The organism is Flavobacterium sp. LM5 (genome assembly GCF_002017945.1).
In the GTDB taxonomy this organism is placed as follows: Bacteria; Bacteroidota; Bacteroidia; order Flavobacteriales; family Flavobacteriaceae; genus Flavobacterium; species Flavobacterium succinicans.
Genome location: NZ_MUFX01000004.1, coordinates 173,015 through 379,903, shown reverse-complemented (window position 1 = coordinate 379,903; position 206,889 = coordinate 173,015). Strand labels below are relative to the sequence as shown.

Annotated in this window: 167 protein-coding genes, 3 tRNA genes, 2 other RNA genes and 2 pseudogenes (1 of these 174 running past the window's edge); 95 read left to right on the top strand and 79 right to left on the bottom strand. The window is 34.3% G+C overall.

Annotated features, from left to right (window positions below; all coding sequences use genetic code 11):
* The 4 genes from BXU11_RS13845 to BXU11_RS13830 form a co-directional block, all read left to right on the top strand.
* The coding region (locus tag BXU11_RS13845) for an ATP-dependent RecD-like DNA helicase (protein ID WP_078212943.1) at nt 1–932 on the top strand (932 nt) is incomplete at its 5' end.
* A gap of 371 nt (nt 933–1,303) precedes the next feature.
* On the top strand, nt 1,304–2,032 hold the full coding sequence (kdsB, locus tag BXU11_RS13840; RefSeq protein WP_078212942.1) for a 3-deoxy-manno-octulosonate cytidylyltransferase: 729 nt from the start codon (nt 1,304–1,306) through the stop codon (nt 2,030–2,032).
* A gap of 180 nt (nt 2,033–2,212) precedes the next feature.
* Entirely contained in the window at nt 2,213–5,404 is a 3,192-nt protein-coding gene (gene ccsA, locus BXU11_RS13835) for a cytochrome c biogenesis protein (RefSeq protein WP_078212941.1), read from the top strand.
* A 132-nt stretch (nt 5,405–5,536) separates the two neighbouring features.
* A complete protein-coding gene (locus tag BXU11_RS13830) occupies nt 5,537–6,124 on the top strand; it encodes a glutathione peroxidase (RefSeq protein WP_078212960.1) in 588 nt (195 codons plus the stop codon).
* Nucleotides 6,125–6,408: 284 nt separating this feature from the next.
* On the opposite strand, the gene BXU11_RS13825 is transcribed toward BXU11_RS13830, so the two are convergent.
* On the bottom strand, nt 6,409–7,356 hold the full coding sequence (locus BXU11_RS13825) for a tRNA-dihydrouridine synthase (protein WP_078212940.1): 948 nt from the start codon (nt 7,354–7,356) through the stop codon (nt 6,409–6,411).
* A gap of 833 nt (nt 7,357–8,189) precedes the next feature.
* On the bottom strand, nt 8,190–8,687 hold the full coding sequence (locus BXU11_RS13820; RefSeq protein ID WP_078212939.1) for a GNAT family N-acetyltransferase: 498 nt from the start codon (nt 8,685–8,687) through the stop codon (nt 8,190–8,192).
* A 138-nt stretch (nt 8,688–8,825) separates the two neighbouring features.
* On the opposite strand from BXU11_RS13820, the gene menD reads away from it, so the two are divergent.
* Nucleotides 8,826–10,484 (top strand): 2-succinyl-5-enolpyruvyl-6-hydroxy-3-cyclohexene-1-carboxylic-acid synthase, encoded by a 1,659-nt coding sequence (menD, locus tag BXU11_RS13815; RefSeq protein WP_078212938.1) that lies wholly within the window; start codon nt 8,826–8,828, stop codon nt 10,482–10,484.
* A gap of 92 nt (nt 10,485–10,576) precedes the next feature.
* Complete coding sequence (locus BXU11_RS13810; RefSeq protein WP_024982524.1) at nt 10,577–10,918, top strand: DUF2853 family protein; 342 nt, start codon at nt 10,577–10,579, stop codon at nt 10,916–10,918.
* Nucleotides 10,919–11,135: 217 nt separating this feature from the next.
* Here the strand turns inward: BXU11_RS13810 and BXU11_RS13805 are convergent, their stop codons facing one another.
* Nucleotides 11,136–12,488, bottom strand: coding sequence for a M28 family metallopeptidase (locus BXU11_RS13805; RefSeq protein WP_078212937.1), 1,353 nt, complete (start codon nt 12,486–12,488; stop codon nt 11,136–11,138).
* Nucleotides 12,489–12,663: 175 nt separating this feature from the next.
* On the opposite strand from BXU11_RS13805, the gene BXU11_RS13800 reads away from it, so the two are divergent.
* From BXU11_RS13800 to BXU11_RS13755, 10 genes are all read left to right on the top strand, one after another.
* Nucleotides 12,664–13,518: a S1 RNA-binding domain-containing protein gene (locus BXU11_RS13800; RefSeq protein ID WP_078212936.1), complete on the top strand. Its 855-nt coding sequence runs from the start codon at nt 12,664–12,666 to the stop codon at nt 13,516–13,518.
* 722 nt (nt 13,519–14,240) lie between these two features.
* Nucleotides 14,241–15,071, top strand: a complete 831-nt coding sequence (locus BXU11_RS13795) for a 1,4-dihydroxy-2-naphthoyl-CoA synthase (RefSeq protein WP_078212935.1) — start codon at nt 14,241–14,243, stop codon at nt 15,069–15,071.
* An 83-nt stretch (nt 15,072–15,154) separates the two neighbouring features.
* Nucleotides 15,155–15,670 carry a PH domain-containing protein gene (locus BXU11_RS13790; protein WP_078212934.1) on the top strand — a complete coding sequence of 172 codons (516 nt, stop codon included), beginning with the start codon at nt 15,155–15,157 and terminating at the stop codon, nt 15,668–15,670.
* Nucleotides 15,671–17,194 carry a PH domain-containing protein gene (locus tag BXU11_RS13785; RefSeq protein WP_078212933.1) on the top strand — a complete coding sequence of 508 codons (1,524 nt, stop codon included), beginning with the start codon at nt 15,671–15,673 and terminating at the stop codon, nt 17,192–17,194.
* 103 nt (nt 17,195–17,297) lie between these two features.
* Entirely contained in the window at nt 17,298–18,260 is a 963-nt protein-coding gene (gene menA / locus BXU11_RS13780) for a 1,4-dihydroxy-2-naphthoate octaprenyltransferase (RefSeq protein WP_078212932.1), read from the top strand.
* A 39-nt stretch (nt 18,261–18,299) separates the two neighbouring features.
* A complete protein-coding gene (locus BXU11_RS13775; RefSeq protein ID WP_024982519.1) occupies nt 18,300–18,977 on the top strand; it encodes a metal-dependent hydrolase in 678 nt (225 codons plus the stop codon).
* Nucleotides 18,978–19,344: 367 nt separating this feature from the next.
* Nucleotides 19,345–20,544, top strand: a complete 1,200-nt coding sequence (locus BXU11_RS13770) for a tetratricopeptide repeat protein (RefSeq protein WP_078212931.1) — start codon at nt 19,345–19,347, stop codon at nt 20,542–20,544.
* 98 nt (nt 20,545–20,642) lie between these two features.
* Nucleotides 20,643–21,281 carry a hypothetical protein gene (locus BXU11_RS13765; RefSeq protein WP_078212930.1) on the top strand — a complete coding sequence of 213 codons (639 nt, stop codon included), beginning with the start codon at nt 20,643–20,645 and terminating at the stop codon, nt 21,279–21,281.
* 186 nt (nt 21,282–21,467) lie between these two features.
* The gene (locus BXU11_RS13760) at nt 21,468–22,514 is read left to right on the top strand and encodes an o-succinylbenzoate synthase (protein ID WP_078212929.1); all 1,047 of its coding nucleotides are present in this window, start codon (nt 21,468–21,470) and stop codon (nt 22,512–22,514) included.
* 14 nt (nt 22,515–22,528) lie between these two features.
* Nucleotides 22,529–22,996: a CYTH domain-containing protein gene (locus BXU11_RS13755; RefSeq protein ID WP_078212928.1), complete on the top strand. Its 468-nt coding sequence runs from the start codon at nt 22,529–22,531 to the stop codon at nt 22,994–22,996.
* A gap of 118 nt (nt 22,997–23,114) precedes the next feature.
* On the opposite strand, the gene BXU11_RS13750 is transcribed toward BXU11_RS13755, so the two are convergent.
* The 5 genes from BXU11_RS13750 to BXU11_RS13730 form a co-directional block, all read right to left on the bottom strand.
* Nucleotides 23,115–24,272, bottom strand: a complete 1,158-nt coding sequence (locus BXU11_RS13750; RefSeq protein ID WP_078212927.1) for an OFA family MFS transporter — start codon at nt 24,270–24,272, stop codon at nt 23,115–23,117.
* A gap of 36 nt (nt 24,273–24,308) precedes the next feature.
* Nucleotides 24,309–25,091 carry a pyruvate formate-lyase-activating protein gene (gene pflA / locus BXU11_RS13745; RefSeq protein ID WP_078212926.1) on the bottom strand — a complete coding sequence of 261 codons (783 nt, stop codon included), beginning with the start codon at nt 25,089–25,091 and terminating at the stop codon, nt 24,309–24,311.
* Nucleotides 25,092–25,183: 92 nt separating this feature from the next.
* On the bottom strand, nt 25,184–27,418 hold the full coding sequence (gene pflB / locus BXU11_RS13740; RefSeq protein WP_078212925.1) for a formate C-acetyltransferase: 2,235 nt from the start codon (nt 27,416–27,418) through the stop codon (nt 25,184–25,186).
* 351 nt (nt 27,419–27,769) lie between these two features.
* Nucleotides 27,770–29,149 (bottom strand): 30S ribosomal protein S6--L-glutamate ligase, encoded by a 1,380-nt coding sequence (gene rimK / locus BXU11_RS13735; RefSeq protein WP_024982682.1) that lies wholly within the window; start codon nt 29,147–29,149, stop codon nt 27,770–27,772.
* Nucleotides 29,150–29,277: 128 nt separating this feature from the next.
* Nucleotides 29,278–31,827, bottom strand: coding sequence for an ATP-dependent Clp protease ATP-binding subunit (locus BXU11_RS13730; protein ID WP_024982683.1), 2,550 nt, complete (start codon nt 31,825–31,827; stop codon nt 29,278–29,280).
* Between the two features lie 259 nt (nt 31,828–32,086).
* On the opposite strand from BXU11_RS13730, the gene gyrA reads away from it, so the two are divergent.
* The 3 genes from gyrA to BXU11_RS13715 all read left to right on the top strand — a co-directional run bounded on the left by gyrA (nt 32,087) and on the right by BXU11_RS13715 (nt 37,362).
* Nucleotides 32,087–34,708, top strand: a complete 2,622-nt coding sequence (gene gyrA, locus BXU11_RS13725) for a DNA gyrase subunit A (protein WP_078212924.1) — start codon at nt 32,087–32,089, stop codon at nt 34,706–34,708.
* A 34-nt stretch (nt 34,709–34,742) separates the two neighbouring features.
* Nucleotides 34,743–36,011, top strand: a complete 1,269-nt coding sequence (locus BXU11_RS13720) for a tetratricopeptide repeat protein (RefSeq protein WP_024982685.1) — start codon at nt 34,743–34,745, stop codon at nt 36,009–36,011.
* 286 nt (nt 36,012–36,297) lie between these two features.
* Entirely contained in the window at nt 36,298–37,362 is a 1,065-nt protein-coding gene (locus tag BXU11_RS13715) for a hypothetical protein (RefSeq protein WP_074917750.1), read from the top strand.
* Nucleotides 37,363–37,638: 276 nt separating this feature from the next.
* Here BXU11_RS13715 and BXU11_RS13710 read toward each other — a convergent pair whose 3' ends face one another.
* Entirely contained in the window at nt 37,639–39,087 is a 1,449-nt protein-coding gene (locus BXU11_RS13710) for an IS1182 family transposase (protein ID WP_078212923.1), read from the bottom strand.
* 525 nt (nt 39,088–39,612) lie between these two features.
* Between BXU11_RS13710 and BXU11_RS13705 the strand changes: the two genes are divergently transcribed.
* Nucleotides 39,613–40,677 carry a lipopolysaccharide assembly protein LapB gene (locus tag BXU11_RS13705; protein WP_078212922.1) on the top strand — a complete coding sequence of 355 codons (1,065 nt, stop codon included), beginning with the start codon at nt 39,613–39,615 and terminating at the stop codon, nt 40,675–40,677.
* A 48-nt stretch (nt 40,678–40,725) separates the two neighbouring features.
* Here BXU11_RS13705 and BXU11_RS13700 read toward each other — a convergent pair whose 3' ends face one another.
* On the bottom strand, nt 40,726–41,487 hold the full coding sequence (locus BXU11_RS13700) for a C40 family peptidase (RefSeq protein ID WP_078212921.1): 762 nt from the start codon (nt 41,485–41,487) through the stop codon (nt 40,726–40,728).
* A gap of 35 nt (nt 41,488–41,522) precedes the next feature.
* Complete coding sequence (locus tag BXU11_RS13695; RefSeq protein WP_078212920.1) at nt 41,523–42,701, bottom strand: acetyl-CoA C-acyltransferase; 1,179 nt, start codon at nt 42,699–42,701, stop codon at nt 41,523–41,525.
* A 242-nt stretch (nt 42,702–42,943) separates the two neighbouring features.
* Between BXU11_RS13695 and BXU11_RS13690 the strand changes: the two genes are divergently transcribed.
* The 4 genes from BXU11_RS13690 (at nt 42,944) to BXU11_RS13675 (ending at nt 43,945) form a co-directional block, all read left to right on the top strand.
* Nucleotides 42,944–43,027: transfer RNA gene (locus BXU11_RS13690), tRNA-Ser, on the top strand.
* Nucleotides 43,028–43,041: 14 nt separating this feature from the next.
* A tRNA-Pro gene (locus BXU11_RS13685) sits at nt 43,042–43,116 on the top strand.
* Between the two features lie 6 nt (nt 43,117–43,122).
* A tRNA-Arg gene (locus BXU11_RS13680) sits at nt 43,123–43,196 on the top strand.
* A gap of 89 nt (nt 43,197–43,285) precedes the next feature.
* Nucleotides 43,286–43,945 (top strand): M15 family metallopeptidase, encoded by a 660-nt coding sequence (locus tag BXU11_RS13675; RefSeq protein ID WP_078212919.1) that lies wholly within the window; start codon nt 43,286–43,288, stop codon nt 43,943–43,945.
* On the opposite strand, the gene BXU11_RS13670 is transcribed toward BXU11_RS13675, so the two are convergent.
* From BXU11_RS13670 to tsaD, 8 genes are all read right to left on the bottom strand, one after another.
* Entirely contained in the window at nt 43,942–44,511 is a 570-nt protein-coding gene (locus BXU11_RS13670; protein WP_078212918.1) for a hypothetical protein, read from the bottom strand. The genes BXU11_RS13675 and BXU11_RS13670 overlap by 4 nt on opposite strands.
* Before the next feature lie 6 nt (nt 44,512–44,517).
* Nucleotides 44,518–45,690, bottom strand: coding sequence for an SAM-dependent methyltransferase (locus tag BXU11_RS13665; RefSeq protein WP_078212917.1), 1,173 nt, complete (start codon nt 45,688–45,690; stop codon nt 44,518–44,520).
* Nucleotides 45,691–45,692: 2 nt separating this feature from the next.
* Entirely contained in the window at nt 45,693–46,784 is a 1,092-nt protein-coding gene (locus BXU11_RS13660) for an AI-2E family transporter (protein WP_078212916.1), read from the bottom strand.
* Nucleotides 46,785–46,864: 80 nt separating this feature from the next.
* The gene (locus BXU11_RS13655; RefSeq protein ID WP_078212915.1) at nt 46,865–47,821 is read right to left on the bottom strand and encodes a zinc metalloprotease; all 957 of its coding nucleotides are present in this window, start codon (nt 47,819–47,821) and stop codon (nt 46,865–46,867) included.
* A gap of 121 nt (nt 47,822–47,942) precedes the next feature.
* Nucleotides 47,943–48,461, bottom strand: coding sequence for a TrmH family RNA methyltransferase (locus BXU11_RS13650; RefSeq protein WP_078212914.1), 519 nt, complete (start codon nt 48,459–48,461; stop codon nt 47,943–47,945).
* Nucleotides 48,462–48,472: 11 nt separating this feature from the next.
* The gene (locus BXU11_RS13645) at nt 48,473–49,114 is read right to left on the bottom strand and encodes a DUF4159 domain-containing protein (protein WP_078212913.1); all 642 of its coding nucleotides are present in this window, start codon (nt 49,112–49,114) and stop codon (nt 48,473–48,475) included.
* A 30-nt stretch (nt 49,115–49,144) separates the two neighbouring features.
* Nucleotides 49,145–49,849 (bottom strand): 16S rRNA (uracil(1498)-N(3))-methyltransferase, encoded by a 705-nt coding sequence (locus BXU11_RS13640; RefSeq protein ID WP_078212912.1) that lies wholly within the window; start codon nt 49,847–49,849, stop codon nt 49,145–49,147.
* A 1-nt stretch (nt 49,850) separates the two neighbouring features.
* On the bottom strand, nt 49,851–50,873 hold the full coding sequence (gene tsaD, locus BXU11_RS13635) for a tRNA (adenosine(37)-N6)-threonylcarbamoyltransferase complex transferase subunit TsaD (protein ID WP_078212911.1): 1,023 nt from the start codon (nt 50,871–50,873) through the stop codon (nt 49,851–49,853).
* Nucleotides 50,874–51,104: 231 nt separating this feature from the next.
* Between tsaD and BXU11_RS13630 the strand changes: the two genes are divergently transcribed.
* From BXU11_RS13630 to BXU11_RS13610, 5 genes are all read left to right on the top strand, one after another.
* Nucleotides 51,105–55,559: a translocation/assembly module TamB domain-containing protein gene (locus BXU11_RS13630; RefSeq protein ID WP_078212910.1), complete on the top strand. Its 4,455-nt coding sequence runs from the start codon at nt 51,105–51,107 to the stop codon at nt 55,557–55,559.
* Nucleotides 55,560–56,161: 602 nt separating this feature from the next.
* The gene (pfkA, locus tag BXU11_RS13625) at nt 56,162–57,148 is read left to right on the top strand and encodes a 6-phosphofructokinase (RefSeq protein ID WP_024981855.1); all 987 of its coding nucleotides are present in this window, start codon (nt 56,162–56,164) and stop codon (nt 57,146–57,148) included.
* Between the two features lie 47 nt (nt 57,149–57,195).
* Nucleotides 57,196–58,200, top strand: coding sequence for a type I glyceraldehyde-3-phosphate dehydrogenase (gene gap, locus BXU11_RS13620; protein ID WP_024981854.1), 1,005 nt, complete (start codon nt 57,196–57,198; stop codon nt 58,198–58,200).
* A gap of 123 nt (nt 58,201–58,323) precedes the next feature.
* Complete coding sequence (locus BXU11_RS13615; RefSeq protein ID WP_024981853.1) at nt 58,324–59,175, top strand: N-acetylglucosamine kinase; 852 nt, start codon at nt 58,324–58,326, stop codon at nt 59,173–59,175.
* Between the two features lie 2 nt (nt 59,176–59,177).
* On the top strand, nt 59,178–59,552 hold the full coding sequence (locus BXU11_RS13610) for a methylglyoxal synthase (RefSeq protein WP_024981852.1): 375 nt from the start codon (nt 59,178–59,180) through the stop codon (nt 59,550–59,552).
* Here the strand turns inward: BXU11_RS13610 and BXU11_RS13605 are convergent.
* Nucleotides 59,533–59,913: a Rid family detoxifying hydrolase gene (locus BXU11_RS13605; protein ID WP_078212909.1), complete on the bottom strand. Its 381-nt coding sequence runs from the start codon at nt 59,911–59,913 to the stop codon at nt 59,533–59,535. The two genes, BXU11_RS13610 and BXU11_RS13605, sit on opposite strands and share 20 nt — an antisense overlap.
* Before the next feature lie 21 nt (nt 59,914–59,934).
* A complete protein-coding gene (locus tag BXU11_RS13600; RefSeq protein ID WP_078212908.1) occupies nt 59,935–62,622 on the bottom strand; it encodes a putative LPS assembly protein LptD in 2,688 nt (895 codons plus the stop codon).
* Nucleotides 62,623–62,754: 132 nt separating this feature from the next.
* Between BXU11_RS13600 and BXU11_RS13595 the strand changes: the two genes are divergently transcribed.
* The 7 genes from BXU11_RS13595 (at nt 62,755) to bshA (ending at nt 69,490) form a co-directional block, all read left to right on the top strand.
* Nucleotides 62,755–63,897, top strand: coding sequence for an N-acetylmuramoyl-L-alanine amidase (locus BXU11_RS13595; protein WP_078212907.1), 1,143 nt, complete (start codon nt 62,755–62,757; stop codon nt 63,895–63,897).
* Nucleotides 63,898–63,945: 48 nt separating this feature from the next.
* Nucleotides 63,946–64,911 (top strand): MlaD family protein, encoded by a 966-nt coding sequence (locus BXU11_RS13590; RefSeq protein WP_078212906.1) that lies wholly within the window; start codon nt 63,946–63,948, stop codon nt 64,909–64,911.
* Between the two features lie 6 nt (nt 64,912–64,917).
* Nucleotides 64,918–66,249 (top strand): (Fe-S)-binding protein, encoded by a 1,332-nt coding sequence (locus tag BXU11_RS13585; RefSeq protein ID WP_078212905.1) that lies wholly within the window; start codon nt 64,918–64,920, stop codon nt 66,247–66,249.
* An 89-nt stretch (nt 66,250–66,338) separates the two neighbouring features.
* Nucleotides 66,339–67,130 (top strand): (Fe-S)-binding protein, encoded by a 792-nt coding sequence (locus tag BXU11_RS13580; RefSeq protein WP_024981847.1) that lies wholly within the window; start codon nt 66,339–66,341, stop codon nt 67,128–67,130.
* Nucleotides 67,131–67,142: 12 nt separating this feature from the next.
* Nucleotides 67,143–67,625 (top strand): ABC transporter ATPase, encoded by a 483-nt coding sequence (locus BXU11_RS13575; RefSeq protein ID WP_078212904.1) that lies wholly within the window; start codon nt 67,143–67,145, stop codon nt 67,623–67,625.
* Nucleotides 67,626–67,684: 59 nt separating this feature from the next.
* Nucleotides 67,685–68,287 (top strand): phosphatase PAP2 family protein, encoded by a 603-nt coding sequence (locus BXU11_RS13570; RefSeq protein WP_078212903.1) that lies wholly within the window; start codon nt 67,685–67,687, stop codon nt 68,285–68,287.
* A gap of 69 nt (nt 68,288–68,356) precedes the next feature.
* A complete protein-coding gene (gene bshA / locus BXU11_RS13565; RefSeq protein WP_024981844.1) occupies nt 68,357–69,490 on the top strand; it encodes an N-acetyl-alpha-D-glucosaminyl L-malate synthase BshA in 1,134 nt (377 codons plus the stop codon).
* Between the two features lie 58 nt (nt 69,491–69,548).
* On the opposite strand, the gene BXU11_RS13560 is transcribed toward bshA, so the two are convergent.
* Complete coding sequence (locus BXU11_RS13560; protein WP_024981843.1) at nt 69,549–69,980, bottom strand: hypothetical protein; 432 nt, start codon at nt 69,978–69,980, stop codon at nt 69,549–69,551.
* 365 nt (nt 69,981–70,345) lie between these two features.
* Between BXU11_RS13560 and aroC the strand changes: the two genes are divergently transcribed.
* From aroC to BXU11_RS13545, 3 genes are all read left to right on the top strand, one after another.
* Nucleotides 70,346–71,410, top strand: a complete 1,065-nt coding sequence (gene aroC, locus BXU11_RS13555) for a chorismate synthase (RefSeq protein WP_078212902.1) — start codon at nt 70,346–70,348, stop codon at nt 71,408–71,410.
* A 46-nt stretch (nt 71,411–71,456) separates the two neighbouring features.
* Nucleotides 71,457–72,710 carry a dicarboxylate/amino acid:cation symporter gene (locus BXU11_RS13550; protein WP_024981841.1) on the top strand — a complete coding sequence of 418 codons (1,254 nt, stop codon included), beginning with the start codon at nt 71,457–71,459 and terminating at the stop codon, nt 72,708–72,710.
* Nucleotides 72,711–72,872: 162 nt separating this feature from the next.
* On the top strand, nt 72,873–75,077 hold the full coding sequence (locus BXU11_RS13545) for a response regulator (protein WP_078212901.1): 2,205 nt from the start codon (nt 72,873–72,875) through the stop codon (nt 75,075–75,077).
* On the opposite strand, the gene BXU11_RS13540 is transcribed toward BXU11_RS13545, so the two are convergent.
* Together BXU11_RS13540 and BXU11_RS13535 are read right to left on the bottom strand one after the other, a co-directional pair.
* Complete coding sequence (locus BXU11_RS13540; protein WP_078212900.1) at nt 75,074–76,324, bottom strand: DEAD/DEAH box helicase; 1,251 nt, start codon at nt 76,322–76,324, stop codon at nt 75,074–75,076. The genes BXU11_RS13545 and BXU11_RS13540 overlap by 4 nt on opposite strands.
* 120 nt (nt 76,325–76,444) lie before the next feature.
* Nucleotides 76,445–77,485, bottom strand: a complete 1,041-nt coding sequence (locus BXU11_RS13535; RefSeq protein WP_078212899.1) for a formimidoylglutamase — start codon at nt 77,483–77,485, stop codon at nt 76,445–76,447.
* Between the two features lie 87 nt (nt 77,486–77,572).
* Here BXU11_RS13535 and BXU11_RS13530 point away from each other — a divergent pair, with 87 nt between their 5' ends.
* A complete protein-coding gene (locus BXU11_RS13530) occupies nt 77,573–78,448 on the top strand; it encodes a hypothetical protein (protein WP_024981837.1) in 876 nt (291 codons plus the stop codon).
* A gap of 54 nt (nt 78,449–78,502) precedes the next feature.
* Here the strand turns inward: BXU11_RS13530 and hutI are convergent, their stop codons facing one another.
* Both hutI and BXU11_RS13520 read right to left on the bottom strand, forming a co-directional pair.
* A complete protein-coding gene (gene hutI / locus BXU11_RS13525) occupies nt 78,503–79,741 on the bottom strand; it encodes an imidazolonepropionase (RefSeq protein ID WP_078212898.1) in 1,239 nt (412 codons plus the stop codon).
* A gap of 86 nt (nt 79,742–79,827) precedes the next feature.
* Nucleotides 79,828–80,901 (bottom strand): glutaminyl-peptide cyclotransferase, encoded by a 1,074-nt coding sequence (locus tag BXU11_RS13520; RefSeq protein WP_078212897.1) that lies wholly within the window; start codon nt 80,899–80,901, stop codon nt 79,828–79,830.
* Between the two features lie 88 nt (nt 80,902–80,989).
* Between BXU11_RS13520 and ffs the strand changes: the two genes are divergently transcribed.
* The 6 genes from ffs to BXU11_RS13490 all read left to right on the top strand — a co-directional run bounded on the left by ffs (nt 80,990) and on the right by BXU11_RS13490 (nt 85,452).
* Nucleotides 80,990–81,087, top strand: an RNA gene (gene ffs / locus BXU11_RS13515) — signal recognition particle sRNA small type.
* Nucleotides 81,088–81,230: 143 nt separating this feature from the next.
* The gene (locus tag BXU11_RS13510; RefSeq protein WP_078212896.1) at nt 81,231–82,034 is read left to right on the top strand and encodes an SDR family oxidoreductase; all 804 of its coding nucleotides are present in this window, start codon (nt 81,231–81,233) and stop codon (nt 82,032–82,034) included.
* A gap of 4 nt (nt 82,035–82,038) precedes the next feature.
* The gene (locus BXU11_RS13505; RefSeq protein WP_078212895.1) at nt 82,039–82,239 is read left to right on the top strand and encodes a hypothetical protein; all 201 of its coding nucleotides are present in this window, start codon (nt 82,039–82,041) and stop codon (nt 82,237–82,239) included.
* A gap of 174 nt (nt 82,240–82,413) precedes the next feature.
* Complete coding sequence (fsa, locus tag BXU11_RS13500; protein ID WP_078212894.1) at nt 82,414–83,070, top strand: fructose-6-phosphate aldolase; 657 nt, start codon at nt 82,414–82,416, stop codon at nt 83,068–83,070.
* A 267-nt stretch (nt 83,071–83,337) separates the two neighbouring features.
* Nucleotides 83,338–85,113 (top strand): 30S ribosomal protein S1, encoded by a 1,776-nt coding sequence (rpsA, locus tag BXU11_RS13495; RefSeq protein WP_078212893.1) that lies wholly within the window; start codon nt 83,338–83,340, stop codon nt 85,111–85,113.
* 111 nt (nt 85,114–85,224) lie between these two features.
* On the top strand, nt 85,225–85,452 hold the full coding sequence (locus BXU11_RS13490; protein ID WP_024981830.1) for a hypothetical protein: 228 nt from the start codon (nt 85,225–85,227) through the stop codon (nt 85,450–85,452).
* Nucleotides 85,453–85,487: 35 nt separating this feature from the next.
* On the opposite strand, the gene BXU11_RS13485 is transcribed toward BXU11_RS13490, so the two are convergent.
* Nucleotides 85,488–87,032, bottom strand: coding sequence for a hypothetical protein (locus tag BXU11_RS13485; RefSeq protein ID WP_024981829.1), 1,545 nt, complete (start codon nt 87,030–87,032; stop codon nt 85,488–85,490).
* Nucleotides 87,033–87,185: 153 nt separating this feature from the next.
* Between BXU11_RS13485 and BXU11_RS13480 the strand changes: the two genes are divergently transcribed.
* The 13 genes from BXU11_RS13480 (at nt 87,186) to BXU11_RS13420 (ending at nt 102,505) form a co-directional block, all read left to right on the top strand.
* Nucleotides 87,186–88,355, top strand: a complete 1,170-nt coding sequence (locus tag BXU11_RS13480) for a 2-isopropylmalate synthase (protein ID WP_024981828.1) — start codon at nt 87,186–87,188, stop codon at nt 88,353–88,355.
* Nucleotides 88,356–88,382: 27 nt separating this feature from the next.
* Nucleotides 88,383–89,498: a 3-isopropylmalate dehydrogenase gene (gene leuB / locus BXU11_RS13475; protein ID WP_078212892.1), complete on the top strand. Its 1,116-nt coding sequence runs from the start codon at nt 88,383–88,385 to the stop codon at nt 89,496–89,498.
* 257 nt (nt 89,499–89,755) lie between these two features.
* On the top strand, nt 89,756–91,429 hold the full coding sequence (gene ilvD, locus BXU11_RS13470) for a dihydroxy-acid dehydratase (protein ID WP_078212891.1): 1,674 nt from the start codon (nt 89,756–89,758) through the stop codon (nt 91,427–91,429).
* A gap of 48 nt (nt 91,430–91,477) precedes the next feature.
* On the top strand, nt 91,478–93,172 hold the full coding sequence (gene ilvB, locus BXU11_RS13465) for a biosynthetic-type acetolactate synthase large subunit (RefSeq protein ID WP_078212890.1): 1,695 nt from the start codon (nt 91,478–91,480) through the stop codon (nt 93,170–93,172).
* Between the two features lie 5 nt (nt 93,173–93,177).
* Nucleotides 93,178–93,696 (top strand): acetolactate synthase small subunit, encoded by a 519-nt coding sequence (gene ilvN, locus BXU11_RS13460; protein WP_024981824.1) that lies wholly within the window; start codon nt 93,178–93,180, stop codon nt 93,694–93,696.
* A 56-nt stretch (nt 93,697–93,752) separates the two neighbouring features.
* The gene (gene ilvC / locus BXU11_RS13455) at nt 93,753–95,222 is read left to right on the top strand and encodes a ketol-acid reductoisomerase (RefSeq protein ID WP_078212889.1); all 1,470 of its coding nucleotides are present in this window, start codon (nt 93,753–93,755) and stop codon (nt 95,220–95,222) included.
* 325 nt (nt 95,223–95,547) lie between these two features.
* A complete protein-coding gene (gene acs / locus BXU11_RS13450) occupies nt 95,548–97,455 on the top strand; it encodes an acetate--CoA ligase (protein WP_078212888.1) in 1,908 nt (635 codons plus the stop codon).
* A gap of 158 nt (nt 97,456–97,613) precedes the next feature.
* On the top strand, nt 97,614–98,732 hold the full coding sequence (locus tag BXU11_RS13445) for an NAD(P)/FAD-dependent oxidoreductase (RefSeq protein ID WP_139363508.1): 1,119 nt from the start codon (nt 97,614–97,616) through the stop codon (nt 98,730–98,732).
* On the top strand, nt 98,733–99,452 hold the full coding sequence (locus BXU11_RS13440; RefSeq protein ID WP_078212887.1) for a methyltransferase domain-containing protein: 720 nt from the start codon (nt 98,733–98,735) through the stop codon (nt 99,450–99,452). It begins immediately after the preceding gene.
* On the top strand, nt 99,449–100,501 hold the full coding sequence (locus tag BXU11_RS13435) for a type III polyketide synthase (RefSeq protein ID WP_078212959.1): 1,053 nt from the start codon (nt 99,449–99,451) through the stop codon (nt 100,499–100,501). The genes BXU11_RS13440 and BXU11_RS13435 overlap by 4 nt, the downstream gene beginning before the upstream one ends.
* Nucleotides 100,502–100,512: 11 nt before the next feature.
* Nucleotides 100,513–100,935 carry a 3-hydroxyacyl-ACP dehydratase FabZ family protein gene (locus tag BXU11_RS13430; protein WP_078212886.1) on the top strand — a complete coding sequence of 141 codons (423 nt, stop codon included), beginning with the start codon at nt 100,513–100,515 and terminating at the stop codon, nt 100,933–100,935.
* Between the two features lie 13 nt (nt 100,936–100,948).
* Nucleotides 100,949–102,226, top strand: a complete 1,278-nt coding sequence (locus tag BXU11_RS13425) for a beta-ketoacyl synthase (protein ID WP_078212885.1) — start codon at nt 100,949–100,951, stop codon at nt 102,224–102,226.
* Nucleotides 102,227–102,241: 15 nt separating this feature from the next.
* Nucleotides 102,242–102,505, top strand: coding sequence for an acyl carrier protein (locus BXU11_RS13420; protein ID WP_024981816.1), 264 nt, complete (start codon nt 102,242–102,244; stop codon nt 102,503–102,505).
* Nucleotides 102,506–102,784: 279 nt separating this feature from the next.
* Here the strand turns inward: BXU11_RS13420 and BXU11_RS13415 are convergent, their stop codons facing one another.
* Both BXU11_RS13415 and BXU11_RS13410 read right to left on the bottom strand, forming a co-directional pair.
* Nucleotides 102,785–103,384, bottom strand: a complete 600-nt coding sequence (locus BXU11_RS13415; RefSeq protein WP_078212884.1) for a 3'-5' exonuclease — start codon at nt 103,382–103,384, stop codon at nt 102,785–102,787.
* A gap of 1 nt (nt 103,385) precedes the next feature.
* On the bottom strand, nt 103,386–105,302 hold the full coding sequence (locus BXU11_RS13410) for a DUF294 nucleotidyltransferase-like domain-containing protein (protein ID WP_024981814.1): 1,917 nt from the start codon (nt 105,300–105,302) through the stop codon (nt 103,386–103,388).
* Between the two features lie 176 nt (nt 105,303–105,478).
* Here BXU11_RS13410 and BXU11_RS13405 point away from each other — a divergent pair, with 176 nt between their 5' ends.
* Nucleotides 105,479–105,727 carry a DUF2911 domain-containing protein gene (locus tag BXU11_RS13405; RefSeq protein WP_139363507.1) on the top strand — a complete coding sequence of 83 codons (249 nt, stop codon included), beginning with the start codon at nt 105,479–105,481 and terminating at the stop codon, nt 105,725–105,727.
* Between the two features lie 405 nt (nt 105,728–106,132).
* Here the strand turns inward: BXU11_RS13405 and BXU11_RS13400 are convergent, their stop codons facing one another.
* The 3 genes from BXU11_RS13400 to BXU11_RS13390 all read right to left on the bottom strand — a co-directional run bounded on the left by BXU11_RS13400 (nt 106,133) and on the right by BXU11_RS13390 (nt 109,721).
* A complete protein-coding gene (locus tag BXU11_RS13400; protein WP_078212883.1) occupies nt 106,133–107,467 on the bottom strand; it encodes a DEAD/DEAH box helicase in 1,335 nt (444 codons plus the stop codon).
* A 75-nt stretch (nt 107,468–107,542) separates the two neighbouring features.
* Entirely contained in the window at nt 107,543–109,081 is a 1,539-nt protein-coding gene (locus BXU11_RS13395) for a DEAD/DEAH box helicase (protein ID WP_078212882.1), read from the bottom strand.
* Nucleotides 109,082–109,184: 103 nt separating this feature from the next.
* Nucleotides 109,185–109,721 (bottom strand): DUF6155 family protein, encoded by a 537-nt coding sequence (locus BXU11_RS13390; protein WP_078212881.1) that lies wholly within the window; start codon nt 109,719–109,721, stop codon nt 109,185–109,187.
* 104 nt (nt 109,722–109,825) lie between these two features.
* Here BXU11_RS13390 and BXU11_RS13385 point away from each other — a divergent pair, with 104 nt between their 5' ends.
* Together BXU11_RS13385 and BXU11_RS13380 are read left to right on the top strand one after the other, a co-directional pair.
* A complete protein-coding gene (locus BXU11_RS13385) occupies nt 109,826–110,110 on the top strand; it encodes a DUF3817 domain-containing protein (protein ID WP_024981809.1) in 285 nt (94 codons plus the stop codon).
* A 354-nt stretch (nt 110,111–110,464) separates the two neighbouring features.
* The gene (locus BXU11_RS13380) at nt 110,465–111,370 is read left to right on the top strand and encodes a mechanosensitive ion channel family protein (protein WP_369803213.1); all 906 of its coding nucleotides are present in this window, start codon (nt 110,465–110,467) and stop codon (nt 111,368–111,370) included.
* Nucleotides 111,371–111,478: 108 nt separating this feature from the next.
* Here the strand turns inward: BXU11_RS13380 and BXU11_RS13375 are convergent, their stop codons facing one another.
* Nucleotides 111,479–111,862 carry an acyl-CoA thioesterase gene (locus tag BXU11_RS13375; protein WP_024981807.1) on the bottom strand — a complete coding sequence of 128 codons (384 nt, stop codon included), beginning with the start codon at nt 111,860–111,862 and terminating at the stop codon, nt 111,479–111,481.
* A 69-nt stretch (nt 111,863–111,931) separates the two neighbouring features.
* On the opposite strand from BXU11_RS13375, the gene BXU11_RS13370 reads away from it, so the two are divergent.
* A complete protein-coding gene (locus BXU11_RS13370) occupies nt 111,932–112,330 on the top strand; it encodes a hypothetical protein (RefSeq protein ID WP_024981806.1) in 399 nt (132 codons plus the stop codon).
* 122 nt (nt 112,331–112,452) lie between these two features.
* Here the strand turns inward: BXU11_RS13370 and BXU11_RS13365 are convergent, their stop codons facing one another.
* Nucleotides 112,453–114,108 (bottom strand): M1 family metallopeptidase, encoded by a 1,656-nt coding sequence (locus BXU11_RS13365; RefSeq protein ID WP_078212880.1) that lies wholly within the window; start codon nt 114,106–114,108, stop codon nt 112,453–112,455.
* Nucleotides 114,109–114,371: 263 nt separating this feature from the next.
* Here BXU11_RS13365 and BXU11_RS13360 point away from each other — a divergent pair, with 263 nt between their 5' ends.
* Nucleotides 114,372–115,310 (top strand): DUF2167 domain-containing protein, encoded by a 939-nt coding sequence (locus BXU11_RS13360; protein WP_078212879.1) that lies wholly within the window; start codon nt 114,372–114,374, stop codon nt 115,308–115,310.
* Nucleotides 115,311–115,384: 74 nt separating this feature from the next.
* On the opposite strand, the gene hisIE is transcribed toward BXU11_RS13360, so the two are convergent.
* From hisIE to pckA, 9 genes are all read right to left on the bottom strand, one after another.
* Complete coding sequence (gene hisIE / locus BXU11_RS13355; protein ID WP_078212878.1) at nt 115,385–115,981, bottom strand: bifunctional phosphoribosyl-AMP cyclohydrolase/phosphoribosyl-ATP diphosphatase HisIE; 597 nt, start codon at nt 115,979–115,981, stop codon at nt 115,385–115,387.
* A gap of 39 nt (nt 115,982–116,020) precedes the next feature.
* Nucleotides 116,021–116,776: an imidazole glycerol phosphate synthase subunit HisF gene (gene hisF / locus BXU11_RS13350; RefSeq protein WP_024981802.1), complete on the bottom strand. Its 756-nt coding sequence runs from the start codon at nt 116,774–116,776 to the stop codon at nt 116,021–116,023.
* 69 nt (nt 116,777–116,845) lie between these two features.
* Nucleotides 116,846–117,610, bottom strand: coding sequence for a 1-(5-phosphoribosyl)-5-[(5-phosphoribosylamino)methylideneamino]imidazole-4-carboxamide isomerase (gene hisA, locus BXU11_RS13345; RefSeq protein ID WP_078212877.1), 765 nt, complete (start codon nt 117,608–117,610; stop codon nt 116,846–116,848).
* Nucleotides 117,611–117,617: 7 nt separating this feature from the next.
* Entirely contained in the window at nt 117,618–118,253 is a 636-nt protein-coding gene (gene hisH / locus BXU11_RS13340) for an imidazole glycerol phosphate synthase subunit HisH (protein WP_078212876.1), read from the bottom strand.
* A 46-nt stretch (nt 118,254–118,299) separates the two neighbouring features.
* Complete coding sequence (gene hisB, locus BXU11_RS13335; protein ID WP_078212875.1) at nt 118,300–119,436, bottom strand: bifunctional histidinol-phosphatase/imidazoleglycerol-phosphate dehydratase HisB; 1,137 nt, start codon at nt 119,434–119,436, stop codon at nt 118,300–118,302.
* Between the two features lie 140 nt (nt 119,437–119,576).
* Nucleotides 119,577–120,620 (bottom strand): histidinol-phosphate transaminase, encoded by a 1,044-nt coding sequence (gene hisC, locus BXU11_RS13330; RefSeq protein ID WP_078212874.1) that lies wholly within the window; start codon nt 120,618–120,620, stop codon nt 119,577–119,579.
* Nucleotides 120,621–120,632: 12 nt separating this feature from the next.
* Nucleotides 120,633–121,919: a histidinol dehydrogenase gene (gene hisD / locus BXU11_RS13325; RefSeq protein ID WP_078212873.1), complete on the bottom strand. Its 1,287-nt coding sequence runs from the start codon at nt 121,917–121,919 to the stop codon at nt 120,633–120,635.
* Between the two features lie 156 nt (nt 121,920–122,075).
* A complete protein-coding gene (gene hisG / locus BXU11_RS13320) occupies nt 122,076–122,933 on the bottom strand; it encodes an ATP phosphoribosyltransferase (RefSeq protein WP_078212872.1) in 858 nt (285 codons plus the stop codon).
* Nucleotides 122,934–123,309: 376 nt separating this feature from the next.
* Nucleotides 123,310–124,944, bottom strand: coding sequence for a phosphoenolpyruvate carboxykinase (ATP) (pckA, locus tag BXU11_RS13315; RefSeq protein WP_024981795.1), 1,635 nt, complete (start codon nt 124,942–124,944; stop codon nt 123,310–123,312).
* Between the two features lie 299 nt (nt 124,945–125,243).
* Here pckA and BXU11_RS13310 point away from each other — a divergent pair, with 299 nt between their 5' ends.
* Nucleotides 125,244–126,944 carry a putative transporter gene (locus BXU11_RS13310; protein WP_024981794.1) on the top strand — a complete coding sequence of 567 codons (1,701 nt, stop codon included), beginning with the start codon at nt 125,244–125,246 and terminating at the stop codon, nt 126,942–126,944.
* 346 nt (nt 126,945–127,290) lie between these two features.
* On the opposite strand, the gene BXU11_RS13305 is transcribed toward BXU11_RS13310, so the two are convergent.
* The 10 genes and pseudogenes from BXU11_RS13305 to BXU11_RS13260 form a co-directional block, all read right to left on the bottom strand.
* Nucleotides 127,291–127,770, bottom strand: coding sequence for a hypothetical protein (locus tag BXU11_RS13305; RefSeq protein ID WP_078212871.1), 480 nt, complete (start codon nt 127,768–127,770; stop codon nt 127,291–127,293).
* A 25-nt stretch (nt 127,771–127,795) separates the two neighbouring features.
* A complete protein-coding gene (locus BXU11_RS13300) occupies nt 127,796–128,911 on the bottom strand; it encodes an efflux RND transporter periplasmic adaptor subunit (RefSeq protein ID WP_078212870.1) in 1,116 nt (371 codons plus the stop codon).
* Between the two features lie 8 nt (nt 128,912–128,919).
* Nucleotides 128,920–133,253, bottom strand: a pseudogene (locus BXU11_RS13295) (CusA/CzcA family heavy metal efflux RND transporter).
* Nucleotides 133,254–133,348: 95 nt separating this feature from the next.
* Complete coding sequence (locus BXU11_RS13290) at nt 133,349–133,753, bottom strand: hypothetical protein (RefSeq protein WP_078212869.1); 405 nt, start codon at nt 133,751–133,753, stop codon at nt 133,349–133,351.
* Between the two features lie 93 nt (nt 133,754–133,846).
* Nucleotides 133,847–135,226, bottom strand: coding sequence for a HAMP domain-containing sensor histidine kinase (locus BXU11_RS13285; RefSeq protein WP_078212868.1), 1,380 nt, complete (start codon nt 135,224–135,226; stop codon nt 133,847–133,849).
* A 12-nt stretch (nt 135,227–135,238) separates the two neighbouring features.
* Nucleotides 135,239–135,901, bottom strand: coding sequence for a response regulator transcription factor (locus BXU11_RS13280; protein ID WP_078212867.1), 663 nt, complete (start codon nt 135,899–135,901; stop codon nt 135,239–135,241).
* 2 nt (nt 135,902–135,903) lie between these two features.
* Nucleotides 135,904–137,220, bottom strand: a complete 1,317-nt coding sequence (locus BXU11_RS13275; RefSeq protein WP_078212866.1) for a DUF3570 domain-containing protein — start codon at nt 137,218–137,220, stop codon at nt 135,904–135,906.
* A gap of 36 nt (nt 137,221–137,256) precedes the next feature.
* Nucleotides 137,257–137,466 (bottom strand): DUF4266 domain-containing protein, encoded by a 210-nt coding sequence (locus BXU11_RS13270; RefSeq protein ID WP_078212865.1) that lies wholly within the window; start codon nt 137,464–137,466, stop codon nt 137,257–137,259.
* A complete protein-coding gene (locus BXU11_RS13265; protein WP_078212864.1) occupies nt 137,466–138,446 on the bottom strand; it encodes an FAD:protein FMN transferase in 981 nt (326 codons plus the stop codon). The genes BXU11_RS13270 and BXU11_RS13265 overlap by 1 nt, the downstream gene beginning before the upstream one ends.
* Entirely contained in the window at nt 138,443–138,901 is a 459-nt protein-coding gene (locus BXU11_RS13260; protein WP_223253735.1) for a thioredoxin family protein, read from the bottom strand. Before BXU11_RS13260 ends, BXU11_RS13265 begins: the two co-directional genes overlap by 4 nt.
* A gap of 161 nt (nt 138,902–139,062) precedes the next feature.
* On the opposite strand from BXU11_RS13260, the gene BXU11_RS13255 reads away from it, so the two are divergent.
* Nucleotides 139,063–141,162, top strand: coding sequence for an LTA synthase family protein (locus BXU11_RS13255; protein ID WP_078212863.1), 2,100 nt, complete (start codon nt 139,063–139,065; stop codon nt 141,160–141,162).
* Here the strand turns inward: BXU11_RS13255 and BXU11_RS13250 are convergent.
* From BXU11_RS13250 to BXU11_RS13230, 5 genes are all read right to left on the bottom strand, one after another.
* Complete coding sequence (locus BXU11_RS13250; protein ID WP_078212862.1) at nt 141,159–142,139, bottom strand: YeiH family protein; 981 nt, start codon at nt 142,137–142,139, stop codon at nt 141,159–141,161. The two genes, BXU11_RS13255 and BXU11_RS13250, sit on opposite strands and share 4 nt — an antisense overlap.
* A 74-nt stretch (nt 142,140–142,213) precedes the next feature.
* Complete coding sequence (locus BXU11_RS13245; RefSeq protein ID WP_078212861.1) at nt 142,214–143,110, bottom strand: LysR family transcriptional regulator; 897 nt, start codon at nt 143,108–143,110, stop codon at nt 142,214–142,216.
* 28 nt (nt 143,111–143,138) lie between these two features.
* Nucleotides 143,139–145,166, bottom strand: a complete 2,028-nt coding sequence (locus BXU11_RS13240) for a hypothetical protein (RefSeq protein WP_078212860.1) — start codon at nt 145,164–145,166, stop codon at nt 143,139–143,141.
* Nucleotides 145,167–145,257: 91 nt separating this feature from the next.
* The gene (gene fabG, locus BXU11_RS13235) at nt 145,258–146,004 is read right to left on the bottom strand and encodes a 3-oxoacyl-[acyl-carrier-protein] reductase (protein ID WP_024981780.1); all 747 of its coding nucleotides are present in this window, start codon (nt 146,002–146,004) and stop codon (nt 145,258–145,260) included.
* Nucleotides 146,005–146,177: 173 nt separating this feature from the next.
* Nucleotides 146,178–147,353 carry a proline dehydrogenase family protein gene (locus BXU11_RS13230; protein ID WP_078212859.1) on the bottom strand — a complete coding sequence of 392 codons (1,176 nt, stop codon included), beginning with the start codon at nt 147,351–147,353 and terminating at the stop codon, nt 146,178–146,180.
* 93 nt (nt 147,354–147,446) lie between these two features.
* Between BXU11_RS13230 and aroB the strand changes: the two genes are divergently transcribed.
* The 5 genes and pseudogenes from aroB to recQ all read left to right on the top strand — a co-directional run bounded on the left by aroB (nt 147,447) and on the right by recQ (nt 153,860).
* The gene (aroB, locus tag BXU11_RS13225) at nt 147,447–148,514 is read left to right on the top strand and encodes a 3-dehydroquinate synthase (RefSeq protein WP_078212858.1); all 1,068 of its coding nucleotides are present in this window, start codon (nt 147,447–147,449) and stop codon (nt 148,512–148,514) included.
* A gap of 290 nt (nt 148,515–148,804) precedes the next feature.
* Entirely contained in the window at nt 148,805–150,211 is a 1,407-nt protein-coding gene (locus tag BXU11_RS13215; protein WP_024981776.1) for a decarboxylase, read from the top strand.
* 76 nt (nt 150,212–150,287) lie between these two features.
* Nucleotides 150,288–151,258: pseudogene (locus BXU11_RS13210) on the top strand (deoxyhypusine synthase family protein).
* Nucleotides 151,259–151,266: 8 nt separating this feature from the next.
* The gene (locus BXU11_RS17875; RefSeq protein ID WP_024981774.1) at nt 151,267–151,662 is read left to right on the top strand and encodes a hypothetical protein; all 396 of its coding nucleotides are present in this window, start codon (nt 151,267–151,269) and stop codon (nt 151,660–151,662) included.
* A gap of 89 nt (nt 151,663–151,751) precedes the next feature.
* Nucleotides 151,752–153,860 (top strand): DNA helicase RecQ, encoded by a 2,109-nt coding sequence (gene recQ, locus BXU11_RS13200; RefSeq protein WP_078212857.1) that lies wholly within the window; start codon nt 151,752–151,754, stop codon nt 153,858–153,860.
* Between the two features lie 230 nt (nt 153,861–154,090).
* Here the strand turns inward: recQ and BXU11_RS13195 are convergent, their stop codons facing one another.
* From BXU11_RS13195 to BXU11_RS13180, 4 genes are all read right to left on the bottom strand, one after another.
* Complete coding sequence (locus tag BXU11_RS13195) at nt 154,091–154,606, bottom strand: DinB family protein (protein ID WP_078212856.1); 516 nt, start codon at nt 154,604–154,606, stop codon at nt 154,091–154,093.
* Between the two features lie 10 nt (nt 154,607–154,616).
* Nucleotides 154,617–157,202, bottom strand: a complete 2,586-nt coding sequence (locus BXU11_RS13190) for a phosphoenolpyruvate carboxylase (RefSeq protein WP_078212855.1) — start codon at nt 157,200–157,202, stop codon at nt 154,617–154,619.
* 98 nt (nt 157,203–157,300) lie between these two features.
* Entirely contained in the window at nt 157,301–157,780 is a 480-nt protein-coding gene (locus BXU11_RS13185) for an Lrp/AsnC family transcriptional regulator (RefSeq protein WP_024981770.1), read from the bottom strand.
* Between the two features lie 76 nt (nt 157,781–157,856).
* The gene (locus BXU11_RS13180; RefSeq protein WP_078212854.1) at nt 157,857–159,011 is read right to left on the bottom strand and encodes a M14 metallopeptidase family protein; all 1,155 of its coding nucleotides are present in this window, start codon (nt 159,009–159,011) and stop codon (nt 157,857–157,859) included.
* Nucleotides 159,012–159,320: 309 nt separating this feature from the next.
* Between BXU11_RS13180 and BXU11_RS13175 the strand changes: the two genes are divergently transcribed.
* A complete protein-coding gene (locus tag BXU11_RS13175; RefSeq protein WP_024981768.1) occupies nt 159,321–159,776 on the top strand; it encodes a helix-turn-helix transcriptional regulator in 456 nt (151 codons plus the stop codon).
* A 3-nt stretch (nt 159,777–159,779) separates the two neighbouring features.
* Here the strand turns inward: BXU11_RS13175 and BXU11_RS13170 are convergent, their stop codons facing one another.
* Nucleotides 159,780–160,331, bottom strand: coding sequence for a 1-acyl-sn-glycerol-3-phosphate acyltransferase (locus tag BXU11_RS13170; protein WP_024981767.1), 552 nt, complete (start codon nt 160,329–160,331; stop codon nt 159,780–159,782).
* Nucleotides 160,332–160,397: 66 nt separating this feature from the next.
* Between BXU11_RS13170 and BXU11_RS13165 the strand changes: the two genes are divergently transcribed.
* From BXU11_RS13165 to BXU11_RS13135, 7 genes are all read left to right on the top strand, one after another.
* Entirely contained in the window at nt 160,398–161,063 is a 666-nt protein-coding gene (locus BXU11_RS13165) for a spermidine synthase (protein WP_078212853.1), read from the top strand.
* Nucleotides 161,064–161,222: 159 nt separating this feature from the next.
* Nucleotides 161,223–161,984 carry a Rossmann-like and DUF2520 domain-containing protein gene (locus BXU11_RS13160; protein WP_078212852.1) on the top strand — a complete coding sequence of 254 codons (762 nt, stop codon included), beginning with the start codon at nt 161,223–161,225 and terminating at the stop codon, nt 161,982–161,984.
* Nucleotides 161,968–162,495 carry an HAD family hydrolase gene (locus BXU11_RS13155; protein ID WP_078212851.1) on the top strand — a complete coding sequence of 176 codons (528 nt, stop codon included), beginning with the start codon at nt 161,968–161,970 and terminating at the stop codon, nt 162,493–162,495. Before BXU11_RS13160 ends, BXU11_RS13155 begins: the two co-directional genes overlap by 17 nt.
* Nucleotides 162,496–162,592: 97 nt before the next feature.
* Complete coding sequence (locus BXU11_RS13150; RefSeq protein ID WP_078212850.1) at nt 162,593–163,519, top strand: geranylgeranylglycerol-phosphate geranylgeranyltransferase; 927 nt, start codon at nt 162,593–162,595, stop codon at nt 163,517–163,519.
* Complete coding sequence (locus BXU11_RS13145; protein ID WP_078212849.1) at nt 163,512–164,093, top strand: Maf-like protein; 582 nt, start codon at nt 163,512–163,514, stop codon at nt 164,091–164,093. The genes BXU11_RS13150 and BXU11_RS13145 overlap by 8 nt, the downstream gene beginning before the upstream one ends.
* A gap of 9 nt (nt 164,094–164,102) precedes the next feature.
* On the top strand, nt 164,103–164,636 hold the full coding sequence (locus BXU11_RS13140; RefSeq protein WP_078212848.1) for a mechanosensitive ion channel domain-containing protein: 534 nt from the start codon (nt 164,103–164,105) through the stop codon (nt 164,634–164,636).
* Between the two features lie 38 nt (nt 164,637–164,674).
* Nucleotides 164,675–166,504 carry a hypothetical protein gene (locus tag BXU11_RS13135; RefSeq protein ID WP_139363506.1) on the top strand — a complete coding sequence of 610 codons (1,830 nt, stop codon included), beginning with the start codon at nt 164,675–164,677 and terminating at the stop codon, nt 166,502–166,504.
* Between the two features lie 5 nt (nt 166,505–166,509).
* Here the strand turns inward: BXU11_RS13135 and BXU11_RS13130 are convergent, their stop codons facing one another.
* Entirely contained in the window at nt 166,510–167,460 is a 951-nt protein-coding gene (locus tag BXU11_RS13130; RefSeq protein ID WP_078212847.1) for an alpha/beta hydrolase, read from the bottom strand.
* Between the two features lie 157 nt (nt 167,461–167,617).
* Here BXU11_RS13130 and BXU11_RS13125 point away from each other — a divergent pair, with 157 nt between their 5' ends.
* From BXU11_RS13125 to BXU11_RS13115, 3 genes are all read left to right on the top strand, one after another.
* Nucleotides 167,618–170,149 (top strand): PIG-L family deacetylase, encoded by a 2,532-nt coding sequence (locus BXU11_RS13125; RefSeq protein WP_078212846.1) that lies wholly within the window; start codon nt 167,618–167,620, stop codon nt 170,147–170,149.
* 120 nt (nt 170,150–170,269) lie between these two features.
* Nucleotides 170,270–171,994 carry a sodium:solute symporter gene (locus BXU11_RS13120; protein WP_078212845.1) on the top strand — a complete coding sequence of 575 codons (1,725 nt, stop codon included), beginning with the start codon at nt 170,270–170,272 and terminating at the stop codon, nt 171,992–171,994.
* A 144-nt stretch (nt 171,995–172,138) separates the two neighbouring features.
* On the top strand, nt 172,139–172,663 hold the full coding sequence (locus BXU11_RS13115) for a hypothetical protein (protein WP_078212844.1): 525 nt from the start codon (nt 172,139–172,141) through the stop codon (nt 172,661–172,663).
* A 265-nt stretch (nt 172,664–172,928) separates the two neighbouring features.
* Here the strand turns inward: BXU11_RS13115 and BXU11_RS13110 are convergent, their stop codons facing one another.
* Nucleotides 172,929–175,001, bottom strand: a complete 2,073-nt coding sequence (locus BXU11_RS13110; RefSeq protein ID WP_078212843.1) for a hypothetical protein — start codon at nt 174,999–175,001, stop codon at nt 172,929–172,931.
* 381 nt (nt 175,002–175,382) lie between these two features.
* Here BXU11_RS13110 and BXU11_RS13105 point away from each other — a divergent pair, with 381 nt between their 5' ends.
* On the top strand, nt 175,383–176,834 hold the full coding sequence (locus tag BXU11_RS13105; protein WP_078212842.1) for an NAD(P)/FAD-dependent oxidoreductase: 1,452 nt from the start codon (nt 175,383–175,385) through the stop codon (nt 176,832–176,834).
* A gap of 143 nt (nt 176,835–176,977) precedes the next feature.
* On the opposite strand, the gene BXU11_RS13100 is transcribed toward BXU11_RS13105, so the two are convergent.
* Nucleotides 176,978–177,523, bottom strand: a complete 546-nt coding sequence (locus BXU11_RS13100) for a DUF1697 domain-containing protein (RefSeq protein ID WP_078212841.1) — start codon at nt 177,521–177,523, stop codon at nt 176,978–176,980.
* A gap of 11 nt (nt 177,524–177,534) precedes the next feature.
* Nucleotides 177,535–177,981: a YhcH/YjgK/YiaL family protein gene (locus BXU11_RS13095; protein WP_078212840.1), complete on the bottom strand. Its 447-nt coding sequence runs from the start codon at nt 177,979–177,981 to the stop codon at nt 177,535–177,537.
* Nucleotides 177,982–178,149: 168 nt separating this feature from the next.
* On the opposite strand from BXU11_RS13095, the gene recG reads away from it, so the two are divergent.
* The 8 genes from recG to BXU11_RS13055 all read left to right on the top strand — a co-directional run bounded on the left by recG (nt 178,150) and on the right by BXU11_RS13055 (nt 191,367).
* Complete coding sequence (gene recG, locus BXU11_RS13090) at nt 178,150–180,258, top strand: ATP-dependent DNA helicase RecG (RefSeq protein WP_078212839.1); 2,109 nt, start codon at nt 178,150–178,152, stop codon at nt 180,256–180,258.
* 305 nt (nt 180,259–180,563) lie between these two features.
* Entirely contained in the window at nt 180,564–181,622 is a 1,059-nt protein-coding gene (locus BXU11_RS13085) for an efflux RND transporter periplasmic adaptor subunit (RefSeq protein ID WP_078212838.1), read from the top strand.
* 137 nt (nt 181,623–181,759) lie between these two features.
* Nucleotides 181,760–184,855 carry an efflux RND transporter permease subunit gene (locus BXU11_RS13080; RefSeq protein ID WP_078212837.1) on the top strand — a complete coding sequence of 1,032 codons (3,096 nt, stop codon included), beginning with the start codon at nt 181,760–181,762 and terminating at the stop codon, nt 184,853–184,855.
* Between the two features lie 187 nt (nt 184,856–185,042).
* Entirely contained in the window at nt 185,043–186,347 is a 1,305-nt protein-coding gene (locus BXU11_RS13075) for a TolC family protein (RefSeq protein ID WP_078212836.1), read from the top strand.
* Between the two features lie 16 nt (nt 186,348–186,363).
* Nucleotides 186,364–187,227 (top strand): bestrophin family protein, encoded by an 864-nt coding sequence (locus tag BXU11_RS13070; protein ID WP_024979752.1) that lies wholly within the window; start codon nt 186,364–186,366, stop codon nt 187,225–187,227.
* A 96-nt stretch (nt 187,228–187,323) separates the two neighbouring features.
* On the top strand, nt 187,324–189,744 hold the full coding sequence (pheT, locus tag BXU11_RS13065) for a phenylalanine--tRNA ligase subunit beta (protein WP_078212835.1): 2,421 nt from the start codon (nt 187,324–187,326) through the stop codon (nt 189,742–189,744).
* 223 nt (nt 189,745–189,967) lie between these two features.
* Entirely contained in the window at nt 189,968–190,774 is an 807-nt protein-coding gene (locus BXU11_RS13060) for a DUF3822 family protein (RefSeq protein WP_078212834.1), read from the top strand.
* Nucleotides 190,771–191,367, top strand: coding sequence for an RsmD family RNA methyltransferase (locus BXU11_RS13055; RefSeq protein ID WP_078212833.1), 597 nt, complete (start codon nt 190,771–190,773; stop codon nt 191,365–191,367). The genes BXU11_RS13060 and BXU11_RS13055 overlap by 4 nt, the downstream gene beginning before the upstream one ends.
* Before the next feature lie 43 nt (nt 191,368–191,410).
* On the opposite strand, the gene rnpB is transcribed toward BXU11_RS13055, so the two are convergent.
* The 5 genes from rnpB to lon all read right to left on the bottom strand — a co-directional run bounded on the left by rnpB (nt 191,411) and on the right by lon (nt 197,934).
* Nucleotides 191,411–191,730, bottom strand: an RNA gene (gene rnpB / locus BXU11_RS13050) — RNase P RNA component class A.
* A gap of 171 nt (nt 191,731–191,901) precedes the next feature.
* Nucleotides 191,902–193,281 (bottom strand): nucleoside permease, encoded by a 1,380-nt coding sequence (locus tag BXU11_RS13045; protein WP_078212832.1) that lies wholly within the window; start codon nt 193,279–193,281, stop codon nt 191,902–191,904.
* A gap of 69 nt (nt 193,282–193,350) precedes the next feature.
* On the bottom strand, nt 193,351–194,046 hold the full coding sequence (cmk, locus tag BXU11_RS13040; protein ID WP_078212831.1) for a (d)CMP kinase: 696 nt from the start codon (nt 194,044–194,046) through the stop codon (nt 193,351–193,353).
* A 264-nt stretch (nt 194,047–194,310) separates the two neighbouring features.
* Nucleotides 194,311–195,330 carry a type IX secretion system protein PorQ gene (gene porQ, locus BXU11_RS13035; RefSeq protein WP_078212956.1) on the bottom strand — a complete coding sequence of 340 codons (1,020 nt, stop codon included), beginning with the start codon at nt 195,328–195,330 and terminating at the stop codon, nt 194,311–194,313.
* Between the two features lie 150 nt (nt 195,331–195,480).
* Nucleotides 195,481–197,934 carry an endopeptidase La gene (gene lon, locus BXU11_RS13030; RefSeq protein ID WP_024979759.1) on the bottom strand — a complete coding sequence of 818 codons (2,454 nt, stop codon included), beginning with the start codon at nt 197,932–197,934 and terminating at the stop codon, nt 195,481–195,483.
* Between the two features lie 464 nt (nt 197,935–198,398).
* Here lon and BXU11_RS13025 point away from each other — a divergent pair, with 464 nt between their 5' ends.
* From BXU11_RS13025 to BXU11_RS13010, 4 genes are read left to right on the top strand one after another with little or no spacing between them, the layout of a single operon-like run.
* Nucleotides 198,399–198,968, top strand: a complete 570-nt coding sequence (locus BXU11_RS13025) for an RNA polymerase sigma factor (RefSeq protein WP_078212830.1) — start codon at nt 198,399–198,401, stop codon at nt 198,966–198,968.
* Nucleotides 198,949–199,494 (top strand): hypothetical protein, encoded by a 546-nt coding sequence (locus BXU11_RS13020; RefSeq protein ID WP_078212829.1) that lies wholly within the window; start codon nt 198,949–198,951, stop codon nt 199,492–199,494. The genes BXU11_RS13025 and BXU11_RS13020 overlap by 20 nt, the downstream gene beginning before the upstream one ends.
* Nucleotides 199,478–200,539 carry a hypothetical protein gene (locus BXU11_RS13015; protein ID WP_024979762.1) on the top strand — a complete coding sequence of 354 codons (1,062 nt, stop codon included), beginning with the start codon at nt 199,478–199,480 and terminating at the stop codon, nt 200,537–200,539. Before BXU11_RS13020 ends, BXU11_RS13015 begins: the two co-directional genes overlap by 17 nt.
* 16 nt (nt 200,540–200,555) lie before the next feature.
* The gene (locus tag BXU11_RS13010; RefSeq protein ID WP_078212828.1) at nt 200,556–201,293 is read left to right on the top strand and encodes a head GIN domain-containing protein; all 738 of its coding nucleotides are present in this window, start codon (nt 200,556–200,558) and stop codon (nt 201,291–201,293) included.
* Between the two features lie 120 nt (nt 201,294–201,413).
* Here the strand turns inward: BXU11_RS13010 and BXU11_RS13005 are convergent, their stop codons facing one another.
* The 7 genes from BXU11_RS13005 to efp form a co-directional block, all read right to left on the bottom strand.
* Complete coding sequence (locus BXU11_RS13005) at nt 201,414–202,736, bottom strand: MFS transporter (RefSeq protein WP_078212955.1); 1,323 nt, start codon at nt 202,734–202,736, stop codon at nt 201,414–201,416.
* Nucleotides 202,737–202,865: 129 nt separating this feature from the next.
* A complete protein-coding gene (locus BXU11_RS13000) occupies nt 202,866–203,681 on the bottom strand; it encodes a M48 family metallopeptidase (protein WP_078212827.1) in 816 nt (271 codons plus the stop codon).
* Between the two features lie 192 nt (nt 203,682–203,873).
* Nucleotides 203,874–204,296, bottom strand: a complete 423-nt coding sequence (locus BXU11_RS12995; protein ID WP_024979766.1) for a hypothetical protein — start codon at nt 204,294–204,296, stop codon at nt 203,874–203,876.
* 72 nt (nt 204,297–204,368) lie between these two features.
* The gene (gene sucD / locus BXU11_RS12990) at nt 204,369–205,241 is read right to left on the bottom strand and encodes a succinate--CoA ligase subunit alpha (RefSeq protein ID WP_024979767.1); all 873 of its coding nucleotides are present in this window, start codon (nt 205,239–205,241) and stop codon (nt 204,369–204,371) included.
* A gap of 85 nt (nt 205,242–205,326) precedes the next feature.
* The gene (locus BXU11_RS12985; RefSeq protein WP_078212826.1) at nt 205,327–205,692 is read right to left on the bottom strand and encodes a hypothetical protein; all 366 of its coding nucleotides are present in this window, start codon (nt 205,690–205,692) and stop codon (nt 205,327–205,329) included.
* Between the two features lies 1 nt (nt 205,693).
* The gene (locus BXU11_RS12980; protein WP_024979769.1) at nt 205,694–206,623 is read right to left on the bottom strand and encodes a UDP-3-O-(3-hydroxymyristoyl)glucosamine N-acyltransferase; all 930 of its coding nucleotides are present in this window, start codon (nt 206,621–206,623) and stop codon (nt 205,694–205,696) included.
* Nucleotides 206,624–206,707: 84 nt separating this feature from the next.
* A protein-coding gene (gene efp, locus BXU11_RS12975; RefSeq protein ID WP_024979770.1) for an elongation factor P crosses the window boundary here: on the bottom strand, nt 206,708–206,889 show its end. Its footprint extends 385 nt past the window's final position; only the last 182 of its 567 coding nucleotides appear in the window; its start codon lies beyond the right edge, outside the window — the gene reads right to left on this strand; it ends in the stop codon at nt 206,708–206,710.

Here is a 206,889-nt window from a genome sequence, read left to right as displayed (position 1 = left end):
TTTTAGGAGATACGGCTCAGTTGCCACCTGTCAATTTAGATATTAGTCCGGCCTTAGATATTCAAACTTTATCGTTGCATTACAACAAAGAAGTCGATCATATTGAGTTGGATGAGGTAATGCGACAAGCTGAAGATTCGGGTATTTTGTTCAATGCAACGGCTTTGCGTGAATTACTCCAAGATTCTTTTGTTACCGAGTATCAATTTGATTTGAAAAAATTTAAAGATATCGTTCGACTCGTGGACGGCTACGATATTCAAGATGCGATTCATTCGGCCTATAGTAACTACAGCATTGAGGACACCGCTTTTATTGTACGTTCCAACAAAAGAGCCAATCAGTACAACGAACAAATTCGGGCCAAAATTTTGGATAAAGAAAGTGAATTGGCTACGGGTGATTTTTTGATGGTGGTCAAGAACAATTATTTTTGGCTAAAAGATTCCGACGAAGCCGGATTTGTGGCCAATGGTGATATTATCGAAGTACTTGAAATGTTTGGTATCAAAGAGCTCTATGGTTTCAAATTTGCCAAAGTCAAAATCCGAATGGTCGATTATCCCAACCAAAAACCTTTGGAAACCGTTTTGTTATTGGATACGATAAAAAGCGAATCTCCTTCTTTGACTTATGAAGAATCGAACAGATTGTATCAAGAAGTGATGAAAGATTACGAAGGAGAAACGAAATACAAACAGTTTCAAAAGGTCAAAAACAATGAGTATTTTAATGCGTTACAGGTTAAATTTTCCTACGCTATCACTTGTCATAAATCTCAAGGTGGACAGTGGAATACGGTTTTTATAGAACAGCCGTATTTGCCTAACGGAATCGACACCGATTACATTCGCTGGTTGTACACCGCAATGACTCGTGCCAAAAATAAGTTATATTTGATAGGATTTAAAGACGATAGTTTTGTGGAGTAATTGTTTGAAATGACCGCTAATTCGCAAATTTTTAATTTAAATAGTAATGGGTGTAATTTGTGAATTTGCGGTAAAAAACAACAATTACGAATGAGTTAAAGTCTTTCGTGTTGTCACAAAATATGGATTTTATATCTTTGTTAAAAATAATTTTAAATAGGATAATATTCATCTTTGAATGCTGTTGATGTAATAAATAGGTCTATTTCACACATAGTAACTTTGTGAACAGTAAAACGTCTATTGCTTTCTTATAAGAACTAAAAATTTTATACTTTTCCTATGTGGTTAAAAATGATTTCCCCTAAATAAGTCCTTTAAATTTTAAAACTTTACTCTTTAAGAGCCTTAACGGCAATAAAAATAAAACAATGAAAATAATAGCAGTCATTCCCGCTCGATACGCCTCAACGCGATTTCCGGCAAAATTAATGCAAGATTTAGGTGGAAAAACAATCATCAGAAGAACTTATGAGGCCGCCATTAACACCCAACTTTTTGATGATGTGTTTGTGGTAACCGATTCTGATATCATCTATAATGAAATTGTATCAAACGGAGGAAAAGCCATCATGAGTATCAAAGAGCATGAGTCGGGGAGTGATCGTATTGCAGAGGCAGTGGAACATCTTGATGTAGATGTTGTGGTCAATGTGCAAGGCGATGAACCATTCATCAATGCAGAGCCTTTAGCTAAAGTAATTGAAGTATTTAAAAAGGATACGAATCATCAGGTGGATTTGGCTTCGCTGATGCGAGAAATTACAGATGAAGACGAAATTAATAATCCTAATAATGTAAAAGTAGTTGTGGATCAAAATGGATTTGCGTTGTATTTTTCACGTTCAGTAATTCCTTATCCAAGAGAGAGAAATGTAGGGGTGTGCTATATGCAACATATTGGAATTTATGCTTTTAGAAAACAAGCCTTATTGGATTTTTACAGTTTACCCATGAAATCCCTAGAAGCTTCCGAAAAACTAGAACAATTACGCTATTTGGAATTCGGGAAACGTATCAAAATGGTCGAAACTGCACACGTGGGTATTGGTATTGATACGGTTGAAGATTTAGAGAAGGCTAGACTATTTTTGAGCTAAGTACGAGTGGTACTACTATAAAAACTGCTTTATTTCGGACTAAATTTAGAAGAGCGATAAAATGACTTTAAAAAGTTAATTTTCATGGCCTTTTTAGATATAATTAACAAGTGTCGTCATTCCTTGTGATAATATTTAAGTACTTTTGCGACACTTTTACCAAACCAATTTGTAATTTAAATGGATAAAAAATATTACTCTTTTTTGTTTTCCACTCGCTTGATGGCGGTGTTGTTTATTGTTTATGCAGTTGCTATGGCTGCTGGAACTTTTATAGAAAGTAAATACAATACGGATACGGCCAAAATATGGATTTATAATGCTTGGTGGTTCGAAGCCATTCATGTTTTTTTCTTGATTAATTTCTTCGGAAATATCAAAAGATATCAGTTATTGAAAAAAGAAAAATGGGCTACTTTATTGCTGCATTTGGCTTTTATTTTTATCATCATTGGCGCATTCATTACGCGTTATATTAGTTACGAAGGCATGATGCCCATTCGTGAAGGAGCAACAGAAAGCCGAATCTATTCTGACAAAACTTTTGTTACTGTTTTTGTGGATGGCGAATACAAAGGTGAACCAAAGCGTCGTACTTTCGAAAAACCAGTGTTATTATCTCCAGTAACCAACAATGATTTTTCGATTGCGGATAATTTTGCCGACATTCCATTCGAAGTCAATTACGAAAACTTTATCATGGGTGCCAAAGAATACATCAAACCTGATCCCAAAGGAGTTTTATATTTAAAGATTGTAGAAGCCGGAGATGGTGGAAGAGAAGAACATTTCTTGAAAGAAGGTGAAGTACAAAACATTCACAACGTATTGTATGCTTTGAATAAATACACCGAAGGCGCTATCAATATCACAACTACAGGAAAAGAATACACTATACAAACTCCATTTGAAGGAAATTTTATGCGTATGGCGGATAAGTTGGAAGGAAAAGTAGCCAAAGATGTGGTGCAACCTTTGATGATGCGTTCTTTATATTCTATTGGTGAAAAGCGTATTGTATTTCCAGAACCTGCTATTAAAGGTGTTGTGGCATATGAATCTAATAATGATTTTAAAGCCAAAAATCATGAAGATGCTTTAGAATTGAGCATCACTTCACAAGGAAAGACTGAAAAAGTAACGGTTTTGGGTTCTAAAGGAAAAACGGGTGATGTAAAAACTGTAAAAATCGGAAAATTAGATTTTGCTATTTTCTACGGAAGTAAAGAATACCAATTGCCATTCAAAGTGAAGTTGAACGATTTTATTGCCACCAAATATCCTGGAACAGAAAAGAGTTATTCGGCTTTTGAGAGTCAAGTTACCGTTTTGGATTCCACTGGAAATTTCGATGCGCGTATTTATATGAATCATGTGTTGGATCATAAACAATATCGTTTCTTTCAATCGGGTTTTGATCCAGATGAAAAAGGAACTATTCTTTCGGTAAACCATGATTTCTGGGGAACCAACATCACATATTTGGGTTACTTTTTATTGTATTTTGCAATGATGGCCATTTTATTTACCAAACATTCTCGTTTTGGTGATTTGAAAAGAAAGTTAGAAATAGTTAAGAATAAGAAGGCTAAATTATTGGCTGTCTTTTTGTTGTTCTTTGGATTACAAGGATTTGCACAAAGTCATGAAGGACATAATCATGCAGAAGGTGATGGCCATGATCACGAGCAATCCGTGATGCATACCCGAAAAGCGCCAACTGAAGCCGAATTGGACGAGCTATTGAAATCCAATACGGTCAAAGCAGAACATGCCGCTAAATTTGGCAGATTGATTATTCAAGATGCCGGCGGAAGGATGAAACCAATCAATACTTTTTCGTCTGAATTGTTGCGAAAAGTGAGTCATGAAAATACTTTTAAAGGGATGAACTCGGATCAAGTGTTTCTGTCAATGACCCAATTTGCGAATATTTGGTTGGAAGTACCTTTGATATATATTACACCCAAAAACGACAGTATTCGTAAAATTATAGGTGTTGATAGCAAAGCTAAATTAGTTCCATTTATCAAATTTTTTGATGAAAAAGGAAATTACAAATTGTCTCCTTATTTGGATGCAGCCTACAAAGCAGCCAATCCTAATAGTTTTGAAAAAGATTTTATCGAAACGGATAAAAAAGTCAACTTGATGGAATCGGCGTTGAGCGGACGAATCTTGAAAATTTTCCCGATACCCAATCATGAAAATTCAAAGTGGGTTTCCTTCTTAGAATTGAATGAAGCTGGTTTAAAAGGGATGGATTCTACCTATACCAAAAGTATTTTGCCTTTGTATTTTGGAACACTGAATAATGCCATTAAAACCCAATCGTATGACACTTCTGATGAATTGTTAGAAAGTATCAATGGATATCAAAGGAAATTTGGTACAAAAGTTAGACCTTCAGAAGAAAAGATTGATCTTGAAATAGCTTACAATAAGTATGATGTTTTTCAAAAATTACCAAATATCTATCTGCTAGCGGCAATGATGATGTTGATTTTTACAATCATTCAAATTTTTAAAGATAGAAAAGTGTTGCGTATCATAATTAATGGATTCCATGTTTTTATTGGACTTTTATTTGCATTACACACGGTTGGATTAATAGCTAGATGGTATATTTCTGGTCACGCACCTTGGAGTAACGCTTACGAATCGATTATTTATATTGCATGGGCCACGATGTTTTTCGGATTGGCTTTTGACCGAAAATCAAAATTAACTGTAGCTTCTTCAGCCTTTGTTACGGCTATGATTTTATGGGCGGCATCTCTGAACTGGATTGATCCAGAAATTGCAAACCTGCAACCGGTTTTGAATTCGTATTGGTTAATGATACACGTGGCAGTAATTGTAGCGAGTTATGGACCGTTTGCGCTAGGGATGATTCTAGGATTTGTTTCTTTGTTGTTGATTTTCTTTACTAATGAAAAGAACAAAGCCAAAATGGATTTGAACATCCAAGAGTTAACTTATATTAATGAAATGGCATTAACTATTGGATTGGTGATGCTAACGATAGGAAACTTTTTGGGTGGTCAATGGGCTAACGAAAGTTGGGGCCGTTACTGGGGTTGGGATCCAAAAGAAACTTGGGCTTTGATCAGTATTATGGTGTATGCCTTTGTGATTCACATGCGATTCGTTCCTTCGTTAAGAGGAAAATGGATATTTAATTTGATGAGTATGTTTGCTTTTCTTTCGATTTTATTCACCTATTATGGAGTAAATTTCCATTTGGTAGGTTTACATTCTTATGCGAGTGGCGAAGCGAAATCATTGAGTTGGATTTGGTATTCCATAGGAATCATTACGTTCATCGGAGCCTTAACCTATCCAAAATATAAGAAGTTTTATAAAAAATAACGTTACTACCATTTAAATTCAAAATCAGCTGTTTTACCATCAGCTGATTTTTTTTTTTAAGATTAACTTTTGTTGATCTAATCAAGATTTTTTTGAAACGAATAAATGGTTACTTTTATGAAAAATTATAAGATGAAAAAATTAGTTTCCATAGTAAGCCTAGCATTACTATTTTTTAGTTGTCAAAATCAAGCACAAACCTCAAAAGTTAATTCTACAGTTATGACTACCAATCTTGCCAAAGAAACCATCTATCAATTTAAAGTAACCGATTTATCAGGAGACACTTTTGATTTCGCTACGTTGAAAGGGAAAAAAATAATGATTGTCAACACCGCTTCCAAATGTGGTTTGACGCCTCAATACAAAGACTTAGAAGCGTTGTATAAAGAATACAGCAGTAAGGGATTTGTAATTGTAGGTTTTCCAGCGAATAATTTTGCTTCTCAAGAACCGGGAACCAAAGAAGAAATTGCTACGTTCTGCCAACAAAATTACGGTGTAACTTTCCCGATGATGGATAAAGTTTCGGTAAAAGGAAGTGACATGTGTGCGGTGTACCAGTTTTTGACTCAAAAAGCTAAAAACGGACTAAAAGATTCTGAAGTTGAATGGAATTTCCAAAAATACTTGTTGAATGAAAATGGCGAATTAGTTGATGTTATTTCACCTAGAACCTTACCAACCGACCCAAAAATTGTGAATTGGATAAAAAGTTAGTTTGTTTTATATATTTAGTTTTAGAAATTTAATTTGAAAAAGAGTTTGCTTAGCAGGCTCTTTTTTTTGGAGTATATTCAATTTTTTACATTGAATGGATACCGCAAATTCGCAAATTTTTTTTACGAAAAACTGATGTCTTTGATGGAAAATTATGAAAGTAAAGTAGTTGCTAATCTTGTTGAATTGAAGTTAGAATTTTACTGGTATTTAAAGATATTCATTTCAATCTGAGTCATCCGCGTTCCGTTTTAAAACGATTTACATACAATTTCAGGTAAAATTTATGACTCTTTCGCTATAATTTCTTTTACAGCAGCCTCGTAATTTCGGATACTTTTGGCCTTTTTAATTTGCTTATGTACTTTGTGTGGATTTGAAAAAAGCACCGAAAAGTACTCCCACAAATGGTGCATTTTCAATAGAATATGAGTAGCACCAGATAAAGATTCGCTATAGCCTTCGTAAAGCGTATCATGAAACTGGCTAAACACTTCCATTTTATTTTTGGGGTATTCGAAAGTATTGTTTTTAATCATACTAGGAAGAAAGGGGTCTGCAATCAATCCGCGCCCAATCATCCAGTGGTCGATACTCGGGAAACGTTGCTGCATCTTTTGAAATTGCGCCACCGAAGTGATGTCCCCGTTGTAATACAACTTGTGTTTGGTAGTGTCAATGCAGTTTTGAAACCCTTCCAAATCGACACCTCCTTTGTACAATTGTTTTCCTAAACGAGCGTGAATGGCAATGTTTTTTATGGGATATTGGTCCAAAATAGGAAGGACGTCTAGTATTTCTTGTGGCGATTCGTAGCCCAAACGCATTTTCATGGATACAATAATATCTGTTTCGGTATGCGCTCTGTCGAGTATGTGATTGATTTTTTCTGTATTGCTGATGAGCCCTGAACCCATTCCTGATTTGGTAACCATCGGGTAGGGGCAACCTAGATTCCAATTAAGTTCTTTGTACCCCAATTCTTTTACATAGCGAGCAACAAATAAAAATTCTTCGGCATCGTTCGTAATTACTTGCGGAATTACTTCAAGCGTAGCATTGTTTTCTGGGAGTAAATCTCTGTGATAGGAATTTTTGATGAGTAATTTTCCGTTCAGCCGAATATAAGGCGAATAAAAAGTGTCGATGCCGCCAAAATATTTTTGTTGTGCATTTCGAAATCGGTAATCGGTGAATCCTTGTAAAGGTGAAGAAAGCAATGTGAAACTCATAGTCGTAATAAAGCTGCAAAGATAAGTCATTCAAGCGGAAGGCGACTCATTAATTATTTTCTGTTTTTTAGCCACGAATTTATTGAGATTTATTTTTTTAGCCACGAATTCACGAATTAATAAAATAAAACGAAGCCGACAGATTACTCAAATTCAAGAAAACTTAAAAATTTGTGTTGTTTTTCTGCTATGAATTTAAAATTTAATTCGTGGCTATTATTTAGTACGAATTCAAGAATCTGTAAAATAAAACGAAGCCGACAGATTACTCTAATTGTAATTATTTTAGGTATTTTTTTGGACATTAATTGCCTCCAACTTTAGTTGGAGGGGTAAAATTTGAATGTTTTAATGGCTTTAGCCAAAATTAGCTGCTTTTATTTGGCTAAAGCCAATGCAATCATTCCTTTTATCTCCAGCTAAAGCTGGAGTCAATTCAAACTATATAATAAAACAATCTTAATAACTCTAGCTAAAGCTGGAGCCAATTCAAACTATATAATAAAACAATCTTAATAACCCCAGCTAAAGCTGGAGTCAATTCAAACTATATAATAAAACAATCTTAATAACTCTAGCTAAAGCTGGAGTCAATTCAAACTATATAATAAAACAATCTTCATAACTCCAGCTAAAGCTGGAGTCAATTGAAACTAGATAATAAAACAATCTTCATAACTCCAGCTAAACCTGGAGCCAATTGAAAGAAAAATAACGGGGTAATTACCTCTAATTCAATAAAAAAATAATTCGTGCATTCGTGGCTATTATTTAGTACGAACGCACGAATAGATAAATAATAATTCGTGAATTCGTGGCTAAACAAAACTACTTTATTCCAAAATCAATTGCATGAATACCGAATGCAACCAACGATCAAATTTAAAGCCCGATTCTTTGATGATACCCACAGTTTTGAATCCGAATTTTTCATGAAACAACACACTACCTTGATTTTCGGCATCGATAACTGCAATCATCGTGTGGAGTTTTTGTGCTTTGGCCAAAGCAATTAGTTCTGCTAATAATACGTTTCCAATTCTTTTTCCGTGGTAATCATTCGCTACATAGACAGAATGTTCGACAGTAAATTTGTAAGCTTCTCTAAAACGAAACTCGCTGTACATTCCAAAACCAACCACTTGACCCTCTGCTTCGGCTACTATTACAGGGAATTTTTTAGCCAATTTATCATACAAAATCGCTTTTTGTTGTTCATACGTTCTGATGTTGTAATCATACAAAGCGGTTGAATGCAAAATGTTATAGTTGATGATGTCCAATATGGCTTGTGTATCTTCGGTTTGGTAGGGTCTGATTTCGATTTTCATTTTTAAAGTATTTCTATCCAAAAATAGGAAAAATTGATACGATTTGAAGGTTTTCGGTACTCAAGTTTGTAACTTTGCCGCTCAAGTTGAAGTACTATAACTTCTAACTTTTTTAACATCTAATTTCCAAATTCAAAAATGGTTTATCCCAAAATACCTTTAGCACAAAGCATACTTCAGATTTTTTTAGCCAAAGGAATTCAAACAATAGTTATCTCTCCAGGTTCTCGAAATGCCCCTTTAACGATTGGTTTTGCGAGTCATCCTGATTTTACTTGTTATAGCATTGCCGACGAGCGTTGCGCTGCATTTTTTGCGATGGGAATTGCCCAACAAACGCAAAAGCCAGTGGCCGTGGTGTGTACTTCTGGTTCGGCATTACTGAATTATTATCCTGCATTTGCAGAGGCTTTTTATAGTCAGATTCCGTTGATTGTACTTTCTGCAGACCGTCCACAAAGCAAGATAGACATTGGCGACGGACAAACGATTCGTCAAGAGAATGTTTTCCTGAATCATTCGTTATACAATGCCAATTTAACCGAAGACGCTTCTTTCGAGAATGATGTAAAAATCAACGAAGCGATTACTACTTCGATTACCCAAAAAGGTCCCGTTCATATCAATGCGCCTTTCGAAGAACCATTGTATGAAACTGTTGAAGCTTTTACGGTAAATGCTCATATTGATGCAACGATTCCCGCTACCGTTGATAAACCATTAGGTGATTTAACGCCTTTTGCGGTGATTTGGAATGCTTCCAAAAAGAAAATGATTTTGGTAGGCGTTAGTGGTTTGGATGCCAATGCGAAGTCGATTAACGTGATTGCGAATGACGATTCGATTATAGTGATGACCGAAACAACTTCGAATATTCATCATCCGAGTTTTGTCAACAATATAGATACCATCATTACGCCGTTTACAAAAGAAGATTTCGAGGAGTTTCAACCCGATATTTTGGTGACTTTTGGAGGAATGGTGGTGTCCAAACGCATCAAAGCTTTTTTAAGAAAGTATAAGCCCAAACACCATTGGCACATTGACCCTTTGAGAGCTTACGATACTTTTGGTGCTTTAACGTATCATTTTGAAGTGCATCCGAATACCTTTTTTAGCGCATTTTATCCTTTGGCACAAAAGGTAAAGAGTTCTTATTCTTCCCAATTAGCGCATGTGAAATATTTGCGCAAGCAAAAACACGATTGGTATGTTTCTAAAATGCCGTTTTGTGATTTTATGGTTTTTGATAAAGTAATTTCGAATTTGCCTAAAAATTCGCAATTGCAAATCAGTAACAGTTCGGCCATTCGATACGCTCAGTTGATTGATATTGACCCGTCGATTGAAGTGTTTTGCAACCGAGGAACCAGCGGTATCGATGGAAGTACGTCGACTGCCATTGGAGCGGCTGTAGCCAACGGAAAACCAACGGTTTTTATGGGCGGCGATATTGGTTTTTTCTACGATAGTAACTCCCTTTGGAACAATTATATTCCGAAAGATTTCAAAATCATCCTTATCAATAATGGAGGCGGAGGAATCTTTAGAATCTTACCAGGACATAATGAAACTCCAGTTTTTAATACTTTTTTCGAAACCTCACATCACTTAACCGCGGAACATTTGGCTAAAATGTATGGTTTAGCATACAGCAAAGCGACAGATGCTGCAAGTTTAGATGAAGCCATTGCTACTTTGTTCCAACAAAATGAACAACCTCAACTATTAGAAATTTTCACCCCAACGGTTGAAAACGATAAGATTTTGTTGCAATATTTTAAAGAGTTGATATAAATTATTGATTTGGTAATAATAGAAAAGATTAAATGTTTAAATTTGAGAGAGTTATAAAAAAAAAACAAATAATAAATTTTAAACTTTATTCTATGAGTTCCAGAGAAGAATTAATCGTTAAGTATGCCTCAGATTTAAAAGAAAAGTGTGGTGTAACTCCAGACATGGATTTACTTACGAAAGTAACCATTGGTTGTGGACCATCTATTTACAATGCCGATTCCGCTACTGTAGCAGGAAGTCAGCCTTCGGAATTAGAAACGGTAAAAAAGAATTTCTTGATTGGGAAATTAGGACTTGCAGATGGGCCAGAATTAGATAGTTCCATTGATGCTGTGATGGAACAGTATGGAAAATCAAATGCCAATAAATATAGAGCAGTGGTATATTATTTGTTGACCGTGCATTTCAAAAAAGAAAGTGTGTACAACTAGTAAAGTGAATTACCTTTTAAATAAAAAGCGCCTTAATTGGCGCTTTTTGTTTGTTTTATGGAAAGCCGTTTGCTTAACCGATTACACTTGCAACCAGAAAAAGAACGATTAAAACAATGACTACTACTTTTAAGTATTTTGAATTTCTCATGATTGTTTTTTTTGTTGTTTTCAAAAATATCAAAACTTTTTGATTTTGAGCTATGCGAGGCGTATTTTAACGAATCGGAATTGGATATACGGGCAAGCTAGCATGTCCTAAAGCATCTACAGACTGTACGGCAAAGAAGTAATTGTCTTTTGAGTAAGGGATTTCTATTTTGTTTTCTTTTGTGAAAACTGCTTTTTGCCAATGAGAAGCGCTTGTTTCTCTTATTAAAATGGTGTATCCAAAAACGGGTTTTCCTTGTGGAGCTTGCCAAACTAGTACGGATGAATTGGTTAGTTCTTTAACTTCAATTCCGACGTTTTCTGGTGCTTTGGGCGACCAAGCTAAATTGCTGAAAGTAGACAAATTAGAGCAGGTTACTTTACGCATGTATTCAAAGTCCATGAACTCGGGTAAATCGCCATATTGAATGTTGTTTTCTTTGCGAACGTTTTGATGTTGATGGTCATAGTTCTCATTCATTTCACAAAAACGAATCGCTGTAAAACCATTTTGGCTAAAGGGAGTATGGTCACCACCTCTTAAAAAACGATCATTACGGTACACCAATTGAATGTCTAGTTGTGGTACATATTGATTGGTTACCGTTTTGATATAGCGGGCCAATTGTCGGGACGGACTATCATTGTCGCGATTGGTAGCTTTTCTCATTTTGGCTTCGGCCTCTGTTTCGGTATAAGGAATTGTTTCGCTAAATACGCGAACTTGAGTGTTATCGCGCAGTTGGGTACCGCTTGATAAACTATTGCCAATCATGTCATTATTGAGCATGGCAATCAGGTTCCATTTTTGTTCTTTGGCTATATCGGCCAAATGTTTCGCTCCATACAATCCTTGTTCTTCACCCACTACGGCTACAAATATGAGGGTAAACGGAAATTCTCTTTGACTCATGATTCTGGCTAGTTCCATTACACAAGCCACTCCCGAACCATCATCATTAGCACCTGGCGCATCCGATTTGGCATCCATTACATCAGAAGCACGGGAATCCAAGTGCCCACTAATTATTAATACACGATTATCGGTTGGGTCAGTTCCTTTTAGGGTTGCCATTACATTGCCTAATTCGCTATCCACAGCGATTCGTTTGCCATCGGCCTTGATGGTGAAATAGTCAATTTTAGAGGTCAGTCTTCCATTGGAAGCTAATGCGTATTTGTTAAATTCTGATTTTACCCAGCGCTGAGCAGCACCTATTCCGCGTGTGTTACTTTTAGTATCACTTAAAGTATGTCGCGTACCAAAAGAAACTAATTTCTTTACAATGGCTTCTAGGTTTTCGGTTTTGACTTCATTCACCATTTTGAAGATTTCTGGGTCGGAAGCTGTGTTTTGGGAGTGTAAATTTGGAACTACAAAGAGTAGTAAAAAGAGTTGAAAAAGTACAGTTGGTTTCATTGGAGTTAGTTTGATTTTTTCAAATTTAAACAATTAAAATAGTTTTAGGTATTTTGATTTGGAGATTAACACTAGTACAATGACGAGCTTCACAAGATACATCGAAGAATCTCAACGCTTAACTCTAGAATAAAGCAAAGTCTTTGTACCTTTGCGCCATAGAAAATAGAAGAAAATGATTCAAATAGGAAAATACAATACCCTAACCATTTTAAGAGATACCAAAGTAGGTTTGTTTTTAGGCAACCCTGAGCAAGACCCAGAAGGAATACACGATATTCTTTTACCTAACAAATATGTTCCAAACGAATTTGAAATTGGAGAGGAATTGATAGTTTTTGTGTATTTAGACCACGAACAACGACCTGTAGCAACAACTTTAGAGCCTTATATTTTATTGAATGAATTTGCTTTACTAAGAGTAAATTACATCAACCAAGTAGGTGCTTTTATGGATTGGGGAATGGAGAAAGATATTTTGGTTCCCTTCAAAGAGCAAGCGCGTCCTATGGAAAAAGGAAAGCGTTATTTGGTGTATTTGTATATGGATGAAAAAACGAATCGATTGGTTGCGTCTAGTAAAACCAATCAGTTTTTGAGTAATGATGTCCTTACTGTTGAAAAAGGAGAAGAAGTAGATTTAATTGTTTCGCATATTACCGAGATTGGGATTAACGTAATCATCAACGAAAAACATAAAGGCTTGCTTTACAAAGACGAAGTATATGATGATGCCATTCGAACTGGGGACAGAATGCGAGGCTACATCAAAAATATTCGCCCTGATAATAAGATTGATGTTTCGTTGCAAATTCAAGGTTATCAAAGTATTGAGCCTAATGCTGAAAAGATTTTGAATGAATTAAGAGCAAGTCGCGGTTTCTTGCGATTAAATGATAATTCGCATCCAGAAGACATTAAAACTGTTTTGAAGATGAGCAAAAAAACATTCAAAAAAGCAATTGGTGCTTTGTACAGAGATAAAGTAATTGAGATTAAAGAAGACGGGATTTATTTGATTCAAGAATAATTCTAACAGTATAAAATAAAAAAAGGCTAATCGATATACGGTTAGCCTTTTCTCTTTTGACGACAAATTGTCTTCAAAAAGGATGCATTCGTAAGGTCTTTGTATCACCTGAAAAACAACAGTTTTTAACGAAAAGTAACTGCTTATAATAGATTAACTTAAGTGTAAAATACCTATTGAATGTTTTGCCTTTAAATGGAATTTTCGATTGGTTCAAAATAATTGAATTAACCTTGCAATAAAACCATTAGTTCTTATATAAATTGTAAGGATTCGATTGTGGTTTTACTCCCTTATTTCTTTTAGGTAACCAAATTGAAACACTTATTGTTAACTGTAGGTGCTACTATTATGTTCTAGTATTTTTTGCAAACGAATCATCCATTTGCCCAATTGTTTTTGAAGTAGATTTTATCATTCTTTCCGAAAAAAATTGAGCGACATTTTTTTTAACTAATTTCAAAAGCTTTCATTTTTTAAGGTTAATAATTCAGTGAAAAAATCCACGCTAATCTAAGCTCAAAAAAAGAAGTACAACGCTGATTAGCAATAATTAAAAGTACTCATTTTTTTAGTTCGTGTTTGTTAAAAAACTGAATTTCTGACCAATTTTAACATTTCAAAAAGATTCGTCAGATTAGGATTATCAAAGCTTATTCAATTAGAATAGTTTAAAATAGAAAAATGCTTTATTTTTACACTAAAATTTAAAATTGTAACTAATGGAATGGATTACCGCTAGAGAATTTGAAGATATCACGTATAAAAAATGCAATGGTGTGGCCAGAATTGCATTCAACAGACCCAATGTTCGCAACGCTTTCAGACCCAAAACAACTGCTGAATTATATCAAGCTTTTTATGATGCACAAGAAGATACTTCTATTGGAGTAGTCTTGTTATCTGCCGAAGGTCCTTCTACCAAAGATGGAGTGTATTCTTTCTGCAGTGGTGGTGACCAAAATGCAAGAGGTCATCAAGGCTATGTGGGAGATGATGGTCAACATCGTTTGAACATTCTAGAAGTACAACGTCTTATCCGTTTTATGCCAAAAGTTGTTATTGCGGTAGTGCCAGGATGGGCTGTTGGTGGTGGACACAGTTTACATGTAGTTTGTGATATGACTTTAGCTAGTAAAGAACACGCTATTTTCAAACAAACGGATGCCGATGTAACTAGTTTTGATGGCGGTTATGGTTCAGCGTACTTGGCCAAAATGGTAGGGCAGAAAAAAGCGCGTGAAATATTCTTTTTAGGACGTAATTATTCTGCTCAAGAAGCTTTTGAAATGGGCATGGTCAATGCTGTTATTCCTCATGATGAATTAGAAGAAACCGCTTACCAATGGGCACAAGAAGTATTAGCAAAATCACCAATGGCGATCAAAATGCTAAAATTCGCCATGAATCTAACCGATGACGGTATGGTAGGACAACAAGTCTTTGCAGGCGAAGCCACTCGTTTGGCATACATGACCGAAGAAGCCAAAGAAGGTAGAAATGCATTCCTAGAAAAACGCAAACCAAATTTCGAAAAGAAATGGTTGCCTTAGAAGGGAGGTACTTTTGTAATTTATAGGTTTGAGGTTTCAATTTTTTATATTTTGAAACCTTCAATTTTTAATTTTGAAAATAAATGAAAGATTTCACAAACGATGTTATTGATACCTCTCAGCTTCCAAAATTTGAAGAAGTAGATTTTTCTGTATTGCATCCCAACTATTGGAAGGTAACCTTGATAAATTTGATGGTTTTATTTTTGATAATTGGTGTAATAATTGGGGTTGTCCTATTCTATAATGAAGACCTTGCGGATTTTGTCACTGAAATTTATTTACTATATACGGTATTGGTATTTTTAGTACTTTTTATTTCTAGACTTAGTTTCATGAAAAAAAGATTCGCATTTAGGAATCATGACCTGTTGTTTAGATATGGCATTATAGCGACAAATACACATGTAATTCCGTATAATAGAATACAACATGTCTCAATAAATGAAGGGATGATTTCTAGATTTTTTGGTTTAGCAAATCTAGAGATTTTTACAGCTGGAGGTGGTTCAAGTGATATAGAAATACCTGGAATAGCAAAAATGCAGGCCGAAAATATTAAACAATTATTGATGGGGAAAATTCAAAAACAGTTGTAAATGATTACCGACTTTAATCAGCCTCAACGACAATCTTTAGCCGGTGTTCTAATAATGTTTGTTTTTACTCTTCAAGGATTTGTAAAAGCATTTTGGCCCATTTTATTGCTTTGGATTTATAAATTTAATGACGCAAATAAAATCTATCTATTAATTGGTGGAATAGTTTTTTTTATAGCAATGGTTGGTTTGGTCTCTTATTTGAAATATTGGAACTTTACATTCTATATTGATCAAGAAAATAATGAGTTCATAATTAATGAGGGCGTTTTTAATAAAACCAAAACAACTATTCAACTTCATAAGATTCAACAAGTTAATATTAATCAGTCCTTAATACAAAAAATCGTTGATGTTTATGAATTGGATGTTGATACTGCAGGATCTACTAAGAAAGAAGCTAATATCAAAGCAATAACATATGAATTGGCACTGCATTTAAAGAGTCGATTGCTAGAAAATGAAGGTTCAAGGGAGCTTGGTAAAGAGGATTCGATTCATGTAGAAAATACGTTATCAACTGAAAAAACGGCTAAAAATGAATCTGAGTTTATAAAGATTAGTTTATTGAGTTTGTTGAAGATGGGAGTTACCTCCAATTACATAAAAAGTTTTTTTGTTTTATTGGCTTTTTTTATCACTGTTTTCGACCATATTAAACAATTTACAGGACGAAATGTTTTGAATGATGAAAATCTTGAAGATTATGTTGAAGAAAGTACAGTATTAACTGCCTTCCTTTCTTTATTCAGCTTTGTTATCCTTGCAGTCGTTTCAATCAATTTAACAAGAATAGTTTTTACTTTCTTTAATTATAAAATCTCAAGAGAAAAAGGTTCATTGTTGCTCACTTATGGCTTGTTGAATACTAAAGCTACTATTGTAAAACCCGCAAAGGTCCAAATGACTAGTATAACACAGAACTTCTTTCAAAAAAAAATGAATGTTTTGCATCTTAGAATAAATCAAGCTACAAGTGGTGAAAAAGAAAATCATAAACTAGCCATTGAAATTCCAGGTTGTAATCAACTAGAAAAAGAGGCTATTTTGAAATTATTGTTCCATAAAATTCCTGAAAAGGAAATCATGCTAAAGCCGAATTTTAGAAAACTAGGTTTTGCAGCCTTCTTAACCATTGGGCTTCCGCTTTTGGTATTCTCTTTTACAAGAGATTTTTTAATTGCAGAGTTGTCTCAAGTTGATTTTTTAGTTTTTTTTAGTATTGTTTTCGTTGGTACGATTCAGTTCTTCTCTTATAAAAACAACCGACTTTTTATAAATAAAGATTTTATTATTCTTCAAAGTGGGGCATGGGATATAACGAATAGAATTATTATACCAAGTAAAATACAAGCAATTACAACTTCACAACTTTTATGGCATAAAAATAGTAATATTGGTTCCTTAACTTTACATACTGCTGGAGGTAAAATTAATTTTCAATTAGGTAATTTTACAGCAATACAACAATATGTTAATCTTTGGTTGTATGAAATAGAAACATCCGATAGCAATTGGATGTAAAGTAATAAAAGAAATATCTTAGAGGTTAGAATATGCAAGACAAGTAATTTTGCTTAAATCATATCTTTAATTTTTTTTAAAAATAAATAAATAAGAATAAAAAATGAAACACTGGATTCAAGCCGCACGATTAAGAACTTTACCATTATCCGTATCGGGAATAATTGTGGGGAGTATGTATGCCTTAGCGCATCCAACAGAAGCTATTTTAACACCAACCGAAGTGTTCAATTGGTCTATTTTAGGCTTTGCTTTGCTTACCACTTTGGGGCTGCAAGTATTGTCAAACTTTGCCAACGATTATGGAGATGGCGTAAAAGGCACCGATAACGAAGATAGAGTAGGGCCTAAACGTGCCATTCAAAGTGGAGTGATTTCTGCGCCAGCGATGAAGCGTGCCATAATCATCACTTCTATACTTACACTTTTATCAGCCATTACATTAATTTATATTGCTTTTGGAGACACCAATTTTGTGTATTCGTTGTTCTATTTAGTACTTGGGGTTTTGGCTATCGCCTCAGCCATCAAATATACAGTGGGAACATCTGCCTATGGATATCGCGGATACGGAGACGTTTTTGTATTTATATTCTTCGGATTGGTAAGCACGCTAGGAGTTAACTTTTTGTATTCTAAACAATTGGATTTCGATTTATTTTTGCCTGCCATTGGCATCGGATTATTGAGTGTCGCGGTGCTTAACTTAAACAATATGCGAGACGAAGCTTCGGATAGAAAATCTGGAAAGAATACAATCGTGGTACAAATGGGCGGCGAAAAGGCCAAAAAATACCATTACTTTCTAATTATCACTGCAATGGTAGTGTTTGTTGTCTTTGCCTTACTCAATAATTTTAATATTGACCAATACTTGTTTTTATTAGCCTATTACCCTTTGGTAAAACATTTGGATACGGTGAAAAAAAATACCAACCCTAAAGAATTAGATCCTGAACTGAAAAAAATAGCCTTAAGTACTTTCTTTTTGTCAGTGCTTTTTTCATTATGTATGATTTATTTCTTCTCAGACGTTATTGTGAATACTTTTATGGGTGGTCGATAAAAGGCTTCTTTCAATCTTTCAATCTTTAATTATTAAATTATGAAAATTACATTCTACGGACACGCTTGTATTGGAATTGAAGTGGCAGGAAAGCATATTTTGGTAGATCCATTTATCACCGGAAACCCAAAAGCTAGCCATATCAATGTGAATGAACTAAAAGCAGATTACATTTTGATTACCCATGCTCATTTTGACCATGTGCAAGATGTCGAGGCTATTGCTAAACGCACCGATGCTGTGATTGTTTCCAATTGGGAAATAGCCAATTATTTCGGTGCCAAAGAACTAAAATTCCATCCTATGAATCATGGCGGAAGCTGGACTTTCGATTTCGGAAAAGTAAAGTACGTGGCTGCGGTTCACTCAAGCGCCTTCCCAGACGGAACTTACGGTGGGAATCCTGGTGGATTTGTAATCGAAGGGGAACACAAAAACATCTACATCTCTGGCGATACGGCACTAACAATGGATATGAAATTAATCCCAATGCGAACCAAACTAGATTTAGCGATTTTCCCAATTGGAGATTGCTTTACGATGGATATAGAAGACGCCATTATTGCTTCGGATTTTGTAGAATGCGACAAAGTGTTAGGCTGTCATTTTGATACTTTTGGTTTCATAGAAATCAATCACGAACAAGCCATCAAGAAGTTTTTCGACAAAGGAAAAGACCTAATGCTTTTATCCATTGGCGAGTCGATAGAATTATAGTTATTTGATATAGTAAGAGTTAGGAGCTGTTTACTTCGTCAATTCGCTTCGCTCGTGTCCTGCTGTCCACTATATCTTTACTGCCGAACCCCGGCAGTAAAGGATGCCGTTCCCATCAGGGCTAGGGTCGAGTGCATTCATCACGCTTTGTTTTTATATTTTAATACTGTTTGCTCGTTGAGTGAAATTCTAACAAAAAAAAACCACATAGGATCATAGAAAAATGCTAATCCGCTAAAGAATCAATAGAAATAGGATAATTTTTCGCATAGAATAACTATGTGAAGAGTAAAACGTCTATTGGTTACTTTTAAAAAGAATAATAAATTCTATGTTTCTATGTGGTTAAAAAATATGCCATTGGATTATGATTAAAAAAACATTCCTTTTACTTTTTACAGTATTTTGTTGTTCTCCATCACTTCTAGCTCAAAAAACGGGCTATTGGGACAAAGAAAGAGCTACTTCCAAAGAAATTATAGTTTCCGCAAGAGACCGAATCATCATCAAAACAGAAGATTTACCCATCGGAACCACAGAAGTCGTGTATCGCATTACGTTACTAGACGAAAACCAACAAATGGCGGGAAGCTTGGTTTCAGTACTAAAATCCATTCCAGACCCTACAGGAATTAGTCAAGGTTCTGCGGGTGCAGTGTTTATTTTGTCTAAAATCTCTGGCGATGATAAATGTCAATACGCTATTTTTTCTTCAAATGCTGCTTCTACAAACTATCAAAAGACGGGTAGTACCACAGAGGCTTGTTTTTTGCAAGAAACCCCTTTGAGCAAAGACGCCAAGCGCTTATCGACAGATAAATCAACTTGTTTGCAATCCAATGCCATTTGGTTTGGTTTCGAAAGCAAGAATTGGATAATGAAGCAAAAAATTGTGTTAGAAGTTGTGCCTTGGGTTGACTACAAATTAAGCCGTGGCTGGAGCGCAAGCAATCGTAAAAACATTATTGAGCAGTGTAAAACCTCAACAATGGCGCAAAAAATGACCAATTCGGATGATTTTTGTGTTTGTGTTTTAGACAAAATCCAAAACAAATACACCCACTCGGAATTTCAAAAGTTGCTAAAAGAAGAGCGTAACAAAGCTTTTAAAGATTTTGGTAACAGCTGTTTTGGTGAATCTAGTGTGTCCAATACAACCTATGCAGACGCAAGAAAGCAGGCGAGCCAATTAGCTAAACAAGGGAAACACGGCGAAGCCATTACCAAACTAAAGATGATTATCAATGATGGCAAAGGCAAAGTGCAAGATTATAATGCTATTGGAACCAGTTATTTGTTGACCAAACAATACGGCAAAGCCATTAAATTTTTGCAAGACGGCGAACGCTTAGACGACACAGAGTTGTTAATTAAGTTGAATTTAGCCCACGCTTATTTATTAAATGACAACTACAAATCTGCCAAAGCGATTTACAAAAAGTACCAAAATCAAAATGTCACCGATAGTTTGAGTTGGGTTGAAAATACAAAAGTGGATTTCGAAACCTTTCAAAAACTAGGAATTAAATCTGATGATTTTGAAAGGGTATTGAGTCTTTTTAATTAGACTTAGCAATGGAAATTGTTTTTTAATTTTAGTGAGAAGAAACAATTTAGTGTTATTAGGCATATTTAGATGAAATATAAAAGTTTAAAATTACTCAAATGAATAAAGAAGTTTTCAATAATGATTTTAAAGAAAAAATAGATAAAAATTTTCCCGAACTATCAAAATACTTTGATTTCAATCTTGAAGTTTTTTTTGAGTTTGATACGCTAATCTTTGAAATAAATAAATGCCTACTTCTTGAATTGAATAGAGCTTCAATAACACTAACAAATAATTTATTGGAAAGACTTTTAAAGCTTGCATTAATCAATAATGAAACTGGAATCGAGCCTTTGATTGAAAATTTAAATGTTGCTTTTCAAGAGCCTAATAGCAAACACGGCTCAATTGATTTAGCAAATTCAATTGAAAGATGTAAGAAGTTTGGACTCATTACTGATAAAGAAAAGAACTTTTTGTTCGATACCATTAGGGTGTTAATGCGGAATGGCTTTTCTCACGCAGATTCAAGTATAATTTTATCCGATTTACCAAATGATTCAAAAATGTTTCAAGGAAATTTTTCTAATCCAAATGAAAAATTAATAGAAATTAGTATAAATCAGAAGATAATCCCGACATTTCAGGCAATTCAGATGGAAAGATTTGCTAATGATAATGCAAAAGCCTATTTCGATTATGTCTTTCATTTAATCTTTAGAATTGAAAAAAGGTTAATTGAAAAACTAAAATAAAACCTGAATATAACCGCTAGAAAGAAATAGTTTGGAATTAGCCTTATTAGAAAGTTTCTTTAGTCTTTGTATTATTGTGATAATTTGTAATACAAAGGATGATTCAGTCTTGTTAGTACCAAAAGGGGAAGCAAGAAAAAGTAGAGTATAAATAAAATACACAGAACAGTTTAGAAAGACACAATTTTGAAAGCAACCTATCACAAATACTTACTTGATTTTAAACGACCATCAGGAACGTCTCGCGGTGTAATGACCACGAAGGAAACTTGGTTTCTGTTGTTGGAAGAAGATGGAAAATGGGGAATAGGAGAGTGCGGGATTCTTAGAGGTTTAAGTGCCGATGACCGTCCTGATTACGAAACCAAATTGCAGTGGGTTTGTGAAAATGTTCACTTAGGAGAGCGCGCTTTGTGGGAAGCTTTAATGGAATTTCCTTCCATTCAATTTGGTGTCGAAATGGCTTTTTTGTCGCTCAAAAGCGAAAATCCATTTTTGCTTTTTCCTTCTGATTTTGCCTCAGGCACACAATCTATAGTGATTAATGGACTTGTGTGGATGGGCGAACCTTCTTTTATGAAGGCCCAAATAGAAGAAAAAATTGCACAAGGTTTTAGTTGTATAAAACTTAAAATCGGAGCCATTGATTTTGATAAAGAGCTGGCTTTATTGGGGTATATTCGTACTCATTTTTCCGAAAATCAAATAGAAATTAGAGTGGATGCAAATGGCGCTTTTGATTCAAATGAAGCTTTATATAAATTAAATCAGTTAGCTGATTTTAAACTACATAGTATTGAGCAGCCGATAGCTAAAAACAATGCTGTCACTATGGCAGAACTATGTAAAACCACTCCATTTCCTATTGCTTTAGACGAAGAATTAATTGGTGTGTTTTCTCTTGCTGACAAAGAGCAATTACTAAAAGATATTCAACCACAATACATCATTTTGAAACCTAGTTTTGTGGGTGGTTTCAGAGGAACTCAAGAATGGATTAGTCTAGCTGATAAATATAATATTGGTTGGTGGATTACATCAGCTTTAGAAAGCAATATTGGTTTGAATGCGATTGCGCAATGGACGTATCTTCAAAATTCAAAAATGCCTCAGGGTTTAGGAACTGGAGCTCTGTATACCAATAATTTTGATTGTCCTTTGGAAGTCGAAAAGGGGCAGCTTTGGTATAGAAAAGATGCAAATTGGCATTTTGATAAAGCCATTTTTTCATAATTAAAATAGTCTAGATGATAGAAATAGAAAGAAAATTTTTGGTTACTTCAAACGATTTTATTTCGCAAGCTTTTGCTCATAATCGAATAGCTCAGGGATATATTAGCAAAAACCCAGAGCGAACAGTTCGAGTGAGAATAAAAGGAGATAAAGGTTTTTTGACCATCAAAGGAAAAGGTAATGAAAGTGGTTTGTCGCGTTTTGAATGGGAGAAAGAAATTCCTGTTGAAGAAGCACAGCAATTGATGCGTTTGTGCGAGAAAGGAACCATTGATAAAACGCGCTATGAGGTACAATCCGGAAATCACGTCATTGAAGTAGATGTTTTTTATGGTGAAAATGAAGGCTTGGTAATGGCAGAAATTGAACTATCATCTGAAACAGAAACCTTTCTCAAACCTGAATGGTTTGGAGAGGAAGTTACCAATAATCATCGCTATTACAACGGCTTTTTGAGTGAGCATCCGTTTAAAAATTGGTAATCACAAAAGTGATTCATAAATTCTAAATGGATGCGTTTTGTGAAAAATCATAAAAAAAAGCGCTCAAAAATATATTTTATTTATTTGAGCGCTTTTTTTTATGAGTATATTTTCAAGATCAAATCAACTTTTTTAGCCAAAAGCCAACCAATAAAGCCATTCCGATTAAAAGCGAGAATAGATAGAAAATCGTGATTTCATGAGTCAATCCCAAGAGTATTGGTCCAACAAAAGCAGCGGCCGACCAAGCGGTTAAAATATAGCCTAGTACTTGTCCATAATTATCAGCACCATAAATGGACTTTACAAACGAAGGCATGGTTGAAAAACCAGCGCCATAACCAGCAATAATAATATATGTGACTATTTGAAATGAAGTATTATTTGTAGCTACAATAGGAATCAAAGCAAAACAAATCATATTTACAGTCAAAAAAATCATGAAGGTTGACCAACAACCAATCTTATCTGAGATACTGGACCAAAACAATCGCCCTAGACCATTAAATAAGCCAATGATAGCCACAAACAGGGTGGATTGACTAGCTGACATGCCAACTATTTCTTCACCTAAAATGGATGCTTTCGAAATGATTGCAATTCCACCACAGACATTTAAGAATAGTAACAGCCAAAGTGCAATAAATTTAGGGTCGGTTACAATGTCTTTTGCAGTTAAAACAACAGACGAATGACTTGATTTATTGTCACATTTAGGATTAGCAAGGTACAAAGCACTCAAAAGCATGCAAATGCCATATATAGCCCCTAATACCAAAAAAGTTTTGGATAATCCCATGGATAGATATAACGGACTTATGATAAAGGAAGCTAGTAAAGATCCCAGTGCAAAAGACATGATGATGATACCTGATGCTAATCCTGGTTTTTCAGGAAACCATTTTACAACCGTATACACTGGTACTACATAGCCAAAACCTAGTCCTACGCCTTGTAGTACACCAAAAGTAAGATAAAATAAGGCGATGGAGTTAACTGAAACGGCAAAGCTGCTTCCTATTAGACCTATGAACATAAAAAAGGCACCTATCATTCCTGCTTTTGTAGGGCCAATTTTTTGAGCAAATTTGCCCATAAATGCAGCAGTTAATCCCAAAAAGCATATCGCTAAGCTGAAGGCGGTTTTGGTATCGTGCGCATTCCAATTTAATTCTGTGGCTAGTGGTTCAATCCATTTGCTATAGGCATAAATAGAACCGATGGACAATTGCATTACCATTCCTGCAATTACCATTAAATATTTATTTTTGGACATTATGAAAAAAGTGAGGTTAAATTATGTAATTTTTGTTTATCTGACGATAACGTTTTTAAAATATTGATTAAAAATAGTCGCGGTTTTATGAAGCATTTCCTCTGATGGCGAAGGTACGTCTGCCAAAGCATAATCAAAGTTTAGTAACTCCCATTTATGTTTACCCATTTGATGGAAAGGAATAATTTCTACTTTTTCAACAGTTTTGAAATTTGCAAAATATTGCCCCCATTCATGTAAGTATTCTTCTTGATCGGTCCATCCAGGGACCAATACGTATCGTAACCACATTGGTTTTCCTGTTTCCTCTCTGTATTTGGCTACTTTTAACGTTATTTTGTTTTTTAAACCGGTAAGTTTTTTATGCCAATCGTTGTTGATGTGTTTTACATCCAATAGCAAAACGTCTGTTTTATCTAACAATTCCTTAGTTTGATCATCCAGAACACGACCGTTAGAATCTAAACACGTATGAATTCCTTTTTCGTGTAATTTGTCAAAAAACGGAATTAATTTAGCTCTTTGAAGCAAAGGTTCACCACCAGACACAGTTACACCACCAGTGGTTCCGAAAAAAAGTTTTTGATTTTCGGCTTTGGCTACAAGTTCATCAACGGTGACAAATTTACCACCATGTATGTCTAATGTGTCAGGGTTTTGACAATACAAACAGCGAAATTGACATCCTTGTGTAAATACGACCATCCGAATGCCAGGACCATCATGAGTTCCGAAAGTTTCTAAGGAATGAATGCGTAGTGAATCTATATTATCAATATTTAAAGCCTCATCATGATTGGGTTGTTCTGGGAAGTACATAGGTTTACATTTTAGTATTAAAAAACCTGTTTAGAGTATTAGTCTAAACAGGTCTAAAATTAATTATTTAAAAATAATTATTACATCGAAAATTACATTCTTTCGTGGAAAGTTCTGCTAATAACCTCTAATTGGTGCGCTTTTGATAAACGTACAAAGTTTACAGCATATCCAGATACACGAATAGTTAATTGAGGATAATTTTCTGGATTTTCGTAGGCGTCCATTAATGTTTCTCTATTCAAAACATTTACATTTAAATGGTGTGCATCTCTACCAAAATAAGCATCCAATGTAGTTGTTAAATTGGTTATTTGATCTTCTTTTGTTGTTCCTAAAGATTTTGGAACCATTGAGAAGGTGTATGAAATACCATCTTGTGCATCATTGTAATCTAATTTACTTACAGAGTTTAATGATGCAATCGCACCGTTAACATCTCTTCCGTGCATTGGATTGGCTCCTGGAGCAAATGCTTCTCCACCTTTTCTACCATCTGGTGTTGCTCCAGTATTGGTTCCATACATTACATTCGAAGTAATAGTAAGTAAAGAAAGAGTTGGGGTAGCGTTTTTATATGTTTTGTGTTTTCTTAATTCTTCTACGAAAATATTGGTAATTTCAATTGCAATATCATCTACACGGTTATCATCGTTACCGAATTTTGGGAAATCCCCTTCGATATCAAAATCTACAGTTAAACCTTGTTCGTTTCGGATAGGTTTTACTTTGGCATATTTAATGGCAGATAATGAATCGGCAATGATAGAAATACCTGCTGCACCATAAGCAATATCAATAGCTGGATCACTATCGATCAAAGCCATTTGTGCTCTTTCGTAGTAATATTTATCATGCATGTAGTGAATAATGTACATAGACTTAGCGTACACTCTTGCTACTTCTGCCATTGTTTTTTTGAATGATGCAAATACTGTATCGTAATCCAATACTTCATCTTTCATTTCTGGAATGTTATTAATCACCAAAGCGCCATGAGCTTCTTCGCGACCTCCATTTAATGATAACAAAAGGGCTTTTGGTAAGTTGGCACGAGCTCCAAAATGTTGTATTGATTTTCCGATTTTTTGGTAGGAAACACAACAAGCAATTCCGTAATCATCAGAACCTCTGTTGGATTTCATCAAATCGTCATTCTCATATTGTAAAGATGAAGTGTCAATAGATACTTGAGCACAGAAATCTTTAAATCCTTTTGGAAGGTTTTGTGACCAAAGGATAGTTAAATTTGGTTCAGGTGAAGCTCCTAAGTTGTAAAGTGTTTGAAGGAAACGGAAAGAAGTTTTAGTTACTTTAGTTCTTCCATCATGAAATTGTCCACCAATAGCTTCTGTAACCCATGTTGGATCTCCTCCGAAGATTTCATCATATGCACCTGGGCGTAAATGACGCACAATACGAAGTTTCATTACGAATTGGTCAATGAATTCTTGTGCTTCTTCTTCTGTAATTAAACCAGATTCAAGGTCTCTTTCGATATAAATGTCGATAAATGAAGAAACGTTACCTAATGACATCGCAGCTCCATCTTGTTCTTTTACAGCACTTAGATAAGCTAAGTAAGTAAATTGTACTGCTTCATAAGCAGTTACAGCTGGTTTTGAAATATCGACCCCGTAAGATTGGGCCATTGTTTTCATGTCTTGTAATGCTTTGATCTGGCTTGTGATCTCTTCTCTTAAACGTACTTTGTGCTCACTCATTTCACCTGAAACAGCAGTAAAATCAGCTTTTTTTGCTTGAATTAAAGCATCAGCACCATAAAGAGGTAAACGTCTAAAATCGCCAATGATTCTTCCTCTAGCATAGTTATCAGGTAAACCTGTTAAAACGTGTTTAGAACGGAAGGTTTTGATTTCAGCATCATAGGCATCAAAAACAGCTTGATTGTGATCTTTAGCATAATTGAAAATATCTGAAACTCTTGGAGAAACTTCTAATCCTTTTTCTCTTACGGCTGATTCTACTAATTTGATTCCGCCAAAAGGTTTCATTGCTCTTTTAAGTAAAACGTCAGTTTGTAAACCTACAATAGTTTCGTTTTCTTTGTCTATATATCCAGGACCAAAAGCTGTAATGTTTGAAATAGTCTCAGTATCAATTGCTAAACAACCATTGTTTTGTCTTTCTTTTAATAATTGTAATTTGCAAGCTTCCCATAATTTTTTGGTTCTGGTAGATGGACCAGATAAAAATTCAGCGTTTCCTTGATAAGGAGTAATGTTTTTTACAACAAAATCGTATACATCTATTGTTGTGTTCCAATTTCCTTCTATAAAAGACTTGTTGTTTGTTAAAATTTCCATGGTTATTAAGTTTATTTTTGTAAGATTCTTGTATTCTACTATTTAAGTATCAATATTCTCAAATTTACATTTTTTTTATCACTTAATCTTGAGGTTTTAAACTTCTATGGAATGTTGACTATATTTTTCAAATTAGTTAAAAATGAGCATTAGAATGGCTTGTTTTTTTTATAAAATGAATTTTTTATTGGTAATAGCTACTTAATTTTCGATGCTTTTTTCGTGTAATAAAGTTGGATCCAATACTTTTTTTATTGTTTTGCGTTTGGTAGGTATCTAAAAAAAAACTTCATAAACTTTTTATAAAAATAATCAGTTCATGAAGTAATTAGAATACTTGTTATGGTTTTGTTAAAAAAGCGGCTTGTTTTTAAAGTTCTTTTCTATGGCTTTGATCATTTCTCCTGCAATATCTTTATTAGTAGCGCCCTCAATACCTTCAAGTCCGGGAGAGGAATTGACTTCTAACAATAAAGGACCTTTTGAAGATCGAATGATATCTACTCCGGCCACCTTCAAGTCCATTGCTTTTGCTGCTTTAATAGCAATTTTCTTTTCTTCGCTCGTAATTTTAACGATAGAAGCGGTGCCTCCCAAGTGGATATTGGCTCTAAATTCGCCAGGCATTGCTTCTCTTTGGATGGCGGCAACAACTTTTCCGTCAATGACAAAACAACGAATGTCTTTTCCATTGGCTTCTTTGATGAATTCTTGTACTAAGATGTTAGCATTTAAACTTTTAAAAGCATTGATTACACTTTCTGCTGCTTTTTTTGTTTCAGCTAGCACGACACCTTTTCCTTGTGTGCCTTCTAAAAGTTTGACAATTAAAGGTGATCCACCTACCATTTTAATCAAATCATCCGTGTCTAGCGGAGAGTTAGCAAAACCTGTGGTTGGAATATCTACACCATTATTTAGTAAAAGTTGTAATGAAAAAAGCTTGTCTCTAGATTGTGTTATGGCTGTAGATGAATTCAAGCAAAAAACTTTCAATGCTTCAAATTGACGGGTTAAGGCACAGCCATAAAACGTGATGCTAGGTCTAATTCTAGGAATAATCGCATCAAATTGATTCAATATTTTGCCCCCACGATAATGAATTTCAGGTGTTTTGGCATCTAATTTCATGTAGCATTCTTTGATGTTTAAGAAGTGCATTTCGTGCCCTCTCATTTCGCCGGCTTCCATGATTCTTTTGTTGCTATACAATTCAGGATTACTAGCTAAAACTCCAATTCGCAAGCCTGAACTTGCTTTTTCAGCGTTTTTATACAATTCCTTTAAATTGTCACTTGAGGGTTGGCCTAATAAATACTTTTGTTCTGGATCTACTAAGACACGACCACTCATGGCTTCTCTGCCCAATAACATTCGAAATCCCATAGAATCTCTATTTGTTAAGGTCATTTCAATTTGCCAGGTATCGTCCCCAATTTTTAATAAAGTTTGAATCACATATCGTTGTTCTCTGTAACCGCTCGAACTTTTTACAATCCGTTTGTCAATTAGTGGCGCTTCACAGTGAATGACAGTTTTATTGTTGTTTTGAATAGGGTTGATGTCAAATTTTACCCAATTACTATCGTTTTTTATAAAAGGAGCAATGTTGATCGCGTGAAGTGCAGATGTTTTTGCGCCAGAATCTACTCTGGCTTTTATGGTAGGAATATCTAAATCAGGAAAAGTACACCACTCTTCGCTACCAAGAATTAATTTGTTTTCTAACATAGAGGAATTGTATTTAATAAAAATCAAAAATACCTTTTTGTTTTTTATTAATGTTAAATAAAAATAAATAATTAGCCCGCTGAGTTAAAAAATAACGCAACGGGCTAGTGAATATTTGTAAATGTAAATTATTGATTGTTAGCTTCTTCTGTTTTTTTGACTTGAACAGTTAATTCGGAAGCTCCTTCTTCAATGTCCATGAATATCTCATCACCAACATTGATTTTAGAAGTGATAATTTCTTCAGCCAATGTATCTTCTACATATTTTTGAATAGCTCTCTTTAAGGGTCTTGCTCCAAATTGTTTGTCAAAACCTTTTTCAGCGATAAATGATTTGGCAGTATCCGAGAGATTTAAAGTGTAGCCTAATTCTTTAACCCTTTCGTATAGTTTTTTCAACTCAATTTCGATAATCAAGTCAATATCTGATTTTTCTAATGAGTTGAAAACAATAACATCATCAATTCGGTTTAAAAATTCAGGAGCAAATGTTTTTTTCAAGGCATTTTCAATAACACTTTTTGAATGATCTTCAGCTTGTGCAACTTTTGCGGCAGTGCCAAAACCAACGCCTTGACCAAAATCTTTAAGTTGTCGGGCTCCTACATTAGAAGTCATTATGATAATAGTGTTTTTAAAATCTATCTTACGACCTAAGCTGTCTGTTAAGTAGCCGTCATCCAATACTTGAAGCATCATGTTGAATACGTCTGGATGCGCTTTTTCGATTTCATCTAACAAAACAACGCAGTAAGGTTTTCTTCTTACTTTCTCGGTTAATTGTCCACCTTCCTCATAACCAACATAGCCTGGAGGTGCGCCAACTAATCGTGAAATGGCAAATTTCTCCATGTATTCGCTCATATCAATTCGAATTAAAGCGTCTTCGGAATCAAATAATTCTTTGGCCAATACTTTGGCTAATTGAGTTTTTCCAACACCAGTTTGTCCTAAGAAAATAAAGGAACCAATGGGTTTATTTGGATCTTTTAATCCAGCTCTATTTCTTTGTATCGAACGGGCGATTTTTAATACAGCATCATTTTGACCAATAACTTTGTTTTGAATCAATTCTGGTAATTTAGCTAACTTATTGCTTTCTGTTTGTGCAATTCGGTTTACAGGAATTCCAGTCATCATCGATACCACATCGGCAACATTGTCCTCGGTTACGTTGATTCTGTTGTTTTTAGAATCTTCTTCCCATTGTTCTTGTGCAATGGCTAGGTCTTTTTCGATGCGTTTTTCGTCATCACGAAGTTTTGCAGCCTCTTCGTACTTCTGTTTTTTAACCACTAGATTTTTTAGCTCTCTTACGTCTTCTAATTGACGTTCCAAATCCAAAATTTGTTTTGGTACCTCAATATTGGTAATGTGCACTCTTGAGCCAGCTTCGTCTAATGCATCAATCGCTTTGTCTGGTAAAAAACGTTCCGACATATAACGATCGGTTAATTTTACACACGCTTCAATCGCCTCGTCTGAATAGGTTACGTTGTGGTGTGATTCATATTTATCTTTGATATTATTCAAAATGGTAATGGTTTCCTCTACGGAAGTAGGTTCAACAATAACTTTTTGAAAACGTCTTTCTAATGCACCATCTTTTTCAATATACTGACGGTATTCATCTAAAGTAGTCGCTCCAATGCATTGGATTTCTCCACGTGCTAAAGCTGGTTTGAACATGTTTGAGGCATCAAGAGACCCTGTAGCGCCACCAGCGCCAACAATAGTGTGAATTTCGTCTATGAATAAAATGATATCGTCATTTTTTTCCAATTCATTCATTACGGCCTTCATGCGTTCCTCAAATTGACCTCTGTATTTAGTACCGGCTACTAAACTGGCTAAATCAAGGGTGACCACGCGCTTATTGAATAAAATACGAGACACCTTTTTTTGAATGATTCTTAAAGCCAGTCCTTCTGCTATAGCAGATTTTCCAACTCCAGGTTCACCGATTAATAAAGGGTTGTTTTTTTTGCGACGACTTAAGATTTGAGATACTCTCTCAATTTCTTTTTCGCGTCCAACAACAGGGTCTAGTTTTCCTTCTTCGGCCATTTCGGTTAAATCTCTACCAAAATTGTCCAATACTGGAGTTTTAGATTTTTTATTGGTTTTGTTGGCAGGTGTATTGAAGCTACCTTCTTTAAAACTGTCATCTTGTCCTGAATCGTCATTGTAAGATTCGTTTTTGGGCAAGTTATCTATGAATTCATTTTCGTTTGGAGTCATATTTAAGTATTGTTCTTTGGCTACATCATAATCAATTTTTAGCTTATTTAGTAGCTTGGTTGTAGGATCGTTTTCATTCCGTAAAATGCATAATAATAAATGTGCTGTACTAATTGAGGTACTTTGAAATACTTTAGCTTCTAAAAATGTTGTTTTTAGTGCTCTTTCTGCTTGACGAGTCAAATGAAGGTTCTTCTTTTCGAGATTGATTTCAAGACTTACTGGGCTAGAAGGGCTAAGAATTTCAACCTTTCGACGTAAATGATCTAAATCTACATCCAAATTGTTTAGAATATGGATTGCTTTTCCGTTACCATCTCTCAAAATACCTAACATTAAATGCTCTGTACCAATAAAGTCATGTCCTAATCTCAAGGCTTCTTCTTTACTGTACGTAATAACATCTTTAACTCTAGGGGAAAAATTGTCATCCATATGATATAATTTTATTAATTGTAAATTTACTGATTTACTATCTAAAACAAAAATCATTCCGAGTAAAATCAAGTGACAGCTAATTGACAAAAAATAATGATAAAATCATAGCGATAAAGTGTCAAATTTATGCTGGAACTAATGTTTTTTTATTGTTAATAAATTAGAGAAATTTGACTGTTAAAACGGCTGTAAAAAGTTCAGAAAGCCGTATATTGGCACGTTTTGAAATTAATATAATTATTTAATATAACAACTTATGTCTGAAGGAGAAAAGTTAATTCCTATTAACATAGAAGATGAAATGAAATCAGCTTACATCGATTATTCGATGTCGGTTATTGTATCCAGAGCACTTCCTGATGTTAGAGATGGTCTAAAACCTGTACATCGAAGAGTACTTTATGGTATGTATGATTTAGGAGTATTTTCAAATAAAGCCCATAAAAAGTCCGCGAGAATTGTCGGGGAAGTATTAGGAAAGTATCATCCACACGGAGATACCTCTGTGTATGATGCTATGGTACGTATGGCTCAAGAATGGAGTATGCGTTATCTTTTGGTAGATGGACAAGGTAATTTTGGTTCTGTTGATGGCGATAGCCCTGCTGCTATGCGTTATACTGAAGCTAGAATGCGTAAGATTTCAGAAGAAATCATGGCTGATATTGAGAAGGAAACTGTTGATTTTCAATTGAATTTTGACGATACTTTGTATGAGCCCAAAGTGATGCCTACAAGAGTGCCAACGTTATTGATTAATGGTGCTACTGGAATTGCTGTAGGTATGGCTACAAATATGCCTCCACACAATCTTACGGAAGTTATCAATGGAACTTTGGCATATATTGATAATAATGAAATTGAAATCGACGAATTAATTACTCATATTAAAGCCCCCGATTTTCCAACAGGTGGAATTATTTATGGTTATGAAGGAGTGCGTGAAGCTTTCAAAACAGGTCGTGGTCGTGTAGTAATGCGTGCCAAAGTTGGTTTTGAAGAAGTGGATGGAAGAGAATCAATTATTGTGACCGAAATTCCATATCAAGTCAACAAAGCAGATATGATCAAACGTACTGCTGATTTGGTAAACGAAAAGAAAATAGAGGGTATTGCCAATATTCGTGATGAGTCGGATAGAAATGGTATGCGTATCGTATATATATTAAAACGAGATGCAACGCCAAACGTTGTATTGAATACTTTGTATAAATATACTCAGTTACAATCTTCATTCAGTGTAAACAATATTGCTCTAGTAAATGGTAGACCGCAAATGTTGAATCTAAAAGATTTGATTCACTATTTTGTAGAGCACCGTCACGATGTAGTAATCCGAAGAACTAAATACGAGCTTAGAAAAGCGGAGGAACGTGCTCATATTTTAGAAGGATTGATTATAGCTTCTGATAATATTGATGAAGTAATTGCCTTAATTAAAGCTTCAAAAAACACCGAAGAAGCAAGAGAGAAATTAATTGAGCGATTCAAACTTTCTGACATTCAGGCTCGAGCAATTGTTGAAATGCGTCTACGTCAGTTAACAGGACTAGAGCAAGATAAATTGAGAGCTGAGTACGAAGAAATCATGAAATTGATTGATCATTTACGTGCTTTATTAGCTGATGTTAACCTAAGAACAGCTTTGATAAAAGAAGAACTAAACGAAATTAAAGACAAATATGGTGATGCCCGTCGCTCTTTAATTGAGTACTCTGGTGGCGATGTTAGTATTGAAGATTTAATTGCAGATGAAAGTGTGGTAGTTACTATATCACATGCTGGATATATTAAAAGAACTAATTTGAGTGAATACAAAACTCAAAATAGAGGAGGAGTAGGACAAAAAAGTGCCGGAACTAGAGATCAAGATTTCTTGGAACATATGTTTGTTGCTACCAATCATCAGTACATGATGTTCTTTACTCAAAAAGGTAAATGTTTCTGGATGAGAGTTTATGAAATTCCTGAAGGAACAAAAACCGCTAAAGGAAGAGCTATTCAAAATTTAGTAAACATTGAAAGTGATGACAAGGTAAAAGCGTATATTTGTACTCAAGATTTAAAAGATAAAGACTACATAAATAGTCATAATTTAATCATGGTCACTAAACAAGGTCAGGTTAAAAAGACCTCATTAGAGAAATATTCTAAACCGCGTGTTAATGGAGTTGCAGCAATCACTATAAAAGAGGGTGATGAATTATTAGAAGCGAAGTTAACCAATGGAGAAAGTCAAATTATATTAGCGGTTAAATCTGGAAAATTAGTGCGTTTTGAAGAAACGAAAACTAGACCAATGGGAAGAACGGCCTCTGGGGTTCGTGGTATTACCCTTAAAGATGAAACCGATGAAGTGATCGGAATGGTTACTGTTGATAAAGATAATATAAATGAGTCACAAATTTTAGTTGTTACCGAGAATGGATATGGTAAGCGTACTAAACTTGTGGATGAAGATGGCGAAGAAGTGTATCGTATCACGAATCGCGGTGGTAAGGGTGTAAAAACGCTGAATATTACTGAGAAAACAGGGAACCTAATCTCAATTAATGCTGTTACTGATGCTGATGATTTAATGATCATTAATAAATCAGGATTGACTATTAGAATGGCTATTGAGGATTTACGAGTTATGGGACGTGCTACTCAAGGAGTCAAGTTGATTAACTTAAAAGGAAACGATTCCATTGCGGCCGTTACTAAAGTTATGAAAGATGATGCTGATGAAAATGCAGAAAACTCAGCCGTTGAACGCGTAAAACCTGTAATGGAAGTTCTTGAAGATGCTCCAATGGACGATGAGGAAGACGAAGAAGAAGAGGAGGTTCTGAATGACGAATCAGAAACAGAAGAGGATGAAGATAATGAAGAATAATAATTAAATCAATAAATTTTAAACATTAAATACCATGAAAAGTAAATATGTAATGCTTGCATCAGCTATGCTGATATCAGTAGCTACTTTTGCACAAAAAGATCAAATTAAAGCAGCTGAGAAAGCATTAAAAGCAGGGAAATCAGACGAGGCAAAAAGTATCTTGTTAGATGCTGAATCGGTTATAGTAAATGCTACTGATGCTGAAAAAGCACAATATTATTTTGTTAAAGGAAATGTAACACTAGATTTAGCAAACAAAAGTGTAGATAAAGATGCTAATTTATCACTTGCCGCAGCAGCATTTCAAGAATTAATTGAAGTTGAAAAAAACTCTGGTAAGTCTAAGTATACCTCTCAGGCAGCTAAATCTGTAATCGATATTAAATACAAATTGATTAATGAAGCCATTGCTGATTCTAAAGTGGATAAATACGAAGTGGCTGCAAAAAAATTATATGATGCTTATCAATTAGATAAAAAAGACACTATCAATTTGTATTATGCTGCGTCAACTTATGTTAATTCAAAAAATTATGATGCGGCTTTGAGTAATTATGATGAATTAAAAAAGCTAAATTATTCTGGTAAAGGCACTAATTATTTTGCTGTAAACAAATTGACTTCTCAAGAAGATATGTATTTGACTGCTGCAGAGAGAGACCGTATGATTAAATTAGGTACGCATGAAAAACCAAGAACAGAAGTTATTCCTTCTAAAAGAGGTGAAATCTACAAAAATGTTGCCTTAATATTGGTACAACAAGGAAAGTCTGACGAAGCTAAAAAAGCTGTAGCTGATGCTAGAAAAGCTAATCCAGATGATACTTCGTTAGCTTTAACAGAAGCTAATTTGTATTTAGAAGGAAAAGATTTTGAAACCTACAAAAAATTAGTTGCAGACATCTTGTTGAAAAATCCAAATGATGCAGATTTAGTTTTTAATTTAGGAGTTTTGAGTGCTAATGCTAAAAATAGCGCTGATGCTGAAAAATATTACAACAGAGTGATTGAGATTAATCCTGCCTACACTAATGCTTATATCAATATCGCTGCATTAAAATTAGAAAATGAAAAGCCAATCATTGATGAAATGAATAAATTGGGTACTTCTAATAATGATATGAAACGTTATGATGTGCTTAAGAAAAAAAGAGAAGAATTGTTCAAGAGTACGATTCCATTTCTAAAAAAGGCAGTTGAGTTAGATCCAAAAAATACAGATGTAGCCAAAACATTAATGAATGTATATAGCGCATTAGAAATGACAGCTGAATACAAAGAATTAAAAGCAAAGTTGTAAATAAAAAAAATAATTTTTTTATTGTTAAAAAAAAAGTCGTTTATGATAATAAACGACTTTTTTTATGTAAAAAATGTTTATAGTGCAAAAATAGCTATCGTATCTGTGGTTTTTGTGTTGATCTTTGAAAAAGGTAGTCAGTTTATAAAATATTTTTTATTGTTTTTGCAAAATCGAAATTTAATTCTATTTTGCATTGTTAAATAAATGATAATTTTTTATAATTATTAACTCTTTTAAACAGATTGTAAAGTATTCAAGTCTAACCATTTTCAAACCACCTACTATGAAAAAAAAATATTTTTATGCACTTTTAGTGTTTAGTTTAAGTTTATCCAGTTTTGCTCAAAAAGATAAAATTACAGAAGCGCAAGCCGAATTAACCAATGGGAAAGCAGAGGCATCTTTGAAAATTTTAAATGACATTGAGTATCTTATTACTAATGCAAAGGAGGAAGACAAGTCAGATTACTATTATTTAAAAGCAAAATCTCACATAGCTTTAGCGAATAAAAAAATTGATGCTCCAAAAAACATGGCTTTGGCTGTAGCTTGTTACAATGAGATTTTAGTATTTGAAGTGGACTCTGGTAAATTAAAATACGCTGTACAAGCAAGACAAGGAATTAAAGATTTGAAAAATGAATTAGAAAGGAGTGCCGCTTCTGATAATAATGCACAAAATTTTGGTGAAGCAGCTAATAAAATGGTCTATCTCTATGAGATGGATAAAAAAGATACTCTTAATTTATTTAATGCCGCTTCTAATTACATCAATGCTAAACAGTATGATTTAGCTTTGAAAAATTATGAACTCTTGAAGTCGTTAAAATACACTGGTAACGCTCTTGAGTATTATGCGGTTAATAAAACAACAAATCAAGAAGAAATTTTTGGTTCTGCTAGTAATAGGGATTTAGGAGTAAAACAAGGGTCGCATATAAGTCCTCGTAATGCTAAGGCGAGTTCTAAAAAAGTAGAAATTTTAAAGAAAATAGCTTTCTTATATGCTGAAAAAGGAGATCTTTCTACAGCTGAAAATAACTACAAAGCTATTATTAGTTTGAATCCAAATGATATCGAGACATACGTTGATTTGGCCTATGCAAAATTAGATCGTAAAAAAGAATATTCTGACAAAATGTCATTGCTTGGTACTTCTGCTGAGGATATGAAAAAATATGATATTTTGAAAAATCAGAAAGATGATTTACTTAAATCTGCTGTTGAATATTTAGAGCAAGCTTTAAAATTAGATCCTAGTAATAAAGATGTTTCTAAACTGTTGTTAAATTTGTATCGTTCTTTAGATATGTCCGACAAATATGAGGCATTAAAAGCAAAGGGGTAACTTGTTTTTTAAGATACTTTTGAGAAGTATTAAATCAATTTTTTAATTGAGTAAAATCCATAAAAAAAAGAGTAGTTTTTAACGAGGCCACTGAAAAACCTCGTCGAATTTGATAGGCATTGTTTTTAGACAATAAAAAAACGCTTATAATTGGAATTTTACTTTCCTTTTATAAGCGTTTTCTCTTTTTGATTAATTTTATTTGAGATTTTATTGTGGCTACATTTCGATTTATCTAAGTTCATTTTAGAAGAATCTGGAAGTAGACCTGATTTGCTACATTAATTTCAGTATTCTTTTTAAATTGACTGTAAAAATAGCCATTGCACCCTGCATTTGCATATTGTCTATACCGTACGATAGTGCTCTTTCATAACCGTGTACATTTTTTAACTCACTATTTTTAGCCTCTATCTTGTATCGATGTTTTGCTTTTTCCTTGTAATATTCTGTTTCTTGAAAATCTATTTGGTCTTGATGTAATTTTGATTTTATAGATACCGAATACGTTTTTGTTTTGGCTCCATCTTTATAGCAACCTTCTTTTAAAGGACAAGACTTGCATTTTTTGATATCAAAATAATAAGTATCTACTTGATTTGCCCCGACATCTTTGGTTCCCCCTCGTGCCTTTCGTATTGCCATATGTCCTGCTGGGCAAACAAACCTATCAGCATCTTTATTGTAGTCAAATTTATCTTCATCTTTTCTAAATCCTTGTGCTATCGATAGATTTAGTTTTGCTACTATTTTAATGTTTTGTTCACTTGTTATTTTTAGGTTTTCTTTTCCAGAATAAGCCGCATCGCCAATAATGGTGTCAACATCAATTCCGTTTTCTTGACTAATTTCTAAAAGTTTAGGCAATTCCGGTCCATCGCCTTTTTCTCCTGATGTAACTACGGCCGCTGTAATGATGCGTTCTTGGGTCATTGCCAAATGGGTCTTGTATCCAAAAAAGGAGCTCTCGGCAGATTTATGGCCTATTTTTGCATCGGTATCTTTTGATAGCGTTAAATTTTCTTGAGTATCTTCTAGGGTTTCTTTTAGCAGATTTAATTTTTCTTTCACAGCGGGTATTGAACTTATCGATGGCTCATTTTCGATACGTTTTCCTAAGTCTTTGCAATAAGCTAGTTCCTTTTCTAAATCATTATCGGTATTTTTTTCAGGCATACGTTCTTTGAATTGGTCGTCAAAGATGTATACTGTTTTTCGAAGAAGTTTTGAACGTTCTCTCAATACATCGATAGCTGAAAATGGATTGGATCTTGATAAAGTATGTGTGGCATCAACGATAATAGACCTCGAACGGATGATACCTTTTTCAATAGCGATGGCTACCGTTTTGTTTATCAATAGATTTAATAAATCGGTGTCTTTTAAACGCAGTCTTCTGAATTTTGTCAACGAACTAGAATTGATAACATCGTCTTCTGGATTCATGTCCAAAAAATATTTAAAGGACATATCGTAACGCGAACGCTCTACTACATCAACATCAGAAACGGTATAAATTGTTTTAAGAAGCAGATACTTGAACATACGAACAGGACTTTCTGCCATACGCCCATTATCGGCGCGGTATTTATTCAATAACTCGTCGTAAATAAAGGAAAAATCAATCAAATCATTGATCTTTCTTAAAATATTTTCCTTTGGAACGATTAAATCATACAATGTAGAATGCTCGCTGAATCGTATTGTTTGTTGCTGTACTAACACTTAAAAAATATTAAAATTACAGCTAAATATAATAAAAAAGGAGCAGGAAAGCTAAGCTTTCTACTCCTTTAATTATCGCTTTTATTCCTTAAAGTACTTTTTCAGTGGCCTCGTTTTTAACTGCTCTTTTTTTTATGGATTTTTTTAAATAATGTTTTTTGGGATATTTTGTTAAACAAAATATCCCAAAAAACATTTTAGTAAGTTATTCTTTTTTGGATATGTTTTGTTTGGGTATATGTTTTTTTTTTGTACGCTTTAATTACTGAGAAAAGTATTTATTTTAATAAATTATTTTTAATCTATTTTTTGTGGTTATTATGTAATTATGGCTGTAATAAAAAGGTGGTTTGTGTTAAAATAGTAGTAAAAACATAATTACTCTTAATATTGGGTTTTCTAGTGTTAATTTTATCAAAAAAATATTCTATTTTGCAATAAATATTAGTTTAAATTTCTTGGCCAATATTAAATTTTAAAACGCTGTGTAACAAACTAATCCAATTATTGTTAACCTACTCTATTATGAAAAAAATATATTTTTGTACACTTTTGGTGTTCGGTTTAAGCCTGTCGGGTTTTGCTCAAAAAGAGAAAATCGCTGATGCGCAAATTGAATTGACTAAAGGTAATGCAGAAGCCTCATTGCAAATCTTAAACAGTATTGAGTATCTTATAATCAATGCTAAAGAAGAGGATAAGTCAGATTTTTATTTTTTAAAAGCAAAGTCTTATATTGCTTTAGCTAACAAAAAGATTGATGCACCGAAAAATATGGCTTTAGCGGTAGCTTGCTACAAAGAGATTTTAGTATTTGAAATTGATTCAAATAAATTTAAGTATGCAGTACAAGCACGTCAAGGAATTATTGATTTAAAGAATGAATTAGAGATAAGTGCTGCTACGGATAATAATGCTCGAAATTTTAGTGAATCGGCAAATAAAATGGTTTATCTCTACGAGATGGATAATAAAGATACTGTTCAATTGTATAATGCCGCTTCTAACTATTTCAATGCTAAACAATATGATTTAGCTCTAAAAAATTATGAATTACTGAAATCGTTAAAGTACACCGGAAATGCACTTGAATATTATGCTGTCAATAAAAACACAAATCAAGAGGAGCTTTTTAGTTCTTTAAGAAAGAGAGATCTGTCAGTAAAGGAGGGATCACATATAGAGCCTCGTAATACGAAGGCAAGTTCTAAAAAAGTCGAAATTTTAAAGAAAATAGCCTTTTTATATGCTGAAAAAGGAGATTTAACCAATGCTGAAATTAATTATAAGACACTTGTTGATTTAAACCCAAACGATGTTGATAACTATATCGATCTAGCTTCTATTGTGTTAGATCGTAAAAAAGATATTTCAAGTAAAATGTCGATGCTTGGTACTTCAGTTGAAGATGCAAAACAATATGATGTTTTGAAAAATCAAAAAGATGATTTGGTTAAATCGGCGGTCGTTTATTTAGAAAAAGCTTTAAAGTTGGATCCAAGTAATTCGGATGTTTCTAAATTATTAATGAATTTGTATCGCGCTTTGGATATGATGGATAAGTATGAGGCTTTAAAAACTAAAAGCTAATGGGTAAAGAGTAAAAAAAAGTCGTTCATTTTGAACGACTTTTTTTTGTTATATAATTTTTTTAATAACTCTAAGTTGGTGGGTGTGTTTTTGGGTTTCTATGTTGTAGATGCCTAAGTGGTCTAAGCGATCAATTCTGATTTTACCCGAGGCATGGATGATATAATTATCAGCCATAATAATACCAACATGAATGATGTTACCTTCTTCGTTATCAAAAAAAGCCAAATCACCAGGTTCGCTTTCTTCAATAAAACTTAATGATTCTCCTTGGTTGGCTTGTTGAGAGGCGTCTCTTAGTAGCTTATAGCCATTAATTTTATAAACCATTTGTGTAAAACCGGAACAATCAATTCCGAATGGTGTTTTTCCTCCCCATAAATAGGGAGCATTTAAATACATAAAGGCAGTTTTGAGTAAACATTCTTTCGGTTTTATACCGCTGATTTTAGTTCCTTCGAAACTTAATTTCTTGATATTTATTTCGTTGTAATTTAAAAACGATAAACTTGCTCCTAAGGGAATTGGTATCATTAAATTATTGGAACCTGTAACATATTCAATTAAGTCTGCATTCAAAATACAATTTGCTGTTGAGAGTTGGTTGTATTCCGTAGCACTTATTGATTGATACTGTTTACTATCTACCCAGCCCACGTATTGATCAAATTCTGTTCTGATTTTTGACCATTGATTATGTTGATCTATGATTTCAAAATGTTCTCCAAAAAGAACTTGAGATACGATTTCACTTTTGTCGCTTGGCTCTAATCTTTGTGGGATTATCGCTAAATTACAGATTCCAAACATTTGATGTTATTTTAGTATTCAAAAGAAATAGTGGTTTAAGCCTTTTCAATAACAATAGCTGAAGCTCCACCGCCGCCATTACAAATTGCAGCAGCGCCATAGGTACCATTATTTTGCTCTAACACATTAATTAAGGTCACTATGATACGTGCGCCTGAGCAACCTAGAGGATGTCCCAAAGATACAGCGCCTCCATTTATATTAAGTTTGTCATCGTTTAGACCTAAAATTTTAGCATTAGCTAGTCCAACGACAGAGAAAGCTTCGTTAAATTCAAAGAAATCAACTTCCTCTAATTTCACTTCTGCTTTTGCTAATGCTTTGGGTAATGCTTTAGCAGGACTTGTTGTAAACCACTTTGGTTCTTGAGCGGCATCAGCATAACCGCGTATGTAAGCCAAAGGTTTTAGGCCTAGAGCTGTTGCTTTTTCTTCGCTCATCAATACAAGTGCTGCGGCACCATCGTTAATAGTCGATGCGTTAGCTGCGGTAACTGAGCCTTCATTAGTGAATACTGGATTAAGGGCTGGAATTTTATCAAGGCTTACGTTAGTGTACTCTTCGTCTTTAGTGACTAAAATAGGCTCTCCTTTACGCTGTGGGACAGGAACAGGAACCACTTCGTTGTCGAATTTTCCTCCATCCCATGCTGCTTTTGATTTTTGATAAGAAGCGATAGCGAAAGCGTCTTGTTCTTCTCTTGTGATTTGATATTCTTTGGCGCAAAGATCTGCACTTACTCCCATGGCGGTATTGTCATAAGCGTCTGTTAGGCCATCTTTTTGCATGCCGTCGACCATAGTGTTAGGTCCAAATTTAGTACCGGAGCGAAGATTCATATAGTGTGGAATTAAACTCATGTTTTCCATACCTCCAGCAATTACAATTTCAGCATCTCCGCACTGAATAGCTTGTGCAGCCAGCATCACTGCTTTCATTCCTGAAGCACATACTTTGTTAATTGTGGTACAAGCTACTTCTTGTGAAAGTCCTGCATATAACGCTGCTTGACGAGCAGGGGCTTGGCCAACTCCAGCTTGAATTACATTTCCCATGTATACTTCATCGACTAGGTTTGCGTTTAAATTGATTTTATTCAACGCTCCTTGTATAGCTATCGCACCTAATTTTGGGGCTGAAATGCTTGATAGTGCTCCCATGAAACTTCCTATTGGTGTTCTAGCAGCTGAGACAATGACTACTTTCTTATTCATAATATAATAATAGATTGGTTTTAATAGCAAATTTAATCTTTTTTAGTGTTTTTTTTATTTTCTTTTAAATAATTACTATTAGACTTCATGTTTTGATTTTATTTTCTTTTCTATATGTTTGATTGTTAACTCCTTTAGAAAAACATTCAAAAATAATTTAAAAAAAGTAAGGAAATAGTTGTGAGAAACGTAAAGATGTCTTAAATTTGCAACCGCAAAACGAAACAAGTTTATTTGTTTTAGGAGAGGTGCCAGAGCGGTAATGGAGCAGATTGCTAATCTGTCGACGGGTAACCGTCGCCAGGGTTCGAGTCCCTGTCTCTCCGCAAATATTTGCACTCGGGGTGTAGCGTAGCCCGGTTATCGCGCCTGCTTTGGGAGCAGGAGGTCGCAGGTTCGAATCCTGCCACCCCGACAACATGGACGCATAGCTCAGCTGGATAGAGCACCTGCCTTCTAAGCAGGCGGTCGAAGGTTCGAATCCTTCTGCGTTCACTGAAAACGATACTAGAAATAGTATCGTTTTTTTGTTTATACTAGTTCTGGATGATTGAAATTTATATATTTATAAAATATTTCCAGCTATGCTTTTTAGACATTTACTTCCTTCTCTTTTTTTTGTATACTTAGTTTCTAGGTCACCACTTTTGTATGGACAGTCAGCTTCAGATCGACTTGTTACTGACGCAACCATTACTGATACTACATTTGTGGATTTGAGTGATTACAGCGATGCATTTATTTATGATATGAAATATGCGACAGAGGATAATTTTATAAAATCTAAAGTGTATGATTGTGCAGCTTGTTTGTTACGCTTAAAAACTGTAAAAGCCTTGGTAAATGCTAATGAAAATTTTATAAAAAAAGGCTATAGAATTAAAATTTTTGATTGCTATCGTCCTTTGGATATTCAAAAAAAAATGTGGACTATTGTTCCTAATCCTAAATACGTAGCCAATCCAGCTAAAGGTTCCATACATAATAGAGGAGGAGCAGTTGATATAACATTGGTGACTTTTGATGGTCAAGAGGTTGAGATGGGGACTTCTTTTGATTTTTTTGGACAAGAAGCAGCGCACGGCTATCCTTTTTTAGACAAAAAAATTATGGACAACCGTAAGCTCTTAAAAAAAATTATGAAAAAAAATGGATTTGTGCCTTTTGATTCAGAATGGTGGCATTATAGTTTATCTAATGCTAGCAAAGACGCAGTTGCTAATACAAAATGGAAGTGCAACTAATTTTCTATACACGAAAGATTTTTAATGAAATAAGTTTCCGGAAAATAGACTTTGTTGTCTAACTCAGAAGTGAATTCTTTCTTAACTGCATAATCCTCTAAATCTGTTAAGTATTTTATTCTCATGAGTGAAATCGGTGAATTTTTTAGCTTGTCAAAACTGTCTTTTACAAAGTAAAATTCGCCAGATGTAACTCTATTATCAAAACCTTTGTCATCTCTTAATAAAGTCCCGCAGTTCTCTTGATCTTTATGGATCAGAGAAATAATACTTCCATCATTTAATTGAAGAAATAATTTTGAGTTTTTATCGAAGCAGTTGGCTTTTATAAAACCTTTGCTTTTTTGAATCAATTGTATATTTAAAGTTGGAATTCCATCCGTTAGAGCTAGTGAAAAGAAAATGTAACTAGAAGTGCCGGCAAAGTTTTTTTCGCTAATCATGTATTCTTTTGTGACTTTATAGCTTCCTATTGAATCTACGACATTGGTGCTATATTCACATTGTTTTTGTGCAAATAAAGAAAAACTAAAAAGGATAAGGATGGTAAGAAATAAGTGCTTCATGTGGTTTTAAATTTTGTCGCAAATTAAGACTATTTTATTATTATTCATATCGGTTGTAAAAAAACAATAGGTTGCTCCACCTTCCTTTATTTTCCATTTTTTTCTAATGTTTTCTACACTTTCTGGGAAATTTCGTGTGGTGACGTTGGCTTTATGATTGGTGAGCTCTTTTTTTAATGCTAACTTATTGTAAGGTAGGGTTTTGATAATTTTAAAACTGCGTCCTGGAAAATCAATTAGTGTAGAGTTAGTGTATAAATGAGAATTAGGATGTAATTTGTTAATTTTAAATATAGCACTTATGGCATCAAAACCACCAGATTTCATGATTGCACTATTGGGTTCATACAAATAGCTTTCGGGTGCGCCATAACTCGCAAAGCTTGTTGTTGTGGGTACATCAAAAACTTCTGTTTTGTTTTTAGTTATATTTACTGTTTTTAGTACTGTTGGTCTAACATAATCTTTATGCAATTCCCATAACAACTCTTTTACTTCATTGTTTAGGGCGACAATATGGATGGTTTTAACATGTTTTAATTCAGCTAAACCGGCTGTTATGTCAAGTAATGGAGCGGTTTTAATTAAAATCGATTTTGATTTTGTAAAGTAAAAATCTAAATTACTTGGAACATTAGGAAGGCAATCTTTTAGCATAAAGACTTTGCCTTTCTGATCGTTTCTTCGAGAGGGATCAATGTAAATCCAGTCCCAAATGGTAGTGGATTGAAGTAGAAATTCCTGACTATCTCCCGAGATACATTCAATGTTTGTAGCATGTAATTGTTTGAAATTGTGTGCGGTGAGTTGAGAAAGAGAAGTGTTTATTTCACAATGGACTACTTTTTGAAATCTCTTTGAAAAATAATAATCGTCAACACCTAAACCGCCTGTTAAATCAATTAAGTTGGTGCCAGAGATTAACTTTGATTTGTACAAAGCAGTGCTTTCTGAAGAGGTTTGTTCTATAGAAATCTTAGGTGGATATAGAATGTTTTCGGTGCTAAACCAGCTTGGTAATTTGTCTTTTGCTTTCGATTTACTCTCTATTTGACTCAAAATTTCAATCCAATCTACTGTTGTAAAAGGATTTCTTTGTAACGCTAACTGCGTAATGTTGAGATGTAAATTTTCGTTTATGAAGTGTTGAATTTCGCTATTTAATACATTTAAATTCAAGGCTAAATATCTTTGGTTAACAATTGAATGACTTTGTTTTCTGGAAAAAATACTTTTCCGATTACTTTTAGGATGGTGTACAAAGGTACGGCAATTACCATTCCTAAAATTCCAAATAAAAACCCTGCAATTAAGATGACTAAGAAAATTTCCAGCGGATGGGAACTTACACTTTTAGAGAAAATTATGGGTTGTGAGAGATTATTGTCGATGATTTGAACAATCCAAAATCCAATTAAAACATAGATAGTAGCTGGAATAATTTCGGTTTGAAAATTACCTCCTAAGTGACTAATCATAGTTAAAAGGGCAGCCAAAACGGAGGCTATTAGTGGGCCGATGTAGGGGATTATATTTAGCACAGCACACAAGAAAGCAATAATTATGGCATTAGGAATTCCAAAAATCAATAATACTATCAAGTACAAGACAAAAACGATTGATAATTGAACAAGGAGTCCAATAAAATATCGGGAGAGTAAATGGTTGATTTTATGTAACGAATCTAAAATTTGCTCCTCATGACTATCCGGTATAAGTTTTTTAGCGCCTATGATAAAATAAACACGATCTTTAAGAAAGAAAAAAGTGATAAACAGTACAGAGGCCAATCCCATACCAAAACTGCTAATTGTACCTAAAAAAGTATTTAGAAAATTAGGAATAACACTAAAGTTTACTTTGGAAGAGAAATTTTTGAAGTCAAATATTTTTTTCAAATTGATATGATGACTTTCTAAAAATTGATTGATTTGTTGAAATAGTGCTATGGCATTTTTTTCGATTTCTGCAGTATTTAGTAAGGAAAGATTTTGACCTTGCGCTGCAATTAGCGGAACGAAAAGAATTATAAGTCCAAAAATAATAGCCACAAAAATACCTATTGTGAACAAAGTAGCTAAAGTATGTGAAAATTTCAATCGTTTCTTGAAAAAATCTAAAAACGGATTACCGATTAAGGTTAGTATCAAGGATACTATCAGATATATTAACACAGATTGAATTTGATATAATAAGTAAATTCCAACCACTGTGGCTAAAATAATTACAATTGCTCTTAAAATACCGTTTGCAATCAATTTGGAGGTCATCATATTTTAATTGTTTGGGGTAAAAATATAAAAAAAACTCGCTTTAAGTAGCGAGTTTTAAGATAAATAAGTTGAAGTTGTTTTTAGATTCCAAACCCAGCTCTTGCACCACCGCTAATAAATAGTGCGGACATTCTAGATTTTTGACCATTGGTAAACATATACATTCCTCTATCATCAGTATAATCCATATAGTTCATTGTCATTTCAACCGGTGTGCCAGTACATGTGCTTAAATGTGGATAAGTAGGTACGCCATAATTAGGAGCATTATGTGTAGGGGTGTCAGCAACTAAATCACTTCCGCAAGTTGCATCACCCCAAATATGTCTTAAATTCATCCAATGTCCTACTTCATGACTAGCCGTTCTTCCTAGGTTATAGGGATAACTTGCCCCTGAGTTACTTGTAACTCCAATATATTTTGAATCGATTACCACTCCATCTGTAGCAGCTGCTCCACCAGGAAATTGAGCATAACCTAAAATACCTCCGCCAATGGTACAAGCCCATAAGTTTAAAGTATTAGATGGAGAAGTTGGTGCTATACCACCTTGATTTGTTTTTTTCATGGCATCTCTGGTTCCCCAAGATGTTTTTGTGGTTGATTTACGATTGATTTTGACAAGTTCAAATCTAATGTCAACATTGGCAGCTACACCAGCAAATAGAGCTGGAGTACTTGAGAAATCAGTGTTTGTGGCGGTGAAATCTTTATTTAAAACATCAATTTGAGATTGAATTAATGCGTCTGATATATTTTCAGCTGCTGTACGATACAATACATTTACAACAACAGGAATTACGACCTTTCCGTTAACTAATTTTCCGGTAAGTCTTGCTTTTTGAGTAAATTCTTCAATTTGGTTTACGCGGAGCGCTAAACTGGGATCTGCAGCTAATTGTGCTTGAAAGACTTCATTGGTTGCACATCCTCTTTTAGTGACAGCTTGACTTTCTGCGCTTGTGTTAATTGTTTCTTCGTTCTGACATGAAAACAGCATGATCATGATACCAGCACTTGCTAAAATTTTTTTCATAAATTGGGATTTAAATTGTTATAAATAGTGTTAATTTGGTTAATAGTTTAACAATTTTATAACATAATTTTTAAATAGCCAATTTTTTATTCTTAAAATTGTTTTTTCAAGATGTTAAAAATCAAATATTTATATTGTTTTTTAAATACTTTGTAACCTCGTAAAGCGCAATTCCAGTGGCTTGAACTACATTCATACTGCTATTTTTCCCAAACATTTCAATATGAGCAATTTGATGGGAATAATTCAAAAAATATTCAGAAATTCCTTCAATTTCATTTCCTATTAGCAAGGCGATTTTTTTATTTTGAGGTATGGTAATGGTTTCCAAAGGAATACTTGTAGTGGTGATTTCCAAGGCTATAATTTCAAAGTCATTTTCAATTAAATAGGCAAGTACATCCTCTTTAGTATCATATAATTCATAAGAAACATGTAAATGTGTGCTTCTAGATGTTTTATTTATTTTTCTTGGATTCATTTGATTTCCAATTCCTAAAAAAATAATTTTTTCCACTCCAAATGCTTCGCTTATTCGAAAAATGGAACCAATATTAGGTTGAAAAACAAGAGAATCACAAACAAGTACGATTGGAAATTGTTGGTCTTGAAAAGGAACCGATTCATGTGCTAATTGCATGAAAAACAGTATTAATTATTAAAAATATAATGAATGATGTTCGCACCCATTTGTAAAGCTTTTTGTCGAATTTCGATTGGGTCGTTGTTTACCTCTGCATCTTCCCAACCATCACCTAAATCAGTTTCATAGGTGTAGAGTAGTGCTAAACGATTGTGTATAAAAACCCCAAAGGCTTGTGGTCTTTTTGCATCATGTTCATGTATTTTGGGTAAACCGTTGGGGAAAGCATAGGGTTTTTGAAAAATAAGATGATTTGATGGTATCTCAATTAGTTCATGATTTGGAGCTATTTTTTTTATTTCTTTTCGAACAAATTGATCCATTCCGTAATTATCATCAATATGTAAGAAGCCACCACCTTCAAGGTATTGTTTTAAGTTTGCAGCATCGGAAGCATTAAAAAGGACATTGCCATGTCCAGTCATATGAATGTAAGGATAGGAAAAAAGGTCTGGATTACTAGGTTCAACAGTTGCTGGCTTAGCTTTGATTCGGGTGTTGATGTTGGCATTGCAGAAACGGATCAAATTGGGTAACGAAGTTGGGTTTGCGTACCAATCGCCACCACCATTGTATTTTAAAAGTGCAATTTCTTGTGCCTTACTACTAAAGAAGGTAAATAAAAGTAGGAGTATCAGACTTCTTTTCATTTGATGGATGTTAAGGGCTAAAAAATTGAGCTATTCGTTAAAGAAAACAACACTATGACAAGCCACAACTGCTGCGGTTTCAGTTCTTAGGCGAGTGTTGCCAAGTGTTACCGGAATATAATTATTGGCGATTGCTAAATCAATTTCTTTTTCGGAGAAATCACCTTCAGGGCCGATTAAAATTGTCGTTTTTTGGTTGGGCTGTAAAATGGACTTTAAGGATTTTTTTTCGGTTTCTTCACAATGAGCGATTAATAAAACACCTTCATATTGTTGTTTGAAAAAGTCTTTGTATGAAATGGCATCATTTATTTTAGGTAAATACAATTGATTGCATTGTTTCATGGCAGTCAAAATAATTTTTTCAAATCGTTCTTTGTTGATGATTTTTCGCTCGGATCGGTCACAAATAATAGGAGTTATTTCTTGAATACCAATTTCAGTTGCTTTTTCTAAAAACCATTCAAAGCGATCGTTCATTTTAGTGGGCGCTACCGCTATATGTACCGGGTGGGCAGAAGGAGATATTTTTTCGTAAGACAGAATAGTTACAGCACACTTACTGTCTGATGCCAAGGTTACGGCCGTTTTGAATAAATAACCTAAGCCATTGGTAACAAATAGTATGTCGCCGTCTTTTTTTCGTAATACCTTGACAATATGCTTGCTTTCTTCTTTGTCAAAAATAAAAGAAGTCGAAGTTTCGTTAATTGAAGGGTTGTAAAATAATTGCATATTAAAATAAGATTCTTGCTTTTGAAACCACTGAGGATGATTCAAATTGTTGCGTTAAAAATTTTTGATATCCCACAATTCCAATCATAGCAGCATTGTCTGTAGTGTATTCGAATTTTGGAATAAATGTTTTCCATCCGTATTTTTTTTCTGCTTCTTTCAAAGTAGTTCTAATTCCGGAATTGGCTGAAACGCCTCCACCTATTGCAATTTGTTTGATTCCTGTTTCTTTTACTGCCATTTTTAGTTTATCCATCAAAATTGCAATGATGGTATGTTGAATCGAAGCACAGATGTCATTTTTATTTAGTTCAATAAAATCAGAATTTTCTTTTACATTTTTTTGAATAAAATATAAAATAGCAGTTTTTAACCCAGAGAAACTAAAATCTAAACCAGGTACCTTCGGTTTAGTAAATACATAAGCTTTTGGATTTCCTGTTTGAGCCAATTTATCTACTAAGGGGCCGCCAGGATAAGGCAATCCAAGTATTTTGGCACTTTTGTCAAAAGCTTCACCAACAGCATCATCAGTGGTTTCGCCAATTATAGTCATATCAAAAAAGCCATCTACCCTTACAATTTGGGTATGACCTCCACTTATGGTTAGTGCCAAAAAAGGAAATTCAGGCTTGTCATATCCTTCTTCGTCAATAAAGTGAGCAAGAATGTGCGCGTGCATGTGATTTACAGCAATTAAAGGAATTTGTAGTGCGGCAGCCAAAGACTTTGCAAACGAGCTACCCACCAACAACGAACCCATCAATCCTGGACCTTGAGTGAAGGCAATTGTTGAAAGTTGTTCTTTTGTTATTCCTGCTTTTTTAAGGGCTGCATCAATAACAGGAACGATGTTCTGCTGGTGTGCTCTAGAAGCAAGCTCAGGCACTACACCGCCGTATTGGTTGTGAATTAGTTGGTTAGCAACTACGTTAGATAGCACTTTATCGTTGAGTAAAACCGCAGCTGCCGTGTCATCGCAAGAGCTTTCTATCGCAAGGATATAGCTATTTTTATTTTCCATAAAAATGGTGACGAATTTTAAATTTAATTTGAAAAATGGTTGTAAAAATCTTTATTTTTACGGCTTGGTCAAAATTAGCTATTTTTTATGAAATGGCAGCCTAAGTCATTAGAATTATAGCCGTAATGAGTAATACGTTGCTCCTCTTTTGTGTGTTTTATATGTGTTACAACCGATTATTTAATTAGAACTACTATCAAAACAATTAAAAAAATACTATTTCGTGTCGTCATGGCATTCCTACTGCTACTTTTGTTGGTTGGGATTTCTTTGGCAATACCAGCTGTTCAAACAAGGTTAGCCAAAGCCCTAATGGAGGAAATTAATACTTCTTACGGGACTTCAATCGTGGTGGATCAAGTAGCAATTTCAATTTTTGGAGGGGTAAAACTTAAGAAGGTGTTGATTACTGATCACCATAAAGACACCTTAATATATGCCAATCGGATCAAGACGGATATTATTGGGATAAAAAAAATTGTAGAGGGCGATTTGATTTTTAATGGAATTAAATTAGACGGCTTATTGTTTAATTTAAAGACCTATAAAAAAGAAAAGTTGACCAATCTTGATGTTTTTATTGAAGCGTTTGAAACTGGAAAACCTTCCACCAAACCTTTTTTAATGACCGCTAGAGAGGCATTTATTTCCAATGGACATTTTATTTTAACAGATGAAAATCGGGTTGTGCCCAAAGATGTCTATTTTACAAAATTGTATGCTCAGATCAGCGATTTTAAAATTCTAGGTCCTGAAGTACAAACCAACATCAATCATCTTTCTTTTAAAGATCATCGTGGTATTTTTGTGAAAAAATTAAGTGGAAAATTTAATTACAACAAAAAACAAATCCGGATTCGAAACTTAGATCTTACTACCAAAGCATCTAAGTTGAAAGGAGAGGTAACATTGAACTATAAAATTGAAGACTTTGCCGATTTTAACAATAAAGTTAAGTTTGATATTAAACTAAAATCAGCTAAAATCGGATCCAATGATATTCGTTGTTTTTATAATGAATTAGGACGCAATCTCTATTTTACCGCTCGTTCTAGAGTACAAGGCACTTTAAATAATTTATGGCTTTCAGATCTTTTGTTGTTCGATAATCAGGGTTCTAAGATTGTTGGTACTTTGAATTTTCAAAATCTTTTTCCTTCAAAATCTCAAGCTTTTTTTATGAAGGGAAATTTTAAATCTCTGTCTTCAAGCTATGAAAACTTGGTGCGTATTTTACCCAATGTTTTAGGTAAAAGCCTGCCAGAAGTTTTAAAGAAAATGGGAGAGGTAAATTTGGTAGGAACTACAGAATTAACTACAGAAAACATTATAGCCAATTTCAAAATGAATTCGGCACTTGGAGCTGTGGCCTCAGACTTAGTGATTTTGAATATGAATCAATCTGATAAAGCTAAGTATAAAGGAACGATTGATTTAGTAGATTTTGATTTAGGTGGTCTTTTGGATCAAAAACAGCTAGGGAAAACCAGCGCGAATTTGGGTGTTGATGGACTAGGTTTTACGGAGAAAAGTTTAAATACTAGCGTTAAAGGGGGTGTTTCATCCATTACTTTTAATAATTATACTTATACCAATTTAGTTCTTGATGGTAGATTTACCATGCCTTTATATAAGGGTAAAGTTACTATCAATGATCCTAATTTAGATATGAATTTTGAGGGATTGGTTGATTTGAGTGGAAAACAAAATAAGTATGATTTTGAAATCGCCATCGGTAAAGCTCATTTATATCAACTTCATTTTGATTCTGAAAAGATTTCTAATTTCAAAGGAGATATAAAAGTAGCATGTGTTGGTAATTCAATTGATAACATGTATGGCGATGTTTATGTGAAAAATGTACAGTATCAAAATACGAAAAACAGCTATTCTTTTGGTGATATTCATGTTTCTTCTTTCTTTGATGATAAAAATAGTAGAACCGTTACCTTAGAATCCAATGACGTGGGTGAAGGACAAGTGGTTGGGAAATACAAATTTGCTCAATTAGGAGCTTTGGTTCAAAACTCGTTGGGAAGTCTTTATGGTAATTATAAACCAATTAAAGTAGCCAAAGGTCAATATTTAAAGTTTGATTTTTCTATTTATGATAAAATTGTTGAAGCACTTTATCCAGAAATCACAGTAGGTACAGATTCAAAAATTAAAGGGATTATTGATTCTGATCACAACTTATTTAAAATGAATTTTGCGTCCAATAGTATCACCGCATCAGGTACAACTTTAGACAATGTGAGGCTTGTGGTGGACAACAAAAACCCTTTGTTTAATACTTTTGTTGAATTGGATAGCATAAAAACAAGTGTATATAAAATCAGTGATTTTAGCTTGATTAATGTAACAAGTAAGGATTCTTTAAAAATCAGAAGCGAATTCAAAGGAGGTAATAAAGGAGAGGATGTTTACAATTTAAATCTTTTTCACACTATAGATAAAAATAAAAATAACGTAATTGGTTTTTCAAAATCTGATATAAAATTTAAAAACTTCTTTTGGAATATTAATGCCAATGAAACTCAAAGTAATCAGATCGTTTTTGATAAAACTTTACAAAATTTCGCCATCAATGATATTGTTTTAACACATGAGGATCAAGAAATTGATTTGAGTGGTTTGATTAAGGGTAAGAATTACAAAGATTTACATTTGAACTTTAAAAATGTTGATTTGAGAAAAATTACTCCTTACGATGAGAAATTCGAGTTCAATGGAAATATAAGCGGTCAAGTCAATTTTGAGCAAGAAGGCTTGGTGTATAAACCTACGGCAGCCGTGTTTGTGGATCGTTTAAAAGTGAACAATGTATTTTTTGGTAATCTTTCTCTAGATATTACTGGTGATCAATCTTTTAAAAAGTTTGAAATGCAATCGCATCTTGAAAATGATAATTTTGAATCCTTTAGTGCTGCCGGTTACTTTGAAGTTGTGAACAATGAAACGGTGTTGGACTTTGATGTTAAGTTGGATAAATTTAATCTCTCATTTTTAACGCCAGTAGCAGGTGGAATTTTGAAGAACATCAGAGGTTTAGTTTCAGGTAATACCAAAATACAAGGAACGACCTCCAAGCCTGATATCAATGGCAGATTGTACCTTGAAGGGGCAGGGATAAATATTCCCTATCTAAATGTGGATTATGAATTAAATGATAAGACTGTTGTTGATCTTTCAAATGAGAAATTTTTATTTCGAAACAATGGAATTTTTGATACTAAGTTTAAAACGCAAGGAATTTTAAATGGAGTGGTAGAGCACAATCAATTTTCAGATTGGAAATTAGATTTAAAAATAGATTCGAAACGATTTTTGGCGCTTGACACCAAAGACAGTGATGATGCCGCTTATTTTGGAACTGCATTTATTGATGGCACTGCACTTGTAAAAGGGCCTGCTGATGGGCTTTTTATTAAAGTTGTGGCTAAATCAGAGAAAGGAACTTCTGTTAAAATACCTATAAACAATGCCGAGAGTATTAGTGAAAATGGTTTTATACATTTTATCACAGCAAAAGAAAAAAACAACTCGAAGTTTGGTGTAATTGAAAAAATAAGAGATTATAACGGATTGGAACTTGAATTTGATTTTGATGTTAATCCAAATGCTGAAGTAGAAGTTATTTTAGATAGAAATACAGGTCATGGAATGAAAGGAAAAGGTTTTGGATCTTTGCTTTTCAAAATTAATACCTTAGGAAAGTTTAATATGTGGGGGGATTTTCAGGCTTACGAAGGAACGTATAATTTTAAATATGGAGGTTTAATAGATAAGAAGTTTGCCGTAAAAAAAGGAGGATCTATAATTTGGGAAGGTAACCCATTAAAAGCTCAATTGAACTTAGAAGCCGTTTATAAGACTTCTGCTAATCCATCAGTATTACTTGAAAATTCATCTTTAAATACCAAAGTACCCGTAGAAGTTGTCGTTGGAATTCGAGGTGATTTAGCTCGTCCAGAGCCTGATTTTAATATTTTATTTCCAACGGTAAGTTCTGTTTTGGGCTCTGAAATTCAATATAAATTAAATGATAAGGATACTAGATACACTCAAGCTCTTTATTTGCTGTCATCAGGTAGTTTCCTAAGTCCTGAAGGGATTAGTCAGTCTGATTTTTCTTCGAGTTTATTCGAAACGGCTTCGGGACTTTTGGGTGATATTATTCAATCAGACGATGATAAGTTAAAAATTGGTGTAAATGTAATTACAGCAGATCGAAGAGTGGGTCGAGAAACTGATGGTCGATTTGTAGCAACGGTATCTTCACAATTAAACGAAAGAATTACAATTAATGGAAAAGTAGGAGTTCCTTTTGGTGGTGTTAACGAATCAGCAATTGTGGGAGATGTGGAAATATTATATAGAGTAAATGATGCCGGAAATTTTAATCTTAGATTGTTTAATAAAGAAAATGACATCAATTATATTGGTCAAGGAATTGGATATACACAAGGAGTGGGTATTTCTTATGATGTTGATTTTGATAGTTTCAAAGAATTTGTGACGCTAATTTTTAAAAAACATAAATTGACTATCACTACAAAATCTTCTGAGATCATTAATGATTCAAGTTTGCCTCCAGATTATATCAATTTTAATAAATCAAAAAAGCAAGCACAAGAAAAGCCCAAAAACAATAATGAGGGCACTCTTCCCGAAGAAGAATATTAGGTGTTAGAATAGTATAGTTACAAAACCCGTTGCTACTGAGCCAACGGGTTTTTTTTTGCTATTTTTTTTGTAAAGATTTTCGTTTTCTAAGTAGTGAAGAATTATTGTTGCTTGTGTGTTTATGTTTTTCCTTTAGTAAACACTGAATAATCGAAATACAGGTGTGTTTTATTTTAACTTCACCTATTTTATTATTTTATCATCAATAAATTCCATTTTAATGCTTTATCACAAGTTATTAAAAAGTTAATTTGATGACAGTAGAAGTAGTATTGTTTGTTTTTCTTTATAAATTTATAGAGAAAGAATGCTATTTAAACCAAAATATACCCCTTTTAGCGACATATTATTTGTCTACATAATTTTTGAAATGTGCTTGATTTTTCTTTTATTTTTTTTTAATTGAACCACAATTGAAAATTATTGATTTGTCAAAAAATGAATAGTAAAATAAATTAAGTGCAAAATTAACTTGCATTTATTGTAAAAAAGGAGAACTTATCAACGAAAACGTTTGAATTTATATCAAAATATTAAAAATATAATAAGAAATTATTAAAAGTAACCAATGTTCATTAAATTTACATATAAATATATAGAAAATGTCAAAAACAATAAAAAAAATAGGAGTACTAACATCGGGAGGTGATTCCCCAGGGATGAATGCAGCGATTCGTTCAGTAGTTCGAACTTGTGCGTTTCATAACATTGGTTGTGTAGGTATTTATAGAGGGTACCAAGGTATGATTGAAGGAGACTTCAAAGAATTGGGACCAAGAAGTGTGAATAACATTATAAATAAAGGTGGGACCTTTTTAAAATCAGCAAGATCACAGGAATTTAGAACGCCTGAAGGACGTAAAAAAGCTTATGATAACTTGGTTAAAGAAGGAGTAGAAGCCTTAATAGTAATTGGAGGAGATGGATCATTTACAGGTGGATTGCTCTTCAATACAGAATTTGGGTTTCCAGTAATTGGTATTCCAGGAACGATTGATAACGATATTTATGGTACTAGTCATACGCTAGGATATGATACCGCTTTAAATACTGTGGTGGATGTTATTGATAAAATTAGAGATACAGCGAGTTCTCATAACCGTTTGTTTTTAATTGAAGTTATGGGACGAGATGCTGGTCATATAGCTTTAAATGCAGGAATTGGTGCTGGTGCAGAAGAAATATTAATTCCAGAAGAAGATCTTGGCTTGGAACGTTTGTTAGAGTCATTAAAAAAGAGTAAAACCACCGGGAAAACATCTAGTATTGTGGTAATCGCTGAAGGAGATAAAACAGGTAAAAATGTTTTTGAACTTAAAGATTATGTAGAATCGAATTTTCCAGAATATGACGTTCGCGTTTCAGTACTAGGACACATGCAACGTGGTGGAGCACCTTCTTGTTTTGATCGTGTATTAGCAAGTAGGCTTGGGGTTAAAGCTGTTGAATCCATTCTTGAAGGTAAATCCAATTTGATGGTAGGTTTGCTAAACAACAAAGTAGAATTGACTCCATTAGAGCAAGCTATAAAAGGACACACTGAAATTGATAGAGAATTGCTTCGCGTTTCAGATATCATGTCGATTTAATAAAAATATAAACTGTAGAAAAAAAAATTAATTTAAATTTAGTAAACATGTCAAAAGTAAAATTAGGAATAAACGGGTTTGGGCGAATTGGAAGAATTGTTTTTAGAGAGTCTTTCAATAGAGATAATGTTGAAGTTGTTGCAATCAATGACTTGTTAGATGTAGATCATTTGGCTTATTTGTTAAAATATGATTCAGTTCACGGTCGTTTTGACGGAACTGTTGAAGTAAAAGAAGGAAAATTATTTGTTAACGGTAGAAACATCCGTATTACTGCTGAAAGAAATCCTGCAGACTTAAAATGGAATGAAGTAGATGTTGATGTAGTTGCTGAATGTACTGGTATTTTTACAACTATCGAAACTGCAAACGAGCACATTAAAGGTGGAGCTAAAAAAGTAATCATTTCTGCACCATCTGCTGATGCACCAATGTTTGTAATGGGCGTAAACCATACAGAAGCAAAAGCTTCAGATGTAATTGTTTCTAATGCTTCTTGTACTACAAACTGTTTAGCTCCATTAGCTAAAGTAATCAATGATAATTTTGGAATTGTAGAAGCGTTAATGACTACAGTTCACGCTACAACGTCAACACAAATGACTGCTGATGGTCCTTCTAGAAAAGACTGGAGAGGTGGACGTGCAGCTGCTATCAATATCATCCCTTCTTCAACTGGAGCAGCTAAAGCTGTAGGGAAAGTAATTCCTGCTTTGAATGGAAAATTAACTGGTATGGCTTTCCGTGTACCAACTGCTGACGTTTCTGTTGTAGATTTAACTGTAAAAGTAGCTAAAGAAACTTCTTATGAAGAAATTATGGCAGCGTTGAAAACAGCTTCAGAAACAACTATGAAAGGTGTTCTTGGATTTACTGAAGATGCAGTAGTTTCTCAAGATTTTATTTCTGATAAAAGAACTTCTATCATTGATGCAGGTGCTGGAATTGGATTAAATTCAACTTTCTTCAAATTAGTTTCTTGGTATGATAATGAATATGGCTATTCAAGCAAATTGATTGATTTATCTGTTCATATTTCAGGTTTAAAATAAAAATTAAGAAAAAAAGCTTTCGGAAATCATCGATTCTCGAAAGTTTTTCTATTTTTACAAAACACACAAGTCCAAAAAAGCTTGTGTGTTTTGCTTCTAAACAAAACTTAAATACAAAATTATATGAAATTAATAGTTGACAGTGGTTCTACGAAAGCCGATTGGATCGCAATTGATGACAAAGGTAAAGTTCTTTTTACCACACAAACCTTGGGATTAAATCCTGAAATTTTAAACGAGAAAGAAATAGTAGATCGTTTGAACGATCGCTTTGATATATTGCAAAATAAAAATGCAGCAACACATTTATTCTTTTACGGTGCCGGTTGTGGTACAATAAGAATGATTCAATTATTGACTCAAGTTTTTCAAGAATATTTTCCAAATGCTATTGTTAGTGTTCAAGAAGATACTTATGCAGCTGTATATGCAACAACTCCTAAAGGGGAGGAAGCAATTGTAAGTATTTTGGGTACAGGTTCAAATTGCAGTTATTTTGATGGTAAAAAATTACATCAAAAAGTACAATCTCTTGGATATATTGTCATGGACGATTGTAGTGGAAATGTTTTTGGTAAAGAGTTAATTAGAAAATACTATTTTAACAAAATGCCTAAAGAACTTGCTGTAGAATTTGAAAAAGACTACAATGTAGATCCTGATTTTATTAAAAATAAATTATACAAAGAGCCTAATCCAAATGCTTATTTAGCTACGTTTGCAAAGTTTTTAATCAAACATAAAGAAAACGAATTTTGTAAAAAAATCATTTACAAAGGGATGAAATCATTTGTGAAAAATTATATTAAACAATATGATAATCACCAAGAAATTCCTGTCCATTTTGTAGGTTCTATCGCTTTTTACTTGAGAGAAGAATTGCAAGTGACTTTTGATAAATATGAATTAAAATTAGGGAACGTTTTACGTAGACCAATCGATGGATTAATCGCGTATCACGTGGCTAATAGTTAATTATGGAAATAGCTATAATTGCGCATGACGGCAAAAAAAAGGATTTAATTGATTTTTTAGTTAAAAACAAAGCTATTCTTGATTCCCAAAACATTAATTTGATTGCAACTGGAACAACAGGAGGGAAAGCAGAAGAAGTAGGATTTAAAGTTCGAAGAATGCTTTCTGGTCCCTTAGGTGGTGATGCACAAATTGCCGGTAGAGTGGGTGAAGGAAAAACCAATATGGTACTCTTTTTTAAAGATCCTTTGTCTAGTCACCCACACGAGGCAGATATTAATATGCTGATACGGGTTTGTGATGTTCATAATGTGCCACTTGCAACTAATGCAGCTACAGCACAATTATTACTCAATGCTATAGCACAGCAATCATAGATATTTCTACATTTACATTTTTTGGCAAACATGCCACTTGAACCGTTTCACGAGCTGGAGCGGTTTTTTCATTTAAGAATGATCCGTACACTTGGTTTATTGCTGCAAAATCATTCATATCCATGATAAAAATACTGGTTTTAACTACGTTTTCAAAGGTCATATTGGCTGCTGCGAGTACAGCTTTTAAATTTAGCATTACTTGTTCTGTCTCTTTTTCGATAGAATCTGTAACGAGTTCGCCACTTGTAGGATCTAGTGCAATTTGTCCAGAAGTATAAAGGGTATTTTCTTTTAAAATGGCTTGACTGTATGGTCCAATCGGAGATGGAGCCTCTGTAGTAAAAATTACTTTTTTCATTCTATTTTATTTATTGTAAGTTTATTGAAGTGCTCTGTCGTTTACTCTTCGTTTATTCCATTTAATATCGCTTAATACGCCAGATTTAATACCAATGAAGAAGTTCCAATTGGAATTGTCACCAAAAGGTGTCCAGTTGAAATCCATTCTCCAGCTCAATAAATCTCTTTCAAAACGAATTTGAGTAAAAGTGATTCCTTTTTGTACAAAATCATAACCTGTTGAGATACCTGCTTTCCATTTTGGGGTTAAATCTGCATTAGCAGAAATCATTATTGAGTTATTGATTATTTTTCGTTCTCTATTATTGTTTCCATAGGTTAAAGAGTAGGCAAAGGTCATATCCCATGGCAAAGCTGATTTAAAAAAGGTGGTGATTACATCTTCTCCATTGGATTCGTCGTCGGAGTCCTCAAATTGGCTTTTACGGTTCAATACATCATTGCTTTTACCAAATAAATCATCTTCTCGTCCACCATTACGTTTTACCTGACTATCATCTTTTTGTTTTTTGTCGAAATCGGTACTTGCTATGGAATAATTTAAAGTCATATTTGCACTAGTCATTCTAAACAAACTTCCTCCATTATTTATGTTATAGATGTTGACACGATTCCCAGAATTGTCAATTGCATAAGGATCTAAAGTGGCTCCAAAGTTAACTTGCATTTTGTCTTTAAAAAGCTGTGTTCCACCACTAACTCTAACTGCTGACCACGCTAAAGTGTTTTTCCCATCTGCATTAAGGTCATAACTAGTTGATAAATTCAAGTTGTTAAGCAACATGATTTTTTTGGGTTCTACTTTTGTACTATCACTATCTGTTACTTTGGCTTCAAAAGTGTTGCTTAAATCAAAACCAATGTTGTTAGAATTGCTCAAACGTGGTACGCCGTAAATACCACCATCAAATCGAGTGTATTGTTTAATCATTTTTCCACTAGCATCTGAGGCGTAAGTGTCATAATATTTCTCAAAACTAGGGGTGTAACCGTAAGAAATAGAAGGGCGCATGACGTGTCTTATGGACTTGATTTTTTTGTCCTCCCCAAAATTAAAAGTTCCGTAAATTGTTGTACCAATACTACTTGATAAAGAATAGGTTCTAAAAGCATCAAAACCATTTACAGTTTCATCTACTACTTTGCTCAAATCTTTGTTATAATATCTTTTTATGGTTTTCAAATACCAAACTTCTTCATAATTTGCAGATGCAGATGCGCTAAAGTGTTTAAAAATTTTAAAGTTGGTGCTAATAGGTATACTATGTTGCATACCAATTTGCGCATCTTTAAACATTTCTGATTTAAAGAATAAAGAATCGTTCGTGACAAAGCTATTTCTACCATTCAAATTGTATTGCAAGTTGATGTTTTTGATGATGCCTTTTTTAAGTCCATCACCTTTTGCAAAAGGAAAAATTCTGTCCACACTTAACTGAAGTGTAGGTAACGTCATATTGATTTCGCTTGTTTGTGTATTTTGTGAATGCGTAGCAGATAATGACATTCGTACTTGTGGTACGGAATTGAAGGTCTTGGAATAAGAAACTGATGAACTTAAGGTATTGTTTAAGTTTGATCCTATGTTTTCAACATTAATCGATTGTTGAAAATATTTACTACTTCCTAAATTCACGGATGCTGAAAAACTCGAATTTGGATTTGATTTAGAATCTTTGGAGTGAGACCATTGAATATTGTAGATGGATTGCTTAGAATAATCTGGATAACCTCGCTCACTATTAATTAAATTTTCAAATCTAAAATTAAAGTTACCTCTATAATTATAGCGTTTGGCATAGCTTGATTCTGCACGCATTCCATAACTACCATTGGTGTAATAATCGCCAAGAACAGTTAAATCATAATGATCACTTAAAGCAAAATAATATCCAAAATTCTGTAATGAAAAACCTCTTGCATTCGAATCATTGTAGCTAGGCAAAATAATCCCCGATACACTAGTTTCTTTACTCATTGGAAAATAAGCAAAAGGCAAGGCTAAAGGGGTAGGTACATCTGCAATTACCATATTGGTTAAACCAGTAATCACTTTTTTACCTGGAATAAATTTGACTTTGTTCGTTTGGAAATAATATTCTGGATTGTCTACATTTTTTGAGGTTGTAAATCGGGCGCCTTTTAAAAAATAAACGGAGTCATTTTCTTTTTTGGTAATCGAAGCTTTGATTTTAAATTCTCCTTGGTCGGACCTTGAATTCCAAATCAAGGCTTTTTTGGTTTTGAAATTAAAACGGATCGAATCAGGTTCTACTACGTTTGCCCCTTGTTTAAATACAGGATATTGAGTGTATTTACCGGTAGAATCTTTAATTCTGCCTGCATAAACTTCTTGTTTCTCGTTGTCCATAACTATGATACCTGACTGTAATTCTATGTCTTGATAATACAATTCACCCTTATCATAAAGCGTGATTAGGTTTTTCTTTTGGTCTCTTTTGACATAGTTTTGAGCCTTGTATCTTACTTTATCTTCTAAAAAAGGTTTTTTAGTTTTTAAAGTATCTTTTTTGATGGTATCAACTTCTGCAATAGACAATGCCTTAACATCTTTTTGCTGTTGTTTTGCAGTTTTTTTTGAAGGAATTGGAGTTGATTTTTTCTTTATATCCTGACAAAAGGCACTATTTGTTCCTGACAAAAGGATAAATGAAATTAAAACGATATTAAATATGTTTGTACGCAAAGGTTTTAATGCTATTTTTGTAAAAATGATGTATCAAATTTTGAAACATCAAACTTACATATATTTTTTTGCAAAAATAATCAATTAACAATATTATAGCTGTAGTCCCTTAATAAAATTAATTTTAAAATTATGAATACCAAGATTTTTATAAAAGTAATGTTTAGTGCAACCTTTCTTTTTCTTTCATTATTTTCTTATAGTCAGGTAGATGTGTTTAAAGTTGCTTTGGATGCTGGTCATGGTGGACATGATACAGGAGCTAAATACAATGGGAGAGTTGAAAAAGATGTGGCTCTGGCAGTTGTTCTTAAAGTAGGAAAAATACTTGAAGAAACTAAGCAAATAGAAGTTATTTATACTCGAAAAACGGATGTTTTTATCGAATTAAACGAACGTGCAAATATCGCAAATAAAGCTAAAGCCTCAATATTTGTTTCAATACACTGCAATGCAAACAAAAATACAGCTGCCGATGGTACCGAAACCTATGTGATGGGGGTTACAAAATCAGCTTCTAACTTAGATGTTGCACGAAAAGAAAATGCTGTAATTACGCTTGAAAAAGATTATAAGCAAAAGTATGAAGGATACGATCCCAATTCGCCAGAGTCTTTAATTGGTATGACTTTGATGCAAGAAGAATATTTGGAAAACAGCATTTCTTTAGCCTCAAATGTTGAAAATGAATTTGATAAATTAGGAAAAAAAATAAGAGGTGGTGGGGTAAAACAAGCTGGTTTTTTGGTGTTGCATCGAGCGTATATGCCTAGAGTATTGATTGAAATGGGGTTCATCTCTAATCCTGCAGAAGGTGCGATCTTAGTTTCTGAAAGCGGTCAAAATGATTTGGCTCAGGCTATTGCAAAAGCCATTATTGCATATAAAAACGATTTTTATGGAACTGCAATTTTTGATAACAACAGTAATCCAACAAATGTATCGGTAGCCAAAGAAGCAACCCCAGTTGTGGATGTACCTGTCATTAAAGAGGAAGCTAAACCGATAAGTAATCCTGTAAAGGGTACTGTTTTTAAAGTGCAATTATCAGCTAGTTATATGAATTTAGAATTGCATCCTAAAAATTTTAAAGGACTCACCGGTGTTACCATGGAAAAAGAAGATAATTTATTCAAATATTATTTCGGTGAAACTGCTGATTATTCAATAGCCAAAGAGCATTTGAAATCAGCTAAATCTAGCGGTTTTGAAACAGCTTTTCTTACCGCTTTCAAAGATGGAAAGAAAATAAGTATACAAGAAGCTATTAAATAAGCAGACTAGTTAATTTTTTTATTTTATTTTTGCGCAAAATCTTATATTTTGAAACTAACAAAAGAAATCAAAACGGCAATTATAGTAATTACCGCAATTTTATTATTTATTTGGGGATATAGTTTTTTAAAAGGACGCGATCTTTTTACTAACTACTCCACTTATTATGTTGAATATGATAATGTAGAAGGTGTTTTACCTTCATCGGCAGTAACTTTAAATGGTTTGTTGATTGGAAAAGTAGCATCAATCACAATTGACCAAAGTACGGGTAAACTTTTAGTAGAATTACAAATTAATACTGATTTTCCAATATCAAAATCCAGTACTGCTCTAATTTATGAACCTACTTTAATAGGTTCAAAGCAAATTGCAATACGTCCAAATCTTTTGGATAAAGAGCTATTAGAAAATGGGGCCAGATTAAAAGGCGGTGTAGAACTGGGTATGGCTGCTAGTATGAGCGAAAAATTGGTTCCGTTACAAGAAAAAATAGAGAAGCTATTAGTAAATGCTGATGCTATGCTTACGGGTATCAACAATGTTTTGGATCAAAAAGGCCAAGCAGATTTAAAAAATAGTTTAGCTGAATTGAATAAAACAATGGTTCAATTTCACAAGGCATCATCAAGTATTAATGGAATTTTAGATGATAACAAACACCAGATAAAAGGAGTGGTCTCAAATTTCAATAAGGTTTCTAGTAATTTTTCAAAGATTTCGGATTCACTACAAAAAGCTGATCTTGGCAAAACTGTAACCGAATTAAATAAAACTCTTGCAAATGTAGACAAGATGATGGCTAATTTACAGTCAGGGAAGGGGACCATGGGTAAATTACTTACTGATGAAGCGCTGTATGCTAATTTGTCCAAAACTTCAAAAGAATTAGAGTTGTTGTTGCAAGATGTTCGTTTACATCCAACGCGTTATGTAAACGTTTCTGTTTTTGGAAAAAAAAATAAACCTTATATTGCCCCTGAAAACGACTCACTATTAAAAGCAAAAAACTAACTATTTATGAATTTTTTAGACAATGTTCTATTTGCCATAATCCTTGTAGTAGGATTTGGTTATTTTTTTACTAATGTAAAAAAGATCATTCGCAACATCAAATTAGGTACTGATATTGATCGATCTGACAATCCTAAAGAGCGATGGAAAAACATGGCCATGATTGCATTAGGACAATCCAAAATGGTTAAAAGGCCTGTTGCTGGGGTTTTACATATTATAGTTTATGTTGGTTTTATAATTATCAATATTGAATTATTAGAAATTATTATTGATGGCCTTTTTGGAACACACCGTGTTTTTGCTTTTTTAGGCGGAGCTTATGATTTTTTAATTGGTTCTTTTGAAGTTTTAGCAGCTTTAGTGCTTCTTGCTGTATTTGTATTTTGGTCTAGAAGAAATGTTATCAAACTCAAACGATTTCTTAGTGCCGATTTAAATGGGTATCCAAAAAATGATGCAAATTACATTTTATATTTTGAAGTCGTTTTAATGTCTTTATTTTTATTAATGAATGCATCAGATCTGCATCTACAGCAGGTTCCTGGCGGTTTTTCACATTTCATCAAAGCAGGTTCTTTTCCTGTTAGTCAATTTATAGCACCTGTTTTTGACGGGATGTCTAACGAAATCGTGATGTTATTATCAGAATTATTTTGGTGGTTGCATATTGTTGGTATTTTGATTTTCATGAACTATTTATATTATTCAAAACATTTGCATATTATTTTAGCCTTTCCAAATACCTATTTTGCTAATTTAAAACCCCAAGGTCAATTTGATAATTTGGCTTCGGTTACTACTGAGGTTAAATTGATGATGGATCCTAATGCTGATCCTTTTGCAGCTCCCGCAACTACTGATAGTGTTCCAAATAAGTTTGGTGCCAGCGATGTAATGGATTTAAATTGGGTGCAGTTGATGAATGCTTATACTTGTACCGAATGCGGTCGTTGTACTTCATCATGTCCAGCCAATCAAACTGGTAAAAAATTGTCTCCACGTAAGATCATGATGGATACAAGAGATCGCTTGGAAGAAGTAGGAAGAAATATTAACAAAAACAAAGGAGTGTTTGTACCAGATTCGATTTCGTTGTTAAACAATTATATTACTGCCGAAGAATTGTGGGCTTGTACCTCATGTAATGCATGTGTGGAAGAATGTCCAGTAAATATAAGTCCATTGTCAATTATTATGGATATGCGACGCTATTTGGTAATGGAACAAAGTGCCGCTCCAATGCCTTTGAATGCGATGATGACAAATATTGAGAATAACGGTGCGCCTTGGCAATACAGTCAACAAGATCGTTTGAATTGGAAAAACGAGCAATAATTATACTCTTTCAAAAATCACAAATAGTTAAAGTAAATTGATGATGATAGTTTAAACTTCAATTTATTTCATTTTATAAAACACAAATTATGTCAGAAAATTTGATTGTACCTACAATGGCCGAAATGTTAGCGCAAGGAAAACAACCAGAAGTGTTATTTTGGGTGGGCTGTGCAGGAAGTTTTGATGATAGAGCAAAAAAAATCACCAAAGCTTTTGTTCGAATTTTGAATCGTTCTAATGTTTCATTTGCGGTTTTAGGTGCGGAAGAAAGTTGCACCGGTGATCCAGCCAAAAGAGCGGGAAATGAATTTTTATTTCAAATGCAGGCCATGATGAATATTGAGGTTTTGAATGCATATGAAGCAAAAAAAATTGTGACAGCTTGTCCACATTGCTTTAATACCTTAAAAAATGAATATCCGGAATTAGGTGGACATTATGAAGTGGTGCATCATACTGAATTTTTAAAATCATTATTAGATGATGGTCGTTTAACAATTGAAGGAGGTCAGTTTAAAGGAAAAAAGATCACATTCCATGATCCTTGTTATTTAGGTAGAGCTAATAAAATATATGAAGCTCCAAGAGCATTAATTCAGAAATTAGATGCTGAATTAGTTGAGATGAAACGTGCCAAAGCCAATGGTTTATGTTGCGGTGCAGGTGGGGCTCAAATGTTTAAAGATGCTGAAGCTGGTACTAAAGAAGTGAATATTGAAAGAACGGAAGATGCATTGGAGGTACAACCTGCTATTATCGCTGCGGGCTGTCCTTTTTGTAATACCATGCTCACTGATGGAATAAAAAATAAAGAAAAAGAATCTGAAGTAAAAGTGTTAGATATTGCTGAATTAATTGCAAATGCACAAGATTTATAAAACAAAATAATTATGTATCAAGCCTTTGATAGTTTACCAGAAGAATCCAAAATTTGGATTTACCAATCTAATAGAAAGTTTTCTGACACTGAAATGATCGAAATTGAAACTGCATTGCAAGCTTTTTTAAAAGAATGGGCTGCGCATGGTACCAGTTTGGAGTCTTCGTATCTGTTAAAATACAATCGTTTTATTATCATTGCGGTCAATCAAGAGGTACAAGCTGCCACTGGTTGTTCCATAGATAGTTCTGTCGAGTTTATTCAGAGCCTAGAAAAAAAGTATAGTGTTGATTTATTAGACAAAATGAACGTTACTTTTAAATTAGGAGAACATATTGCTTATAAGCCTCTACTTGATTTTAAAAAAATGGTAAAAGATAAAGCAGTTACAGAAAATACTATTGTTTTTAATAATTTAGTGAATAATATTCAAGAATTTAATGAGTCTTGGGAAGTACCAGCAGCCGATAGTTGGCATAGCAGATTTTTCTAAAACATTATAAACTAGATATTTTATCTAGTTTTTTTTTAAAAATTACTATTTTTTCTTTCATGTCAAATCGTTTTTTGTTTTGTGCTTTTTGGTTTTTCGGCTTAGGTTTGTACGCTCAAAATTTTGATAGTACTATCTTACGTTCTATACATGTAAATAGAAATACAAATTTCGACGCTACATTTGAGCATATTACCAACAGTTATGCTGTGGTGAGTGTTGGAGCGCCTTTAGTGTTATATACGGCCGGATTATTAAATAAAGATAAGCAACTACAAAAAGAGGCTATTGGTATGGTGGAGTCCGTAGCAGGAGCAGTTTTTATGACTGTTGCTTTAAAAGAAACCATAAAAAGAGATCGACCTTTTGAGCGTTATCCTGAAATTCAAAAGTTGACATCTGCGGGTGGCTATTCCTTTCCTTCGGGGCATACCTCAATTGCTTTTGCTACCGCTACATCTTTGAGTTTGTCTCATCCAAAATGGTATGTAATTGTTCCATCTTTTATTTGGGCTTCCTCTGTGGGCTATTCAAGAATGCATTTAGGAGTGCATTATCCAACCGATGTTATTGCGGGAGCTCTAATAGGTAGTGGTTCAGCTTATTTGACATACAAAATAAATAAGTGGATCGACAAGAAGAAAAAAAAGGAAGTTTTGTAATTCTTTTTTAATTTTCCTTAACTTCTAACTGCTCTTTTTTAAGTACATTCGTTACTTTAATTTAAATACATGAAAATAGCCATTGTTTGTTATCCCACATTTGGCGGGAGTGGAGTAGTTGCAACTGAATTAGGATTGGAATTGGCAAGACGTGGGCATGAAATTCATTTTATAACCTACAGTCAACCTGTTCGATTGGCGCTTTTGAATCCTAATGTGCATTATCATCAGGTTAATGTGCCTGAGTATCCTTTGTTTCACTACCAACCCTATGAGTTGGCTCTTTCGAGTAAGCTGGTAGATATGGTCAAGTTGTATAAAATAGAAGTATTGCATGTGCATTACGCTATTCCGCATGCCTACGCTGGCTACATGGCCAAACAAATGTTGAAGGATGAAGGAATCAATATTCCGATGGTAACTACGCTCCATGGAACGGATATAACCTTGGTTGGAAATCATCCATTTTACAAGCCTGCGGTAACTTTTAGTATTAATAAATCTGATTTTGTAACCTCGGTTTCAGAAAGTTTAAAAGCAGATACATTAAAATTATTTGCTATTAAAAATGAAATTCAGGTAATCCCAAATTTTATTGATTTAGATAAGGAAAAAAAAGACCCAACTACGCCATGTCATCGTTCAGTAATGGCTAATCCCAACGAACGAATTATTACGCATATTAGTAATTTTAGAGGAGTAAAACGAATTCCAGATGTAATTAAAATTTTTGATAAAATTCAAAAAACAGTTCCTTCAAAATTAATGATGGTGGGTGATGGTCCTGAGAAAGAAAAGGCAGAACAATTGTGCTATGAATTAGGAATACAAGATAAAGTCATATTTTTTGGAAACAGTAACGAGATCGATAAAATTCTTTGTTTGACAGATCTTTTTTTATTACCATCTCAAACAGAAAGTTTTGGTTTAGTAGCGCTCGAAGCTATGGCGTGTTCTGTTCCAGTGATATCGAGTAATTCAGGTGGATTGCCGGAAGTGAATTTCGATGGTTTTTCTGGTTTTTTGAGTAATGTTGGTGATATTGATGCGATGGCCGAAAATGCAATAAAAATTTTAAAAGATGATGCCACTCTAATAAATTTTAAAGCAAATGCACTTGAGGTGGCTAAAAAATTTGATATAAAAAACATCTTACCAATTTATGAAGATCTTTACCAAAGAGCCATTCAAAAATACCAATAAAAAAAGGGAAGTTTTGTGTAAAACTTCCCTTTTTTATTATTCATTGGATATTCTCTGATTAGAATACAAATCTAACGTTTAATCCAAAACCTCCTGCATGGAAATCAGTGTCTTCAAGTACCCAAAGCGTAGGTCTCCAGTCAACACCAATTGCAATAGGAGCTCCTTTAAAACGATATTCAAGGCCTACTTCTCCACTAAGACCTAATAGAAAATCATCACCAATAAATGCAGATGGTCCAGCACCCATGTACCAGTTGAAAGATTCACTTCCTAGTGGTCTGTAGATAAAGTCATATAATGCTTCAACTCCAACACCTCCGTTACCGAAAGATACATCGGCGTGGATTCTACTAAATTTACCAGCAGAAAAAACAGCATCTACTGCTACATCATTACCTGTAACATCACCAAATCTAACCCCGATTTCTTGTGCATTTACAAAATGCATTGATCCCATAAATAATAATCCTAACAGAAATTTTTTCATAATTTTTTTATTAAATAATTAATAATATTTATAAATTCTGAGGCAAAATTAGTAAAAAAAAGGGATCTCCGAATTCATTATAAATATTTTAACCAAAAAAAGACATTAAAAAGTGTCTTTTTTGTAGATTTTCATTTGTTTTTTATTTGTTTTACTGTTAAAATAGTTAGATATTTTAAATGAATGAAGGTTTTTAAAATAACTTTAATTAATTATGTTTGTAATAAATATTGCTTTAATAATTGTTTTAAAAGTTAATTATTTAACAAAACTCCTTGTTTTTAATAAATTTAATATAACAAACTTGTTAAATTAATTTTTTTGTTTACTGCTTAAAACTTACATTTGTCCAAAATAATTTAGTTATGGCAGGAAATAGTTACGGAACAATCTATAGAATCACAACATTCGGCGAGTCTCATGGTGAAGCATTAGGAGGGATTATTGATGGATGCCCGTCTGGAATATCCTTGGATTTAGAAGCTATAGAGCTTGAAATGATTCGAAGAAAACCAGGGCAATCCGCTATAGTCACTCAGCGTAAAGAACCAGATGCTGTTCAGTTTTTATCAGGAATTTTTGAAGGAAAAACTACAGGCACTCCCATTGGATTTATCATCCCGAATACGAATCAAAAATCAGATGATTACTCACATATAAAAGATAATTATCGCCCAAGTCATGCCGATTATGTCTATGATAAAAAATATGGTTTTAGAGATTACAGAGGCGGTGGACGAAGTTCAGCCAGAGAAACGGCAAGTAGAGTGGTTGCGGGTGCCATTGCCAAACAAATGATGCCAGACATACGTTTTAATGCATATGTGTCATCTGTCGGACCACTTTTTCTTGAAAAGCCTTATCAAGAGATTGATTTTTCGAAAATAGAAAGTAATCCAGTACGTTGTCCAGATAAAGCCATGGCGGCCAAAATGGAGGAGTATATAAGAGAAATACGCAAACAAGGAGATACTGTTGGTGGCACTGTTACGTGTGTTATTCAAAATGTTCCTATTGGTTTAGGAGAGCCTGTTTTTGACAAACTTCATGCTGAACTCGGAAAAGCGATGTTGTCTATAAACGCTGTAAAAGGTTTTGAATTTGGCAGTGGTTTTTGTGGTGCAAAAATGAAAGGGAGTGAGCATAATGATCAATACAATGAAGATGGTACTACCAAAACTAATCTTTCTGGTGGAATTCAAGGGGGAATAAGTAATGGAATGGATATTTATTTCCGAGTTGCTTTTAAGCCAGTAGCGACCATCATGCAAACTCAAGAAACTATAAATAAAGATGGAGAAATTGTTGAAATGACGGGTAAAGGCAGACATGATCCGTGTGTAGTTCCTCGTGCTGTACCAATCGTTGAAGCAATGGCAGCTATTGTTTTGGCAGACTTTTATTTAATGAATAAAACCTATTCTAAATAGTTGCACTTTAAATCCCCAGAACTAACTTAATCACCAAAAACTACTAATGGAAATAAAACAAACTTCAAAAAAATCATTTTTTAAAGGGCTAACAGGTCAAATTCTAATTGCAATGATTCTTGGAGCAATTCTAGGAATTTTTATTCATACGTCATGGGAACCAGAACACGCTCAAGAATTTAGTAACAAAATAAAAATATTGGCTACTATTTTTATTCGATTGGTTCAAATGATTATTTCTCCATTGGTTTTTACAACATTAGTTGTAGGGATTGCAAAATTGGGTGATGTAAAAGCTGTGGGAAGAATAGGTGGTAAAGCTTTGGCTTGGTTTTTTACAGCTTCCTTTATTTCATTGTTAATAGGGATGTTTTATGTAAATATATTGACCCCAGGGATTGGTCTTAATTTATCCAACATTGATGCAAGTACAGCAACAGAAGTAACGGGTAAAGCTCAGAGTCTTTCGTTTAATAATTTTATTGAACACATAGTTCCAAAAAGTATTATTGAAGCCATGGCAACCAATGAAATACTGCAAATTGTCGTTTTTTCAATTTTCTTTGGACTCGCTGCAGCATCAATTGGAAACCATGCTAAGCCAATTGTTGATTTTATGGATCGGCTATCTCATATTATCCTGAAAATGGTCAATTTCGTTATGAAGTTTGCTCCTGTCGGAGTTTTTGGTGCGATAGCTGGAGTATTTGCTGTTCGTGATTTTTCAGAACTTGCGTTTACTTACTTCAAATTCTTTGGATCTTTTTTAGTCGGAATTGCTACTTTGTGGTTGATTTTAATTGCTATCGGATATCTTTTTTTAGGAAAAAGGATGAAAACCCTTTTAAATCATATTATAAGCCCTTTGATTATTGCTTTTGGTACAACTAGTTCCGAAGCAGTTTTTCCAAAATTAACCGAAGAGTTGGAACGTTTTGGAGTAAAAGATAAGATCGTATCTTTTATGCTTCCGTTAGGATATTCTTTCAATCTCGATGGAAGTATGATGTATATGACTTTTGCAGGTATTTTTATTGCGCAAGCGTATGGAATTGATTTGGATCTACCTACTCAGTTTACCATGCTTTTGGTATTAATGTTGACAAGTAAAGGAATTGCAGGGGTTCCCAGAGCAAGTCTAGTGGTAGTTGCAGCAACTTGTGGAATGTTTGATATACCCGTTGAGGGTATTGCACTTATTTTACCTATCGACCATTTTTGCGATATGTTTAGAAGTGCTACTAATGTTTTAGGGAATGCATTGGCAACATCGGTAGTGGGTAAATGGGAAGAAGATTAAAATAAATAGTATTTATCTGTAAAGCCTGCTTGATTTTATTAAGCAGGCTTTTTTATGATTACAAATTAAGAGTTGAGGCGTATTAATTTATAATAATATAATCATTTGTATCTCGGAAATATGTATTTTAGATATATATTTTTTAACTATTAAAAAACAATTATGTTACAAAGTCGCATTGTTTTAACTTTTTTTTTATTATTTATATATGTTTTTAATCTATCAGCTAAAAATGGAGTTTATGATAGAAAAGAGTTGTTACAAAAGTCAAAACAGGCCAATGAATACTTTAAGGCTAATGATTTTGAACAATCATTACTCTTGGCACGAGAAGTTTTAAAAAAAGGATTACAAACAAATGATGACTATTTAATTGCTGTAGCCTATAATATCATTGGATGTAATTATAGTGAATTTTTCGAAAGTGATAAATCAATTAAGTATTTCAATAAATCTTTACTTTATGCCAATAAAACATCAAATGATACTTTGAAATTTAAAGCCTATAATAATTTAGGAAATGTCTATTGCTTCAATAAGAAAAATTTCAATCAAGGTATAGAGTATTTTAAAAAAGCTATTTTTTATTGTAAGAAAATAAAAAATGAAAATTTTCAATTGTTTGTTAGCATTAACATGGCTTGGGCGTATTTTGAAAATTCAAATTTTGAAGAAGGTCTCGAATTTCTTAACTATTCAAATGCTAATTTCATAGAAAAAGGGAATGAGTCAATTTGCACTGTTTTTAAAATGATTAACGGGATGTATTATAGTCATATTGGGGATTATAAGAAAGCCAAAGAATATTTTAGTAAATCTGTTTCACATGGTTACATTCATAATGACTTAAATGATGTTTCTTTTGCCCATTATCAGTATTCCAAAATGCTTTTTAAAATAGGTGATTATAAAGAGGCTTATGTACATCTTAATAAGTATGATGAATTAATAAAGACAATTTATGATGAAAATAAACTGATAAAAGCTTCTATTGCTGGCTTAAACGTAGAGGTTGACGAATACAAAAGAGAATTAACCAAATTTGAGATAGTCAAAGAGGTTCAGAAACAAAATTTAATTAAATCTAAGATAATTGTAGTCTTATTTATAATTGTTTTTTGTATTCTTTTACTTCTCGTTTTTACATTAGTTAGAAACAATAATTTCAAGCGAAAGATAAATTCAGAACTCATAATCGCGAATAATGATTTATTGCTTGCAAAGGAAAAAGCTGAAGAAGCATCTCAAATGAAGTCTCAGTTTGTATCTACCATCAGCCATGAGTTAAGGACCCCACTTTATGGGGTTATAGGAATAACAAATATGCTTATTGATGAGTATAAATATTTAGCCAAAAGCCCTCATCTTAGTTCTTTGAAATTTTCTGCAAGGTATTTACTTTCTTTAATTAATGATATTTTACAAATCAATAAAATTGAAGAAAATCGAGTGGTTCTGGAAAATATGACTTTTAATATTTCGGATGAAATAGAAATGATTGTACAGTCGCTCTCTTTCTTAGCTCAAAGTAATCGGAATGAAATTGAGGTATTTATCGATTCAAATCTACCTGAATATGTTATTGGAGATAAGTTGCGTTTTGCTCAAATAGTTATGAATTTAATGAGCAATGCCTTGAAATTTACTAAAAAAGGAACGGTTTCTGTTTCTGCCATTTTGGAAAAAGAAGTAGATAATCAATGTTTTGTGAAATTTAATATCAAAGATACAGGCGTTGGGATTGCCAAAATAGATCAACAAAAGATATTTGATAAATTTGTTCAAGTTGGTAGAAATGACACTGATTATCAAGGTACTGGTCTTGGATTATCTATCGTAAAAAGATTATTAGAGTTATTTAATAGTGAAATCATCCTTGAAAGTGTTATAGGGGAAGGAACATCATTTACATTTACAATTCCATTCGAAAATGATAGAAACAAAACAAATGCGATAATAAATAACATGAATGTGGATTTGACTTCTAGTCAAATTTTTAGTGTTTTGATCGTTGAAGACAACCGAATAAACCAAATGGTTACTAGGAAGTTAATGGAGAAAAATCATTTCAAATGTAATGTTGTAGAAGATGGTTTTAAAGCACTCGAAATTTTAGAAAAAGAGAAGTTTGATATAATATTGATGGATATCAATATGCCATTGATGAATGGGTTTGAAACCACTCGATTGATAAGAAGTAAGAATATTACAACTCCTATTATTGCTTTAACGGCTTTTGATAAGGAAGAAATTACAGAAGAAGCACTTGCCTCAGGTCTTAATGATATTATTATTAAGCCATTCGATCAGTCAAAACTTTTTAAAGTAATACATTCGTTAATTTCAAAATCGCAAAGCGTTGGTTAGTACCAACGCTTTTTGTTTTGTTTTGCATTTGCAGATTTACGTGATTTATGTGCGCCTCCACTTCTATTGGAATTTTTAGGTTTTTCGGATGGGGATTCTGGATTGCCAGATTGCCAAGGAAAAGGATGATCAGTAATGGTTTTTACATCAACTTTTATCAATTTTTGAATATCTTTCCAATAAGGATGTTCATCTTTTCCGCAAAATGAAATTGCTAGACCTCCATTACCAGCTCTTCCCGTTCTGCCAATTCGATGCACATAGGTTTCTGGGATATTTGGAAGGTCAAAGTTTATGACAAAAGGTAATTGATCAATATCAATGCCTCTTGCAGCAATATCAGTAGCTACCAGTACGCCAACTTCTTTGTTTTTGAAGGCTTCTAATACACGTTGTCTTGCATTTTGAGATTTGTCTCCGTGAATTGCCTCGGCTGCTATATCTTTTTTCCGTAAAGCTTTCACAACATTATCAGCACCATGTTTTGTTCTTGAAAAAACCAAAACATCCGTTAAATTCTGATTTTTTATCAAATGATATAAAAGATTTCTTTTTTCTCCTTTCTCGACAAAATATAAATGTTGTTCTACTTTTTCAGCAGTAGAGGAAACGGGTGAAACCGTTACAGTAGCTGGGTCATTCAAGAACATTTCTGCTAATTCTCTAATAGCAATCGGCATGGTGGCCGAAAACAATAAGGTTTGTCTATTTTTTGGTGTTAATTTTACGATTTTCTTTACATCGTTTACAAATCCCATGTCTAACATTTGATCTGCTTCGTCTAAAACCAATGTATGCAAATGATCAAAATCAATAAAGCCCTGTTTGTGAAGGTCTAATAATCTTCCCGGTGTAGCAATCAAAACATCCACTCCCTGACGTAAGCTGTCTACTTGAGGATTTTGCGAAACACCACCAAAAATTGTCAATTGCGTTAAATTGGTGTATTTGGCATAGGTATCAAAATTTTGGCCAATTTGCACGGCTAATTCTCTAGTTGGGGTAACCACCAAGGCTCTTATTTCCTTTTTTTTCTTAGAGGATCCAACTATTCGATGCAGTTGATGAATAATTGGAATGGCAAAGGCAGCAGTTTTTCCGGTACCGGTTTGTGCGCATCCTACCAAATCTTTTCCCGATAAAATTAGAGGTATTGACTGTTCTTGAATTGGAGTAGGGGCGGTATAGCCTTGTTCAAATACGGCTTTTTGTATACTTTTAGAAAGGGATAAATCTTCGAATAACATAGTTTTTGTTTTAATATTCTTTGATAAAACTCAAAGAACAGGTTTGCAAAGATAGTGTTATTATTTATAAGCTTAATTTTATCCCTAAATTCTACTTGTAATTTCCTTTTAAAAGATGAGCTAAATAAAATTCTGATTGTGTCCTTTGATAAAATCTGTTACTAAATAACCGATTAATTTTCCTATCAAATGATTGTTTTGTTGGAAGTCTAAATCTGGTGCCCCTTCACAAATATGTATATAAGATGCATTTTTTTGTTTTGCGAAAAAAGAAATAAAAGTTCGTAATTCTTCAATTGAAAACCCACTTAAAGTCATGGCACTACTAGCAATGTTCGGAATTGCATCTAAGTCAATTTCTATTCCAAAAGAGTCGTTTTTTATGAAATCAAGCGCTGTTCTCATTTCTTGACCAAACTCTTTTTCTTTTCTAATATTGATAGCGTCATAGGTGGTATATCGTACTCGATCTTCCAATTTTTTTATCACATCCAAAACGCTTTTTGAGGTGTAGTTTTCATGCAAACCAAAGATGAAGTATTTTTTTAAGAAGCCTTCCTCAAAGGCATATGAAAATCCATTTCCGCTATGTCTACCTTCAAGAATTCGAAAATCAGAATGAGCATCAAAATTGACAGCGTTAATGGCTTTGCCTTTGGCCAAAGCTGTTCCTTTAATATTTCCGTAAGCATTGTTATGACCGCCTCCTATAATTATAGGTACTTTTCCGGATTGAATAATTTTGCAAACGATATACGAAACTTCTTTGTCAATTCTTTTAACTAACTGGCTTAACTTTGATCGATCATCAATATTATTAAAGTCTAAATCGGTAACGAGATTCATTTCTTCTCTAACGTCAATTTGTCCTAAAACTAAAATTTGACTGCCTTTACAAAAACGATTGTGTTGAATGTTCGCTATACCTTTGATGGCGCAATCCCAAGCAGAGGCGGCTCCTGGTCGACCGTAATTGGCTCTTACACCTATATCCTCAGGAATCCCGAATAATACATATTTCGCTTCCGAGGATTTGATAAATGACACTAATTCTGCTTCTTTGGGAACAGTAATCATTTTTTCACCAAACTTGATCTCTCCGCTTCTGTGGTTGGTAATTTTAGCCAGATCACTTGAAGTGAATCGGATTAATTTTTCCATTTTTTTCTTTCAAAAATACTATAAATATGTTAACAGTCGTTATATGATTAAAAGATTTGCTTAATTTTGCTTAAAAATTTAATTTACATGGAAAAAGAACAAAACAATTCAAGTTTAAAGGCTATTATAGCAGTATTAGCTGTTTTATTAGTAGGAAGTTTGGTGTACATATTTAAATTATCTTCTGATAAAGATGTAGTGAAAACCGAATTAACTACAACACTTAGCGAGAAAGAAACCTTAATGAAGGATCTACAAACGTTAAAAACTACGTATGATGCAGCTATCGCTGAAAATACAACAATGTCTGAAGAGTTAATCCAAGAAAGAGACAAAATCGTTGCTCTCATGGATGAATTAAATCAGTCAAAAGGCGATGTTTCTAAATACAAAACTCAATTGTCAGCTTTACAGAATAAAATGAAAGCGTTGATGACTGAAAATGAAGGGTTGAAACTAGCAAACGAAAGAGTTACTGCTCAAAGAGACAGTACGGTAGTTGTTTTAGGAGAATCTAAAAAATTCAATGAAGTTTTAGTAGGTCAAAATGAGGACTTGTCTAAAACTGTTGAAAAAGGATCTAAACTTACTGTTTTAAATACAAAAACTGCAGCTTACAAATTAAGAAGTTCAGGGAAACAAATTGAAACAGAAAGAGCAAGTAGAGCGGATATTTTAAAAATTAGTTTTACTATTGCTGAAAATCAAATTGCAAAATCAGGTGATAAAACCTATTATGTGCAAGTTATTGACAGCAAAAACAACGTATTAGGTGAAAAACAAACTGAGTCATTTGGTGATAAAACCTTAACTTATAGTTTTGCAAGTACTGTGACTTACCAAAACAAAACAGTAGATGTTGTTGAAGATCTTCCTGGGAAAAATTTTGAAAAAGGAACTTATTTTATCAATATTTTTGATAAAGGTGAATTGGTTTCTAAAACAAGCTTTTCTTTGAAATAGTCAAACATAATAGTTTAAGAAAAAGAGGCTGTCCGAAAAGGACAGCCTCTTTTTTTATGCATAAACTTTTCCATCAAGAATGACAGTGTCTATTAGATTGCTACCGAAGGCATACGGTAATTGGTAAAATGAATGAAGTGTTTTGGTAATAATTAAGTTTGCTTTCTTGCCAATAGTTATGCTGCCATGGGTGGTTGAAATTCCCATCGCGTAAGCACCGTTCAGTGTTGCGGCATTTATAGCTTCCTCGGGAGTCATTTTCATTTTGATACATGCCGTTGCAACTACAAAATTCATGTTGCCGGACGGGGTAGAGCCCGGGTTATAATCGGTAGCTAGAGCAAGAGGTAATCCTGCCGCAATCATTTTCCTAGCAGGAGTGTATGGAATACTTAAAAAGTAAGAACAACTTGGTAAAGCTACTGGCATTGTTTCCGTGTGTAGTAATGCTTCAACATCTTCTGGATTCATGATTTCTAGGTGATCCACAGATAGTGCTTTGTGTTTTACTCCCATTTGAATCCCGCCAATAGAGTTGAATTGATTCACATGGATTTTTGGTATTAAACCATATCGTAAACCAGCTTCTATGATTTTTTTAGTTTGTGCTACACTAAAATAACCAGTTTCGCAAAAGACATCTATAAAATCAGCTAGTTTTTCTTTAGCAATTTCAGGAAGCATTTTGTTAATGATAAGATCAAGATAGCCTTCCTTGTTGTCTTTGTATAAAGAAGGGTAGGCGTGTGCTCCCAAAAAGGTGGCTTTTATTGTGATAGGGTAGTTTTGAGCTAATTTTTTTATGACGCGTAGCATTTTTAACTCTCCTTCAACGGTTAATCCATAGCCTGATTTGATTTCTACTGCACCAGTTCCTAATTTTATGACTTCTTTAAGGCGTTGTTCTGATTGGGAATAGAGTTCATCTTCGGAGGTTTCGTTTAGTTTTTGAGCAGAGTTCAAGATTCCGCCCCCTCGATTGGCAATTTCTTCATAAGTTAGTCCATTGATTCGGTCAACAAATTCTTGTTCACGATTTCCTGCATAGACAATATGGGTGTGGCTATCACACCAAGAAGGAAGTACTATTTTGCCAGTTGCATCAATAATTTGGTCTACTTCACGAATTGGCATTTTTTCCATTGACCCAAAATCAGCAATTAGGTCGTTTTCTATAAGTAAGAAGGCATTTTTGATGCTGGGTAAAATAGCCATTTCTGCACCAGAAACTTTAGTACTATTTTCATTCCGAATCTGTAGTAACTCTTTTATGTTGGTAATTAGTGTAGTCATGATGATGAAGTGTATAAACAGAAATTTCACAAATAAGCATGATTTTCATGAAATTTGTGAAATTTGTGTGTTGTTTTTTTTAATTTTTATTCAGATACTTTGATCTCAAACATTTTATCCCAGTTTTTTCCGGTTACAAAAAATGTTTTTGTTTTTGGGTTGTAAGCAATACCGTTTAGTACGTCGGTATCTGTTCTTTGTGTGATTTTTTTCTTTAGTTCAACCAGATTTAAAATGGCTTCTACAGCTCCTGTCTTTGGGTTAATGACTGCAATGGCATCTTTTAGATAGACATTGCCATAAATTTTACCATTTACCCATTCCAATTCATTTACACCTTTTATTTTAGTATCTAAAGAGTACACATAAATACTGCTAATAGGTTGGAAAGTGTTAGGATCTATTATATGTATGTTTTCAGTACTATCGGTCATGTATAGATTTGTGCCATCAGAAGTTAGTCCCCAGCCTTCCATTTTTTTAAAATAGGGAAATGTTTTTTCTTTTTTGAAGGTATCGGCATTATAAACGTAGCCTTCATTACTTTGATAAGTAAGCTGGTATACTTTGTTGTTAAGAATCGTAATGCCTTCGCCAAAATATTGTTTAGCTAGTTCTACTTTTTTATAGACTTTTCCGGTTTTATAATCGGTTTTTCGTAAACTTGAAATGCCTCTTTTTCCACTTACACCTTGGCCGTTTCCGGTTCCTTCAAACAAGGTGTCTCTATAAAACTCTAGTCCTTGAGTGTAGGCTGCTGTATCATGTGGAAAAGTATTGACGATGGTATACTTTAGTAATTTTGGTTGCACGTCGGATACCAATTCGATTCTAGCTGTGGCAGCAGAAAAATTGCCGTCAAAATAAACTAGGGCTTTGATGTTTTGATATCCTAATTTTTGATCTTTAAAGGAATGATTCAAATACTCGGCTCCTTTTTTAGTTTCGATTTTTTTATCGTTGATAAAATAAACAATACTATCAATTGTTTTTGAATTGGGATTCAGAACACCAATTTTTGCAATGTCTTTTGCAGTGTAGTAAGGCTTAAAGGTTGCTTGATCGATAGTGAAAATAGAATTTTCGGCATTTTTTGTATCGCCACAACGAACAAGTATAATTCCTAATAAAATGACTGATAGGAAGTTGAGTTTTTTCATGATTAAAATTTTAGCTAAAGCTAATATACAACGATAATTTTAAGTGCCAAAGTGCTTGCGAAAATATAAAAAGATTGTATATTTGCACCGGCAAGTCCTACACGACCAGCTCCTGCAGACTCCCCCAGGGTGGGAACGCAGCAAGGGTACGCGGTTGAGCGGTGCGATGTAGGTCGCTTGCCATTTTTTACTTCTTCAATCTTCCAATTAGGGAGATTTTTTTATTTAAAACCGTTTCTGTTTTTATTTATTTTTTAAAAACGGTTGATTTCAACATCATTTTTCTACATTTACTTCACTAATTTAAAACAAAATTCAATATTTAATCTATGGCAAAAGTAGTGTTGATAACCGGAGGTTCGTCTGGTATTGGGAAGTCGATTGGTGATTTTTTACTTCAAAAGGGTTTTGTTGTTTATGGTACCAGTAGAAATCCAGATAAAGTGTTGCAAAGTAATTTTCCGCTGCTATCTTTGGATGTGAGAAATACGGATTCGATCCAAAAAGCAATACAGCACATCATTGCAACATCTGGACGAATTGATGTGGTGATTAATAATGCGGGAGTTGGAATTACTGGTCCTCTTGAGGAAATTCCAACAGTAGAAATCAGGAATAATTTTGAAACTAATTTTTTTGGTCCTATCGAGGTGATGAAGGCGGTACTGACACAAATGCGCTCTCAGGGATCAGGTTTGATTATTAATGTTACCTCCATTGCAGGTTATATGGGATTGCCGTATCGTAGTGTTTATTCGGCATCTAAAGGTGCTTTAGAACTGATAACCGAAGCTTTGCGAATGGAAGTCAAGTCTTTTGGGATTACTATTACCAATGTCGCTCCTGGAGATTTTGCTACTAATATTGCTGCCGGAAGGTATCATGCTCCTGTTTTACAAGGATCAGATTATGAGGTGGTTTACAAGCGAACACTTCAAGCAATGAATGAACATGTGGATAGTGGGAGTAATCCTAATGAAATGGCTAAAGCAGTGTATGAAATTATTCAGAATCCAAGACCGAAAATTCACTATAAAGTTGGGGTTTTTATGCAGAAGTTTTCAATTGTTTTGAAACGTTTGTTGCCTGATTTGGTTTATGAAAAAATGTTAATGAATCACTATAAATTATAATATTTTGGAAAAAATTTTAGATTTTCTGCCTGTTGTGCTTTGGGGACTTGTTGTATTAGCTATTTGGTACTTTATTCGCAATGTATTACTAGGTTTGAGCGATCGAATCAATAATTCAGAGCTCTATAAGGAAGATATGCTTAATGTTCTTGAGGAAATTAGAGACGAATTAAAAGAATTAAATAAAAAGAATTCTGTGGAATAACTATATTGTTGTAGTTTTGCGAAAATTTGCGTGAGGGATAGAAGCAAACTACCGAAGTAGTGCGTATAGCCCGACCCCATTTACCAAAGGCGCCTATAGCAGGTAGGATTGTAGCGCCTTTGGTAAATGGGGTCACGCCCAAGATAGAGAACACAATTAAACATAAATAATAGTATGAAATTTTTTATTGACACTGCTAACTTAGCACAAATTAAAGAAGCACAAGCGTTAGGCGTTTTGGATGGAGTAACTACAAATCCGTCTTTGATGGCCAAGGAAGGAATTACTGGTAAAAACAATATTCTTAAGCATTATGTTGATATTTGCAACCTTGTTGAAGGCGATGTGAGTGCCGAAGTAAATGCTTTGGATTATGAAGGTATGATTAAAGAAGGTGAAGAATTGGCAGATTTACACGAGCAGATTGTGGTAAAATTGCCAATGACAAAAGAAGGTGTAATGGCAGCGAAATATTTTTCGGATAAAGGCATTAAAACTAATGTAACGCTTGTTTTTTCGGTAGGACAAGCAATTTTGGCAGCAAAAGCAGGAGCTACCTATGTATCTCCATTTGTGGGACGTTTGGATGATGTTTCTACTGATGGATTGAATTTGATCGAAGAAATCAGATTGGTATATGATAACTACGGGTACGAAACTCAAATTTTGGCTGCTTCAGTTCGTCACACAATGCATATTGTGAATTGCGCTAAGATTGGTGCTGATGTAATGACTGGGCCTCTTTCGGCTATCTACGGTTTGTTGAAACACCCATTAACGGATATTGGATTGGCTCAATTTGTAGCTGATTTTGAAAAAGGAAATAAATAATCTTTATAGTTAAAAAAGGTTTTTACGTTCTAAAAACACATGAATCCCCTAATGATTTCGATTATTGGGGATTTTTTTTTAAAAGTGAATAGAAATCTAAATTTACTGTTTTTAAAAATTTGTCATCTTGAATAAATAGTGTACTTTTGCACACCTTTTGGTGAATAAGAGTTTCCTTTAGGTATCAACTATTTATGTAAAACAACTTCTGTTTTTTCTCTCACTTTAAGAAACTCAAGATAAACAGAATACAAATTTTTTATCAGCATGTCTGAACAATTAAAATCACAAGAAGAGTTTTTAGCAAATTTTAACTGGCATAACTTCGAAGAAGGTATCGATGCAGTAGATGAGAAAAACTTATTAGAATTCGAAGAACTAGTATCAAAAACTTTCATCGCTACAGATCAAGAAGAAGTAGTTGAAGGAGTAGTTGTTAGAATTACAGATAGAGACGTTATCGTTGATATCAACGCTAAATCGGAAGGTGTTATTTCATTAAATGAATTCCGTTACAACCCAGCTTTAAAAGTAGGTGACAAAGTAGAAGTATTAATTGACATCCGTGAGGATAAAACAGGTCAATTGGTATTATCTCACAGAAAAGCCCGTACTATTAAATCTTGGGATAGAGTTATTGCTGCAAACGAAACAGGTGAAATCGTTACTGGTTTTGTAAAATGCAGAACTAAAGGTGGTATGATCGTTGATGTTTTCGGAATTGAAGCATTCTTACCAGGATCTCAAATTGATGTTAAACCAATTAGAGATTACGATGTATACGTAAACAAAAACATGGAATTCAAAGTGGTAAAAATCAACCACGAATTCAAAAATGTTGTAGTATCTCACAAAGCGCTTATTGAAGCGGATATTGAAGTACAGAAAAAAGAAATAATCGGTCAATTACAAAAAGGACAAGTATTAGAAGGTGTTGTTAAAAACATTACTTCTTATGGTGTGTTTATTGACTTAGGTGGTGTTGATGGATTAATTCACATTACTGACCTTTCTTGGAGTAGAATCAACCACCCAAGTGAAGTGCTGGAATTAGACCAAAAATTAAACGTTGTAATCCTTGATTTCGATGATGAGAAAACAAGAATTCAATTAGGATTGAAACAATTAAACGCTCACCCATGGGATGCTTTAGATGCTAACTTAGCAGTTGGTGACAAAGTGAAAGGTAAAGTAGTAGTTATCGCTGACTACGGTGCTTTCATTGAAGTAGCTGAAGGCGTTGAAGGTTTAATCCACGTTTCTGAAATGTCATGGTCTACTCACTTACGTTCTGCTCAAGATTTCGTAAAAGTAGGAGATATCGTTGAAGGAGTTATTTTAACTTTGGATAGAGATGACCGTAAAATGTCATTAGGTATCAAACAATTGTCTCAAGATCCTTGGACTGACATTACTTCTAAATACCCAGTAGGTTCTAAACATACAGGTATTGTTAGAAACTTTACAAACTTTGGTATTTTCGTAGAATTAGAAGAAGGAATTGATGGATTAATCTACATTTCTGATCTTTCTTGGACTAAGAAAATTAAACACCCATCTGAATTTGTAAATGTTGGTGAAAAATTAGACGTAGTTGTATTAGAATTAGATGTTGATGGACGTAAATTATCTTTAGGTCACAAACAAACTACTGCTAATCCTTGGGATCAATACGAAGATTCATTCGCTGTAGGAACTATCCACAATGGTGAGATTTCTGAAATCGTTGACAAAGGAGCTACTGTAGAATTTGGAGATGATATCGTTGCTTTCATTCCTACTCGTCACCTTGAAAAAGAAGACGGTAAGAAATTGAAAAAAGGTGAATCTGCAGATTTCAAAGTAATTGAATTCAACAAAGAATTCAAAAGAGTAGTTGCTTCTCACACTGCTATCTTCCGTGAAGAAGAAGAGAAAAATGTGAAAGCTGCAACCGAAAATACTTCATCTGCTTCTACTAATGCGCCAGCTGCAACTTTAGGAGATAACAATGATGTATTAGCTGCATTGAAAGCTAAAATGGAAAAATCAGAGAAAAAATAATTTCTTGATTTTTTGAATATAGAAAGCCTCACAGCAATGTGAGGCTTTTTTTTGTGCAATTTTGTTTGTTCCTTTGTGCTAAACGATAGTGTATTTTTGAATCTATAACCAATGATGAAACCTTTAAAAGAAAAACTTTTGATACAAGACGCCACGATTCATAAAGTGCAATATGATAAAGAATGGTTTTTTAAATTGGATGATATGGCCTTTTATTTAAATGAAGATTTATCCGACGTGGAAAGTATTAAGCTTTTGATGTTAGTGGAGGGTGAAACAGAACTTGTACAATGCGCAACTTTTGAGGATATTCTGAGAGGGAGAAAAGAACGACAATAAAAAAAGGAGATCATAATAATTTGATCTCCTTTTGATTAACGGTTATTTAGTTTTGCTTTTTCTTTGATGATATCACTAATTTTTCGATTCTCAATCTTGCTTTCCAGCCACGAAATAATGTCAAGATATAAGAAAGCTCTCTTTTCATAAGTGTTTTTTTCGAGTGCAACAAAACGTTCTTTCATTTTAATAAACTCTTTTTTGATGTCACTGGGGTAAATTGCATTCAAGTTTTTCATAAAGCGAATGATTTCCTTTTGCACTTCGTGCAGGTCGTTCATTTTTATCAAAAACTTATACGTATTCTTGATTTGAGTTTCAATGTGGAAATCTTTTCCAGCCTCGTAATGCGCAATGATGCACAATAATCTTGAAAAGCACATCAAATCTTCTCTCATGGACAAGTTTTTATTGTTGATGATTTTTTCCAAATACCAAATACATTTATCATATTTTTCGTTACCGAAATAGATGGAGGCAAATTTGTAATAGAACAGCATTTCGTGATGCTCATCAAGATGATCATTGTGGATTTTTAACTTGTTTAGCACTTCTGGAATCAAATATTCACTTTCGATAAAACTTCCCTCAAGAATATGATAGTTTAACTTATTGTTGTATAAGTATAAAAAAGACAAACTTGCAATATTGTCATTCACCGGAAAGCGAGGATCTTTAATCGTTTCTTCAAGCAATCCTAAATATTTTTTGAATTTGGATTGGTATTTTAGCATATACAACGACTCCAATAAATAATTGTTTCCTTTTAAGAAAAAAACAGGATTCAAATAAATCATGTTCGGGTTGTCATAGAATAAAGTCACCCATTTAAAGGAATACTTAAAACTCGAAAGGAAGTCTTGTACCAAAAAACTACGCCATAAATTGGCATTGTAAAACCAATATTTTTCGCGAAAACCAAATTTAGATTCGTCTAATTTTGAAATGTGTTTTAAGAAATAATCGTCAATATATTGGTGCTCATGATCATTTTTTACGTAACCGGTCTTTAGCATTGTTCCATACAACTGCAAAGATAGATTGGACAATTTACTTGAAATAGTATTTCGGTAATTTAATTCTTTGGCTTGTATCACTAATTCGTCGGCACGACCTTGAATACTGCGCGTGATGTATTGTGATTCGATTAATTTTTCGAACTCAACAATTTCAAAAGCCATATATTTTTCGTCATTTTCTAAGGCAATCGCTTTGGTTTTGTCGAGGATCTTCAAACTTTGTTTGTACAATCCCTTATTGTACAAAATGGCAGCAAAATCAATTTGCTCTCTTAATTGATAACGCACATTTTGACTGGGAATATTTAATCGAATGCTAACTAATATTTGTTTGTATAAATAAGACTTAAGATTGGATAGTTGTACTTTTTTGATAAGTCCATTCTTTAAAATCATTTTCTCATCATAAGTATCCGATTTGTCTAGAATATTAAAAAGCTCTATGAATTTGGTGTTCGAACTGGTCTCTAAACGACTAGCGAAAATCTTAAACTGACGTTTTTCGGACTTTGAAAGGGACTTAATTAATACAAATAAAAAATCTTTTTGATGGTTAGCCATTGTAAAATAATATGTCTTAAAGTATTGTAAATCAATAAGTTGTTGGTTATTAGTTGATTTTATGAAGAGTATATTTGAATATATTGGTTTTTATTCTTGTATACCTAAATCTATTTTTGTTATGAGATGTGAAATTACATTAAATATATCAAAATGAATAGAGAGAAAGTTCAAATTTTTGACACCACCTTACGAGACGGAGAGCAAGTTCCTGGATGCAAGCTAGATACTAAACAAAAATTGATTATAGCTAACCGTTTGGATGAAATGGGTGTAGATATCATTGAGGCAGGTTTCCCTGTTTCAAGTCCAGGTGATTTTTTATCTGTTTCAGAAATAAGTAAAATTGTTAAGAATGCAACGGTTTGTGGACTAACTCGCGCCGTAAAAAACGATATTGATGTTGCCGCTCAGGCTTTACAATATGCCAAAAAACCTAGAATTCACACTGGTATTGGTACTTCAGATTCGCATGTGATTCATAAATTGAATACGACTCGTGAGGATATAATCGAAAGAGCAAAAGCAGCTGTTGCTCATGCAAAATCTTATGTTGAAGATGTAGAGTTTTATGCAGAAGATGCCGGTCGTACCGACAATGAATTTTTAGCTCGAGTCTGCGAAGAAGTCATCAAATCAGGTGCTACTGTTCTAAATATTCCTGACACCACGGGTTATTGTTTGCCAGAAGAATATGGAGCAAAGATTAAATATTTAAAAGAGAATGTCAAAGGCATTGAAAATGTTATTCTTTCTTGTCATTGTCACAACGATTTAGGAATGGCTACTGCCAATTCTATTTCGGGAGCCATCAACGGAGCCAGACAAATTGAATGTACCATTAATGGAATTGGAGAAAGAGCTGGGAATACTGCATTAGAAGAAGTGGTGATGGTGTTCAAGCAACATCCTTATTTGAATTTGGATACCAATATCAATACCCGTCAATTGAATGAAATGAGCCGTTTGGTTTCTGAAAGTATGGGGATGATTGTTCAGCCTAATAAGGCAATTGTTGGTGCAAATGCTTTTGCTCACAGTTCAGGAATTCATCAAGATGGCGTGATTAAAAACAGAGCAACGTATGAAATTATGGATCCTTTAGATGTTGGTGTCAATGAATCATCCATTATTTTGACTGCAAGAAGTGGTCGTGCCGCTTTAGCATATCGAGCCAAAAAAGTTGGATATGAATTAACCAAAGTACAATTGGATATAGTGTATCAAGAATTTTTAAAGTTTGCCGATATTAAAAAAGAGGTACTAGATATGGATATTCATCAAATTATTGAAGTTTGTAAAATTAACATTCAATCCGCATAGGTTCTTTTAACATTAAAAACAAAAATTATGAATTTAAAAATAGCTGTACTTTCGGGAGATGGAATTGGTCCAGAAGTTACCTTGCAGGCCAAAAAAGCGTTAAATGCAATTGGTGTGGTTTTTAACCATGAATTTGTTTTTGAAGATGCCTATATTGGTGCCATCGCTATCGAAAAAACAGGGAAACCACTTCCAGATCAAACCTTAAATTTGTGTAGAAATACCGATTGTATCCTTTTTGGTGCTATTGGTGATCCTATGTATGATAATGATCCATCAGCTAAAATTCGCCCTGAACAAGGTTTATTGAAGCTTAGAAAAGAATTAGGATTGTATGCCAACATCCGCCCCATAAAAGCCTATCCTCATTTAATGCATTCTTCACCTATAAAAAAAGAAGTTTTGGATGGAACTGATTTTGTAGTGTATAGAGAATTGAATGGAGGTTTGTATTTTGGGAAAAAGTCAACCAATGAAACCGAAACCTATGCTTCTGATTTATGTGAATATGAAGAAGTAGAAATTGCCAAAATTACACATTTGGCCTTTAAAGCAGCTCAAGCCAGACGCAAGAAAGTGACATTAGTCGACAAAGCCAATGTATTAGAAACCTCTCGTCTTTGGAGAAGAGTAGTTACTGAAATTTCCAAGGATTACCCTGAAGTTGAATTGAATTTCTTGTATGTCGACAATGCCGCCATGCAAATCATTTTGAATCCAAGACAGTTTGATGTTTTATTGACCGATAATTTGTTTGGTGATATTCTTTCAGATGAAGCAAGCGTTATCTCGGGTTCAATCGGCTTAATGGCATCTGCTTCTATAGGAGATTATCATTCGTTATTTGAACCTATTCACGGTTGCTATACCGAGGCTAAAGATAAAAATATTGCTAATCCAATAGCATCCATTTTGTCGGTAGCCATGCTGTTGGAACATTTTGGATTATTTGAAGAAGCCAAAAAAGTAATTGCGGCGGTAGAAACAGCCATAAGCAATCAAGTCGTCACAGTTGATTTAAAGGTAGATTCACGATTTGGCACAAATGAAGTCGGAGATTTTATCGCAAATTATATTATGGATGCAGAAGATTTGTACTTTAAGAAGGATTTTGTACAAATTGGTCGTTCAACAATAGTATAGTTTTTCAAGAGAAACATTATAAATAGAGAAATACATTGTTTATTTGTTCCAATTTTTTAGTATTTTTGGATTTCAATAGATAAACAATGCAAAAACAAACCTTTATTATTACCTCTATTATTAATGTCATCGTAAGTATTACGCAGGCAAGAGGAATGGTATAGGCATATGTAAAACATATTTCTTTGAAACCTTCCAATGATCTTGGAAGGTTTTTTTTTAGACAAATAATAAATAGTAAAATATAAAAAAATAGAATGGAATTAAATAAATACAGTAAAACAATTACTCAAGACATTACACAACCTGCCGCCCAAGCCATGTTGTACGGAATTGGATTAACTGAGGAAGATTTAAATAAAGCACAAGTAGGAATTGTAAGCATGGGTTACGAAGGGAATACTTGTAACATGCACTTAAACGATTTAGCAAAAAAAGTCAAAAAAGGCGTTTGGGATGCCGATTTAGTAGGACTGATTTTTAATACGATTGGGGTTAGCGACGGAATTTCTAACGGTACTGATGGTATGCGTTATTCATTAGTTTCCAGAGATGTAATTGCTGATTCTATCGAGACTGTTATGGGAGCACAATGGTATGATGCTATGATTGCCATTCCAGGTTGTGATAAAAACATGCCAGGAGCTTTAATTGCCATGGGAAGAGTCAACCGCCCAGCCATAATGGTATATGGTGGTTCCATTCATTCAGGAGAATGGAAAGGTGAGAAGTTGAATATTGTGTCAGCTTTTGAAGCTTTAGGTAAAAAACTGCAAAACACTATTTCTGAAGAAGATTTTAAAGGGGTAATTCAAAATTCTTGCCCTGGTCCAGGAGCTTGTGGAGGAATGTATACCGCCAATACTATGGCTTCGGCTATTGAAGCATTAGGAATGAGTTTGCCTTATAGTTCTTCTAACCCAGCTTTGAGTGAACAAAAAAGAAATGAATGTTTGGATGCTGGAAAATACATCCGCTTGTTACTTGAAAAAGACATCAAGCCAAGAGATATCATGACTCGAAAAGCTTTTGAAAATGCAATTACAATTGTAGCTGTTTTGGGAGGATCAACCAATGCGGTAATGCATTTAATTGCAATGGCACATTCGGTTGATATTGAAATCACCTTGAAAGATTTTCAAGATATTAGTGATAAAACGCCAATGTTAGCCGATTTAAAACCTAGTGGAAAATATATGATGGAAAATCTTCATCATGTGGGTGGTGTTCCAGCAGTATTGAAATATTTATTAAAAAACAGTTTAATTCATGGAGATTGTATGACTGTTACTGGAAAAACAATTGCTGAAAATTTAGCCAACCTTCCAGATCTGAATGATGGTCAAGAAGTGATACACGATATTCAACGTGCCTTAAAACCTACCGGGAATATTCAAATTTTGTACGGAAATCTTGCTGAAGAAGGTTGTGTAGCCAAAATTAGCGGAAAAGAAGGAGAGTATTTTGAAGGTACAGCCGTAGTTTTTGAAAGTGAATTTGAAGTAATTCCGGGTATCGAAGCTGGAAAAGTAAAACCAGGAAATGTTGTCGTTATTCGCTATTGTGGGCCTAAAGGAGGTCCAGGTATGCCTGAGATGTTGAAACCAACATCTGCCATAATGGGAGCAGGATTAGGAAATTCTGTAGCTTTAATTACAGACGGTAGATTCTCGGGTGGTTCTCATGGTTTTGTGGTAGGTCATATCACTCCAGAAGCTTATGATGGTGGTGGAATTGCTTTAATTGAAGAGGGAGACGTAATTAGCATTGACGCCGTCAAGAACACGATTAACCTTAAAATTTCTGATGAAGAATTCGCAAGACGTAAAGCCAATTGGGTACAACCTCCATTAAAAGTTACGAAAGGAGTTTTACTTAAATACGCAAGAGCCGTTTCGAGTGCTTCAACAGGTTGTGTAACGGATAAATAATAAGAATGATACGAAAATGAAAGAGATTTCATTTAAAAATAAATACTCATGGAAACAAATAGAATAACAGGAGCTGAAGCCATCATCAAATGCCTTCTTGAAGAAGGAGTTGATATCGTTTATGGATACCCAGGAGGCGCCATAATGCCTGTTTATGATGAATTATATAAATTCCAAGACCAATTGCATCATGTTTTGGTACGACATGAACAAGGTGCTACTCACGCCGCACAAGGTTATGCCAGAGCCACTGGAAAAGTAGGAGTAGCTATTGCTACTTCAGGTCCAGGAGCTACAAATTTAATCACTGGAATTGCAGACGCTCAAATTGATTCCACGCCGATGGTTTGTATTACAGGACAGGTTGGGAAACATTTACTAGGTTCTGATGCTTTTCAAGAAACAGATATTATTGGTATTTCAACTCCAGTAACCAAATGGAATTACCAAGTAACTGAGGCCACAGAAATTCCGGAAATAATAGCAAGAGCTTTTTATATCGCTCGTTCGGGTCGACCTGGACCTGTTTTGGTAGATATTACCAAAAACGCTCAGTTTGATGAATTAGATTTTAGTTATACCAAATGTAAAGGAGTTCGCAGTTACTTTCCAAAACCTGTTTTGGATCACAAAAAAGTAGCTGAAGCCGCCGCCTTAATTAATACAGCAAAAAAGCCGTATATCGTTTTTGGTCAAGGGGTTATTTTAGGTGAGGCAGAGCAATTGCTAAAAGATTTGATTGAAAAAACTGGAATACCAGCGGCTTGGACCATTTTAGGGCTTTCTGCGTTACCTACAGATCATCCTTTAAATGTTGGGATGCTTGGCATGCATGGTAATTATGGTCCCAATGTTTTAACGAATGAATGCGATGTTTTAATTGCCATCGGTATGCGTTTTGATGATCGCGTAACTGGTAATTTAGCTACCTATGCCAAACAAGCCAAAATTATTCACTTTGAAATTGATCCTGCCGAGGTCGATAAAAATGTAAAAACCGATGTGGCAGTTTTGGCAGATGTCAAAGAATCTTTAGCTGCCTTGATACCATTGGTAAACAAAAATACACATGAAGCTTGGCATAATGAATTCAAAGAAAAATATAGAATTGAGTTAGAAAGTGTGATCGATGAGGAGTTAGCTCCAAAAGGAGAAGGGATTTCAATGGGAGAAACGATCGAGATGATTAACAAGCATTCTAAAGGAGATGCTATTATGGTTTCGGATGTGGGTCAACACCAGATGTTTACTTGTAGATATTCTAAATTTAATCAGTCCAAAAGCAATATTACTTCGGGAGGATTAGGTACCATGGGATTTGCTTTACCCGCCGCTATTGGCGCCAAAATGGGGCGTCCAGATCGCGAAGTGGTAGCTATAATTGGTGATGGAGGGTTTCAGATGACCATTCAAGAATTAGGAACGATTTTCCAGACCCAAGTACCAGTAAAAATAGTGGTATTGAACAATGAATTTTTGGGAATGGTACGTCAATGGCAACAACTGTTTTTTGACAAACGTTATGCCTCAACGGAAATGATCAATCCTAACTTTGTTGCCATCGCTGAAGGATATTACATCAAAGCCAAAAAGGTAACCAAACGAGAAGATTTGGATGCTGCCGTGGCTGAAATGTTGGCTTCAAAAGAAGCTTATTTCTTGGAAGTAATGGTAGAAAAAGAAAATAACGTGTTTCCGATGATTCCTACTGGAGCATCAGTATCAGATATCAGACTAAGTTAATTGTTATGGAAAATAAAACATTCACGATTTCTGTATATTCAGAAAACAACGTAGGCTTATTGAACCGAATTTCAGGAATATTCCTAAAACGACATATTAATATTTTGAGTTTAAACGTTTCCGAATCCGAAATAGAAAATGTTTCGCGTTTCATTATCGTAGTAAACACCACCGAAAAATGGGTACAAAATATTGTAGGTCAAATTGAGAAACAGATTGAGGTCATCAAGGCTTTTTATCATATTGACGAAGAAACAATTTTCTTAGAAAGTGCAATTTTCAAAATAGAATCAAGTTTGCTGTTTGATGAACGACAAATTCAAAACATCATAAAAGAGAGTAATTCACAAATTGTTACCGTATCAAGAGACTTCTTTGTGATTTCTAAATCCGGAAAACATTCCGAAATAGTAGATTTGTACAATAGCCTAAAACCTTTTGGTATTATGCAATTTGTGCGTTCTGGCAGAATTTCGGTTTCAAAAGCAAAAATGGAAATTTCTTCATTATTAGAAAATTTGTGATTCACAACCCAATAAACATTATAAAAAAATTAAAAAATCATTTAACAATAAAAAAAATGGCAAATTATTTCAATTCATTACCACTTAGATTACAATTAGAACAATTAGGCGTTTGCGAATTCATGGATCAATCTGAATTTGCAAATGGAATAACAGCTTTGGCAGGAAAAAAAGTAGTCATTGTAGGTTGTGGAGCTCAAGGACTAAATCAAGGTTTGAACATGAGAGATTCAGGTTTAGATATTTCTTATGCTTTACGCGCTGAGGCAATTGTTCAAAAAAGAGCTTCTTACATGAACGCAGCAGATAATGGTTTTACAGTAGGAACCTATGAAGAATTGATCCCAAGTGCTGATCTTGTTTGTAATTTAACTCCTGATAAGCAACATACTGCAGTTGTAGACGCCATCATGCCATTGATGAAAGAAGGAGCGACTTTGGCCTACTCACACGGTTTTAATATTGTTGAAGAAGGTATGCAAATTCGTAAAGATATTACTGTAATTATGTGTGCGCCAAAATGTCCAGGCTCTGAAGTTCGTGAAGAGTACAAAAGAGGTTTTGGAGTGCCAACCTTAATTGCGGTACACCCAGAAAACGATCCAAACGGATTAGGTTTAGAGCAAGCCAAAGCCTATGCAGTAGCTACAGGTGGTCATAGAGCTGGTGTTTTGAAATCTTCTTTTGTTGCTGAAGTAAAATCTGATTTGATGGGAGAGCAAACTATTTTGTGCGGTATGCTACAAACGGGTTCTATTTTGTGTTTTGACAAAATGGTTGAAAAAGGAATCGAGCCAAGTTATGCTTCAAAATTGATTCAATACGGTTGGGAAACCATCACGGAAGCATTAAAACATGGAGGTATTACCAATATGATGGATCGTTTAGATAATCCTTCAAAAATTGAAGCCTATGAATTGGCTGATGAGCTAAAAGATATTATGCGTCCTTTATTCCAAAAACATATGGACGATATCATTTCGGGTGAATTCTCAAAAAATATGATGATTGATTGGGCCAATGATGATATCAATTTATTGTCATGGAGAGCGGCGACTGCCGAAACTAATTTTGAGAAAACTGCACCAACTGAAGCTCCAATTTCAGAGCAAGAATATTTTGATCATGGTGTTTTAATGATTGCGATGGTAAAAGCGGGAGTGGAATTGGCTTTCGAAACGATGACAGAATCTGGAATTATCGAAGAATCTGCTTATTATGAATCCTTACACGAATTACCATTAATCGCTAATACCGTGGCCAGAAAGAAACTGTATGAAATGAACCGAATCATTTCGGATACCGCTGAATATGGTTGCTATTTATTTGATCATGCTTGTAAACCATTATTGGTAGATTTTATGAAAAGCATTGATACTAACGTAATCGGAAAACCATTTTCGACCTCAAACCAAGTAGATAATGCGGTTTTGATTGCTGTAAACAACACCATTCGTCAACATCCAATTGAAGAAGTAGGTGCTTGGCTACGTGAATCTATGACGGCAATGAAAAAAATAGGTTAAATTAAGAATTACCATACTATCTAATAGTGTGCTGATGAACACAAATCAATGCAATATTCTTTTATTTGAATTAGTTATTTTTCATTGCACTGGTCAATAGCAATCGGATTCACTTAACTTTCGATAAAGTTGAGTGAATGTAATTTTTTCAATAAATGTTTTGACTAAAATAGTGTCAAACCAACAAAGCCATGCTTAAATAGCATGGCTTTTTTTATATGAAATTTAACAGTATAAATAGGAATCCTTGCTAAATATTATATTTTCAATTGTAAAGTTCAAAAAAGGATTTACTATATTTGAATACTAGATAAAATTAAAAAAAATGAGTTATTTCAAAATCGAAAATTTAGAACAATATTTCAAGCATTACAATAAATCTGTTCGTGAACCAAGAAAATTTTGGGGCAAAATTGCAGAAGAAAATTTTACTTGGTATCAATATTGGGATAAAGTTGTTGATTTTAATATGGCTACTGCAGAAGTAAAATGGTTTACTGATGCTAAAGTAAATATTACAAAAAATTCAATCGATAGGCATTTAGCCAAAAGAGGCAATAAAAATGCAATTATTTTTGAACCTAATAATCCTGATGAAGCTTCGCAGTTTATCACTTATAACGAGTTACATCAAAGAGTTTGTAAAATGGCCAATGTTCTTAGAGAACAAGGGATTACAAAAGGAGATCGAGTTTGTATTTATTTGCCAATGATTCCTGAACTAGCTATTTCAATGCTAGCGTGTGCTAGAATTGGAGCAGTTCATTCTGTTATTTTTGCGGGTTATTCTGCTTCTGCCGTAGCGGCTAGAATCAACGATAGTACTTGTAAAATGGTGATTACTGCCAACGGTGGTTTTAGAGGAAATAAAACCATTGAACTAAAAAGTATTATTGATGATGCATTAGAAAATTCTCCTTCGGTAGAAAGTGTTTTGGTGGCCCAACGTACCGAAACCCAAATTGAAATGAAACCTGGAAGAGATCAATGGTTGCAGCCGCTTTTGGATAACGCTTCGGATAATAATGTGGCAGAAATCATGGATGCTGAAGACCCATTGTTTATACTTTATACGTCAGGAGTTACAGGAAAACCAAAAGGAATGGTGCATACAACTGCAGGGTATATGGTATATACTTCTTATACTTATAAAAATGTTTTCAATCACGATGAAAATGATATTTTTTGGTGTACCGCAGATTTAGGATGGATTACAGGACATTCCTATTCGTTATATGGTCCTTTATTAAATGGAGGTACAACCGTTATTTTTGAAGGAACGCCTTCGTATCCAGATTTTAGTCGTTTTTGGGAAACCATTGAAAAACATAAAATCACTCAGTTTTATACTGCTCCTACAGCGATCCGTTCTTTAGCTAAAGAAAGTTTAGATTATGTGCAACGTTTTCCATTGAAGTCTTTAAAAGTTATTGGATCCGTAGGTGAACCCATCAACGAAGAGGCTTGGCATTGGTTTAATGATCATGTGGGTGATAAACGTTGTCCAATTGTTGACACGTGGTGGCAAACTGAAACAGGAGGTATTATGATTGCCCCGATTTCTTTCGTTACACCTACCAAACCTACCTACGCTACATTACCTTTGCCAGGGATTCAACCAGTATTAATGGATGAAAAAGGAAATGAAATTCAAGGTAATCAAGTGGTTGGAAGTTTGTGTATAAAATTTCCATGGCCTGGAATTGCTAGGACCATCTGGGGAGATCACCAACGCTATATCAACACCTATTTTTCTACCTTTCAAGGGAAATATTTTACAGGTGATGGCGCTTTACGAGATGAAGTGGGGTATTACAGAATTACGGGTAGAGTAGATGATGTAGTAATTGTTTCAGGGCATAATTTAGATACAGCTCCTATAGAAGATGCTATAAATGAACATCCAGCAGTAGCAGAATCGGCAATTGTAGGTTTTCCACATGAAATTAAAGGAAATGCATTACTTGGATTTGTGATTTTAAAAGAAAGTGGTGAATACAGAGATCGTGATAATGTGACTAAAGAGATCAATCAAATTATTACGGATCATATTGGTCCTATAGCTAAGCTCGATAAAATTCAGTTTGTTTCGGGATTACCCAAAACACGATCTGGTAAAATTATGCGACGAATATTACGCCAAATTGCGGCAAGTGATTTTTCTGATTTTGGTGATACTTCTTCATTACTAAATCCTGAAATTATTGATGAGATTAAGATAAATACAATATAAATAAACTTGTTTTTATTGTCAAAAACTGCTTTTTGAAACACAAAAGCAGTTTTTTTTGTTTAGTGAAATTACTTCTATTTTGAAAGTACTTACTATTTTACGCTTGATTCTTATTATTGGTATTTATGTAAAAACAATTGATTACATTTACTCATATCATGAAAAAAGAAGTAGTAATAATAGGTGCTGGTCTAGCTGGATTAACGGCAGGAATACAATTATCTCGAAACGGTATTTCGGTAATGATTATTGAAAAAAACGACTTTCCCAAGCATAAAGTTTGTGGTGAGTATGTTTCGAATGAAGTCAAAAGTTATCTTGAATTTCTTGACGTTCCTTTCAAAGAGGCCAATCCATCTTCAATTGATCATTTTGAGTTTTCAACATTAATAGGTAAAAGCGTAACACAGCCCTTGCCTCTAGGTGGATTTGGTATTAGTCGCTATACTTTGGATTTTCTTTTGTATAAAAAAGCCCTTTCAAACGGCTGTACAATCCTGAAAGATAAAGTAGAAAATTGTTCTTTTGATAATGAAGTGTTTACTATAGAGACAGCACAAAAAAAAACTATTCATGCTACTGTTGTGCTTGGTGCTTTTGGAAAAAAAGCCAATTTAGATTACAAGATGGATCGGCAATTTATCCATAAAGAAGCACCTTGGTTAGCCGTAAAAAATCACTACACTGGTGTTTTTAAAAATAATATGGTTGGATTGTACCATTTTAAAGGTGGGTATTGTGGTGTTTCAAAAATCGAAAATGATGTAATCAACATCTGTTATATCACGAATTTTATTTCTTTTAAAAAATATAAAAACATTGCTACATTTCAGGAAGAAGTCCTTTTTAAAAATGAAAAATTGAAAACAATTTTGCAAAGTTGTACTCCTGTTTTTGAAAAGCCATTAACCATTAGTCAGTTTTCTTTTGATGATAAAGAAGCTGTGTCGAATCATGTGTTAATGATTGGAGATGCTGCAGGTCTCATCCATCCTTTATGTGGTAATGGAATGGCCATGGCGATTCATAGTGCTAAAATTGCCTCCGAACTCACTACAGATTTTTTAAGGAACAGTGTTACTAACAGATTGGTCTTCGAGCAGGAATATACCAGTCGATGGAATGCAACTTTTAAACAAAGACTTCAATTTGGCAAATGGCTAAGTAAAATTTTAGAAAAACCAATACTAACTTTGATTGTACTTCAAATTTTGCAAATTTTCCCTTTTCTATTACAACAAATCATTAAACAAACTCACGGAAAACCTATAGCATAAATGAATGTATTTGTACCAACAACTTATCGTACCTCTGCAGAGGAAATCATGGATGATTTTTCGTTAGAGGGCGACGAATTAAGAGAGGCACTTGATAAAATTGCCAAAATAAATCAGTTATTAGGAGGCAATTCCGTAACAGTATCAGGTATTGAAAAGCTATTGAAAAATTGTGATCCTTCAAAAACCATTCGGATTATTGATTTGGGTTGTGGTAACGGTGATATGCTTCGTACCATTGCAAATTTTGGAAAGAAGAATGCGCTCCATTTTGAGTTGATAGGTATTGATGCTAATGCTTATACCATTGCACATGCTACACAATTATCACAAAATTTCAATACTATTCGTTATAGTTGCGAAAACATTTTTGATTCCTCCTTTAAGCAAAAAAAAGCTGATATTTTTTTATGTACCTTAACATTACATCATTTTGAAGATGCTGAAATTGTGACTTTGTTACAAATGTTATATGCTAATGCCAATTTAGGGATCGTTATTAATGATTTGCATCGAAGCGCGTTGGCGTATAGGTTGTTTCAAGCTGTTTGTTTTGTTTTTCGTTTAAATCGTATGTCGCGACAAGATGGTTTAACCTCAATATTACGAGGGTTTAAAAAAGAAGAATTGTTCGCATTCTCAAAAATAATACATCCAAAACACTTTAGTGTGAGATGGAAATGGGCTTTTAGATATCAATGGATAATTTCAAAATTATGAAAGTTAAGATTTGCACAGTAGCCAAACAATTGCCCGATTTTTCAAAGGCAACGCATGAAATTATTCCTTTTTTAGACACTTGGCTAGAGGGTCAAGACGATCGATTTATTCGAAAAGTAAAAAAGATATTCGAAGGCGCCGAAGTAGATAAACGCTATTCTATTATGGATCCGATGGAGGTTTTTACACAAACTTCATTTGCGGAGCGTAATGCAATTTACAAGCGCGAAGTCATTCAATTGGGTGAAAAAGTATTGCTAAAAGCGCTAGAAAATGTGAACTGGTTAGCAACCGATATTGATTTTATTATCACTGTAAGTTGTACCGGAATAATGATTCCTTCACTTGATGCGTATCTGATTAATCGATTAAAAATGAGATCTGATGTTGTTCGTTTACCCGTTACCGAAATGGGTTGTGCAGCTGGAATTTCAGGTATTATTTATGCCAAAAATTTTCTAAAAGCAAATCCAGGAAAAAAAGCTGCAGTTATTGCTGTTGAAAGCCCAACCGCGACTTTTTTATTAGACGATTTTTCCATGGCTAATATTGTGAGTGCTGCCATTTTTGGTGATGGTGCTGCCTGTGTTTTGTTGTCTTCAGAAGCTGAGGCCGAAGGTTCAACTATTATTGGAGAAGAAATGTATCATTTTTATGATGCTATTGATATGATGGGCTTTGAATTAATGCCTTCTGGGCTACAAATGGTATTAGATCCTAAAGTCCCCGAAACAATAGCAGCACATTTTCCAGCGATCATTCATCCTTTTCTAAAGAAAAATGATCTCACTATTTCAGCCATTGATCATTTAATTTTTCATCCCGGCGGAAAAAAAATCATTCAAACAGTAGAAGCTCTTTTTGAAGGATTGGGTAAAAATATTGAGGCTACTAAAAAAATCTTGCGATTGTATGGCAACATGTCTAGTGTAACGGTCTTGTTTGTTTTAGAGGAAATTCTGAAACAGCAACCCATAAAAGGATCTAAAGGTTTAATGTTAAGTTTTGGCCCAGGTTTTTCGGCTCAACGCATTCTTTTAGAATTTTAAATACCTACTTTATGCAAAAAATTATTGCTGGTTTACCGTATACAAAGCCTTTCTTGTTTGTGGATTCGCTTCTTTTTATTGATGAGAATAGAGTGGTTGGTACTTATAGGTATGATGAAAATTTGGATTTTTATCAAGGTCATTTTAAAGATCGACCTGTAACGCCAGGTGTTATTTTAACCGAAACGATGGCTCAAATTGGATTAGTCTGTTTGGGTATTTTTTTATTAAATGATAAGTTTAATGAAGGGATCCTAATTACTTTAACATCAAGTGAAATCAATTTTTTAAAACCTGTTTTTCCAAATGAAAAAGTTACGGTGTATTCAGAAAAAGTGTATTTTAGATTTGGAAAACTAAAATGTAAAGTTTGGATGGAAAATGAAAAAAAGGAAGTGGTTTGCAAAGGTTTTTTAGCAGGAATGATGAAATAAAAAATAGCATAACATGAAAAAAAGAGTTGTAATTACAGGTTTAGGCGTAGTTGCTCCAAATGGAGTAGGGGTTTCAGCTTTTGCACATGCTATAAAAAATGGGATTTCAGGTATTGCGTTTGATCCCGAATTAGAACAATTAGCTTTTTCGTGTCAAGTTTCAGGTAAGCCAACTATTTCTGAAGCTTTGGCTCTAGAATATTTTACGGCACTTGAACTGAAAAATTTTAAAGCAACAGGTATTTTATATGGTGTTATTGCAGGCATGGAAGCTTGGAAAAATGCAGGTTTAAGTATTAAAAACGATACATCACCCGACTGGAACAGCGGAACTATCTTTGGAACAGGAACTTCAGGAATTGAAAAATTTAGGGAAAGTATATACAAAATTGACGACTTGCAAACCCGTCGATTAGGAAGCACTACCGTGGCACAAACCATGAATAGCGGTGTTAGCGCTTATTTGGGTGGAAAATTAGGTTTAGGAAATCAAGTCACTACAAATTCATCGGCCTGTACTACAGGAACCGAAAGCATTTTAATGGGATTTGAAAGAATAAAGTCAGGCTTGTCCAAGCGCATGTTGGTGGGAAGTACCAGTGATTCGGGACCTTATATTTGGGGAGGATTCGATGCTTTAAAAGTTTGTACATATAAACATAATGCAACGCCAACGCAGGCTTCAAGACCTTTTTCGTCTTCAGCTTCCGGTTTTGTTCCGAGTAGTGGGGCAGGTGCGTTGGTTATTGAGGATTTGGATACAGCTATTGCTAGAGGTGCCACAATTTATGCTGAAATAATTGGAGGGAATTGTAATTCGGGTGGTCAAAAAGGGAATGGCTCTATGACGGCACCTAATGGAGTAGCTGTTCAAAAATGCATTACAGACGCATTGCTTAATGCAGAAATTAATGCCTCAGCACTGGATGCGATTAATGGACACGTAACAGCCACAAGTAAAGACTCATTTGAAATTGAAAATTGGTGTAAGGCATTACAATTACAAGGAAAAGATTTTCCTTATATCAATTCTTTAAAATCAATGGTAGGGCACTGTCTTTCTGGAGCAGGAAGTATTGAAAGTGTTGCTACCGTCTTACAATTATATGATGATTTCATTTTCCCCAATTGCAATTGCGAAGATTTGCATCCAGAAATCACACAATGGATTGATCCCTCAAAAATACCAACTGTTGCACTAAACAAAAAAATGGAGTATATTGCTAAAGCCAGTTTTGGATTTGGAGATGTAAATGCTTGTATCATTTTCAAGAAATGGAAGTCTAACTAATAACTAAAACCATTAATGTCAACTTACAACGAAAACAAAATAGAACAGCTTAAGAATATAATTTTGCCCTATGTTCAAAATGCAGAAATGTTAGAGTCCTTGTCAGAGGAAACAGATTTTATCAGAGATCTAAATATAAATTCCTCCAACTTAGTCGATATTGTTCTAGATATTGAAGAAAAATTCGACATTGTGATCGATAATACTTCAATGGAACGAATGACCAATGTGAAGGCGGCTCTCGAGATAATTGAAGAAAAATTAAATCCTACAAAATGATAGCCAAAACGCATCGTTTGCCATCCTTCAAATACTTTTGAAGGTATTGTAGCAATTAATAATCCATTTTATAATTAAAAACGGAATTAAATCCGCAGCGTATCTATACAAGTAGTTAGCTGAAAAAGAGCTGTTTTTGAAAATTAAAAGTATTGCACGACAAGAATTCATTCATAAAAACAATAGTGTTTCTTACTGATTACATTTTATTACTCACGAACAAAAGTTAGTTGCTATTATGCATCATCGACAATTTTGCAATGGAATAATGTTAGAAGATTAAAACTTCAAGTCTAATTTATTTTTTAATTTTAAAAATAAAAGCGCAATTCTAAAAGCGTCTTCTGATGAAGAATGTCTGTCACTTTTTGGAATTTTATAAATGCTACAGAGTTCATCTAATGAAAATTGTTTGTCTGTAATGTCATTAATCTTTCGATACATTACATCAACATCAAGTGCCTGATTTTTCAATCGTCCACAGCCTAGTTTTTCTAGAGATGCATTAATCATTTCGACATCAAAATCAACATGATGCCCAATTAAAATAGCATTTCCAATGAAATCCACAAACATCTGAATAGCATCCATTTCGACCAATTTTTTCATTTTGCTATCCACAATAAATTCATTGGATAGTCCATTATCATGAAAATATTTGTATTGTAGTAAAACTGCCTCAAAGCTTTGGCCTATAGCGATACTTGACTCTTCGATTTGAAAGGAGCCAATAGATAAAATCACATCTTTGTTGGAGTTCATTCCTGAAGTTTCAGTTGAAAACACAATGATTTTATCTGGTTTTGATTCAAATTTCTCCAAATATTTTTTCCAAAAATCCGGAAAATCTTTATTTATATTTTTAAGCCAATCTAGCATACTATGAAAATTGTGTAAGTTTAAATTTGCCTTTAATTAATTCTTCTAAATCTTTCATTGGCTGTAAAGCCATTTTTAATTTGTCCTTATCCAATTTTGACATTTCGGTTACCGGTATGTATTGTCCAGAGTCATCATTTTTTAACCCTTCATTAGTTCTAATTTTAGACAATGTAATAAAAGCATCCGCACAATTCAAATAAATCTCTTCATTATTTGGATCGACAATGGCCAATTGCTTATATCTGAGATAGGTATTGTTTATTCCTTTCAAATTGAAATATAAAGCAAATAATCGAGCTCCATCAATTAACGGCATTAGTGCACGTGTTTTAATATCAAATTTATTACGATTGATAGCGTCTTCCTCTAAAATGAATTTCTTGAAAAAAGTAAGCGGAGTATTATTTTTTAAAACATGGTTTCCGAGAAAGTCAAAAAATAAGGTATTGTTTTTTGCGTTTTGCAAAACTACATTTCCAATAGCTTCCTCTAACTTGTCGTCTCCAAAAACCAACTCATAATCGAAGAATATACTACTCATATTGTTACTGTTTTCTCCAGGAGTATTCATCCAACTATTGAATTGTTTGATCCAATCTGATAATGATTTACTCCATTGCAAATTGCCAGCCATATGGTTTTCTGGACAAACAGGATAGCCTACTTTTTCTAATGTTGATGTTGTTCTTTTGGCTAATTTAATAAAATAATCTTTGACATTACGATATTGATCGGCTGGTACATCTTCAAAAATCAACATACTGTCTTGATCTGTAAACAATAATTGCTCCTTACGCCCTTGACTCCCAATACTAAACCAAGCAAAACGAGCAGGAGGGGAGCCCATATCTAATATAGACAATTCTACACTTCTTTTTATAATTGCTAAATTGATCTCACTGGCAATATTAGCTACGTGATAAAGGGGAATATTCTTATTAATTGCATTTTGAATCAAATCGGTCAATCGTTCACGGATTTGTTTTAAATCTTTGGAAGTTAAAGATCGCTTAATTTCTTTGATCATTACTCCAGGATTGCTTGCTTGTGCAATAATCAAGTCATGTTCGGATATAATTCCTTTAACTACAGATTGCGTAGTACCATCAAGCGTAACACATAAATGCGTAACATTATGTTTTAGCATTAGTAATTGAGCTTCTGCCAATGAAATACTTTCAACTACCGGAATTACTGGTGAATCCATAATTTTATCAACAGTATCCGTAATCAAATAGCGTCCAGTTGCCACTTTGGATCGCATATCTTGATCCGTTACAATGCCAATTGGATAGTTTTTTTCACAAATTAAAACATTGTTCACAACTTCTTCTGTCATTATTTGAGCGATATCTTTAATGACTGTTTTGGAAGTAGTGGTTAACGGTGAAGTATTATATGAAAGTGATTGGAAATATTGAATTTCAGATTGTTGTTCTGGAAAAAAAACATTATCAGAAATCATCGCATTCCCATATTTATCTTTATCGTTAGAAAATCTTGAGGTGGCGGCAAAACTTTCTAATAAAAAATTCAAAACCATTGAATTATTGCTCACAAAAGGCCTAAATACGGCAATTGGAATAGCGTACACGATGCTTTCCTCACGAGCTTTTGCGGTCATCATGTAATTATTTTTAGCAAAAAAAGGACGTAAGCCAAAAATATCACCTTGATTGCATTTGTGTAAAAGCGTTTCTTCTGCATCAGAAATAACAGACAAATTAACGGTTCCAGATGCAATTACGTAAAAACAGTCGTGAAGAATATCATTAATTTGAAATAATGTTTGATGCTTTTCAAGATAGATAACTCGAATGTTTATTGCAATTTCAGAAAGCTCAGCAAAAGTTAAGTTGTTGAAGGGTGGATATTCTTTAAGAAAATCAGCAATACGTTCAGCCACTGTATTCATAATAAAAAGTAAGATTTAAGGTCGTATAAAAAAAATAATTAAATTAGTTATACTTAAAAGTAATGGTTAACTCATTGATTTACAAATATCAAAATTATTTCTTAAAAAATGAGTTTTATTTACAAATATAGCTAGACTTAAAGTACTTTTAACTACTAAATTTAACTAAAAAAAACATGAAAGCAAACTCAAAAAAATTAGTATTATTTTTCTTCTTTTTAATAAGTGTAATTGGTTGGTCACAAACAAAAACAGGAAGTCTTGCAGAATCAGTAACAGGCAACATTAATGGCGCTACTATTACTATTAAATACGGAAGTCCTTCGGTTAAAGGACGTGCTATTTGGGGAGCTTTAGTGCCGTTTGAACAAGTTTGGCGAGCGGGTGCAAACGATGCTACAACTTTTGTTACCAATTACGCGTAACGGTTGATAATCAAAAATCAGATAAACTAATAGAAAAATTAGAATATAGAATTTTGAAAACTAGAATTGAATTAGCTTGGGAAAATTTGATTATATGATTTGAAGTAAAATAATATTCTCAAAATAAAAGTAAAACACCTTTGACTGAAGGTTTTTTTTTGCTTAAGTTTTAAAAATACTAAATCGGTATGTAATCTGTATATTGTAATTATTATTTAAATAGTTTCAATTTTACATTTTTCTATTTTACATAATATAAATTATAGTTCAAAAGATGACAATAGAAAATACTTGTTTTTGAACTGTATTAAAACTAAGTATATTTTTGTAAATTATAATCTTTAAAAAAATACAATCATTCATTACAAATGATTGCACTTTAAAAATATAAGTTAAAAAAAATATTTAGCCTTTAAATTTTTTAACTGGCTTTTCTTGAATATCCACTTTGTTTTGTGCCCAATAATTTGCAATTAGTTTCTCAATCAATTCTTCTTTGGTTAAATGATGAAAAATTGTTTTTATTTTAGTTTTAAACTCAGTGTCCAATTCGTGATTTGGCTTTGTTTTAAAAATCTGTTTTGCCCACAAAAAAGCATTATTTTCTTCAATACTAGTTGACGAAGGTTTTTGATATTTAGAAAATTGAATGCCTAACTCTTTTTCAAAATTAGTAATTTCAACTTCTTCTTCTGGTTGTAAAACGGTCAATGATAATCCTTTGGCTCCAGCTCTAGCGGTTCGTCCACTTCGGTGTACATAGGCTTCATAAGTATCAGGTAGATGATAATTTACTACATATGAAATAGCTGCTACATCAATGCCACGCGCGGCCAAATCGGTTGCAATCAGTATATTAATATGTCCTTGGCGGAATTGATCCATAATTCGATCACGTATTCCTTGCGATAAACTACCATGCAATGCTCCAGACGAAAATTTATTGATCGCCAGATTCTTAGCCAATTTATTTACGGCAGCTTTAGTTTTACAAAAAATGATACCGCGCTCCCCTTCTTTAGTATTTAAAAAATGCATCAAAACATCTAACTTTTCAATGGGATCAACCACTATGTAATGGTGATCAATGCCTTGATTACCCATGGTTTCCATGTTGGCACTAACTTGAACAACATTTTTATTTAGGTAATTTTGAATAAGCTGTTTTATAGTTCCGGGTAATGTTGCGGTAAACAAAAAAGTTTGACGATTTTTTGGTAATTCGGCAATAATAGTATCAATACTGTCTTTTAGTACTGAAACCATTTCATCTGCTTCGTCCAATACCAAAAATGTAGTATGAGCTAAGTTGATTGCTTTACGCTCAATTAAGTCGATAAGTCTTCCAGGAGTTGCAATGATAATATGTGTAGGTTGTAACAAACGCTCTACTTGAGGTTTGATTGGGACTCCTCCACAGGTCACTGCTATTGAAACTTCTGGTTGATATTTTGAAAATTCGGTTAAATTTTCAAAAATTTGATTCCCTAATTCTCTCGTGGGCACTAAAATTACTGCTTGAATCGATTGCTTTGAGCTGTCAATTAAATTCAAAATGGGTAAGCCAAAAGCGGCAGTTTTCCCTGTACCTGTTTTGGCAATTCCAACAAGATCTGTTTTGTTGCTTAATGCTAGAGGAATAATCTTTGCTTGAATTTCAGTTGGTATAACAATTCCCCTTTCGGTAATCGCTTTTACAATGGGTGCTGAAAGCCCTAAATCGGAGAATTGTTTTGACATATGAGTAAGTATTATTGTTATAATTTAAAAGTGAACTAAATTGAAAAGTGATTTTTAAGTAGCACTCTACATCTTTTAATCTAATTCATTCATGATTTTTTCACGGTATTTTTTACCAATAAGTAAGGTTAGCTTTTGTTTATAATCATCTACTAACCATTCGCGGTAATTTTTACTACATTGGCTTAAACATTTGGAATAACGCTTAATTCTGCAGTCAATATCATTCTCTAATTCTTTGGCTAACGCCCTAGCTTCTTGAGGTAATTCTGTATTGTCAACGCACATAGAAGCATGCTGATCCAAGGATTTATCCAACACTACTTTGGAACGTAAATTCTGCTTGATCGCTAATTTATGTTCTTCATCAACATCAAAGGTTACCACCTCAGTTTTACTAAATTTCGCTCTTAATTCTGGAGGCATTTGGTATTTAAAATGCAATTCAATTTCTTGATCGTCTCTAAGATTTTCAAGATAAAATTCGGGCGATTTAAAAATATGTTGCCAGTTTACCGGTTCACTCCAAAGTCCAAATCGAGCCGCATTGTTTCCTAAATCAATTACGGTAAACTCATCCTTTCCAGGTAATTTTCTAGAGCCACGTCCAATCATCTGAAAGTACAAAGTCAACGATTTTGTCGCTCTATTTAAGATAATGGTTTCCACGGTAGGTTCATCAAAACCTGTTGTTAAAATTCCAACCGATGTTAAAATGGCATCAGGTGTATGCTTGAACCAATGTAATATTTCTTTACGCTCGTCATTATTACTAGTATTGTCTAAATGACGAATAGGATATCCTGCCTCACGAAAAGTTTCGTAAACATATAGCGAAGTGTTTATACCATTATTAAAAATCAATGTTTTTTTTCCCAAAGAACGTTCAGTATAGGCATACAATAACTTCTCTTGCATTAGGGTATTGGTATAAAGATCGTCTGATGATTTAACAGTATAATCACCATTAATACCTACTTTTAATGAGGTCAAACCAACATCATAGCTATAGGTAACCGCACGAGCCAAAAATCCTTTTTCGATAAGTGAACCAATGGTATCTCCAACTATAAGTTCATTGTAGCTTTGATGCATCGGTAATTTGATATTGGAACTTAGCGGCGTAGCTGTAACTCCAAGTATAAAGGCGTTTTTGAATGAACTCAATAGTTTTCTGAAAGAATTGTAATGCGCCTCATCAATAATGACCAATCCAATATTGTCTAAGTGCAATTTCTCATCATTGATACGGTTTTTCAAGGTTTCGACCATAGCAACGAAACAAGAATAATCATTTTGATCGGGTAATTCTTTGACTTTACTATTGATGATTTTGTTCTTAACTCCAAAACCTTTCAGCATCTTCGAGGTTTGCTTGCACAATTCGATTCTATGAGTTAAAACCACTACTTTTTTATCATGTTGAGATAAATATCTACGTACGATTTCAGAAAAAACAACCGTTTTTCCTCCACCTGTTGGTAATTGATATAATAAATGATGATTGATTGGGGCGTTATCTATGCGCTCAAAAATGGCGTCAATGTCACCTTTTTGATAAGCATATAATTCTTTTTTAACTTCAACTTGAATTTCTAAAGCGTCTTCTAACATTATAAATTTTGGATTTTTGCAAAACTACGCTTTAAAAAGAGTTATTGCACTACTATTAAAATAAATTTTTATAGTCTGAAACCAATAATTTTATTAAGCAGCTTTAAAATTTGGTTGTTTTTTCTAGTACTATTTCAAAATCAGCACTATTTTTCCATTTTTGTAAGGTAATTTCAGTAGTGATGGCCTCCATTCTACTTTTGAAATCAACAAAAATTCCATGACGGATACAAAAGTCTAACGCTTGCGCAAAAGAGTTGAAAGTACTTTTTAAAAAGGCATCTGAAGTTGTTTTGTTTTCTAAAGCATGGGTTTGTCCTATTTCAATGGCAAAAAGCATTACATCGGCTATACGATACGGATCTACGCCAAGTGTGATAAAATGCTTAATGTACTTTTGAGCAACCGATCGTCTCATTTTTGCTTTAGGTTGTCTTTTGGTCCCTGATTTCATAACTGGGAAATATTCATGTGCAATTTTGGTTTTGGCCTCACGAATCAACTCTTCTTCTTTAGGTTGAAAGACAAAATTATAGTACACTTTTACGGTACTTAGTTTATCGTACAATTCCAAAATTTGTTCTTCCAGTTGCTCTTTTGTTAACTGAGCAACATATTTTTTTAGATCGCGTTTACTCATCTTCAAGTGTTGAAAGTGTAAATGTAAATTACTTTGAGTTCACAAACGTTATAATCAATAAGAATCCTTAATTTTGGGCCTTAAATAAAAAAAATACAATCAAAATGTTCAAAACATTCAAAATTACTGCCATTTTAGAAGGATGCTCCTATCTGATTTTATTAGCGAATATGTTATTTATCAAACCCAATAATTTAGAAATATATAAAACTTTATTGTATCCAATTGGTATGAGTCATGGTGTATTGTTTATTGGGTATGTTGTATTGGCTGTACTCCTAAAAAACGCGCAAAAATGGTCTTTTCTGACGTTATTAATTATCCTTTTGGGCTCTTTAATTCCGTTTGGAACTTTTTATATTGAAAAGAAATATTTGAGCAATGGGTAATATTTTGGATCATATTTTTAATTTCCTCTACCCTATATTTCGAGGATGGGGTTTGGGTTATTCGTTTTCTTCCTATGTAAGTCTAGTGTTGAATATCATTGTTTTGATCATTCTGACCTATTCCATTTATATGCTATTTCGTTTTTTGTTTGTGACAGCAATGGCTATTATTGCGCTAAAGACAAAAACCAAATTTGATGATTTGATCATATCCAACAAAACGGTAATTTATATTGCGCAGCTAATCCCGTTTACTTTGATTTACAAATCAGTACCTATAATTTTAAAACGTTATGATTACTGGGAAGATGTTTTTGGGAAATTAGTTGGCGTCTACATCGTACTATTGATTTTATGGATCATTCGATCCCTATTAAATACTACTCAGGATTATTTAAAACAAATCCAAGGTTTAGTGATAAACCCGTAGATAGTTTTATTCAAGTCATTATGATAGTGCTATGGATGTTTGGCATCTCTGTCATTATTTCTAAAATTTTCGGGATTAGTCAAAAAGAAATGCTAACTATTTTAGGAGCTGTTTCTGCTATCGTCATTTTGATTTTTAGAGATACCATTTTAGGATTTGTGGCTAGTGTTCAAGTTGCTATAAATGATATGGTTCGTATTGGTGATTGGATTACGATGGAACGTTATGGCGCTGATGGTGACGTGATCGAAATTAATTTGGCTACCGTAAAAGTTCGTAATTTTGACAATACCACCACCACGATACCTACTTATAGTTTAAGTTCGGATTCGTTTCAAAACTGGCGAGGAATGCTTAATTCTGATGGAAGACGAATTAAAAGACATATTTTAATCAAAGCGAGTACGATTCGATTTTTAGAAGATTTTGAATTAGATAATTTACAAAAAGTAGAATTGGTTCAGCCCTATATTCAAACTCGAAAAGATGAAATTGAAAGGTTTAATCAAGCGAATGCTATTGATAAATCGTTGGCAATTAATGGTCGAAACATGACGAATTTAGGATTATTCAGAAAGTATATCAATCAATATTTGCATCAACATGCTGGTTTGAATAAAAATCTTACCATGATGTGTCGTCAACTTCAGCCCACGCCGCACGGAATGCCTTTAGAAATTTATGCCTTTTCAACAGACAAACGCTGGGTCAATTACGAATACATTATGGCCGATATTTTTGATCATGTTATTGCCTCGGTACCCTATTTTTATTTGGAACTTTATGAGATGCCTTCCGATCATACTTTTTTAAAAACGGAGTCACTGTAATAAGCTAGATTTAAGGCAGAAATTACATAATCCTGTTTGAATTTTCTTTCTATAAAAATGCCCCGAATAGTATCTCACTTTTTGGGGCATGTTTATTTCGGGTCTATTTTATAATCTGTCTTTCACAAATTCAATTTCTGTTTTCCCATGCGGCTGTGGTTTTCCATCGGTTCCTAAATTAACCATAGTTGTTTTGTCAATGGTAATAATGGTTTCTCTTGTCATCATGTTGCGCGCTTCACATTTTAAAATTAAAGACGTCCTACCAAACTTTACCACATCAATCCCAATTTCAATAATATCGCCTTGTCTGGCTGAACTGGTAAAATTAATTTCAGACATGTATTTGGTTACAATTCTGGAATTTTCGAGCTGAATGATGGTGTACAGTGCTAGTTCTTCATCAAGCCAAGCTAACAAACGACCTCCAAACAAGGTGCCGTTTGGGTTTAAATCTTCGGGTTTTACCCATTTTCTGGTATGAAATCTCATTTCTTTTAGGTTTATCTTCAAATTTATAAAAAAATAAACTGCCTTTTTGATTAACTTTAAAGAAAAAAAATGACACAGCGTGAACTTTTGTTAAAAGAATTCAGAGGCGATACAATTGGAGTGATAACGGCTCAATCTTCAACTGAAGAAAAATTTCAAAATCAAGTGCTTAGGCCGATATTGAAGCTTCAGAATGATTTGTTCCTCGCAATGTTTGAGCATTACATCAACAAAAATAAAAGAGATTTTCATGAACTTTCCCTTGAAAAAAAGCTCGCTTTGGTTGAGAATTCAATTCAAAAAGATGTAAAATTTCGAAATGCTTTAAAAGGAACCATTATTGCCCTCTTTACTTTAGAAGAGTATCAAAATTACATTCAAAATTCTTCCAACCTGAATAAAAGAATGATGACTATGCTAATCGAACGGCTTAAAAGTCAAATTCAATTGTTTGAAAAGCAACTTTAAAAGTCATTTTTGCAAAAATAATCACGAGTAAGCCTCAATTTTATTTCCTTTATGAAACTAAAAAAAGCTTTCTGAACTAGTACTAGACTTCAGAAAGCTTTTTTATTTTTCATTCTTGGAACTTAGTCCGTTATGTTGTAACTGCCCACATAATAGTTGTTATCCACTTCAAGTGTTGGTTTTTCTGTTGTTCCCAAAGGCAACATTTTCCATTCGTTATTCGGTTCCAAAATTTGTACAGTACCATTCAGAATTACTTTTACAGGAAGATTGAAATTGGCCACACTATTCGCCCAACGATAACCCAACTGATTATTTTTAAAGAAATACTCCAAAGTTGGAATACGAGTATCACGCAAATACTGGTTAAAAACAGGCGTCAAATCTCTTCCTATTTTTTCGCTCAAATAACTTTCAATTTGCTGTGTCGTCACTGTTTGATGGTAAAAAGTAGCATTCAAACCGCGCAAGATTTCACGCCATTTATCGTCATTGTTTACCACTTGTCGCAAAGTATGCAGCATATTGGCGCCTTTGTAGTACATATCTCCAGAACCTTCATTATTTACATCATAAACTCCAATAATTGGTTTGTCATTTTCGATGTTTTTTCGAATGCCGCGGACATAAGTATATCCCGCTTCTTTACCAAAGTAGTATTCCAAAAACAAACTCTCCGAATAATTGGTAAAGCTTTCGTGAATCCACATATCGGCGATGTCTTTATAAGTAATGTTGTTCGCAAACCACTCGTGCCCCGACTCGTGAATGATGATAAAATCAAACTTCATTCCCCAACCCGTTCCACTCAAATCGCGTCCTAAATAACCATTCAGAAATTTATTGCCGTAGGTTACACTACTTTGGTGTTCCATACCCAAATATGGAGCCTGCACCAACTTGTAGCTGTCTTCATAAAACGGATAAGGTCCAAACCAATGCTCAAAAGCTTTTAGCATTTTGGGTACATCTTGAAATTGTTTTTTGGCTTTGTCCAAATCATCACGCAATACGTAGTATATACAATCCAAGTCGCCTTTTTCTCCTTTGTATTTTTCAGAAAAAGAAACATAATCGCCAATATTAATGTTCACCCCATAATTATTGATTGGATTTTTAACCACCCAATGAAAGGTTTTGGTACCGTCTTTTTCTTTTTGTACACTTTGCAAACGCCCGTTAGAAACATCCGTCAAGTTGCCAGGAACATTAACACTGATGCGCATTCCTTCTTCGACTTCGTCATACATATGGTCCTTACAAGGCCACCAAACACTAGCGCCCAATCCTTGACAAGACGAGGCGATAAACGGATTTCCGTTTTTATCTTTTTTCCAAGTAATCCCTCCATCCCAAGGCGGATTGACTGCTACTTTAGGTTTTCCTCCATAAAACACCACAATTTCTTTGGTGTTTCCTACTTTTTGAGGAGCCGTTAAAGTGATAAAATAAACATTTCCCTCTCGCTTATAGGTCAATGGTTTTCCGTCTTGAGTGACATTGGTAATGGCCATCGGATTTTGCAAGTCAATTTGCAACACCGAATTCTCTTGAAGCACTTGGTAGCGAATAGTATTCGATCCCGAAATGGTGCTATCCGAAGGATTCACTTTGATGGCTAAGTGATAATGTTTCAAATCCCACCAAGCGCGTTCTTTGGTAACGCTACCTCTAAGACTGTCTTGTCGGGTAAAAGTGGTTTCCTTTTTATTCAATAATCCTTGGGCTTTACTGACCGAAAACGAAGTCATCAATAGAAGGATAGCTATTTTTTTCATCGGGTATAGTTTTTTTCAAAACTACATACTTTTTTAGATTTTATCTGCATTTCATTTATTCAATTGCTAAAAAAGCATCCTGTTTTTTATACATACAACAGTCTTGTTTATTTATTTTTATTAACAAAATATTATTAAGAAAATTATTTTTAACAACCTTCTTCAGTGTAAGAAAATTTTATATATTTGAAAACATTCAAGTTGAAAATACCACAATAAATAATTAATCTTTACTAACAAACTAACACAAAATCTGTTAAATTATGAATTTATTGTTGAAAAGAAGTATGTTCATTGTGATGCTGTATTGCTATTCCATTCTATCATTTGCACAAGATAATAGTGCACAAAAAATAGACTCGATTGAACAAACCTTTACTTACGAAAGAGGTAGCATTACTTTAAAAAATGGAATAGGTACCATTACTGTTCCTAAAGGATTTAAGTATTTAAATGCAGAACAAGCAGAAAGAGTTCTTGTTGATTTATGGGGAAATCCAAAAACAGAAAACATCACACTTGGATTATTGCTTCCTGAAAATCAAGGTGTTTTAAGTCAAAAGGGATATGTCTTTAATATTCAATATGATGAAATTGGCTATGTAGAAGATAAAGATGCCGACGATATTGATTATGACGAATTGTTAACACAAATTAAAGAGGATACCAAAGAAGAAAATATTGAAAGAAAAAAAGAGGGATACGAACCTATCACCATAGTAGGATGGGCTTCCACCCCATTTTATGATAAGGAAAAGAAAATCTTGCATTGGGCAAAAGAAATAAAGTTTGGTTCAGAAGTACAAAACACACTAAATTATAACATTAGAATTCTAGGTAGAAAAGGAGTTTTAGTTTTAAATGCTATTGCTGGTACTTCAGAATTACCTTTGGTACAGAAGGATATTAATAAAGTTATTGATATCGTTTCTTTTAACAAAGGATATACGTATGCAGAGTTTGATAGTTCAATTGATAATGTGGCTGCTTGGACAATAGGAGGTTTAGTCGCTGGCAAGGTATTAACCAAAGTTGGTTTTTTTGCTATTCTAGCGAAGTTTGGAAAAATTATTGTTATTACCTTAATTGGTCTTTTTGGGGCATTTAAAAATAAGATAATGAATTTATTTTCTAAGAAAGAAAATGATGTAGCAATAACTGCCGAAAATGAAGTTGTAGAAACAACAACTGAACAACAATAAAATTTATCATGCATAAATAAGGTTTCTAGTTAAGTCACTTACTTCTAGAAACCTTATTTTTTTGTTTCAAAAGGCTACTTCTGCCTTCCCTTCAATACTTCCACTACATCATTCAATTGAAACCCTTTGGCTTGCAATAAAATCAAGTAATGAAAAAGTAAATCGGCACTTTCACTCAAGAACAAATCATCGTTATCATCTTTGGCTTCAATAACCACTTCAACAGCTTCCTCTCCTACTTTTTGAGCAATTTTATTGATGCCTTTTTCAAATAAAGAAGCCACATAACTCTTCTCAGAATCGGCATTTTCACGACGCGTTTTTATGGTCGACTCCAATTGTGAGATAAAGCCATAATTTGCGGAATTCTCTTCTTGCCAACACGTATCAGCGCCAGTATGACAAGTAGGTCCCACTGGTTTTGCCTGAATCAATAAGGTATCACCATCACAATCATTTTTAATGGAAACCAATTCTAAAAAATTACCACTTTCTTCTCCTTTGGTCCACAATCGTTGTTTCGAACGGCTAAAGAAGGTTACTTTTTGAGTATCTATGGTTTTTTGAAGCGATTCTTCGTTCATATAGCCCAACATCAAGACATTTTTGGTTTCAGCATCCTGAATGATGGCTGGAATTAATCCGTGAGCACTTTTAATATCTACATTCATTTTTGTTAGTATTAAGTATTGAGAATTAAGTAATAAGACTTAAATTCTGACTTCTATAGTATTATTTTTAAGTTCTTTTTTTAGTGTTTTAATTTCAATTTCTTTGAAATGAAATACGCTAGCTGCCAAAGCTGCATCGGCTTTTCCGTCAATAAAGGTATCCACAAAATGCTGAATGTTTCCAGCGCCTCCTGAAGCAATAATAGGAATATTAACCAATTGCGATAGTTGCGCTAAAGCTTCGTTGGCAAAACCATTTTTGGTTCCATCGTGATTCATAGAAGTAAAGAGTATTTCCCCCGCACCGCGTTGTTCTACTTCTTTCGCCCAATCGAACAGGCGAATTTCCGTTGGTACCTTCCCTCCTACCAAATGCACCATCCATTCGCCTTCTATTTGTTTGGCATCGATAGCAACCACAATACATTGGCTACCAAATTTCTGCGCTAAGTCATTAATCAATTGAGGATTTTTTACTGCCGAAGAATTGATAGACACTTTATCAGCACCATTTTGAAGGAGTACTTCCACATCTTCAACAGACGAAATACCACCACCCACCGTAAAGGGAATATTGATAGTAGCCGCCACTTTTCGCACCAAGTCAATCAAGGTGCTGCGTCGCTCCTCAGTAGCCGAAATGTCCAAAAACACCAATTCATCTGCCCCTTCTTGTGAATAGATTTTGGCCAATTCTACTGGGTCGCCCGCATCGCGTAAATCGACAAAATTCACCCCTTTTACAGTTCGTCCGTTTTTTATATCCAAGCAAGGAATTATTCTTTTTGTAAGCATAACGTTGTTTATTGTTTGTTGTTTTGGGTTAATGGTTCAATATTTCAACTACAAACCATTAACTATCAACTATGAACTTAAAATGAATTTTTCTAATTGTTTCAGCGTGATTCTTCCTTCATAAATCGCTTTACCGATGATGGTTCCTTCACAACCTAGTTCTGCTAATTTAGGCAATTCATCGAAGGTGGAAATCCCTCCAGAAGCAATCAATTTTATCTCGCCTCTCGACTTCGCTCGAGGTGACATACTCGATATGACATTACATTGGTTCAAAATTTTTGCATACAAATCAAAACTAGGGCCTTCTAGCATTCCGTCTTTGGCGATATCTGTGCAAATCACATACTGAATACCTTTGCTTTGATAATCTTGAATAAACGGAATCAAATCCTCATTCGAATCCTCCAACCAGCCTGAAACAGCCACTTTTTCATTGTTGGCATCTGCTCCCAAAATGATTTTATCCGAACCATATTCAGCAATCCATTTCTCAAAAATGGCTCGATTTTTTACGGCTATGCTTCCTCCTGTGATTTGGTTGGCACCACTTTCGAAAGCAATTTTTAAGTCGGCATCGGATTTCAAACCACCGCCAAAATCAATCTTCAATTTCGTTTTAGTAGCTATTTGTTCCAATATTTTATAATTGACAATTTGGCTCGATTTGGCTCCATCCAAATCTACCAAATGCAAATACTCAATTCCGTGTGCCTCGAATGATTTAGCGACTTCCAGTGGATTCTCATTATAAATAATTTTGGTATCGTAGTCACCTTTGGACAAACGCACACATTTTCCTTCGATAATATCTATTGCGGGTATTATTCGCATAATTTGTTTAAAGTTTAAGGTTTAAAAAGTTGTTTAAAATTTGCTCGCCAACATCACCGCTCTTTTCAGGATGAAATTGTGTTCCGAAAAAATTGTCTTTCTCTAAAGCTGATGAATACTCCAATTCATAGTTTGTAGTTGCAATGGTCTCCTTGCAAAGTGGCGCATAAAAACTATGCACCAAATACATATATTCATTCTCAGCAATGCCTTTGAACAAATCCGATTTTAGATTGTAAATCGTGTTCCAGCCCATCTGAGGTACTTTCACCTTTGAAGAAAACTTGATTACATCCACATCAAAAATCCCCAAACCTTTTGTATTCCCTTCTTCGGAGGATTGACACATCAGCTGCATCCCCAAACAAATTCCTAAAACAGGTTGTTTCAAGGTTGGAATCAAGGTGTCTAGTCCGCTTTCTTTTAGCATTTTCATTGCATAACTCGCTTCTCCCACACCGGGAAAAATGACTTTATCTGCTGCTTTTATCTCCTCAGGATTGTTACTCAAAACCGCTTTGTATCCCAATCGTTCAATGGCAAACATAATGCTTTGAATGTTTCCTGCGCCGTAATTTATGATGACAATCCCCCCAGCCCCCGAAGGGGGAGTTGAAGTAGATTGTGTTTTATTTTTTTCCATATTTTTAATTTCAAACTTTGTAATTCCCCCTTCGGGGGTTAGGGGGCTACAACATTCCCTTCGTACTTGGTAAAATCATTTTCTCTGTATCGCGTTTCACGGCTACTTTAATAGCTTTGGCGAAAGCCTTAAAAATCGCTTCGATTTTGTGGTGTTCATTGGTGCCTTCCGCTTTGATGTTGATGTTCGCTTTTGCCCCGTCTGAAAAGGATTTGAAGAAGTGATAAAACATCTCAGTTGGCATTTTCCCTACCATTTCACGCTTGAATTCAGCTTCCCAAACCAACCAATTTCTTCCGCCAAAATCAATCGCCACTTGCGACAAACAATCGTCCATTGGCAAACAAAAGCCATAGCGCTCTATCCCTAATTTATTGCCTAAGGCTTTAGCAAAAACTTCTCCCAAAGCAATGGCCGTATCTTCAATAGTGTGGTGTTCGTCTACTTCTAAATCACCTTTTACCGAAATTTCCAAATCCATTTGTCCGTGACGCGCAATTTGGTCCAACATATGGTCAAAAAAAGCAATTCCTGTGTCGATTTTGCTTTTTCCTGTTCCGTCCAAGTTCAGTTGAATGGTAATATCGGTTTCGTTCGTTTTTCTAGCAATATTGGCAGAACGAGCTTCTAATTTCAAAAACTCATAAATCGCTTTCCAATCAGTAGTTTGCAACGCAATTATAGCCTCTAATTCCTCTTTTTTACTTGATAATTCTGCTGCTCCCAACCCTTCTTCTTGCTTCAAGAAAATGGCTTTGGCTCCTAGATTTTTGGCCAATTCTACATCGGTCAAGCGGTCGCCTAACACAAAAGAATTCGCTAAATCATAATTCGGATTGTTAATATACTTGGTCAACATTCCCGTTCTAGGCTTGCGTGTTGGCGCATTATCTTCTGGAAACGAGCGGTCCACAAAAATATCATCAAACAAAACGCCTTCGTTCTCAAAAGCTCTCAAAATAAAATTTTGCGTAGGCCAAAACGTCTCTTCAGGAAAACTAGCGGTTCCCAAACCATCCTGATTGGTAACCATCGCTAATTCGTAGTCCAATTCTTTGGCGATTTTTGCCATATATTGAAACGCCTTTGGGTAAAATTCTAATTTACTCAAACTGTCCAACTGATACCCTTCTGGTTCTAAAACTAGTGTTCCGTCACGGTCTATAAAAAGTACTTTTTTCATCTTATTTTATATTGTTTATTTGGGCGTGCCCCACCAGAAAAAGGTGGGTCGGGCTTCCGTTCCCGCTTTTTTGTAACTCCGTTCCTCCGTTACAAAAAGAGCTCCACTACATCCCTCACGCAATTTACGGTTCTCTACTACTAAATGGCTAATAAAGCTTCTATCAATTTCTTATTTTCTATTTCTGTCCCAATCGTCAATCGCAAACAATTGTCGCAAAGGGGTTGCGTAGTTCGGTTACGAATCACAATACCTTTGGCAATTAACTCATCGTATCTTTTGTTGGCATCATCCACTTTAATCAAAACAAAATTCGCTTCTGTTGGATAAACAACCTCAACAAAATTTACTTTAAGTAATGCTTTAAGTAAAAGTTCTCTTTGCGCAATAATTGAAGCAATTTCTAAATCAATTTTAGCAGGTTGTTGCAAACGTTCAATCGCTCTTTGCTGCGTTAATTCATTGACATTGTAAGGCGGTTTAATCTTATTCAATACCCCAATAATAGCTTCTGAAGCATAGCAAATTCCAAGTCGGATGCCTGCCAACCCGTAGGCTTTGGACAAGGTTTGTGTAATGACCAAATTAGGATAAGCGTCCAATTCGTTGACCCAACTGGCTTTTTTAGAAAAGTCGATATAAGCTTCATCAATAACCACTAATCCGTTGAAATTATTCAACAAATACACCACACTTTCATCCGAAAACGAGTTGCCTGTTGGATTGTTCGGCGAACAGAGAAAGATGATTTTGGTATTGGCGTCCACTGCTTCCAAAATAGCTTCTACATTGGGTTGAAATTCATTGGTCAACAACACTTCTTTGTTGGTTACATCATTCAAATTGGCCAAAACACTATACATTCCATAGGTTGGTGGCAATGTGATAATGTTATCGATTTTTGGCTCACAAAATCCTCTAAACAATAAATCTAGCACCTCGTCACTACCGTTTCCAAGTAGGATTTGTTTCTTTTGCAAGCCTTTATTTTGCCCTAAAATCGATTTTACCGATTGTTGCTGCGGGTCTGGATAGCGATTTACGCCATTTTCAAACGGATTTTCATTCGCATCCAAGAAAATCATTTGAGCGGTATCAAAATCTTCAAATTCGTCACGAGCGGAAGAATAAGGTTTCATTTTTTTTACATTCTCGCGAATAATATCATTTATATTGAAATTCATTTCTTTCAATTTTTAAATTTTTAAATCTTTCAATCTCAACGTCACCGCATTTTTATGAGCTTGTAATCCTTCAGCCTCCGCCATTAGTTCAATAGCAGGGCCAATGTTTTGAATGCCCTCAGCTGTAATTTTTTGAAATGTCATCGATTTCAAAAAACTATCCAAATTGACACCACTATAATTTTTAGCATAACCATTAGTTGGCAGAGTGTGATTGGTTCCTGAAGCATAATCTCCAGCGCTTTCTGGGGTGTAATTTCCAATAAAAACAGACCCTGCATTACCAATGTTATTTACATAAAAATCTTCGTTCTGAGCGCAAACAATGAAATGTTCAGGTCCATATTCGTCAATCAAGTCTAAAGCAATTTGGTCATTTTCAACATAAATCAATTTAGAGTTTTCAATAGCTTTTGTTGCAATGGCTTTTCTTGGCAGTACTTCCAATTGTGTTTGGATTTCAGTTTCAACCGCATCAATTACTTCTTTTGAAGTCGAAACTAAAATCACTTGACTATCGGTACCGTGTTCCGCTTGCGACAATAAATCCGAAGCTACAAAGGCTGGAACAGCTGTATCATCTGCTACGATTAATAATTCTGATGGTCCCGCAGGCATATCTATAGCAACCCCAAACTGAGTGGCTAATTGTTTGGCTACCGTCACAAATTGATTTCCTGGTCCGAAAATTTTATACACTTTAGGAATTGCAGCTGTACCAAAAGTCAATCCTGCAATGGCCTGAATGCCACCCACCTTCAAAATTTTGGTTACCCCACACAATTGTGCGGCATACAAAATGGCTGGATTGATTTTTCCTTTTTTGTCTGGAGGAGAACACAAAACAATTTCCTTACAACCCGCAATATTCGCTGGAACGGCCAACATTAAAACGGTCGAAAACAAAGGAGCTGTTCCACCTGGAATGTACAACCCAATCTTTTGAATCGGACGTTTTTCTTGCCAACAAGCAACACCTGGAGTGGTTTCTACGCTTACACGAGTCGTTTTTTGAGCGGTATGGAATTTTTCAATATTGGATTTTGCCAATTGAATAGCGTCTTGTAATTCTTGAGGAATTGATGCAATCGCCTCATTGATTTCCTCTGCAGTAACCTCAAGATTGGCTACAGCAACTCCATCAAAAAGAGAAGTGTATTTGGTAATGGCTTCGTCACCCTTTTTTTGTACTTCCTTAAAAATTTCTTTTACAGTAGCTTCTATATCATCTACTGTTTTCGTGGGTCTTTCTAAGAGGATTGACCACGTTTCGGGTTTTGGATTGTATATTTTGTTCATTATTCTATTTTTTTTAACCGCAAAGGCGCAAGGTTTTTTTTATTCTTAGTTTTTAAAAACGCTAAGTTCGCAAAGCTGTTTTCTATATTTAGTTTATACTGAGTGAATTCGAAGTATTTTTATTTGGAATTTGGATTTTTTATATTGGAATTTCCTTTATAACACCATTTTCTCAATTGGGCAAACCAAAATTCCTTCGGCGCCAACTTCTTTTAATTGATCGATGACTTCCCAAAACGTATCTTTATCAATAACCGAGTGAACACTACTCCATCCCTCTTGAGCCAATGGTAATACGGTTAAGCTTCTCAAAACAGGAAGAATTTTGCCTACAGCATCGATTTTATCATTGGGAATATTCATCAAAATATATTTGGATCTTCTGGCTCTCAACACCGATTCAATTCTGAATTTCAAGGTATCAATGATCTTTTGAGATTCCTTACTTACTTTAGGTGAAACGGCTAAAACCGCTTCACTTTTGAAAATCACTTCAACTTCTTTCAAATTGTTTTTGAACAACGTACTACCACTAGAAACAATATCTACGATTGCATCGGCTAAACCTATGTTTGGGGCGATTTCCACCGATCCTGAAATTTGGTGAATATCAACCGTAACACCTTTGGAATTGAAAAAATTAATGACTGTATTTGGGTAAGAAGTGGCGATTCGCATGCCTTCCAAATCTTTTACGGAAGTATAAGTGAACGATTTTGGAACAGCTACCGAAACTTTGCATTTAGAAAAACCTAACTTCTGAATTACTTCAATGTTTTTCCCTTTTTCGACTAATAAATTATCGCCTACAATAGCAATATCTACTACTCCATCGATAAGATATTGCGGAATGTCCGAATTTCTCAAGTACAATACTTCAAGAGGAAAATTAGAGGCTTCGGCTTTTAATTGATCGATACCGTTGTCTATGGATATTCCGGCATCTTTTAGGATTTGGATGCTATCTTCGTTTAATCTTCCTGATTTTTGGATAGCAATTTTTAGTGTACTCATTTTAGTTTTCTTGTTTAGATTGATAAAATTTGAGTACAGCTTTATAGGTATAAAAAAACCCGTTTGATGTACTCAAACGGGTTTTAAAATATGATGATTTACAAACATACCATTAACACATCGCTTGAGAGCAATAATGTAAATGATGATGATGTAATTGAGTTGCGAACATTTTCGTGTGTAAAAATTTATGCGGCAAATATAATGCAAACCAAACGATAAAAGCAAATTTTGTTTTACTTTTTTTGTAATAATTTTGTTAAAACAGTGTCGAATTAGTAAAAACGCTATTTTTTCTTAGTTTACGAAAAAAAAAGAACACTTACTTGATGATATTAGCCCAAATAAGTGTTCCAAGCCACAACTAAAAAAAAAATTAATTTAATACCGGTTCAAGGTTTGGTCCTGCTGCAACCAATCGTTTTCCTTCATCCGTATTGGTGTATTGCTCAAAATATTTGATGTAGCGTGAAGCTAAATCTTGGGCTTTAATCTCCCATTCCTCATCGTTACTGTAGGTATCCCTTGGGTCTAAAATGCCCTCGCTAACATTTGGTAATTCTGTCGGGATGGTCAAATTTAGATATGGAATGTGTTTTGTTGGCACTGTATCGATTTCTCCACTGATGATAGCGTCGATTATTGCACGAGTGTTTTTTAAGGAAATTCTTTTTCCAGTTCCATTCCATCCTGTATTTACTAAATAAGCTTTTGCACCATGTTCTTTCATTTTTGCAATTAACGTTTTAGAGTACATTGTTGGATGTAAAGTCAAGAATGCTTCACCAAATGCAGGAGAAAAAGAAGGTTCTGGTGCTGTAATTCCTCTTTCAGTACCTGCTAATTTAGAGGTATATCCGCACAAAAAGTGGTATTGAGCTTGATCTTCGTCTAAGATTGAAACTGGAGGTAGCACTCCAAAGGCATCAGCTGATAAGTAAATAATTTTCTTAGCATGTCCTGCTTTTGAAGGCAAAACGATTTTGCTAATATGATAAATTGGATACGAAACTCTTGAATTTTCTGTGATAGAATGATCGTAATAATCGATTTCTCCATATTCATCGACAATTACATTTTCTAACAAGGCATCACGTTTAATAGCTCTCCAGATATCGGGTTCGTTGTTTTCGCTCAAGTCGATCACTTTGGCATAACAGCCACCTTCATAATTAAATACTCCATTATCATCCCAACCATGTTCGTCATCTCCAATCAAGTAACGTTTTGGGTCAGCAGATAAAGTAGTTTTTCCTGTTCCTGAAAGTCCAAAGAATACAGCTACATCACCTTCTTCTCCTACGTTGGCAGAACAGTGCATGGAAGCCATTCCTTTTAATGGTAGATAGTAGTTCATCATGGCAAACATTCCTTTTTTCATTTCTCCACCGTACCATGTACCTCCAATAATTTGGATTTTTTCTGTTAAATTAAACATGACAAAGTTTTCAGAATTTAAACCTTGTTTTTTCCAATTAGGATTGGTTGCTTTTGAACCATTCATCACAATAAAATCTGGTTTTCCAAAATTTTCTATTTCGTAAATAGACGGACGAATAAACATATTAGTAACAAAGTGCGCTTGCCAAGCTACTTCCATAACGAAGCGTACTTTTAAACGTGTATCTGGATTGGTTCCGCAAAACGCATCAACCACATATAATCTAGGAGAGGTTGATAATTGCTCTAATGTTAATGCTTTTAGATCGTCCCAAATGGCTTTGGTTGTTGGGTAGTTTGGTGAACTAATACCACTTTCTTTATCCCAACAAATGGTGTCTTTTGTAATCTCATCTTTTACAATGTATCGGTCTTTTGGAGATCGACCAGTAAAGACTCCTGTTTTTACTGCTATTGCACCCGTGTCGGTATGTGCTCCTTTTTCATATCCTTTTCTTCTGTGTGAAATTTCGGCTTGATACAATTCTTCATAAGTTGGATTGTAAACTACTTCATGATATCCTGTTATGCCTAAATCATGTAATTCCTGAATAATTTTAATGTTTTTCATATTCTATTAATTTAAATATTTTTTAACCCTATTTATAGTATACTATTTGTTTTGATACATTCAAATTTAAGACTGTTTTTTTGGATCAGAACTGATAAATGTCATGAAAGAGAAAAAAAACGATAACGATTTAGTATCATTCTAGTTGAAAACAAGTTCGCTTTCGCAATCGTTTTCATAACAAATTTATAGTTTTTTTTAAGAAAAATGTTGATTTACTGATTTTTATCATGCGCCTTACTATTAATATTGAGTTCTTTTACATTACTTAAAAAAAATAATAATTAAATTTTAGTAGTATGTTTGAATGGTTAAAATTCTTATTTACTCCGACAGAAGAACCGGAGTTGGCTCAATCCTTAATTGTGTTGTTTTTAACAATTAGTATCGGTTTTTTTGCCGGGAGATTGAAATTCGGAAAAATATCACTAGGTGTCTCTGCTGTGATGTTTGTGGGTTTGTTTTTAGGTCATTTGGGTTTTAGCATGAATCCTGATTTAATTCAATTTATTAGAGAATTTGGACTTATTTTATTTGTTTATGGAATTGGTATACAAGTTGGGCCTACTTTCTTTTCTTCTTTCAAAAAAGAAGGTTTAGTATTTAATGGTCTAGCTGTAAGTACTGTGTTTTTAGGAGGTGTTATTGCGTATCTAATCCATTGGTTTGCTAATGTAAAAATTGAAAATGCAGTGGGATTAATGTCGGGTTCTGTAACCAATACTCCTGGATTAGGAGCGGCAAAAACGACCTTAATTGAAATTCAAAAACAATTGAATTTACCCACAGATCACTTCTCTGATCCAGCTATTGCCTATGCAATTACTTATCCTATAGGAGTTTTTGGTATTATTCTGCTTATAATTTTGGCTAAAAGCTTCCTGAAAATTGATTTACAGAAGGAAGTAAAAATGCTAAAAGAAAAAAATAAAGAGCATGAAAATGTTATTGTACGTCAGAAATGTAGAGTCACAAAGTCTGGAATTATAGGTAAAACATTCAAACAAGTATTTAAGGAAAATAATATTGAGAATGTAATTATTTCAAGACAAAAACAAAGTGGTAGTAAAGTTGTTTATTCTCCTTCATTGGAATCAATCATTCATGATAAAGATGTATTGATGGTTGTGGCCAAACAAAAGGATATTGACAGTTTTATTCATGTGGTTGGTAAAGCTTCTACAGATTTATTCATTGAATCAGAAGATGATGTAACGACAAGAATTTTAAGTGTTACACACAAAACTGCCATTCACAAAACCTTGGCAGAATTGGATTTATACAATCAATTTGATGTAAAAGTAACTCGTGTGATTCGTTCTGGATTAGAAATTTTAGCACAACCTTCTTTGGAATTGTTCTATGGAGATACTTTAATGGTAGTAGGTAATAAAGAAGCGATTCATGAAGTTGAAAAACTAATCGGTAATTCGAAAAAAATCTTACTAGAACCAGATTTTCTGTCTTTATTTGGAGGTTTGATCTTTGGTCTTATTATCGGATCTATTCCAATTATGATTCCTTCCTTACCAGTTCCGTTAAAATTAGGTTTAGCTGCTGGTCCGCTAATTGCTGCTTTATTTATTAGTAGATATGGTGGTGTTGGTGTGATTCACTCATACATCAATAACGGGGCGATTCACTTTATGAAGGATTTTGGTATTTGTTTATTCTTTGCCGCACTTGGAATCAAAGCGGGACATGGTTTCTATGATAATTTTGTAGCTAACAATGGTTGGATGTGGTTGTATTATGGATGTTTCATCACATTTATTCCTCTTATTCTTTTGGTATTGATTAGTCGATTTGTATTCAAACTCAATTTTTACCAAATGGTGGGAATCATGAGTGGTTCTTATACGGATCCTGCAGCCTTGGCTTTTAGTACTAAGTTTTTAGATTCGGATATTCCAAATCAATCGTACGCTACGGTGTATCCGCTTGTAACCATAAGTAGAATTCTGGTTGCACAATTACTGATTTTACTCTTCGCGAGTTAATCTATATGTTGTTATTTAATTTCAATAAAAAAGGATGTCATTGGTTTGACATCCTTTTTTTATTAGCTTAAACCCAGATTCCGCATTAGAAATCTACTACAACTAAATTACTTCACCATTTTTATAATTTTAGCGGAGTTCAGTGAATGAATTTCTTCTTCAAAACCAAGAACTTACTCCTATTTTTAAATTCAAAATACAAAAGTATTAGCTCATTGGTTAATATTTATATAGGTATTCGCTGAACGTTGTTTCCTTCTTCAAAAATAGTCCGTGAGCTCTTCCTTTTATTGAATAATTCAGTTTCGCTACGATGTCTAATGCGAATTCTGGGTTAAAACTATAGTTAATCCTTGTCTTTCATTTGAACATCAGCTGGAATGGCTACCGATCTTATTTCTGTATGGCGAATCTCTCCTCCTGTTGTTCCGGTTTGTTGTCCTAAAAATACAGCTACCGCAGCAATAATAACTGCTACATAAGTTACTAGAACTGATTTAGCTGATTTTTTGTAATTCAAATACAAGCCAATTAGGGAAGTTAGTCCCAAAACATACAATGCAATAGCCAATTTTTCTGCCATTTCTTCGTGTTCGTGAATAATATCGTGACCAATGTTAGGCATATCTTCTACCAATTCCTCTGCTCCTTCTCCAGTTGCCATACTCACTGCAGCAAAAATAGCCGCAACAATAAACAGAAAAAACGCTGTATTCTTAACCGAATTGTTCTTAAACAACAACCCAACTACTAAAATTCCTAATCCTAAAATCGTCCCGATAATAGGAAAATGGTTCACCACTAGGTGCAAATGTGCTTCATTCATAAGTTTTATTTTTAAATTAAATTTTTTATTCTGCTAAATCAAAAACGCCTTTGGTCAAAATTTTAGCAGAAGCGTTGATGGAAGTATTTGGTAGTATTTCACTAAAATCCTCATTTTGTTCTCCTAAAGATACAGCTAATTTCTTGAAGGCATACCCATTTTTATTGGTAACCAAAGTAAAAACGTAATACTTGTTGTTTTCTTTCATAATAGCTTCTGTAGGTACTGCTAATCCTTTTTTAGCATCAAAGATAATGGCCGCTTCTACAAACATACCCGTAAGTAATCTTTGCTTGGATTCGTCTTCTAAATGCCCGTGAACATTGATGGTTCTGTCATTTCCTTCGATTGATTTCCCTACCAAATGTACTTCGGCATTAAAGACTTCCTTGGTGGCTTCGGGAACGGTAAATTTGATTTTTTGACCTTTAGTCACTTTCAAAATGTCTTTTTCAAACACAGCTAATTCCAAGTGCAAATGATCTGTATCTACAATTTCTAGAATGACATCTTCCGGCGCCATCAGCATTCCTACATTCGCATTCATAATCACAATATCACCAGAAATTGGAGCGTAAATAGTTATCACCGATGTGAATTTGCCTTTCTCCACCTGAACAGGGCTAATGTGCATCAAAATCAGTTTTTGTTTCAAGCTCTGATAGGTTGCCATCGCTCTTTTGTACTCGCTTTCCGCCTTGAAATAGTTCTTTTGTGAGGTTATTTTTTCGTCATACAAGGTTTTTTGTCGAACAAATTCAGATTTGAGGTATTTTAACTGCTCTGCTACTTCTAAATATTCTTTTTGAATATCGATAAAAGCTGTGTTTTCAAGGGTTAATAAAGCTTGTCCTTTGCTAACTCTGTCGCCCACCAAAAGTTGTGTGCTCTTTACATAGCCACCAATAAAAGTAGTCACTTTTGCCCTGTTTTGAGGCGGAACATCAATCTTGCCAGATACTTTTATGGTTTCGTCAAAATCTTTCATTACAGGGCTGCTAATCACCATTCCTGCGGATTGAAATTGTACCTGAGTAACTCTAACCAAACCATCGTCTTCTGTTGTTGCTGGTGCCGTTTCTTCTTTTTTACAGCCTATTAAAAGCAGTGTAATCACTAATATATACAGTTGTTTTCTCATAATCTAAACTAAAAATTAAGGTAGTGTAATTCTAATTGATTGCTGTTGAACTGTAGCACAGCTTCTACATATTCTATTTTTATTGCCACAGCATTTTCTAAACTCTGAATGTATTGAAAAAAGTCAATTTCTCCATTTTTATAGCTGCTATTCGCCACTTTGATGATTTCCTCAGATAATTTTTTCCCAGTGGCGTTGTAATAATTGATGCTTTCTTGGTACTTGGCAATTTCATTTTGCTGTTGACGGATAAATTGCGTCATTTTTTGTTCTTGATTAAGCTTTTGCTCTTCCCAACTTTGCGATTCTAATTGTGCTACTTTGGTTTTGGAAACATTTCCTGAAAACAAAATAGGAACCGCAATACCTACTTGAAAGCCATACAAAGATTGTGACAGACCGTTATTTCGTCCTTGAAAATATTCCAAATTCAAATCGGGTAACCAATGTTGTTTTTGCAAGCTAATCTGAGATTTATACATTTTACTAATACTCTCTAAATAAGCAACATGAATAGCTTTATTTAAGGTAGTATCCAAAGTAGCCATTGGTACTAATTCTTTCTCAAGAATGCTTATTTTTTCATCGGATTGCACCAAAGCTTGCAAAGATTCGTATTGTGCTTTTTTCTCAAAGTTAATTTGCGTGAGCTTGGTTTTAATTTGTCTGTATTTCGATTGGGCTGTAATTTTTTCTAAATAATTGGTTTCGCCCAATTCGAAACGACGGTCGCTGGCTTTAGAGAAATTTTGGTACAAACTATCTAAATAAGAATACAAACGTTCCTGATGTTGCCAATACACGATTTGCTCATAGGTTTTGGCTACTTGCAGTGAAAGTTTGTTTTTTTGAAGCTCAAAATTGGCTTTCTCTTTTTCAAATTCTGAGCTATTCGCTTTCTTTTGCACGCCATAAACGGTAGGAAATAGAAATCGTTGTTGTACTCCAAAAACTTTTAGCGGTTGATTATTCAAGGCCAAATTATTTTGGTCATACGAATAATATACATTGGTTTTTTCGAAAGTAAAACTGCTTTTGATATTTTCTTGCATTTTATTGACTTGCAATGCTTCAGCCTTGATGCCTTTATTGTTTTCAAGAGCTTTAGCTATTACCGCTTCTCGTGACATCGCTGTGTTTTGGGCAAATCCAAAGCTACTGGCTAACAAAAGTAAAATAACAGTTAGGTGCTTTTTGCCTTTCTTCAATTTTGGTCTTTTGAATTCTTTTGAATCAAAGACTTTGAACAGAATTGGCAATACAATCAAGGTCAATACTGTAGCTGTAAAAAGTCCACCAATCACTACAGTAGCCAAAGGACGTTGTACCTCTGCTCCTGCCGATGACGAAATCGCCATTGGTAAAAATCCTAAAGCAGCAGCGGCGGCGGTCAATAGCACTGGACGCAAACGGTCGGTAGTTCCTTTCAAAATTAAGGCATTCATATCGGTCATTCCTTGATGTTTTAGTTCTTTAAAATGTTCAATAAGCACGATTCCGTTCAATACTGCAATTCCAAAAAGGGCAATAAAACCAACCCCTGCCGAAATACTGAAAGGCAAATCGCGAATCCACAACAACAAAATTCCTCCCACTGCTGATAACGGAATCGCCGAATACACCATCAAAGCTTCTTTCATTGAGCCAAAAGCAAAATGCAACAGTATAAATATCAACAATAAAGCGATTGGAACAGCAATAAGCAATCGGGCTTTGGCACTTTCTAAATTTTCGAATTGTCCGCCGTATTTCACATAATAACCCGCTGGTAATTTGATTTGCGTGTCTACAATCTTTTGAATATCGGTCACCACACTTTGTAAATCTCGATTTCGAACATTGATTCCAACGACAATACGTCGATTGGTATTGTCACGTGATATTTTGGCTGGACCTTCGGCATATTCAATAGTAGCCAACTCATTTAACGGAATTTGAGCGCCATTGGGAACCGTAACATATAGGTTTTTCAAATCCTCAATACTCTTTCTGTTGCTTTGGTCTAAACGAATCACCATATCGAATCGTTTTTCGCCTTCAAAAACATTTCCCACTACTTTTCCAGCGAAGCTCAGCGCGATGGCGTCGTTCAAATCTTCAATATTCAAACCGTAGCGCGCAATTTTGGAGCGATCAAAATGCACTACCATTTGAGGTAAACCTTCTGTTTTTTCTATGATAACATCGGAAGCGCCAGGAACTTTTTTGATGGCGCGTTCTATTTCGTGCGCTTTTCTAGACAAAACATCCAAATCGGTTCCGAAAATCTTAATCGCCACATCAGAACGAGTTCCAGAAATTAACTCATTAAAACGCATTTCAATAGGCTGTGTAAACTCGATTTCCATATTCGGAATTTGGGCGTTTATTGCTTCTTTTATTTTATCGGCCAATTCATCTTTGGAAGTGGCGGAAACCCATTCTGATTTAGGTTTTAGTTTCACAATAATATCACTTTCCTCCATCGACATTGGGTCGGTTGGGACTTCGGCGGCGCCAATTCTTGATACGACTTGCTCTACTTCTGGGAAATTTTTAAGGATAATTTTCTCAATCTTAGTAGTAGTTTCAATGGTCTTAGTCAAAGAAGTTCCTGTTTTTAAAACAGGTTGAATCACAAAATCTCCTTCGTCTAAGGTGGGAATAAATTCACCTCCCATAGTACTAAATAAAACTCCCGAAAACACCAATAACGCAAGGGCTCCGTACAATACTTTTTTGGTATTTCCCAAAGCCCAAGTAATTGCTGGTAAATACCAAGAATTTAATTTACGAATTAGCTTCTCTGAAATCGAGTTTGGATTTTCTCTTGTTGGTTTTAAAAACATCGAAGCCACAACAGGAACATAAGTAAAACAGAAAATCATCGCGCCCAATAAAGCAAAGCTAAACGTCATAGCCATTGGCTTGAACATCTTTCCTTCGATGCTTGACAAAGACAAAATCGGAATAAAAACAATCAGAATGATTAACTGACCAAAAATGGCAGAATTCATCATTTTGGATGCACTTTTATAGGTGATTTGGTCAATTTCTATTTGGCGATTTTCTTTATTTAATCCCGCCAAATGTGCCGAATTTTGAGCAATTTGAAAGGCAATAAATTCGACAATAATTACAGCTCCATCGATAATAATTCCAAAATCAATGGCACCTAAGCTCATCAAATTGGCATCGATTCCGAAAATATTCATAAACGAAATGGCAAACAACAAACACAACGGAATCACCGAAGCCACGACCAATCCAGAACGCCAATTTCCTAGCAATAAAACCACCACAAAGATTACTATCAAACAGCCTAAAATTAAATTCTCGGCTACCGTAAAGGTGGTTTTTCCAACGAGTTCACTTCTTTCTAAAAAACCATTGATATACACGCCTTCTGGCAGTGATTTTTGGATTTCGGCTACTCTATCTTTGACATCACTAATTACCTGTTTTGAGTTGGCGCCCTTAAGCATCATCACTTGTCCGAGCACCTTCTCTCCTTCTCCATTTCCGGTAATCGCTCCAAAACGATTGGCGTGACCAAATTGAACTTTGGCAATATTTTTAATCAAAACGGGAAGACCATTGGTGTTTTTAACCACAATATTTTCAATATCCTGAATGCTATTGACTTTTCCTTCGCCACGAATGAAATAACTTTGATTTGTTTTTTCGATATAAGCCCCACCAGCAATACTGTTATTCTTCTCCAAAGCGGTAAAAATTTCAGTCAAACTACAATTCATCGCCTTTAATTCCGAAGGACGAATACTGATTTCGTATTGTTTTAAATAACCACCCCAAGTATTGATTTCGACCACTCCATTGATTCCAGATAATTGTCGTTTCACAATCCAATCCTGAATTGTTCTTAAATCGGTTATGGAATAGTTGTTTTTAAACTGAGGTTTTACCTCCAAAGTGTATTGGTAAATTTCTCCCAATCCAGTGGTAATTGGTCCCATTTCGGGTGTACCAAAACCTTCGGGATTTTTTCGGAAGCGGCTTTTATTTTTTCGGCAATTAATTGACGAGGCAAATAAGTTCCCAAATCGTCATCAAAAACAATCGTTACGACCGATAATCCGAATTTTGAAATGGAACGAATTTCTTTTACGCCGGGCAAATTGGCCATTTCAATCTCTACAGGATACGTAATAAATTGCTCAATATCTTGAGTCGAAAGATTGCGTGAAGTGGTAATCACTTGCACTTGATTGTTGGTCACGTCAGGCACAGCGCCAATAGAAATTTGGAATACAGAGAATAATCCGAAACCGAACACGCTCAAAGTAAACAACAATACTATAAGTTTATTGTTGATAGAAAATGCTATGATTTTATTCAGCATACTAGTAAATTAAAAATTATACGTTAGAATTATTAGAAATCTAGTAACTCACGAAATAGTAACTATCAAAAAGATAATTAATTATAAAGATAATTTTAAACTAGTTTAGGCGGTTGCCAAATAGAACTAAATACGTTAGAAATATACCATTCTTTATAAATCGGAAGTGATTGATTTACAGCAACAAGAATAGGTTTTTTTAAAGTAAAAATAGATTGAGGTTCCTCAAAAGCCAAGACAACCGTGTCGAGATTTATGGTTTGACTTTTAAACGGCAAATTTTCATGTTTATCGTGCCCATCAGTATCGGTGTGTTTGTTTAAATTATTGTAATGGCTGATGGTAAAATCGATAAACGAAAAGGCTTGTTCTTGGTTGTGATTTTGATGTTCTAAATAATGCTGATACAAATTGGGAATTTTGAATAACTGCCCTATTTCTGTGTTGGAATACACAAAAACAAATAGAAATAAAAGGGTCGTTATTTTTTTGACAGACATATCCAACTACTTTCAAATGGTTACAGCATCAAGCTTTGGTACAAAAGTAAGTGGTAAATATATGAAATATCTTAAGAACGGCTTAAAAAGAGATTAATGAAAACTTAAGACTACTTTAGTTCCTTTGCCAGTTTCACTAAAAATTTCAATATCCATAGGGAGTAATTCTGCAATTCTTTTCACTATAGAAAGTCCTAATCCAGAGCCTTTTATCGTAGGATGATTGGTCGCATTAGAACGATAAAAAGGGTTATAAATTTTATCCAAATCGGCTTTGGCTATACCAATTCCTTGGTCGGTAATGATGCATTGGGTACCTTTTTCGTCTTTATTCAAATCAATGGTGACCACAGTATTTTCTCCAGAATACTTGATGGCGTTACTGATAATGTTTCCAATAATTATGGCGACTAAATAATGATCGGATTCAATATAATAATCAGCAGTAAATTGACTAACAACGGTTGTTTTCTTTGATTTTATCTTTTCTGAATACATCGTCAAAGTATCCAAAATCAATGCGTTCAAATACACCTTTTCAATTCTTAATTGTTGTTTTTGATTTTCGAAACGCGCCAAGAGCAATAATTGATCCACCAAGTTATTCACACGATTGACTTCTTTAATACTGTATGCAATTTTTTCTTCGTATTCTGCTTGTGTTCTCGGTTTTCGTATCAATACTTCCAAAGTACCTTTCAAAACCGTTAGCGGTGTTCTTAATTCGTGTGAAGCATCCGAAGTAAATTGTTTTTCTCGCTCTACGGCATTTTCTATTCGATCCAGCAAATCATTGATTGTTTTGGAAAGCGTGTAAAGTTCATCCTTGTTTTGAGGTAAAACGATGCGTCCTTTTAAATTGTCTTTTGTAATGTTACTAGACGTTTCAGTAATGGCGGTGACAGGTTTTATGCTTCGACCTGCAATCAATCGAGCAATAAGAAAAAGTAAAATGAGTATTAAAGGAAAAGAAACGAAAAGGGTGTTGCGTAAATTATTCAAAATCATTTGCGCATCATCTAATGACATTGCTACAAACAGATGACCTACAATTTTCTGTTCGTCATACAGTGGAACTTGTATCTGACGAATAGGTGTTTTATTTAAATAGGTATCAATGAATTTGTTGTCAAAAGACTCTTTATACATTTTAAGTTGCAAGCCTTTCAAGTTGGGGGATTTGTCAATTAATTGATTGTTACTATCAAAAAACTGTACAAAAACAGGATTTACGGTTACTGTGTTATGCTCTCTAGCACGCCATTGATCTACTTGAATCAAATACGTATTGTTGCGATCAATTTCTATTTCTTCTAAATGCTTTTGAACCTCAGTTTGAATGTCTTCATTGATATGCGTATTCACATTGTATTTCATACTTTGATAAATCACAATGAAAACTACAGAAATTAAGAGCCCAGTGCTCAAAATATAGTTAAAGGCAATTCTGTCTTTGTATGAAAATGAAAACATATTTATGTAAAATTAATCATTCGCAATATAGCCAACGCCACGAATGGTTTTGATGAGATCTTCTTCTTTGTTCAGATTGAGTTTTTTTCGGATGGCGTTCATAAAAACATCAATAACTCCTGTATCGTATTCAAAATGAATATCCCAAACGTCCTCAATGATTTGATTTCGAGTACAAACCTTTCCTTTATTTTTGATTAAATATACTAATAATTCATATTCGCGTTGCGTAAGATTAACATCTTGATTGCCCAGTAGCACTTGATGTTTAGAAGGGTCAATAGTGATAGTGCCTAAAACCAATTTGTCATTGGAAGCCGTGTTTCTAAAATGAATTTTAATTCGTTCAATTAATTCATCAAAACTAAAAGGTTTCTTGATGTAATCATTCGCTCCTGCTTTCAAACCTTCTATGGTTTCTTGTACAGTATCTTTGGCAGTCAAAAACAAAATTGGCGTTTGATTATCTACTTTTCTTAGTGCTTTGCAAATATCTATTCCGTTCATTTTCGGGAGCATCCAATCTAGTAAAATGACGTTTACTTTTTGCTCTAATGCCAAAGCTAAACCAGCTTCTCCATCATAAGCCACCAATACGGTATAGCCCTCTTCTTCTAAACCTTGCTTGAGGAAATCTGCAATTCCAACTTCGTCTTCTACAATAAGAATTTTCATAGTTACTGCATTAAAAACTTGAATCCAAGTGAAACAATATCAGCTTTCAAACCATCACTCCTATCGTAATGATTGTATCTGAAATCGATATTTTTTAAGCCAAATTTCCAAATTTTTGCTCCCGTAAAAATATCGGTATAATTGACTCCAAATCCATACTGATTGGCATCAAAAGCAGACAAATCATAGTCTGAAGTATAATATCTATCAGAAGATAAATGCGTATTGATAGGCGCAAAATAGTCAGAAGCGGTTTGTGTATAATAGCGATACATAGGGAAAACCGTAAAGCGATCTGTTAGCTTGATTGGTAATTCGATACTAGCGGTATGCGACTGTATTCCCCAGTTATCAGAATAGAATCGATAATAGGTTCGCAACACAAAGCGTTCATTGATGTAATAATGTAACCTTGCTCCTATGGGTAATTTAAATCTTGAATCTGGTAAGCGTTCAATATCATTAGCCAATTGAAAATTATTGATAAAGGAAGCTGCCACATCTTTGAAATACACCCTTTGATAAGGTGTAGATAACAAACCTTGCTGTTGTAGTACATCCAAGAACACCGATGCTTGCAATTTTTTATTAATCACTTGCGACAAACTTAACGATACGGAATAAGAATTTCTTTTCTTATCCTTATGAAATTCGAATTGACTCGGATTATAGGCAGTATTTCCAGTAATGGTAAAATAATCAAATATTCCGCCGTTCAAATTATCCCCATTATTTTTGAAATCTTGTAATTCTTTCGGATAAATGGGTTTCCAAGTATCCAAATACGCACTAGCAGAAAGGCTTACTTCTGTATTTTTATCATTAAATTCTTTGGTAACTCCACCACCAAATCCAATAGAAGAATAATCATATTCCACTGAAGCAGAAACGTGTGCATTCCAAATTGTGTTTCTATCATCAGAACTTGCAGAATACGATAAAGCCAAACTCGTCAATTGGTCTGATTGCGATGCTCCCGAACTCGATTGCCAAGGGTTTGGTGTATTACTATCAAAAGGATTTATATTACTTGATGAAGCTGAAGAATAAGCAGAAATACCAATATCTGCAGTCAGAACTTCATCATCGCTTAATGGCATTGCTACCACTATTGCAGCTGTAATATCGGTCAGGTTTTCGGTTCCGCTACCACCAGAAACAGCTGAATGTATCCCATTTTGTTTGTAGTAGCTTAACAAGAAATCAACTTCGGTGGTTTCTAATACTCTTTTCTTAAATCCAACTGCTGTAGAATCTTTCTGTTGCCCATTGGCAAAGAAAACCATACACAATAATAGAATGGATAAGGCTTTTTTCATTATTTAAATTTCAATTAAAAAAATTATCTTAAGGTTTTAGTTGCATCCACAACCACCACCAGTTTTTCCTCCATTAGCTCCAGCAGAAGCTTCTCTGTAGACCTGAAAAGTGGTTTCATAACGTTCTGATGCTCTTGCGGCAAGCTTCATATCAGGGTCATTTATAGCTACTTTTTCATATTCTTTTACAGAAGTACAAGATTGTAAAGCGGCTACTAGTATACTAGCAAAAAGTAATTTTTTCATTAGTTAAATTTTTTAATATCAATATTTTTAGAGGTATGTATTTCCCCTTTATCGTCAACAATTATACATCCAATACCTTTTAGCTGGTTGACTAAGTTCAAGCCTACATCAACTCCCAAAACAAAAATTCCAGTAGCAAGAGCATCTGCAATTTCAGTTTGTTTAGCAAAAACAGAAACACTCACCACTCCTTGTGCTGGATAACCAGTTCTAGGGTCGATAATGTGAGAATAACGTTTGCCCTCAAAAACCACAAATTTCTCATAGCTGCCCGAAGTCTCCACCGAACTATTTTCGAGAGGAAAAGTAGCAAATACTTTATTTTTATTCATTGGGTTAACAATGGCTACAGTCCAAGGTTTACCAGTGGTTTGATAGCCCCAAGCGTTAATATCACCCGAAACATTTACAATTCCAGAGGTACAACCTTTTGATAGCAATAAATCTTTGATTTTATCAGCGATATAGCCTTGACCAATACCGCCTAAGCCTAATTTCATTCCTTTCTCTTTCAAAAAGATAGTCTGTGCTTTGGCATCTAAAACAATTTTTTGATAGCCAATTCTAGCTACCGATTGCTTAATGGCTTCGGGAGTAGGCATAGCCTTCATACTTCCGTCGAATTTCCAAATTTTGTCCATTGAAGCATAAGATATATCAAAAGCGCCAGAAGTAAGTTGTGATACTTTTATTGCGCGTTCCACCAAATCATAGACTTCTTTATCAACTTTTACGGGTTGAATGCCCGAATTTTTACTCACTTGAGATATTTGTGTCGTTGGAATCCAATCTGAAATTAAATTTTCAATACGCTTTACTTCGGCAATTGCCACATCAATATAAATGTTGGCTTGAGTTGTATCCTTAGCAACAACCGTCATTTCGAAGGGACTTCCTAGCATATTTAATTTTCGCTTGTGGGTCACTTGCCCAAAAGCGATTACTGATGTTAATAGGAATAAAAGAATTATTTTTTTCATTTTTTCTCTAACGAATGAATCAATTGAATATAATCACTGGAAGAAACATTTTTAAACCCCGTCATTCCTAACACTTTCCCAGTTTTATCTAACAATACTACTAAAGGAAAGCTTCCCCCACGATTGTATTTTTCGGCTAATTTTTGATTCGCAGCGGTTAAATCTGGAGCCAATTGATTGGCTTTTTTCTTCGGAAAATCGGCTTTATAAATGACCCAGTTCTTCTCTGCTTCTTGTTTGAACGCCTCTGATTTCCAAACTACATTATCTAACTTCATACAAGGCGCACACCAATCAGAACCAGAAAATACCAAAACGATATTTTTGTCCTCTTTAGTAGCTTCTGCTTTTGCATCATCAAAATTGGTTTTCCAGTTTTGAGAAAAACCACTTGCGGTCAAAAAAAGAAATAAAAGTAGCATTGCATTCTTCATATAAACATTTGTTAAATTCATAAAGTAAAAGTATTGCATTTATAGTCAAACTCAACTTGTTGTTACTTATTTTAAGGGAATCTTAATTTTAGTTTACTTTAAGCAAATCTTAAGTCAATCTTAAATGAATCTTAAACCAATTGCAGCAATACAAGTATAATTTTGAATAAAAATAATATAGAATGCCTTTTTTAAAAAAACTTTCCCCGTTTTACTACCTATCCCTTTTTTATCTTAGTATTAGTTTTGTGTTGAGAACTGTTTTGATGGTTCATCCCATTACACAAAGTTCTTTTACTTTTCTAGAACTAATTCAAATTTATGGACTAGGACTTTGTTCAGATGTGTTTGTATTCACTATCGCCAGTGGATTTCTGTGGCTCTATTTGGTTTTTATTTCCAATTCAAAATACAATAAGCCATACGGTTATATCATTTTTGCATTACTTCTCTCTTTATTGGGTTATGTAACGTTAGGAAATACTATTTTGGATGAATACGGTGGCGCTTTACCAAAAATTGGAATTGCCTTTGTTGGAATTAAAACCGTATTCTTTGGTTTGTTTTTATTTCTACCTCAATACCGTGAGCGTTTCCGCTTGTGGATGTTCAGTTTTGTTATCTTTTTATATGTTTTACTGCTTTTACAAAATGGCATCAGCGAATACTTTTTTTGGAACGAATTTGGAGTAAAGTACAACTTTATTGCAGTCAATTATTTGATTTATACCAATGAAGTAATTGGCAACATTATGGAATCTTATCCTGTGATTCCTATTTTTACCGCATTATTTATAGTAGTTGGAGGCATAACTTTTTTTATTGTTAAAAGAACCAAAAGTTATTTGGTTAAGCTTCCTACTTTCAAAGAAAAAATAAGCCTGTCTTTGATTTTCTTGAGCTTTTTTGCGCTTTCTTTTTGGGCAATTCCTACTTTGGCAAAAAAAGAAAATTCGACCAATATTTTCACCAATGAACTACAATCCAACGGAATTTATAAGTTCTATTTGGCATTTATGAACAGCGAATTGGATTATTTTAAGTTTTACAAAACATTACCAAATAACGAAGCATACGCCCTGTTACACAATTCACTACCAGGAATTAAAGGAACAACTACTCAAAGAGCTATTACTTCTGACAGTTTAGAAATTAAAAAAAATGTGGTACTTATTACTATTGAAAGTCTAAGCGCTGATTTTATGAAACGATACGGCAATGAAAAGAACATCACCCCATTCTTGGATAGCTTGGCTGATAAAAGTTTAGAATTTACCAATTTGTATGCTGTGGGGAATCGAACCGTAAGAGGTCTTGAAGCTGTAACACTTTGTTTGCCTCCAACAGCAGGTGAAAGTGTCGTAAAGAGGAAAGACAATAAAAACAAGTTTACTACAGCTTCTATTTTTAAAAAGAAAGGATACAAAGTAAATTATTTGTATGGCGGAGACGCTTTCTTTGATAATATGGAATCTTTTTTTGGAGGAAATGGTTATAACATTATTGATAAAAAAACTTTTACTCAAAGTGAAATTAGCTTCACCAATGTGTGGGGCGTTTGCGATGAAGATATGGGCAAAAAAGCGATTCAAACTATGAATGCTGATGCAAAAACAGGAAAACCCTTCTTTTCACATTGGATGACTGTTAGTAATCACAGACCTTTTACTTATCCTAATAACAAAATAGATATTCCAGGTGATGCAAAATCTCGTGAAGGTGGCGTAAAATATACCGATTACGCATTGAAACAGTTTTTTAAAATGGCTAAAAAACAACCTTGGTTTAACAACACCATTTTTGTAATTGTATCAGACCATTGTGCTTCAAGCGCTGGAAAAATTGAATTGCCATTAGATAAATACAGAATTCCAGCTTTTATCTACAATCCGAGTAAACCAAAAGCTGTAAAATACAACCAACTGATGTCACAAATAGATATTATGCCTACTCTTTTTGGCTTGCTGCATTTTAAGTACGAAAGTAAATTTTATGGACAAGACGTACTGCAACCTAACTATCAACCAAGAGCTTTTATCGCAACTTATCAGGATTTAGGCTTAATAAAAGATAATATTTTGACCATACTATCACCAAAACAGTCCGTAAAACAATTTAGTATTAAAATGATAGAAGATCCAATAATTCAAAACAACTATCAAATACATTTTGATGAAATTGAATTACAAAAAACAAATATACAAAGCATGAAAGAGGCTGTTTCGTATTACCAAACAGCCTCTTTATTAATAAAAAACAAAAAATATACTACTATAAATTAACTCAGTTTCATAATTACAAACAAAGAAGTAGAAGCGATAAAAGCCCATAACAACACCCCTTGCAATAAAGGTTTCACACCCACTTCTTTCAATTTACTGATATTTAAACCAGAACCAATTAAAAATAATGTAATAGTTAAACCTACTTTGGCAATCGTTACAAAATAAGGCGCTACTGTTGATACCGATGGCATGTAAGTATTTACAACTAAAGCTAAGATGAACAAGAATATAAAGTAAGGGATTTTAACTTTGCTTTTTCCACTTTTAAAAATGTATGACGATCCAATAGCAATCGGAATAATCCATAAAGCTCTAGCCAATTTGACTGTAGTAGCCACTTGTAAGGCCTCGGCACCAAATTTGTCGGCTGCACCTACAACAGAACTCGTGTCATGTATCGCAATAGCACACCACAAACCAAAATCATTTTGTGAAAGTTCTAACCAATGACCAATAGCAGGAAATAAAAACAACGCTACTGAGTTCAAAATAAAAATAACACCCAACCCTACCGATGTTTGATTTTCATTAGATTTGACAACTGGAGCAATAGCTGCAATGGCACTTCCACCACAGATAGCGGTACCACAAGAAATCAAATGTGAGATTTTTTTGTCAATACCCATCCATTTTCCCACAAAATAACCTAAAATTAAGGTTGAAAAAATAGAAACCACAGTAAACAGAAATCCTTCTTTTCCCGCATCAATGGCACTATGCAAATTCATACCGAAACCTAAACCTACTACTGAAATTTGCAACAAAACAGAAGTAGCTTTGTGATTTAAATGCAAAAAAGGATGACCAAACAAATTGGCGATTATCAATCCTATTAATAAGGCAACTGGGGGTGAAATAATTGGAAAAACTGCACAAGACATTAATAATAATACAAATATAATTTGTTGTGTAGTTCTATTCAATTGAAATAAATGTTGTTTGGGTGCGTGTTTTTTATTTGAGATCGTTTCCATTGTGATGTTTGTTAATATTACTATGCAAAGATCCGACGATTATACCGCAAATGCCAATTCAAAAAAAAGATAGACTATAACTCTAAGTTATAATACTTGAATAGACTTTGAATGAACAAGGTAGCCAAAGTATCCGACTTCCCCATCAAAGTAATAACATAAATGTCGCGCTCAAAGCTGAGTCCCTGAATATCTACAATAGACAATTCTCCACTCTTCAGTTCACTTTCTATTGAAAATATTGACATAAAAGCCAAGCATTCTGAATGCAATAAATACGACTTGATGCTTTCGGTACTTCCCAATTCCATTTCAATTTGCAAGTCAGAGAGTTGAATGTTGTGTTTTCTCAAAGCATAAGTTATAACTTCAAGTGTTCCAGACCCACGTTCCCGTGTCAACAGACGAAGTGTTTTCAAATCTTCAATTGAAATCTCATTTTGCTTAGCTAAAGGATGCTTAGAATGACAAACCAAAACCAATTCGTCTTTCAAAAAAGGAACATATTTGATGGATTGATTTTTGGATTGTCCCTCTACAATTCCAATTTCAATTTCTTTTTGAAGTAAAGCTGTTTCAATTTGCTCGGTATTTCCATTTGTCAATTGAATACTGATATCTGTTTCCCTTTGATGAAATTGTGCTAAAACAGGAGGAATTACATATTGAGAAATCGTGGTACTAGCACCAAGTCTAAGCAATCCCTTACGTTGACTTACAAAAGTACTCATGTCAAATTCAATATCTCTATAAATATCGAAAATAGCTTTGGTATGTTTCAACAAATGATGTCCAGCGGGAGTTAACGCAATTTTCGAACCATTTCTCTCAAAAAGTTTGGTATTATAGGTCTCCTCTAATTCGTGAATATGTTTTGAAACGGCAGGTTGACTAATATACAACTCTGCTGCTGCCTTAGTAAAATTAAGCCGAGTGGCTACAGTGAAAAAAACTTTTAATCTAAAATCCATGAGGTTGATTTAAATACAAGTTCTAAATTTACAACAATCCATGGTATTTACGTAGAAACCATTCAGCAGATAAACAAATGGCGATGATAATCAAAAGCCATATCCAATCAATCAAAGGAAATTTTGAAGTAATTTCTTTCTCTATCGGCTTGAACGATTCAACCGCAAGTAATTGATCTATTAATTGATCAACTTGTTTAGGGAGAAACGTTTTTCCATTGGTTTGCTCTGCTAATTGGTTTAGTTTTGAGTAGTCTGGTGTAACAAATTGTTTTTCAATGTCAAAGTCTAAGATTTCAAATCGTCCAGAATAGGTTGAATTTGTATTGAGTTCTTTTACAGTAAATGTATAATTACCTGCCGAAAGTCCATCTAAATTGACCTGATAAGTATTAGTGCTTTTAAGTAAGTCGTAATTTTTTTGTTGCTTATTTTTGGTATTGGTGACCGAAATAGTTAATCGAGCATTTTCATCAAATTCATAATTTTTATTAAAAAACTCTGCCGTAATGGCTATGGCTTCTCCTGAATTATAAAAATTTTCATGCGTTACATTTAAGGCTTTTTTAGTGCTATTTGAACTTAAAAACTGAATTGCTTTGTCAATAAATGTATCATATTTATCAAAAGATTGTTGCTGCACATACGATTGCAAACGCCATTTCCAACTATTTTCTCCCAATAAGTAGGCGCTTCGTTTTCCTCCTGCCTCTGCAAAAGCTAAAAGTGGCATTCCGGTGTCAATACTTCTAATTTTTGAAAAAAGTAAAATCGATACGTTTTCTCGAGTTGTCACTGTTCCGAATGGATGAATCAAAGGAGGGAAATTGTCAAGACCAATATTTTCAGAGGCAAACAAATTGAATTTGGTATTAAAAGAAGGTAAATAGTCTTCTTTCTGATTGCTCATTTTGAACGCCAAATCGGTTTGCTGTTGGTTTAAAAACACAAAATCGGTAGCCATTCCAGTAATGGTTAAGGTGTTGATCCCTGCCGTTTTTGCGTTGTCAAATATAGTCTTAAAAGAAGTGTTAGGTTGGTACATAATCAAAACATTATAATTTTTTAATGATTTGATTTCCTGAGGCTTAATAATGTTTACTTTACGTTGTGCATTAGTTTCTATGGCGCGTTTTAAAGCACTGATATCAGGATGGTTTATAGCCGAAACAATGCCAATACTTGTTTTTTGATCTAAAACATCTACCGCAAAATTTTTGGAATTATTGTACGTGTTTTTTTCCTTTAAACTTGAAGCTATTGAAGCTTTAAAAAGGTGTAATCCTATTTTATCCGCAGGTAAAAGAACCGTAAAATTGGCTGTTTTTTTATTGGGAGAAAAATTGATTTGCTGTTTGGTAAGTGTATTACCAGCCTCTGAAATGGAGAAATTAGCATTAACCGGTCTGTTTCCTGAATAGTGTACAAAAACTTCAACAGGAAATTTGTTCTTATAAAACGCATATTTATTCACATTGAGCTGATTGATTTTTAAATCAAAAACCGCTGTAGTGTCGCCTAAAACAACTGGAAAAATAGGATTATCGGCTTTAAAAGCAAATACATAATCATTGCCCGAAGTTTGATTCCCATCCGTAATAAGAATGGTTGGAAAATGATGGTTTTTATACAAACTCTTCAAATCTTTGGCCACAACATCCACTTTCGTTTGTGTTCCTTTAAAATTAAAAGCATCCGATTGTTGCAATGCGGTATCAAAAACATACGACTGCACCTCAAACTTGTTTTGAATGGCTGTATTGGAAATAATTTTGCCAAACGACTCGGTAGCTTGTGTTTTAGCATTCAAAAAAACAACCGAACTTGAGTTGTCAACTATAATGGGTAAAGGTGTTTTGATGACTTCCAACTGAGAGGTACTGATGATCGGATTGATTAACAACACGAATACTCCCAAAATGGTAACAAAACGTAAAAAAGCCAAAAACCAATATACTTTGGATTGGTTTTTGGCTTTGTAAAAGTACTGAAAATACGACAAACTTGCAGCTACAACTATTGCAATGAGCAGGAATAGAATCGTGTTTATCGTCATATTTTAATGGTAATTACGTCATGTTTTAGCAATACTATATAGCTTTTTTAGCTAGATTTCACTTTGAATTGGATCTAAAAACCAAAGTTTTTTATGTAAGCATTCCACCACAAACGTTTAGCACTTGTCCAGTAACATAAGCACTCATATCTGATGCAAAGAACAAACATGCATTGGCTACGTCGTCTGTAGAACCACCACGTTTTAAAGGAATTCCTTCTCTCCAACCTTTGACAACATCATCACTTAATTTGGCGGTCATTTCGGTTTCAATAAATCCTGGTGCAATTACGTTACAACGAATATTACGAGACCCCAATTCTAAAGCCACTGATTTTGAAAAACCAATCACACCTGCTTTTGAGGCGGCATAATTCGTTTGGCCAGCATTTCCTTTTACTCCAACCACTGAACTCATATTGATAATAGAACCCGCACGTTGTTTCAAAAAGGTTTTTTGAATGGCTTTTGTCATGTTAAATACCGATTTCAAATTCACATCAATCACTTGATCAAAATCAGCTTCTGACATACGCATCATTAAATTATCTTTAGTGATTCCAGCGTTATTGATTAAAATATCCACCGAGCCGAAATCTGCTAAAACTGCGTCAACAAAAGTTTGTGCTTCGTTGAAATCTGCTGCATTCGATTGGTAACCTTTGGCTTTGATACCCATTGTATTCAATTCATTTTCTAAAGCCAAAGCGGATTCAACAGATGAGCTGTATGTGAAAGCAATATTAGCGCCATGTTTGGCAAAAACTTCGGCAATTCCTTTTCCAATTCCACGACTTGCGCCAGTAATGATGGCTACTTTTCCTTCTAATAATTTCATTTTTTGTCAATATTTGTGTTTAGAAAATAAAAATCGATCTTGTTCCTTATTGCACAAGAAATGGTATTTGATTTATTTTCAAAAGATTATTACTTGTTTGGATTATTTTGAGCGCCAAATATAAGGTATTTCCTTTTTAAAAAAAATCACACCCAAAAATCAGACGTTGCAAATTAAGCATTTTTCTCCTTTCTTCTTTTTCTTTCAGTTTTAATCAATAATAATTCGCGACTGGTTTGTCCAGCAACGGAAGTATTCTCTTCTGCTCGTCTTATTAAGTATGGCATTACATCTTTCACAGGACCAAAAGGTAAATATTTAGCAACATTGTAGCCGTTTTCAGCAAGATTATAACTGATATTATCGCTCATTCCATACAATTGACCGAAATAAATACGAGGGTCATTATTTTTAACACCGTTTTTTTCCATCAAATCCATCAATTTGTAGGTGCTTAATTCGTTGTGTGTTCCTGCAAAAATGGACATAAACTCCAAATGCTCCATCATGTAAGTAACTGCAGCATCATAATTAGCATCGGTTGCTTCTTTTGAGGCACAAATTGGGGTTGGATAATTCATTTCTTGGGCACGAAGATTTTCTTTTTCCATATAAGCCCCGCGAACTAATTTCATACCGATGAAAAATTGGTCTCTTTTGGCTTCCTCATGTAATTTTTTCAAATAATCCAAACGATCCCAACGGTACATTTGTAAAGTATTGAAGATTATTGCTTTCTCTTTGTTGTATTTACGCATCATAGTGGTAACCAATTCATCCGCTACATCTTGCATCCAACTTTCTTCTGCATCTATTAACAAGGCAACATCTTTAATGTAGGCTTCTTTGCAAACGGTATCAAAGCGTTCTACAATTTTGTTCCATTCTATAGTTTCTTCAGCTGTTAGCTCTTTTTTCTCCCCTAATTTTTCATACAAAGCTAATCTGCCCAAACCAGTAGGTTTAAATACAGCAAACGGTATAGCGAGTCGTTCTTTGGCAAATTCTATTGTTTTTAAAGTCATTTTTAGAGCCGCATCAAATTGAGCTTCCTCTTCTTTGCCTTCCACAGAATAATCTAGAACAGACGAAACGCCTTTGGTAAACATTTTATCTACTACACTTAAACAATCGTTTTCGTTGATACCTCCACAAAAATGATCAAAAACGGTAGCTCTGATAAGACTTTCAACGGGTAAGTTTGCTTTAATTGCAAAATTAGTTACAGCAGTTCCAATTCGAACCAAGGGTTCACTTGCAATCATTTTAAACAAAAAATAAGCTCTATCTAGTTCAGTATCACTTTTTAAAGCAAAGGCAACTTGTGTGTTATTAAATAAATTGTTCATTATTTGTTACATTTTTATTGCAAATATAGATAGAGTTTTGAATTCTAATAACTAAAAATTGCCTTATTTTGCGACTTAATTATTTTGAAAAGTATGAAAACAATAATAGCCAACAATTACCCTGTTCATTTTAACGAAAGTGCTTACGATCACCTGAATCTTTTTTTAAAAGAACATAAGTATTCTAATCTTTTTATTATTGTAGATAGCCATACGGTAGACAGCTGTTTGCCAACGTTTTTACCTCAATTAGAAACCGATTTAGCTATAGAGATTATTGAATTCGATGCAGGTGAAGCGAATAAAAACATTGAGACATGTATTGAGATTTGGAAAGTATTGACCGAATTAGGTGCGGATCGAAAAACCCTGATTCTTAATTTAGGAGGAGGTGTAGTGACCGATTTAGGTGGTTTTGTGGCTTCAACTTTCAAACGTGGGGTTGATTTTATTCATATCCCAACTACTTTATTATCTATGGTTGATGCTTCAGTTGGAGGTAAAAATGGGGTTGATTTAGGAAATTTAAAAAATCAAATAGGAGTCATTAATGTTCCAAAAATGGTTTTAATTGATACCGCTTATTTAGCAACGCTATCACAAATTGAAATGCGATCTGGATTGGCAGAAATGCTAAAGCACGGATTGATTTATGATAAAGAGTATTGGGGAAAATTCTTGTTTTTAGACGCAATAAATTATGATGAATTTGATGCACTTATTCATCGTTCTGTAGCAATAAAGAATGAAATCGTGATGCAAGATCCTACTGAAAAAGGAATTCGAAAAGCTTTAAATTTTGGTCACACTTTAGGTCATGCAATTGAAAGTTATTTTTTGGAAAATGCAGAAAAAACGACCTTGTTGCATGGTGAAGCAATAGCTATTGGAATGATATTAGAAGCTTATATTTCAAAAGAAAAAGGTCTCCTAACTACCGAAGAATATCAAGAAATTAAAAAAACGATTCACGCTATTTACGACAAGATTATTTTTAACAATGAAGACATTGATCCTATTCTCGAGCTTCTGATTCATGACAAGAAAAATGAATATGGAACCATTCAATTTGCACTGATTGAGGGAATCGGTGGTATCAAAATTAATCAAATAGTTGAAAACGAATTAATTCTTGAAGCCTTTAAAGATTACGAAAATTAAAAGTTATTTTAAGCAAAGCATTGTTTTTCGAAGATTAAATTTTTTACATTTGCACCGATGAAAAAAAATCAGAATAATACCAACAACAACAAGGATAAAAACCGAAAAGAACGATTTTTAATTAAATCTTTCTATCGTTTTTATACCATGATTGGTTGTGTAAATTTTGACCCTTTTCAGTACATTAAAACAGAAAACGAAAAATTGCAAATTAGGTACGCTAATATTAGGGTTTGAATAAATAATAAAGTTTGAAAACTCAATTATTTAACAAATTTTACATCTAAAGAATGAACACTAAATATTCCGACTTAATCAATCAAACGTATTACTTTCCTCAAGAAGAATTTAAATTAAATAAAGACAACCTGCAATTTCACAATATTGATTTGATGAAATTGGTTGAAAAATATGGTACTCCGTTAAAGTTTACCTACCTGCCTCAAATTTCCAACAACATTAACAAAGCCAAAAGTTGGTTTCGTAAATCGATGGAAAAAAACAAGTACGAGGCTAAGTATTACTATTGTTATTGCACTAAGAGTTCTCATTTTGAGTATATAATGAATGAGGCTTTTAAAAACAATATCCACATCGAGACTTCTTCTGCTTTTGATATTAACATTGTAGAAAATTTACTAGAAAATGGTAAAATCAACAAAAGCACTTATGTAATTTGTAATGGTTTCAAAAGAGATCAATATGTTGAAAATATTGCTCGATTGATCAACAACGGTCATAAGAATACCATTCCAATTATTGATAATTATGAAGAATTGGATTTATTGCAATCGCAAATAAAAAACAAATTCAAAATCGGCATTCGAATCGCAGCTGAGGAAGAACCGAAATTTGAATTTTATACTTCTAGATTAGGGATTGGATACAAAAACATTGTTCCTTTTTATAAAAGAGAAATCAAAGAAAATAAAAAATTGGAACTCAAAATGTTGCATTTTTTTATTAATACAGGCATCAACGACAATGCCTATTATTGGAATGAGTTGGTAAAATGTATCAAAGTATATGTAGCCTTGAAAAAAGAATGCCCTACTTTGGATGGTTTGAATATTGGAGGTGGTTTTCCAATTAAAAACTCACTAACTTTTGAGTACGATTACCAATATATGATTGATGAAATTATCAATCAAATCAAAATAGCTTGTGAAGAAGCCGAAGTAGATGTACCTAATATTTTTACCGAGTTTGGATCGTTTACAGTTGGTGAAAGTGGCGGTGCTATTTATCAAGTTTTATATCAAAAACAACAAAATGATAGAGAGAAATGGAATATGATCGACTCTTCATTTATAACCACTCTTCCAGATACTTGGGCGATCAACAAACGATTTATAATGCTAGCAGTAAATCGTTGGAATGACACATATGAAAGAGTATTACTCGGTGGAATGACTTGTGATAGTGATGATTATTACAATTCAGAGCAAAACATGAATGCCATTTATTTGCCTAAATATTCTAAAGAAAAACCTTTGTATATTGGTTTTTTTAATACTGGTGCATACCAAGAGACTATTGGCGGTTATGGTGGATTGCATCACTGCTTGATTCCACAGCCTAAGCATATCTTAATTGATAGGGATGAAAATGGAATTTTGGCTACAGAAGTATTCTCAGAGCAACAAACCTCTGAGGATGTATTGAAAATTTTAGGTTACGGAAAAAATAAAAATTAGATCTTAATATTTACATTAATTTTTTTTTAAATTTGAAATATAATTTATTGAATATTAATGCTTTAAACAGTTAAAAATGAGTAAAGGACCAATCAGTCAATTTATAGAAAAGCATTATTTGCATTTCAATTCAGCCTCTTTAGTAGATGCTGCAAAAGGATACGAACAACAATTAAACAACGGTGCCAAAATGTTGGTGAGTATGGCTGGTGCGATGAGTACTGCCGAAATCGGAAAGATTTTTGCCGAAGTTATCCGTCAAGATAAAGTTCAAATTATATCATGTACTGGAGCCAATCTAGAAGAAGATATCATGAATTTAGTAGCGCACTCTCATTACGAAAGAGTACCAAACTACCGTGATTTAACGCCTCAAGATGAGTGGGATTTATTAGAAAGAGGATTGAACCGTGTTACCGATACTTGTATTCCTGAGCATGAAGCATTTCGTCGTTTGCAAAAACACATTTATAAAATTTGGAAAGATGCAGATGACAAAGGAGAACGTTATTTCCCACATGAATTCATGTACAAAATGTTGCTTTCAGGCGTTTTGGAAGAATATTATGAAATTGATTTAAAAGATAGCTGGATGTATGCCGCTGCCGAAAAAAACTTGCCAATTATTGTTCCTGGCTGGGAAGATAGTACTATGGGTAACATTTTTGCCTCGTATGTAATCAAAGGTGAATTGAAAGCTTCGACTATGAAATCGGGTATTGAATACATGACTTTCTTAGCGGATTGGTACTCTAAAAATTCTTCAAACGGAATTGGATTTTTCCAAATTGGTGGTGGAATTGCTGGTGATTTTCCAATCTGTGTGGTACCAATGTTGTATCAAGATATGGAAATGCATGATGTTCCGTTTTGGAGTTATTTCTGTCAAATTTCGGATTCAACTACAAGTTATGGTTCTTATTCTGGGCAGTTCCAAATGAAAAAATCACTTGGGGTAAATTAGATATTAATACTCCTAAATTTATTATTGAATCGGATGCTACGATTGTGGCTCCATTAATTTTCGCTTATTTGTTAGATTTATAAAATATTTTATGAAAAGAGTGATTGTTGATTACGCTAAATTAACTAATGAAATTTTAAACCTTTTAGTTGAAAAATTTCCTGATGGGTATGATGATTCGGATATTATTCGTTTTAAAAATGCGAAGAATGAGTTAATTGAAGCTGTTGAAGTGCGTACAGAAGATACTATTTATTTAGTAAAAGTAAGTATGAAATTGGCGGACAGAATTGAAAATTTTGATGAGGATGATGATATCGACAATGTTGTAGTTCCAATTTCTGGAATTGAACTAGATGATGAAGATGCCGTGTCTGATGATGATGACGATGATGACGATTCTGACAAACCAGATTTGGATCCTGAGGACGATGAAGACAATGATAACGATCCAATTGATGAAGACGATGATGAGGATGAAGATTAATTCTTTATTTTCAAAAAATATAAAAAAAGGAACTCTGTAGCAATGAGTTCCTTTTTTTATATTTGTAATTCAAACCTTTATACGCCATTATGAACAGTACTATTTTACATGCCGCTTTAAAAGAGAATTTCGGTTTCGAAAAATTCAGACCGAACCAAGAAGAAATTATTACTTGTATCCTATCTGGACAAGATACCTTAGCCATCATGCCTACGGGTGGTGGAAAATCGATTTGTTTTCAATTGCCAGCCTTGGTCTTACCCGGAATAACGGTGGTGATTTCTCCTCTAATTGCTTTGATGAAAGACCAAGTGGATAGCTTAAAAGCCAACGGAATTAAAGCCTGTTTTATTAATAGTAGTCAATCATCTGATGAACAGCAATCTTTAATTAATGCCCTTAAAACCAAAGAATACAAATTATTATATATTGCTCCTGAAAGTTTATCCTATCTTGAAAATGCTTTTGCCAGCATGACTATTAGTCTAATTGCCATTGATGAAGCACATTGTATTTCTTCATGGGGTCATGATTTTCGACCTGCTTATACCAATTTAGGTTTTTTAAAAAACCGCTTCCCTTCTACTCCAATTTTAGCACTCACAGCTACGGCTGATAAGGCAACACGTACAGACATTGTAGACCAATTGAACTTAGTGCATCCTAAAATTTTTGTTGCTTCATTTGATAGAAAAAATTTAAGCTTAGAGGTGCGCCCGGCTTTGGATAGAGTAAAACAAATTATTGATTTTATTAAGGATAAGCCCAATGAATCTGGTATTATATATTGTTTGAGTCGAAAAACTACGGAGGAACTTTCAGAAAAGTTGCAAAAAACAGGTATTAATGTCGCTGCTTACCATGCAGGCTTAGATAGTGCAACGCGTTCAAAAGTGCAAGATGCCTTTATTAATGATGATTGTCAAATAGTTTGCGCTACTATTGCCTTTGGAATGGGAATCGATAAATCGAATGTGCGATGGGTGATTCACTACAATTTGCCCAAAAATATTGAGGGTTATTACCAAGAAATAGGTCGTGCTGGTCGTGACGGGTTACCATCAGAAACCATTTTATTTGAAAGTTATGGCGATGTGATTCAACTTCAAAAATTTGCTTCGGAAGGTGCAAATGCTGAAGTGCAGTTGGCTAAATTGGAGCGAATGAAGCAGTACGCCGATGCGTTAAGTTGTCGTCGCAAGATTTTACTTTCTTATTTTGGTGAATTGGTAAGCGATACTTGTGGTAACTGCGATATTTGTAAAAACCCACCTGCTTTTTTTGATGGTACCATTATCGCTCAAAAAGCATTATCCGCCATTGCAAGATTAAAAGAGTCTGAGGCTTTGGCTGTTGTAGTTGATTTTTTAAGAGGTTCAAAAAATGCTTCCATTTATGATAAAGGGTATCAAGATTTAAAGACCTACGGAATTGGTGCTGATATTTCTTGGTACGATTGGAATCAATACCTTATTCAATTGATTAATTTGGGCTATTGTGAGGTGGCTTTTCATAGGCAAAATAAATTACGATTGACTTCTTTTGCTAAAAAAGTTTTATTTGAGGGCGAAAAAGTGCAATTGACCACAGTACTTAAGGCAGATAAAACAAAACCTGAAGTAAAAGAACGAACTACAAAAGCGGCGGCAAATTCACTTTTTGAAAGTTTAAGAAAACTTCGTTCAGAGTTGGCCAAAGAAGAAGGTGTTCCTGCCTATGTGATTTTTAATGATGCGACTTTAAAACAATTAGAGACAGAAAGACCCATGAGTGATGAAGCATTTTTGGCCATTGACGGTGTTGGTAAAGCTAAGCTAGAAAAATATGGAGATATTTTCATTAAAGCTATTATCGCGTTTCAGAAAGAAAAGACTGTTAAGGCCAAAAAAGAAGGAAGTACATTCAAAGAAACCTTAGCTCTTTTTCAATCAGGATTGTCAGTGGAAGAAATTGCTGAGAAAAGAAAATTAAGTGTTAGTACCATTACGTCGCATATTGCTAAATTATTTATTGACGGCCATGTGATAGATATTAGTCGTTTTGTGAGTCCTGAAGAAATTAGTAAAATTAGAAAAGCGAAATTACAATTAGAATCTCCTAATGCACTTAAACCTTATTTTGATTTTTTCGAGGAACAATTGTCCTATGACAAAATTAGAATTGGCTTGGCGGTTTTGGAAAAAGAAACAAAATCTTAGTTTTCTAATTCTTATAAAAAGAAAAGAAGTTTACAGTTTTCCAGATACGGTAGCTGTAAACTTCTTTTTTTATGGTTCCCCATCTTATTAAAAAGCCTGTTTTTTATCACTTAACCCCGATAGTAGCGGCATCCTTTGCTTTTTTTTCAAAAGCAAAGATATAGCGGATAGCGGGACTTTGTTTGAAAGAAGCCAATTGCTACTGTTTCAAAAAAATAACCGATACTTTTTTACAAATAGCGTTCTTCGAATACTTTTTGATGGTGTTTTTGATGTCCAATAATGATAAAACCGATGGCTCGAACCGAAACATTTTCATTGGAACTAATGCCAATATTCAGCAACTGTTTTGGGCTGAAGCTTTTAAAAAGCAATAAAGTAGCGTAACGTACAGCAGAAAATTCAGTCAATAATTCTTGAATACTACGTGCATTGGCATCAGTGTTTTGGGCAAAATCATTTTCTTCGAAACCAGGCAAAGGCGTTTTGTCATTGCGTGAAAAACGCAAAGCGCGATAACTAAAAATGCGCTCGGTATCAATAACGTGCTGAATGATATCTTTGATGGTCCATTTTCCTTCGGCATAGCGATAATCAAATTTATCCATGGGCAAATTTTGAATAAATCGAATGAAATCATGCAATGAAATTTCAAGTTCTTCTAACAAATCAACACCGTTAAGAGCGTTTATGTAAGTGGACTGAAATTTGGAATATTCGTTTATGGGCAATTGATTAGAATTCATGACGATGATTTTAGGCCGAGTTTCTACTCGCGTTAGTATTACCAAATAAGGATCGTGTGACTATTTTTTCATAAACTTTGATCAGCGCATCGTCTGGATGTTCTTCTTTGTTGAGCTCATTGATTCTTGATAATGCGTATTGTTGTATTGTCAACAAAGGCAGCACTATACGCTCTCTCATTGCAATAGAAGCTTTACCATCAGGATAATTCTCCATTAGCTCTTGATGACCGGCAATTTTCAAAAGTAATCGTTTGGTTTCTAAAAATTCATCGTAAATGATTTGCCAAAATTCACCAAAAACAGGATCTTTTCGCATGTAGGCGGTTAATGGAAAGAATGATTTTGCTAGTGACATCATACTGTTTTCAAGTAGTGTTTTAACAAATAAGGAATTTTTATACAGATCCTGTACTTTATCCCATTCATTATTATCTTCAAAATATTTTAAAGCAGTACCTACTCCAAAAAAACCGGGTACATTTTGTTTTAATTGACTCCAAGACCCCACAAATGGAATCGCTCTCAAATCGCTAAACTCCAATTGCTCCGCGGTACTTCTTTTGGAAGGTCGGCTACCAATATTAGTTTTGGCGTAGTATTTTAGCGTACTCATTTTTTCTAAATAAGGAATAAATTGAGGGTGATTTTTTAAGCCCAAATATTTATTATACCCTAATTCTGCTAATTTATCTAATATCAAAAGCTCTTGCTCCGACAAGATGTTTTTGGTTTTGCTAAATACTTGATTGGTTACGCCTGCACTTAAAAGATTTTCTAAATTATAGCGACAAGAATCTAGCGTTCCAAAATTAGAGCTAATGGTTTGTCCTTGAATGGTAATTTGTATTTCTTTATTTTCGATTTTCGATCCTAAAGAAGCATAAAACTGATGTGTTTTTCCTCCACCACGAGCTGGTGGTCCACCTCGACCGTCAAAAAATGCAACTTGTACGTCGTATTTTCTAGAGATTTCGGTAAGCGCAATTTTTGCTTTGTAAATACTCCAGTTCGCCATTAAATAACCGCCATCTTTGGTACCATCAGAAAAACCTAGCATGATGGTTTGTTTGTTGCTTCTATTTTTTAAGTGCTGAGTGTAAGCAGGATTGGTATATAATTTCTCCATTACTTCGTGTGCATGCTGCAAATCATCTACCGATTCAAATAGCGGGATAATGTCAAGAGCGGCATTCTCCCAATCAGATAATTTAATCAGGGCGAAGGTTTCCATTACATTCAAAGCACTTTCGTTATTACTAATAATATAACGATTGGCTCCAAATTCACCATTATTAGCTTGAATACTTTTTATCGCTCTTATAGATTCTAAAGTCAATCGAGTAATGTCATTTTCAAAAGTACTCGGGTCTAAATTTCCTGATACTTTATTAAGGATTTCAAATTTTTCCTTCTCTGATAGACTAAAATAATTTGCTGGAAAAATAGGATCCGCTTGTTTTACACAAAAATCAACAACATCTTTAAAAACGGCATCGTGAATTTTACTATTTTGTCTGATATCTAACGTTGCGAAATGGAATCCAAACAAATTAACGCGAATTAATAGCGCCTCGATTTCATCCAAATACAAGGACTGATGCTGCTCAATTATAATGGTTTTAATTTTCCAAATCTGTTCTTTAAATTCTTCAAGTGTAATAAAAATATCACCTTTGGAGTAGAAAACGGAACGATACAGTTTTTGTTCTAACTCAGTTATGAGTACATCAACACCTGAAAAAGTAAGTTTTCTTTTTAATCTTCTAATTTCAAAGTAGTAGCATTTTAAGATGGAAGTTCTTAGTCTTTCGGCTACTTTTAAAGTGATATCTGTGGTAACAAAAGGGTTACCATCACGATCTCCACCAGGCCAAAAGCCTAATTTAATCAGTGGATTTTGAATGGTTCTGTTATTGAAAATATTTTTCTCTAAATAATGTATCATTTCACCTGCTGTATTATAAAATACATTTTCAAGGTACCAAATCAAGCTTATAGCTTCGTCAAAAGGATTCGGTTTTTCTTTTTGAATGAAAGGTGTTTTTCCTAATTGCGCTAAAAGTTGTTTGATTTCAATTAAATCATTTTTTCGGATGGCTTCGGTCAAATCATTGATGATTCCTAATACAGCACCAGGATAAAATTGTGTAGGATGCGCTGTTAGAACGGTGCGTACATTAAAATTTTCAAGAAAATCAATGAGTTCTTCTTGTTTGTTTTTAGCTTCTGATTTTTCTTTTACATCTCGCAAAGACCCTCTACCGTCCATATTGTTTACGGATGAAAAAGCGGCGTCTTCAATCGCATCAAACAATACAATTTGACGTTCGATGTATTGAATAAAACGAAACATCAAATCAATAGCTTCAGCTTCTGAGGCAGTACTCAAGTATTTTGAGGCAAAAAAATTGACAATCTCTTTAGGTGTTTCTTGTTTTTTAAAACCTTTTTCACATATATCAGTAAATAAAGGAAGCAAAACTCCAGTATTATCTACCGAATCAAAAGGTAATGTAATGAAAACACTATTGTAAATGTTGTATTTTGAGAGTACATCTCGATGGAAACGCTCTATTTTAGGTAATGTATTCATGAATTATGGTTTGTTTTTTAGTAGTTTAATAAGTTGGTCAAAAAAAAACCCCAAGAAAACTTGAGGTTGTATTTTTTAACTATACGCATTCAAGCCTCTTACATCTCTTTGAAGATGGTGTGCATTAAACGCTTTTTATCATTGATACTTTCTTCTAGAGAAATCATTGTTTCGGTTCTGTATACACCTTCGATATCATCGATCATGAAGATTACATCTTTTGCATGTTTAGTATCTTTTGCTCTAATTTTGCAAAAGATATTAAATTTACCAGTTGTTACTGAAGCTACAGTAACAAAAGGAATTTCATTAATACGCTCTAAAACAAATTTAGTTTGAGAGGTATTATTTAAAAATACACCAACATAAGCTATAAAGGAATAGCCTAATTTGTCATAGTCTAATACTAAAGAAGAGCCCATAATAATTCCGGCATCTTCCATTTTTTTTACTCTAACATGAACGGTACCTGCAGAGATTAATAATTTTTTCGCGATATCTGTGAAGGGTACTCTTGTGTTGTCGATCAACATATCTAAAATTTGATGATCTACCTCATCTAAACGAAATTTACTCATAATTCTTTAATTAATATTACTGTTTAAGCAAGAATGATTGCAAATATAAGAAAAAATCAATAATTTGATAAAATAATTAAACTTTATTCACTCCATTAACAAAAAACACCGTGTTATCTAATGAAAAACTAGCTATTTTATTAATAATAGGCAAATTACCTAGATCATCTTTGTATAATGCGCCATTAGCATCATAGGTATAATGACCGAAAAAAGAGTCTAAATCGTTTATGGCGGCGATATATGCTTTGAAAAATAATTCGCCTTCAATTAGTTCTTCCTTATATTGTATTGCAAAATTCGTTATTTTTTCGTTACCGTCATAATTTATTTTGACATTTTTAAATATAAAATCATAAAAAGTGACTTTATTTTGAGGAATATTCAAATATTGAGTTGTTTTGTTGCTAACTACATCGTTTTCGATAATGCTAGTAAAACTTGCAAGTAGAGAAATAAAAATATATTTACGCGTTTCTTCTCTTTGGTAATCGTTCGGGTAATGGCCTGCTTCAAATAAAATTGTTGGAACTCCTAAATGCTGAAACGTATCACCTATACAATTGATGTTGAAAGAATCGTCAAAACGTCCTATTTGTCCAGGAATGTAATTTTGTAATACCTCATTAATTGTTGCAATACTATTTATTGCTTTTAATCGTGTAGCGTTGATGTCGCGAGTTTCATTATAAGAAGGGGCTAAAAACGATACAGTAGCCGGTTTACCAGTATCTGCAACTCCAAAAATAGTGCGTTGATCATGAAGATTAAAACAAAAGTCAGGCTGGAAAACTTCGAAAACACCTCTCAAAGTGGCGCTCTCTGGCTGTGATAGATTTTGTGAGTCTCTATTCAAATCTACTTTATTTGCATTTTCTCGGGTATATAACGCTGCTCCATCAGGATTTAATATAGGAATAGCGAGAAAGGTAAATGCTTCAAGAAGTTCTCTTGCTAAATCAGACGAGCCATTCAAAAAGTGTATACAATCTATCAATGCTTTCGTTGTGGTGCTTTCGTTACCATGCATTTGTGACCATAAAAAAATTTTGATTGGCCCATTACCTATTTTATAGGTGTAAATTGGTTTTTGCATCACAGAAAGACCTACTTGCTGGAGTTGATGCTGTGTATTGTATTGTTGTAGTATAGGCAAGATAGAGTCTAGTGTAAGGTATCTCCCTTGAATGGATTGTTCTTTATGTTGGTAATATAAATCTAGTGCTTCCATGTTTAATATTTTTAAGTGAACAAAAATAAACATCTTTAAAATTACAATTGTAATCAATTTGAAAAGTTAATTGAGTTACCATTGTAATTGTTACAAATTGTCTTTTGAATCAATTCTAACACAAACGAATTGATATTATTCAATTTTGTTAATTTTTAAAACAAGTAACACATAATCATTATTTTAAAATACATTACATAAAGTGTTTTTGTGATGAATTTGACTGTTTTTATTATAAATAAAGCCCTAGCCTATTGTTTACGATAAATTAACTTTGTAAATTGTAAAACATTTTTAAAATAATTTACAATGGTAAATTCTGATGATTTTAATAAAAGGCTAGAGATAATCTTAGAGTATTACGGACTTACAGCAGCCTCCTTTGCTGATCAAATTGGAGTTCAACGATCAAGTTTGTCGCATCTTTTATCGGGGAGAAATAAGCCTAGTCTTGATTTTGTATTGAAATTAATAGCAGTATTTCCTGAAGTTGATTTGTATTGGATTTTGCTAGGTAATGGCAATTTTCCGAAACAGGAAATGGTAGTTGACAAAAGTAATCACACTAAAACTTTGCCCTCACCTACTGATACATCTACAGTATTGTCGAACGAAAAGACAGTAATGACACTTAAACAAGATAAAAAAAAACCTGCTCTTCAAACCGTAAGTGAAGAACAGGTAGAGCAGCTTATTTTGATTTATGCTGACGGCAGTTTTAAAACGCTGCGTCCAAAAGATGGATTACTTGGTTTGCCTTTGTAAGTGTTACCAAACATAGCCGTTTTCGGGTATTTTGCCCACTACACCCACAAAATGTTGTTTAAGAATCGCAATATCATTTTCATAATTTCCAGTGACAGTAACAGGTTTTCCTAAATTCACTTCTTTTTTGCCAAAATCAAAAGCTACAGGTACTATGGGCACATTGGCCTTTTGGGCGATGTAATAAAAACCGGTTTTGAGTTGTGTTACTTTTTTTCGAGTGCCTTCAGGTGCTACAGCTAAACGAAATTCGTCTCTTCTTTCAAAAATTGAAGCAATGGCTTCTACTTTGTTAAGTCCGCCACTTCTATCTAATGGTTCTCCTCCCATGTAACGGAAATAATAATTAAAAGGAAAAACAAACAATTCTTTTTTTCCAATCCAATTCATTTGAAGTCCAGTGATTCCACGTGTAAATACTCCCAAATAAAAATCATGATTGCTAGTATGAGGCAAAACCATCATCACACATTTTTTTAATTCTGGCTCAATAGTTCCGACTATTTTCCATCCCATAAGTTTGAAAAATATCCACTTGTAAATTTGTTTTTTCATTGTTTTTTGAAAATTTGACACAAAATAAATGATTAATATGGTATTTTTGGAAAAAAACTTATTGAAATGCTAAAAAAATTTTTTAGTTATGTTTTTCCCATTACTATATTTAAAACCAAATCCAATATTAGCAAGTCCATTGAAGTAACTTGGGCGAATGGTGAATTACTTATTGATTCAGAGAACACTAATTACTCCTACGGTAGTTTACAGCGTATATTGAGAATTGGTTTAAAACAAATTGGCTTTTCTTCCATTCAATCCATGAACAATATTTTGGTACTTGGAGTGGCTGGAGGAAGTGTAATCAAAACACTAGTTAATGAAGTTGGATATAAAGGTAAGATTAAAGGCGTTGATATTGACCCAGAAATTATTGAAGTAGCCAATACCTATTTTCAGTTAAATACTATTCCAAACACAGAAATAGTGATTCAAGATGCCTTTGAGTATGTTTTGAGATGCAAAGACCATTATGATCTTGTGATTATTGATGTCTTTCAAGATAAAGAAATGCCCAATTTTTTGTTTGAACATTTTTTCATCAATCACACCCTCTCTTTGCTTAATTCCAATGGCTTTGTGCTTTTTAATACTATGTTATTGAAAGAAGCGGACAACAAAAGAAATAAAAACTTTATACAACAATTAGACGCTAAACTATATAAAATTAATGCGATACCAAAAATTGAAAGTCATAATGAGCTCATTTTGATTCAGAAAAAGCCTTGATTTTAATACTATTTATTTTTTAAAAAGAGTCTCGTATTGCAATGACATCAATCGTTCCTTTTTTTTGTGGATTACCCTTCTGAAAAATTATCATATTTTTATGTTTTAAGGTTTTACTATCTACTAAAGACAAAGAAAAAAAATGAGTATTTTTGTAAGATGATTAAAGTAACGCTTATTGGTGCTGGTAATGTGGCACAACATTTAATTTCTGCTTTTCAATCGCAATCGGATATAGAAATTGTTCAAGTATTTTCTCGGAATACTACAATTGCTATTCCTGATTTTGATGCTCAAAAAATGGTACATTCGTATGCTGAATTGAAAGAAGCAGATGTTTACCTTATTGCGGTTTCTGACGATGCCATAGCAACTGTTTCTGAGCAACTTCCGTTTTCAAATCGTTTGGTGGTGCACACCTCAGGAGCGGCTCCTTTAGAATCGCTTTCTTCTAAAAACAGAAGAGGTGTTTTTTATCCTTTACAAACTTTTACTAAGGGCAAAAAAGTTAGTTTTAAATCCATTCCTTTATGTTTGGAAGCGATTAGTGTTCCAGATTTTGAAATCCTTAAAAGGTTAGCGCAAAGTATTTCAGGATCCATTCAATCGATCAATTCGGAACAGCGAAAGGCCTTACACGTAGCGGCAGTATTTGTTAATAATTTTACGAATCACTTATATGCTATAGGTCAGAATATCTGTGCAGAACATCATGTTTCGTTTGATGTTTTAAAACCACTAATCATAGAAACAGCTAATAAAATAATGGATTTATCACCAAGTGAGGCTCAAACGGGACCAGCAAAGCGGAACGATTTTTCAACCATACAATCTCATGAGGCTTTTTTAAAGAATGAAAATCAAAATAATTTATATAAAACATTAACACAATCTATTAAAAATCATGGCAAAGAGTTATAAAGAAATAATGAATGATATTACTACGTTTGTTTTTGACGTAGACGGCGTTCTTACTGATGGTTCAGTATTTGTGAATAATGAGGGAGAAATGCTACGTACTATGAATATTCGCGATGGGTATGCTATTAAAACAGCTGTTGATAATGGCTACAATGTATGTATTATTTCTGGAGGAAGTAATGAAGGCGTTCGAGTGCGATTAAGAAATTTAGGAGTGACCGATATTCATTTAGGCACACCAGATAAGGTAGCTACTTTTGATGAGTACACTGATGTGTATCAAATCAACCCAGAACAGGTGTTGTATATGGGTGATGATATTCCAGATTTTCATGTGATGCAATTGGTAGGTTTGCCTACTTGTCCACAAGATGCTTGTCCCGAAATTAAATCCATTTCAAGGTATATCTCTCATAAAAATGGTGGCAAAGGCGCTGTACGCGACGTTATAGAACAAGTAATGAAAGTGCAAGGCAAATGGATGGAAAACTTTGATGGAAAATTAGATTAAATTATTGAGCGTTTCTCCTTTAATTTATCATGAAACGCTAAAAAACAAGCGTTTTTTTCATTAGCATTCACAATTCAAACCTATTTCTATACGTTTTATGAAATACTTACAATTAATTCGATATCAAAATTTGCTATTATTAGCTTTGATGCAACTGACCCTGCGTTTTGGTTTTTTGAAAAAGCAGAACATTGATTTGGCGTTATCGAATTTTGATTTTATTCTTTTAGTATTCGCTACAGTCTTTATTGCAGCTGGTGGATACATCATCAATGATATATTTGATCTAGGAACCGATGCTATTAATAAGCCTAGTAAAGTTATAGTAGGTAAGTCTGTTTCAGAAAGTAAAGCCTACAATCTATATGTTGGCCTAACAATACTTGGTGTGGCAATAGGCTTTTGGTTGTCCAATACAATTGAGAAGCCAAATTTTGCAGTATTTTTTATTCTTGTGGCCTCCATTTTGTATTTTTATAGCACAACTTTAAAACAGATGTTGTTACTTGGTAATTTAGCCGTTGCTTTGGTTTTGGCCTCTAGTGTAGTGATCATCGGAGTTTTTGATGTCTATCCCGTTACTACCGAAGAAAATCAACGACAGATGGCTCCTGTTTTTGGTATTTTAATAGACTATGCTGTTTTTGCATTTATCATTAATTTCATTCGAGAAATAGTTAAAGACATACAAGACATAGATGGTGATAAGGAATATAATATGAATACATTAGCTGTTAAATTAGGAACTTACAAGGCCACTAAATTACTTGCTGTAATCTGTCTGTTTCCTATTGGTTTGTTTTTTAATTATATGTATCAGTATTTTATTTTGAATGACTTGCATCTCATTACACTGTATAGTCTAATTTTCATTCTTTCGCCACTTATCTATTGTGCTATTAAATTATTTAAAGCACAAAACAAAAATGATTTTAGCCATATAAGTACCCTATTGAAAGTCATTATTTTATTTGGAATTTTTCTATTACCTATTTTAAATTATACCATTGAACAGCATGCTTAAATCTCAATTGCAACATATAAAAATTATTTTAGCTTCCGGTTCACCGAGGAGACAACAATTTTTTAAAGATCTTGATTTGGATTTTGAAATTCGAATCAAAGAGGTTGATGAAGTGTTTCCTGATACGTTACGTGGGGAAGAAATTACGAATTATTTGGCACAATTGAAAGCCAATGCTTTTGAAGGATTGCTAAATGATAATGAACTTTTGGTTACAAGCGATACTATTGTTTGGCATAATGACAAGGCTTTAGGAAAACCCAAAGATTATGATGACGCTTTTCAGATTTTGAAATCTTTATCCAATAATACACATGAGGTAATTACTTCGGTTTGTTTTAAAACAAATACTACTGTACATGTAATTAGCGAAAAAACAAAAGTCACTTTTTCAGAACTAAGTGATGCCTCCATAAAATATTATCTAGAAAAATACCAGCCTTATGATAAAGCCGGTGCTTATGGCATACAAGAATGGATTGGTTTTGTAGGAGTCGCTAAAATTGAGGGATCGTACACCAATGTAATGGGATTACCAACGGATAAAGTTTTTGAGTACCTTAGTAAATTATAACGATACAAAATGAACTTTTTTGAACATTATTTAATACAAGAAATCAGTACCGGAGTATTGTTTCTTGTTGTTGTTTTAGCAAGGACTATGGTTGCCAAACTAATTCGACGATACGCTAGAACTAGTGATATCATCGAAAAAAGGACAAATTTAGTCATTAAATATATCAACATTCTTATTTCTGTTTTAACTGTTATTACTATTATATTAATTTGGGGCGTTCAGGCCAAAGATATTTTTATCACTATCTCCTCTGTAGCAACGGTAATTGGTGTGGCGATGTTTGCCCAATGGTCGATTTTGAGTAATATCACAGCAGGAATTATTTTGTTTTTTTCGTTCCCCTTTAAAATTGGAGATACTATTGTCATTCATGACAAAGAATACGCTGTTGAAGGTGAAATTGAAGATATTGGAGCCTATCATGTTACCATTCTGGCAGAAAATGGTGAAACGGTGATTTATCCCAACAATCTATTTTTTCAAAAAGGAATTTCGATCAAAAAAAAGAAAGCATCTGAATATACTGATTTTACCGATTGATTTTGAATGCTTACAATAGATAATGTTAAAGCTCAACTATGCTAAATAAAAAATCATTCTTATGTTTTGCGCTTTGGTTGTTGTTGAGCACCTTTTTTTATGCGCAAGTACCGGTAAACAAAGACACCATTGCACTTTATAAGAATTTGCAAAGTTTTTCTCAAAAGAAAAAAAGTACAAATCTTTTATATCGTTTGGTGTTTCGACCAATTCAACCTAAAGCAAGCTCGAAAAAGAATACAACCTTTAATTACGCTCCTTTTCAAGGAAAGTACATCCACTCGATTACCATTATTACTTTGGATCCTTTTGGGAATAAAATTCAAGATTCAAAGACTTTATCGGAACCTAAGAACCCTAAAATGGTAGAAGAATGGGGTAATAAACTCCATTTGAAATCGAAAGATTATACGATTAGAAAAGTCTTGCTGTTTAAAGAAAAGGAAGCCCTTGATTCCATCAATATTAAAGAAAGTATTCGTTTAATTCGTGCACAGCGCTTCATTAATCGTGTTGAAGTCACTATAGATGATGTGCCCGACTTCAATAATTCAGTAGCCGTTACTTTGACTGTTTTAGACTCGTGGAGTTTGATCCCTAATGGCTCTTTTAGCAGTAGTCAAACTACATTAAAGCTAAAAGAACGGAATTTCTTAGGTCAAGGACATGAAATTCGAGGTGAGTATACTAACAAATTTAGTAACGGTGAAGATGGTCATTTTTTTCAATATACCATTCCAAATTTCAGAAAAACTTTTGTAAAAATTCAGGCCACTAATCAAGAAAGCGTGGATAATAACTCGTTCAAAAATTTTGACATTTCAAGACAATTTTTCTCTCCTTTAACCAAATGGGCAGGAGGAATAGCTTACGAAGAACATTTTAAGAAAGATACTTTGGCAGCTGCGGATGGTGTTTTTAACTTTCAAAATTTCAAATACAATACCGCTGATTATTGGTTGGGTCATGCTTTTGCTTTAGAAAAAGATCCAACTAAAAAAACAAAAATCACCAATATTATTCTAGCCGGCAGGTATGTAAATGTTTTATTTAAAGAAAAACCGCTACCTACTTACGATACTATCAATTTTTATTCTAATGAAAAGTTAATGCTTTTAAGTGTGGGTTTGAATGCACGAAACTTTATCCAAGAGCGCTTTTTATTCAATAACGGAATTATAGAAGATGTACCTATTGGCAAAGCTTATAGTGTAACCGCTGGCTATCAACGAAAAAATCATATGGAGCAATTGTATCTTGGTACTAGAGCTTCCTTTGGTAACTTTTATCGTTGGGGATTTTTTAGTATGAATACAGAATTGGGAACGTTTTTCAAAGAAGGCAAAACCTCACAGACGGCTTTTTCGTTTCAGACCAATTATTTTACAAAATTATATGAATTGGGTGATTGGAAAATTAGGCAATTTTTAAAACAACAAGTGGTGCTTGGTTATAATAGATTACCCAGCAATGGCGATTTACTAACCATTAATCAAGAGAATGGAATACGTGGTTTTAATAACGCTTTGTATGGTACTAAAAAAATGGTTTTTAGTTCACAAACGCAAAGCTATTCACCATGGAACTTGTGGGGCTTTCGATTGAATCCATTTTTTAATTACTCCATAGCCGTGATTGGCAACAGCAAAAAAAGCAATCAAAAGAACCAAACTTTTTCAAGTATTGGGCTTGGCTTTATTATTAACAATGATTACTTGGTATTCAGTTCTTTTCAACTTTCGTTTGCCTATTATCCGAATACCTTTAGTCCAAATGATAAAAATCTCATCAATAATGCTTTTGAAACCAGTGATTTTGGATTACTCGATTTTGAATTGAACAAACCTAGAACTATTATTTACAGGTGAGTACGTTATTTTAAATGTACCGCTAACCAATCAAAAAGTTTAGTATAGACCTTTTTTCGAACCTCAAACGAGGACAAAATCAAATCATGCATTCCGTTTTTGATTTCAATGATGGTGCGTTTTGGGGCAACAATTTTTTCGGCCTCTTTTTTTATGTCTTTTACATCCAATACGGTATCTGCTTCAAAAAAATGATCGTTCCATTTTTGATCCATACTACTTTTATCAGAATGCATCACTATAATGGGACAGGTAAGATGTATCCCTTTCTTGATTTTCAAATGGCCTTCATGTATAGCATTGATCCATCCCGCATTAACATTAGGGACTACATGAGGCTTCCAGGTTAAATTGTATTCCCACTCCCCTTTTTGTGCTTTATGTAAACTGTATCCATACCAATGAGATATCCCTCCGGGAATAGATAGTTGAGGAAAATATTTACCCAATTGACATACCCATGGAATTAAAAATCGCTTTTGGTAGTTGGGCATATTGAAATCATAAAAAGGACTATTACAAAAAACAGCCTCAAATTTTTGATTATCCACGCGTTCTGAAGCATATAAGGTAACCAATAAACCACCTGTAGAATGTCCTGATAATAAAACTTGTCTATTGCCTTCTTGTCGAATTATAGTTAAAGCAGCGTCTAAATCTTCATAGTATTCCGTTAGGCTACGCATAGTATTCATTTTTTGATGAGGCAACAAAGAGCGTCCGTATTTGCGTAAATCTAGAGCATAAAAATTAAATTCGTTAGCGTTAAATTGTTCTGCCATTTCGGATTGAAAAAAATAATCATTAAACCCATGAACATACAAAACAGCTTTGGTAGTCGATGCATTCCCTTTTTTTCTAATCAAAGTAGTGATAACCTTTCCCTCATAATCATCGGGTTGTTCAATAACGGTGCATTCAAACCCTAGTCCTAAATGATCCTCAGTATATTTCATAATTTTTGTTCAATCAATTGATCTACTAAAATACTTAAAATAATTAGTAATATTGAGATAATACTATCAAAGCAAAACAGAACATTAACATAAATTAACAAAATATACCAATCGGATATTACTATTTTTGAGGCCTATCAATAATTAAAGAAGAATTATGCCTAAGTTATTTAGTAAAGCCTCCTTGCTTTTATTTTTATATGTTTTTCCTACTTATGCACAAAAACCAGTAAAACTCAACTCAGTTGAAATTCACAATCAAATTCAAAAACTCAATTTTCTGGGTTCCGTACTCTATGTAGCGGCACATCCAGATGACGAAAATACCCGATTGATTTCGTATTTAGCCAATGAAACCAAAGCCAGAACAGCCTATTTGTCGCTAACTCGAGGGGATGGAGGACAAAATCTAATTGGAGCACAATTGCGCGAATTATTAGGAGTAATTCGTACGCAAGAACTTATAGAAGCACGAAAAATTGATGGCGGAGAACAACTTTTTTCTAGAGCAAATGATTTTGGTTTCTCCAAAAATCCAACAGAAACTTTAGCCATTTGGGACAAAGAAAAAGTCCTAGCCGATGTAGTTTGGGCAATTCGTAAATTCCAACCCGATGTAATCATTAACCGTTTTGATCATCGTTCTCCAGGAACTACTCACGGACATCACACCGCATCAGCAATGTTGAGTGTGGAAAGTTTTAATTTAACCAACAATCCTTCTGTTTATCCAGAGCAACTTAAATACGTACAACCTTGGCAAGCCAAACGCCAGTTTTTCAATACCTCTTGGTGGTTTTATGGTTCACAAGAAAAATTTAATGCAGCGGACAAAACCAATCTAATTGCAATGCAAACTGGGGTTTATTATCCAAACATTGGAAAATCCAATCAAGAAATTGCTGCATTAAGCAGAAGTTCCCATCAATCACAAGGATTTGGAAGCACAGGAACTCGTGGTGAAGAAACAGAATATTTAGAATTTTTAAATGGCGAAAGAGTCCCTACAAACGGTTCTCTTTTTGAAGGAATTGATACAAGTTGGAATCGTGTCAAAGGCGGAAAAGCTATTGGAGAACTCCTTACTTTGATTAGCAAAGAATTCAACCATAACAATCCTGCGGCTAGCATTCCAAAACTAGTCAAAGCCTACCAAATGATGTTGCAATTAGACGAAAATCATTGGTCGAAACAAAAAGCAACCGAAACCAAAAAAATAATTGCAGCCTGCGCTGGTTTATACCTAGAAGCTGTTGCTCCAATGCAAGAAACGACGCCTGGAAGTAGTCTGAAATTAAAGATAGAAGCCATCAATCGTTCTACAATTCCGATGGTATTGAAAAGTGTAACCACCTTGCCTAACCAAAACACAACGGTTCAGAATGCAAATTTACAACCCAACAAATTACTCAACTTTGCCCTTGATTTGCAACTACCAGAAACCATAGCCTACACACAACCATATTGGTTGGCTGAAGAAGCTACTGTGGGAATGTACACTGTAAGTAATCCTACTGAAATTGGACTACCTGAAAAAGAAAGAGATGCAAAAGCCGTGTTTACTGTAAGCATTGAAGGTGTTGAAATTCCCTTTGAACGAACAGTAGTTTACAAATACAATGACGATGTAAAAGGCGAAATGTACAATTTCTTGGATATCGTTCCTGAAGCCACATCAACCTTTACAGAAAAAGTTTTGTTATTTACCAATGAAAAAAGCAAAACCGTTGGCGTAAAAGTCAAAGCTGGTAAAGATGCAATAAAAGGAATCGTTCAATTGGATTTAGGAAAAGATTGGAAAATAAATCCTGCTTTTATCGAAGTTAATTTGGATAAAAAAGGAATCGAAAAAACCGTTTATTTTACCGTAACTCCACCTAAAAACAATCAAGAGATTGTAGCCAAAAGCATCGTGGTTATTGGAGACAAACAATTGAACAAAAGCCAAATCAATATTGATTTTAATCATATTACCAAGCAGCAAATTCTAAAAAATGCCGAGGCTAAGTTCTTGCGTGTAGATTTGAAAACCAATAATGAAAAAATCGCCTACATTATGGGAGCTGGTGATGAAGTTCCTGCAAGCTTAGAGCAAATGGGCTATCAAGTAACTATTTTGAAACCCGAAGAAATCACACCCGAGCGTTTGGCTACGTTTGATGTGGTGATGACTGGAGTTCGAGCCTACAATACCGTTCAAGCATTGGCCAACAAACAATCCATTTTATTTGAATTTGTCAAAGAAGGCAAAACAATGATTGTTCAGTATAACACTACCGATGATTTAGTAACTCCTAACCTTGCTCCTTATCCGCTAAAAGTTTCTCGTGACCGAGTAACGGAAGAAGATGCCGAAGTTCGTTTCTTGGCTCCTAATCATCCTATTTTGAATTACCCAAATAAGATTACGGCCAATGATTTCAAAGGCTGGAAACAAGAACAAGGATTGTATTATCCTAATACTTTTGATGCTTCCTTCACTCCTATCTTGTCCTCAAATGACAAAGGCGAAAATCCAAAAAACGGAGCTTTGTTAGTAGCACCTTACGGAAAAGGCAATTATATTTACACTGGATTAAGCTTTTTTAGAGAACTACCAGAAGGGGTTCTTGGTGCTTTTAAACTGATAGCCAATACCATTTCTGTAAAATCCGAAACCAAAATGCCTGCTCCAAAAATTAACAACTAAAGACCCGCTATGGAACCCAAGAAAGAAAAAATTTGGAAAAAGGACTACACCTATGTATTGGTGGCCAATATTATCTACATATTGATTTTTTGTCTCATTATGAATTTATACGCCTAGCTTATGCAATTATTTGATTGGATTATTTTATTGACCACCCTTTTATTCATTGTCATTTATGGCGTTTGGAAAACCAAAGGAAGTAAAAACGTTGAAGATTTCATTTTAGGTAACCACGAAACCCCTTGGCATGTTGTTGGTCTTTCTGTGATGGCAACTCAAGCCAGTGCGATCACTTTCTTATCCACACCTGGGCAAGCGTATCATGATGGCATGGGATTCGTGCAGTTCTATTTTGGCTTACCCATTGCAATGGTATTAATATGTGCTACCTTCATTCCTATTTATCACAAATACAAAGTCTATACAGCTTACGAATATTTAGAAAAAAGGTTTGATTTAAAAACACGTTCCTTAGCAGCGGTTTTGTTCTTAGTACAACGTGGATTAGGGACTGGTTTGACCATCTATGCACCCGCGATTATTTTATCGGCTATATTGGGTTGGAACTTGACCTATATGAATATTTTCATTGGAATTTCGGTGATTATTTATACTTTTTCTGGAGGAACGAAGGCAGTCAACGTGACGCAAAAACAACAGATGTTTGTGATAATGTCTGGAATGTTTATTACTTTCTTCTTGATTTTACATTATTTACCCAACGATATGACTTTTTCTAGTGCCTTGCACATCGCAGGAGCCAATGATAAAATGAATATAGTTGATTTCTCTTTTGACCCAGAGCAAAAATATACGTTTTGGAGTGGGATTACAGGAGGTTTTTTCTTGGCTTTAGCTTATTTTGGAACCGACCAATCACAAGTAGGGCGTTATTTATCTGGAAAATCGGTGCGAGAAAGTCAGATGGGATTGATTATGAATGGGTTGCTCAAAGTTCCTATGCAATTCTTTATCTTATTGACTGGTGTTATGGTTTTTGTCTTTTTTCAATTCAATCCGGTACCGCTTAACTTCAATCCGAATAACAAAACGATAATAGAAAACTCGAAGTATAAAAAAGAATATCAAGTCTTAGAAAACAAACTAAATGCGCTTTCTGAAGACAAGAAAGTGATTAATCTTTTGTACATCGATCAACTGAATCAGGATTATGACAACCCTACTTTGCGCAAGGAATTGGTAGCATTATCAAGTAAAGAAAAAGACTTGCGTGATCAAGCCAAAGTCATTATTGCCAAGGCGGATCCAGATAGCGAGACCAATGATAAAGATTATGTGTTTTTTCACTTTGTACTCAACTATCTTCCTAAAGGTTTAATTGGATTATTATTGGCGGTAATTCTTTCAGCAGCGATGTCTTCGACGGCATCTGGATTGAGTGCCTTAGCTTCAACCACCGCCATTGATATTTACAAGCGCAATCTGAAAACCGAAAAATCCGAAACACATTATTTGAATGCCACAAAATTTTTTACGGTAATGTGGGGCGTTATTGCTATCCTTTTTGCTTGCATTGGCACTTTATTCGAAAACTTAATTCAGTTGGTTAATATTATTGGTTCGGTGTTTTATGGAACAGTTTTGGGTATTTTTTTGGTAGGTTTTTATATCAAAAAAGTACAATCACAAGCGGTGTTCTATAGTGCGGTAATTAGCCAAATTACCATTTTTATTATCTATTATTTTGCCATTTTTATCCATCCGAGTGATGAAGAAAAATTAGGGTATTTGTGGTTGAATTTTATTGGAGCATTATTGACTGTTTTCTTATCGATGTTACTGCAAATAATGTTACCCAAAAGAGAAACGGAAATGACATCGTAATTTTCAATTAAAAAAACACACGCTATAAATTAATAGGCTACAGAACTGCAAATTTGTTTTACAATTTGCAGTTTTTTTTTAACAAACATTTTGTTTTGTTTTTTTTATTAATATATTTCAGATATTTTTAAATGTACTTATTCAATGAAAAAAACAATTCTTTTTTTAAAACTATTGCTACTAATATGGACAACAAAATCCATTGCACAAACCAATTTAAAACAATACAGAGCAGGACATGCGTTTGATATTGGGTTGCCAGATTATTTAAGTAAAACATCAGGACTAAATAGTTCAGCAGCTATTCAATATCAAAATAAGGTAAAAGAAATTTATGGTTTTGTAATTTTTGATACCAAAGAAGAGCTCGAATTAGCCGAAATGAAATATACTTCGATTAATGAATTTTATGAAGACTTCATGAAAGATTTTTTAAAAGATGAAAAAAGTGCTGTATCAAAACCTGTTTTTCAAAAAATAGGTGACATAAATTTTGTTGAATGTGATGTTGTTTTTACTAATGAGGAAGAAAAGACTGAGATTTATTATTTAGTTGGGATTGTTGAAACTAAAAACTCATTTTACAAAGTATTAACTTGGACAGCTGCTGAAGATAAAAACAAATATAAAGATGATTTTAAGAAAATAGTTTACAGTTTAAAGGACTAGTTAAGCTATTATTCTTTTAGATTTTCAAAATTAATTTGAAATGTGTTTGTCATGGATCATTTTCTGTTAAGGATAGTAACGAAAAGCCCGTAAAGCTAGCCGTTCTTTTTACAAAACAACCTCCAAAAGAGCGACCAAGGGAAGCTCCTTTTGGGGGTTGTTTTGTGAACGGCTTGCTGCGGACTTGTAGTGGATAGCCTGCCCGAACAGCCAAATAAATAGCAAACCTAATGCTGTTGTGAAAAATATGTTTAATGGCGAGGCATTATTCTATCAAGTCTGGCGTTGAAAGAATGAGCTCAATCTTTTTTAGGATTGTGGTAATCTGATTCATTTGATTTTCAATGTTTCTGAAAAACAAACTGATGTCGCGATTGACCCAACTCTCTGAAATGATTCGTGCCCCCAAACTAATACGTAAAACGGCACTTTGAAATTCCGGATTATATTTTACATCTACAGGTTGACCGATATGACATTTTTGACCTGCAAGTCGAATAATTTCGAGTGGCGAATGGGCAAAATGATTCGAAATATCAGAATTTAATAAAACATACAGATTTTTCACTTGTTTTTGCGGCAAGACTTCTCCATTTTTTTTGATAAAAAAGGGGAAAATGGTACAGATGTTTCTGAGACCAAATTCTTCTTTTTCAAATGGTTTTGTTGTTGATCGATCCATAAATAATGGCTCCAAAAAAGTTGCTTCTTTAATGGAATCTTCTACAAAATTGCAAAACATTTCGATACCCATATTTCGGTACAAAATAGGAGTTTTGTAATAACGTTCCATTTCGACAATAGCTGCATTCCAACGCATATTAGAGCCATAATTAAAGCCGTCTGATAAATTTTTCGCACACGACCAAGTCGTTGGCCAATCCGAATGATTGTAATAGGTGTTGAGTCCTTTTGGCAAAGTAGTCGAAAGAGAATCAATAGTTTTACTCACGGATTTGGGCAAAATTAAGGCTCCACAATATGGAGGGCCAGTAAAATATTTACTTCCGGTGATGGTAATTAGGTATCCTTTGTTTAAATAATGCTGAATGTCCTTAGGATCAAGTCGGAGTTGTGAAGCATCGACAATACATTGCAAGGATAGCTCTTTTAGGGTATTTAAGCGTTGTAATAATGACTTACTAGGCGATTGAAAACCTAGTTTGGATTGGTCCATAATGTGCAATACAACGTGTTGTCCTGCTTGATTTTTTTGCAAAATAGCATTGAAAACTTCCTCATCCATTTGTTCCAACGATTTTAACTGTCCTTTCTCGTCGCGCGATGGAATTTGTATCACATTTACGGGTCTAAATCCTTCAATAGTATCGCCTTTTTTGACTGGATAATTCAATGCTGTGGTGTTTTCAAAATGGCAGCCTTTCAAGGCCGCTGGTACACCACTCCCCGTTTCATCTGATGCTACCAGAACATGCGTAATTTGTTTATCTGAAACAACTTGTGTTATTGCGGCAATTTGCAGTGCAGAATCAGTGCCCGATGGAGAAAAAATAATTTGACATTCGTCTTTTATCTTGAGTGCTTTTCTTAACTTGTTTTTTAGCAATTCCGAAAAATCATTGGTCGTGCTTTTAAAACCATTTTTAAGACTATTTTGAATCAAAACACGTCTTAGTTTATCGGATTTGTCAAAGGCAAAGTTAGAGATACTCGTAGCTGTTGAAGAGGCAAAGGTAAAGGCATCTGGTCTAGGAAATGGTCGACAGCCGTACTTGTTTAACAACTCAATTTCGTCAATGTTTAAACGAAGATCGCCACCAGACATTAATAAATATTCCGTTGGTTTGGCTAAATGTTCTAAAATAGGTTCCCAAGCCTCATGAATCTTTTTGTCTTCATTTTTAATACCATGTACAGCTGCTAATTCCTTATTCTGCGCTAAACTCAAATATCTTAAAGATTCCTTTTCTTGAAGTAATTCAATTAAAAAATGTGGGCTATCCGCAAGTTTATCTTTATCTTCTTTGGGTAAAATATCATAAAATATTTTGGTCACTTTTAATGCTGCAACATCACACAAGAAAACATTGGATTTATCTTTTCCTAATGCCTTGTACCAAAGTTGCCACTCCACGCCATAGCGCAAATATGTTAGTGCTAGAACGGGTTGCTCTAAAAAAGCTGTACCAATAATGATGGATTTATTGGGTATAATCTTAAATACATTAGGCTCTTTGTTAGAGGTAATAATATTAATATCATTAATCTTAGGTACGGTATTAAAACGCTTTAAAACTCTTACTAGATCATTTACATTTTCTTTTTCAAATAATTGCGTTCTTTTATATTGATCTTCAATAAGTACGTTGTTGGACATGTGTATGGTATTAAAACTTAAAAAAAGTGTGTCAGACTGTGGCTACAGCATATTTAATTTTAAAAAATAAGTATAAAAATCAAGACAAAAAATAAGGTTTTATGGGTAGAAAATAGTTCTAAAGACTACTTTTTGAATCTAATATTGATCTAGATAAATTACTTTTTTTTATGTTGCAAAATACCGAACTTTTTTCGAGAAATCGATGTTAAAATATATCAAATACTATTAAACATCTTTGTTTTTTTTATGAAAGCTAGAAGCCTGTTCATTTCACTGGTTTTTCTGCTGTCATAAGTAATGGGAGAACCAAAGCCAATAAATACGCTTGCTTTTACTACTTTTGTACCTTCAATGGCACTTATATAAAATAACAACAACTTGGAAAATTTTGAAAATTCGCATACAAATTGGACTGTTTGTTCAGATTGTCATGGAAAAGGGCAAAAAAGTAGAAGAATTAGTAAAAAAAATCGCTTGGCGTTCGAGATTGCCTTAGCTCAATTTGAAAATAATAATGGCACAGGATTACCGCCCGTTAAACCTAAGGCTGCACTTTATACCTGTTTACAATGTACAGGTTCTGGTATAATACCGTCAGAAAATCCAACTAGTGTTGATACTGAAAATTTTCCTCATGTAGCGATCATTGGCGGAGGCATTGGTGGTGTGGCCCTTGCGGTGGCTTGCTTGCATCGCGGGATTCCTTTTACTCTTTTTGAACGTGATACGGATTTTGACGCTCGCTCCCAAGGCTACGGACTCACCTTACAGCAAGCCAGTAAAGCCATTGCGGGTTTAGGAATTGTTGCTCTAGCAACAGGTGTGGTTTCCACTCGACACGTAGTGCATACCACTGATGGCAACATTATCGGGGAATGGGGCGTTCGAAAATGGATGCAATCCGATGCTAACTATAAGGCAAAAAAAACCAATATTCACATTGCACGTCAACATTTGCGCAAGGCATTATTGGACCAACTCGAAGGTCACGAAGCTGTACAATGGGGGCATCAATTCATGGGTTTTGAAACTACAAAAGATCAAAAAATAGCGCTAACCTTCGATGTAAAGGGCACGCAAAAAAAAATAACCGCCGACCTTTTGGTTGGTGCCGATGGAATACGAAGCACCGTTCGCAAGCTTTTGATAGGTGAAGAAAAAACACCGTTGCGCTATTTGGGTTGTATTGTAATTCTAGGCATTTGTTCGCTCGAATCGCTCGAAAACGCCCAACATCCTTTATTGGACTCGGCCACCGTTTTCCAAACGGCCAATGGTCAAGAGCGAATGTATATGATGCCCTATACCGCCGATACCATAATGTGGCAATTTAGTTTTCCCATGTCTGAGACAGCAGCCAAGACTTTAAGTGCTCAAGGCCCCGCAGCACTCAAGGAAGAAGCTATAAAAAGAACACCTTGGCACGATCCTATTCCACAAATCATTCAAGCGACGCCCATCGCAAACGTATCGGGATATCCCGTGTATGACCGTGAATTGTTGCAACATGAAATGCTGCAAAACCAAGAAAACATCACCCTAATTGGCGATGCCGCTCACCCCATGAGCCCGTTTAAAGGACAAGGTGCGAATCAGGCCTTACTAGATGCCTTGCGTCTGGCTCGTACCATCAGTACAGCATGCAAACCCGGATCGCAATGGTGCGAAAAAGGAATAAGAGCCAGTGTTTTAAAGGCCTTCGAAACCGAAATGTTAACCCGAAGCGCTGTAAAAGTCAACGATTCAGCTTCAGCAGCCCAATTCCTGCATTCTGAACTAGTGCTCCATAAAAGCGATGCACCACGAGGAAATATTGCAAAGAAACTTTAATATTTTGGGCGTTACCACAAGGGTCGGGCTTTTCGCTACAATCTTTTTTAAGGCAAAAAAAGCCTTAAAAAAGGATTTCCACTACAATCCCTAACGCAGCTACAACATCGCGTTAGGTGCTGAATAGAAGAAATTGAAAAGCACTACTTTTCCTCAAACATTTTCAACAATTGTGTCACCGTATTCCAATTGCGAATAGTAGCGGTTAGGTTCAATTTTTTCTCAATATATTTTTGGTCGAATCTCGTTTTCCCAGCGCCAACAGCATATTTAATGTAAATTCTGCTAGCATCAATCTGTGCTTCATCGGGTTTCACTTGACTCATTTTTAAATCATTGATACTGTCACTTTTCAATTCCATCGAAACAAAAGCGACATACAATTTTTTCAAATCAACTTCTTTTTCCTTCAAAAAAGAATTATGGGCAAAACAAGCCTCCAAATCCGATTTCCCAATCACCACCACAGGAACTTCAAGACCAAGCGCTCTAAATAGTTCTTGCTTAATCATGAAACCTACCTTGGCAGGATTTTCCTCTTCGCTATCTACAAAAACATTCCCCGACTGAATATAGGTTTGTACGTTCTTAAAACCAACGGCTTCAAGAGTTGCTTTCAAAACCTCCATTTTAATCATATTATGCCCTGAAACATTGATGCCACGGAGAAGCGCTAAGTGTGTTGTCATTTTTTTTTGAATTAAATTTTAACCTTCACTACTACTTTCTTCACTTTCGAAACCTCTCCAGCTTTTACACAAGGACGGTGCAAATCTTCAGGAAAAAACAAGGTAAACATCCCTTCTTCCACTCGCAATAACGAAGTGTCGCCTTCATAAAAAGTATAATCCTTTTCCAAGTCTTCTTCCACCATTTTCTGGTTGGTCAAAGGCGCAAAACCCATCAACTCCACTCCACTGATGACGTATTGAATATCAATGTATTTATGGTGCCCTTCCAACACACATTCGGATTCGTCTTTGGTTTCATATTCTTGCACAATCGCGAATATTTTATCCGAATCAATTTCGTGCTTTCCTGAGGCAATAGCCTTTAAATCGGTGGTAGTTATAAACTCAAAACCTTTGGCCAAACGTTTGGTTAATTGGCTGTATAATCTGTAATTTTCAATTTTATCAATAACCATATCTCTAGTATTTAGTTTCCAAAGATATTGTGAATTGAAGGAAATTCCTAAACAAACCCATTTCCAAATCTAGAAACAATCTAGTATCTTCGCTTTGCGAAAAAAAATCCTTGAGTTAAGAATATAAAAATTCAAAGTAACTCATAACACATAACCGATAACTCAAAAATGTCCAATAAACTCCTAGAAACTCCCATTGAATATTTGAAAGGCGTTGGCCCCACTCGCGGGACTTTGCTTCGCAAAGAATTAGGGATTCACAAATATGGAGATTTGGTCAATTTTTATCCCAATCGATACATTGACCGTACCCGTTATTACAAAATCAATGAATTGCAAGGCACCACAGCCGAGGTGCAAATTGTTGGTAAAATCATCCACATCAAAACGGTGGAGTTTGGTAAAAACCAAAAGCGCTTAGTCGCTACTTTCGTTGATGAGACGGGACAAATGGATTTGAATTGGTTCCAAGGTCACAAATGGATTAAAGAGAGTTTAAAACTCAATGAAATGTGTGTTGTTTTTGGGAAATGTGCCCAATACGGCAGTCAATTCAGTATAGCGCATCCTGAGATTGAGTTACTCGCTGAGCACCAACAAAGCTTGCGTTCGGCTATGCAACCCGTGTATCCGTCTACTGAAACTTTGACCAACAGAGGGATTAGCAACAGAGTCATCAACAAAATGATGCAGCAATTGTTTTTGGAAACACAGGCTTTGTTTACCGAGACTTTACCTCAATATCTGCTTGAAGAATTGAAATTGATTCCAAAGAATGCTGCGCTATTCAATATTCACTTTCCAAAAAGCAGCGAAGCCTTAGCCAAAGCGCAATTCCGTCTGAAGTTTGAAGAATTATTCTACATTCAGTTGCAATTGATTACCAAAAATTTGATTCGCAAACACAAAATAAAAGGACATCCCTTTTCAAAAGTGGGGGAATTATTCAACGATTTTTATCAAAATCATTTGCCTTTTGATTTGACGAATGCCCAAAAAAGAGTAATCAAGGAAATCCGAACCGATATGGGTAGTAATGCCCAAATGAACCGTTTGTTGCAAGGAGATGTGGGTTCAGGCAAAACAATTGTAGCTTTTATGAGTATGCTTTTGGCATTAGACAATGGTTTTCAGGCTTGCTTGATGGCACCCACAGAGATTCTGGCTAATCAACATTTCATTGGACTTTCAGAATTTGCCACTACCTTAAATATCAACATTAAAATCCTAACGGGTTCTACTAAAACTGCGGCACGTAAAATCATTCACGAAGAACTCGAAAATGGAAGTTTGCAAATCTTAATCGGTACTCACGCGCTATTGGAAGACAAAGTGAAGTTTCAAAATTTAGGCTTAGCCGTAATCGACGAGCAACATCGTTTTGGCGTTGAACAAAGGTCAAAGTTGTGGAAAAAGAACTCCATTCCTCCACACGTTTTGGTGATGACGGCTACTCCTATTCCGAGAACTTTGGCGATGAGTTTGTATGGCGATTTGGATGTTTCGGTTATTGATGAATTGCCTCCTGGTCGAAAACCCATTCAAACTGTGCATCGTTTTGACTCCAACCGTTTGAAAGTTTGGAAATTTATTCGAGATGAAATCGCTTTAGGACGCCAGATTTATATTGTATATCCTTTAATTCAGGAATCCGAAAAAATGGATTTTAAAGATTTGATGGACGGTTACGAGAGTATTTCTAGGGATTTCCCTCTACCCGACTATTCCATTTCGATTTTGCACGGAAAAATGAAACCCGCAGAAAAAGATGCCGAAATGAAGCGCTTTGCCGAAGGAAAAACAAATATTATGGTAGCCACTACTGTAATTGAGGTGGGTGTCAATGTGCCGAATGCCAGCGTAATGATTATTGAGAGTGCCGAACGCTTTGGACTATCTCAACTTCATCAATTGCGTGGTCGTGTGGGACGTGGTGCTGACCAAAGTTATTGCATCTTGATGACTTCTTACAAACTAACTAGCGATAGTAAAATCAGAATGGAAACTATGGTCAATAGCAACGACGGATTTGAAATTGCCGAGGTAGACTTGAAATTACGAGGACCAGGAGATATAATGGGCACCCAACAAAGTGGGGTTTTAAACCTTCAAATTGCGGATTTGGTCAAAGACAAAGACATATTGCTTTTGGCTAGAAATTACGCTTTCAAAGTATTGAATGACGACCCTTCTATGCAAAAACCAGAAAACACTATCCTTAGAATGGTTTTTATGGAACTTACCAAGAAAAAAAATATTTGGAACTATATTAGTTAAATCTATTATTAAATTCTCTTTTTTTTTAAGAATTTATGATTTAAAACGAAACGATTCTATGTTGTTTTATTAATTTGTATGTACAAATGTTAAATTATTTTTTCTTATTATCGCTTTCTTACAAATGCTTTACTTTTGTTTTTGAACTTTTTTAAAAACCAATTAAACCATTGATTATTTCTGATGTCTCATCTACTTAATTAATAAAAAAGCAAGTTTAAAATTCAATTTATCTTACTTTAGAAGGTTAAAACAAACAGCTTTCCACACCCAAATATTACCAAAAAAACAAATAATAGCTACATATGAAAATAAAAAACCTTGTTTACACGCTTTTAGTTCTTATCATTGGAGGTTTTATAGCCTACAGAGTAGTTTCGAATTCTAAAAAAGGAGGCGATTCAAAAGACAAAGGAGGAAAAGACAAACCGATGAACGTAAGTGGAATTGTAATCAAAACACAAGTTTTCGAGAACAACTTATCCCTATCAGGTTCAATAGAGGCGAATGAACAAGTCGAAATTCGAAGTGAAGTTTCGGGAATTGTAGAAGCCATTTCGTTTCAAGAAGGAAGTTTTGTAAACAAAGGTCAAGTGTTATTTAAAGTCAACGACCAAGAATTAAAAGCGCAACTTATTCAAGCGACAACCAAAGAAGGTTTGGCTGCAGAGAATGCCAGAAGAGCTAAATTACTTTTGCAAAAAGAAGCCATCAGCCAAGAAGAATATGATGTCGCTAGAGCCGAGCACAAATCAACACAAGCCCAAGTGCAATTAATTAGAGCTCAAATTGCAAAAACATCCGTAAGAGCTCCTTTTTCTGGAAAAATAGGATTGCGTTCCATCTCTCCTGGAACATACATAACACCTACTATTTTAGTAGCCAATTTGGTTAATATCGGGAAATTAAAAATCACGTTTTCTGTACCAGAAAAATATGCTTCACAAATCAAGTTAAATACCAACATTTCTTTTACTGTTTCTGGTACCACTCAAAAATACCACGGTGTTGTTTACGCTATCGAACCTGAAGTGGCCACCGCAACCCGTACCTTACAAGTTAGAGCCATAGCCGATAATAAAGAAGGAAAGCTTTTTCCAGGGACTTTCGCAAATGTCGAATTGCCTTTAGATGTCATTAAAGATGCGATTGTTGTTCCTACAGAAGCGATAGTTCCGATTCAAAATGGTAAAAAAGTATTCATTTCCGAAAAAGGAATGGCAAAAGAAGTAAAAGTAGAAGCTTCAACAAGAACAGATGCTTCCATCTTGATTCTTTCAGGATTAAAAGCTGGAGATACTTTGCTGACCACAGGCGTTATGGCGTTGAAAGATGAAACACCTGTAAAAGTTAAAATTAAGTAGTGTTTATAGTAATTAGTACCTAGTAATTAGTACCTAGTAATTAGTACCTAGTAATTAGTCATAGACAACTGAAGATTATAAAATAAGAACTGAGCATTGAGGACCAAGAAAGGCCTTTAAAAGAAAAAATAAAACAAATGAGTTTATCCACCATAAGCATAAAAAGACCCGTTCTAACGATAGTTTTGAATCTAACTATTATTTTGTTTGGAGTCATTGGCTACAGTTTTTTGGGTGTTCGAGAATTCCCTTCTATCGACCCTGCTCAAGTTTCGGTGAGAACGAATTATACTGGAGCGAATTCAGATATTATCGAATCTCAAATTACTGAACCTTTAGAAAAAGCCATAAACTCTATAGATGGGATTCGAAATGTAACTTCTTCGAGTATACAAGGAAGTAGTAACATTACTATTGAATTTGATTTGAGTAAAAATTTAGAAGAAGCTGCCAATGATGTACGCGATAAAGTATCACAAGCTGTTCGTAGCTTACCACAAGATATAGATGCTCCTCCTGTAGTTTCTAAAGCGGATGCTAATGGGGAATCGATTATTTCAATGACGGTACAAAGTGATACTAGAGACGCATTAGAATTAAGTGATTTTGCCGAAAATGTAATTGCGCAACGTCTGGAAACAATTCCTGGTGTAAGTGGTGTACAGATTTGGGGACAAAAGAGATACGCAATGCGTTTGTGGATTGACCCAGTAAAATTAGCGGCTTATGGGTGTACTGTAGCTGAAGTTCGTAGCGCTCTTAATAAACAAAACGTAGAATTACCTTCAGGAAAATTAACCGGAAGCAACACTGATTTAACCGTAAAAACAGTTGGTAATCTTTCTAAACCTGAAGAATTCAATAATATCATCATTCGAAGTGAAGGCGATAGAATTGTCCGTTTTAGTGATATTGGAAATGCTGAACTTGGTGCTGAAAATTTAGAGACCAAAATGAGTCAATCAGGGCTTCCGTTATTGGGTGTGGCAATTGTTCCGCTGCCAGGAGCCAATTATTTAGATATTTCAAAAGAGTTTTATAAAGTCTATAACTCTTTACAAAAAGATTTACCAAAGGATATCAAATTGAACATTGCCATTGACAGTACGATTTTCGTAAAAAAATCAGTGGTTGAGGTAGCTGAAACCCTTGGTATTTCTATCATTCTGGTAATTTTAATTATCTATTTATTCTTTAGAGATTGGGCCATTGCCTTCCGTCCGTTGATTGATATTCCTGTTTCCTTGATTGCAACATTCTTTATTATGTGGCTTTTTGGATTTTCGATTAATGTATTGACGTTGTTGGCGATTGTTTTGGCCACAGGATTAGTAGTTGATGATGGAATTGTAGTAACCGAAAATATTTTCAAAAAGGTAGAAGAAGGAATGTCACCTATTGAAGCAGCAATAAAAGGGTCGAATGAAATCTTTTTTGCGGTAATTTCAATTTCGATTACGTTGGCTGCAGTATTTCTTCCTGTAATATTTTTGGAAGGTTTTGTTGGTCGATTGTTTAGGGAATTTGGGGTGGTAATTGGTGCAGCAGTACTAATTTCAGCTTTTGTTTCTTTGACTTTAACACCAATGCTAAATGCCTATTTAATGAAAGGTGGGGTTCAAAAGAAATCCAAATTCTATTTGATGACCGAGCCTTATTTTGAAAAATTAAACAGCAACTATGCGGAATCATTAGGACGTTTTATGAAAAAGAAATGGTTGAGTTTCCCTATTTTGATTGCTTGTTTTGGATTAATTTACCTATTCTTTTCGCTTTTGAAAAAAGAAACAGCTCCTTATGATGATAGAAGTGCCATTGTAATGTCAATGACTACTCCAGAAGGCGCTTCTTATGAATATACGGACCGTTTTATGCAGGAAGTTTCTAAAATTGTTGACGATTCTATTCCAGAGAAAAATGTTTCACTTATCATAACTTCACCAGGTTTTGGAGCTTCTACGGTAAACAGCGGACGTGTTCGTATTGCCTTGAAAGCACCAGAAGAAAGAAAGCGTTCCCAAAAGGAAATTGCAGAACAATTAACCAAAATCACCAAACAATTTCCTGAAGCAAAAACTGCGGTAATTGAGCAACCAACCATTGCAGTGAACCGTCGTGGAGGATTGCCAATTCAATATATTATTCAGGCGCCAAACTTTAAAAAATTAGAAGAGAAAATTCCATTGTTTATGGAAGAAGCTGCTAAAGATTCGACTTTTGCGATTACGGATGTGAACCTGAAATTCAACAAACCTGAAGTCACCGTTACTATCGACAGAGAGAAAGCAGAAAGCTTAGGAATTTCAGTTTTGGATATTGCACAAACCTTACAACTTTCGTTGAGCGGACAACGTTTTGGCTATTTTATGCAAAACGGAAAACAATACCAAGTCATTGGTCAGTTCAACCAAGAAGACCGAACCAAACCGCTTGATATTACTTCTATGTTTGTCAAAAACAACAAAGGAGAATTGATTCAGATGGACAATGTGGTGACTATTCAAGAACAAAGTAATCCACCGCAATTGTATCACAACAACCGTTATATGTCGGCCACTGTTTCTGCGGGATTAGCGCCAGGCAAAAGTTTGGGTGAAGGAATTGAAGCGATGAATAGAATCAAAGCCAAAGTTTTGGACGATACGTTTACGACTGATTTAGGTGGAGAATCTCGAGATTTTGTGGAAAGTAGTTCGAATACTTCTTTTGCTTTTGGATTGGCTTTAATCTTGATATTTTTGATTTTAGCAGCACAATTTGAAAGTTTTGTTGACCCGTTTATTATCATTTTGACTGTTCCGATGGCGGTTGCTGGAGCTTTGTTTTCGTTGTGGTTGTTCAATCAGACTTGGAATATTTTCAGTCAGATTGGAACCGTAATGTTGATTGGGTTGGTGACCAAAAACGGTATTTTGATTGTAGAATTTGCGAATCAATTACGAGAACAAGGCAAACCGAAATTTGAAGCGATTATGGAAGCTTCTGAAGCGCGTTTGCGTCCTATTTTGATGACGAGTTTGGCGATTTCGTTAGGAGCGTTGCCAATTGCTTTGTCACTTGGAGCAGCTTCGACTAGTAGAATTGGTATGGGAGTCGTGATTGTTGGAGGAACCATTTTTTCATTGGTGTTGACATTATTTGTAATTCCAGCGTTGTATTTGATGTGGTCTAAAGCCAGAAAACATTATCCTGAATTTGATCATATTGCAGAATACGAAGCCGAATCGAAATAGTCGTTGATTCGTCTTATGAAAAAGAGAAGTCTCGTATAGCCCCGATAGTAGCGGCATCCTTTTTTTATTTTTCTTTTCAAAAATAAAAAAAGATATAGCGGATAGCGGGAGGAATCGTGTTGTGAAAACAGATGTGGTGCTCCTTGAATTAGAAAATTAGAATTTAATTGGTAGTTGAAAATAAGAAATGAGAAAAAATATAATTGCGTTTTTGTTATTGCTTTTGTGCGGTCCTTGGGTGTATTGTCAAGATGTATTGACGATACAAGATGCAGTGGCGATTGCTTTGGAAAATAACTTTGAGATTAAAATCGCAAAGAATAGTCTAGGTATTGATAAAGTCAATGTTTCTGAGGGAAATGCAGGCATGCTTCCTTCTTTAACGGGCTCTTTTATTGATAATAATAGGATTCAAAATACTTCGCAAACCCTACAATCCGGGCAAGTGAATTCACTCAAAGATGCTAAAAATAATAGCATGAATTATGGCGTGAGTTTGGATTGGACAGTTTTTGATGGCTTACGAATGTTCGCGAGATACGATCAATTGAAAGAATTGCAAAAATTAGGAGAAGCCAAATTAAAACAAACAATTTTGAGCAAAATTGGTGCGGTGAACGCTACCTATTTTGATTTGGTACAACAACAGCAGCAATTGATTGCCATTGACAGTACTTTGTTGATTTCTACCCAACGATTAAAGTTGGCCGAAAATCGTTTCAAGATTGGGAAGGCTTCTAAATTGGAGGTTTTGAATGCTCAAGTGGATTTGAATACCGATAAAGTAGCTTTGTTGCGACAAAAAGAATTGTATGCCAATACCAAAATAAAATTGAACCAAATTTTGGCACGTGATGCTCAAACTTCTTTTTCAGTTTTAAATGATGTAATAGTGGATAATTCTTTAATTTTAAATGAATTAAACGATTTAGCTAAAAAGCAAAACCCACAATTACAATCACAGATTATTGCCAAAAATATTTCCGAATTGCAACTCAAACAAGTTAAAGCTGCTCGTTATCCGGTGATTAGTTTGAATTCAGGTTATAATTTTCAAAATACTGAATCGAGTTTGGGATTTACCACAGAATCTTCGGCTAGAGGTTTTAATTATGGTTTTACTGCTACCTTAAATATTTTTGATGGTTTTGCTCAAAATAGAAATGAGAAAATTGCAAAACTAGAAATTGAAAACACCAAATTGGCGATTGAACAACAAACTCAAGCTTTAGAATCGCAATTGTCTACTTTTTATCAAACGTATTTGACCAATTTGGAACTGGTTACTTTGGAAGAAAACAATGAAGCTATTGCCAAACAAAACCTTGCCATTACAATCGATAAACTAAAAATTGGTACCATAACCACCATCGAATTTAGAGCCGCACAATTGAATTATGTGAATGCCAGAGTTAGAAATAGCAACGCACAATATCAAGCCAAATTATCCGAAATAGCCTTAAAAGAGTTGGCAGGTACTATTTCATATTAATATTTTCAATCCTTTTATGACTTCTTACAACCCTAAAGATTGGTTTCGATTTATTTTCTTTTTCAGCAAAGGAGATACTTTTAGAAAATTAATTCCAATCATGATTTTAATAGGATGCTATTCAGCTGGAATTGCCTATTTAGAGATGGAATATTGGCATTTACCGGATAGTAGTCATGTCAAAAACATTTCGCTAATGCATGGCATGTTGGGTTTTGTGATTTCATTATTATTAGCTTACCGCACCAATACAGCTTATGATCGTTGGTGGGAAGGCCGTAAAATGTGGGGTGGTTTAGTAAATAACAGTAGAAACCTAGCTATTAAATTGTCTGCTATTTTGCAAGACGATAAGGATAAAGTGTTTTTTAGAAAAATGATTCCAGGCTATGCTTCGATTTTGCAAAAACATTTAAGCGATGATGAAACTGCACAACAATTATTTGACGATGTTGATCTACAGATTAATCAACAACGACATCGCCCGAATCAAATCGCCCAAATGTTGTTTCAAAAGGTAAATGATTTGTACCAATCTCATAAAATAACAGGTGATCAATTGATTATTTTGAACACAGAATTACAGTCTTTTACTGAGATTTGTGGCGCTTGTGAACGTATAAAAAATACGCCTATCCCCTATTCGTACAGTGCCTTTATCAAGAAATTCATTTTTATCTACGTACTTACTTTGCCTTTTGGTTATGTTTTTAGCTTAGGGTATTATGTAGTTCCTGTAGTTGTTTTTATTTTTTATGTTTTGGCTAGTCTTGAATTGATTGCCGAAGAAATAGAAGACCCTTTTGGTTCGGATGCCAACGATTTACCTACTGCAAAAATCGCATCCAATATTAAAAAACACATCGAAGAATTGTTGTAATTAGAAGAAGGACGATTGGAGTGTCTAAAAAATAAGCAAAATGTTTCTCTCTACAAGGTTCAATCCTTATATTTGCATTCTTATTAAAAATGACAAATGAAGGTATCATATAATTGGTTAAAACAATTTATTAAAATTGATTGGAATTCAGAAGAAACAGCTGCTTTACTAACAGATTTAGGTCTTGAAGTTGAAATGGTTGACAAATATCAATCGGTAAAAGGAGGATTAGAAGGCATTGTAGTAGGACATGTATTAACGTGTGTACCGCACCCAGATGCCGATCGTTTAAAAGTTACCACGGTAGACTTAGGCGATGGTCTTCCGGTACAAATTGTTTGTGGAGCAAGTAATGTAGATGCGGGACAAAAAGTACCAGTAGCTACAATTGGCACTGTATTATATGACAAAGAAGGGAATTCTTTTACCATAAAAAAAGGAAAAATTAGAGGGCAAGAAAGTCATGGAATGATTTGTGCTGAAGACGAATTAGGTCTTGGTGAAAGTCATGACGGAATCATGGTCTTGGACGAATCCTTAGTTCCTGGCACAAAAGCAGCAACTGTTTTCAAAATAGAAAATGACGAAGTATTCGAAATTGGCCTAACGCCAAACCGTGCTGATGCCATGAGTCATTTAGGTACCGCTAGAGATTTGCGTGCTGGTATGATTCAAAGTGGACAAAATGTAGAGTTAATTACTCCATCCGTAAGTAATTTTAGAGTAGATAAGCGTACGCTTAAAATAGACATTGATGTCAAAGACAGTAAATTAGCACCAAGATATTGTGGGGTTACAATTTCCGGAATTACCGTTAAAAGTTCTCCAGAATGGTTGCAAAATCGCTTAAAAGCCATTGGAATCAATCCTAAAAATAATATTGTAGACGTTACAAACTACGTTTTACATGATTTAGGACAGCCCTTGCACGCTTTTGATGCTAACAAAATTACTGGAAAAATACACGTACAAACTCTAGAAGCGGGTACTAAATTCATCACATTAGATGATGTAGAAAGAAGCTTGCATGAAGAAGATTTAATGATTTGTGATGACAAAGGTCCAATGTGTATCGCGGGTGTTTTTGGAGGAAAAAAATCAGGAGTTACTGAATATACAACGGCAATTTTCTTAGAAAGTGCTTACTTTAATCCTGTAAGTATTCGAAAAACGGCCAAGAGACACCAATTAAACACCGATGCTTCTTTCCGTTTTGAGCGTGGCATCGATCCAACAATCACTGAATATGCCTTAAAAAGAGCGGCACTTTTGATTCAAGAGGTAGCTGGTGGAGAAATCACATCCGATATTATTGATATTTATCCTAAAAAAGCAGAAGATTTTGCTGTTTTTCTAAACTTCAATAAAGTAGCCAAAATTATTGGTCAAGAAATCCCTAAAGATACCATCAAACAAATCTTAGCTTCTCTTGAAATTAAAGTCACTAGTGTTACCGATGCTGGGTTAGGACTTATTATTCCTTCCTATCGTGTAGATGTACAACGTGAAATTGATGTTATCGAAGAAATTCTTAGAGTCTACGGTTACAATAATATTACTACATCCAAAAAACTTAATGCTTCTGTAGCCAATGCACCAAGAACTGAAGATTATAAGGTACAAAACACCGTAGCTTCTCAGTTGAACGCGCAAGGTTTTCATGAAATGATGGCGAATTCCTTGACTACTGCAACTTACGCGCAACTCTCAGAGAACTTAAAAGAAGAGCACAACGTTACAATGTTGAATCCTTTGAGTAGCGATTTGTCAACTATGCGTCAGTCGTTATTGTTTTCTGGTTTAGAAGCTTTAGCGTATAATATCAATAGAAAAAATGCCGATTTGAAATTGTTTGAATTCGGTAAATCATATCATAATTTCCCTACTGGTTATGAAGAAATAAAGCATCTAACTTTGTTTCAAACTGGTAATCGTAACAAAGAAAATTGGAATTACGCCACTCAACCCACTAATTTCTTTTTATTGAAAGGAAATGTAATGGCCATTCTTGAAAAACTAGGCATTCAAAAGGCTACTAGTATTCCTGTAACAACCGATGTTTTTGCTGAGGGAATTGCTTTAGGAATCGGACAGGAAACTTTGGTTGAATTTGGCGTGGTAAAAAAATCGATTCTAAAATCATTCGGCATCAAGCAAGAAGTTTTATTTGCCGATTTTAATTGGGCTTTGGTTTTGAAACTAGTGTCTAACAAAATTAAATTTACTGACATTCCAAAATACCCAGAAGTGCGCAGAGACTTGGCATTACTTGTAGATACTACCGTTACGTATGATGCTATCTATAAAATCGCACGTCAAACTGAAAAGTCTTTATTAAAAGAAGTTAATCTGTTTGATGTTTACGAAGGGAACAATTTACCCGAAGGAAAAAAATCATATGCTCTTAGTTTTATTATTCAAGATGAGAATAAAACCCTGGAAGAAGCACAAATTGATAAAATCATGAGTAAATTGCAACGAAATTTCGAAACAGAACTCGGAGCTTCTTTACGCTAATTTATTTATTGTAAACACAATACGCATTTAACCAAAATCAGAACTTCGATTGGTTATAGAATACAAAAGCTGAATCTCAAAGCCAACATCGGTTTTGAGATTCTTTTTTTACTGAATCGTTAATTGAATATTTATTTATTAATAAAATTGAGTTTGAAAACAATTTTCAAAGTGAAAATTGCTATTTAAATTTGTAAGTTTGCTAGAGGTCAAAAGCACAAAAATGAGTATAACGGAGAAAAAATATAATAAACTTGCAATTCAAGTATCCTTGACAGGATTATCCTTTTGTTGTTTCGATACCTTAAATGGAAAGATCCTATCTTTTAACGAAGTACTTTTCGATACATTTCACAAGGCGAATAAAATTGAAGAGCTTTTTTCAGATGCTTTTCAACAGTTTCCTGTCTTAAAAGAAACATATGATGAAATCACGGTAATTCACAATAACAGCCTTTCTACTTTTGTTCCAGCACCCTTGTTTGACGAAAATTATTTAGGTAGTTATTTGCAGTACAATACTAAAGTATTTGAAACTGATTTTTTCACCTATGATACCATTGCCAATTACGAAATGAAAACCGTTTATATTCCGTACGTAAATATCAATAATTTTTTTATTGATCAATTTGGTTCGTTTGATTATAAACATGCTAATAGTATTTTGGTAACCAAAATTTTAGAAGCTTCCAAAAATAATGACACCAAGAAAATGGTGATACATTTTAATACCGGCCATTTTGAAATTATTGTGGTGCAAAATCAACAGTTATTACTCTTCAATTCCTTTGATTATACTACACCCGAAGATTTTTTATACTATATACTTTTCACAGCCGAACAACTGAGTTTAAATCCAGAAAATTTCCCATTAGAAATTATTGGAAATATTACTACTGAAAGTTTGTATTATCAAATCGCTTACCAATACGTTAGAAATATCTCTCTTTTTGATGTGAGTGCCTTACAACGAAACAATACTTTTTCAGAAGCTATCAACAGACAACATTTTATACTCTTCAACTCATGAGAATCATTTCAGGAAAATACAAAGGTAGACGCATCTCACCACCAAAGAATCTTCCGGTTCGCCCTACCACAGACATGAGCAAAGAAGCTTTGTTCAATGTCTTGAATAATCATTTCAATTTTGAAGGCTTAAAAGTTTTGGATTTATTTGCAGGCACTGGCAATATCAGCTACGAGTTTGCTTCAAGAGGAAGCGCACCAATTACCTCGGTAGATGGTGACTTTGGATGTGTAAAATTCATCAAGCAAATTACAGCAGAGTTTGATTTTACAATCGCCGCTACAAAAAGTGATGTTTTTAAATTTTTAGAAAATTGCAAAACCAGCTATGATATCATTTTTGCCGATCCTCCATATGGATTGGATCAAGCTACTTTTGAAAAAGTAGTGCTTTTAGTTTTTGAAAATAATTTACTAAACGAAGAAGGCATGATGGTTATTGAGCATTCAAAATACACCAAAATGTCGCACTTGGATAATTTTTCGTTTCAAAAAAGTTATGGCGGTTCTTTTTTTAGTTTTTTTGAATTCAACAATACCGATGAAGAAGAAGAATTAGAAGGTGATTTTGATGTAACCGATTCGGAAGAATAAAAAAAGAGCGTCTTTGGTAAAACAAAGGCTTTTTTTTTTTGAAAAAAAATGCAGACCTATAAGCCGGATTCTGTATTTCGATTACTCGAAACCCTTATCATTTATCTAGACTTACAATTACTCATAAGTTCAAGCTATCTACCCTTCAGCAACGAACGAGAAGCCCTTAAATGCTGATATACTTGATATTTCACCGCATAGAGTTTACCTGGTTTCACTACAGCATTACCTGTACATACTTTCTGTTGCACTTGTCCTAATCCCAACGAATTGGAACCGACGGGAATTACCCGCTATGCTACTCTGTGGTGTCCGGACTTTCCTCCCTTCCAAAAACGGAACGACGATAAGGCGGTCTGCGGTGCAAAAGTAACTTTTTTAAACCATTTTTCAAGATTAAAATGACTTTAATCCCAATTACAATAAGACTATTTCATGAAGACTGAAAGGATAAAAATAGTTTACTTTATTATTCAAATCAAAAAAAAATCTAACTAGGTTTTACACTAGTTAGATTTTGAATGATCTTTTTTTTTATGAATGCTTAACCGCTTCGACTTCATTGGGATGATGCTCATGTTTGAACAATATCGCAAAAGCAATAGCGATTACTAATGAATAAATAGCAAAAGCCAACCAGATTGTATGCCAATCTTTCATCAATATTGCAGAATCAAAGATCCCATTTTCAGTGATCTTCTTGCCTTGACTTTCAATAAAACCAAGCATTTTTGGATTAGAAGTTTCAGTTTCTAAAAAAACGGCTAAATCGCTAGTACTTTTGAATGACTTCGTGAAAAATTGATCAATCGCCCAACCTGAAGTAAAACTTCCTAAAACCGCACCAATACCGTTGGTCATCATCATAAACAATCCTTGAGCAGAAGAACGGTTTTTTGAATCGGTATTGGTTTCTACGAACAAAGAACCTGAAATATTGAAAAAATCAAATGCCATTCCATAGACTACGCATGAAAGAATTATCATCCACAATCCATTTACAGGATCACCAAAAGCAAATAATCCAAAACGAAGTACCCACGCCAACATACTAATCAGCATGACCTGTTTGATACCAAAACGTTTCAAAAAGAACGGAATAGCCAAAATAAATAAAGTTTCCGAAATTTGAGAAATCGACATAATAATAGTAGAATATTCCACTACAAACGAATCAGCATATTTTGGGAAATGTTTAAATTCATCTAAAAACACATCACCATAAGCGTTCGTCAATTGTAACGCAGCTCCCAAAAACATAGAAAAAATAAAAAACAAAGCCATCTTGTAATTGGCAAAAAGCTTAAAAGATTCTAAGCCCATCAATTCCATGAACGATGCATTTTCTTTTAGTAAATTTTGAGGTTTACATTTAGGCAACGAAAAAGAATACAGTCCCAAACAAATCGCTGCAATTCCTGCTATATAAAACTGATTAGCCGAAGCTTTATTGTCAGTTAGATTAGTAATCCACATTGCGGCTATAAATCCTACAGTTCCAAACACACGAATTGGCGGAAAATCTTTCACTACATCGCAATTGTTTAATTTAAGGGCGTTGTAAGAAATCGAATTACTCAAGGCAATTGTTGGCATATAACAACACATCGCCAAAAGCATCACATAAATAAAATTGTCTGGAGTAGTAATCTGTGGCAAGTAAAACAAGACTAAAGCATATAAAATATGCAAAATGCCATACAACTTTTCTGCATTTACAAATCGATCTGCTATAATTCCTGATAACGTTGGCATGAACAAAGAGGCAATCCCCATTGTACTAAAAACCAATCCAAATTGGGTACCATCCCATTGTTTTGTGCCAAACCAAAAATTGGCAATAGTGATAAGCCAAGCTCCCCAAACAAAAAATTGTAGGAAACTCATGATAATCAATCTAATTTTAATTCCCATAGAGTCGAATTGAAGTAGTAAAAAAAATAAGCAGTAAACTTACTATTTTAAATAGGTATTTACAAAAAATTAAACCGCTTTAATCGCATCTTGAACCAAATCAAATACAATGTCAAACTGCTCTTTTTTATTTAAATAGGAATTGTCAATTTCTATGGCGTCTTCCGCTATGACCAATGGCGAATCTTCGCGGTGCGTATCAATATGATCGCGTTCCATTACATTATGCAGCACGGCTTCATAACTCACTTCATCTCCTTTTTCTTTCAATTCATCAAAACGACGTTGCGCCCTAGTTTCGGCACTAGCAGTCATAAAAATCTTCAATTCAGCCTCTGGAAAAACAACCGTTCCAATGTCACGACCGTCCATAACAATGCCTTTGTTTTTGCCCATTTCCTGTTGCTGTTCTACTAATTTTGATCGCACTTCCGAAACTTCAGCTACTTTACTCACAAAATTTGAAACGGTAATGGTACGTATTTCATTTTCTACGTTTTTTTGGTTCAAAAACATCTCGGCATATCCAAGCGTCTCATTGAATTGAAACGATAATTGAATACTAGGTATGGCCGCAATTAAAGCTGCTTTGTCAAAATTTTCTTCAGTAATCAAACCGTTTTGCATGGCAAAGTACGCCACGGCTCGGTACATAGCGCCAGTATCTACATAAATATAGCCTAATTCTTTCGCTAATTGTTTGGCCAAAGTACTTTTCCCAGTAGAGGAAAAGCCATCAATAGCAATGGTGATTTTTGTGTTCAAAATGAAAATAATTTATGATAATCTTTCCTGTTGGATAGGATTACGAATTTATAAAATAAAGATCTTTAAGTAAGTGCGCTTTTTTTTTCAGGAACAGCAACTCTGGGCATTTTTAATAAACAGGGTTCCCGCTATCCGCTATATCTTTGTTTTTTTTTGCAAAAAAAACAAAGGATGCCGCTGCTATCGGGGTTAAAGAGCCACAATGGTCTTTATTAACCATCAATCATAACTAAAAAAATAGGCTGCAAAGTTAACAAACTCTTATTGCAAGTTCAAAGACAAACCAAACAAACTTGTGTTGGCCGCCAAAGTATATCGTGAATACGAATAATTAAAAGTCAATCGATTCATCTTTAATCCAAACCCAACCGATAGCCCTGAAAAATGCCGTTGATCAACCACACGCAATTCTTCCGAACGACGAAAATTATACCCCAAACGCACATTAAATTTTCTTCTAGGAAACAGCTCCACACCAAAAATAACATGACGCAACGCATTATTAAAAAATGAAACCTTTTCAGCGGTTACCGTGCCATCGATGGAGGTCTCTCCTCGAACCGGATTTGAAAAAGCAATATTCCATTGTTGCAAATTCTCTAAAGTCAAGTGCCATCGAATGGGTACATTGTCCAATTCTTGCGAAACCCCAAACATAATTTCTAAAGGCAATGGCTCACGAAGCCCTGAATAGGTGGTGAATTGTGTTCCAATATTTCGAATCACTAACGCCCAATTCACATCATTTGGCTCGTCTATGTACATTATTCCAAGATCTAGCGCGCCACCCAATGAATTATAATTTTCTAATACAGATGAAATTACTTTGACATTGGCACCAAGATGCAAGTTAGTATAAGGAACCGTATAGGCATAACCCAAGGAAACGGCTACTTCGCTACCAGTAAATGAACTCGTAGCCAAGCCATTTTCGTCATACCCTTCAAATTGTCCATAATTAATGTAATTAACACCCGCATGAAATGTTTGCAAATGCTGATCATAGGTATAAGCGTACGATGCCGTGCCATAACTCACTTCACCAAAGTAACTACCGTAGTTCAAAGCCAACTGATTGTGCATTTCTGGATTAATCGAAGCCGGATTAAAATGTACCTGATTCACATCGTCGTCATAAATTGTAACGGTTTTTCCACCTAAAGCTGCTTGACGTGGAGAAGTCATCAAATTCAAAAACTGATAGGTATACCTTCCTCCTATTTGCCCAAAAACAGGCAAACTAAGTAAAATGACGAGTAAAACGATCTGCTTTTTTATGATCCTCAAAATGGCATTTTTTTGATTAACTAAAACGACAAAACGAAGATAAAATTATATCCAACATAAATATGCTTTTCTTTATAAAAAAAGAAATTCCAAATCCCTAAACTGATGCACAGCAGGAATTTGGAATTACTATAATTCTTGGCTTTATTTTAGCTCTTTAGCGTTTTTAACTTTCTGATCCGTAATAGCGATGGCTAAAACTTCGCTCATTTCTTTTACGTAATGAAACGTCAAACCTTCAAGGTATTCTGCTTTTATTTCATCAATATCGCTTTTGTTCTCATGACAAAGAATAATCTCTTTTATGTTGGCTCTTTTAGCTGCCAAGATTTTTTCTTTGATTCCGCCTACTGGTAATACTTTACCACGTAAGGTGATTTCACCTGTCATGGCCAAATTTTTCTTCACGCGCTTTTGCGTAAATAACGATACTAAAGAAGTTAACATTGCGATACCTGCACTTGGACCATCTTTTGGTGTTGCTCCTTCGGGAACATGAAGATGGATGTTGTATTTGGCAATAATTTCAGGATTCAACCCTAATAACTCGGCATTGGCTTTAATGTATTCTAATGCTATGGTAGCAGATTCTTTCATGACTGTGCCCAAATTTCCAGTAATGGTCATGTTTCCTTTTCCAGCAGAAATCAACGATTCAATAAAAAGAATATCACCACCTACACTTGTCCAAGCCAAACCAGTAACTACACCAGCCACATCGTTGCTTTCGTACTTGTCGCGTTCTAATCTTGGAACACCGAGTACCGCAATAATATCTTCGTCGGTTACTTTTTTGTTGTACTCCTCCTCCATCGCTACACATTTGGCAGCGTTACGAACTATTTGTGCAATTTTATTTTCTAAGCCACGAACACCAGATTCTCTAGTGTAGCCTTCAATAATTTTTTCTAATTGTTTTTTACCAATAGTTAAATCTTTGCTGGTTAAACCATGAGCGGTTAATTGCTTTCCAAACAAATGTTTCTTGGCAATTTCAACCTTCTCTTCAATGGTATAGCCGGACATTTTGATCACTTCCATACGGTCACGTAAGGCAGGCTGAATCGCCGACATGTTATTGGATGTTGCCAAAAACATAACTTTAGACAAATCATAGCCCATTTCTAGGAAATTGTCATAAAATGCATTGTTTTGTTCTGGATCTAACACTTCTAGCAAAGCCGAAGATGGGTCTCCGTTATGACTACTAGACAATTTGTCAATTTCGTCTAACACAAATACAGGGTTAGACGTTCCCGCTTTTTTCAAGCTCTGAATGATACGACCTGGCATGGCTCCAATATAGGTTTTACGGTGGCCACGAATTTCTGCTTCGTCACGTAAACCGCCTAAAGAAATACGAACATATTCTCTTCCTAAAGCCTCAGCAACCGAACGCCCAATAGAAGTTTTACCAACACCCGGAGGGCCTGTCAAACAAATAATTGGCGACTTCATGTCATTTCTTAGTTTAAGTACAGCCAAGTGTTCGATCATTCTTTTTTTGACTTCTTCTAAGCCAAAATGATCTTTATCTAATACTTTTTGAGCGTGTTTTAAATCGAAATTATCTTTGGAGAATTCGCCCCAAGGTAATTCCAAAAACAACTCTAAATAGTTGCGTTGAATACCAAAATCAGGAGCCTGTGGGTTCATGCGACGCATTTTAGACAACTCTTTTTCAAAATGTTGTTGTGTTTTTTCGTCCCACTTTTTGGTTTTGGCTTTCTGACTCATTTCGTCCATTTCTTCTTCCTGTGAAACGCCACCCAATTCTTCTTGAATGGTTTTCATTTGTTGATGTAAGAAATATTCGCGTTGTTGTTGATCTAAATCAAAACGAACTTTGGACTGAATATCGTTTTTAAGCTCTAATTTTTGAAACTCAATATTCATGAATTTCAAAGTAGCTAAAGCTCTCTCTTTTAATCCATTGATTGCTAGTAGATCTTGCTTTTCTTTAACTGAAAGATTCATGTTTGAGGAAACAAAATTCACTAAAAAAGAGTGGCTTTCTATGTTTTTGATTGCAAAAGTAGCCTCAGTTGGAATGTTGGGACTTTCTTGAATGATTTGAATGGCCAATTCCTTGATCGAATCGATGATGGCTGAAAACTCAGAATCATTTTTTCGAGGTTTTTTCTCTGCTACTTCTTTAATTGTAGCAGTAAGATAAGGCTGCTCGGTTACCACTTCGTCAATTTCGAAACGTTTTTTACCCTGTAAAATAACAGTTACATTACCATCAGGCATTTTAAGAACGCGTAGAATTCTTGCTACAGTTCCAATTTTATTAATGTCATTTTTGGTGGGATCCTCGTCGGCTTCATTAATTTGTGCTACTACTCCAATCACTTTACCCGAAGCGTTTGCATCGTTGATTAATTTGATCGACTTGTCGCGTCCAGCTGAAATAGGAATCACAACGCCTGGAAACAATACGGTATTGCGCAAAGGCAAAATGGGTAATGTTTCGGGTAATGATTCGTTGTTCATTTCCTCTTCGTCCTCGGGGGTTAAAAGTGGAATTAAATCGGATTCGGAATCAAATTCTTGAAGTGACAAGTTGTCAATTGTAAGTATTTTATGGTTTGACATATCGTTATTAAGTCATTTTGTCATTAAATGAAAAATCATGTAATGCAAAGTTAATGATTTATACTTTTTATTTATCTAGAATTCAGTACTTAACCTATAGTGTTGGGTACTAATCTTAATAATAAAGACAATCTTTGTGCCACTCTTGTCAAACGAAAAATGAGCTTCTTTATTTTTGAAGATGACAATAAATCAAGACTATTGCTGCTTCGTAGCCCTGATGGAAGTGGCATCCTTTTTTTGGCTACGAAAGCGATTAGCTGAAGTAGCCAAAAAAAGATACAACGAACAGCAGGACGATGTAGATAAATACTCCAAATGTTTCTGCTCCAAAATTTTAGTTGCCTATATCCAAGAATTGAGCGGATAAAAAAAGGAATATTATTGATATCTTTAAAATACTTTTGACCAAACTGTAACACTAGGCCAATACCACCGTCTTTACTAAAAACATAACTAGCTACTTGTCTTACCAAACATTACATATCGAAGCATTGGTGCTACTTTGCCAACAACAAAACCAAAAGGCTCAATTTGAGGTCTACAGCAGGTATAGTAAGGCCATGTACAATGTGGCGTTTCGTATGGTAAAAGATGCGCATTTTGCCGAGGATGTAATGCAAGAAAGTTTTTTGAAAGCGTTTACCAAAATTGATTCGTATAAAAAAGAAGTGGCTTTTGGTGCATGGTTAAAACGCATCGTAATCAATTATAGTATTGATTTTTGTAAAAAGAATAACAAACTCAAAGTGGATGATTTCGAGAAAAACCTTTACATAATTGAAGATAAAGAGACCGAATTTACCGAAACTTTCAACTTTGAAACCTTAAAAGTAAAAGAAGTTTTACTGGCTATACAGTCATTAAAAAGCAGTTATAGTACAGTTTTGACTTTGTTTTACATTGAAGGGTACGATCAAGAAGAAATTAGTGAAATCCTAAAAATAAGTTATGCGAATTGTAGAACGACTTTGAGCAGAGCCAAGGAAAGTTTAAGAACGAAATTATGTGACTATGAAAAACGAATGGGATAGATTAGAGGAATGGTTGACCAGCAAGGATACGACATGGGATATTGAGGAGACACCACAAAATCATGAGTATCGTTTTATGCAGAAACTAGAAAACAGAATTGTAAAACGTAAAAAAAGAAACCTATATACCGCAATTGGAATTGCAGCTACGGTTGTGTTGATGTTTAGCGTGTCTTTCTTTTTTAAGCCTGAGGCGAAGGCTAACCATTTGAATTTTGCATCGGTGGAAACCAAACAAACGGATTCTATTTTTACGGTTATGATCCAACAAGAATTGAACAAGCTAAAAGAAATTAAATCACCAAAAAAACAAAAGATGGTTTCTGATGCCCTACTGCAAATGAGAAAGTTGGAGAGCGATTACCAAAAAATAACCGAAGAAATTGCTGCTAATGGAGAAAACAAACAACTTATCTATGCGATGATTAGCAACTTACAAGTTCGCATTTCTTTTTTACAAAACGTATTGAATCAAATTGAAGCTACAGAACAACTTAACAGCATAACTGATGAAAAAACTTTATAAAACAATCTTACTATTTTTCCTTTTTCCATGGCTTTGTTTGGCGAATGAAAGCATCATTATTTCCAAGCAAAAAAACATCAAAAAAGCGTTTATTGTCAATGCTGACGCTGGAATTGATATCACAAATTCGTATGGAACCGTTTTTGTAACCACTTGGAACGAAGATAAAATAGAATTGGATATTTTGATCAAAGTTACTGGCGACAGTGAAAATTGGGTCAATCAACGCTTGAACGACATTACCGTTGATATCAATGCGCTAAAATCATTGGTGACGGCAAAAACACAAATTCAGAACAACAATTATCGTTCAAAAGGAAGAAATAATAGTTTTGAAATCAATTATATCATCAAAATTCCGAAGAATGGAAGTGTAATTCTTGATAATAAATACGGGAACATTACTACTTCTGATTTATATGCGCCTACCACAATTACTTGTAAGTATGGTAAAATTAATTTAGGAAAATTGAATCATCCTAGAAATACGATCACTATAGAATATTGTTCCAATTCCACCATTGGTTTTATGAAAAATGGTCTGGTGACTGCTCGATATTCAGGATTAACTATTGATGCGCTGTCGAAAATTGAATTGCTTTCAGATTATACAGATACCTCAATTGGCGATGCCAATGATATAAAATACACTAGTAAATACGGCACCGTAAAAATTAAAGAAACCAACACTCTTGAAGGAATAGGAAATTACTTAACCATAAAAGTAGGTACCGTGAATCAACAACTTAAGCTGAATACCAAATTTAGTAGTATTGATATTGGAGTATTACAACCTAATGTGCAATCCGTATGGATAAATGCGGGTTATACAGGTGTGAAAGTTGGTTTTAATCCCAATTTCATCTTTGATTTTGAAGTTAGTTTGCGTTATGCCGATTTTAAATATGACAGTGAATTAGAGTTTTCAACTAAAGCCGAAACTAATTACAGCAAAAGCTACAACGGCTTTTACAAGAAAAGAGGAGCAAACTCATTGGTCATCAACTCAGAATATGGTAATGTATCGTTAACAAAAAAACTATAACTAAAAATATAATCTTATGAAAAATCTAACTATTACCAGTGCAATACTCCTTTCTTTGAGCGGGTTCTTCTCTTACGGACAATGGAATAATGGGAAACAAATTAAAGGCAACGGCAATGAAATCACAGAAACCAGAACCACCACAACGTATGACGGTATAAAAATTTCAGGTTTTTTTGATGTAGACTTAGTAGCAGGAAAAGAAGGAAGCATCACCATCAAAGGAGAGCAAAACATTTTGGACTATATTGATGTGGAAGTGGTAGACAACGTATTAAAAATTGGTACAGAAAAAGGATATTATTTTAAAACTTCCACAGGAAAGTCAGTACACATAACAATTCCTTTTGAATCCATCAGTTCGCTAGTTTTGAGTGGTTCAGGTGACATTATTAGTAAAAACATCATTAAAGCTGATGCATTTGATGCCAAACTTTCAGGATCTGGAGATTTAAAATTAATGGTGGATACGCAAAAATTCAACATGAGTTTGAGTGGATCAGGCGATATAATTTTAAAGGGAACAACAGACGATTTTATAAGCAGTATATCGGGTTCCGGAGATATTAATGCCTCTGATTTAAAGTCAAAAACTGTGAATGTAAGCATCTCTGGATCTGGGGACACCAAAGTAAATTGCTCCGAAAGTTTGTATGCTAGAATTTCTGGTTCAGGCGATATTGTATACTATGGAAATCCAGCAAAAAAGGACACCAAAGTGGTTGGCTCTGGTGAAATTTCAAGAGGAATGTAGTTTTTAATGTTGTTGTTGAAAAGGAGTAAAAAATCCAACAATTAGCAATTAAAAATAAAGGATAGAGTACTTGGGTATCATTTATTACCAATTCATTAAAACACTAAGCGTCTTAAAAAATTAAGACGCTTTTTTTGGAGGTACGCGTTTCAATAAAAATAGGGCTATAAAGAAAAATAAAGCCAAGAAAACAATTGCAAATCTTGGACTTCCAGTGATTTGATCAATTAAACCATACACACACATTCCGATTACAATGCCTACTTTTTCGGCTACGTCATAAAAACTAAAAAAGGAAGCCGTATCTGTGGTTTCAGGTAAATATTTAGAATAAGTGGATCTTGATAAAGCTTGAATACCTCCCATTACTAATCCAACAAAGGCGGCCATGATATAAAATTGTATCGGTAAGGTTATAAAAATAACCCCTAGACAAAGTAAAAACCAAAAACTATTGATGACAAGTAATGTTTTTATGTTGCCAAATTTTTCTGAAGCTTTGGAGGTCAAATAAGCGCCCAAAACCGCTACTAATTGGATCACCAAGATACAAATGATTAGTCCTGTAGTACTATCGCTTTTAGACTCCCACTCAATTTCTTGAGCTCCAAAATAAGTTGCTACTAGCATAGCGGTTTGTACGGCCATACTTGACACAAAAAATGCATACAAATAGCGTTTCAAAGGCAAATTATCCTTTAAAATTTGACTAACTTTTTTTAATTCTTTAAAACCTTGAAATAAAACATCTTTATGTATGGGTTTTGTAGATTTTTTAGTGCCTTTTGGCAAAAAGTAATAGGTGTATTGACTGAATACAATCCACCAAACACCCACCAATACAAAGGAATAACGCATAGCTTTCATGGCAGCTTCTCCTTCAGTACCAGAAATGCCAAACATTTTTGGTTTCATAATCATGGCTAGGTTGAGGATTAACAAAAGAACACTACCAATATAACCCAAAGAATAACCTTTGGCACTTATAGCGTCTTGTTGGTCTTCAAGAGCAATATCAGGCAAATAGGAATTGTAAAAAACCAAGCTTCCCCAATAGCCAATCAAACCTAAAAAATAAAATAACAATCCGCTGTATATGGTTTCCAATGAAAACCAGTACAAACCCATACAAGAAAGAGAGCCTAAGTAGCAAAAAAACTTCATAAAACTTTTTTTGTTTCCTACATAATCGGCAATACCAGATAAAAATGGAGAAATGATGGCCACTACCAAAAATGCGAAAGCCGTAATAAAACTGATAAGCGCTGAATTTTTTAAATTCATTCCAAAAACAGTAATATAAAGCCCTTTGTCTATAAACAAAGCCCCGTAAAAAATAGGAAATACCGCCGAAGCGATGGTTAGCGTATACACTGAATTGGCCCAATCATAAAATGCCCAAGCGTTTAATAGTTTTTTATCTCCTTTTGATAAGTTTGCCATAATAATCAAATTCATTATTTGCAGTAAAAGTATCTTTTTTCTTCAATTTAAAAAACAGATTCACTTTAAATAATTGCAACAAAAAAGCCAAGTTAAGTACTTGGCGTTTATGAGAGCTAGCCCTTCTTTTTAATATATTTTGCCAAATTTTGCGGCTATGGCTTTCGCTTCTGGTATCAAACTTTGCAAATTGGCAACTCTGGTCGCATCAGCTGGATGCGTACTCATAAATTCGGGTTGTGCTTGGCCTCCCGATTGAGCGGACATTCTTTTCCAAAAAGCAATGGCTTCTTGTGGATTATAACCAGCAATAGCCATTAAAATTAATCCTATTTTATCGGCTTCACTTTCATGAGCACGACTAAAAGGCAGCATCACTCCTACTTGCGATCCTACTCCATATAATTGTTGCCACAAATTTCGATTTTGCTCAGATTGACCTCCCGTTGCTACGGCTACGCCAAGAGCACCGTAGCCTTGTAATTTTGCTGCACTCATACGTTGTGCACCATGATTGGCTAAGGCATGTGATACCTCATGTGCCATTACAGTGGCTAATCCAGCATCGTTTTGGGTAACAGGCAAAATACCTGTATATACTACAATTTTACCGCCAGGCAAGCACCAAGCATTTACAGCTTTATCATCTATTAATTTGTACTCCCAACGGTAGTCTGTCAAGTATTGATTTTGTCCTATGGAATTCAGATATTTTTCTGCGGCTTCTTTTATTCTAATACCAATACTTTCTACCCTTTTGGCATCTGTAGTTCCTTGCACTACTTTGTTTTCTTTCAGAAATTGTCCGTATTGTTGGAATGACGCTGGGAACAGTTCACTGTTAGTCACTAAATTTAATGTTTTTTTTCCTGTCATAGGATTTGTAGCACAAGCACTACAAACCAATGCTAGAAGAGTGCTCAAGTAAAAAAAATAATTTTTCATGATGTAAAATTCATTTAGCTAAGAATAAAATTAATATAATTTTCCATTAATTCAAGCTTGTAAACCAAGAGAGAATTTCTTTAAATTAGAAAAAACTAATAACTGACTAAAACTATCAGATTAAAAAAAATCCCATAGTTTAATGTACTATGAGATTTGATTATTATAAAAACAAGATGTATCCTATTTTTATTAAAAAGCAACGTTCCATCTAGGTAATTTACCACTTTTATCTAAAAAGCTTTGCAAAATTTGTCCTTCTACGCTTGTAGGAATTGCTTTTGTAGTACTGTTAAATGTTTCGTACCAAACTACTTCAATAGCAGTAATACCCTCTAACTTCATTTGTGCAGGCCATGAGTACTTTCTGCCCGTTTTAGCAAACTGATGTCCTTCGACAATTTTTTCTGCTAAACCACCTTTTTTAATCTTTAAAGTACCATCATTCTGCACGGTTCCTGATGAACCTACCATAATTAGTTCTCTGTCCGAAGTAAGATCAAACACTAAAAACACACCACATCCTTCTGTTGCGTTGCATACTTGCTCTAAACTATCTTCTGGAGAGAAGTTAAAACTATTGGTTACCGAAAACTTTTCTAATTCTTTATTCATGACTTTAAATTTAAACAAAATGCCTCACAAAATCGTGAGGCATTTTGGGATTTATAATTGTAGCTTCAGGAATTAACCTAAAACCTCTTTAACTTTTTTACCAATTTCTGCTGGAGAATCTACAACGTGAATTCCGTTATCTCTCATAATTTGTTTTTTCGCTTCGGCAGTATCATCAGATCCACCAACAATAGCACCTGCATGTCCCATTGTACGACCTGCTGGAGCAGTAACTCCTGCAATGAAACCTACAACTGGTTTGCGGTTACCATCCGCTTTGATCCATTTAGCAGCGTCTGCTTCTAATTGACCTCCAATTTCACCAATCATTACAATACATTCAGTTTCAGGATCGTTCATTAACAATTCTACCGCTTCTTTTGTAGTAGTTCCAATGATTGGATCTCCACCAATACCGATCGCTGTAGTGATTCCTAAGCCTTGTTTTACAACTTGATCAGCAGCTTCGTAAGTTAATGTTCCCGATTTAGAAACAATACCAACAGTACCTTTTTTGAAAACAAAGCCTGGCATAATACCTACTTTAGCCTCACCTGGTGTGATTACTCCTGGGCAGTTTGGTCCAATCAATCTTGCGCTTCTTTCTTTAACATAAGCATTTGCTTTGATCATATCGGCCACTGGAATACCTTCGGTGATAGCGATAATTACTTTAATACCAGCATCAGCTGCTTCCATAATGGCATCGGCAGCAAAAGCGGGTGGTACAAAAATGATCGTAGTATCAGCACCTGCCTGCTCTACCGCATCTTTTACTGTGTTAAAAACAGGTAAATCTAAATGTGTAGTCCCTCCTTTTCCTGGAGTCACTCCTCCTACAACATTTGTTCCATATTCAATCATTTGAGAAGCGTGAAATGTTCCTTCGCTTCCTGTAAAACCTTGAACAATAATTTTAGAATCTTTATTAACTAAAACACTCATGATATATATTTTATGTAGTTTTTTAAAAAAAATGCATTGCAAAAGTAAGATTTCTGAGATTAAATCAAAGTCATTTATTAACAAATTATTTAGAAATTTGACTCATTTGATATCCTCTATATAATTTATCTTCTTTGATTTGCCAAAATACCGTAAAATTAGCCAATAGTAGCTCCTCTCTTGGGTTTTCAACTGTCTTTACAAAATGTGCATAACGTACAGCTATCAAGTCTTCTTCTTCAATAATATGACTAATTCTGACTTTAGACCGTACATACGCTTTTTGAAGTTGTGTTGTATAGTGTAGTAAAGCTTGGTAATCCATTTGAATATTTCCTTCAGAAGATTGCCAATCTAAAATGATGTTAGGATGAATGAATTCTTTTAAAACCGCACTATCAATGAGTGCATCAGATTTATAAAAAGCAATAACAAATTCTTTTGTAGTCATACTATTTTAGTTTATCTAAAATTTCAGGAATTTTTTTGATATTGGCCAATTGCTTTAATTTTTCTCTAGATTCTTGAATGGGTGTTCCAAAATATGTTTTTCCTCCTGCTACTGATTTAGTCACACCCGTTTGTCCCATGACAACGGCTTTGGTTCCAATGGTTATTCCGCTAGTTGTACCTACTTGACCCCATAAAGTAACTTCATCTTCAATGATAACACAACCAGCAATACCGGTCTGTGAAGCAATCAAACATTTCTTTCCAATTACAGTATCATGACCTACATGTACTTGATTGTCAATTTTGGTACCTGCTCCTATTGTGGTATCTCCCGTAACACCTTTGTCAATAGTACAAAGCGCACCGATTCCCACATTATCTTCGATTATTACACGACCTCCAGAACGCAATTGATCAAAACCACTTTCGCGTTTTTTGTAATAAAAAGCATCCGCTCCTAAAACCGTTCCTGCATGTATAATTACATTGTCTCCAATTACCGTATGATCATAAATAGCCACGTTGGCATGAATTACACAATTGTCACCTATGGTCACGTGGTTACCCACAAATACATTGGGTTGAATAATAGTATTTAGACCTATCTTGGCTGTTGGACTAATAGAAAGACTACAAGATTCAAAAGGTTTAAAATGTTGTGTCAACGTATTAAAATCCCTAAATGGATCATCAGAAATCAATAATGCTTTTCCTTCTGGGCAAACTACTTCCTTGTTTATTAGAATAATGGTTGCAGCTGATTGCAGTGCTTTATCATAATATTTGGGATGATCTACAAAAACGATATCGCCTGGAGTTACTACATGAATCTCATTTAATCCTAATACAGGAAAATCTGGATCTCCAACATATGGGCAATTTAGTAAGGACGCAATAGAAGCTAGGGAGTATTCTTTATGAAATTTCATAGTTTATTATTCGTTTTTTTTATTCGTTTTCAGTCACAGTAACGGAGCAATACGCCGCATACTGTGACTGAAATTAAATAAAAACTATTCTTTTACACGCTCCATGTATGAACTTGTAGCGGTATCGATTTTGATTTTGTCTCCTTCGTTAATAAAAAGAGGAACGTTAATTGTTGCTCCAGTTTCAACTGTAGCAGGTTTTGTAGCATTAGTTGCAGTGTTTCCTTTTACACCTGGTTCAGTATATGTTACTTCCAATACTACAG

Coding starts and splice junctions, on each gene's coding strand:
- BXU11_RS13670 (WP_078212918.1), bottom strand. CDS start 44,511: ATGAAGCACTTATTTCTTACCATCCTTATCCTTTTTAGTTTTTCTTTA.
- bshA (WP_024981844.1), top strand. CDS start 68,357: ATGAAAATAGCCATTGTTTGTTATCCCACATTTGGCGGGAGTGGAGTA.
- BXU11_RS13485 (WP_024981829.1), bottom strand. CDS start 87,032: ATGGCTAACCATCAAAAAGATTTTTTATTTGTATTAATTAAGTCCCTT.
- BXU11_RS13120 (WP_078212845.1), top strand. CDS start 170,270: ATGCAATTATTTGATTGGATTATTTTATTGACCACCCTTTTATTCATT.
- BXU11_RS13165 (WP_078212853.1), top strand. CDS start 160,398: ATGCTAAAAAAATTTTTTAGTTATGTTTTTCCCATTACTATATTTAAA.
- BXU11_RS13440 (WP_078212887.1), top strand. CDS start 98,733: ATGAATGTATTTGTACCAACAACTTATCGTACCTCTGCAGAGGAAATC.
- BXU11_RS13560 (WP_024981843.1), bottom strand. CDS start 69,980: ATGAAAAAATTTCTGTTAGGATTATTATTTATGGGATCAATGCATTTT.
- ilvB (WP_078212890.1), top strand. CDS start 91,478: ATGGAAACAAATAGAATAACAGGAGCTGAAGCCATCATCAAATGCCTT.
- BXU11_RS13135 (WP_139363506.1), top strand. CDS start 164,675: ATGCTAAATAAAAAATCATTCTTATGTTTTGCGCTTTGGTTGTTGTTG.
- acs (WP_078212888.1), top strand. CDS start 95,548: ATGAGTTATTTCAAAATCGAAAATTTAGAACAATATTTCAAGCATTAC.
- BXU11_RS13370 (WP_024981806.1), top strand. CDS start 111,932: ATGACACAGCGTGAACTTTTGTTAAAAGAATTCAGAGGCGATACAATT.
- BXU11_RS13115 (WP_078212844.1), top strand. CDS start 172,139: ATGAAAAAAACAATTCTTTTTTTAAAACTATTGCTACTAATATGGACA.
- hisA (WP_078212877.1), bottom strand. CDS start 117,610: ATGCGAATAATACCCGCAATAGATATTATCGAAGGAAAATGTGTGCGT.
- BXU11_RS13545 (WP_078212901.1), top strand. CDS start 72,873: ATGTTACAAAGTCGCATTGTTTTAACTTTTTTTTTATTATTTATATAT.
- BXU11_RS13535 (WP_078212899.1), bottom strand. CDS start 77,485: ATGGAAAAATTAATCCGATTCACTTCAAGTGATCTGGCTAAAATTACC.
- BXU11_RS13630 (WP_078212910.1), top strand. CDS start 51,105: ATGGCATTCCTACTGCTACTTTTGTTGGTTGGGATTTCTTTGGCAATA.
- BXU11_RS13415 (WP_078212884.1), bottom strand. CDS start 103,384: ATGCTAGATTGGCTTAAAAATATAAATAAAGATTTTCCGGATTTTTGG.
- BXU11_RS13060 (WP_078212834.1), top strand. CDS start 189,968: ATGAGTATAACGGAGAAAAAATATAATAAACTTGCAATTCAAGTATCC.
- BXU11_RS13580 (WP_024981847.1), top strand. CDS start 66,339: ATGTCAGAAAATTTGATTGTACCTACAATGGCCGAAATGTTAGCGCAA.
- menA (WP_078212932.1), top strand. CDS start 17,298: ATGAAACACTGGATTCAAGCCGCACGATTAAGAACTTTACCATTATCC.
- BXU11_RS13715 (WP_074917750.1), top strand. CDS start 36,298: ATGAAAAAAAAATATTTTTATGCACTTTTAGTGTTTAGTTTAAGTTTA.
- hisF (WP_024981802.1), bottom strand. CDS start 116,776: ATGCTTACAAAAAGAATAATTCCTTGCTTGGATATAAAAAACGGACGA.
- BXU11_RS13435 (WP_078212959.1), top strand. CDS start 99,449: ATGAAAGTTAAGATTTGCACAGTAGCCAAACAATTGCCCGATTTTTCA.
- BXU11_RS13075 (WP_078212836.1), top strand. CDS start 185,043: ATGAGAAAAAATATAATTGCGTTTTTGTTATTGCTTTTGTGCGGTCCT.
- BXU11_RS13480 (WP_024981828.1), top strand. CDS start 87,186: ATGAATAGAGAGAAAGTTCAAATTTTTGACACCACCTTACGAGACGGA.
- BXU11_RS13000 (WP_078212827.1), bottom strand. CDS start 203,681: ATGAAAAATTATTTTTTTTACTTGAGCACTCTTCTAGCATTGGTTTGT.
- BXU11_RS13260 (WP_223253735.1), bottom strand. CDS start 138,901: ATGAATTTAACAAATGTTTATATGAAGAATGCAATGCTACTTTTATTT.
- BXU11_RS13830 (WP_078212960.1), top strand. CDS start 5,537: ATGAAAAAATTAGTTTCCATAGTAAGCCTAGCATTACTATTTTTTAGT.
- BXU11_RS13615 (WP_024981853.1), top strand. CDS start 58,324: ATGAAATTAATAGTTGACAGTGGTTCTACGAAAGCCGATTGGATCGCA.
- ccsA (WP_078212941.1), top strand. CDS start 2,213: ATGGATAAAAAATATTACTCTTTTTTGTTTTCCACTCGCTTGATGGCG.
- BXU11_RS13255 (WP_078212863.1), top strand. CDS start 139,063: ATGCCTTTTTTAAAAAAACTTTCCCCGTTTTACTACCTATCCCTTTTT.
- BXU11_RS13405 (WP_139363507.1), top strand. CDS start 105,479: ATGAAAGCAAACTCAAAAAAATTAGTATTATTTTTCTTCTTTTTAATA.
- BXU11_RS13070 (WP_024979752.1), top strand. CDS start 186,364: ATGACTTCTTACAACCCTAAAGATTGGTTTCGATTTATTTTCTTTTTC.
- BXU11_RS13390 (WP_078212881.1), bottom strand. CDS start 109,721: ATGAGTAAACGCGATCTAAAAAAATATGTTGCTCAGTTAACAAAAGAG.
- BXU11_RS13005 (WP_078212955.1), bottom strand. CDS start 202,736: ATGGCAAACTTATCAAAAGGAGATAAAAAACTATTAAACGCTTGGGCA.
- BXU11_RS13360 (WP_078212879.1), top strand. CDS start 114,372: ATGAATTTATTGTTGAAAAGAAGTATGTTCATTGTGATGCTGTATTGC.
- BXU11_RS13015 (WP_024979762.1), top strand. CDS start 199,478: ATGAAAAAACTTTATAAAACAATCTTACTATTTTTCCTTTTTCCATGG.
- menD (WP_078212938.1), top strand. CDS start 8,826: ATGGTTTATCCCAAAATACCTTTAGCACAAAGCATACTTCAGATTTTT.
- BXU11_RS12995 (WP_024979766.1), bottom strand. CDS start 204,296: ATGAATAAAGAATTAGAAAAGTTTTCGGTAACCAATAGTTTTAACTTC.
- BXU11_RS13805 (WP_078212937.1), bottom strand. CDS start 12,488: ATGAAACCAACTGTACTTTTTCAACTCTTTTTACTACTCTTTGTAGTT.
- BXU11_RS13185 (WP_024981770.1), bottom strand. CDS start 157,780: ATGAGTAAATTTCGTTTAGATGAGGTAGATCATCAAATTTTAGATATG.
- BXU11_RS13380 (WP_369803213.1), top strand. CDS start 110,465: ATGGATCATTCGATCCCTATTAAATACTACTCAGGATTATTTAAAACA.
- hutI (WP_078212898.1), bottom strand. CDS start 79,741: ATGACTACACTAATTACCAACATAAAAGAGTTACTACAGATTCGGAAT.
- rpsA (WP_078212893.1), top strand. CDS start 83,338: ATGTCTGAACAATTAAAATCACAAGAAGAGTTTTTAGCAAATTTTAAC.
- BXU11_RS13045 (WP_078212832.1), bottom strand. CDS start 193,281: ATGGGAATTAAAATTAGATTGATTATCATGAGTTTCCTACAATTTTTT.
- BXU11_RS13410 (WP_024981814.1), bottom strand. CDS start 105,302: ATGAATACAGTGGCTGAACGTATTGCTGATTTTCTTAAAGAATATCCA.
- BXU11_RS13520 (WP_078212897.1), bottom strand. CDS start 80,901: ATGAAAAAACTCAACTTCCTATCAGTCATTTTATTAGGAATTATACTT.
- hisH (WP_078212876.1), bottom strand. CDS start 118,253: ATGGAAAAAAATAAAACACAATCTACTTCAACTCCCCCTTCGGGGGCT.
- BXU11_RS13595 (WP_078212907.1), top strand. CDS start 62,755: ATGAATACCAAGATTTTTATAAAAGTAATGTTTAGTGCAACCTTTCTT.
- BXU11_RS13530 (WP_024981837.1), top strand. CDS start 77,573: ATGGAAAAAGAACAAAACAATTCAAGTTTAAAGGCTATTATAGCAGTA.
- ilvC (WP_078212889.1), top strand. CDS start 93,753: ATGGCAAATTATTTCAATTCATTACCACTTAGATTACAATTAGAACAA.
- BXU11_RS13775 (WP_024982519.1), top strand. CDS start 18,300: ATGAAAATTACATTCTACGGACACGCTTGTATTGGAATTGAAGTGGCA.
- hisC (WP_078212874.1), bottom strand. CDS start 120,620: ATGAATTTCAATATAAATGATATTATTCGCGAGAATGTAAAAAAAATG.
- BXU11_RS13795 (WP_078212935.1), top strand. CDS start 14,241: ATGGAATGGATTACCGCTAGAGAATTTGAAGATATCACGTATAAAAAA.
- BXU11_RS13510 (WP_078212896.1), top strand. CDS start 81,231: ATGGCAAAAGTAGTGTTGATAACCGGAGGTTCGTCTGGTATTGGGAAG.
- BXU11_RS13445 (WP_139363508.1), top strand. CDS start 97,614: ATGAAAAAAGAAGTAGTAATAATAGGTGCTGGTCTAGCTGGATTAACG.
- BXU11_RS13145 (WP_078212849.1), top strand. CDS start 163,512: ATGCTTAAATCTCAATTGCAACATATAAAAATTATTTTAGCTTCCGGT.
- BXU11_RS13730 (WP_024982683.1), bottom strand. CDS start 31,827: ATGGATGACAATTTTTCCCCTAGAGTTAAAGATGTTATTACGTACAGT.
- BXU11_RS13385 (WP_024981809.1), top strand. CDS start 109,826: ATGTTCAAAACATTCAAAATTACTGCCATTTTAGAAGGATGCTCCTAT.
- BXU11_RS13290 (WP_078212869.1), bottom strand. CDS start 133,753: ATGTCTGTCAAAAAAATAACGACCCTTTTATTTCTATTTGTTTTTGTG.
- pflA (WP_078212926.1), bottom strand. CDS start 25,091: ATGTACTTCCCAGAACAACCCAATCATGATGAGGCTTTAAATATTGAT.
- BXU11_RS13430 (WP_078212886.1), top strand. CDS start 100,513: ATGCAAAAAATTATTGCTGGTTTACCGTATACAAAGCCTTTCTTGTTT.
- BXU11_RS13240 (WP_078212860.1), bottom strand. CDS start 145,166: ATGACGATAAACACGATTCTATTCCTGCTCATTGCAATAGTTGTAGCT.
- BXU11_RS13810 (WP_024982524.1), top strand. CDS start 10,577: ATGAGTTCCAGAGAAGAATTAATCGTTAAGTATGCCTCAGATTTAAAA.
- BXU11_RS13605 (WP_078212909.1), bottom strand. CDS start 59,913: ATGAAAAAAGTAATTTTTACTACAGAGGCTCCATCTCCGATTGGACCA.
- BXU11_RS13010 (WP_078212828.1), top strand. CDS start 200,556: ATGAAAAATCTAACTATTACCAGTGCAATACTCCTTTCTTTGAGCGGG.
- sucD (WP_024979767.1), bottom strand. CDS start 205,241: ATGAGTGTTTTAGTTAATAAAGATTCTAAAATTATTGTTCAAGGTTTT.
- BXU11_RS13800 (WP_078212936.1), top strand. CDS start 12,664: ATGATTCAAATAGGAAAATACAATACCCTAACCATTTTAAGAGATACC.
- BXU11_RS13155 (WP_078212851.1), top strand. CDS start 161,968: ATGGCAAAGAGTTATAAAGAAATAATGAATGATATTACTACGTTTGTT.
- BXU11_RS13820 (WP_078212939.1), bottom strand. CDS start 8,687: ATGAAAATCGAAATCAGACCCTACCAAACCGAAGATACACAAGCCATA.
- BXU11_RS13640 (WP_078212912.1), bottom strand. CDS start 49,849: ATGCAATTATTTTACAACCCTTCAATTAACGAAACTTCGACTTCTTTT.
- BXU11_RS13270 (WP_078212865.1), bottom strand. CDS start 137,466: ATGAAAAAATTACTTTTTGCTAGTATACTAGTAGCCGCTTTACAATCT.
- lon (WP_024979759.1), bottom strand. CDS start 197,934: ATGTCAAACCATAAAATACTTACAATTGACAACTTGTCACTTCAAGAA.
- BXU11_RS13275 (WP_078212866.1), bottom strand. CDS start 137,220: ATGAAAAAAGCCTTATCCATTCTATTATTGTGTATGGTTTTCTTTGCC.
- BXU11_RS17875 (WP_024981774.1), top strand. CDS start 151,267: ATGAAAAGAGTGATTGTTGATTACGCTAAATTAACTAATGAAATTTTA.
- BXU11_RS13195 (WP_078212856.1), bottom strand. CDS start 154,606: ATGAATTCTAATCAATTGCCCATAAACGAATATTCCAAATTTCAGTCC.
- hisB (WP_078212875.1), bottom strand. CDS start 119,436: ATGAAAAAAGTACTTTTTATAGACCGTGACGGAACACTAGTTTTAGAA.
- recQ (WP_078212857.1), top strand. CDS start 151,752: ATGAACAGTACTATTTTACATGCCGCTTTAAAAGAGAATTTCGGTTTC.
- BXU11_RS13400 (WP_078212883.1), bottom strand. CDS start 107,467: ATGTCAAAACAATTCTCCGATTTAGGGCTTTCAGCACCCATTGTAAAA.
- pfkA (WP_024981855.1), top strand. CDS start 56,162: ATGTCAAAAACAATAAAAAAAATAGGAGTACTAACATCGGGAGGTGAT.
- BXU11_RS13280 (WP_078212867.1), bottom strand. CDS start 135,901: ATGAAAATTCTTATTGTAGAAGACGAAGTTGGAATTGCAGATTTCCTC.
- ilvN (WP_024981824.1), top strand. CDS start 93,178: ATGGAAAATAAAACATTCACGATTTCTGTATATTCAGAAAACAACGTA.
- BXU11_RS13695 (WP_078212920.1), bottom strand. CDS start 42,701: ATGAATAAGAAAGTAGTCATTGTCTCAGCTGCTAGAACACCAATAGGA.
- pckA (WP_024981795.1), bottom strand. CDS start 124,944: ATGAAAAACATTAAAATTATTCAGGAATTACATGATTTAGGCATAACA.
- BXU11_RS13720 (WP_024982685.1), top strand. CDS start 34,743: ATGAAAAGTAAATATGTAATGCTTGCATCAGCTATGCTGATATCAGTA.
- BXU11_RS13550 (WP_024981841.1), top strand. CDS start 71,457: ATGGAAATAAAACAAACTTCAAAAAAATCATTTTTTAAAGGGCTAACA.
- BXU11_RS13700 (WP_078212921.1), bottom strand. CDS start 41,487: ATGTTTGGAATCTGTAATTTAGCGATAATCCCACAAAGATTAGAGCCA.
- recG (WP_078212839.1), top strand. CDS start 178,150: ATGTCCAATAAACTCCTAGAAACTCCCATTGAATATTTGAAAGGCGTT.
- BXU11_RS13575 (WP_078212904.1), top strand. CDS start 67,143: ATGTATCAAGCCTTTGATAGTTTACCAGAAGAATCCAAAATTTGGATT.
- BXU11_RS13250 (WP_078212862.1), bottom strand. CDS start 142,139: ATGGAAACGATCTCAAATAAAAAACACGCACCCAAACAACATTTATTT.
- BXU11_RS12980 (WP_024979769.1), bottom strand. CDS start 206,623: ATGAAATTTCATAAAGAATACTCCCTAGCTTCTATTGCGTCCTTACTA.
- BXU11_RS13230 (WP_078212859.1), bottom strand. CDS start 147,353: ATGAACAATTTATTTAATAACACACAAGTTGCCTTTGCTTTAAAAAGT.
- BXU11_RS13755 (WP_078212928.1), top strand. CDS start 22,529: ATGATAGAAATAGAAAGAAAATTTTTGGTTACTTCAAACGATTTTATT.
- BXU11_RS13490 (WP_024981830.1), top strand. CDS start 85,225: ATGATGAAACCTTTAAAAGAAAAACTTTTGATACAAGACGCCACGATT.
- BXU11_RS13055 (WP_078212833.1), top strand. CDS start 190,771: ATGAGAATCATTTCAGGAAAATACAAAGGTAGACGCATCTCACCACCA.
- BXU11_RS13645 (WP_078212913.1), bottom strand. CDS start 49,114: ATGAAAAGAAGTCTGATACTCCTACTTTTATTTACCTTCTTTAGTAGT.
- BXU11_RS13420 (WP_024981816.1), top strand. CDS start 102,242: ATGTCAACTTACAACGAAAACAAAATAGAACAGCTTAAGAATATAATT.
- BXU11_RS13375 (WP_024981807.1), bottom strand. CDS start 111,862: ATGAGATTTCATACCAGAAAATGGGTAAAACCCGAAGATTTAAACCCA.
- BXU11_RS13020 (WP_078212829.1), top strand. CDS start 198,949: ATGAAAAACGAATGGGATAGATTAGAGGAATGGTTGACCAGCAAGGAT.
- rimK (WP_024982682.1), bottom strand. CDS start 29,149: ATGTTAGAAAACAAATTAATTCTTGGTAGCGAAGAGTGGTGTACTTTT.
- BXU11_RS13765 (WP_078212930.1), top strand. CDS start 20,643: ATGAATAAAGAAGTTTTCAATAATGATTTTAAAGAAAAAATAGATAAA.
- BXU11_RS13245 (WP_078212861.1), bottom strand. CDS start 143,110: ATGGATTTTAGATTAAAAGTTTTTTTCACTGTAGCCACTCGGCTTAAT.
- BXU11_RS13100 (WP_078212841.1), bottom strand. CDS start 177,523: ATGACAACACACTTAGCGCTTCTCCGTGGCATCAATGTTTCAGGGCAT.
- BXU11_RS13130 (WP_078212847.1), bottom strand. CDS start 167,460: ATGAAATATACTGAGGATCATTTAGGACTAGGGTTTGAATGCACCGTT.
- BXU11_RS13190 (WP_078212855.1), bottom strand. CDS start 157,202: ATGAATACATTACCTAAAATAGAGCGTTTCCATCGAGATGTACTCTCA.
- BXU11_RS13675 (WP_078212919.1), top strand. CDS start 43,286: ATGCTTTTTAGACATTTACTTCCTTCTCTTTTTTTTGTATACTTAGTT.
- tsaD (WP_078212911.1), bottom strand. CDS start 50,873: ATGGAAAATAAAAATAGCTATATCCTTGCGATAGAAAGCTCTTGCGAT.
- pheT (WP_078212835.1), top strand. CDS start 187,324: ATGAAGGTATCATATAATTGGTTAAAACAATTTATTAAAATTGATTGG.
- BXU11_RS13650 (WP_078212914.1), bottom strand. CDS start 48,461: ATGCAATTAGCACATGAATCGGTTCCTTTTCAAGACCAACAATTTCCA.
- hisG (WP_078212872.1), bottom strand. CDS start 122,933: ATGAGTACACTAAAAATTGCTATCCAAAAATCAGGAAGATTAAACGAA.
- BXU11_RS13180 (WP_078212854.1), bottom strand. CDS start 159,011: ATGGAAGCACTAGATTTATATTACCAACATAAAGAACAATCCATTCAA.
- BXU11_RS13080 (WP_078212837.1), top strand. CDS start 181,760: ATGAGTTTATCCACCATAAGCATAAAAAGACCCGTTCTAACGATAGTT.
- hisIE (WP_078212878.1), bottom strand. CDS start 115,981: ATGAATGTAGATATTAAAAGTGCTCACGGATTAATTCCAGCCATCATT.
- BXU11_RS13750 (WP_078212927.1), bottom strand. CDS start 24,272: ATGTCCAAAAATAAATATTTAATGGTAATTGCAGGAATGGTAATGCAA.
- BXU11_RS13610 (WP_024981852.1), top strand. CDS start 59,178: ATGGAAATAGCTATAATTGCGCATGACGGCAAAAAAAAGGATTTAATT.
- kdsB (WP_078212942.1), top strand. CDS start 1,304: ATGAAAATAATAGCAGTCATTCCCGCTCGATACGCCTCAACGCGATTT.
- BXU11_RS13365 (WP_078212880.1), bottom strand. CDS start 114,108: ATGAAAAAAATAGCTATCCTTCTATTGATGACTTCGTTTTCGGTCAGT.
- BXU11_RS13770 (WP_078212931.1), top strand. CDS start 19,345: ATGATTAAAAAAACATTCCTTTTACTTTTTACAGTATTTTGTTGTTCT.
- BXU11_RS13170 (WP_024981767.1), bottom strand. CDS start 160,331: ATGAAAAAACAAATTTACAAGTGGATATTTTTCAAACTTATGGGATGG.
- BXU11_RS13095 (WP_078212840.1), bottom strand. CDS start 177,981: ATGGTTATTGATAAAATTGAAAATTACAGATTATACAGCCAATTAACC.
- BXU11_RS12985 (WP_078212826.1), bottom strand. CDS start 205,692: ATGACTACAAAAGAATTTGTTATTGCTTTTTATAAATCTGATGCACTC.
- BXU11_RS13785 (WP_078212933.1), top strand. CDS start 15,671: ATGATTACCGACTTTAATCAGCCTCAACGACAATCTTTAGCCGGTGTT.
- BXU11_RS13085 (WP_078212838.1), top strand. CDS start 180,564: ATGAAAATAAAAAACCTTGTTTACACGCTTTTAGTTCTTATCATTGGA.
- gap (WP_024981854.1), top strand. CDS start 57,196: ATGTCAAAAGTAAAATTAGGAATAAACGGGTTTGGGCGAATTGGAAGA.
- fabG (WP_024981780.1), bottom strand. CDS start 146,004: ATGAAATTATTAGAAGGAAAAGTAGCCATCATTACTGGCGCAAGTCGT.
- pflB (WP_078212925.1), bottom strand. CDS start 27,418: ATGGAAATTTTAACAAACAACAAGTCTTTTATAGAAGGAAATTGGAAC.
- BXU11_RS13310 (WP_024981794.1), top strand. CDS start 125,244: ATGTTTGAATGGTTAAAATTCTTATTTACTCCGACAGAAGAACCGGAG.
- ilvD (WP_078212891.1), top strand. CDS start 89,756: ATGGAATTAAATAAATACAGTAAAACAATTACTCAAGACATTACACAA.
- BXU11_RS13160 (WP_078212852.1), top strand. CDS start 161,223: ATGATTAAAGTAACGCTTATTGGTGCTGGTAATGTGGCACAACATTTA.
- BXU11_RS13705 (WP_078212922.1), top strand. CDS start 39,613: ATGAAAAAAATATATTTTTGTACACTTTTGGTGTTCGGTTTAAGCCTG.
- BXU11_RS13790 (WP_078212934.1), top strand. CDS start 15,155: ATGAAAGATTTCACAAACGATGTTATTGATACCTCTCAGCTTCCAAAA.
- BXU11_RS13150 (WP_078212850.1), top strand. CDS start 162,593: ATGAAATACTTACAATTAATTCGATATCAAAATTTGCTATTATTAGCT.
- fsa (WP_078212894.1), top strand. CDS start 82,414: ATGAAATTTTTTATTGACACTGCTAACTTAGCACAAATTAAAGAAGCA.
- BXU11_RS13570 (WP_078212903.1), top strand. CDS start 67,685: ATGTCAAATCGTTTTTTGTTTTGTGCTTTTTGGTTTTTCGGCTTAGGT.
- aroB (WP_078212858.1), top strand. CDS start 147,447: ATGAAAACAATAATAGCCAACAATTACCCTGTTCATTTTAACGAAAGT.
- BXU11_RS13285 (WP_078212868.1), bottom strand. CDS start 135,226: ATGTTTTCATTTTCATACAAAGACAGAATTGCCTTTAACTATATTTTG.
- aroC (WP_078212902.1), top strand. CDS start 70,346: ATGGCAGGAAATAGTTACGGAACAATCTATAGAATCACAACATTCGGC.
- BXU11_RS13655 (WP_078212915.1), bottom strand. CDS start 47,821: ATGAAAAAAATTTTAGCAAGTGCTGGTATCATGATCATGCTGTTTTCA.
- BXU11_RS13305 (WP_078212871.1), bottom strand. CDS start 127,770: ATGAATGAAGCACATTTGCACCTAGTGGTGAACCATTTTCCTATTATC.
- leuB (WP_078212892.1), top strand. CDS start 88,383: ATGAATTTAAAAATAGCTGTACTTTCGGGAGATGGAATTGGTCCAGAA.
- BXU11_RS13215 (WP_024981776.1), top strand. CDS start 148,805: ATGAACACTAAATATTCCGACTTAATCAATCAAACGTATTACTTTCCT.
- hisD (WP_078212873.1), bottom strand. CDS start 121,919: ATGAACAAAATATACAATCCAAAACCCGAAACGTGGTCAATCCTCTTA.
- BXU11_RS13660 (WP_078212916.1), bottom strand. CDS start 46,784: ATGATGACCTCCAAATTGATTGCAAACGGTATTTTAAGAGCAATTGTA.
- BXU11_RS13585 (WP_078212905.1), top strand. CDS start 64,918: ATGAATTTTTTAGACAATGTTCTATTTGCCATAATCCTTGTAGTAGGA.
- BXU11_RS13825 (WP_078212940.1), bottom strand. CDS start 7,356: ATGAGTTTCACATTGCTTTCTTCACCTTTACAAGGATTCACCGATTAC.
- BXU11_RS13125 (WP_078212846.1), top strand. CDS start 167,618: ATGCCTAAGTTATTTAGTAAAGCCTCCTTGCTTTTATTTTTATATGTT.
- BXU11_RS13425 (WP_078212885.1), top strand. CDS start 100,949: ATGAAAAAAAGAGTTGTAATTACAGGTTTAGGCGTAGTTGCTCCAAAT.
- BXU11_RS13140 (WP_078212848.1), top strand. CDS start 164,103: ATGAACTTTTTTGAACATTATTTAATACAAGAAATCAGTACCGGAGTA.
- BXU11_RS13300 (WP_078212870.1), bottom strand. CDS start 128,911: ATGAGAAAACAACTGTATATATTAGTGATTACACTGCTTTTAATAGGC.
- BXU11_RS13265 (WP_078212864.1), bottom strand. CDS start 138,446: ATGAAAAAAATAATTCTTTTATTCCTATTAACATCAGTAATCGCTTTT.
- BXU11_RS13540 (WP_078212900.1), bottom strand. CDS start 76,324: ATGTTATTCGAAGATTTATCCCTTTCTAAAAGTATACAAAAAGCCGTA.
- BXU11_RS13395 (WP_078212882.1), bottom strand. CDS start 109,081: ATGTTAGAAGACGCTTTAGAAATTCAAGTTGAAGTTAAAAAAGAATTA.
- gyrA (WP_078212924.1), top strand. CDS start 32,087: ATGTCTGAAGGAGAAAAGTTAATTCCTATTAACATAGAAGATGAAATG.
- BXU11_RS13175 (WP_024981768.1), top strand. CDS start 159,321: ATGGTAAATTCTGATGATTTTAATAAAAGGCTAGAGATAATCTTAGAG.
- BXU11_RS13110 (WP_078212843.1), bottom strand. CDS start 175,001: ATGTCCAACAACGTACTTATTGAAGATCAATATAAAAGAACGCAATTA.